We start from the raw sequence: 185,894 nt of genomic DNA, 5'->3' as shown, positions 1-185,894 counted from the left end.
CTGGTGGAATACATCCAGTACTACAACCAGGAGCGCATCAAATTGAAATTGAAGGGCCTGAGCCCGGTACAGTACCGGGAGCAGGCCCAACAGGCCCAATCGGCCGCCTGACCCCTGTCCAAGTCTCGGGGGTCACTTCAGGGATGGGTTTACGGCGTCTCCCGCAACCGGACCCACCCCGCCATCCCACGGATAGCCCGCTGTTGCTGTTGCTTCGGCTGTTGCTGTTGCTTCGGCTGTTGCTGTTGCTTCGGCTGTTGCCGTTGCCTCTGCGGGTGCAGGGCGCAGCCCTGCAGACAACACTCCTTCCCTGAGCATTCCACGTAGTGGTTTGAGCGCCGCGCACACGCCAGCCACGGCACGCTAGGCCAACGGAACCGCCCGTCATCCACCGAGACCCCTCATGACCCTGCGTCGCCTGCCACTGCACGCCACCCTGCTGCTGGCCCTGTCCTCGTTGCCACTGGCCGCCCTGGCCGAAGCCACCTCGCCCGCCCCCACCCTGCAGGTGCCCGGCGTCTACCACCAGCGCGTCGGTGCGCTGCAGGTCACCGCCCTGTTCGATGGCGTGGTCGCGCTGGGCCGGCAGGAAGTGGTGGACGTGCCGCCGACGCTGGTCAGCCGCCTGCTGGAAGGCCGCTACGTACCCGAAGACAAGAAAGGCCTGCAGACCGCGATCAACGCCTTCCTGGTGCGTCAGGGCAACCACCTGACTTTGGTCGACACCGGCACCGCGCAGTGCTTCGGCCCCGGCCTGGGCCAGGTGCTGGGCAATCTGCGCGCCTCCGGCGTGGATCCGGCCGAGGTGGATGAGGTGCTGCTGACCCACGCCCATCCGGACCACCTGTGCGGCGTACTCGACGCGCAGGGTACGCCGGCCTACCCCAATGCCACGGTGTGGCTGTCCAAGGCGGATGCCGATTACTGGCTCAACCCGGCCAGCGAGGCCACCGCGCCGAAGGGCGTGCGCTTCGCCTTCCCGCTGGCACGCAACGCGGTGGCGCCGTATCAGGCCAGCGGCCACCTGCGCACCTTCAGCCCCGGCGATGCCCTGCCCGGCGGCGCGGTGGCGATGGACACCCATGGCCACACCCCCGGCCATGTCTCCTACCGGTTCGACAGCCAGGGCCAGTCACTGCTGGTATGGGGCGATGTGCTGCACTTCCACGCGGTGCAGTTCGCGCATCCGGAAGCGGCATTTGAGGCCGATTCGGACCGCAAGGCGGCCACCGCCAGCCGTCGCAGTCTGCTGCAGCAGGCCACGGCCAATGGTTGGTGGGTGGCTGGTGCACATCTACCGTTCCCCGGCCTGGGCCATGTGCGCAGCGAAGGCCAGACCTACGCCTGGGTGCCGGCGGAGTATTCGCCGTTGAAATGACCCGTGTAGAGCCGAGCCCATGCTCGGCTACCGCGCTCAGCGTGCCGGGATTACACAGCCGAGCGTAGGCTCGGCTCTACAGGAAGGCAGGGGATGCCTTACTCCAGCCCCAGCCAGCCGCCGATCACGCCGCGGGCTTCGTCCACGCCGGTACGGTCTTCGCCGGAGAACACCTGCACGCTGACGCTGTCACCGTAAGCCGATTGCAGCTCCTTGCGCACCTTCTGCAGGGACTGCATCTGCTGGCTGCGGCTGAGCTTGTCGGCCTTGGTCAGCAACGCGTGCGCCGGCAGGCCACGCTGCACGGCATAGGACAGCATCTGCCGGTCGTAGTCCTTCAGGGGGTGGCGGATGTCCATCACCACCACCAGGCCCTTCAGGGCTTCGCGGGTGCGGAAATACCGGTCAATGAAGGCCTGCCAATGCGCCTGCAGGTCCAGCGGCACCTTGGCGTAGCCGTAACCGGGCAGGTCGACCAGATGCGCTTCCGGGGTGACCTGGAAGAACACCAGCTGCTGGGTGCGGCCGGGCGTCTTGGAGACGCGGGCCAGCGCGTTCTGGCGGGTCAGCGCGTTGAGCGCACTGGACTTGCCGGCGTTGGAGCGGCCGGCGAAGGCCACTTCGGCGCCTTCGTCAGGCGGCAGCTGCCGCACGTTGTGGGCCGAAAGGTGGTAACGGGCGCGTTCGATGAGCAATGACATGTGCCTAGGATCGCATGTTGCGGCGCCGCGCGCCCGTGCCGGCGGCCGCTGCGGCCATTTTGCTGCACTGCTGCGTTGACCGTGCGCGGAAACGGCGTTGATAATCCGGGCGATGCCGGCGGCCGCCGCCCGGCCCGGTCCATACGGAGCTTCAGCATGCGCCACGCTCGCGTTCTTGCCGTATCCGCCCTTGCCACTGCTGTAGTCGTTGCCGCTGCTGCGTTCGCGCAGACCACGTTGACCCCGCTGCCCGACAACGGGCCGATCAATACCGCCTCGCTGGAGGTGGATTTCAGCAAGACCCACTGGGGCGATGCCAAGGCCGGCCAGGCCAAGGCCTCGGCCTGCGCGGCCTGTCATGGCGTCGACGGCAATTCCACGGTGGAGATGTATCCGTCCATTGCCGGCCAGAGCGAACGCTACGTGGCCCAGCAGATGGCGCTGATCGCCAATGGCCAGCGCAGTTCCGGCGCAGCAGTGGCGATGGTGCCGTTCGTGCAGAACCTCACCCCGCAGGACATGCGTGATATCGGCGCCTACTTCGCCACGCAGAAAGCCAACGCCGGCATCGCCGATGACACGGCGGTCACCGAGGGCCCCTACAAGGGCATGAAGTTCTACGAGATCGGCCAGCAGCTGTACCGCGGCGGCGATGCCAAGCGCGGCCTGCCGGCCTGCATGGCCTGCCATGGCCCCAGCGGTGCCGGCAATCCCGGCCCGGCCTATCCGCATCTCGGTGGCCAGCACGCCAGCTATGTCGCGCGCCGCCTGCAGGAGTACCAGGCCGGCCAGACCAACGAGACCGACAAGGCACACTTCCAGATCATGGCCACGGTCGCGCAGAAGCTGAGCGAGCAGGAGGTGCAGGCGCTGTCGAGCTACCTGCAGGGCCTGCACAACAAGGCCGACGACGTGGCCGCTGCAGCCACGCCGACGCAACCGGCTGCCGCCCCCTGACCACCACTGGTCGGCCCGGGCCGCCACGTCGGCCCACGGCTGCGGTATGTTCCTTCACGCCGGCGGCTGCGCCGGCGTTGCTTTTTTCAACGGAGATGCGTGTCGATGAGGTTGATTTCCCGCCTGCTGTTGTCCGTGCTGGTACTGCTGCCGCTGGCAGCCTGCGCCGCCACCCCCGCCAATGCCCCGCTGGTCGAGGGCAAAGACTACGAGCGCATCGCGCAGCCGGGCCCGTTCCAGCCGTTGGCCGGCAAGATCGAGGTGGTCGAGGTCTTCGGCTACACCTGCCCGCATTGCGCCCACTTTGAACCGCAACTGGAAGCCTGGGCGGCCAAGCTGCCGGCCGACGTGCGCTTCACCCCGGTCCCGGCCGCCTTCGGTGGCGCCTGGGATGCATGGGCCCTGGCCTACTACGCCGCCGACGAAGTCGGCGTGGCCAAGCGCAGCCACGCGGCGGTCTTCAAGGCCCTGCACCAGGATGGCTCGCTGCCGATGCAGAACGTTTCGGCCGATGAGCTTGCCACCTTCTACAAGGCCTACGGGGTGACCCCGGACCGTTATCTGCAGGCCCTGCGCGGCGATGCCGTACAGAAGAAGGTCGATGCCGCCCGCGCGTTCGCCCAGCGCACCAGGATCCCGGGTACCCCGGCGCTGATCATCAATGGCCAGTATCTGGTGCGCGGCAACAGCTTCGACGACCAGCTGCGCATCGCCTCGGCCCTGATCGCCCAGGCCCGCGCCGCCCGCGGCCGCTGAACCAACACACACCATCGACACGGCGCTGTCGCCGCCGCATGTCATCATTTCCCCCTGGCTGGCGCCTGGCGCCGGCCCCCACCTTTCCAGATGCTGGAGACGTTTCCATGAAGATCCGTTACGCCCTCGCCCTCGCAGCGCTGCTGCCGATCCTGGCGGCCTGCAAGGCCGACGACGGCAGCACCAACACCACCGCGGCGCCGGCCGAACCGGCTGCAGCTCCGGCGGCCACCGAACCGGCCGCTCCGGCCGCGGGCCGCGAAGGCACCGCTCCGGCGGCCGCCGAAGGCGAAAAGGCCCCGGCCGAAGCCGCCCCCGCCGCGGCGCCGGCCCCGACCACCGCCGTGCTGACCGGCCCGGCCCCGGTGGAAGGCGCCGATTACCAGGTGATCCCGAACGGCCAGCCGTTCCAGCCGGCTGCCGGCAAGATCGAAGTGACCGAGATCTTCGGCTACGTCTGCCCGGCCTGCGCCGCATTCCAGCCGCTGGTCGGCCCGTGGAAGGCCGGCCTGCCCAGCGACGTGAACTTCGTCTACGTGCCGGCCATGTTCGGCGGCACCTGGGATGACTACGCCCGTGCCTTCTACGCCGCGCAGACCCTGGGCGTGCAGGAAAAGACCCACGAAGCGCTGTACGCCGCCATCCACTCGCAGAAGACCCTGAAGGGCGAGCGCGGCCGTGACTCGGTGGAAGACATCGCCAAGTTCTACGCCGCCTACGGCGTCGATCCGAAGCAGTTCGCCGCCACCATGGGCAGCTTCGCGGTGAATGCCAAGACCAACTCGGCCAAGCAGTTCGCCCAGCGCAGCCAGATCAGCGGCACCCCGTCGATCATCGTCAACGGCAAGTACCTGGTGAAGGGCAAGAGCTTCCCGGACATGCTGCGCATTGCCGACCACCTGATCGCCCGCGAACGCGGTGCGGCCCAGGCTCACTGATCCAAAGGACGTTGTTCCCGGCCGTGAATTCCCCCCGCACACGGACCCTGCGTTTGCTGACGGCCAACATCCAGGCCGGCTCAAGTACCCGCCGCTACAGCGACTATGTGACCCGCAGCTGGTCACATGCGCTGCCGGCGGGTCGCAAGCGCAGCAGCCTGGACGCGATCGCCACGCTGGCGCGCGACCATGACATCGTCGGCCTGCAGGAGGCCGACCCGGGCAGCCTGCGTTCGGGCTTCACCAACCAGACCCACTACCTGGCCCAACGCGCCGGCTTCAACTACTGGAGTCACCAGCCGAACCGGCGCATGGGCGGGGTCGCATCCAGCGCCAATGGCCTGCTGAGCAAGCTGGAACCGGTTGAAGTGCAGGATCACGCCCTGCCCGGCCGCATCGGCGGGCGCGGCGTGCTGCTGGCCAAGTTCGGCGACGGTACCGACGGCTTGGCGGTGGCGGTGGCGCATCTGTCATTGGGTGCGGGATCGCGGATGTCGCAGCTGGGCTTCATCGCCGAACTGCTGTCCGACCACCCCAACGCGGTGCTGATGGGCGACTTCAACTGCCTGGCAGAACGCCCGGAAATGCAGGTGCTGTACCAGAAGACCCGGCTGCAGCCGCCCGGCTGCATCGTGCCGACCTTCCCCAGCTGGCGCCCCGACCGCGCCATCGACCACATCCTGGTCAGCAGTGGCCTGCAGACTCGTACCGTGGAAGCCGTACCAGCCGCGTTCTCCGATCACCTCGCCCTGGCGATGCAGATCGACGTCCCGGCCGACGCCCTGCGCTGACTCGCCGTTACGGTAGGTGCGGACCGTTGGTCCGCACGCTCTGCGACGGGCGCCGCCCGGCGCCCCCTAAATCGGGGCATAAACGACTTAATCCCCTCCGTCCCCTTTTTTTCAGGCGGTGTCGGGTGCCTTCAACCGCCGCGCGGTCATCGTGCTGCCCACCGAGGCCAGCACCGTGCAACCGATCGCCAGCCACTGCAATCCATGCAGGTGCTCGTGCAGCAGCAGCATCGCCCACAGCGCGGCCACGGCCGGCTCCATGCTGATCAGGATGCCAAAGGTCTCCTTCGGCAGGCGCTTGAGCGCCATCATTTCCAGCGACATCGGGATCGCGCTGGACACCAGTGCCACCAGCAGGCCCGCCGCCAGGATCTTCGGGTCGAGCAGCGCGGCACCGGCATGCACCACGCCCACCGGTACCACCACCAGAGACGCCGCCAGCAGCCCCAGCGAGACCGAGTGCCCGGCATGCAGATGACCGGCACGCTTGCCGAACACGATGTACAGGCCCCAGCAGGCCGCAGCGCCCATCGCATACAGCACGCCAGCCGGATCCAGCGCCGGGCCACCGCCCAGCGGCAGCAGCAGCAACAAACCCACCACCGCGCAGCCCACCCAGACGAAGTCGATGGGGCGTCGTGATGACAGCATCGCCACCGTCAGCGGCCCGGTGAACTCGATGGCCACCGCGATGCCGAAGGGAATCGTGCGCAGCGCCATGTAGAACAGCAGGTTCATCAGGCCCAGGGTGAGCCCGTAGCGCAGGATGGTGATCGCATCCACGCGGCTGGTCTTCCAGCGCCATGGCCGCCAGAACATCAGCAGCAACAGTGCCGAGAAGCCCACACGCAGCGCGCTGGTGCCCTGGGCGCCGATCAGCGGGAACAGGTGTTTTGCGTAGGAGGTGCCGATGGCCAGCGAGGTGACCGAGCCGAGCACCGCCAGCGCCGGCAACATCGGCGCAAGTCGTGAGGTCTGCATGCGCAAAGTCTATTGCGCCAGCGCCGAGCACTTGGCTCAATTGACAGCCCGTTCGTGCAACTTCTGCTCGCCATGGCCACCGCCCCCGTGCTCGACAGCTTCGACCGCGCCATCCTCGACCTGCTGCAGCGGGACAACACCCTGCCGCAGCGCGAGATCGCCGAGACCGTGCACCTGTCCACCCCGGCCGTGCAACGCCGGATCAAACGCCTGCAGGACAGCGGTGTGATCTCGGCCAACGTGGCGGTAGTCGCCGCAGCCAAGGTCGGGCGACCGCTGACCATCATCGTCGAAGTGCGCGTGGTCAGCGAGCAGCGTGATCACGTGGCGCCGTTCAAGCGCCGCGTGCAGGACGACCCGGCGGTGCAGCAGTGCTACTCGATCACCGGCGACGGCGATTTCCTGCTGCTGGTGTCGGCCGCGTCGATGGAGGAGTACGAGGCGATCACCGAGCGGTTGTTCGGCGGCGATGACAACATCGAGCGCTTCCGCACCTCGGTAGCACTGGGAACGTTGAAGCGCAGTTTCAAAGTGCCGCTGGCCCCGGTTCTGTAGCGCTGAGCCATGCTCGACTGCGCTTTGACCGCAAAGTAACAGCCACCGAGCATGGCTCGGCGCTACAGTCGGAGACCATGAACACATCGCCCTCCCACGCCCACCGCCTGCGCCGCTGGTTGCTGCGCGGCCTGTGGCTGGCCATTGCCGTCGTTGCGATGATGGCGTTGTGGAACAGTCCCTGGGCCGCCGCACCGAAGATGCTGTGGACACTCGCGCGGATGCCGCCGGCCACGCAACTGCCGGTGCCAGTGGACGGCGTGCGGCCACGCCAGATCGCCAACACCTTCGGCGCACCACGTGGCCGTGACCGCTCCCACGCCGGCATCGACATCTTCGCCAAGCGCGGCACCGCGGTGCGCAGCGTCACTGCCGGCGTCATCGCGGACGTCAGCGAGCGCGGCCTCGGTGGCCGCCAGGTCTGGGTGATCGGGCCCGGGCGTGAACGTTACTACTACGCCCATCTGGACGACTGGGCCGAGGGCCTGGCGCGCGGCCAGGTGGTCCAGGCCGGCGACCTGCTCGGGCATGTAGGCGACAGCGGCAATGCCAAGGGCACGCCGCCCCACCTGCACTGGGGCATCTACGGCGCCGATGGCGCGCGCGATCCGCTGCCGCTGCTGCGCTGAACCCAATGCGCTGCGTCGCGGCCCGCGTGAGTGCCTACCTCGTTCATGATTTGTAAATAGGAATAGTTCGTATTACCATTTCTTGCGTTTCCGGTGGTGCCAGGACGGCCTGCCCGCCCGTTTCCCCCCGTAGCGCCTCGCCTTCTGGATGCCGGCCGAGCGCGCGTGCTCGTCCAGGACCCCCATGACCCGTTCCGCCTTCCGTATCCCGCAGCCGCAGCGGCTGTCCGTTGCCGTACTCGTTGCACTCTGCGCCCTGGCCCCGGCCCCGGCCGCCTTCGCCGACACCGCCGCCGACCCGACCACATTGGACAAGGTAGTGGTCAAGGGCGAACGCGCCGAAGGCTATTCGGTGCGCCGCACCTCGGCCGGTACCCGCTTCGACCTGGCACCGCGCGAGATCCCGCAGTCGCTCAGCATCATCAGCCACCAGCGCATCGAAGATCAGAACCTGGACGACATCATCGACGTGCTGGCCAACACCACCGGCGTGACCAGTACCCAGTCCGACAGCGAGCGCACCGAGTTCTACGCACGTGGGTTCTACATCGACGCCTACCAGTTCGATGGCCTGCCCACGCAGATGGTGCAGAACTGGAGCTACGGTGATTCCGGCCTGGACCTTGCGCTGTACGACCGCGTGGAAGTGGTGCGTGGCGCCACCGGCCTGCTCAGTGGTGCCGGCAATCCGTCCGCGTCGGTGAACCTGATCCGCAAGCATGCCGACAGTGCCGAGCTGGCCGGCAGCGTGTCGGTGAACGTCGGCAGCTGGGGCCGCACCCGCACCACCGTGGACGTAGGCAGCGCGCTCAACGCCAGTGGCACGGTGCGCGGCCGCGTAATCGGCAGCTACCTGGACACCGATGGCCAGATGGACCGCTACAACCAGCGCAAGACGCTGGGCTATGCCGTCATCGACGCCGACCTGACTCCGGACACCCAGTTGAGCGTGGGCTACGACTACCAGCAGAAGCGCGCCAACGGCGCGACCTGGGGCGGTTTCCCGATGCTGTACTCGGATGGCTCGCGCACCGGCTACGACGAATCGTTCAACGCCAGCCCGGACTGGACCTACTGGGACACCACCAGCAAGCGCGCCTTCGCCACCCTGCAGCACGCCTTCAGCAATGGCTGGAAGTTCAAGGTTGGCGCCACGCACGATGAGACCAAGGCCGACGACAAACTGTTCTACCCGGCCTACAACGACTGGACCACGGGCGAATCGAACTTCGACAGGACCACCGGCGCGGGCATCTCGCCATCCGCAGGCTTCTACAACACTGAGCGCAAGGTCACCGGCGTTGATGGCTACATTGACGGCCCGTTCCAGCTGTTCGGCCGCGAGCACCAGCTGATGGCCGGCCTCAGCTACAACAGGCGCGAGTACGCCAACTACGGCGACTACCAGGTCGGTGGCCCGGGCCAGACCTGGGATCCGTTCGCCAGCTATCTGAACTGGACGGGCAAGATCGGTGAGCCGAACTGGAACCCGCTGGCCCTGGCCAGCGAGGGCACCATCACGCAGAAGGCCGGTTACGCGGCCGCGCGCCTGTCGCTGGCCGATCCGCTGAAGCTGATCATTGGCGCACGCTACACTGACTGGAAGAGCGAGGGTGAAGGCGCCGACCGCGCGCACAAGGTGACCACGCCGTACGCTGGCCTGGTCTTCGACATCAACGGGACGTACTCGACCTACGCCAGCTACACCGAAATCTTCCAGCCGCAGACGCTGAAGGACCGCAACGGCAGCTACCTCGATCCGGTCGATGGCAAGAGCTACGAAGTGGGCGTCAAGGGGGCGTGGTTCGACAACCGCCTGAATGCCTCGCTGGCGGTGTTCCGCATCGAACAGGACAACGTCGGCCAGGCCACCGGTGAACCCGTGCAGGGCAGCCAGAACGAGTTCGCCTATCGCGCCGCACGCGGCACCGTCAGCCGCGGCTTCGAGTTCGAGGTGAACGGCGAACTCGCCCCGGGCTGGAATGCGACCTTCGGTGCGTCGCGCTACGTGGCCAAGGACATCAACGACGCCGACATCAACACCAACCTGCCGCAGACCGCACTGAAGCTGTTCACCAGCTACACCCCGCAGTCGCTGCAGGCACTGACCGTCGGTGGCGGTGCCAACTGGCAGAACCGCATCTACTACCCGGTGCCGGCCTACGGCCGCATCGAGCAGAGCGGCTACGCACTGGTCAGCGCCTTTGTGCGCTACCGCATCTCGTCGGAGTTCAGCGTGCAGGCCAACCTCAACAACCTGCTGGACAAGAAGTACCTGTCGCAGATCAACGGCTACGGTGCCTACGGCGATGGCCGCAACGGCTCGCTGACGTTCACCTGGGCGTTCTGATCAGACGCGGGGTACGACCGCGCCGCACCTGTAGAGCCGAGCCCATGCTCGGCTCAGAGAATCAGCCGAGCGCGGGCTCGGCGCTACATTCGCAAGGCAGCGCCGGAACTGACCGGCGCTGCCCCCCTCACATCAGAACCGCAGGTCCGCGCGCAGGTACCAGTAACGGCCACGCGGGATGTCGTAGGTCGAGGCGTCATACCCGTTCAACGAGCACGACAGGCAGATCGGCGGATCCTTGTCGAACACATTGTTCAGGCCCGCGGTCAGCTGCAGCCCCTTCATCCAGTCGATCTTGTAGCCCACCTGCATGTCGTGGAAGGTGGTGGCCGAGAGCGTGTTGGTGCCGTCGGCCTGGTTGCTGCACACCGGGAATGCCACGGCATCGCCGCAGTTCTCGGTCAGCTCGGAGATGTGCCGCACCGTCCAGTTCGCACTCCAGCGGTCCATTGTCCAGGCGATGCTGGCGTTGCTGGTCCACTCCGGAATGGAGCTGTCGGCCACTTCCACGCCCGGCTTCTGCGGCTGCTTCTGCCCGGCCGCGCCGGTGGCTTCGTAACGACCGACGAACGTGTTCTTCCAGGCCAGCTTGAACTGGCCGAAGGAGGTCTGCGGCAACGTCCAGAACAGGTCCACGTCCCAGCCGTCGGTCTTGATCGAGCCCAGATTGGTCAGGCGGTTGTTGAAGCTGCTGACCGCACCCGTGCTGGCGCGGGTGATGCCATCGCAGTACACCGGGTCGAGCGTGTCCACGCACAGGTCCAGCTGGGTCTGCGCGTTGATGGCCTGGATCGCACCATCGATGGCGTGGCGGTAGAAGGTCACCTCCACATCGAAGCGCTCCGACCACGACGCGTTGTTGCCGAACCACGGGCTCCACACGAAGCCAGTGCTGAAGCTGCGCGAACGCTCCGGTTCCAGATCACGATTGCCGCCGGTGGTCACCGAGATCTGCGAGTTGGCCTGCTGGAAGCCGGCCGGCACGCCCAGCGCAGCACAGTTGGCCGCGCTGCCACGCGGCGGCGTACCGCCCAGGCCCACAGAGCACGGATCGAACAGCTGCAGGTCGGCACGCGCGGCCGAGCCGTACAGCTCACCGATCGATGGTGCACGGAAGCCTTCGGCATAGGTCGTGCGCAGCACGAAGTCATCGGTCACCTGCCAGCGCAGGCCGTACTTGGGCGTGAATTCACCACCGAAGGTGGAGTAGTCCGAATAACGGCCGGCCAGGCTCAGGTCCAGCTTCTTGCCGAACGAGGAATCGGCGAAGATCGGCACGCTCAACTCCAGGTAAGCCTCGTTGACATCGTAGGAACCGGAGGTCGGCTGCGACGGCACGCCGTTGTAGTGACCAATCACCGTCAGCGGATCGGGCTGGTAGGAGCCCTTGTACTTGCGGTACTCGAAACCGGTGGCGAAGGACACCGGACCTGCCGGCAGCGAGAACAGCTCGCTGGACAGGTTGGCGGTGAACAGGCTCAGCTCGTTCTGGCTGCGGTCGCGCACCACCGGCTGGATCCACTTCAGCATGTCCGGGGTGATCGAACCGACGCCACCAAAGATGTTCAGCGGCACGCAGCCCGGCGTGGCCGCGCACACCGCCGGATCGCCCAGCGCCATGTTCACCTTGTAGATGTCATAGCTGCCGTAGTTGGTCTGTTCGGCCTTGTTCTTGCTGTACATGCCGTTGACGTCCCAGTACCAGCTGCGGTCGGCGGCATGGAAGTCACCGACCAGGCCGGCGGCGAAATACGTGGTGTCCACTTCCTGCTTGAACACGCGCGCGCCGCCTTCCACCGGGCGGCGGCCGATCAGGCTCAGGTTGTCACCCGAGACCAGGTCGAAGCCGAACGGGTTGTACGGATTGAGCGCGGACACGGTGATGTTGTCGGCCAGCGGATTGCCGGTGGCGCCATCTGGGCCGAAGAACAGCGGCTCCGGGCCGGCCTGGTTGGTCGACTCACGACGGTTGCCCAGTGCCTTGACATACCACTGCACGTTGTCGGTGATGTCGAAGCGGAACTGGCCGAACAGGCCTTTGCGCTCCGACGGTGTCAGCACCATGTTGTATTCGGCGAAGTTGAAGCGGTCGGCGGTAGCGAAGCAGTGGTAGTCATCCGTGCGGCTGCAGCCGGCACTGCCGTCGTAGCGCGGGTTGCTCACGCCGGTATTGGGCACGATGTTCTGCACCGCGCCGGTGTTCGGGTCGGTGAACATGAAACGACCCTGCGGAATGCCACCGCTGCCGAACGCCAGCCCGGTGCCGGGAATCGGGAAGCGCGACTGCTCGCGGTCCTTGGCAAACACCGGATCCTGCTTGGTCCAGCTGGCACCCAGGAACAGGCTGAAGCGGTCGCCGCTCTTGCCCCAGGCCAGGTCCACGCCCTTCTGCGTGCCATCGCCCTTGCTGTACTCGCCATAGTTCAGGGTCACCTGGCCGCCATCGAAGTCACGGCGGGTGATGATGTTGACCACGCCGGCAATGGCGTCGGAACCGTACAGCGACGACGCGCCATCTTCCAGCACTTCGATGCGCTCGACGATGGCCAGCGGAATGGTATTGAGATCGGTGGCCGAGCCGACGCCGGATGCGGATGACTCATTGACCCAGCGGATGCCATCGACCAGCACCAGCACGCGCTTGGCGCCCAGGTGGCGCAGGTCGACCTGCGCCGAACCGGCACCTACACCACTGCCATCGGGCGGGAAGCCGAAGTTGCCGGACGAGTTGAACTTGGCGTTGAGCGCCGAACCGGAACCGGTGAGCTGCTGCAGCACTTCGCCGATCGAGGTCAGGCCGGTGCGTTCGATATCGCCGCGCGTCAGCGTCTGGATCGGCACCTGGCCCTCCACCTCAGCGCGCTTGATGCGGGTACCGGTGACTTCCACCGCATCCAGGTTGGTGGTGGATTGTGCAGCGGCACCCAGCGGTGCCAGGGCCATCACGCACAGCGCGACGGCAACCGCCAACGGGCGGTGGTGCAGGTGATTCATTCGCTCTCTCTCCAAAGGAATGTCGGGACATGGACTGCCGCGCTCCCCCCTGCATGGCGGCAGCGTCTCCTTTGTAAACAAGTGGTAAAAGGCCCGGCGTGACGGTCGACACTCTTTCACGTGGAATTGACGCAATTACAGGCGCTTTGCGTCAAATAGCTGCAGTTATGACCTTGCGATGGTGTTCACGGCACGCGGCCTTGATGCCGGCCGCGACATCGCGCGCCGGGAGTTGCCGCATTTATCGAACAGGTCTTTGCCGAACCGTTTCAGAAGTAGTCTGAAATTGCTTGATTCAGAAGGCCCCGCTGATCCGTCCGGTGCAGACTCGAACCTCCAGCCAATCGCAGGAGGATCGATCATGAAACCAGCAAGTGGCGCGCCGGGCATTACGATGGTGATGACGCTGCTTCTTTTCCTGGCAGGCGAATCGAGAGCGGGCGGCGTAATCGAGTGCAACGACTGCCCCTCTCCCAGCAATGCGGCCTTGGCCTCGGGAGAGGGACTGACGGTTGTGGTGGATTTCGAGAGAGCCGAGTTGACTGCTTTCGACGTTGAACATGACCCTGAGAGCGGAAAGTGGCGAGCAAATCCGACCCCGGTTCCAGCGCAGATTGAAATGGCTTTTCTGCGGATCCTGGATGCGACGCTGTCAGCGGGGCAAGCGCCGCTCATGCAGCAATCCCCGCATGAGCGGCAGTGAGACAACGCTCTATCGCACGAAGGCAATCCGCTCCATACCGGTCGCCTCGGCCGCGGCCAGAATCCTCGCCATGCCTTCGTACTCGGCCGCCGGATCGGTGGCGATGCGCAGCTCCGGCAGGTTGCCGGCATGTTCGCCCACCTGTGCCTGCAGGCGCGCCTGAAGCTCGCTGATCGTCATGGGCTGGCCATTCCAGCTGAGCTGGTTGGCAGCATCCAGGCGCAGCTCGATCGGCGGCGGCGGTTCGGGGCGATCGATCGTGCGATCGGTGGCCTGTGGTAACTGCACGGCAATCGGCCGGGCCACGATTGGCGCGGTCACGATGAAGATAATCAACAGCACCAGCATCACATCCACCAGTGGCGTGACATTGATGTCCGCCAGCGGACCGCTTCTTCCTGCGCTACTGAACGCCATGTGCCGCTCCCTGCAGCCGGGCCGTTCGCCCAAGGCCGACCTTACGACGCCTCCCGTCCCCTGCGGCAGTGGCCTGCGCGGGGTCATTCAGCTGTCGTTGCCGACGCTCGGCGTGCACGCAATGCGAAACTGAATTCAGCCATCGCCCGCTATGCTGGTCGCCATGACCCGACGCACTTCAACTGCCCTGTCCCTGCTGCCCTTGGCCACCACGCTGCTGATCGGCTGCGCCAACGCCCAGTCCCTCGACGCCCAGAACGCGCAGCTGAAGGCCGCGATCGCAGCCGCCGAACGCGGCCAGTTCGATCCCGGCCAGGCCGCTGCACTCAGCCGCCATCCGGCTTACGGATGGCTGGAGTACGCCAACCTGCGCCGTAACATCGACACCGTCGATACCGCGCAGGCACAGGCCTTCCTCAAGCGCTATGACGGCCAGGCCGTGGCCAACACGTTCCGCAGCGTGTGGCTGCCCTCGGTCGCACGCCGCCAGGACTGGCCCACCCTGCTCGCCAACTGGGTGCCCACCGACAACGCCGGCCTGCGCTGTGCGCAACTGACCGCTCGTCAGGTGACGGGCAAGGTCGATCCGCAGTGGATCAGCGAGGCGCAGGACCTGTGGCGCAAGAACGGCAAGTCGCTGCCGGACGGCTGTGATGCCGTTTTCGCCGTGCTGCAGGCGCAAGGTGGCCTGAGCGACGCCCTGCGCTGGGAACGGATCGATGCCGCCGCCGACGCGCAGCAGCCCGCCGTGATGCGCAGCGCTGCGCGTGGCCTGCCTGCCACCGACCTGGCGCTGGCGAACAATTACGCTGCCTTTGTCGACAAGCCCAATGCCAGCGCGTTGAACTGGCCGCGCAACGAACGCAGCCGGCGCATCGCCACCGATGGCCTGGCCAAGCTGGCCAAGGCCGACCCGGCCGCCACCGAACAGCAGCTGCCGCAGTACGCCCAGGCGCTGGGCCTGAGTGCCGCGCAGCAGGGCCAGGTGCTATACCAGATCGCACTGTGGACGGTGGCGTCCTACCTGCCCGATTCGGCGCGCCGCCTCAACGCGGTGCCGGAATCGGCGTATGACGAACGCCTCCACGAATGGCGCGTGCGCGAAGCGATGTCGCGCGGCGACTGGCCGGCGGCGCTGACCGCCATCCGCAAGATGGGCAGCAAGCAGCGCAGCGACCCGCGCTGGCGCTACTTCGAAGGCCGGATGCTGGAGAAGACCGGCCAGGCCCAGCAGGCGCAGCCGCTGTTCCGCGAAGCCGCACGCGCACCGACCTTCCACGGTTTCCTGGCCGCCGACAAGCTGCAGCAGGGCTACACGCTGTGCCCGTGGAAGCCGAATGACAGCGCGCAGGCACAGGCAGCGGTCGCGCGCGACCCGGCCATCCAGCGCGCGATGGCGCTGTACCAGATCGACCGCGCCAGCTGGGCCGTGGCCGAATGGAACAGCGCGCTGTCGCGCTTCGATGACACCCAGCGCCGCCTGGCGGTACGTGTCGCGCAGGACAACGGCTGGTTCGACCGCGCCGTGTTCGCGCTCGGCAAGCAGCCGCAGGAACAGCGCCTGTACGACCTGCGTTTCCCGCTGCACCACGACGCCACCATCCGCCGCGAGTCGGCACGCAATGCCATCGACCCGGCCTGGGTGGCTGCGGAGATCCGAGCCGAAAGCACCTTCACTCCGCGTGCGCGCTCGCCTGCCAACGCCATGGGCCTGATGCAGGTGCTGCCGGCCACCGGTGCCAGCGTGGCCAAGTCCATCGGCCTGACCGGCTACGGCGGCGCCGACAGCCTGTACGACCCGGACACCAACATCGCGATCGGCGCCGCCTACCTGCGCCAGCTGATGAACAAGTACGACGGCCTGCCGTACGTGACCATCGCCGCCTACAACGCGGGGCCGACGCCGACAGCACGCTGGCAGAGCCAACGCCCGGGCTTCGATCCGGATCTGTGGATCGAGACCATCAGCTACAAGGAAACCCGCGAGTACGTCGCCCGCGTGCTGGCCTTCAGCGTGATCTACGACTGGCGCCTCAATGGTGATGCGCTGCCGCTGAGCGACCGCCTGATGGGCCGCCTGGTCGACAAGCGCAAGCGCTTCAGCTGCGCGGCCGACGCCGAGCAGGGCGGCGATTGATCACCCGCCTTCTGTAGAGCCGAGCCCACGCTCGGCTGCTGTTCTGTCCGGTAGCGCTACCGCCTGAGCAGCCGAGCATGGGCTCGGCTCTACAAGTCGGGCATGCGATGATCCCGACCATGAAGATCTATCTTGTCGGCGGCGCCGTGCGCGACCGCCTGCTGCAGCGCCCTGCCGGCGACCATGACTGGGTGGTGGTCGGTGCCACGCCCGCGCAGATGGAAGCACAGGGCTACACCGCCGTCGGCCGTGATTTCCCGGTGTTCCTGCATCCGAAGACCGGTGAGGAATACGCGCTGGCGCGCACCGAGCGCAAATCCGGCCGCGGCTATCGCGGCTTCGTGGTCGATGCCGATCCGGCGGTGACGCTGGAAGAGGACCTGCAGCGCCGCGACTTCACCATCAATGCGATTGCCTGCGACGAAGACACCGGCACGCTGGTCGATCCCTATGGCGGTGTCCGTGACCTGGAACAGCGCGTGCTGCGCCATGTCGGGCCGGCCTTCGTTGAGGATCCGCTGCGCGTGCTGCGCGCGGCGCGCTTCATGGCCCGTTTTGCACCACTGGGCTTCAGCGTCGCCGAAGAGACCATGGCACTGATGCGCGAGGTCGCCGCCAGCGGTGAACTGGACGCGCTGGTGCCGGAACGCGTCTGGCAGGAACTGCGCAAGGCGCTGGTCAGTGAACGGCCCTCCGCCTTCCTGCGCACGCTGCACGATGCGCAGGCACTGGGCCCAATCCTGCCCGAACTGGAAGCACTGTACGGCGTACCGCAGCGTGCCGAATTCCACCCGGAAGTCGACACCGGCATCCACCAGGAAATGGTCAGCGACATGGCCGCGAAGCTCGCCCCCGGCGATGACCTGGTCGGCTTCGCTGCCCTCACCCACGATCTCGGCAAGGGCCTGACCCCGCCGGAGGAATGGCCGCGCCACATCATGCACGAGCAGCGCGGCATCAAGCCGTTGAAGGCATTGTGCGCGCGGTTGAAGATTCCCACCGAGCACCAGCAGCTGGCCGAAGCGGTGTGCCGCGAGCACTTGAACGTGCACCGCATCGACGAACTGCGCGATGCCACCGTGCTGGAACTACTGGGCCGCTGTGATGCGTTGCGTCGGCCGGAGCGCGTGGCCCGCATCGCACTGTGCTGCGAGGCCGACAAGCGCGGGCGGCTCGGCTTCGAGGACGCCGACTACCCGCAGGGCGAAACGCTCAAGCGCCTGCACCAGGCGGCGCTGTCAGTGCAGGCGCGGGATCTGGATACCACGCATCTGAAGGGCCCGGCCATCGGCGAAGCGCTGGCCAAGGCGCGGGTGAAAGCCATCGCCGCCGCCCGCTGATCCGCAACCGCCGTGGCGGCCGCGCACCGACTCCCATGGGTAGTGCCGGCCGCTGGCCGGCAACCCTATATCGCTGGCTTCAATGCGCCATCCCGCGGGTGATCGCCGCCGCCCGCTGCTTCAGCTGGGCCACGGCATCGGGAATCATCTCCATGCCCACGTCCAGGCCGGGGTTCAGCACCAGGCCGACGCCGTCGCCGATACCGGCCAGCAGCGCGTGCACCGCGATCGGCATGGCATGCGCGAACTGCGGCAGCTGCTCATGCCACAGGCCAGCGCGCTCGGGCGCGGTGAACACCGCGAACATCGGCTCGCCGCTCTCGCTGGTCAGCACCAGCGGCGAGATGCTCTCGTCCCAGGCGCCATCTTCGCCGATGGCCTTGTCCAGCAGCACGAACGCCGTCGAGGTCAGCAGGCCGTCGAGGAACTGCGCTGCGGTCAGCGTGCCGTCCTGGGCCTGCAGCAGGCGCACCTCGAGATCGTTGAGGGGTTCGAACGGGGTGTCGTGGTCCATGGTCGGTTTCCGGTACGTGATTGCAGGGCAGACTTTAACAGGCCCGCTCCTCAACCGAGGAATCCATGCCGCCACATCCACCCGGCCATCGCCAGACCGGCCACCACCACCAGCATCAGCGGCAGGCCAAGCCGGTGCCGCCACGGGATCGGCACCCCACCCAGCTGCTGGTCCATGGTCTCGGTATCCAGCACCCAGCCGTGCTCGCAACGGGTGCAGGCCAGCTCGTAGCGGCGCTGGTAGGTGAAGCCAAACAACAGGTCGATGCGCGCCATTTTGTAGCGCAGCTGCGGGGCGAATTCGGTTTCCGTCTGGCAGCGCAGGCAGTGGTGGGCCTCGGTGGGGCCGACGATCAGCACCCGTTCCTGTTGGCCGATCAGGATCATGACCGGGTGCCCTGGCAGGCGGGCTGGGCCAGCAGCCAGGCTTGGGCGGCGGCCACGGTGGCGGCGTCACCCTCGACGCGCTGGTCGGGCTCGATCTTCAAGCCGTCGCCACGATCATTGCGGTCCCGCATCACGCTGGTGGTCAGCAGCAGGCGGCTGCCATCGGCAAGCGTGTGCACGACATTGCCAGTGGAGACACCCGCAGTGGGCTGACCGAAACTCCGCGTCTGCGGACGACCACGCCACGCCAGCGCCGAGGCCTCGCCCGAACTGCCGGTGCGCGGTCCGAACAGCACTGCCACCGGCGCGCCGGGCTGCCGCAGCACATACCCGGACTGGCCGAAGTCCAGCACCGACTTGCCTGCACGCTGCACGGCGGTCGCGGTCAACGTCCAGCGCTCCGGCCCCTGTGCGGTTTCGAACGACCCCACATCTTCGTTGTTCACTACCGAGGTGCGCAGCAGCGGTGCCATGCCCAGCAGCATCGGCCACATGTTGCCACCGCTGTTGTCACGCAGGTCGACGATCCAGCCACAGCGCGCGCCGTCGTCCTTGCTGCGGATGACCTGCTGCCACCGCGCAGCACGCTCGATGTCCTGGCGGAACTTTTCCTGCGGCGTCGCGCCCGGCGTGGAGGCGTAGCCCTCGATGACCACCCAGCCGATGCGCATATCCACCGCATCGGCCGCCTTGGCCCGGTCCACGGCGGCGGCGCCGGCCTGCTGCGCCCGCGCAAGGAATTCGCTCTGGCGCTGGGTCGTCGTCCATACGCCGTGATTGCCCGTGCTGACCGCAATGGCTTCGCGCAGCAACGCCAGCCGCTTCACGGGGTCGCCCTGCACCGATTGCAGTCGTGTGCGGGTTCCAGGCCAGTCCACCCGGTCGCGATATAGCGCCTGCCGTTCAAGCAGGTTGAGGATCTCGGCCTCCGCCTCCGGTGAGGGCACTTCGATTGCCTTGGGCGTATCGGCCATGGCGTTGGCAGCCACCAGCGCGATCACCAGCGCACCAATGCGACGCACTCCCTTGCGAACCTGCATGTGACGTTTCCTTGTCGTTGAGGCAGGCGCACAGCATAGCCCGCAGGTGATGGCTTTCGCCATGCGCGAACTGTCGTATCTGGCCCCGCCGCGGGTTGCAGCAAGACAGCGTGCACGCGATCAGTAAATTGCAACTTTGCCCATGTCATTGCCATGTAGAACGCGAGAAGGTTGCCTCCGTCGGCGCCTCCTGCGCTGGCCGGGATTGGCGTCCTGAATCAAACATCAAAGAGAACGGGTTGCCGTCGTTGCGGCAATCACGACAATGCACCGGCTCGCCTATGGCGGGCGGTGCGTGGGGATCCTCGTGATCCGTCGGCTTTTTTTCTCTTTGATTTTGACCGGCACGCCAACCCGCACCGCCCGCCACCTTGCATGCCGCAGGTGGCCTTGCTCCGTGAGGTTGCCGCCATGAACAAACCCTTCCCCACCTATCCACGCCTGCAGGCACTGCTCGGCGCCGCGTTGCCCGGCCTGCAGCTCTCCAATGCCGTAGCCGAGGCATTGGAAGATGCGCTCACCGGAGCCAACGAACAGGCGCCGCCGTCCGCATTCTTCGCGCGGTTGCGCGGCATCACGCACAGCCACGCTGCCGATGGTCAGGCGTGGCGCGAGCGGCAACTCAGCGAGGCGCGCGGTCGGGAACTGGCCGAGGCGACGCGCTGTCTTGCCGCATTGTCCGCCTGCGGCGGTGTGTTGCTGGCCGCACAATCGGCGCGCGAGATGGAGGACGCGGCGGCACAGTGTCCGCCGCAGGTGGAGGAAGGCCTGCTGCATGCGGTGGTGGTGTTGGCCGATCATGCCGGGGCGCTGGTGGAACCGGATGCGTGCGCACCGCTGCTATAGAGCTGCGCCTATGCCCGGCTGCGCAGAGGTCATGGCGTGGGTGGGATTCGTGCCGACCAAGGTCGGCACCTACCCAAGGTTGCGGTTGTCACCAGTCCGCGCGCAGGCCGATGTTGCCTTCGATGATGCGGCGCTTCTCGTTGCGGTCACCGCCCAGCTCGCGCGTGTAGTCGGCCACCGCGTACGCGCTGATGGTGCGGTTGAAGCGCCCTACCACGCCGACACCGGCTTCGAGCGCGCGTGAGCGCTGCGAATTGATGATCGTGTCGTCGTCGAAGCGGATGCGGTCCTCGCCGGAGCGGCCATGCCGGTAATTCAGCTTGAAATACGGCTGCCAGCCGTTGTCGGCCAATTGATAATCGCCGGCCAGACGCAGGCCGATGCGGCCGGTCCAGGCGTTGTCGTTGTCGAAACGCACGCTCGACACCTCATCGCGGCGGTCGTCCAGCGACGTGCGTTGCCAGATCACCTGTAGCTGCGGTTCCAGCCACCATGCGGACTGCCCAAACCGCAGCAGCGGCTTGCCGGCCTCCACAGACACGCTGGTGCCATCACCGCTCAAGCCGAAGCCAAGCCCGCGCGAGGAACGCACGCGGCCGTCGTAACGGCTCTGCATCGCCACGGCGTCGATGTAGCCGCCGCTGCTGTCGGTGAACGTCCAGTACAGGCCCACGTGCTTGTCGTCCAGGCGGTTCTGGCCCACCTGCACGTTCTCCCAGCCCAATGCCAGGCCGGTGGTCTTGCCCTGCGCGCGGGTGCGGCCGACGAACACGCCGATCTGGTTGCGATGGTTGTCGGAGGCAGCGGCCCACACGTCGAGACCAGCCTGCAGGCCCATCACATCGCCATCGAAGCCGGGCTGCGCATCGCCCTTCCAGTGGATCTCGCTGCTCTGCCCCACCAAGCGGCCCCAGGCGGTGCGGAATGCGCCCTGGTTGTACAGCAGGCGCTGCTCGCCCTGCCGCTCGTGGAAGGTGCCGAGGCTGGCCAGCGAGGTCTCGCGCAGGAGCGGCGGCACCACGGCATAGGTGGCAGTCTCCACGCGGTACAGCGGCACCACCGCGCCCTCGGCGGGGCGTGCACCCGGCGTCGGCGGGGCACCGGTTCCGGGCAGCGCACCGCCGGCCACTGGCACGTCCGGCACGGCTGGATCGCTGGGTGGCGCCACCGGCGCGGGTTCCGGTGGCGGTGGTGGCGGCGCGGTCTCGCCCGCGGTCAGGTCCGGATCGGTGGCGCCTTCGGGCGGCGGCGGCGGTGCCGGGATGATCGGCGGCGGTGGGGCCACTGGAGGCGTCAGCGGTGGCGGTGTCGCGCTGCCGCCACCGTTGGGTGCTGGCGTCGGCCCGGTCACCAGCGTCGAACGCAGGTACCAGTTCTCGGCGGTACCGGCACTGACACCGCCCTTGAACAGGAAGTACTCGTAGGCACCGGCCGCAACCGGTGCGAACAGCGAGAACGCGCCCGGCGCGGTGCGGCCACCATTCAAGGCCTGCACCACCAGGATGCCATCGGCCAGCGTGGCGGCGCCGCTACCGCCGGCATTGAGCACGCCGATGCCGGTGGTCCCGGTGGCAGTACCGCCGTCGATCACCAGACGGTCGCTGGTGGACTTGTCCGCGCCCAGCACGGTACGCAGGTAAAGGCCACCGCCATCGCCTCGATAATTGCCACGCACGGTGAACACGTCGCCCGCGCCGGTACCGGTCAGGTCGATGCGCCCGGCGTTGACCATCTCCACCAGTGCGCCACTGTTGAACGGACGGATGGCATGGCCGCCACTGCCCGCATACACGGTACTGGTGTCATCCACGGTGAGCGTGCCGGTGCCGGTTGCGCTGTCGCCCAGCACCAGGTCGCCATCGAAGCTCAGCTCGGTGCTGTTGGTCAGGCTGATCGTCTCCCAGTTCTGGAAGCGGCCCACGCCCGTGGTCTTGACGTTGCTCAGGTTGAGCTGGTCGATGCCACTGCCGCCGTCGAACAGCGGCACCGCACCTAGGTTGCCTTGGTTGAGGTTGCTGAGGTTGGCCACGTCGTTGTCCGGGCCCATGTCGATCGCGCCGTAGACGATGCCGCCGCCATTCCAGTTGAAGGTGTCATCGCCGGTACTGAGCAGTACCTGCCCGCGCACGGTGCCGTCGGTGATGGTCACGCTGTCGTTGCCGCCGCTGACGCTTATGTTGCCGCCGATGTAGGCGGTACCCGAGATGATGATGGTATCGGTGTCGAAACCGGTCACCACATTGCCATCCACGGTGCCGCCGGACTGGTCCCACAGGTTCTTGTCCAGCTTCATGTTGACGCGGCCGATGCGGCCACCGGTCATCCAGGCCTGGTCGCCATCCTCGAACGCGCCGATGATGCGGCCACCGCTCATGCGGAAGGTATCGATGTTGTCGCCCTGCTGCAGCGCGCCGACCGTGCCGCCACTCATGACGAAATCATCGCGGCCACTGCCTTGCGCTACCAGGCCGGTGACGGTGCCGCCGGTGACGGTCATCTGGTCATCGCCGTTGCCCTGGTCGACGCTGTCGATGGTGCCATTGCCCAGCAGCAGCACATCGTTGCCATCCCCTTGCAGGACGCCGCCGCTGATGCTGCCGGCCTGCATGTCCAGGCGGTCGTTGCCTGAATCGAACTGTACGCCGGTGCGCCCGCTGATCGTTCCGCGGTTGACCAGCACGCTGTCGCCCGCACCGACGAACTGCAGGGCGGTGTTGTTGCCGCTGCTGATGCTGCCCGCATTTTCGACACGGCTGCCGCCACCGAGCTGGACCGCCACACCGCCCACCGAACTGATCGTGCCCAGGTTGGACAACAGATGCCCACCAGCACCAACAAGCGAAATCGCGCTGCTGCCACCGCTCTGCTGCAGTTGTGCCGTGTTGGCGATATTGATGGTGATGCCGGCCGCGCCATTGGCCGTGATGGGAACAGTCTGCGGGTTCGGCGCATTGGCATCGCAGGTGACCGTCTGGCCGGCGACGGGGGCGGCGCTGTCACAGCCGGCCCAGGCGACGCTGGCACTCAGCAGCATGACGGACGGGACAGCCAGGGCCTGCAGCACGGAAACGGTGAGGCGGCGCGGACGGAAAGCGCGCGGAACGGCACGGGACATACAGCACTCCTGGACAAGGGATCAGGAACTGCGGATATGCGGTACTGCGCAGGCAGTCTGCCGTGTGGTGAACGGTTTCGATAGGTGAAATTGCGTGGCGGCCATCACAGTTCAGTTGCGAACTTGATCGGCCATCACCCCACCTCCACGTGGCTGAAATTATTCATCTTTGCAGCGGTCACAGGCCGCGCGGAGAGCATCCACGCATGGCGTGGATGAGGTGCCATCAGATCTTCAGATAGATCTTCCGCCGGTCCAGCCACCATGCCACGCCCCACCACAGCGCGACAAACACCAGCGCCTGCAGCATGGACGCCAGCTCCAGCGCCTGCGGCATTGCGGTGGCCAGTCGCTGCCAGACCCACCCCCAAACCCCGGTAGCCATCAGCACCACCGACATCACCGATGCGCCCAGATACGCCGTGATCGCATTGACGCCGAAGCGCCGGCCCAGCGCCGGCCAGCCCTTCTGGTCGATCAACAGGTGGCCCAGCCACAGCCACAGCGCCGCCTGGCCACCGGTCCACAGCACGTAGCTGGGCGTCCACAACTGCTTGTTCAACGGCAGCACCACCGCCAGCAGCAGGCCCAACACCGCAGTCGCCACACCCAGCCCGGCCAGCGCCGCGGCACGTCCGCTGCGCAGCAGGCCTCCGGCCAACAGCCCGAGCACGGTACTGGCCAGCGCGCCCAGCGTGCTCAGCAATCCTTCCGGGTCATGGCCCTGCCCGGCATCGGCGTGCCATTGATAGATCCACGGCGCGAACAACGCGGTATCCAGGCGGCTGGCCGGGTTGGTCCATGGCGCCAGGTCACCGATGCCCAGCAGCAACACGGTGTACCCCACCAGCAGCGCGATCAGAGCGCCCACCTGCACGCGCGGCCGCGCGTAGACCGCCAGCACGCCCACCAACGCCGCACACACCGCGATGCGTTGCAGCACGCCCCAGATGCGGAAGTGATGGGTATCCAACGCCCACCAGATCAGCAGGTGCAGCAGCGCACCGGCCAGCAGGATGCGCAGCGCGCGCTCCAGCACGCCGCGCGCCAGTGCAGGTCGCGCCGACACGTCCAGCGCGCGCGGCGCTACGCTGAACGCCATCGACACGCCCACCAGGAACAGGAAGAACGGGAACACCAGATCGGTGGGCGTGCAGCCATGCCATTCCGAATGGCGCAGCGGTGCGAACACCGCACTCCAGTCGCCCGGGTTGTTGACCAGCAGCATCGCCGCCACGGTGATGCCACGCAGGGCGTCGATCGAGCCCAGTCGGCGTGGCGGCGTCGGGTTCATCAGGCGGCCTCGTACTGTCCGGCAATCCAGGTGCCACGCACCTGCAGGGCATCATCCAGCAGCACCAGGTCGGCCTGGTAGCCCTCGGCGATGTGCCCCAGGCGGTCGTCGACGTTGAGGAACTGCGCCGGGTAAGTCGAGGCCATGCGTGCGGCTTCGGCCAGCGGCTGGCCGAGCAGCTGCACGGTGTTGCGCACGGCGGTGGCCATGTCCAGCGCCGAGCCGGCCAGCGAACCGGCGGCATTGCGCACCACGCCGTCGATGGCGGTGATGGTTTCGCCGTAGAGCACGTAGCTGGGATCATCGGCACCGACCGGCGGCATCGCATCGGTCACCAGCAGCAGGCGGCCGCGCGGCTTGGCCGCAAGCGCCACGCGCAGGCTGGCCGGATGCACATGCACGCCATCGACAATGATGCCGATCCAGCTGTCGCGGTCTTCCAGCGCAGCGCCCACCGCACCGGGCTCACGGCCCTGCAGCGGCGACATCGCGTTGTACAGATGGGTGAAGCCACGCACCCCAGCATCCAGTCCGGCACGAATCTCTTCGTACGTGCCAGCAGTGTGGCCAGCAGCAACGATCACGCCACGTTCGACCAGCGCACGGATGGTCTCCAGCGGCACGCGTTCCGGCGCCAGTGTCAGCAGGGTCACGCCGTTGTCCAGCGAGGCGGCCAGCGCGATCTCTTCTTCGTCCGGCACGCGGAACTTGCTGGCATCGTGGGTGCCCTTGCGCGCCGGCGCGATGTACGGGCCTTCCAGGTGGATGCCGATCACGCCGGGCACGCCCTGAGCGATTGCTTCGCGCATCGCAGCGATTGCTTCGCGCATCACGTCCACATCGTCGCTGATCAGCGTCGGCAGCATCGCGGTGGTGCCGAAGCGCCGGTGCGCACGCGCGATGGTGCGCAGCGAGGCGACATCGGGCGTGTTGTTGAACAGCGCGCCGCCGCCGCCATTGACCTGCACATCGATGAAGCCGGGCAGCAGCCAGCCGCCGTCCAGATCGATCTGCTCGGCCGCCTGGCCCAGCTGCGGTGCAGCGTCAGGCAGCAGCGCGCTGATGCGACCGTCCTCGATCACCACCGCCAGATCGTCGCGGAACTCCTCGCCAGCCAGGATGCGGGCGTTGCGCAGGACCGTGGCCATCACACCGTCTCCGTAACCTTGTTCAGATGCGGCGGCAGATCCGGGTTGAAACCACGGCGCAGCGCCAGCGCGTTGATCGCGCGATAGAAGCTCTGCACGGTCAACAACGGTGCGCACAACGGATGCGGCGCTGCAGCCACCGGCAGGTTGCCGCCGGCCCCGGCCAGCCACACCTGCGCGCCCCGGGCAGAAAATTCCTCGACCACCGCGCGGGTGCCGGCGCCGGTTTCATCGGGCTGCGCGAAGGCCAGCACCGGGAATCCACGGTCAACCAGCGCCATCGGGCCGTGCTTGACCTCGGCCGAGCTGTAGGCTTCGGCGTGCAGGCTGCAGGTTTCCTTGAACTTCAGCGCCGCTTCCTGGGCCGCCCCCAAGCCCAGGCCACGGCCGAGCACGAACAGGTTGGTGGCCTCGACCAGGCCTTCGGTCACCGCGCTCCAGTCGCACTGCCACGCCTCGCGCAGCGCGTCGGGCAGCAGGTCCAGCGCCGCACGCAGGCTGCTGTCCTGCTTCCAGTACGCGGCCAGCTGCAGCAGCGCGGCCAGCGACGCCAGGTAGCTCTTGGTCGCCGCCACGCTCTTTTCGGCACCCGCGTGCAGCGGAATGACCGTGTCGGCCAGCTGCGCCAGCGGTGAATCCTCGACGTTGACCAGCGCGATCACGCGCGCACCGGCCGCCTTGGCGGCCTCGGCGTTGCGCAGCAGGTCCGGGCTCTTGCCCGACTGCGAGATGACGATGAACAGTGCGCCGCGCAGCTGCAATGGTGCGGCGTAGACCGACCCCACCGATGGCGAGGCCGACGCGACCACCAGGCCCAGCTGGGTTTCCAGCAGATACTTGCCATAGGTGGCGGCATGGTCGGAGCTGCCGCGTGCACAGGTGACCACGAACGGCGGCGGTGCAGCACGCAGGCTGGCGGCCAGGGTTTCGATGATGGCGTGGTTGCGCGAGAACTGGCGCGCAACCACGTCGGCCGCTTCAGCGGCCTCGGCGAACATCAGGGTGGACGTGGGGTCTGACAGCGACATGGCAGGCTCAGGCAGGATCGGAAGGAAGGGGGCGTGCGCCGGCGGGGCGCATCGGCGCGGTCGAACCACGCACCACCAGCTGCGGCACGAAGCCCTGGTTGTGCAGCGGCGCCGGCGCGTCGTCGTAGGCATCGCTGCGCAGCTGCGCGATCAGCAGGCGCGCGGCGTGGCGGGCGATGTCTTCGGTGGCCTGCTTGGCGGTGGTCAGCGGCGGCCACGACTGGCGCGAGAACGGGCTGTCCTCGAAACCGGCAATGGACAGGTCGTAGGGCACGTTCATGCCGGCCGACTTTGCGGCTGCCAGTACACCGGCGGCGATTTCATCGTTGGAACCGAAGATGGCGGTAGGTGGCTCGCGCAGCGCCAGCAGGCGGCGCGCACCGCGGAAACCGTCATCGAAGGTGTAATCGCCCTGCACCACCAGGTGCTTGTCCACGGTCATGCCGTAGTCCTTCAGCGCGGCTTCGTAACCGGCGTAGCGCTCGCCCGAAGACCGGTGCGAGCTGCCGCCCCAGAGGAAGCCGATGCGCTGGTGGCCCAGCTGGATCAGGTGCTCGGTGATCTCGTAGGCGGCCTCGCGGTCGTCCACGAACACACAGGCGCCATCGGCCGGGTCTTCGGTGGCGGCGATGATGCGCACCAGCTTGATGCCGCGCGCGGTCAGCGCCTGGATCAGGTCGCGGCGCTCGGACATCGGTGCGGTCAGCACCAGCCCGGCCAGGCGCGAACGCTGCACCCAGTCGGCCAGCTCGTCGGCCAGCAGCGGCGAACTGGAATCGCAGGGGTGGATCTGCAGACCGAAACCGGTCTCGCGGCAGGCGGCCAGCACGCCGTTCTGCACGCCGATGATGTGGTACGGGTTCGGGTTGTCGTAGACCAGCCCGATCACGAAGGTAGTGCCGCTGCGCAGGTTGCGCGCGGACGGATCGGGCTCGTAATCGAGTTCAGCAATGGCACGCAGCACCCGCGCACGGGTGGCCTGCATCACCGAGGGCTCGTTGTTGATCACCCGCGAGACCGTCTTCAGCGAGACCTTGGCCTTCTCCGCAACGTCCTTGATGGTCGCTCTGCGCATGGGTTTTCCCTGGGGTTGGCTGCCGTCCATCATCGCCGATCAGGCCTTGTCCTGCGGCAGGCCGGCGCGATGGCCGATCACCGAATAGAACAGGATGTACAGGTAGCACGGCACCATCAGCAGCACGAACACCAGCTGGAAGTCGATGTGCTGCTTGAGCACGGCGAACAGCTGCGGAATGATCGCGCCGCCGGCAATACCCATCACCAGCAGGGCCGAGCCGGTCTCGGTGAAGCGACCCAGGCCGCGGATCGCCAGCGGGAAGATCGCCGGCCACATCATGGCGTTGGCGAAGCCCAGCAGGGCCACGAAGGCCACCGACACGTAGCCGTGGGTGGCCCAGGCGCCGAGGCAGAACACCACGCCCAGCACCGCCGAAATGGTCAGGTAGCGCGACTGCGAGACCACCTTGGGGATCACCAGCAGGCCGACCACGTAGCCGATGAGCATCGCGCCGAGGGTGAGCGAGGTGAACATCTTGGTCTGGTCCAGCGGCAGGTCGAAACCATGACCGTAGGTACCGATCGCATCACCGGCCATCACTTCCACGCCGACGTAGACGAACAGGCAGAGCACGCCCAGCCACAGGTGCGGGAACTGGAAGATGCTGCTGCGCTCGGCTGCGCCGGCGGCCGTCGGGGTGGCGTTGGCCTCGGAGGACTTGATCTCCGGCAGCGGCGAGAACAATACGGCGACGGCCAGCAGCACCAGCAGGCCCGCCATGGCCAGGTACGGCGCATGGATCTTGGCGGCGAACTCATTGAGCAGGGCCACTTTGGTGACCGCGTCGGCCGCCTGTACCTGCTTGTCCAGGTCACCGATGCCATGCAGTACCAGGGTGCCGATCAGCACCGGCGCCAGCATGCCGGCGATCTTGTTGCAGATGCCCATCAGCGCGATGCGACGCGCTGCGGTCTCGATCGGGCCGAGGATGGAGATGTAGGGATTGATCGCGGTCTGCAGCAGGGCCAGGCCGCTGCCGATCACGAACAACCCGCCCAGCGCGCCCGGGTACCAGCGCTGGGTGGCGAATTCACCGAAAAGCGCGGCACCACCGGCCATCACCAGCAGGCTCAGACTCAGGCCCTTCTTCATGCCGGTGCGGCGCAGGATCCAGGACGCCGGCAGGGCCAGGAAGAAATAGGACAGGTAGAACACCATCAGCACCAGGAAGGCACCGACCTCGCTGAGTTCGAAGGCCAACTTGACGAAGGTGATCAGCGGGCCGTTGAGCCAGGTGAAGAAGCCGATCAGGAAGAACAACACGCCAACGATGGCGATGGAGGTGGCCACGTTCGGGCGCGCGCTTGCAGCGGGGACGGCGGACATCAGGAGGGCTCCTGCGGCGACGGCCGCAGAACGCGGCGTCGGAGAGTGGCTGGGAACAACGTTGTCACATTCTTTCGATGGACAGCCGCGGTTTGTCAACTTCCACGCGCAGCCCTGTGAACCTCGTGCTGCACTGCGCAAGTCCACCGCGGTACGCCCCGCTGAATGCGCGGCAGTCCTAGAGCCACGTGCGGCAATGGTTCCCACGTGAAACCCGCACTCACACCATGTAAACGTTTACTACACGCCGCGTTCGTTGCAACGCAGCAACGAAAGTGTCACGAACTCGTTGACATCGTTGTCAGCGCGGTTACAGACTCCGCCACAATCGCCGCCCCGGTTCCGGGCCGGCCCCACCTGACAGCAGGAGCCCGCGTGACCGCCAGCCACCCCGCCCCGGCCCATGTCCTGTCCCGCGTTGCGCCCTCGTTCCTGGCCGCCGACGTCGGTGGCACCCATGTGCGCGTGGCCCGGGTCCAGGCCAGCGGCGATGCCGCCCACCCGGTGCAGGTGCTGGAGTACCGCAAGTACCGCAACGCCGACCATGCCGGTCTCAGCGCGATCCTGTCCGACTTCCTGGGCGAAGGCCCGCGGCCCACGCACTGCGTGGTCGCCAGCGCCGGCTACGCCCGCGAGGACGGCACCGTGATCACCGCCAACCTGCCGTGGCCGCTGTCGGCGCGCCAGGTGGAAGCCGACGTCGGCCTGCAGCGGGTCTACATCGTCAACGACTTCGAAGCAGTGGCCTACGCGGCCGCGCAGGTGGACGCCAGTGGCGTGCTGCACCTGTGCGGGCCGGAAAGCGCCGCACGCGGTCCGACCCTGGTGGTCGGTCCCGGTACCGGTCTGGGCGCCGCGCTGTGGATCCCCACCGCGCACGGCCCGGTGGTTCTGCCCACCGAGGCCGGCCAGCCGACCCTGGCGGCCAGCACCGAACTGGAAATGGCCATCGTCCGCCACATGCAGCGCGACCGCGCGCACGTGTCGATCGAGCATGCGATCTCCGGCCCCGGCCTGATGAACCTGTACCGTGCGGTGTGTGCACTGCAGGGGCAGGCACCGACCCTGGCAAGCCCCGACGCAGTCACCGCCGCCGCCATGGCCGATACCGATGCGCATGCGCGCCAGGCGCTGGACGTGTTCTGTGGCCTGCTCGGCAGCACCATCGGCGACATGGCGCTGTTCTACGGCGCCCACGGTGGCGTCTACCTGGCCGGCGGCATCCTGCCGCAGATCCGCGAATACCTGCACGCCAGCACCTTCGTCGAACGCTACCTGCAGAAGGGGCCGATGGGCGAAGCGCTGGCACGCATCCCGGTGAAGGTCGTCGAACACGGCCAGCTGGGCGTGGTCGGCGCTGCCAGCTGGTACCTGCAGCAATCGGCCGCCTGACACCGCAACTGGCTTCAACGCAATCGCAGCACGCAGTACGTGGCACGCCAACGCACGGGACTTCGCCGCCGCCCCGCGCATGTCATCGCAACCGTAACCGAACACCGCCGCCGGCACCCAATCGAGTGATGAGGAGAGACATCATGAACACCCGCAAGACCCTGCTTTCGGCCGCCATCGTCAGCTGCATCGCCTTCAGTGCGCACGCGCAGCAGGCGGCCCCGACCGCCACCGATCTGGACACCGTGACCGTTACCGGCATCCGTGGCTCGATGGAAAAGTCGCTGGACACCAAGCGCGAAGCCAATGCGCGCGTGGAAGTGGTCACCGCCGAAGACGTGGGCAAGCTGCCCGCGCACAATGTTGCCGATACCCTGCAGCGCCTGCCGGGCGTAAACATCAGCTCGTCCAGCGCCGACGAAGGTGGCTTCGATGAAGCCGACCGTGTCAGCCTGCGCGGCACCAGCCCGAGCCTGACCCAGACCCTGATCAACGGCCACAGCGTCGGCTCGGCCGACTGGTTCGTGCTCAGCCAAGGTAGCAATGTCGGCCGCAGCGTCAGCTACACCCTGCTGCCGTCGGAACTGGTGCGCTCGGTGGAGGTGAACAAGTCCTCGCAGGCCAAGCTGCAGGACGGCGGCACCACCGGCACCGTCAACATCCTCACCCGCAAGCCGCTGGAATTTTCCAAGCAGATCACCGCTGAAGCCTCGATCGGCGCGGTGCGCTCGGACCAGGCCAAGTCGACCGACCCGCAGCTGTCGGGCCTGTTCAACTACAAGAACGACGACGGCACCTTCGGCGTGATGGTGCAGGGGTTCAGCCAGAAGCGTGAACTGCGTCGTGAAGCGCAGGAAATCCCGTCGGGCTTCTTCAAGATCGACCCGAACGGCACCGTAGCCAAGTCCAACCCGGACCTGGCCGGTGTCTATGCGCCCGCCCTGCTCGGCTCGACCCTGTTCGAGCAGACCCGCGAGCGCAAGGGTGGCCTGATCTCACTGCAGTTCAAGCCGGCCGACAATCTGACGCTGGGCCTGGAAGGCTTCAGTTCCAAGATGGAAGCCAACAACTACAACCGCAACTTCATGTTGTGGGGTAGCAAGATCATGGGCGACGACAAGGACGACGCCGGCGTGATCACCCGCCCGGGCCAGGCCCCGCTGCCAGGCTATGTGGTCAAGGATGGCGTGCTGACCAACGCCAACTTCGCAGGCGTCGCCGGTACGCCGTACGCGGTGTACGACATGATCTACCGCGAGGCCACCGCCAAGAGCAACTACATCACCCTCGATGCCGACTGGCAGATCAACGACAGCCTCAACGCCAAGTTCCAGGCCGGCAGCACCAAGGGCACCGGCACCACGCCGCGCCAGTTCATCGCGGAAGTGACCGTGGCTGACGGCGGCGGCGCCAACTGGACCACCCACGGCAACGGTTCGCCGGTGGACTGGAACGTCGGCGGTGACATCAGCCCGAACGGCGTGACCAGCTTCGGCACCTGGGGCAACCAGGAAGTCACTGCCGAAGACAAGGAAAAGTGGTTCACGGCGGACTTCAATCAGTACTTCAACGATGGCGGCGTGCTGAACTCGCTCGACTTCGGCGTGCGCTATGCCGACCACAAGCGCGAGGCGCTGTCGCCGGAAGGGGCAACGCCGGGCGCGATCTGGGACGCACTGAAGGGCGCCCCCACCGGCAGCTTCCCGGGTGGCTTCGCCGGCGGCATCGGCGGCAATTTCCCGCGCAACATCTGGTACTACACCCCCGGTGCGCTGAAGGACGCAGTGCTCAACAACTCCACCTGGCTGGCCGGCAATGACGGCCCGACCGGTCGCCACAACTATGGCGCCGAGTGGAAGGTGGCCGAAAAGAACTTCGCCGGCTATGTCCAGGCCAACTTCAGCGGCGACCGTTGGAGCGGCAACGTCGGCCTGCGCTACGTCAACATCAAGCAGGACATCGACACCTACCAGGCGGTCAGCGATATCGCCAACGCCGACGTCAGCAGCCTGTTCGGCAAATGGAAGGCGCTGTCGTTCGAAAACAAGCACGACCGCATCCTGCCCAGCGCGAACCTGAAGTTCGATCTGGCCGATGACCTGGTGTTCCGCTTCGCCGCGTCGCAGACCCAGACCCTGCCGGACTTCTCGGCACTGGGCGCATCGTCCTGGGGTTCGGACCTGACCAAGGTCGGCGGTGGCGGCAACCCGAAGCTGAAGCCGGTGCTGTCGACCAACTTCGACGCCAACCTGGAGTGGTACTTCATGCCGCGCGGCCTGGTGTCGCTGGGCGCGTACTCGATGAACCTGAAGGACTACGTGGCCTTCGGCACCCAGACCCAGATGCTGTACAGCGAGCTGAGCAACCAGCTGGAGGCCTACCAGGTCGCCGTGCCGGTCAACGCCGACGGCAAGGTCTACGGCATGGAGTTCGCCTACGAACAGCCGCTGGGTGAGAACTTCGGCCTGAACGCCAACTACACCTACGCCGACGGCAGCACCTCCCACACCTGGGAAGACGGCAGCAACAACCTGCTGGGTACCTCGAAGAACACCTACAACGTGGGTGCCTACTTCGAGAATGATACCTTCGGTGCGCGCGTCAGCTACACCTACCGGTCCTCGTTCCTGATCGGTCTGAAGGGCGCGAGCCCGTACTACCAGGATGATTTCGGCACACTGTCGCTGTCGCTCAGCTACAAGGCGACCGACTGGATGAGCGTGAGCTTCGATGCGCTGAACCTCAACAACCCGACCCTGAAGTACTACCAGAGCGCCTCGATCCCGAGCGCGTTCTATGAGAACGGTCGCCAGTACTACCTCAACTTCCGCTTCAAGTACTGATCCAGCGGCGGCAACATCGCCGAGTCGTGCACGCACGCCGGGCCTGGTCATTCCGGGCCCGGCGTTTTTCATGTATAGCGTTCATCGCACCGTTCCAAGGAGTCGTTCCGATGGTCAAGCCTTCCCGCGCCCGGATGCGCAGCGCGCTGCTGGGCAGCCTGATTGCCCTGCTGCCGGCACTGCCGGCGCTGGCCGCCGATCCCACGCCGGCCACCGAAGCACCCGGCCCGCAGCTGCGCACCGGCAGCCTGATGCTGATTCCCGCGCCAGCCACCGTGCAGCGCGGCCAGGGCAGCGGCATCACCGTACGCGCCGATACCGCGCTGCACGCCGAAGGCGAAGCCGCGCAGCGCGTCGCCACCCAGTTCACCGACCTGCTGGCGCGCAGTGGCGGTCCGCGCCTTACGCCGGCCAAGGGCAAGACGGCAGCCGCCCCGGGCGGCATCCGCTTCCAGATCGTGCCCACCTTCCGTGACAGCGGCGAGAGCTACACGCTGGAAAGCACCGCGCAGGGCGTGGTGATCCAGGCCGGCAACGAAACCGGCCTGTTCTACGGCGCAACCACGCTTGCCCAGCTGGCCACGGGCGGAAGCAACGGCGTGCTGCCCGCGGTACAGATCCAGGACGCGCCGCGCTTCAGCTGGCGCGGTTTCATGCTCGACTCGGCACGGCATTTCCAGAGCCTGGACGAGATCAAGCGCGTGCTCGATGCGATGGCCGCGCACAAGCTCAATACCTTCCACTGGCACCTGACCGATGACCAGGGCTGGCGCATGGAGATCAAGCGCTACCCGAAGCTGACCGAGGTGGGAAGCTGCCGCCTGCCGGCGGGTGATGGCGGCGTCGATCCGGCCAATGGCCAGGAGCATCCGTACTGCGGCTTCTACACGCAGGAGCAGATCCGCGAAGTGATCGCCTATGCCGCCAAGCTGCATATCCAGGTGATTCCGGAAATCGACGTGCCCGGCCATGCCACCGCCGCGATTGCCGCGTACCCGGAACTGGGTTCGATCGACACCCCGCTGAAGCCGATCAGTGAATGGGGCGTGTTCCCGAACCTGTTCAACGTGGAAGACAGCACCGTCACCTTCCTCGAGAACGTGCTGGAAGAAGTGATCGAACTGTTCCCTGCGAAGTACGTGCACGTGGGCGGCGACGAGGCAGTCAAGGACCAGTGGGAAGCCTCGAAGCAGGTGCAGCAGCGCATGCGTGCACTGGGCATCAAGGATGAAATGGCCATGCAGAGCCACATCATCAAGCGCCTGGAGACCTTCCTGGAGAAGCACGACCGGCGCCTGATCGGGTGGGACGAAATCCTCGAAGGCGGCCTGCCACCGCAGGCCACGGTGATGTCGTGGCAGGGCACCGAAGGTGGCCTGGCCGCGGCCAGTGCTGGCCATGACGTGGTCATGTCGCCGGTGGGCTACCTCTATCTGGATTACCTGCAGACGGCCTCGCCGAACGAACCGCCGGGCCGCCCGGCCCAGGTCAACCTCGGCAAGCTGTACAACTACGAGCCGGTGCCGGCCGAGCTGGCGGCCGACAAGCGCCAGCACATTCTCGGTCTGCAGGCCAACATGTTCACCGAGCACACGCGCACCTACGCACGCCTGCAGCACAACCTGTTCCCGCGCCTGGCGGCAGTGGCCGAGACCGGCTGGAGCACGCCGGAACATCGCGACTTCCGCGATTTCCTCGCGCGCCTGCCCGCGCAGCTGCAGCGCTACCGCGCCTGGGGCCTGGCCTACGCGCAGACCCCGTTCGAAGTGGGCGTGGACTACACCAACAACCGCGCCGCCAACACGGTGACCGTGTCGCTGGCCAATCCGCTGGGCTATGAAGTGCGCTACAGCACCGATGGCCAGCCGGTGACGGCGCAGTCGCCGCTGTACCAGCAGCCGCTGACCGCGCAGCTGCCCGCTACCGTGCAGGCCGCCGCGTTCTACCAGGGCCAGATGCTGGCGGCGAAGCCGACGGTCGCGGCGTTCAGCGCACAATCGCTGCTCAGCCGCCGCAGCGATGAGCTGCTCAGCTGCGTGGGCAAGAAGGGGCTGGTGCTGCGCCTGGAGGACGATGGCCCGCGCGAAGGAAATCGCGCGGTGTTCAACGTGGATATCTTCCAGCCCTGCTGGCGCTGGCCGCAGGCGCAGCTGGACGGCGTCGGCAGCGTGGAAGTCCGTGCCGGGCGCATCCCCTACTACTTCCAGCTGGCCCACGACGAGCCGAAGCGTCGCTTCGAAAAAGCGAGGCGCGCGCATGGCGAGATGCAGGTGCGTCGCGGAGATTGCAGCGGCAAGGTGCTGGCCGAAGTACCGCTGCCGGCCACGCCCGATGCCGATGGCTTCGTGACGCTGCGTGCGGCGCTGCCGAAGGGGACGCAGGGCACCGGTGACCTGTGCATCAACTTCACCGGCGACACGCGCCCGGCGATGTGGGTGCTGGATGAGGTCACGCTCAGGTAGGTGCCAACCTTGGTTGGCGCTTTGCGGCCGGATCCACGCATCGCGTGGATCTACTGATTCCATCCACGCATGGCGTGGATCTACTGTAGAGCCGAGCCCATGCTCGGCTGCTTTTCAACCGGAAAGCCGAGCATGGGCTCGGCTCTACAGGAACCTCACCCTCGCCAGCGCAGCAGCAGGTCGCGCAGCGGGGTCAGGGCCGTGACCATGCCGACCAGCACGCCCACCGTGTTGGCGATGGCGTCCATCGGGTCGGCCATGCGGTTGCTGGTCAGTGCGCCCTGCGCGAACTCGATGCCGATGCCCATCAACACCAGGGCCACGCCCACCCACAGCAGCGGCCTGCCGCGGCGGAACAGCTGCACAGCGCTGCCGGCCAGGATGAAGTAGGCGACGAAGTGCTCGCCCTTGTCGCTGTTTTCCGGCAACGGAATCGGCGGTGGCGGGATCAGGCAGACCACAATCACCAGCAGCACGGCCAAACCCCACAGCACGGCCCACAACCGCGGCCGCCGCAGCGGCTTGATCACCGGCAACACCTCGCTCACAGGCGCCAGCTCAGGTCACCCAGTTCGAAGGCCGGTTCGAAATCGACGCCACGCTGCAGGCCGATGGCCTGGAAGCGCTCGCCCATCTCGGTCGGCAGGGTCAGCTTCTTCACCTGGTCGCGCAACTGGATGCGGCCGACCTCGTCGGTGCGTTCCTCGGCCAGCAGCAGCACCTGGTCCAGGCCGTTGCCGAGCAGGAAGCTGGCCTGGCTGCAGTAGCCCGCCAGCTCGAAACCGCCGTGCATTCCGGCCTCGGCTATCGCGGTGAAATCCACCGACGCGGTGATGTCCTGCAGGCCCGGCCAGCGGTGCACGTCGTTGTGCACGTGGTGGCGGTAGAACGCACGCACGGTGCCCTCGTCGCGGTCGTGCTGGTAGAACTCGCTGCGACTGTAGCCGTAGTCGACGAACAGCATCGCACCACGCTGCATGCCACCAGCCACCGCCTGCAGCCAGTACGGCAGCTGCGGCAACACTTCGGAACGGTAGCCCTCGGCGAAAGGCTTTTCCAGGTAGCGCTCGATATGGCGCACCGCACCGTTGAGCAGGATATCGGCCGGCTGCGCACCACGGATGAAGTTGCCTTCGGCATCCAGCTCGACGGTTTCCTCATAGACCTCGCCATCGCGGATCAGGAAGCGCGGGGTCGGCAGCGCGTCGATCACCTCGTTGGCGAACACCACGCCTTCCCAGTCCTCTTCGAACGGGCGGTCGACCCAGTCCACGCGCGCGGCCAGCTCGGCCGGCAGGTTCTGCTGCAGACGCTGCTGCTGGCGCTCGCGCAGATCGGCACTGGGTTCGAGGATGGCGTAGCGCGACGGCAGCGCATCCAGCTCGGCCAGGCGCAGCAGCACGGCCTCGGCGAAGGCGCCGGTGCCGCCGCCCAGCTCCAGCATCCGCGCCTGCGCGCCGAGCTGGGCGAACACCGGTGCCAGCGCATTGGCCACGCTGCCGGCAAACAGGCTGCCGAGCTCGGGCGCGGTGGTGAAGTCACCGCTGCCACCGAACTTGCTGGCGCCGGCGCTGTAATAGCCCCAGCCCGGGGTGTACAGGCACAGCTCCATGAAGCGCGAGAAGGGCATGGCCCCGCCCTGCGCGAGGATTTCAGCACGCAGGGCGGCCGCCAGCTGGTCGCTGTGGGCCAGGGCATCGGCTTCGGGCAGGGGGAAGGTGGGCTGCATGGCGTGTTCGAATGCGGTGACAATGTGCACAGGATAGCTGAGCCTTGGAGGACCCTCGATGAGCGATACCCACCCCGTGGTCCTGATCACCGGCAGCGCGCGCCGGATCGGCGCGGCCATCGCCCGCCAGTTCCACGCCTGTGGCTGGTCGGTGGTACTGCATGCCAACACCTCCAGCGCCGAACTGCAGCAGGCCGCGTTCGATTTCGACAATGTGCGGCCGGGCAGCGTGCTGGCCCTGCAGGCCGACCTGCGTGACGCCGACGCCCTGCCCGACCTGGTGGAACAGGCCGTCACCCACTTCGGCCGCCTGGACGCGCTGGTCAACAACGCCTCCAACTTCTTCCCCACCCCGCTCGGCCAGGTCACCGCCGAGGCGATGGACGCACTGTATGCAGTCAATGCACGTGCGCCGCTGCTGCTGTCACAAGCGGCGGCGCCCTACCTGCGCCGCCAGCAGGGCTGCATCGTCAACCTGACCGACCTGCACGGCACCGATCCGATGCGCGACCACATCGCCTACACCATGGCCAAGGCCGCGCTGGAGATGGCCACCCGCGCACTGGCACTGGAGCTGGCGCCGAAAGTGCGGGTCAACGCGGTGGCGCCGGGTGCGATCCTCTGGCCGGAACAGGGCAAGGACGATTTCGCCCGCGAGGCGCTGCTGGCGCGCACGCCGCTGGCGCGGATCGGCACGGTCGAGGAGATCGCCGAAGCGGTCTACTGGCTGGTGGCCGAAGCCAGCTTCGTCACCGGCCACACCCTGCGCGTGGATGGTGGGCGCACCGTCAGCTGAAATCTTGCCGGCCAGCGGCCGGCACCACCGGTAGCGCCGGGCCATGCCCGGCGAGCGCAGCGGCAACAACAACCCATCATTCCAGGTCCACCACCTCGAACGCCTCGCCAAACTGCGCGTGCGCCCGCCACAGCGTGGCCAGGTCCTGCCCGCTGACCGGGTCGATGAAGCCCGGCGCGATGTCCGCCAGCGGCTTCAGCACGAAGGCATGCTTCAGTTCCGGGCGCGGAATGCGCAGGTGGCCGGGGCCTTCCACCACCAGGTCGCCGTAGAACACCACGTCGATGTCCAGGGTCCGGTCGGAGAAGCGCGGCCCGCTGCGATCGCGGCCGTGCGCGTCTTCCAGCGCATGCAGCCAGTCGTCCAGTTCCTGCAGCGGCAGATCGGTCTCGATCGCCACCGCATTGTTGAGGAAGGCCGGGCCATCGAAGCCGACCGCGGCAGTACGGTAGGCCGGCGAGACCTGCAGCGCGCCGAAGCGCTCGCGCAGGGCCGTCACCGCGGCGTGGAGGTAGCGGCGGGGCTGGACGTTGCTGCCCAGGCTCAGGAGCACGGTGGTCATGCGGTTAAGGTGGCAGCGATGGGGGCGTGGACATGCCGTCGTCACGGCGGCCTGCCTACAATCCGGGACGCACATGATAGGGCACCGACATGACCTATTGCGTTGGAATCGAGGTGGACGAGGGCCTGGTCTTCGCTGCCGACACCCGGACCAATGCCTCGCTGGACGATGTGCGCGTGCATCGCAAGCTGCACGTGTTCGAATATCCCGGCCAGGCAGCCTACGTGCTGATGGCGGCTGGCAACCTGGCCACCACCCAGCTGCTGGTGTCGCGCCTGGGCCGCGACGCCGCAGAGCGGCGCGTGCCCAACCTGCGCGACATGACTCACCTGTTCGAAGCCGCCGCGTATGTGGGTCAGCTGCTGGTGGACAGCCAGGTGCACAGCAGCCATAGCGAACATGGCCATGACGGGGTCAATACCCAGGCCACGCTGATCTTCGGTGGCCAGATCGCCGGCGAGCGCCCCGGGCTGTACATGATCTACCCGCTCGGCAACGCCATTGCCGCCTCGCCGGAGACGCCCTACCTGCAGATCGGTGAATCCAAGTACGGCAAGCCGATCCTGGATCGCATCCTCAGCCCGACCACGCGGCTGGAGGACGCCGCGCGCACGGCCATCGTCTCGCTGGACTCCACCATCCGGTCCAACCTGTCGGTGGGCCTGCCGATCGACCTGGCGCTGCTGCGCGACGGTGAACTGCGTATCGGCCGGCAACTGCGGCTGGGCGCGGATTCAGCGCTGTATGCCGATATCCACCAGAACTGGTCACGGCGCCTGGAACAGGCGGTGGACGCCCTGCCGCGGTTCCCCTGGGAAACCGACGAACGGTAGTGCCGACCGCTGGCCGGCGACCGCGTTGATACCAGCACACAGGGATGCCGGCCGGCGCTACCGGGGCATCAGCCCAGCGCTTCTGCCACGGCGCGGAAGACCTGCTGCATCTGCAGCGGCTTGTGCAGTACATGCACCTCCACTCCGGCCGGGAAGGCGTCGGCCGAGACCGGCACCGCAGGGTCTTCCAGCACCAGCGCCGGGCCGCGGTAACCGAGCGCAGCCATCTCGCCCAGCAGCTGGCTGGCCGGCAGCAGCTTGGAGCCGGCATCGGCAATCACCAGCGCCGGCATTGCCTCCTGCTGCATCCAGCGCAGCGCCGCCGGGCCATCGGAGGCCAACTGCAGCTGGTAGCCCTGGCTGGACAGCGCGTTGCCGAGCAGCGACAGGCGCGTGGCTTCCCCATCGACCACCAGGATCGACTGGCCGCTGCCCAAGGCCACCAGCTGTTCGATCGGCTCGCTGCCGTCGATGATCTCGTGCATCGGCAGGCGCAGTTCGAAGCAGGTGCCCTGTCCCGGCTGGCTGCTGACATGGATGCTGCCACCAGCGCCCTCAACAATGCGCTTGCAGGAGATCAGGCCCAGGCCAGTGCCATTCGCCTTGGTGGTGAAGAATGGATTGAACAGGTGCGACAGCGTGTCCGCATCCATGCCAATGCCTTCATCGGCAACGCAGATACGCATCCAGTCCACGCCATCGCGCTGGCCGGCATGGCTGGCGGTCAGGCTCAGTCGGCCGCCGTTGGGCATCGCCTGGATCGCATTGAGTGCCAGGTTCAGCATGACCTGCTGCAGTTCGGTGTAGTTGGCATCCACTACCAGGCCTTCGTCCTGCACCTGCAGTTCCAGGCGCACGGCATCGGGCACGTTGCTGCGCAACAGCAGGGCCACCGCATCGAACAGGCCCTTGATCTCGATACGCTCGCTCGGCTTGCGCGAACCGCGCACGAACGACAGCATCGATTCGGCCATCTCGTGGCCGCGGCGGCCACACTCGGCGATGACGTCGGCCAGGTGGTGCAACTGCGGATCGTCGGTACGCGCCTTCAACAGGTCCGGCATGATCAGCAGCGGCTGCAGGATGTTGCGCAGGTCATGACTGAGGCCGGCGGCGAGCAGCGACAGGCTTTCCAGGCGCTGCGCGCGCATCAGTTCGGTCTCCACCCGTGCGCGCTCTACGGCGCTGCGGGCATCGCGGATCGCACGCGCCACCGCCGACGGCAGGCGCGCCGGCTGGTGCTTGATGATGTAATCGTTGGCGCCTTTCTGCAGCGCCGCCACCGCGTTCTCCTCACCCATGGTGCCGGAGACGAAGATGAAAGGGACTTCCGGCGCCGTCTCGCGCACGATGCGCAGCGCATCATCACCGGAAAACCCCGGCATGCTCAGGTCGGACAGCACGATGTCCGGCTGGAACGCGGCCAGTGCCTGGCGCAGCTCCGCCTCGCTCTCGACGCGCTCGAAACGAGCGTCCAGGCCCGCATCGAGCATCTGTTCGGACATCAGCTCGGCATCTTCCGGTGAGTCCTCCACCAGCAGGATGCGCAGCGCCCCCAGGGCAGGACCGGTCAGGGGCATGGGCTCACTCGAGTTCCGGTGCCTGGTTGATCAACGCCCAGAACTTGCCCAGGGTCTGCACCGCACCGAAGAACTGGTCCACGTCCACCGGCTTGACCACGTAGGCATTGACCCCCATGTCCCAGCTGCGGGCCAAATCACTTTCCTCGCGCGAGGACGACAGGATCACCACCGGCAGGCGCTTGAGTTCTTCGTGCTCGCGGATCTGCCGCAGCACTTCCAGGCCGTCCATGCGCGGCATCTTGATGTCCAGCAGCAGCACCGCCGGCAGGCCTTCCTCGCGGTTGGCGAAGGCGCCGCGGCGCAGCAGGTAGTCCATCACTTCCACGCCATCCTCGACGTGCACGATGGGATTGGCCAGACGCGCCTCTTCCAGGGCGTCGATCGCCATTTCGGCATCGGCCGGGCTGTCTTCGGCGAGAAGAATGGTGCGCAGAGTCGTCATGCAGAGGGACCTTGTTTGTCCGCGTCGGTCGCGGGGGGCAGGTAGAAGTGGAAGGTGGCGCCGACGTCCGGTTCGGCCTCGGCCCAGATACGGCCGCCATGGCGGGTGAGCACGCGACGGACGCTGGCTAGGCCGATACCGGTTCCGGGGTAGTCGCTGGCCTTGTGCAGGCGCTGGAACACACCGAACAGCTTTCCGGCATAGGCCATGTCAAAGCCTGCACCATTGTCGCTGACCGTGAACTGATGGCCGCCGTCGGGCTGGGGCTGGTAATCCACGCGGATCTTCGCCGGTTCGCGGTTGCCCGAGTACTTCACCGCGTTGCCAAGCAGGTTCAGCCAGACCTGGCGGATCATGTTCTCGTCACCCACCACGATCGGCAGCGGCGCGATATTCCACTCCACCTGGTGCACGTGGCCGCTGGCCTCAGCCTCGGCCTGCAGATTGGAATCGAGCATGGCGCGGGTATCGGCCACCAGCGACTGCATGTCCACCGCCTGGTGCCGCATTGCCGCACGGCCCAGCCGCGAATAGACCAGCAGGTCGTCGATCAGCGCAGCCATGCGCCGCGCCGAACTGGAGATCACTTCCAGGTAATGGCGGCTCTTGTCATCGGCCGCATCGCCGAGATGGCGCGACAGCTTGTCGGAGAATCCAGCCACGTGGCGCAGCGGCGCCCGCAGATCGTGCGAGACCGAGTAACTGAAGGCTTCCAGTTCCCTGTTGACCTCGGACACCTGTGCAACCTTGCCTTCCAGCTGGCGGTTCAGTTCCTCCACACGCAGCTGCACCGCACGCTGCACGGTGACGTCGCTGACCGTGAGCAACACCACTTCGTCATCGGTGTCCGGCAGCGGCATGCGCCGCGCGTTGAGCAGCATGTAGCGCACCAAGCCATCGGCGGTGCGCTGTTCATGCTCGAAGTCCCAGAGTTCCCGGCCGCGCAGCAGCACATCGGACAGTCGCTGGCGCATCACCGGGTCTTGCCACGCACCGTTGCCGACGTTATCCAGCACCAGGCCCTCGGCGCGCTCATCCTGCAGACCATACAGCTCGGCGAAAGCAGGATTGTGCAGTTGCACGCGCAGATCGCGGTCGAGCAGCACGATCGGCTCGCGCACCGTCTGCAGCACCGACGCTGCACGCGCGGCCGAACGCAATGACTGCCGCTCGGCGTGCAGGCGGCGGCCGATCTGCCGCTGCAGCAGCCACAGCACCAGGCCGAGCAACGCCAGCTGGACCACCAGCGAACTCCACGACACCAACTCGGTCTGCTTGCGCTGGCGGGCGGCCTGCTCGGCGCGCTGTGCCAGCAGCTTCTGCTCGCTGGCCTGCAGTTCCTCCACCAGCCCGCGGATCGGATAACGCGTGCTCAGGTCCTGCACCAGCTCGCGCTGGTCACTGTTGGGCTCTGACTTTGCCAGTTCGCGGGCAAGCGCCATGCGCCCTTCCAGCATCGACTCGATGCGGCCGATGCGGATCAGCTGCTCAGGATTGTCGCGGGTCATCCGGCCCAGTTCAGCCAGGCGACCGGGAAGTTCATTGGCTTTGGCCATGCGCTCGCGCAGGCCAGGCGCGTCCACGCCCTTGGACAGGGTCAGCGCGGCCGATTCGACATCGCGTACATCGGCCTGCAGCTGCTGCAAGGCCACGCCGACAGCCTGGGTATGATTGACCCAGGCCATCGCATCTTCGCTGTCCTGCTGCAGGTGGCGCAGTGTCAACCACGGCACCACGATGATCGCTGCGGCGGCCAGCGCCAAGGCGGGCATCCGCCAGCGGTCCCAGATGTCATCACTGAAAACCAGCGCCATAGTTCCTCATCAACACGGCCACAAAGCATGGGCCGTACCCGGCCCCAGTGCGGCGGAACCGGCAATATAGCGCAGGCGGGTCAAAACTCTGGAGTTTCCAGCGCCGCTGGCTGAACGGCTGGTACTTGGGCGCTGTACGGCCGAGCCCACGGTCGGCTGGAACCCAACGGCAGCCGAGCACGGCTCGGCGTCACGCGGGAGTGGGCGCCCCATACCGGGGCGCCCACTCCGCCAGGTCAGCGCTTGGCAGCAGTGCTGACCTTCAGTGCAGCGGCATCGACGCGGGTCACGCCCTTGATGCCCTTGGCAGTGGCAACCGCCTTGTCCTTCTCGGCCTGGGAGGCCACCGCGCCGCTCAGGCTGACAACGCCGTTCACGGTTTCCACCTTGATCTCCGTGCCCGGAACGTTGCTGCTGGCCAGCAGGTCGGCCTTCACCTTGGTGGTGATCCAGGTATCGGTCACAGGCTCATTGGAGTCATGGCGATCAGCATGCGTGGCCGGATGGCTGCTGGTCGGCGGGCTCTTGGCAGCGGGATCCTTGGCAAATGCAGCCGAGGAGGACAGCGCCAGGCCCAGCGTCAAGGCAGAAGCAATCAGTGTGCGGGAGGTATTGCTCATCGTGTCGTACTCCTTCGGGATGTGCTGCCAGTCTGGACAAGCCGCCGTAGAGCAGGCGTGGCGCTGCGGTCATGCCGCCGTGAATCGGACTGTTTCCTGGGGCAACGGTTCAGTTTGGCCTGCCACCACCCGTCGTATACCCTGCCCTTCCCACAGCCGGAGCTCTGCCATGCGCCCCGACCTGCAACTGGCCCTGATCGGCTACGGCCTCGCCGGCCGCGTCTTCCATGCGCCGCTGATCCAGCACACACCCGGGTTGGCGCTGCACAGCATCGTCAGTTCGCAGCGCGACACATTGCTGCGTGCGTTCAGCGACGTGCACGTGCGTGCGATGCCGCAGGACGTGTTCGACGATCCGGCCGTGGACGCGGTGGTGATTGCCACACCGAACGCGCAGCACGGGCCGCTTGCAATCGCGGCGCTGGCCGCGGGCAAGCACGTGCTGGTCGACAAGCCGTTTGCGCTGGATGTCGCTGAAGCCGAAGCGGTACTGGCTGCGGCACGCAGCGCCGGCCGCATCGCCACCGTGTTCCAGAACCGGCGCTTCGATGCGGATTTCCTCACCCTGCAGGCGCTGCTGGCCGAAGGCGCACTGGGCGACGTGGCCGAGTGCCATGCGCATTTCGACCGTTACCGGCCGCAGGTGCGCGATCGCTGGCGCGAGCAGGACGGGCCCGGTAGTGGCCTGTGGTACGACCTGGGTCCGCATCTGCTGGACCAGATGCTGGTGCTGTTCGGCTGGCCCGAGGCGATCGATGCGGATCTTGCCGTGCTGCGCCAAGGCGGCAGCGGCATCGATTACTTCCACGCCGTGCTGCACTACCCGCGGCATCGCGCGATCCTCCATTCCGGTTCATTGGTCGCGGCACAGACCCCGCACTTCAGCGTGCATGGCAGCAAGGCAAGCTGGATCAAGCACGGCCTGGACGTGCAGGAGGCGCAGCTGCGCCGCGGTGTGGCACCCGGTGCGCCAGGCTGGGGTATCGATCCGCGGCATGGTGAGCTGGTGCGCTGCGATGCCGAAGACAACGTGCAGCGCACGACGGTGGACAACCTGCCTGGCGACTACCGGCGGCTGTATGCGCAGTTCGCCGCGGCGATGCACGGCGACGGAGAAGCCACGGTCAGCCCGGTGCAGGCATTGCAGTTGATGCGGCTGCTGCAGGCCGGCATGGACAGTGCGCGCGAAGGGCGGCGAATCGCGTTGGGGTGATCGGCAGGGCTGCGCCCTGCACCCGCAGAAGCGGTAGTGCCGGCCGCTGGCCGGCAACCTCAACAGCAAAAGCCGGCTATACGTGGGATGGCGGGGTGGGTCGGGTTGCGGGGGACGCCGTAAATCCGTCCCTGGAGGCTTGGCCGCGGCATCCATGCCGCAGACACCCCCGCAACCGCCCCCACCTGGCCTTCGGCACTTTCCCGCGATCTGCCAGTAGATCCACGCCATGCGTGGATGACGTGCAAACAATCGGAAAATGCTTTTGCAGAGTCGAGCCATGCTCGACTGCCCCTGGCGCCATGGGGGTCAGCGCCCTTTCCTGCGGAAAGGGGTCCGACCCCGATTGCTTACGACTTCTTGATGGCGTGCCCACCGAACTCGTTGCGCATCGCCGACAGCAGGCGGTCGGTGAACGAGTTGGATTCGCGCGAACGCAGGCGTTCCAGCAGCGACAAGGTGATCACCGGGGCCGGCACGTCCAGCGCGATGGCTTCGGCGACGGTCCAGCGGCCTTCACCGGAATCCTCCACATACGGCGCGATGCCATCCAGCGACGGATTGCGCTTGAGTGCTTCGGTACTCAGGTCCAGCAGCCACGAACGCACCACGCTGCCGTGCCGCCAGACTTCGGCCACCTGGGCAAGGTCCAGCTCCATCTCCTGCTTGCGCTCCATCAGCGCGAAGCCTTCGGCGTAAGCCTGCATCATTCCGTACTCGATACCGTTGTGCACCATCTTGGTGAAGTGGCCAGCGCCGGATGGGCCGACACGCGCCCAGCCGCGGTCCTCGGCCGGTGCCAGCGTACGCAGCAGCGGCGCGATCTGCTCCACCACCGGCGCTTCGCCACCGACCATCAGGCTGTAGCCTTCCTGCAGGCCCCACACGCCTCCGCTGGTGCCGCAGTCGACGTAGCCCAGGCCGTCCTCGGCCAGCGCCTTGGCGCGGCGGATCGAGTCCTGGTAGTTGGAGTTGCCGCCGTCGATGACGATGTCACCCTCGGCCAGGTGCGGGGTCAGCTGGCCCAGCGTCTGGTCGACGGTTTCGCCGGCCGGTACCATCAGCCACACCACGCGCGGCACCGGCAGCGCGGCCACCGCGGCGGCCAGCGAATCAACCACCTCCAGGCCGGCCTCGGCGGCGCGCTGGCGGGCGCCTTCGCCCGGGTCGTAGCCGACCACGCGGTGGCCGCCGCGATGCAGGCGCTGGGCCATGTTGGCGCCCATGCGGCCGAGGCCGATCATTGCAATATCCATTGTTTCACCTTCAGTTGGGGTCTAGGGTCAGGCTGCCTGGCCTGCCGGTAGCCGCGCAGTGGCGCAGCTGCGCCTCGCGCCAACGCCGGTAGAGCGTGGTATGCAGATTGTGCACCGCCAGGTCGATCGAAAAGGGGGTTCGCGGGTTGCGGTCGAGCAGGCGGGCGATGTGGTAGCCGATGGGACGTATACCGCGCGGATGCACATAGATCACGAACTGCTGGTAGAACGGATCGTCCAGCAGGCGGTCCATGCGTGCCAGCGTGGCGTGGTAGCGCGGCGCAAGCGCCGCGCGCACCTCAGGGTCGCGCTCGAACAGCAGGCGTTCGAAGTAGCGCTGGCCGGTGCGCGGGATGTCCTGCGCGAGTTTCCATAGTTCGACGTTGCGCTGGTCGTACCAGGCCAGGCCGCCATGCGTGGCCAGCGCCCGCGCAGCGTCCTCGCCCACGTCGACCACCACGAAGTTCTCGGCCTGGTTGCTCAGGTCGTCCAGCGTGGCCTTGTCGTATGCATGCTCGATGAAACCAGGCACACCGACGAACGCCTGGCGCCCCATCGCCGAGGTACGCACTGCCTTGCCATCGGCGAAGAAATCGCCGGCATGCGCGCCAAGCAGGATGCTGTCGGTCCCATGCAGGGCGAGAAAGGTGCCGATCGACAGCTCATCCGCAGAGAACTCGGTATCGAAGGCAGCATCGCCATACAGCTCGCGCTGGGTGGCCAGCTGCGCGACCTGGCGGCCGACACCGCATTCGGCACGCACGGCACCGTTGTAGAACGCCTGCAGCGCCTTGCTGTTGCCCGCGCTGGGAACGAAACCGCGGCCAAGACTGTGCGTACGCTGCCAGCCTTGAGCGCGCGGGCCCTGCAGGCCGAAACCGATCCAGCCCATCTGCAGGCCGAAGAAGCGGAAGCGGGTGTTGGCCTGCAAGGCCGAGGCGGCGCGTTGCGTGGCCGCCCCCAGCTGGAACGCATAGGCGCAGATCGTGGCCGGATCGTCCAGCAACTGCTGCAGCAGCGCTTGGCGTGCAGCAGCGGACATGTGCGCCGGCCAGCGCACGTGCAGATCGCCTGCTGCCTGCGCCTCGGCCAGCGACGCACGGGTGCACACCGCGCCACCATGCACCTGCGGCTCCTTCAGCGCGGCCTCGTCGAAGCGCCAGCCCAGCCGCAGCAGCAGCCCCTGGGCGCAGTCGCCGGCTGTGGCCGCCACGCCCATCACAGGCGCGAGCAACAGGGCCGCGCCCATCAGCCAGCCGTACACGTTCACCCTTGGTCCGTGCGGACCGGCGCGGGCTCAGGAACTGCTGCGGGTGGTGGCGGCGGTGGCGTGCCCGCAGCCTGTGGCAGGTACTGCTGCAGGCGCTGGAAGAAACGGCGATAGAAATCGGCGTCGGTAACCGTGCTGCTCGCCACTTTCACCAGCGAATCGTCATTGCTGCCGAACGGCAGTGATACCGAGCCCAGTGCACCGACGCCGACACTGGCGGACGTCGGGCTCTTCTTCAACGCATAACGGTCCTGCACGGCGCTTACGAACACCAACGCCTGATCGCCCCGGGGCGCACAGGAGATGCGCAGCACCAGCTGCTCATGGTCGTCTTCGCGCGGCTGGAAGTTCTTGTTGCCTTCCACCTGTGCGTCATCGGCACGGGCGATGGCGTACCCCTGGCTGAGCAGGGTGCGCCGCGCCGCTTCACAGGCATCGCCGGGGCGGCCATCGACGGTACGCGAGAACGTGTCGCCGGAATCGAAGGATTCGCGCAGCAGCGTGCTGTCTGCGGCACGGCCACCACAGGCCGACAGGATCAGGGCGCTGCCAAGCGCCACAACAGCACTGGAAACGAGGGAGGACCGCATGGGTGCTCCTGCGAGGACGGTACCGGCAAGGGTAGCCCCCCAGCTGTGTGCGGCAGGTCGAAAGCACCCGCGTCAGGCGGCCCCGTTTGCAGCCGGTTCATGCACGAAAAAAGCAGAAGGCCGGCAATGCCGGCCCTCGGGTATCACATACCGTGTCCGGCTCAGTCCGCCCAGCGACCGGCGCCGGTCGACTGCGGCAGCACCTGTGCCGACAGCGGGCGGTCGTTGGCCAGCAGGTTCACCGCATCGGCCAGGATGGACGCCGACTCGCGCAGCAGCGGGTCCGGGCGCTTCTCGGCCGCCTTCTCGCGCGCGGCGTCCTTGACGATGTCGCGCTCGTTGCCCGTCAGGCCGTCATCGCTGCTGTCATCGGCCAGCGGGTCCAGCGCCAGGCCCAGCTCCTTGCGCTGCAGCTGGCGTTCCTTGCGCTGGGCATCCTGGCGCTCACGCTCGGCGCGGCGCGTGGCCTCGTTGAGCGAGATGTACTTCTTGGCCGCCTCGGTGCGGAACTGTTCCACGTCCTCGTTCCACCACTGGAACTCCTTGTCGGTGGCGATGCGTGCGTCGTGGCGGGTTTCCAGCTTCGGCAGCAGCGGCGCGAAGTTGCCGTATTGGGTGTGCGGCACGGCGGCGATGCGGGTCCACGGCAGGGCGTTGTCGTAGGTGCTCTCGCCGAACTCGGTGGCGTCGACACTGGCCGGGAAGGCCAGGTCGGGCACCACGCCCTTGTGCTGGGTGCTGCTGCCGCTGATGCGGAAGAACTGGGCGATGGTCAGCTTGACCTGGCCAAAGCGCTGGGTCTCGCCGCTCGGCCAACGGTCGAGGTCGACGATGTTCTGAACGGTGCCCTTGCCGAAGCTGGTTTCACCGATCACCAGGCCACGACCGTAGTCCTGGATGGCACCAGCAAAAATTTCCGAGGCCGAGGCCGAACCGCGGTTGATCAGCACCGCCAGCGGGCCATCCCACGCCACGCCCTGGTTGCGGTCGCTGTTGACGGTGACGCGGCCACCAGACTCGCGCACCTGCACCACCGGGCCCTGCTCGATGAACAGGCCGGTCAGTTCGATGGCTTCATCCAGCGAACCGCCGCCGTTGTTGCGCAGGTCCAGCACCACGCCGTCCAGCTTGTCGTTCTTGAAGCCGGCCAGCAGCTTGGCCACGTCGCGGGTGGCCGAGGCGTAGTCGGCCGCATTGCGGCGACGGCCTTCGAAGTCCTGGTAGAAGGTCGGCAGCTTGATCACGCCGATCCTGCGTGCCGGCTCGCCATTGGCGGCCGGGATGGTCATGGTCTCTCCCTTCGCGGCCTGTTCGGCCAGGCGCACCTTCTGGCGGGTCAGCACCAGGGTGTGGTGCTTGCCGTCGGCACCCTCGGCGGCCGGAATGAATTCCAGCTTCACCTGGGTATCCTTGGCACCGCGGATCTTGGCCACGACGTCGTCGATGCGCCAGCCGATCACGTCCTCGACCAGGCCGGACTTGCCCTGGCCGACGCCGACGATGCGGTCACCCGGCTTCAGCGTGCCATCCACTGCAGCCGGGCCACCGGCGATGATCTCGCGGATCACCACCATGTCGTCCTGCCGCTGCAGCTGCGCACCGATGCCTTCCAGCGAAAGCGACATCGCCTGGTTGAAGTTCTCGGCGGTGCGCGGGGTGAAGTAGTCGGTGTGCGGATCGACAGCGCTGGTGTAGGCGTTCATGAAGAACTGGAAGACATCCTCGCCCTTCAGCTCGTTGACCGACTTTTCAAGCGTGGCATAGCGCTTGTCCAGCGTCTTGCGGATGTCATCGGGCTTCTTGCCGGCCAGCTTAAGGCGCAGCCAGTCATTCTTCACCGACTTGCGCCACAGCTCATCCAGCTCGGCGCTGCTGGCGGCCCACGGCACCTTCTTGCGGTCGTACTCGAAGCGCTCGTCGGTGGTGAAGTCCGGTTCCTGCTTGAGCAGCTTGCGCGCGTAGGCCACGCGCTCGCCGACGCGCTGCTTGTAGACCGCAAACACCTGGAATGCCGGCTCCAGCTCGCCGCCGCGAATGGCGGAGGAAATGTTGGCTTCGAACGGCGCAAAGCGCGCCACGTCGGCCTGGGTGAAGTACTGCTTGCCGCCGTCAAGCGTCTCCAGGTAGCGCTTGAACACGTCCTTGGACGTGGCCTCGTCCAGCGCGCGCGGGCGGTAGGCATAACGGCTGTCGGACAGCAGGCCGTACACCAGCTTGGAGGTGGTCACCTGATCGGCGGTTACCGCAGCGGGCAATGCCGGCGAGTCGGCCTTGGCCGCCAGCGCCAGCGGCGCCACCAGCGCCAGGGCCATCAGGAATGCGGGGGCTTTGAATTTCATTGACGTGCTCGAAGGCGCCTTGCCAAGGGGGAGACTGCGGGGTGTTAAGACACCACGACAGTGCCGAAAGTTGCCGGGTTTGTCACCCGGCCGCGCTCGGTGGAAAACCAGCCTAGCCGGGCCGGTGTAGCAAATTGTGAATGCATGTAGAGCCGAGCCCATGCTCGGCTGGCCGGCAGCAAGCAGCCGAGCATGGGCTCGGCTCCACGGCAGGCAGAGGTGTGCGGACCAAGGGTCCGCACCCACAGGAGAAGTAGCTCCCACCCACCGGCAGGGTGTCAGGAAATGCCGGCGCCCTTGGCCTGGACGTCGGCGTGGTACGACGAGCGCACCATCGGGCCGGAGGCCACGTGGCTGAATCCCAGCTCGTAGCCGTAGTCCTCCAGCGCCTTGTAGTCCTCGGGAGTCCAGTACTTCAGTACCGGGTGGTGATGCGCGGTCGGCTGCAGGTACTGGCCGATGGTGATCATGTCCACATCGTGCGCGCGCAGGTCGCGCATGGTGGCCTTGATCTGTTCGAAGTCTTCGCCCAGACCCAGCATGATGCCGCTCTTGGTCGGCACGCCCGGGTGCTGCGCCTTGAAGTTCTTCAGCAGGTTCAGCGACCACTGGTAGTCCGCACCCGGGCGCACATTGCGGTACAGGTCCGGTACGGTTTCGATGTTGTGGTTGAACACATCCGGCGGGTTCTGCGCCAGGATCTCCAGCGCGCGCTCCATGCGGCCCTTGCCACGGAAGTCCGGCGTCAGCACTTCGATGCGGGTACCCGGCGACTTTTCGCGGATGGCGGTGATGCAGTCGACGAAGTGCTGGGCACCGCCGTCACGCAGGTCATCGCGGTCGACGCTGGTCACCACCACGTACTTCAGGCCCATGTCGGCCACGGTCTGGCCGAGGCTGGCCGGTTCGTTGGCATCCGGCGGCTTCGGGCGGCCATGGGCCACGTCGCAGAACGAGCAGCGGCGGGTGCAGACCTCGCCGAGGATCATGAAGGTGGCGGTGCCATGGCCGAAGCATTCGTGGATGTTCGGGCAGCTGGCTTCCTCGCATACGGTCACCAGGCGGTTTTCGCGCAGCTTGGCCTTCAGGTTCTGCACGGCATTTCCCGAGGGAATGCGCACGCGGATCCATGACGGCTTGCGCAGCACCGGCGCGTCGGCGAACTGCACCGGCGAGCGGTTGATCTTGTCACCGCCCAGCTGCTTGACCCCGGCCTGCAACGGCGCGGCGGATGGGGAGTCGCCCTGCACGATCTGCAGGGGAATGGAACGGGCGGTGGTTTCAGTCATGGCAGTTCCGGGAGCGGTCAGGCGGCCGCAGAAAGATCGGGCAGTTCGTGCGTGGGCTGGAGCAGCAGGCCGAACTGGCGGGCCAGGTGCTCCAGCAGTACCGGCTTGACGGCCTCCATGCCGGAGGGCCCGCCCAAGTCTACTACCGAGGTCACCTGCAACCCCTGATAGCCACAGGGATTGATGCGGTGGAAGGGTTCCAGGTCCATGGCCACGTTGAAGGCCAGCCCATGGAAGGTGCAGCCGCGCCGCACACGGATGCCGAGCGCAGCGATCTTGGCACCACCGACGTAGACGCCCGGGGCGCCCTCGCGGCGTTCGGCACCGATGTTCCACTCGGCCAGCGTATCGATGAGGGCCTGCTCGATGCGGCACACGTAGTCGCGGACCCCGATCCCCAGCCGCGGCAGGCGCAGCAGCGGATAGACCACGATCTGGCCGGGACCGTGGTAGGTCACCTGGCCACCTCGGTCCACGTGCAGCACCGGGATCTCACCCGGTGCCAGCACGTGCTCGTCCTTGCCGGCCTGGCCCAGGGTGAACACCGGGTCGTGCTCGACCACCCACAGCTCGTCGGCATCGTTGTCGCTGCGCTGGTCGGTGAAGCGCTGCATGGCGCGCCATACCGGCTCGTAGGCCTGGCGGCCGAGGTCACGGACCACCGCCGGACGCGGCGCGCGGTGTTCCGGGGCGGCTTCGGCCGGGCAGCTGTCGGCTACAGCGTCCACTTCACTTCCGGGTGGTCGCGCAGCGCCTGGTGCGCCAGGTCGTACTGCTCGCGGCTTTCGGCCTTGAACACGATGCGGACGGACACGTACTTGCCGTTGGAGGAGTGCTTCCAGCTGATGCGTTCGTTGACCACATCGATGCCGGCAGCCAGCAGCAGGCGGGGGAGCTCATGTTCCAGGCCGCGGTTGGCCGGGCCCATGGCGCTGAGCTCGAACTGGCCGGGGAACTGGAAGCCGTGGTCGGGGTTGTCGGACTTGATTTCCATGGAGCCATTATCGGGCCGCAGGGCAACAAACCCAAGAGTATTCATCAACGCCAAACGGCGCACTGGTGAGTCGCTGCGTTGCAGCTGAACAGACGTTCAGCATTGGTCATTGCCCCGAAGCCCGCTACAGGAGGGTTCAGGATTGTCCTCACGAGACAATGTCGTTTTCGGAACAGACAAGTGATTCGAACGCGCTCGTTCCGTCACGTCCCCGCGAGTACCGTGTCGCGGCATACAACGACAGACAGAACAAAGCCCTCCCAATGAGTCCCCCTTCCCACCGCCGCCTTGCGGCCCTCGGCCTGTACGGCCTGCTGGCTGCTGCCCTCCCGCTTGCCGCCCAGGCGGCCGAACAATGTGGCCCGGACGCGATGCGCGACCATCCGCCGCAGGTCAATTTCCGCGTCGACAACGACCTGTTCGGCGGCCGCCACCAGGATCAGGGCTATACCAACGGTGCGCTGTTGACCCTGGTCTCCCCCAATCTGGTCGATTACACCGACGACCCCTGCCTGCCGCGCATGGCGCGCTGGGTGAACCGGTACCTGGAAGGGCTGCATCCGGGCAGGTTCGAACAGCAGAACATGATCTTCAGCATCGGCCAGGGGATTTTCACCCCAACCGATTTCAGCCGCAGGGACCTGATCGAGGACGACCGCCCTTACGCCGGCGTGCTGATCGCAAACTTCGGTTTCAATGCGCGCAGCGGCGACCGCCTGCAGACCACCCAGCTGACACTGGGCGTGGTCGGCCCGTGGGCGCAGGGCAAGCAGGTGCAGAATGCCGTGCATGAAGTGTTGGGCGACGAGAAATTCAAGGGTTGGGACAACCAGCTGCACAACGAACCACTGTTCATGCTGACCCATGAGCGCATGCGCCGCTGGCCGGGCGATGCCAGCGTCAATGCCGACGGTTGGGGTTGGGACGCGATCAGCCACTACGGCGGGTCGATCGGCAACCTGGAAACCAAGGCCAATTTGGGCGGTGAAGTGCGCTTCGGCTGGAAGCTGCCGGATGACTTCGGCAGCACGCCGTTGCGCCCGGCAGGTGAGAACACGGCGCCGACCCGCGGCGGCCGCCCAAGCGGGTGGTCCTGGCACCTGTTCGCGACCTCCGACGCTGCCTGGGTGATCCGCGACATCACGCTGGATGGCAACACCTTCCGCAACAGCCACAGCGTGGACAAGCGCCATGTGGTGGCCTACGGCGGGTACGGCGTGGCGGTGATGTACGGCCGCTGGAAGTTCGCTGCCGCGCGCTACCACAGCACGCGCGAATTCAACGGCCAGCGCCAATCGCCGGTGTTCGGCAGCTTCACCATCAGCCGCTCGCTGTAGGCGAGGGGCTGAGGGTGAAGCGGGTAGGTGCCGACCGTTGGTCGGCACACCGGTTACTGCATCGCTCGCTGCAAGTGAGGCGCTGCCGGTAGTGCCGGCCGCTGGCCGGCTCTCGCATTTCCGGATGGATTCATGGGGAGCCGGCCAGCGGCCGGCACTCCCCCTATCCGCATCCGACATCCCGAAACGAAAAGGCCGGCATACGCCGGCCTTTTCATTCACCACGCCGGGGCGTGGATCATTCCGATTCCCACCACATCCAGAAGCTGTCCCACAGGCGCTTGAAGAAGCCGGCCTGTTCGACGGCAGCCACAGCGACCAGCGGCGCTTCGGCGACGACCTTGCCGTCCAGCGTGACCTTCACGGTGCCGATCTGCTGACCGGCAGTGAACGGTGCCTCCAGGGTCTTGGGCACGTCGATGCTCGGCTTCAGGTCGTTGTAGCGGCCGCGCGGCACGCTGACCAGCATCGGCTGCGCCACGCCCAGCTGCACCTTGTCGGCGGTGCCCTTCCAGACCTTGTGCTCGGCCACGGGCTTGCCCGGCTCGTACAGGCGGTGGGTCTCGAAGAAGCGGAAACCCCAGTTCAGCAGGGCCAGGCTGTCATCAGCGCGCTGCTTTTCCGACGCACCACCCAATACCACGGCGATCAGGCGCTGGTCGCCGCGCTGCGCCGAACTCATCAGGCAGTAACCGGCTTCGGAGGTGTGGCCGGTCTTGATGCCGTCGACGCTGCCATCTCGCCACAGCAGCAGGTTGCGGTTCGGCTGCTTGATGTTGCCGACCTGGAATTCCTTGATCTTGTTGTACGCGTAGGTTTCCGGGTAATCACGCACCATCGCGCGGCCCAGCAGTGCCAGGTCATAGGCGGTGCTGTGGTGGCCTTCGGCGGTCAGGCCGTGGGCGTTGACGAAGTGCGAGTTCTTCATGCCGATCTTGGCGGCGTAGCTGTTCATCAGCGACGCGAAGGCTTCTTCGCTGCCGGCCACATGCTCGGCCAGGGCGATCGCGGCGTCATTGCCGGACTGGATCGCCATGCCCTTTTCCATGTCTTCCAGGCGTGCGGTCTGGTTGACCGGGAAGCCGCTGTAGCTGCCATCGGTGCCGGCGCCGCCTTCGCGCCAGGCGCGCTCGCTCATCATCACCTGGTCATCCGCACGGACCTTGCCGTTCTTGACCTCGGCGGCAACCACGTAGGACGTCATCACCTTGGTGATGCTGGCCGGGGCCAGCTGCTCGTGGATGTTTTCGCCAGCCAGCACCTGGCCGGTGGCGTAGTCCATCAGCACCCAGGCCTTGGATACGCTCGGCACCGGCGCCGGGGGGGTGGCAACGGTGGCCGGGGCGGCGGCGGCAGGCGCAGGCGTGGCCGGGGTCGGCAGCGGCGTCTGGGCGGAAGCCAGGCCCACCACCAGGGTGGCGGCCAGGGCGGTGGCGGCGGAACGGAAATTCATTGGACAGCAGGCTCCAGGGGACGGCCAGGAATGGAGGGTGGAACGAAGCGGCCATTGTAAGGCCGGGCGAGCCTGGGCCGGCAGCACCAGCCCAGGCGGGTCAATCCTTGACGATCTGCGGCGAACCCAGGCCCAGACCGGCGATGCGGCCGACAAGTTCCGCGGCACTGGCATGGTCGCTGGCGGGAACGCGCAGCCGGAACAGGGTGCGGCCACCGGCGGCGATGTCGCTGATGGTCGCGCCGACAATGCCGGCCGCGTTGAGCTGGCCCATCGCGCGGTTGGCATTGTCGCGGCTGGAGAAGCTGGCGACCTGCACCATCACCGCGCCGACCACCTGCTGCGACAGGCTGGGGGCTGCTGCGGTGGCGGGCACCGTACGCACTGCGGCCGGCGCGACCGTGCGCGGCGCGGCGCTGGCGACTGCAACCGGCGCCATTGTGGGGCTGCGCACCGGCGGTGCGCTCGGCGGCAGGCTGCTGACCGCCACGTCCGGCACCGCGCTGGCCACGCCCTGTGTGGTGGCCGGCTGGCCACGCGCAGGCGTGGCGTCGGCCGGAAGGCGCTTGACCAGGCGATCGATGTCGCTGTCGGCGGTGGCACGCGCAGCCGTTACCGGGCGCGTACTGGCCGCCGCGACAGCCGTTTCGGCGGCACGGCGCTCGCGGCGCGACGGCTTCTGCGCCAGCAGGTTGCCCTCGCCCGGCTGCAACGCGCGCACCTCCACATTGCCGGTACCGCGCTGGGTGATGCCCAGCCGCACTGCGGCGGCATAACTGAGGTCGACCACACGGCCATCATGGAACGGGCCACGGTCGTTGACGCGCACGATCACCGACTCGCCGTTGTCCAGATTGGTCACACGGGCGAAGCTGGGCAGCGGCAGCGTCTTGTGCGCGGCGGTGAACTGGTACATGTCGTAGACCTCGCGGTTGGAGGTCAGGCGGCCGTGGAACTTGGCGCCGTAGTACGACGCGGTACCGCGCTCGACATAATTGCGGGTGTCGTCGAGCACCTTGTACGACTTGCCCAGCACCACGTACGGCGACTTGTTGCCGATGGCCGAACGCTCTTCGGCGGTCACTTCCGGCTCGGGAATGCAGGCGACGTTGGGAATGTAGTCCGGGGTGCTGTCGCGCACGCCTGGCTTGTACAGCCCCCCGGCGGTGTAGTTGCCGCGCGTGTTCGGGTCTTCCTTGGCCGCGGCATAGGGCGAGCCTTCCGGGCAATGCGCCGGGCGCGAGCCCCGACCCTGCACCACCGTGCCGCTGGGCTTGCCACCGTGGCCGGCCGTGGCCGGCTTCTTCGGCGCACTGCTGCAGGCAGCCAGCGCGAGGACGATCAAGCTCGGGACCAGCCATCTGATGTTCATGCCGGGGGCAGCTCCTGTCCGGCGATGGCCTGCGACAACTGGAACACGGCCATCGCGTACATCTTCGAGAGGTTGTAGCGGGTGATCGCGTAGTAGTTCTGGAAGCCCAGCCAGTACTGCTTGCCGGTGCTGCCCTCAAGCGTGATCGGCGTTGCGGTGGCGCCCGGCTGCACCGCAGCGCTGGGCTGGTAGCCGCGCTGGGCCAGGTCGGCCAGCGACCAGGTCGGCATCCATTCGGTCGGGTTGAACTCCTCGCGACCCGGCGCCAGCGTGGCCGGTACGGCCACCTGGCCACCACGGACCCAGCCGCCCTTCTTCACGAAATAATTGGCGATGGACGAGAACACATCGTCGTAGCTGGTGAACAGGTCGCGACGGCCATCGCCATTACCGTCCACGGCGTAATCGAGATAGCTGGACGGCATGAACTGGCCCATGCCCATCGCACCGGCATAGCTGCCCTTGAGCGTGGTGATGTCCAGCTTTTCCTCACGGCCCAGCTCGAACAGCTTGGCCAGCTCATCGCGGAAGAACAGCTCGCGGCGCACTTCGCGCTCCAGCTTGGCCGGGTCGCCACTGCGCGGGTAGTAGAACGCCAGCGTGTACAGCGCATCGAGCACGCGATGATTGCCCGCATTCTTTCCGTAGCTGGTTTCCACGCCGATGATCGCCACGATCACCTCGGCCGGCACGCCGGTGCGCTGCTGCACGCGATCCAGTTCGGCACGATGCTGGGCCAGGAACGCGCGGCCGCCATCGATGCGTGCCTTGCTGATGAACATCGGCCGGTACTCGTTCCACGGTTTGACCCGTTCGGCCGGACGCGACATGGCGGCGATGATCGGCTGGCGCACCTGCGCCTGGTCGAGCACGCTGCTGATCTGCTCCGGCCTCAGGCCATAGCGCTTGGCGGTATCGGCAATGAAGCGGGCCCGTGCAACCTCGAACGGCACCGGGGTGAGATCGACCGGCGGTGCGGTGGCGGCAGCGGCTTCAGGCGCGGCCTCGGCCGGACCATGGGCCTTGGCGGACGGCTGGCGCGGCGTGCTGCTGGCCTGCGGCGAAGACGGTGGGGACTTCGGCTGGGTCGCGCAGGCGACCAGGCCGAGGGTGAGCATGCAGGCCAGAGTGCGTCGAATCATCGTCGCAGGTTAGCAGGTCATGGATGAATTAAAACCCCTAACACCATGAATCACAACGATTTGCCCCCGTTCAGCGGGAAATGTGAAGACGTCGTGATCGGGCTTCCCCATTCAGATAGAGGTGGCCGGTTGCGTCCCCATCCCCGCAGACGCAACCGGCGACCGGATCCGGTCGGTACCTGCGCGGCTGCCGCTCCCCAGTGACAGTTCCCCGCGCTCCCTGTACCCGTTGGATCAGTACTGCTCCCGCCCGACGCCCCCTCGCGCTGCATCGATTGACGGCGCGCCGTGCCGAACGGGCCGCCATTGTGCAGGCCGATTACGACAAGTCCATTGATCAAGATCAACGCGGCGTAAAAGTGTGAACCAGCTAACGTTTTTTGCGGACTTTGGTCAGCGGGTGTGCTGTCGTGCAGCGTTGTGAGAACGCTTCCATAACTGGCGTTGCGCAGAGTCAGGAAGTTTCCAGCCATCGGCGCAGCCCCTCGTGGGTGGTGTCTGGGTGGTCGCGGAAAGGAGAAGCCGCGGGTGGGCCGGTCGGGTTGGGTACGCGGGGGACGCCGTGAATCCGTCCCTGGAGGCTTGGCAGCCGCATCCATGCGGCTGACACCCCCGCGTACCCAACCCGACCGGCCTCTGACAGATTTCGGAGGTCTGCCACCCACGGAGAAGAAAAAGAAGATCAAAAGATCGCGACGCTGCGCTTGCTCGTGACCCGAGCATGGATCGGCTCTACACAAGGCAATGAAGCGACCCGCCAGGCCGCCTTTGCTTTTGATCTTCTTTTTCTTCTCCGGGGGAGACGCGCACGGAACCTGTCCGTGGCCGGGTAGATGGGCTGCGCAGGGGCGTGAGCCGCATGGATGCGGCGACCGAGCTTACATGGATGTACTTGCAGCGTCCCCTGCGCGGCCCATCTACCCGGCCCCACCCATGAACTGCTTTGCGCGGTCATCCACGAGGGGCTGCGCCGTTGGCTGGAAACCCTATCCCCCGTGCACGGGTCGGTGCCCGCGCACCGCCATCACCAGCCCGATACCCGCCAGCAGCGACACCGCCGAGGTACCGCCATAACTGATCAACGGCATCGGAATGCCCACCACCGGCAGCAGGCCGGAAATCATCCCGCCGTTCACCAGTACGTACACGAAGAACGCCAAGCCCAGGCTGCCGGCCAGCAACCTTGCGTGCGTGTCGCGGGCGTGCACCGCGATCCACAGGCAGCGGCCGACCACGAACAGGTACAGCGCAAACACGGTGGCCACGCCGATCCAGCCGAACTCTTCGGCCAGCACCGAGAACGCGAAGTCCGTGGTGTACTCAGGCAGGAAGTCCAGCGTGGCCTGGGTGCCCTGCCCCCAGCCGCGCCCGTCCCAGCCACCGGAGCCGATCGCGATGCGTGACTGCAGGATGTTCCAACCGGTGCCGAGCGGGTCTGCCGCCGGATCGAGGAAGGTCAGCACGCGATCCTTCTGGTACTGACGCAACAGACCGAACCATGCCAGGGGTGCGGCCACCGCAAGCCCTGTTGCCCCGGTCGCCACCCATCCCCAGTGCAGGCCCGCCAGCAACAAGGCGAACACGCCGCTGGCGGTGACCAGCGTTGCGGTACCGAGGTTGGGCTGCATCAGGATCAGTACTGCAGGCATGCCGATCAGCACCGCAGCCGTCAGTACCGTGCGTGGCGACGGCGGCAGCGGTTGGCGATGCAGGTACCAGGCCATCATCAGCGGCAGGCTGAGCTTGAGCAGTTCGGACGGTTGCAGGTAGAACACGCCGAGGTTGAGCCAGCGCTGCCCGTATTTGCCGGTGCCGACCACGTAGACCGCCATCAGCGGCAGCATCGACAACGCATACAACGCTGGTGTCCACGCCCGCAGGCGCAGCAGCGAAACACGCGACAGCAGCCACATCGCCACCAGGCCACCGGCAAAGCGCGCCGCCTGCCCGGCCACGGGGCCGGACACGCTGTGCAGCACCGCCAGGCCGACGCCCATCAGGATCAACAACGCAACCAGCAACGGCAGATCGATCGTGCGCACCGCCTCACGGCAGCCGCCAAGCAGTCGTTTCCATTCCACACGGCCACGGTAGCAATGCGTGCTTGCGTGAAGCTGTCAGCGCGGTGCCGCATTTGTAGAGTCGAGCCATGCCCGACTGCCTTTCATACAGCAGAAGCAGCCGAGCATGGCTCGGCTCTACAAGAATCAGGAGCAGGAAGCGCGGCGACTAGCCGTAGCCGCCGTGCACCGGGTTGTGGCTGCGCACCGCCATCACCAGGCCGAAGCCGGCCAGCAGTGACACCGCCGAGGTACCGCCGTAACTGATCAGCGGCATCGGCACGCCCACCACCGGCAGCAGGCCGGAAATCATCCCGCCGTTGACCAGTACGTAGACGAAGAACGCCAGTCCGGTGGCCCCGGCAAGCAGGCGCGAATAGGAATCGCGCGATTGGCTGGCAATCCACAGGCAACGCCCGATCACCAGCAGGTACAGCGCCAGCACGGTGGCCACGCCGATCCAGCCGAATTCCTCGCTCAGCACCGAGAACGCGAAGTCGGTGGTCTGCTCGGGAATGAAGTTCAGGTGCGACTGCGAGCCCTCGCCCCAGCCCTTGCCATCGAAGCCCCCGGAACCGATCGCGATCTTCGACTGGATGATGTTCCAGCCGGCGCCAAGCGCGTCCATTTCCGGGTCCAGGAACATCATGATGCGGTCCTTCTGGTACGGCCGCAGCAGCCAGAACCAGGCCACCGGCGCGACCGCGGCCACGCCGCCTACGCCCAGCCCAACCCACCACCACGGCAGGCCTGCCAGCAGCAGCACGAACACGCCACTGGCGGCGATCAGCACACCGGTGCCGAAGTCCGGCTGCAGCATCACCAGGCCGGTCGGTACGCCGATGATGACCAAGGCCACGAGCACGGTATTGAAGCGCGGTGGCAGCGGCATCCTGTGCAGGTACCAGGCCACCATCATCGGCAGGCTCACCTTCAGCAGCTCGGCCGGCTGCAGGTAGAAGAACTTCAGGTCCAGCCACTGCCGGCCATACTTGCCGGTGCCGAGCACGAACACCGCCAGCAACGGAATCATCGAGATCGCATAGATCATCGGCGTGGCCGAGCGGATGCGCAGGATAGGCACGCGCGAGATGCCCCACAGCGCCGCCATGCCCACCGCGAAGCGCGCGCCCTGGGCCATCACCAGGCTGTCGCCTCCGGCACTCTTCAGGGTCGCCAGGCCGATCACCATCAGCGCGCCGAGGGCCAGGCACAGCACCCAGTCCAGCGTACTGAAGAAGCGGCGCAGCATGTCGCCGGCCCAACGCAGGAACACTCTCATCGTGCGGGCTCCGCAGGGGTCGGCCGTGGCGTGGCCGGCAACGCGGCGGCCTGCGCATCCGGCTGCGGCGCGGGTGCAGGCGCCGGTGCAGGCACGCCGATCAGCACCGGATGTTCTCCCACCTGCGCAGCGGCAAGATCGCCGGCCTGGCGCGCGCTCGCGTCTTCGTTGTCGAACGCGGTGGCGCCGATGGCAGTGGTGCCGCGCTCGCTGTCCAGCGGCTGCATGCCTTCGGGCATCTTGCCCAGCAGGTAGGCATCGAACACCTTGCGGGCGATCGGCGCCGCGGCTGAACCACCGTAGCCACCGCCTTCCACCGCCACCGCAATCGCGATCACCGGGTTTTCGACCGGCGCGAAGCCAACGAACAGCGCGCGGTGGCGCAGGTGCATCGGCAGGCTCTTCGGGTTCACTGCAGCAGTGCCCTTGCGGCTGATGACCTGTGCGGTACCGGTCTTGCCGGCCATCACGTACGGCGCACCCACCGCCACGCGCCAGCCGCTGCCGCCGGGCCGCATGGTCGCCATCATGCCCTCGCGCACGGCCTGCACGTTGTTGGGGTTGGGGCTGATCGGCTTGCTTTCGCCGGCCGGCATTGCCGTCCAGTCGCTGTCGAATCCTTCGCGCTGCTGGATCACCAGGTGCGGGGTGCGCAGCTGGCCGTCGGCCAGCGCGCTGACGCCGCGCGCCAGCTGCAGCGGGGTGACCTTCCAGTCGCCCTGGCCGATGCTGATGTTGACCGTGTCGCCCGGGAACCAGGCTTCCTTGCGGGTCTTCCGCTTGTAGGCCGGCGACGGCAGGATGCCGCCGATTTCGCCGGTGAGGTCGATGCCGGTCGGCTGGCCGAAGCCGTAGTACTCCATGTAATGGTCGAAGCGCTCGATGCCCAGGTCCAGCGCCAGCTTGTAGTAATAGGTATTGACCGATTCGGCGATCGACTTGCGCAGGTCGGTCCAGCCGTGGCCGCCGCGATGCGCATCACCCCAGCCACGTGAAGTGCCGGGCAGGTAGAACATGCCGGTGGACAGCACCTTGTCTTCCGGGCGGCGCACGCCCGAATCCAGGCCGGCCAGGCCGATCAGGGGTTTCAGCGTGGAACCGGGGGCGACGCCACCGAGCACCAGGCGGTTGAACTGCGGCCGCGACGGGTTTTCGTTCAATGCCTTGAAGTCGGCATGGGAAATGCCGTTGACGAACAGGTTGGGGTCGTAGGACGGCAGGCTGACCATCGCCAGCACTTCGCCGGTACGCGGGTCCATCGCCACCGCCGAGCCTTCCTGGTCGCCGAAGGCAGCCACCATCGCGCGCTGCAGGTCGGCGTCGATCGACAGCCGCAGGTCCGCACCGGACTGCGCGGCCACCCGGCCGATGGTGCGGATCGCGCGGCCCTGCACGTTGGTCTCGACCTGTTCATAGCCGACCCGGCCACGCAGCTGCTGCTCGTAATAGCGCTCCAGGCCGGATTTGCCGATGTGGGTCAGCGCGGCATTACCTTCGCCGAGGATTTCCAGATCCTTGTCATCGACGCGACCGACGTAGCCGATGATGTGCGCGAACAGATCGCCATACGGGTAGCGCCGGGTCAGGTAGGGTTCCAGCTCGACCCCCGGGAAACGCCAGCGGTCGACGGCAAAGCGCGCCATCTCCTCGTCGCTCATGCGCAGCTTCAGCGTGACCGGCAGGAACTTGCGGCGCGCCTTGCGCGACTTGTTGAACGCTTCAAGCTCTTCCGGGCTGATGCTGATGATCTTCGCCAGCCCTTCCAGGGTGGCGTCCATGTCCTTGACCTTGTCCGGGGTCACGTCCAGGCGGAACGCCGGCACGTTCTCGGCCAGCAGGCGGCCATTGCGGTCGTAGATCATGCCGCGCCCGGGCACCACCGGCCGCGGCTTGATGCGGTTGGCTTCCGAGCGCGTGGCATAGACGTCGTGGTCCAGCACCTGCAGCTTGAAGTACCAGCCGCCCAGCCCCAGCAGGCAGACCAGCACGCCCAGGAAACCGAGCGCCGCGCGACGGCGGAACTGCTCGGCTTCGGCGTGTGGATTCTTGACCTGGCGGCGCGGAATCATGGCTCAGCGCCCGCGCTTGCCGAAGCGCACCGCGTCCAGCAGCACGAACACCAGCGGCCACAGGCCCATGCCCAGCAGCGGGGCCCACCAGTACGACCACGGCAGGGTCGGTTCGCCCACCAGGATGTGCACCAGTGCGCTGACGATGCGGTCGTTGAACAGCAGGCCGCCGATGGCCAGCATCTGCTGCGACATCGGGAAGAAGCGGATGCGCGCGCGGAAGCGCTGCAGGATGAAAGCCAGCATCACCAGCCGAAGTGCCTGTTCGCCGAGGACACCGCCGTACAGCAGGTCGGCGATGACGCCGCTGGCGAAGGCGATGCCCAGGCCGACGCGCTCGGGCGCTTCGATGACCCAGTACGCCAGCACCAGCGCCAGCCAGTACGGGCGCAGCGGCTGCAGCAGCGCCGGCAACGGCAGCAGGCCCAGCAGCAGCGCCACCACCAGGCTGGCCGGCAGCACCCATGGGTTGTCGCGCAGGCGGCTCATCGCTGCGCCTCCGGCGTGGTCGGGTGCCGGCCAGCGGCCGGCACTACCGGAGCAGCAGGATCAGGGGAGGATGCGGGGGCAACAGACCTCGTTTGCGACGAGGGCTGTTGCCGGCCAGCGGCCGGCACTACCGGGGCGCTGACCGGAGCTGGCGTCGATGCCGCTGGCGCGGTTCCCACGGGCACGGTGGCGCCGGTGGCCGGGCCACCCGGGGCGGTTTCTTCCAGCTGCAGGCGCAGCTCCGGCGGAATGCGGATCGCCGCGCCCGGGCGCAGCAGCAGCACGTCGCGGCCGCGGTCGAGCTGCGCCGCCGGCTTCAGTTCGCCGACCAGGAAGGCATGGGTGTCGTCCGGTCGCAGTGCGGTGATGGTGCCGACCGGGAAGCCCGCCGGGAAGCGGCCACCGAGGCCGGAGGTGACGATCTCATCGCCCACTTCCACCCCGGCGCTGAGCGGAATATCGCGCAGTTCCAGCGTGTCGCCGCGGCCATAGACGATCAGGCGAACGCCGTTGCGGGCCACGGTGACCGGCACGGCATGGTCAGGGTCGGTCAGCAGCAGCACGGTAGAGGTGCCGCCGGTGACGCTGATCACCTGGCCCATCAGGCCGCCGGCGTCGATCACCGCCTGGCCGACATGCACGCCCTCGCGGCTGCCGGCATCGAGTACCAGGCGCTGTTTGACCGGGTCCAGGTCGATGTCCAGGATCGGCGCCAGCTGCACGTCCAGGCCACTGCGCTCGGCCACGTTCAGCAGTTCGCGCAGCTGGGCATTGTCCAGTGCGGCGGTCTGCAGGCGGGTCAGGCGCGCGTTGGCCAGCAGCAGCTGGTTGCGCAGTTCGCGGTTCTCGGCGACCAGCTGGCTGTGGCTGGCGGCAGAATCCTTGACCTGGTTGCCGAGCTTGCCGGGCAGGCCGGCCAGTGCCCAGACCGGCTGCACCAGGCTGTTGGCCTGCTCGCGCAGGCGCGCCAGCCAGCCGGCCTGGTCATCGAGCACGATCAGCGTGATGGCCAACGCGAGATAGGCCAGCAACCGCAGGGGGCTGGCGGCATCACCGGATCGGGAGGCGACGGGAGGACCGGCGTAGGGCGGCACGGCAACGATTCAACTGGCAGAAGGCGGAAGGGAAACACGCGGGCGCCCCGCCGGTGCCGGCCCGCCATCACGGCGGGCCGCACCCCGGAAGGGCGCGGCGGGCAGGAACGGCCGGGACGGCTTATTCCGGCGCAAAGAACTCGTTGCCGTGCATGTCCACCAGCTCCAGCGCACGACCGCCGCCGCGGGCCACGCAGGTCAGCGGATCGTCGGCCACCTGCACGTGCAGGCCGGTTTCCTCGGAGATCAGGCGGTCCAGGTCGCGCAGCAGGGCGCCGCCACCGGTCAGCACGATGCCGCGCTCGGCGACGTCGGCGCACAGTTCCGGCGGGGTCTGCTCCAGCGCCAGCTTCACCGCGCTGACGATGCCCGACAGCGGTTCGTGCAGGGCCTCGAGCACCTCGTTGGAGCTGATCTTGATCATCTTCGGCACGCCCTCGGCGAGGTTGCGGCCGGAGATTTCCATCTCGATCACTTCCGCCTGCGGGTAGGCGCAGCCCAGCTCGACCTTGATGCGCTCGGCGGTGGCTTCACCGATCAGCATGCCGTGGTTGCGGCGCACGTAGTTGGTGATGGACTCGTCGAAGCGGTCGCCGCCGATGCGGACCGAGGCCGAATAGACGATGCCGTTGAGCGAGATCACCGCCACTTCGGTGGTGCCGCCGCCGATGTCGATGACCATCGAGCCACGGGCTTCGGTGACCGGCATGCCGGCGCCGATCGCGGCGGCCATCGGCTCTTCGATCAGGAACACGTCACGGGCACCGGCTTCCTCGGCCGATTCCTTGATCGCGCGGCGCTCGACCTGGGTCGAACCGGCCGGCACGCAGACCAGCACGCGCGGGCTCGGGCGCAGCACGCGCGACTTGTGCACCTTCTTGATGAAGTGCTTGAGCATCGCCTCGGTGTAGGTGAAGTCGGCGATGACGCCGTCCTTCATCGGGCGGATGGTGGTGATGTGGCCCGGGGTACGGCCCAGCATCTGCTTGGCTTCGGCGCCTACGGCTGCCACCGAGCGGGTGCCACCGATGGCACGGTCCTGGCGCACGGCCACGACCGATGGCTCGTTCAGTACGATCCCCTGCCCGCGCACGTAGATGAGGGTGTTGGCCGTGCCCAGGTCGATGGACAGGTCGTTGGAGAACATGCCACGGAGTTTCTTGAACATCTGAGGAAGGAGTCCTGAGGGGTGTCGTGCCCGCCGCGGGATGGCGAAAAAATGGGCAGAAATCGAGGCCGACAAGCCTAGCAACCCGCCTGCCGCCGAGCAAGGAAAAAACTAGCTGAACCCGCGTCTTCACAGGCTTTCGGCCTGATCAGGCCTCACCCGGTTCTGGCCCTGAGCGGCACCAGCGGGTAACCTTTGCGCCGTCGGGCGCCCAAGGGCGCCGTTTGCTTGCCCGCTGAACCGGGCCGGCCCACCCCAAAATTCACCGCATAGGCTTACATCGATGTCCGCTCTGATCTGTGGTTCTCTTGCCTTCGACACCATCATGGTGTTCCCGGACCAGTTCAAGAATCACATCCTGCCGGACAAGGTGCACATCCTGAACGTGTCGTTCCTGGTCCCACGCATGCGCCGCGAGTTCGGCGGCTGCGCCGGCAACATCGCCTACAACCTGCACCTGCTGGGTGGCCAGCCGATCCCGATGGGCACGGTGGGATCGGACTTCGGCCCGTACCGCGAGTACTTCGAAGGCCTGGGCATCGACCTGTCGCGCGTGCGCGTGATCGATGAGCTGTTCACCCCGCAGGCGTTCATCACCACCGATCACGACAACAACCAGATCACCGCCTTCCACCCGGGCGCGATGATGCGTTCCTACGAGAACCACGTGCGTGGCGTGCCGGGCGTGACCCTGGGCCTGGTCGGCCCGGACGGCCGCGAAGGCATGATCCAGAACGCGCAGGAATTCCACGAGGACGGCATCCCGTTCATCTTCGACCCGGGCCAGGCCATGCCGCTGTTCAACGGCCCGGAGCTGCGCGCGTTCATCGATCAGGCCGACTACGTGGTGGTCAACGACTACGAGTCGAACCTGCTGCAGGAGCGCACCGGCTGGGACGAAAAGGAGATCGTCAGCCGGGTCAAGGCCTACATCACCACCCGTGGCCCGAAGGGTGCGGTCATCCACACCCCGGAAAAGAGCTACGACATCCCGCCGGCGCACGAGCGCCGCGTGGTCGACCCGACCGGCTGTGGCGACGCCTTCCGCGCCGGCCTGATCTACGGCATCCAGAAGGGCTACGACTGGCTGACCATCGGCCGCATGGGCAACCTGATGGGCGCGCTGAAGGTCGAACACCCGGGCACGCAGAACCAGCGCTTCACTTTCGATGAGTTCAACGAGCAGTTCAAGCAGCAATTTGGCTACGCGCTTAGCGCGTAACCAAATTGCTCGCGCATTCCACCTTATCCCCGCGCCTTCGGCGCGCCCCCTTGAACAACAAGGGGGCTTTCCACCCGATGCGCTGCTGGGAATGCTGTTGGTAGGTGTCGACCTTGGTCGACACACTGTTTGATTCCTGTAGAGCCGAGCCATGCTCGGCTTGCGCGCGCCAGCGCGATCTGACCGGAGAGCAGCCGAGCGTGGGCTCGGCTCTACATCATCAGGCGCTCTGCCAGGCAGCCAACAAGGCGCGGCAATCGGCGAAATGCCAGTCGGCACGGCCAGGCCACGGATTTTCCGGCAGATTGACCAGCACGGTGTGCGTGCCTGCGGCACGGCCGCACTCCAGGTCGTAGGCGTGGTCACCGACCATCACTGCCTCCGCAGCCCCGATCCCCCAACGCCGCAGATGCTGCTGCAGGCCATCCGGTGAGGGTTTGGGCACCGCTTCATCGCGGCCGATGATGTCGGCATCGTCGAACAACGCCCCGACCCCGATCGCGTCCAAGGTCAGCTTCGCCAGCGCATGATCATTGCGGGTCAGGATGCCGAGCCGGCAGCCTGCCGCCGACAACGCGCGCAGCAGCTTCAGCGCACCCGGTGCCGGCAGTGCGTCCTCGGCCAGCGCGCGCTCATGATCCAGCAGCCACGCGCGCTTGGCCTGCGCCGGTGCGTCCGGCAAGGCCGCAATATGGTCAAGGATGTCTTCCTCGGCCGCGATCTCCAGCGCGCGGCGGATCGCGGCGAAATCATGCACGGCCACGGTCAGCGTGCCATCCATGTCGAACACCCAGTGCCGGATCGCGGACAACGCGTGCACGGCGCTGCCCGCCGAAACGATCACTGCCACCACTGCGGCATGCGGCTGGCGTCGACGCCACCGGTTTCGAACACAGCGGTGCGGGTGCCACCGGCCTTGACCGGGAACTCGATGCTGATCGATTTGCCCTTGCGCGCCAGCTTCCACAGCGCCTTCTGATCGGTGATGAACAGGGCGATGGCTTCATCGGTCTTCGGGCGCCACGCGGCCATCGACACCGGCTTGCCGTCGTCCACGGTCACTTTCACCGTGCACTGCGGGCAACGGAAATCGCCGGCCTGCAGCACCAGATACGCATGCCGCTTCCACTCCGGATGATCGCGGAACACCAGCTGCACCGGCTTGGCGCCGCTGCCATCCACGTCCACCCGTTCCTTGCTGTAGATCTGCGCCGAAACCTGGTTGCCCTTGTTGCCCACCGGGATCTGGTTGTACTGCCACAGTGCCTGCATGCGGCGCAGGTCGCGCGCGGCATCGCCCTTGGCCTTGACCTCGTCGAAGCCTGCGGCGATGCGCTCGGCGGCCGCGGTGTCCTTGTACTGGTCCAGCAGCGAGGCACCATGCAGGCGCGCGCGCTCCCAGTCCTGCGCGGCCACGGCCATGTCGTACTGCTTGGCCACGTCTTCGGCCTTGGCCTCCTTCTGCGCCTGCACGGCGGCTGCGGCGGCTTCCTTCGCCTTGCGTTCTTCCTCGGGGTTGCTGCAGGCGGCCAGCGCCAGCGTGCAGGCGGTGAGCAGGATCAGTCGTTTCATGGCGGAGGTCCTTTGCGAGTGCATCCCGATTCTATCGGCAGCGAAAAGCGGATACACCAACGGCGGGTTTCCCCGCCGTTGGTGGTGAAGCAGTGACCGGTTGCCGGCCAGCGGCCGGCACTACCGCTTACTTGGCTTCAGCCTTGGCCAGCATGTCCTGGACCGAGGCGGTGGTGATCGGGTGGTAGCCCGGCTTGGCCTTTTCGAAGGCCTGCTTGGCCAGCTCCAGCCCCTTCGGGGTCTTCACCAGTTCGGCGTAGATCGGCAGGATCAGCTTGCGACGGCCGACGCGCTCGATGAATGCCGCCGCGCCTTCATTGGCCTGCTCGTAGCCGCTGCGGATCGCCAGCGGGTACCAGCGCATGGCGATTTCGCCATTGGGGGTGCCGGTGAAGTGGAAGGCCTTGTCCAGCGTGGCCAGCTTGTCCAGCGGCTGGGTCGCGCCCAGGCCGTCGATGAAGCGCACCCATTCCTGGGTGCTCCAGTCGGCGATGACCTGGCTGCTGGGCACGGTGCCGGCGCTGGCAAAGGCGATGCGTGCGGTATCGACGCTGCTGAAGTTGCGCGACTGCGCCTTGGCCGCAAACGCCGGGATACCCGGCTCGTCCAGCCATGCCTTCAGTTCGGCCTCGGTCACTGCCGACGGATTCTTCGGCAGCAGGTTCTTCTTCATGTAGTCGACGAACTGGTCGGTGTTCGCGCTCTGGAAAGCATGGTCATCGAACCAGCCGCGCAGGAACGGATCGAAGGTCTCGCGGCCGAAGCGCTGCTCCAGGAACTCCAGGAACCATGCACCCTTGACGTAGGCGACCTGGCTGAGCGCTTCGTCGGGGTCGCGCTCGTTCAGCGGTGGCAGCGCCAGCGCCTGGTCGGCCGGGCTCATGTCCTTCACTTCGGCCAGCAGGTCGGTCTGGTCGATCTGCTTCTCCATCTCGGCCATCTCCTTGCCGTACAGGGCTTCGGTGATGCGGCCCTGGACGTAGGTAGTGAAGCCTTCATTGAGCCAGATGTCCTTCCAGCTGGCGTTGGTCACCAGGTTGCCCGACCAGCTGTGCGCCAGTTCATGGGCGACCAGCGAGACCAGCGACTTGTCGCCGACGATCACGGTCGGGGTGGCGAAGGTCAGGCGCGGGTTCTCCATGCCGCCGAACGGGAACGACGGCGGCAGCACCAGCATGTCGTAGCGGCCCCAGCGGTATTCGCCGTACAGCTTCTCGGCGGCACCGATCATCTTCTCGGTGTCCTCGAATTCCTTGGCGGCCTTGTTGACCATGGTCGGCTCGGCCCAGACGCCGGAGCGGCCGGAGATCGGCTCGAACACCAGGTCGCCGGCCGCGATGGCCAGCAGGTAGGACGGAATCGGCTGCGGCATCTTGAAGGTGTAGTCACCGTCACGCGCGGCCTTCGGATCGTTGTCGGCGCTCATCAGCACCATCACGTCCGGGCGCGAGACCACGTGCGCGCTGTAGGTGAAACGCACGCTCGGGGTGTCCTGCAGCGGCACCCACGAACGGGCGTGGATGGCCTGCGACTGGCTGAACATGAAGGGCAGCTTCTTGCCCTCGGTCATCGACGGCGCCAGCCACTGCAGGCCCGAGGCGGTCGGTGCGGTGTGGTAGGTCACTTCCACCTTGGCCGGCTGCTCCGCAGCCTCAATGGTCAGCTTGCTGCCGAACACCTTGTCGGCCGGGGCCAGTTCGAACTTCAGCGGGCTGCGCGCGCCGTCGGCGGCAACGGCCTCGACCTTGGACACGGTCAGCTCGCGGGTGTCGAGCACCAGCTGCCTGGCGTCCTTCTGTTTCCATTCCAGGGTGTAGGTGGCGGTACCGCCGATCTGCTTCTGGTCGAAGTCCAGCTTCAGATCCAGCGCGATGTCCTTGATGACGACCTTGTCCGGCTCGGCGTACGAGCTTTCGTCGTGGCTGCGGTTCTCGGCGTTCACGGGGGCGGCAGGGGCCTTTGCGGCAGTCGGGGCGGCGGCGGGCGCGGCCGCCTCCTGGGAGCAGCCGGCGGCCAGGGCCACGGCCAGCGGAAGGAGCATCAGCGGATTACGCATGAATCGGGACCGTTACGGGGATCAAACCCCAATGGTAACTCCCTCCGGCCGCGCAGGCGTTGCGCGGTGCGGGGTAATGGCGGCCCACAGCACCGGTAGTGCCGGCCGCTGGCCGGCATCCGCACGGACGATGACCGGGCACGGGGATGCCGGCCAGCGGCCGGCACTACCCGGACACCGGGCTTACAGCTTGTAGCCGGAGTGGATCGAGACGATGCCGCCGGTCAGGTTCTTGTAGTGGCAGCGCTCGAAGCCGGCCTGCGCCATCATCGCCTTCAGTTCGTCCTGCGGCGGGTGCTTGCGGATGCTCTCGGCCAGGTACTGGTAGCTGTCCGAATCGTTGGCGAACAGCTTGCCCAGCTTCGGCAGGATCTTGAACGAGTGGAAGTCGTAGATCGGCTTGAACCAGTCCGCGGTGACTTCGGAGAACTCCAGCACGCGGGCCTGGCCGCCCACTTTCAGCACGCGGTACATCTCGCGCAGGCCAGCGTCCTTGTCGGTCACGTTGCGCAGGCCGAAGGCGATGGTGACCAGGTCGAAGCTGTTGTCCGGGAACGGCAGGGCCTCGGCGTTGCACTGCACGTAGTCCAGGCCCAGCACCAGGCCGCGGTTGGTCAGGCGGTCACGGCCGACCGACAGCATGCCGGCGTTGATGTCGCCCAGCACCACCGAGCCCTCGGCGCCGACGCGCTCCTTCAGCAGGGCGGCGATGTCGCCGGTGCCGCCCGCCAGATCGAGCACGCGGTCGCCCGGCTTCACCTGCGCGGTGGCCACGTAGTAGCGCTTCCACGCCCGGTGCACGCCCAGGCTCATCAGGTCGTTCATCAGGTCGTAGTTGCGCGCGACCGAGGTGAACACCTGGCCGACCAGCTTCTGCTTGTCCTTGGCGGCGACGTCGCGGAACCCGAAATGGGTGGTACCGGCTTTGTAGGGGGATTCGCTCATGGCCCCGATTATCGCACCGCCGGGGGCCAGCGGCACCCCCTGCCCGTATCATGGCGGGCCACGACTTACCGGAGCCCCGCATGATCACCACGCCCGACTACCAGGCCCTGCTGCAGACCGCCATCGCCGAAGCCCGCCAAGGCCTGGCCGAGGGCGGCGTGCCGATCGGCGCGGCCCTGTACCACAACGACGGCCGCCTGCTTGGCTGCGGCCACAACCGCCGCGTGCAGGAAGGCGACCCGTCGGTGCACGGCGAGACCGATGCGTTCCGCAAGGCCGGCCGCCAGCGCCGTTACCAGGACACGATCATGGTCACCACCCTGGCACCGTGCTGGTACTGCTCTGGCCTGGTGCGCCAGTTCAACATCGGCACCGTGGTGGTGGGCGAATCGCGCACCTTCCAGGGCGGCATCGACTGGTTGCGGGAAAACGGCGTCAACGTGATCGACCTCGACAACCAGGAATGCGTCGACCTGCTCGGCGATTTCATCAGCCGCCATCCGGACATCTGGAACGAAGACATCGGTGAATGAGCCACACACCGTCATCCGTTGAACCCGTTTAATGAACGCTTCAGTGCCGCCACCTCTTAGTACGGACAGCGTTTGCGGCCATTGCCGTGACCGCGCGCACAGTCAGCTGGACTGCGTGCACACACTGCGGTAACACCCCACCCGGCTGACACGCCTAGGGTGGGGTTACCGGGGCTCGTTTCCCCGGCGGAGCCAGCCATGTGCGCGCACGCCGTACGACCTACGCCCGACCCGATCCTCGAATCCATCCGCGAACGCCTGCAGCAGCACTTCGCGCTGCACCGGCGCAGTGCGTCGTTCTGGAGTGCCTACCAGGGCCTGCAGCTGGAACTGGTGCGCGGCCAGCCACGCGATCACGAGCGACTGTGCAACGCGATGGCCACCATGGCCGAGCAGATGGGGGCGGTCGAGCACGCGCAACTGATCAGCAATCGCCACACCGGCTCCACATCCCGCTGACGCGGCATGCACCGGCAGATACGCCACACTCCGATGAACCCCCACTCCCTTTCCACTCAACCGAACTGGATTGTCATGCACGCTGAAGTCCCCACCATTCCTCCGGTCATCAACGTAGACGCCGAGCTTGACCACTGGCGCCGCCAGCATGCCGAGGGCGCACTGCCGCACAACTCGTTCGGCTCCTACGTGCCGTGGATCAAGTTCGCCTGTGATTCGCTGATCACCCAGCCGCGCGCCAGCGAGGCCGAACGTGACGAAATGTTCCAGACCCAGTACGCCCTGCAGATCATGCCGCGGCTGAGCGAAGCACAGGCCCGCGAGTTCGTCGACCTCTGCTGGCAGCACGTCTATCAGAGCAGCCCGGTGCGCAGCCTGCAGGCGCCACGACTGCAACGCATGCGCGCCTGACGGCCGCTGCACGGCGCCTCCACGCGCCACTGCCGATCATCCTCGTCACCTGGGTGGGACGACGACGATGAAAGCACGAAACCTGTTCAATACGATCGCCAAGAAGGCCGCGGCCGCCACGGGCTCGCCGTGGACCTTCCTGGCTGCAGTGGCGATCGTGGTGATCTGGGGCATCAGTGGCCCGGTGTTCGGCTTCAACGACACCTGGCAGCTGGTGATCAACACCGGCACCACCATCATCACCTTCCTGATGGTGTTCCTGATCCAGCACACGCAGAACGCGGACACCGCCGCGATGCAGATCAAGCTGGACGAGCTGATCCGGGCAACCGCCGAGGCCAACAACGAGCTGCTCGATCTGGAAGAACTGGACGAGGCACGCCTGGAAGAGATCCGCGCCGAGTACGAGCAGATGGCGCGCGAAGCCGGCGATGCGCTCGCGCGGGTGCGCGCCTGCCATGCAGCGCGGCGCGACGATGAAGCGATCTGACGGTAGCGCCGGGCCATGCCCGGCGAGCGCGATACCCGGAAGAATCCCACACGGGCCATCGCCCTCGGCTGATAACGGCGGACATCCCATCAGTGCAGACTGGCGCCATGTCCAGCCGTCACCTGGAACGCGGCCGCCACTCCCGTATCCGGGGCTACTACGTCCTCACCACGGTCGTACGCCACCGCCGTCCGGTCTTTGAAGATCCACGTTGTGCAACGTGTCTTGTGGATGCATTGAGGTATGTTGAACGCATGGGCCTCAGTCGGTCCTTTGCTTGGGTCGTCATGCCTGACCATCTGCACTGGCTGATGCAGCTGCGCGACGGATCACTGGCGCGCATGATGGGAACGGTGAAATCCCGCAGCAGCTGGTTGCTGGGGCAGCAGTTCGGCATACAGACGCCTTTGTGGCAGCCGAGCTGTTTCGATCACGCGGTACGCAGCGAGGAAGCCTTGAGGCGCCATGCGTTGTACATCCCGGGCAACCCCATCCGAGCAGGGTTGACCCTGCATCTCGATGAATATCCGTTTGCATGGTGCCGTTGGCCCATGCGGTAGCGCCTGGCCATGCCCGGCGAGCACGAAGTGCGGTCCGCCCAGACGTCAGGCATGCAGGAACGAAAAGCCGCCGGGCGTGGCCCGGCGCTACCGGTATCGAATTGCTGCTCAGCTGCGCTCGTGCCAGCCACCGCCCAGCACCTTGTACAGCGTGATGCGGTTGGCCTGCTGCGCCAGCCGCGCCTGCAGCTGGGTCTGTTGTGCGTTGTAGGCGGTACGTCGCGCATCCAGCAGGGTCACGAAGCTGTCCAGGCCCGCGTCGTAGCGCGCCTGCGACAGGCGGTTGGCCTGTTCGGCCGCTTCCACCAGGCGCTGCTGTGAACTCACCTGCTCGTCCAGGCTGACATTCAACGCCAGCGCATCGGCGGTTTCGCGGAAGCCCACCTGGATCGACTTCTCGTACTGCGCCAGAGCGATATCACGATCGGCGTTGGCGATGGCCAGGTTGGCGCGCAGCTTGCCGCCCTGGAAGATCGGCAGCGTGATCTTCGGCAGGAAGCTCCACACGCGCGTACCGCTGTCGAACAGGTTGGACAGTTCGCTCGAACCACTGCCGATGCTGCCGGTCAGCGAGATGCTGGGGAAGAACGCCGCGCGTGCCGCACCGATATTGGCGTTGGCCGCCAGCAGCTGGTGCTCGGCGGCCATGATGTCCGGGCGCTGCAGCAGCACGTCGCTGGGCAGGCCGGCCGGCGGCGGTGCCAGTGCCAGCAGCTGCGGTTCGATGCCGTCCGGCAGCAGTGCCGGATCGAGCTGGCCACCGGCCAGCAGCGCCAGCGCGTTGCGGTCCTGGGCCAGCTGGCCACGCAGGCGCGCAGCATCGGTGCGCGCGGTCTCGACCAGCGTGCGGGTCTGGGTCAGTTCCAGTGCCGAACTGCCGCCACGCTCGTGGCGGGCCTCGGCCAGGCGCAACGAATCTTCGTAGGTCTTCAGCGTGGCCTCGGCGATCTTCAGGCGCTGCGCGTCGGCACCATACGTCAGCCACGCAGTTGCGGTCTCGGCAACCAGGCTCAGCTGCGCGTTGCGGCGGTTGGCGGCCACCGCGAAGTACTGTTGCAGTGCCGCTTCACTGAGGTTGCGCACGCGGCCGAACAGGTCCAGCTCGAACTCGGCCACGCCGACACCGGCGGTGAACTGCTCGCTGACACCGGCATCGGTGCCCTGGCGCTGCATCTGGCCGGTAACGGCCACGCCGGGCACGCGATCAGCGCGCTGCACACGGTACTGGCCGCGCGCGCGTTCAACGTTGAGCACGGCCACGCGCAGGTCGCGATTGTTCTGCAGCGACTGCTCGATCACCTGCTGCAGGCGCGCATCGGTGAAGAAGTCGCGCCAGCCGACGGCGGCGGCATCGGCCACCTCGCCCTGCGCGGCCTCGGCCGGCCACTGCGCCGGGATCGCCGGGGCGACAGCGGTGTTCTTCGGCACCAGGGTGGAGCAACCTGCCAGCGCGAGCGCGGCGGCAATGGAAAGAAACAGGGATGCACTTTTCATGGGAATGACTTCCATCGGTACTGCCGGATGGCAGGAGGTAGTGCCGGCCGCTGGCCGGCAACCTCGTTGGATTCACATCAAGCGATCAGCAGATGCCGGCCAGCGGCCGGCACTACCGTTACAGGTCACATCGTGGATTTGCGCTTGAACACGCGCTGCACCACCACGAAGAACAGCGGCACGAAGAACACGCCGAGCACGGTGCCGACGATCATGCCGCCGAGCACGCCGGTGCCGATCGCCTGCTTGGCGCCGGAACCGGCGCCGGTGGAGATCGCCAGCGGTACCACGCCCATGCCGAAGGCGAGCGAGGTCATCACGATCGGGCGCAGGCGGTCGCGCACGGCGTGCATGATCGACTCGATCAGGCTGGCGCCCTTTTCCAGGTTTTCCTTGGCGAACTCGACGATCAGGATCGCGTTCTTGCTGGTCAGGCCTACCGTGGTCAGCATCGCCACCTGGAAATAGATGTCGCGTTCCAGGCCCTTGAAGGTGTTGGCCAGCACGGCGCCGAGGATACCCAGCGGGGCCGCCAGCAGCACCGCGGTCGGCACGCTCCAGCTTTCATACATCGCGGCCAGGCACAGGAACACGATCATCAGCGACAGCGTGTACAGCAACGGCGTCTGCGAGCCGGCCTGGCGTTCCTGGTAGGACATCGCCGTCCACTCGATGCCGAAGCCCGCGGGCAGCTGCTTGGCCAGCTGCTCGATCTCGGCCATGGCATCGCCGGAGGCGACACCCGGGGCCGGTTCGCCCTGGATCTCCATCGCCGACACGCCGTTGTAGCGCTCCAGGCGCGGCGAACCGTAATCCCAGTGCTTGGTGGCGAATGCACTGAACGGCACCATCTCGCCCTTGTCGTTCTTCACGGACCAGAGGTCGAAGTCCTCCGGGACCATGCGGAACGGCTGGTCGGCCTGCACGAACACGCGCTTGACGCGGCCACGATCGACGAAGTCATCGATGTACGAGCTGCCCCACGCAGCGGCCAGCGTGCCGTTGATCTGGTCGATCGACAGCCCCAGCGAGGTCGCCTTGGCCGCGTCGATGTCGATGCGGAACTGCGGCGTGTCCTCTTGGCCGTTCGGGCGCACGTTGGCCAGCTTCTTGCTGGCGGCGGCCAGGCCGAGCAGCTGGTTGCGTGCGGCGACCAGTGCCTCGTGGCCCTGGCCGCTGTTGTCCTTCAGGAAGAAGGTATAGCCCGAGGCAGTACCCAGTTCCGGAATGGCCGGCGGCGGGAAGGCAAAGATGAAGGCATCCTTGATCTGGCCCAGGGCAGCCATCGCACGACCGGTGATCGGCATCACGCCATTGTCGGCGTCACGCTCGCTCCAGTCCTTCAGCTTGACGAACGCCATGCCGGCGTTCTGGCCCATGCCGGCGAAGCTGAAGCCCTGCACGGAGAACACCGAATCCACCGCATCCTTCTCGTTCTGCAGGAAGTGGTTCTCCAATGCCGCGATCGATTCCAGCGTGCGCTCCTGGGTGGCGCCGACCGGGGCCTGCACCAGCGCCATCAGCACGCCCTGGTCTTCGTTGGGCAGGAACGAGCTGGGCAGGCGCACGAACAGCACGCCCATCAGCACGAACAGCGCCGCCACGATGCCCATGAAGCGCCACGGACGATGGATGATCCCGCGCACACCACGCTGGTAACTTTCGCTGGTGCGGTCGAAGCCACGATTGAAACCGTTGAAGAAGCGACCGGCCAGGCCGCGGTGGGCAACATGATGCTCGCCCTTCTTCAGCGGCTTGAGCATGGTCGCGCACAGCGCCGGGGTCAGCACGATCGCCACCAGCACCGACAACGCCATTGCAGAGACAATCGTGGCCGAGAACTGCCGGTAGATCACGCCGGTGGATCCGCTCATGAAGGCCATCGGCACGAACACCGCCGACAGCACCAGGCCGATACCCACCAGCGCACCGGTGATCTGGCCCATCGACTTGCGGGTCGCTTCAAGCGGCGACAGTCCTTCCTCGGACATGATGCGCTCGACGTTCTCCACCACCACGATGGCATCGTCCACCAGCAGACCGATCGCCAGCACCATCGCGAACATGGTCAGCATGTTCACCGAGAAGCCCAGCATCGCCAGCACGCCGAAGGTGCCCAGCAGCACCACCGGCACGGCGATGGTCGGGATCAGGGTGGCGCGGAAGTTCTGCAGGAACAGGTACATCACCACGAACACCAGCACGATCGCTTCGAGCAGGGTCTGCACCACGCCCTTGATCGACACGCGCACGAACGGGGTGGTGTCGTACGGGATCTCGGCCTTCAGCCCTGCCGGGAAGAAGCTCTTCATGTCTTCCAGCGCAGCGTCCACGCCGGCCGCAGTATCCAGCGCGTTGGCGCCGGTGGCCAGGGTGACCGCCAGGCCGCTGGCCGGCTGGCCGTTGTAGCGGGTGACGAAGTCGTAGGACTCAGCCCCCAGTTCGACGCGGGCGACATCACCCAGGCGCAGCTCGGCACCGTCCTGCGCGCCGCGCACGATGATGTTGCGGAACTGTTCCGGGGTCTGCAGGCGCGACTGCGCGTTGATGGTGGCGTTGAGCTGCTGGCCCTTCACCGACGGCGCACCGCCGAGCTGGCCGATCGCCACCTGGGCATTCTGTGCCTTGATCGCCGCAGTCACTTCCGCGACGGACAGGCCATAGGTATGCAGCTTGTTCGGGTCCAGCCAGATGCGCATGGCGTACTTGCCACCGAATACCTGGATGTTGCCCACGCCTGGCACGCGGCTCAGGCGATCGACGACATTGGAACCGACGTAGTCGGCGATGTCGTTGGCGTCCATGCTGCCGTTCTCGGACACGAACGCGATGACGTTCAGGAAGCCCGAGCTGGACTTGGCCACGTTGATGCCCTGCCGCTGCACTTCCTGCGGCAGCAGCGGCATGGCCAGCTGCAGCTTGTTCTGCACCTGCACCTGGGCGATGTCCGGGTTGGTGCCGCTCTCGAAGGTCAGGGTGATGGTGGCCTGGCCGTTGGACGAGCTGTTGGAGGAGAAGTAGATCAGGCCATCAAGGCCCTTCATGTTCTGCTCGATGATCTGCGTCACCGAGTCCTCGACCACCTTGGCCGATGCACCCGGGTAGGTGGCGCTGATTTCCACCGCCGGCGGTGCGACGTTGGGGTACATCGAGACCGGCAGCTTGAACAGGGCCAGGCCGCCGGCGAGCATGATGATGATGGCGATCACCCACGCAAAGATGGGTCGATCGATGAAAAAGCGTGCCATGGAGTTCTCCGCTTACTTCGCGTCACCGGCCGGGGCGGCAGGCTGGGCGGCTGCCGCCGGCTTGGCCGGAGCAGCGCCCTTCTCGGTGGCCTTGACCGGCATGCCGGGGCCGATCTTCTGCAGGCCTTCGACGATGACCTTGTCACCGGCCTTCAGGCCGTCCTCGACCAGCCACTTGTCGCCGACCGTGCGGCTGACCTTGACCGGGCGCACTTCGACCTTGTTGTCCTTGCCGACCACCATCGCGGTGGTGTCGCCCTTCGGATCGCGCGCGATGCCCTGCATCGGCACCAGCACCGCATCGCTGCGCACGCCGCCGCCGATCACCGCACGCACGTACATGCCCGGCATCAGCAGGCCGTCCGGGTTGTCCACCTTCACGCGCAAGCCGAAGCTGCCGGTGGTCGGATCGACGCTGACTTCGGAGAACTCCAGCGTGCCCTTGTGCTCGAAGGTGCTGCCGTCTTCCATCAGGATGCTGACCGGCAGGGTCTGGTTGTCCTGCAGGCGGCCGGCAGCCAGTTCGCGGCGCAGCTGCAGCAGTTCGGCGGAGGACTGGGTCAGGTCGACATAGATCGGATCCAGCTGCTGCACGGTCGCCAGTGCATTGGCCTGGCCGGCGCTGACCAGCGCACCCTGGGTAACGCTGGACTTGCCGATGCGGCCGCTGATCGGCGCGGTGATGCGGGCGTAGCCCAGAGTGACGTTCGCCGCATCCAGCGATGCCTTCGCGGCACCGACATCCGCCTCGGCCTGCTTCTGCGCGGCGACGGCGTTTTCCAGGTCCTGCTGGCTGACCGCGTCGACCTTGGCCAGCTCGGTGATGCGCTTGGCGCTCAGGCGCGCGGCGTTGGCCGTGGCTTCGGCGCGGGCCAGCTGGGCGCGGGCGCTGTTGGCCTGGGCGCGGTAGCTGGCGTCCTCGATCTGGTACAGCGGCTCGCCGGCCTTGACCATGCCGCCTTCGGTGAACAGGCGCTTGGCAACGATGCCGTTGACCTGCGGGCGCACTTCGGCGACCAGGAAGGCGTTGGTACGGCCCGGCAGTTCGCGGGTCAGGCCCACAGTTTCGGACTTCAGCGTGACCACGGTGACGTCACCCGGGCCCTGCTCGGGGGCCTGGGGTTGGCCGCCGCAGGCAGCCACGGCTGCGGCGATGGCCAGCGACAGTGCAAAGGGTCGGATTCGGCTCAGCAACATGACGGAAAGGCTCTTAGGGGAAGGAATCTCAGATCGCGCTGATACAGGCCGAAAGCGCCAGCAGGCAACGCGCACCAGCGGGGAGTGGGAGCCGGACCGGCCTGCCACGCACACGACGGGAATGATGGGAGCGAAATATACATACATGCTTGTTTGTTTGTAAACCGGTACAATTCAGCCACGTTTCACCCGCACTCGTACCTACCCATGGCCCGCAAGACCAAAGAGGACACCCAGGCAACCCGGGAAGGCATCCTTGACGCCGCCGAAGCCTGCTTCCATGAACACGGCGTGGCCCGTACCACGCTGGAGATGATCGGCGCCCGCGCCGGCTATACCCGTGGCGCGGTGTACTGGCACTTCAAGAACAAGAGCGAGGTGCTGGCCGCGATCGTCGAGCGGGTGCACCTGCCCTTCATGCAGGAACTGGAGCGCACCTCCACCGACCAGCGCGACACGCCGGTGCACGACCTGCGCGCGGTGATGATCCACTCGTTCATCGAGCTGTCCGAGGACGAACGCCTGCGCAAGACCATGGAGATCATGCTGCGCAGCGATGCGTCGGCCGACACCAGGGTCCTGACCGAAATGCAGCAGGCCGGCTTCCGCGATGCGCTGGACCGGATGGAGCGCGCCCTGCGCCGCGCCAAGGACCTGGGCCAGCTGCGCGAGGGCGCCGACCCGAAGATCGCCGCACGCATGCTGCACGCCACCGTGCTGGGCGTGCTGCACGGCGCGATGGTCGAACCGGAACTGATGGACCTCAAGCGCGATGGCATGCTCGCGCTGGACATGACCCTGGCCGCCTACGTGAAGGATGGTGTGTTCGTTCCCGGCACCGTCCCCGAGCCGCTGCCCGAGGCGTGAACGAGGCTGCTCCCATCACTGCGGCACCCCCTGCAAGGGCAGATCGATGATCCTGGACAACGTGGTGTGGGGCTTCATCGGGTGTGGCAGCGTCACCGAGAAGAAGAGCGGGCCGGCCCTGGCCAACACGCCGGGCTCACGGGTAGTGGCGGTCATGCGCCGCAATGCCGCATTGGCCGAAGACTATGCACGCCGCCACGCGATTCCGCGCTGGTACGCGGACGCCGATGCACTCATCGCCGATCCGGAGGTGAACGCGGTCTACGTTGCAACACCGCCCTCCACGCACATGCACTACGCATTGCAGGCGATTGCTGCAGGCAAGCCGGTCTACATCGAAAAGCCGATGGCCATGAACCACGACGAGTGCCAGCGCATCATCGCGGCCAGCGCCCGCAGCGGCGTGCCCGTGTTCGTGGCCTACTACCGCCGTGCCCTGCCCCGCTTCGCACAGGTGAAGCAGTTGCTGGACAGCGGCGCGATCGGTACGCCGCGCAGCGTGCGCGCCACCCTGCATCGGCCACATTCGGCGGCTGCCGCATCGCCGGACTTCTGGCGAACCAATCCCGCCATCGCCGGCGGCGGGCTGTTCGTCGACCTGGGCTCACACACGCTGGACCTGCTCGACCATCTGCTGGGGCCCCTGAGCGACGTGCGCGGCCTGGCCAGTTCGTTGACCGGCGCCTACGCCGCCGAAGACAGCGTCTCGATGTGCTTCCGCAGCGGGGTGGGGGCGCACGGCATCGCGCAATGGAGCTTCTGCGCGTTCCGCCGACAGGACGAGGTCGAGATCACCGGCGACCTGGGGCAGCTGCGCTTTGCCACCTTCGAGGACGTTCCGGTGGTGCTGGAGACCGAAGCGGGCGTGCAGGCATTCGATATCCCGAACCCGCCATCGGTCCAGCAGCCGTTGATCGCCTCCGTCGTGGACGAACTGCGCGGCCACGGGCACTCGCCCTCGAACGGCATCAGCGCCGCCCGCACCAGTGCAGTGATCGACCAGGTACTGCAGGCCTACCGCGCCCGGCAATCGCGCTGAGCGCCAACGCAAAAGGCCGCCCTGCGGCGGCCTTTTCTGTTGCAGCGGATGGAGTCAGGGCCCTCGCCACGGCGAAGGATCCGACCTCGATGCGCATTACAGGATGTAGCGGCTCAGGTCCGGGTCCTGCACCAGCTCACCCAGGTGTGCATCGACGTAGGCGCTGTCGATGGCCAGGGTTTCGCCATCGCGGTCCGGTGCCTCGTAGCTGAGCGAATCCAGCAGGCGCTCCAGCACCGTATGCAGGCGGCGCGCGCCGATGTTTTCCTGGCGCTCGTTCACCTGGAACGCGATCTCGGCCAGGCGCTCGATGGCATCGGCAGTGAAACTGACCTTGACGCCTTCGGTGGCCAGCAGTGCTTCGTACTGCTTGGTCAGCGCGGCCTTCGGTTCGGTCAGGATGCGCACGAAGTCGCCCTTGCTCAACGCGCCCAGCTCAACGCGGATCGGGAAACGGCCCTGCAGCTCCGGAATCAGGTCGCTGGGCTTGGCCAGGTGGAACGCGCCCGACGCGATGAACAGGATGTGGTCGGTCTTGATCGTGCCGTACTTGGTGGACACGTTGGAGCCTTCCACCAGCGGCAGCAGGTCGCGCTGCACGCCTTCGCGGGAGACATCGCCACCGCCCACGTTGTCGCCGCGCTTGGCAACCTTGTCGATCTCGTCGATGAAGACGATGCCGTGCTGCTCGCAGGCCTCGATTGCCGCAGTGCGGATATCGTCCTCGTTGACCAGCTTGCCGGCCTCTTCCTCGATCAGCAGCGGACGCGCGGCCTTGATGGTCAGCGTGCGCTTGTGCGCCTTCGCGCCGCCACCGAGGTTGGCGAACATCGACTTCAGCTGCTGGCCCATTTCCTCCATGCCCGGCGGGGTCATGATGTCCATGCTGACATTGGCCGCCAGGTCGAGCTCGATCTCACGCTCGTCCAGCTCACCGTTGCGCAGCATCTTGCGGAACTTGATGCGGGTCTCGTTGTCCTGCGCCGACGGTTCGTTGCGGGCGACTTCAGGATCGAAACCGATGCCGCCGCTACGACGCGGCAGCAGCGCATCGAGGATGCGGTCTTCGGCGCGTTCTTCGGCCTGGGTACGCACGCGCACCTTGGCCTGTTCGCGATAGAGCTTGACCGCGGTGTCGGCCAGGTCGCGGATGATCTGCTCGACGTCCTTGCCGACGTAGCCCACTTCGGTGAAGCGCGTGGCTTCGACCTTCACGAACGGCGCGTTGGCCAACGTAGCCAGGCGGCGCGCGATCTCGGTCTTGCCGACGCCGGTCGGGCCGATCATCAGGATGTTCTTGGGCATCACTTCATTGCGAAGCTCCGGCGCCAGCTGCATGCGGCGCCAGCGGTTGCGCAGGGCGATGGCCACGGCACGCTTGGCGTCGTGCTGGCCCACGATATGCCGGTCCAGTTCCTGCACGATCTCGCGCGGGGTCATGGTGGCGGAGGATACTTCGATCTTCGGCATGGTTGTGCTCACGGATTCAGATGCATGTAGAGCCGAGCCATGCTCGGCTGACGGGCAGCCCTGCCGAGCATGGCTCGGCACTACAGAAGAGCGGTCACAGCTCCTCGACCACTACGTTGCGGTTGGTGTAGATGCAGATGTCGCCGGCGATGCCGATCGCTTCACTGGCAATCGTGCGCGCATCCAGTTCGGTATGTGCCATCAGCGCGCGCGCGGCCGACAGTGCATACGAGCCACCGGAGCCGATGGCGATGATGCCGTCCTCCGGTTCGATCACATCGCCGGTGCCGCTGATGATCAGCGAGGTTTCCTTGTCAGCCACGGCCAACAGGGCTTCAAGCTTTCCGAGGCGGCGCTCGGTGCGCCAATCCTTGGCCAGCTCGACCGCAGCGCGCTGCAGCTGGCCGTGCTTTTCCAGCTTGGCCTCGAACAGCTCGAACAGGGTGAAGGCATCGGCGGCGGCACCGGCGAAACCGGCCAGCACCTGGCCGTCGCGGCCAAGGCGGCGCACCTTGCGCGCGTTGCCCTTCATCACGGTGTGGCCCAGCGTGACCTGGCCGTCGCCGGCAATGGCCACGTGCTCGCCGCGACGGACGCAGACGATGGTGGTGGCGTGGAAAACGTTGGGGTTCTGACTGGGGTCCATGATGCCTCCGGGGTGACAGAACCAGAGGTGGGGACTGCGCTGCGCCCTTCAAGCCACCCGCGACCGGCCACCGCAGGGGCAACGTTCAGCTTTCTCCGCTGCCCTCGCTGCTGCGTCGGCGCTTCGCGCGCGGATGCGCGGCGTCGTAGACCTTGGCCAGGTGCTGGAAATCGAGGTGGGTATAGATCTGCGTGGTGGCGATGTCGGCATGGCCCAGCAGCTCCTGCACACCGCGCAGGTCGCCGGACGATTCGAGAATATGGCTGGCGAAACTGTGCCGCAGCATGTGCGGATGCACATGCTTGAACAGGCCCTGGCGCTGCGCCAGCTGGCGGATGCGGATCTGCACCGCGCGCTGGCTGATCGGCCCGTTGCGGCCAGGAAACACCGGCGAGGCCGGGCCGCCACCACTTTCGGCACGCCACGCCTGCAGCGCTTCGCGTGCGGGCCTGCCGAACGGCACCCGGCGCTGGCGGTTGCCCTTGCCCAGCACGTTGACCAGGCCGCTGGCGAAATCCAGGTCGCGCCAGGTCAGTGCGCAGACTTCGCTCAGGCGCAGGCCCGAGGAGTAGAACAGCTCCAGCAGCGCGCGATCACGTCGGCCGAGTTCACCTTCCGGTTCAAGCTCGACCAGCTGTACGGCTTCGTCGGCATCGAGCACCTGCGGCAACCGGCGCGGTGCGCGCGGGGCCTTCAACGTCCCTGCCGGGCTGGCCTCGATGCGTCCGTGCTTGAGCAGCCAGGCGTAGAAGCTGCGGCAGGCCGACAGGCGGCGCTGCAGGCTCTTGGCCGACAGCCCGCGCCGATGCTCATCGGCCACGAACTGGCGCAACGCATCGGCATCGAGTGCCTTCACGGCTACGCCACGCGGCTCGGCCCAGGCCGACAGCGCGTCCAGGTCGCGGCGGTAGGCGTCGAGTGTGTGCGCCGACATCCGCCGCTCCACCTGCAGATGCTGCAGGAACGCCTGTACCGCGCTCATCGCCGTCGTGCCCTGCTCAGCTCGGGAAGCGCTTCAGGCCAGTGGCCAGGGCGTCGCCCATCATGCGCAGGAACAACGTGCCCATGCCCGGGTAGAAACGGTTCGGATCATGGCTGCCGACCGCGATCAGGCCAACCCCCGGCAGCGGCAGCAGCGCGGTGGTCTGCACCTCCTCGCTGCGCGCGCCGTACAGCACGGCGTTCTTCTCCGGCTGCAGGCGGCCGCAGATCGGCTCGCCGTCCTTCAGGCAGTCGCGGAACGGGCCCAGTTGCGGATCATCGGCGGCGATCACCTGCAGCCAGTCGGCCTGTTCCAGCCCGGCCACCGGCGCATGCACCACCAGCCGCACCAGGTCGCCGGCGAAGTCTTCCTGCAACGAAGCGGCCATCGCACGCAGAGTGTCGGCCGCATTGTCCTGCTTCATCAGTGCCAGGGTCAGCTGATGCGTGCGCACCGCCAGCCGCTCGTTGACCTGGGCGGTCGCGCCCAGGTCGGCCAACCGTCGCGCCAGCTCGCGGTTCTTCTCGCGCAGCACTTCCAGCTGGTAGCTGGCCAGCGATGCGGTCGGGCCGTCATCGCGCGGCACCACCAGGGTCAGGGCCAGGTCCGGGAACTGCTTGAGGAAGCCGGGATGACGCCGCAACCAGGCAGCGACTTCGTGGGCCCCGAGCTTGTCGACGGTTTCGCTCATGCCATCCACTCCCCTTCGAAGACGAATGCGGTCGGGCCGGCCATCACCACAGGCTGGCCATCCCCCGGCCACTGGATGCGCAGGTCACCACCGGGCAGGCTGATGCGGGCATCGCGCTGCAGGCGGCCGCGCTGCATCAGGGTCACCGCAGCGGCGCAGGCGCCACTGCCACAGGCCAGGGTTTCGCCGACGCCGCGCTCGAACACGCGCAGGCGGGCGTGCGCCGGGCCCATCACCTGGGCGAAGCCCACGTTCACCGAGCGCGGGAACGAAGCATGCTGCTGCAGCAGCGCACCGACGCGCTCGACCGGCGCAGCATCGATCAGGCCGACTTCGATCACCGCATGCGGGTTGCCCATCGACACTGCGGCGAAGCGCACGCTTTCGCCCTGCAGCGGCAGCAGGTATTCCTCGCGCGGATGGGCGAAGCCCATCAGCGGCACGTTGGCCGGCTCGAAGGCAGGCACGCCCATGGTTACGGCGAACTGTCCGTCACCGAGCACCTTCACTTCATGGCTGGCCAGCGGGCTGTCGATGACGAACGCATCGCCCTGCGCACTCCCTTGGCGCACCAGCCAGGCCGCGATGCAGCGTGCGCCATTGCCGCACTGCTCGGAATTGGAACCGTCGGCATTCCAGATGCGGTACGAGGCCGCCGAGCCTTCCGCACGCGGCGCTTCGATGGTCAGGATCTGGTCGCAGCCGACGCCGGTGTGGCGGTCGGCAAGGCGCGCGGCCAGTTCGGGCGTAGGCGGCGCGGTGCCGTCACGCAGGTCGATCACTACAAAATCATTGCCCGCGCCGTGCATCTTGCTGAAGCGCAGCGCCGTGGAACTGGCCTTACTCATCCCCGCTGCCCGCCTTCTTCGCTGGCGCGGGTGCCGGCTGAGTGGTCGTTGCAGCCGGATCGACGGTCGTGGCGGGGGCAACGGCGCCCTGGGCCTCCGCCGGGGTCGCCTCGGTGGCGGGCTCGGCAGCGGGTTCGACGGTTTCTTCCACCGGCACCGGCTTCTGCGGCAGTACCAGCGGGCCCTTGTTGCCGCAGGCGGCGAGGAGCAGCAGCGAGGCCGCTGCCAGCGGAATCAGGATGGCGTTTCGATGGGGGATCTTCATGCCCCGAGTATAGCCATTGGCGGCTGAGCGGTTGGTGCAGGGCGGCACGCCACGCATCCGCCGGGCATGGCCCGGCGCTACCGTAACCGGGCGCCGCAGGTAGCGCCGGGCCATGCCCGGCGGGCAATCATTGCTTTGGCGGCAGCGGCCGCGTCCACAGCCAGATCGCCACCACGGTCATGCTGCCGATCGAGAACCACTTCACCCAGGCAATCGGTACGCACCACAGCATGATGGCGGCGCATACCGCCATGGTGATCGTGGCCATCCACTTGCCGTAGCGGCTGACCGCCCCGTGTGCCTGCCAGTTGGCGATGGCCGGGCCGAAGCGTGGATGCTGCAGCAGCCAGTTGTGCAGGCGCTCGGAGCCACGCGAGGCGGCCCAGGCCGAAATCAGGATGAATACGGTGGTCGGCAGGCCCGGCACGAAGATGCCGACGATGCCGGTGCCGAGGCTGACATACGCCAGCAGCCACCACGCCCAGCGGAAACGCACCACGCGCGGAGGCGTGGCGGCATCGCGAGGGGCGGAAGGATCTGGCGCGCTCATGGCCGCAAGGATACCGGTTCAGGGTGCCAGGCAGCGCCCGGCACCCTGTCGCGATCACGGCTGGGCGATGCCCAGCTGCTGCAGCACGAACGCGTACGACTCGGACAGCTCGCGGTAGCGCTGGAAGCGCCCCGACTTGCCGCCGTGGCCGGCTTCCATGTTGGTGCGGAACAGGATCGGGTAGTGGCCGGTGTTGTCGTCACGCAGCTTGGCCACCCACTTGGCCGGCTCCCAGTACTGCACCTGCGAATCCCACAGGCCGGTACCCACGAACAGCGCCGGGTACGCCTGCCGCTTCACGTTGTCGTAGGGCGAGTAGGACAGCATGTAGTCGTAATACTGTTTCTGTTCCGGGTTGCCCCACTCGTCGTACTCATTGGTGGTCAGCGGAATGGTCGGGTCGAGCATGGTGGTGACCACGTCGACGAACGGGACCTGCGCCACCATCACCCGGTAATCCTGCGGGGCCTGGTTGGCCACCGCGCCCATCAGCAGGCCGCCGGCGCTGCCACCGGACGCGGCCACGCGATCCTTCGCCGCCCAGCCCTGTGCGACCAGGCCACGGGTGACGTCGATGAAGTCGTTGAAGGTGTTCTGCTTGTGCAGCAGCTTGCCGTTCTCGTACCAGTCGCGGCCCATTTCCTGGCCGCCGCGGATGTGGGCGATGGCATACACCACGCCGCGGTCGAGCAGGCTCACCGCGGTCTGGTTGAAGTACGGATCCATCGACATGCCATAGCTGCCATAGGCGTACTGGAACAGCGCGCCCTTGCCGTCCTTCTGGTAGCCCTTGCGGTAGACCAGCGACACCGGCACCTTCACGCCATCACGTGCGGTGATCCAGACGCGGTCGGTTTCGTACTTCGACGCGTCATAGCCGATCACCGGCTGCACCTTCAGCTGGCGGCGTTCGCCGGTGGCGGTGTTCAGCTCGAACACGGTGGTCGGGGTGGTCATCGAGGTGTATACGTAGCGCAGCCAGGGCGTATCGGCCTCGGTGTTGTCGCCCAGGCCCATCGAGTACGCTGGCTCATCAGCCTTCACGTAGTCGCTGCGGCCATCCTTGAACAGCAGGCGGATGCGTTCCAGGCCCTCGGAGCGTTCGGCGATGGCGGTGTAGCCATCGAACAGTTCGAAGCCTTCGATGAACACCGCATCGTCGTGCGCGATCCAGTCCTTCCACTGCGCACGCGAAGTGGCATCGGTCGGCGCAGTGACCAGCTTGAAGTTCTTCGCGCCGTCGTTGGTGCGGATCACCCAGCGGCCGTCGTAGTGGTCGGCATCGTACTCGACGTCACGCTGGCGAGGGGCCAGCACGGTGAACGTGGTCGGGTCGCCGGCCGGTGCGTAGCGCTCTTCCGAGGACACGGTGCTGTGCACGCCGATGGTGATGAAGCGATCATCGCGGGTGCGGCCGATGCCCATGTAGAAGCTGTCGTCCTTCTCTTCGTAGACGACGGTGTCGGCGCTGGCTGGAGTGCCCAGCACGTGCTTCTTCACGCGCACGGTCAGCAGCGTTTCCGGATCGTTCTCGACATACAGCACGGTGCGGTTGTCGTCGGCCCAGACCAGGTCGCCGGAACTGCCGGTGATCACATCGGGCAGCACCTTGCCGGTGGCCAGATCCTTGAAGCGGATCGTGTACTGGCGGCGGCCCACCTCATCCTCGGCCCAGGCCAGCAGCTGGTTGTCCTGGCTCACTTCCATCGAGCCGACGCTGAAATAGCCCTTGCCGGCGGCCATGGCGTTGACGTCCAGCAGGATCTCCTCGGCGGCCTCCATGCTGCCCTTGCGGCGCGCGTGGATCGGATAGTCCTGGCCGGTCTCGAAGCGGCTGTAGTACCAATAGCCGCGCTCACGCGCCGGCACGCTGGAATCGTCCTGCTTGATGCGGCCGACGATCTCCTTGTACAGGGTGTCTTCGAGCGGCTTGAGCGGCGCCAGCACCTGGTCCGCGTAGGCATTCTCGGCCTGCAGGTAGGCCAGCATGTCCTTGTTCTCGCGCTTGTCGTCGCGCAGCCAGTAATAGTCATCGTTGCGGGTCGCGCCGAACGGCGCCTTGACCACATGCGGATGCTTGGCGGCATCCGGCGGAACAGGCGGAGTGGCGGCGGTGGCAGTAGTGGTCATCAGGCTGGCGAGCAACAGGCAGAGAGTGGATTTCATGTAGTGGGGTTCCTTGAACTGCAATGCAATGGCGTCCTTGTGCCCGAGTCTGGGTTGCAGGAGGGCTGCGGGCAACCCTGCGGATCGTCATGGGGAGTGCCGGCCGCTGGCCAGCAACCTCACGAACCCGGAGACGGTCGGAATGCCGGCCGGCGGCCGGCACTACCAGAACGCATGACCCAGACGCGCGGCGTACCATGGGCACATGAGCACCCTGCCCCACACGCCGGGCTACAGCCGGCGCAGCCATGAAATCGCTCCATTCCACGTGATGTCCCTGCTGGCCCGCGCACAGGCGCTGGAGCAGGCCGGCCACGATGTGATCCACCTGGAAATCGGCGAACCGGACTTCACCACCGCCGAACCTGTCGTGCGCGCCGGCCAGGCCGCATTGGCCGCCGGTCATACCCGCTACACCGCCGCACGTGGCCTGCCGGCTCTGCGTGAGGCCATCAGCGGCTTCTATCGCAGCCATTACGGGCTGGATATCGACCCTGAACGCATCCTGGTCACACCGGGTGGGTCCGGTGCGCTGCTGCTGGCCAGCAGCCTGCTGGTCGATCCCGGCCGCCACTGGCTGCTGGCGGACCCCGGCTATCCGTGCAACCGCCACTTCCTGCGCCTGGTGGAAGGCGGTGCGCAACTGGTACCGGTCGGGCCGGAGACCGCCTACCAGCTGACCCCGTCACTGGTGGAACAGCACTGGGATGCCGACAGCGTCGGCGCGCTGGTCGCCTCACCGGCCAACCCGACCGGCACCGTGCTTTCCGCCGACGATCTGGCCGCACTGTCGCAGGCCCTGCACGCGCGGGGCGGCCACCTGGTGGTGGACGAGATCTACCACGGCCTCACCTATGGCCTGGATGCGCCCAGCGTGCTGCAGGTGGATGACAGCGCGTTCGTGCTGAACAGCTTCTCCAAGTATTTCGGCATGACCGGCTGGCGGCTGGGCTGGCTGGTGGCACCGCCGGCCGCGGTACCGGACCTGGAGAAGCTGGCGCAGAACCTGTACATCAGCGCCTCGAGCATCGCCCAGCATGCCGCCCTCGCCTGTTTCAGCGAGGAATCGATGGCGATCTTCGAACAGCGCCGCGACGCGTTCCGCCAGCGTCGCGACTTCCTGCTGCCCGCACTGCGTGAGCTGGGCTTCCGTATCGAGGTCGAGCCGCAGGGCGCGTTCTACCTGTACGCAGACGTCAGCGCGTTCACCGACGATGCGCAGGCGTTCTGCACCCACTTCCTGGAAACCGAGCATGTGGCATTCACGCCCGGGCTGGATTTCGGCTTCCATCGTGCCAACCAGCACGTGCGCCTGGCCTATACCCAGGAAGTGCCGCGATTGCAGGAGGCGGTGGAGCGGATCGCGCGTGGGTTGAAGAGCTGGGGCACCTGATCGCCCTGCGCGAACAGCATCCACGCATGACGTGGATCTACTGGCTCCACGCCACGTGGATACGCGGACCCAACGAAAAACGCCGCCCGAAGGCGGCGTTTTTCATTCCGTCACTTACCGCCGAGGCGTTCCCACAGGAAGCTGTAGGCCAGCGCCGACATGTGTGCGGCCTGCGCGTTGTTGGCGGCGCCGCCGTGGCCACCTTCGATGTTCTCGTAGTAGGTCACGTCCTTGCCGGCGTCGATCATCTTCGCCGCCATCTTGCGGGCATGGCCCGGATGCACGCGGTCATCGCGGGTGGACGTGGTGAACAGCACCGGCGGGTACTTCTTCTTCGCATCGAACAGGTGGTACGGCGAGAAGGTCTTGATGAACTCCCAGTCGCTGGTATCCGGGTTGCCGTACTCGGCCATCCACGATGCGCCTGCCAGCAGGTGGTTGTAGCGCTTCATGTCCAGCAGCGGCACCTGCACCACCACCGCACCGAACAGCTCCGGGTACTGGGTCAGCATGTTGCCGGTCAGCAGGCCACCATTGCTGCCGCCCTGCACGCCCAGGTGCCTGGCGCTGGTGATCTTGCGCTTGACCAGATCGCGCGCCACCGCGGCCATGTCTTCATAGGCCTTGTGGCGGTTCTGCTTCAGTGCCGCCTGGTGCCAGCGCGGCCCATACTCGCCACCGCCACGGATGTTGGCGACCACGTACACGCCGCCCTTTTCCAGCCAGGCGCGGCCCATGCCACCGGAATAGCTCGGGGTCAGCGAGATCTCGAAGCCACCGTAGCCGTACAGCAGGGTCGGATTGGAACCGTCCAGTTTCATCGCCCGATCGTGCACAACGAAGTACGGCACGCGGGTGCCATCCTTGCTGGTGGCGAAGTGCTGCTCGATCACCTTGCCCTTGGCATCGAAGAAGGCCGGCATGGTCTTCAGCGTTTCCGGGGCCTGGCCGATCTCGGCCAGCGCCAGCGTGGTCGGGGTCAGATAGTCGGTGGCCGTCAGCCACACCGCGTCGCTGTCATTGCTGTCGACCGCAGCCACCCCCAGCGTGCCGAAAGCCGGTGCACCAACGAAGCGGCTGGTCTGCCAGCCATTGGCGCCCGGCGTCAGCACCGACAGGCGGTTCTTGACGTCGTCCAGCACGTTCAGCACCAGATGGTTCCTGGTCCAGGTGGCGCTGGCCAGCGAGGTGGTCGCGGTCGGGGTGAACAGCACGTCGAACTCGCGCTTGCCGGCCAGGAAGTCATCCAGCTTGGTGGCCAGCAACGAACCGGGCGCATAGGTCTTGCCCCCGACAGTCCACGGATCACGCAGCTCCAGGGTCAGCCATTGCTTGTGCAGGCCCTTCTCGGCCGAATTCGGCGCGTCGATCTTGGTCAGCGTGCCATCGTCACCGCGCAGATAGATCTCGTTGTTGTAGAAGGCGAGCGTGCGGCTGACCAGGTTGCGTTCGAAGCCCGGAGTGTCATCGTGCGTCGCCGCGATGTACATGTCTTCCGGCTTGCCTTCGTAAACCGTCGTGGCCGAGGCCATCGGAGTGCCACGCTTCCACAGCTTGGCCACGCGCGGGTAGCCGGAGGTGGTCATCGAGCCGGCACCGAAGTCGGTGTAGACGAACACGGTATCGCGGTCGATCCAGTTGAGGCCGCCCTTCGACTCCGGACGGAAGAAGCCATCCTTGATCCAGGTCTTGTTGGCCAGGTCGAATTCGCGGGTGACGTCGGCATCGGCGCCGCCGCGCGACAACGCGATCAGGCAACGGCTGTAGTCCGGGCGCAGGCAATCGGCGCCGTGCCAGACCCAGTTCTCACCCTCGGCCTTGTTCAGTGCATCCAGGTCGAGCACGGTTTCCCACTGCGGCGAGGCCTTGCGGTATTCGGCCAGGGTGGTGCGTCGCCACAGGCCACGCTCGTGCTGCTGGTCCTTCCAGAAGTTGTAGTAGTAGTCGCCGATCTTCTGCACGGCGGGAATCTTGGCATCGGAGTCGAGCACCTCGCGGATGCTGGCTTCCATCTGCTTGAATGCCGGGGTCTGCGCAAGGCGCGCCTCGGACTTGGCGTTCTGTTCCTTGACCCAGGCCAGCGGCTTGTCGCCGGTTACGTCTTCGAGCCAGGCGTAACGGTCGGTGTCTTCAGCGGCCACGGCGGTCCCCACCGAGGCAGCGGTCATCATGCCAGCCAACAGGCAGGCGGAAGCGAATCGTGACATTGCAGCTCCAGGCAGTCATAAGCCCTGGAACGCTAGCATGGATCACCGCTGTCGCCCCCGTGTCGAAGGTCAGGCCGCGGCGGTGGCGCCCCGACGGCGGCGGGCCGCACCGCCACCGCGTCGGTCCGCCTGTCCACCGGTGTGACGCGCCCGCCGCAGCCACGACAGGCGAGGCAACGGGAAGCGCAGCAGCGCCCACCAGGCCACCAGCGGCATGCCCACCAGCCACATCGGCAACCAGCCCAGCCATGCGCTGCTACCACGCGCGGCCGGCCAGACCAGGACCAGTGCCACACCGGCCAGGGCCAACTGCCGCACGCTGCGCAGCAGGCGCGGGTCGGCACGTTCAAGGCTGACGCGTTCAGCTGCAGGGCGACGGACGGAACGTGCGTTCATGGGGCTTCTCCGGTAGACAGTGCAACACAGCTTGGTCAATGCCCTTCTCAAAGGCTGCGACACCATTGACGGATCGCGCACGCTCAGTCGACCATGCTCACGCAAAGCCCTCCTGAGCCCGCTCCCGCATGACTTCGATCCGCCCGCTCTGCGCCATGCTCTTGGCCCTGTCCCTGGCGGGCCCCGCCGTGGCCGCCAGCGAGCCGCCATCGCCCCGTGCCAGCGCCCCACGCGTCGCCGACCCGGATGCGCCGATCGACCTGAAGCGCTTCATGGGTACCTGGTACGTGATTGGCCGCGTGCCGAACTTCGTCGAGCGCGGCCATGTGGCCAGCGTCAACGAGTACGAACTGCGCGACGCGCACAAGGTCGGCATCACCTACCGCTATCGTGATGGCTTCGGCGAACCCCTGCAGGAGATCCGCGCACGCGCCAGTGTCGATCCGGACAGCGGCAATCACGGCTGGCGCACCTGGTTCTATCGCGTGGTGCCTACCCATTCACGGGTGCTGGAAGTAGCACCGGATTATTCCTGGGCACTGATCGGCTACCCGGGCCGCGAGATGGCCTGGATCTTCTCGCGCACACCGGACATGGACAAGGGCCTCTACAAGGAACTGGCCGAGCGCCTGCGTGACGAATACGGGGTGAACACCGACAAGCTCAAGCGTGTGCCACAGCGCCCGGAGCAGGTCGGCAAGCTGGGTTACGAAGTACCCAACGTGCGTTGAGAGAGCGCCGGGCGCAGATGTAGTGCCGGCCGCTGGCCGGCAGCTCCGGCACACCTGGAGCAGCGCATCGTTGCCGGCCAGCGGCCGGCACTATCTGAGGCGGGCTACTTGCGGGTGTAGTGCGCGACCAGGCGGTCGCCGAGCATCTGCAGCAGCTGCACCAGGATCAGCAGCACCACCACGGTAACCAGGGCCACGTCGGTGCGGTTGCGCTGGTAGCCTTCGCGCAGCGCCAGGTCGCCCAGGCCGCCGGAACCGATCGCGCCGCCCATGGCAGTGAAGCCAACCAGAGCAACGGTAGTGACCGTGGCGGCGGCAATCAGGCCCGGCCGCGCCTCGGGAAGCAGCACCCGGGTGACCAGTTGCCAGGTGGTGGCACCCATCGACTGCGCGGCCTCGACCACGCCGCGGTCCACTTCGCGCAGCGCGGTTTCCACCAGGCGCGCGTAGAACGGCGCCGCACCGATGACCAGCGCCGGCAACGTGCCGAGCACGCCGATCGACTGGCCCATCAACCACAGCGACACCGGGATCAACACCACCATCAGGATGATGAAGGGTACCGAACGCAGCAGGTTCACCACGATCGCCAGCGCGCCATAGGCCAGTGGCCGGCGTTTCATCTGCGGCGCGCCGAACACGTACAGCAGCACGCCCATCGGCAGGCCGATGGCCAGGGTAAGCGGCAGCGAGCCGGCCATCATCAGCAGCGTCTCGAGGGTGGCCTTGCCGATATCCACCCACTTGTCCGCATCCAGGTGGCGGAAGAAGCCGCCGGCAGTAGCGATGATCATCGACGCAGTTCCTCAACGTGCACGCCGGCGGCCACGAACGCGGCCTGCGCGGCGGACTGGTCACCGCCCACCAGGGCGACGACCAGCTGGCCATACGGGGTGTCCTTGATCCGGTCGATACGGCCGGACAGGATGTTGTAGTCGACCCCGGTCTGCCGCGCGACGCTGCCGAGCAGGGGTTCGTAGGTGTCGCCACCGAGGAACGTCAGCCGCACGATGCGGCCACCGACGGCATCGAAATCGCGATGCAGCGCACCTTCGTCCATGTGCTCCGATTCGCTGACGAAACGGCGCGTGGTCGGATGCTGTGGATGCAGGAATACCCGGGTGACCGGCCCGGTCTCGACCATCTGGCCGGCGTCGAGCACGGCGACGCGGTCGCAGACGCGGCGGATCACGTCCATCTCGTGGGTGATCAGCACGATGGTCAGGCCCAGCTCGCGATTGATCTTCGACAGCAGCGACAGCACCGATGCCGTGGTCTGCGGATCGAGCGCACTGGTGGCCTCGTCGCACAACAGGATCTGCGGACGCGTTGCAAGTGCGCGGGCAATGCCGACGCGCTGCTTCTGGCCACCGGACAGCTGCGCCGGATACTTCTGCGCATGCGCTTCCAGGCCAACGGTCTGCAGCAGCTCGACCACGCGTGCGTCGATCTCCGCCTTCGGCGTGCCGGCCAGCTCCAGCGGGAAGGCGACGTTGCCGGCCACCGTGCGCGACGACAGCAGGTTGAAGTGCTGGAAGATCATGCCGATGCGCCGGCGCAGCGCGCGCAGGCCGTCCGCGTCCAGTGCGGTGACATCCTCGCCACCGATCAGCAGACGCCCACCACTGGGTTCTTCCAAGCGGTTGATCATGCGGATCAGCGTCGACTTGCCGGCGCCGGAATGGCCGATGATGCCGAATACCTCACCGGCCTCGATGGTCAGGTCCAGCGGCTGCAGCGCGCTCACTGCGCGGCCGGCAACGGCATAGGATTTGTGCAGGCGCTGGAACTCGATCACGGGCGTGGCTCACCGGCTGGGTGACGGAAGGGGGCGTGCAGCCTACCAGCGCAGGCGGTCGCGCGCCCGCGCCATGGGCCAGAATGTTATTCCTTTTGGTTCTAAGCCGCTGCCCGCGGTAGCGCCGGCCGCTGGCCGGCACCTGCAGCGGTCCCTCCGGCGCGAGGGGTTGCCGGCCGCCGGCCGGCCCTACCCCGGCTCAGGGGTGGTCCAACGGCTTCGGCGGCTCCTGCCGGTTCACCCGCTCGCGATGCAGCAGGTACAGGCCGGACGCAACGATGATCGCCGCCCCCACCCAGGTATAGCCATCGGGCAGCTGGCCCCAGAACGCCAGGTCCCAGCCGATCACCCAGACCAGCCCGCTGTACTCCAGCGGCGCGATCATCGAGGCCTCGCCCAGCTGGAAGGCCCTGGTCAGGGCGATCTGGCCCAGCGCTCCGGCCAGGCCCATGCCGCCGATCAGCGGCGCATGTGCCAGTTGCAGTGGCACCCAGCCGGGAAGGGCCAGCAGGCCGGCACCGATGGCCATGATCACCAGGAACCAGACCACCATCGACTGCGAGGTATCGGTGCGGGTCAGCAGGCTGACCGTGATCGCGGCTACGGCATAGGCGGTGGCCGCGGCCAGCACCATCAGCCCAGGCACCGAAATGAAGCCGTCCACGCCCGGCCGCAGCACGACCAGCACGCCGACCAGGCCGATGCCGATGGCCACCCAGCGCCGCGGCCCGACCCGTTCGCCCAGCAGCGGCACCGACAGCGCAGCGATCAGCAGCGGGGCAACGAAATAGATGGTGTAGGCAGTGGACAGCGGCAGGTCGCGCAGGGCGAACACGAAGCAGCCGATCATCGCCATGCCCAGCGCACCACGCAGCAGGTGCAGCCCCCAGCGGCGCGGCACCAGTGAACGCGGCCCGGCGCTGGCCAGCACCCAGACCAGCACGAACGGCAACGAGGCCGCGCCGCGCAGGAAGGTCACTTCCAGGGTGGGATAGCTGGCCGACAACTGCTTCATGCCGGCGTCCATCAGCGAGAAGCAGGCGACCGCAGCGACCATCCAGGCCACTGCGCGCGAGGGAGAGCGTTGCACGTTCATGGCCCATTATCGCCCGGTCGTCGCTTTCTGTAGAGCCGAGCCCACGCTCGGCTGCTCTTCACAAAGCAGCCGAGCGTGGGCTCGGCGCTATAAAGGGCGGGCATAGGGCCCTCGCGATAGAATGGCTGCCACTGAATCCTGCGGAGCATCGCCATGCCTTCCTTCGACGTCGTGTCCGAAGTCGACACCCACGAACTGACCAACGCCATCGACCAGGCCAACCGCGAACTGGCCACCCGCTTCGATTTCAAGGGCGTGGATGCCAAGTTCGAGCGCGATGGCGATGTGATCAACCAGTTCGCGCCGACCGAGTTCCAGCTCAAGCAGATGAACGACATCCTGCGTGCACGCCTGGCCGCGCGCGGCATCGATGTGCTCAGCCTCGAATTCGGCGACATCGAGACCAACCTGGCCCAGGCCCGGCAGAAGATCACCGTCAAGCAGGGCATCGAGCAGAAGGTCGCCAAGAAGATCGCCGCTGCGCTGAAGGAGGCCAAGCTGAAGGTCGAAAGCCAGATCAACGGCGACAAGCTGCGCGTGCAGGGCAAGAAGCGCGATGACCTGCAGGACGCCATCTCCGTGCTCAAGGCCGGCAAGTTCGAGCTGCCGCTGCAGTTCAACAATTTCCGCGATTGATCTGCCCGCCGGGCCATGCCCGGCGGACTGCAACGTCAACCGCGCAGCAGCTTGTACAGCGTGGTGCGCGAGATGCCCAGCTGGCGAGCGGCCAGGCTCAGATTGCCGTCCGCCGCCTGCGCCGCACGGCGCGCCGCTTCACGCTGCTGATCACGCAGCAGCGGTGCATTCATCGTCGCCGCTGGAGGGCTTTGCGCGCTGCGGCCAGCGACCTTGCGCGGCGCCTGCAGGTGCTGCAGGTAAACCGCACTGCCCTCGCCTACCCGCACCCGATGCGGCGCCCCGGGTTGCAGCAGGCGCCGCCGCTGCGCGGCACTGGCGCCGGCAAACACGCTTTCCAGGTTCAACAACGGCAATGGTCCCCGACGCGGCAGGCCCAGCAGGCGCCGCGCAACACGGTTGGCCGCGCGCAGCTGGCCATCCTCCTGCACCGCCAGCAGCCCCTGCAATGGCGACGCCAGCCAGCGCGGATCATGCTGCAGCGCCAGCAGGTGCACGTCGGCAAGCGCGTGGAACAACCGGTTCTCGCTGGCCAGCGCGGCCTGCCGGAAGTAGCCCTGCAGCAACGAGGGATCGCGCTCACCCAGGCCGGTGATATCGATCACCCCGCATACCTGCCCATCGAGATCGTGCAGTGGCTCGCTGAGGCAGAACACCGGGGCGAACCGCTGCAGGTAGTGTTCATTGCCCCGTACCAGCGCAGGCAGGTCGTCGGCCAGGCTGACTGCCGGTGCCGTGGTGCCGATCTCGCCCTCGCCCAGCCTCCGCCCGACCTGGATCGGGCGCAGCAGCGGTGCATCTTCCAGGCCATGGGCCTGCTGCGCGATCACCATGCCCTCACGGTTGGCACAGAACATCGTCCAGCCACGCCCGCCAAAGGCGGCCCACAGCTGTTCCAGCTCCGGCCGCACGCAGCGCGCGAGCCGACGGTCGCCGGGATCGGAAAGATGCCGGCCATCACCCAGCAGCGGTCGATAGTCCGGCTCCTGCCCGGGCAGCAGGCCGGCCGCGCGCGAACGCAGCCATGACTGCTGCAGCGGCAGCGGCAACACGCCCAATGAGCGCGCATCGCCCTCGGCGAAAGCGGCACGTGCCGCCATCAGTTGTTGCTGCCCGACTGTCGTGGCCATCATGGACGCAGCGTACACCCGCCAGCGGCAACGCCACGTTACGTTCCGACAACGAAATGTTTCCGCCAGCGGTTCAAACACGGGGTCAGAGCCGTCTCCCTTTGGAAAACGGATCCGACCCCGTGCCGACCAACGGTCGGCATCCACCAACAGCAGCGGGAAATTGTCGCAGGCGGGGTGGGTCCGGTTGCGGGGGCGTGAGCGCCATGGATGGCGCGACCGAGCTTACATGGACGTACTTGCAGCGGCCCCCGCAACCGGACCCACTCCGCCAACCTCAAGAATCCAGCTTCTGCTGTTGCTCTGGCGTTTGTCATTGCTTCGGCGGGTGCAGGGCGCAGCCCTGCAACCCCACCCTCTGCTCAGGCCGCGATGCGCAGGATCGGCTTGAGCGTGATTCCCTTCGTACTGTCCTCCGCCGCCTGGTTGATCTGTTCCAGCGGGTAGAACTTCACCAGCTTGTCGAACGGGAAGCGGCCCTGCAGGAACAGCGTGACCAGCTGCGGAATGAACACCTGCGGCACGCTGTCGCCTTCCACGATGCCGCGGATGCTGCGACCACCGAGCAGCAGGTTGTTCACATCGAAACTGGCGGTGGTGCCCAGCTTCGGTGCGCCGACCACGCCCATCATGCCCAAGCCGCCCAGCGCCTCGATACCCGCCGACAGCACCTCGGGGCGACCGGTCGATTCCAGCGCGAAGTCCGCACCACCGCCGGTGATCGCGCGTACGGCCTCGATCACGTCGGTCTCGCGGCTGTTCACCACGTGGGTGGCGCCCAGTTCCAGCGCGAGCTCCAGCCGCGAGGGCACTACGTCGATGGCGATGATGGTGGTGGCACCGGCCACCTTCGCCGCCATCACCGCACTCAGGCCCACCGCGCCGGCACCGTAGCTGGCGAAACTGCTGCCCGAGCGCACCTGCAGCGAATTGAGCACCGCACCGGCACCGGTCTGGATGCCGCAGCCCAGCGGGCCCAGCAGTTCCAGCGGCGCATCGTCGGGTACCTTGATCGCGTTGATCTCGCGCGCGATGGCGAAGGTGGCAAACGAAGACTGCGCGAAGAAATGGTCGTGCAGCGGCTGACCCTGCGCATCGGTGATCGCGGTATGGCCGTGGCCATCGTCGCCACCAAAGTTCAGCGCAAAGAAGTCCTTGCAGTAGGCACCGTGGCCGCCCCGGCAGGGATTGCAGTGACCGCAGGCGCCATAGGTCAGCACCACATGGTCGCCCACCTTGAGGTCGCGCACGTTCGGGCCCACCGCCTCAACGATGCCAGCCCCCTCATGGCCGAGCACTGCCGGCAGCGGCACCGGGTAGTACTGGTCGCGCACGATCAGGTCGGTGTGGCACAGGCCCGTCGCCACTACCTTCACCAATACCTCGTCGTCCTGCGGGCCACGCAGCCGGGCCTGCTCGATGACGAAGGGCTGTTCTTTGCCGCGGACCACGACGGCGGTAATCTCGTGGGTTGTGGTCTTGTCGTTCATCGTGATGGCTCCTTCGATCAGATCGGGTAAGCGGGCGCTTCGCCCTTGACGGTCAACCACTGCCACTGGGTGAACTCTTCCCCGTTGGCGGGGCCACCGATGCTGGTGCCGTTGCCGGACGCACCGACGCCGCCGAAGGGATTGATCACCTCGTCATTCACAGTCTGGTCGTTGATGTGCAGCAGGCCGGTGCGCAGGCGCTCGCCGATCTTCAGCGCGCGGCCGACGTTGCTGGACACGATCGCCATCGACAGCCCGTACTCGCTGTGGTTGGCCAGGCGCACGGCATCGTCGTCATCGTCGAACGGCACGACCACCGCCACTGGCGCGAAGATCTCTTCGTTGAAGGCTGGATTGTCGGCAGAGACGTTGCCAAGCACGGTCGGCGCGAAGAACAGATCGCGGTGCGTACCGCCTGCCTCCAGCGAAGCACCGGCCTGCAGCGCCTGCTCGACCACGCGCGCGGCGTGGTCACGCTGGCCGGCATTGATCAGCGGGCCGATGGCCACCTCTTCGCGTGCCGGATCCCCCACCTTCAGCGAATTGGCCTTGGCCACCAGCTTCTGCAGGAATGCGTCATGGATCTTCCGCTGCACCAGCACGCGGCCGGTCGCCATGCAGATCTGGCCCTGGTGCAGGTAGACGCCCCACGCGGTGTTGGCCACCGCCAGGTCGAGGTCGGCATCGTCGAGAATGATCAGCGAGTTCTTGCCGCCCAGCTCCAGCGAGACCTTCTTCAGGTGCTTGCCCGCCGCTTCGCCGACCTTGCGTCCAGCGGCGGTTGAACCGGTGAACTGGATCATCGCCACGTGCGGATCGCTGGTCAGCGCTGCACCGGCCGCGCCATCGCCGGGCAGCATGTGCAGCACGCCGGCCGGCAGACCGGCCTGTTCGAACAGGCGTGCGATCACCGCGCCGCCGCACACCGCCGTGCGCGGGTCCGGCTTGAGCACCACTGCATTGCCCAGCGCGATGGCCGGCGCCACCGCGCGCATGGCCAGGTACAGCGGGAAGTTGAAGGGCGAGATGACGCCGACCACGCCCAGCGGCCGGCGTCGCGCCAGGTTCAGCCAACCCGGCTCGGAGGGCAGGATCTCGCCGGTGCTGCGCGACGGTAGCGCCGCAGCTTCGTGCAGCGCCTTGATCGTCACCTTCGCTTCGAAGCCGGCCTTGAGCCGTGTCGAGCCGCTTTCGCGCACCAGCCACTCCACCAGGGTGTCGATGTGTTGCTCGGCCAGGCGTGCCGCGTTGCGCAGCACCTCCGCGCGCTGCTCGTAAGGCGCTGACGCCCACGCCTGTTGCGCCTGTGCAGCGGCCGCCGCCGAACGCGCTACCTGCGCCGGGTCGGCCAGGCCGATTTCGCCGAGGGTGTTGCCGGTGGCCGGCTCGATCACCGGCTGCCGTTGCTCGGCCGCCTGCCAATGACCATCGAAGAAGGCGCCGGCCCAAAGGGCATCCGGCAGCCACGGGGAAGATGCAGTCATGGGTGTCCTCCTGTGTCGTGCGTCCATTCCACGCCCGCCGTCCGCGACAGGCAATCGGCCATCCAGCGGTCGCCCGCAAGGGCTTGAATCGGCGGGAATTTCCAGCATGGCGACTGTCCAGTTCCTGCACAGTGAACAGCGCGGCAGCGGCACACTGCCTACAATGTCCGCCCCGCCAGCCGACGTGCCCGCCATGACCGACACCCACCTGCCCACCGATGACCCGATCGCCGCCACCCGCCTGTGGCTGGAGCGCATCGTCGTCGGCCTGAACCTGTGCCCGTTCGCCAAGGCGGTGTATGTGAAGGACCAGGTTCGCATCGTGCTCAGCGATGCGACCACGACGGAAGCCCTGGTTGAGCAGCTGGCCGAGGAACTGGTCCTGCTGCGCGATACGCCGGCCGAGCAGATCGATACCACGCTGATCGTGCATCCGCAGGTGCTGACCGATTTCCTCGACTACAACGACTTCCTCGACAACGCCGATGCGGCGATCGAGGCACTGGACCTGCAGGGCATCCTACAGGTGGCCAGCTTCCATCCGGACTACCAGTTCGAAGGCGTGGCGCCGGGCGATGCCAGCAACTACACCAACCGTGCGCCATTCCCCACCCTGCACCTGCTGCGCGAAGACAGCGTGGCGCGCGCGGTGGACGCGTTCCCTGATCCGGACGTGATCGTCGAGCGCAACATCCAGACCTTGGACCGTATCGGCGTGGACGGCTGGCATCGCCGCCTGCGTGGCGAAGACCTGTCGTGAGCACGGTGCCGCCGATCGCCGCTTGGCCGGCCGCGCCACTGTCGGGCAAGGTGGTGCTGGTCACCGGCGGCGCCAACGGCATCGGCCGTGGCATCGCCCAGTGCGTGCTCGGTGCAGGTGGCCGCGTGTTGATCGGCGACCTGGACGTGGAAGCCGGCCAGGCCTGCCTGCGCGAGTGGCAACGCGGTGAGGACGCCGCATTCCAGCACCTGGACATTACCGACGAAGCCAGTGTGCGCGACTTCATTGCCACGGCCCTGCAGCGTTTTGGTCGCATCGACGGGCTGGTCAACAACGCGGGCATCGCCGGTGCGCACGGCTCGCGGCTGCAGGACATGGACTGGGATGAATGGCAGCGCCGCCTGTCGTCGCTGCACGGCGCTTTCCTGTGCAGCAAGCACGCGTTGCCGGCGCTGACAGCCAGCGCCGCCGGCGCCATCATCAACATCGCCTCGACCCGCGCCTGGCAATCCGAAGCGCACAGCGAGGCCTATGCGGCGGCCAAGGGTGGCCTGGTGGCCTTCACCCATGCGCTGGCGATCAGCGCCGGACCGGCGGTGCGGGTGAACAGCATCAGCCCGGGCTGGATCGGCACCAGCGAGTAGCAGGCACCCTCACGGCGACACGCGCCGGAGTACTCGGCCATCGACCACGCACAGCATCCGGTCGGCCGGGTCGGCCACCCCGAGGACATCGGCGCGCTCGCGGTATACCTGCTGTCGTCGCTGTCCGGCTTCAGCACCGGCCAGGATTTCATCGTCGACGGCGGCATGACCCGGAAGATGATCTACGCCGAATGACCCACCACCGGTAGTGCCGGCCGTTGGCCGGCGTTCCGGTAGATCCACGCCATGCGTGGAGGGCGGTGAAGTGCCAACCAAGGTTGGCACCTACCCGACGCCTTACGCCATGCCCGAGTGACGCAGCAGCGCGTCGATCTGCGGTGCACGGCCGCGGAAAGCCCTGAAGTTCTCCGCCGCCGGGCGGCTGCCACCGCGCGACAGGATCTCATCACGGAAGCGTGCACCGGTTTCCGCGAGCGCATGCGGCGCTTCCTCGAACGCGGCGTAGGCATCGGCGCTCAGCACCTCGGCCCACTTGTAGCTGTAGTAGCCGGCCGCATAGCCCCCCGCGAAGATGTGGCTGAACTGGTGCGGGAAGCGGTTCCAGGCCGGCGGGTGGTTCACCGCCACTTCCGCGCGCACGCGGTCGAGCAGCGCCAGCACGCTGTCCTGCGCTGGCTCGAACTGGCTGTGCAGCAGCATGTCGAACAGGCCGAACTCCAGCTGGCGGACGGTGGCCATGCCGCTATGGAAGTTGCGTGCAGCCAGCATGCGCTCGTACAGCGCGCGTGGCAGCGGCTCGCCACTGTCCACATGCGCGGTCATCGCCTGAAGGTGCTCCCATTCCCAGCAGAAGTTCTCCATGAACTGGCTGGGCAGCTCGACCGCGTCCCACTCCACGCCGTTGATGCCGGCCACGCCCAGTTCGCCGATGCGGGTCAGCAGCTGGTGCAGTCCGTGGCCCATCTCATGGAACAGCGTGGTCACTTCGTTGTGGCTGAAGGTGGCCGGCTTGCCGTTGGCACCCCGGCCGAAGTTGCACACCAGGTAGACCAGCGGCGTCTGCACGCTGCCGTCGGCGCGCACGCGACGGTTGCGGCAATCATCCATCCACGCCCCGCCGCGCTTGCCCTCGCGTGCGTACAGGTCCAGGTAGAACTGGCCGACCAGCGCGCCCTGCGCATCGACCAGGCGGAAGAAGCGCACGTCTTCGTGCCAGACCGGCGCGCTGTCCTCCTGCACATGCACGCCATACAGCTGCTCGATCACCGAGAACAGGCCGCCCAGCACCTTCGGCTCGGTGAAATACTGCTTCACCTCCTGCTCGGAATAGCTGTAACGCGCCTGCTTCAGGCGGTCGGCGGCGAACGCCAGGTCCCAGGCCTGCAGGGCATCGATGCCCAGCTGCTCGCGTGCGAACTGCTCCAGCTCGGCGCGGTCCCTGGCGGCGAACGGCTTGGCGCGCGAGGCCAGGTCACGCAGGAAACCGAGCACTTCGGCCGGGTCCTGCGCCATCTTGGTCGCCACCGAGTAATGGCCGTACGAATCGAAGCCGAGCAACGCAGCCAGTTCGGCGCGCAGGGCCAGGATGCGGTCGATGTTGCCGCTGTTGTCCAGTGCGTCATCGCCGAATTCGGACGCACGCTGGGCGCTGGCGCGGTACAGGATCTCGCGCAGGTCGCGGTCCTCGCCCCAGGTCTGCACTGGCAGGTAGCACGGCATCTGCAGGGTCAGTTTCCAGCCGGCCTTGCCGTCCTTCCGTGCTGCGGCATGCGCGGTGGCCTTCACGTCTTCCGGCAGGCCCTTCAGCCGCGCTTCGTCTTCGATGATCAGCGACCAGGCATCGGTAGCGTCGAGCACGTTCTGCGAGAACTTCGCCGACAGCGCCGACAGTTCTTCCTTGATCGCAGCAAAACGCTGCTGGGCCTCGGGCGCCAGCTCGGCGCCGCCCAGGCGGAAGTCGCGCAGGGTGTTGTCCAGCACCTTGCGCTGGGCTTCATCGAAATGCGCCGCCTCCGGGCTGGCGGCCAGCGCCTGGTACTGCCGATACAGCGCCAGGTTCTGCCCCAGCGCACTGGCGAAGCGGGTCACCCGCGGCAGGTTGCTGTTGTAGGCCTCGCGCAGTTCCGGGGTGTTGACCACGCCCTGCAGGTGGCCGACCAGGCCCCAGGCGCGCCACAGTCGCTCGGTCGCGTCGTCCAACGGGGTGACGAAGGTCTCCCAACGCACCGGCTGCACCTGCTCGGCCGCGCTGACGGCGGCTTCGGCCTCGGCCAGCAGCACATCCAGCGCCGGCGCGACGTGCTCGGGGCGGATCGCCTCGAAGCGCGGCAGGCCGGAAAAATCGAGCAGGGGGTTGGCAACGGTCACGGCAGATCTCCAGGATACGGGCCCGGCACCCGGGCAGCCCTCCAGATATGGCGCTGCCGGGCGCGGCTGACAAGGGGGCACGGCATTCACATCGGCCTTACGCGCGCCCCCCGAGCTCTGGATGCGGGGGAGTCCGCAGCGGCACGTACCGAACGAGGCCCCACATGGAAGGTCTGGCTGCAGTTGCATCCGCCTCACCGGCGCGGTCGCTGGCACTGTCTGCCAGCGCGGCCGAACTGGCCTGGATCGCCGCGCTGTGCGATGCCGGCGACGACGCCCCGCGCCACCTGCAGCAGTTGCAGGCGGTGCTGCAGCAGGGCGGCACGTTCAATGAAAGCCAGGAGTGGTACCCGTTCGAAGTGATCGAGCGCGGCGCCAGCCAGCTGCAGCTGGGCCATGAGCGCGAGTTCGTGATCTGCGTGCTGCTGTGGTTGCAGGCATTGGCCCAGGGCCGCGCCAGCATCCTGGATCCCACCCTGCACCTGGATGACCGCGCGATGGACATCGAGGCCTTGCCCGATGCACTGCGCGACGCGGTGCTCGACGCCTTCACCGCAGCGGGTTACTGAGACACCGTCGCGGACGCCGACATGGCCCGGCGACAACGTCGGCCGTCCTACAACGCTTCCAGGCTGCACCACGGCAATTCGGGCAGTCCCTGCCCGGCCACCGCAGCGGCCAGCTGTGCGTCGGCGCCGTCGACATCAATGCCCTGGCGCGCGTACCACGCCGGATCGTAGTAGCTCTGCGCATAACGCTCGCCGCTGTCGCACAGGATGCTGACGATGCTGCCCTGGTGGCCCGCCTCGCGCATCCACTGTGCCGCCTGCAGCACGCCGATGAAGTTGGTGCCGGTGGAGCCACCGACGCGTCGGCCGAGCTGGCGGCTGACATGGCGCATCGCAGCCAGGCTCAGCGCGTCGGGTACCTTGACCATCGCATCGACGCTGGTCGGGATGAAGCTCGGCTCCACCCTTGGCCGGCCGATGCCTTCCACGCGCGAACCACCACTGCAGGTCAGGTCGCGCCAGTCCTGTTCACCGGCCACGGCGGCCCGGTAGCCGTCGAAGAACACCGACACTTCCGGGTCCGCGCACAGGATGCGGGTGTCGTGGCGGCGGTAGCTGACATAGCGGCCCAGGGTGGCGGCGGTGCCGCCGGTGCCGGGGCTGCACACGATCCATTCCGGAACCGGGCTGGGCTCTTCGGCCATCTGCTTGAAGATGGACTCGGCGATGTTGTTGTTGGCACGCCAGTCGGTCGCGCGCTCAGCGTAGGTGAACTGGTCCATGAAGTGGCCACCGGTTTCACGGGCCAGCTTTTCCGAATCACAGTTGAGGTCGCAGGCGCGTTCGACCAGGTGGCAGCGGCCGCCTTGGAACTCGATCGCGGCGATCTTTTCAGGCGAGGTGGTGGCCGGGATCACCGCAATGAACGGCAGGCCGAGCAGGCGCGCGAAATAGGCTTCGGACACCGCCGTCGAGCCGCTGGACGCTTCGATCACCGGTCGCCCTTCGCGCAGCCAGCCATTGGCCAGCGCATACAGGAACAGCGAGCGCGCCAGCCGGTGCTTGAGGCTGCCGGTGGGATGGCTCGACTCATCCTTCAGGTACACATCGATGCCCTCGAACCCGGGCAGCGCCAGCGGGATCAGGTGGGTATCGGCGGAGCGGTTGAAATCGGCTTCAATCTTGCGGATGGCGGCGGCCACCCATTCACGCTGCGACATGGCGGGCAATCGTTGTCAGGACGGAACGGTGCGATCCGGCCATTGTACGTCGCGGTACCGTCAGGTGCTGGCCGGTAGAATGCCCCCATCCGGCCGGCAACGGCCCTGTCTGAAGGACCTCCCCCCATGACCATTCCCGCCCTGCGCGATGTCCCCGGCGTCGCCGCCCAGGCCCCGGCCGAAACCACCGGCTTCGTGTTCAACCACACCATGCTGCGTGTGAAGGACATCACCGCCTCGCTGGACTTCTACACCCGCGTGCTCGGCTACCAGCTGATCGACAAGCGCGACTTCCCGGAGGCCCAGTTCAGCCTGTACTTCCTGGCCTACCTCCCGGCCGGCGTGGTGGTACCGGAAGACGACAGCCAGCGCCGCGTGTGGATGGCCGGCCTGCCGGGCGTGCTGGAACTGACCCACAACCACGGCACCGAAACCCAGGACGGCGCGGTCTACCACGACGGCAACAGCGACCCGCGCGGCTTCGGCCACATCTGCGTGTCGGTGCCGGACATCGAGGCGGCCTGCCAGCGCTTCGAGGACCTCGGGGTAACCTTCCAGAAGCGGCTGACCGACGGTCGCATGAAGAACCTGGCCTTCATCAAGGACCCGGACGGCTACTGGGTCGAGATCATCGCCAACGTCTGACCCGGAAAGGGGCACAATTCCGGTAGCGCCGGGCCATGCCCGGCGGCCTTGAGCAGGCCGCGCTGCGCGCTCGCCGGGCACGGCCCGGCGCTACCGACTCCGTCCCCTTTTTGAAGAGGTTCGTATGGAAACGATGGAACTGCACCGTGGCCGCCTGATCGACCACATCCAGCTGGTGGTGCGCGACCTGGCCGCCAGCCGCCGCTTCTACCAGGCAGTGTTCGATACGATCGGCATCCCACTCGGCGGCGAAGGGCCGGACTTCTTCTGGGCCGACGAGCTGTTCATTTCCAGCGCCAGCAGCCGTGCCGCCGCCGGCCAGCTGACCGGCCGCCATCATCTAGCCTTCCAGGCCCGCGACAGCGCCACGGTCGATGCCTTCCACACCGCTGCCATCGCCGCCGGTGGCACAGACAACGGCGCACCGGGCGAGCGCCCCTACCACCCGGGCTACTACGGCGCCTTCGTGCTCGACCCCGATGGCAACAACATCGAAGTGGTCTACCACGGCCCGGCGAACTACAGTGCCGACTCGGTGAAGGTGACGTTCTGACTTCACCGACGCCGTGAACGAAGAAGCCGGGCAATGCCCGGCTTCTCTGTTTCCAGCGCTGCAGCCCTCAGTGGGCGGCCATGTAGATGTCCTGCAGCACGGCCTTTTCCAGTTCCAGCTCGCCCAGCAGGTTCTTCACGATATCGCCCAGGCTGAGGATGCCGACCAGCTGGTTGCCGTCGGTCACCATCAGGTGACGGCGACGCGAGTACGTCATCAGCGACATGGCCTGCTTCAGCGTGGCGTCCGGCGCAATGCCCTCCAGGCCCGTGGACGGCAGGCTGGAAATCACCCGGCGGCCGGCCTGCGGGCCATCGTCGGCCAGGGTGCGCACGATGTCCTTCTCGGAGATGATGCCGACCGGGGCATCGTCCTTCATCACCACCAGCGCAGCGATCCTGTTCGCGCTCATCTTGTGGGCGGCGGCACCGATGGTGTCTTCGGCATCGATGGTGATGACAGCTTCTTTTTTGGATTGCAGGAGTTCGCGGACGTTCATTCTTGTTTCCTGGTGCAGGTCACTGAAGTCAAAAAAGTGTGCTCTTCCGATACGCCCCCTCCCCGGGAACAGACCTTTCAGCGCACGTCTGGCGCACCCGTCTGCCGCATGGGAGGCATCGGCAGACGACGTGCTGCAACGCGAACGAGGTGGGGGTTCAACCGCTCAACCCGGACCTCGGTCAAATCGATTCTACGACTGCGACCATCGGTCACTACCGGCATCGATAGGACAGTTCGTCGTGGGAACCAGCTGACGATCCAGAGAATGGCACCGCGGCTGAAACCGCCGCTGAATACAAGCGCAGTTGCGCATTAAAGATTGATTGCCCGCTGCCGACAGCGGACAGAACACCCGGCGGCAATCCCACTTCGCACTGTCCGGCCAAACGAAAGGGCCCACGCGGGGCCCCTTCGCTTGCAGCATCCAACCGGAGCGATGGGTATTACTCCACCGTCACGCTCTTGGCCAGGTTGCGCGGCTTGTCCACGTCGGTGCCGCGTGCCAGCGCAGTGTGGTAGGCCAGCAGCTGCACCGGGATGGTGTGCACGATCGGGCTGAGCACGCCGGCGTGGCGCGGGGTGCGAATCACGTGCACGCCTTCGGACGCGTTGAAGTTGCTGTCCTGGTCGGCGAACACGAACAGCTCGCCGCCACGCGCGCGCACTTCCTGCATGTTCGACTTCACCTTTTCCAGCAGGCTGTCGTTGGGGGCGATCACCACCACCGGCATATCCTCGTCCACCAGCGCCAGCGGACCATGCTTCAGCTCACCTGCCGGGTAGGCCTCGGCGTGGATGTAGGAAATCTCCTTGAGCTTGAGCGCGCCCTCCAGCGCGATCGGGTAATGCAGGCCACGGCCCAGGAACAGCGCATTGGACTTGCGCGCAAAGCGTTCGGCCCACGCCGCGATCTGCGGTTCCAGGTTCAGCGCGTGCTGCACGCTGCCCGGCAGGAAGCGCAGCTGCTCCAGGTAATCCGCTTCCTGCGCCGCGTCGATGCGGCCATGCAGCTTGCCCAGCACCACGGTCAACTGGAACAGCGCGGCCAGCTGGGTGGTGAAGGCCTTGGTCGAAGCCACGCCGATCTCGGCGCCGGCACGGGTGTAGCAGACCAGCTCGCTGGCGCGCGGAATCGCGCTTTCCGGCACGTTGCAGATCGACAGCGTGTGCTTGTGGCCAAGCGCCTTGGCGTACTTCAGTGCCTCCATCGTATCCAGCGTTTCGCCGGACTGGGAAATGGTCACGACCAGATGCTTCGGGTTCGCATAAGCGGCGCGGTAGCGGTACTCGCTGGCGATCTCCACGCTGCACGGCAGGCCGGCGATGGCCTCGATCCAGTAGCGCGCGGTCAGGCCTGCGTAGTAGCTGGTGCCGCAGGCAATGATCTGCACGCCCTCGATGCCCGACAACACCGCCTCGGCGTTCTTGCCGAACAGCTCGGCCGGGAAGCCACCGGCGTCGATCGCCGCTTCGATGGTGTCGCCCAGCGCACGCGGCTGTTCGTGGATTTCCTTCTGCATGAAATGGCGGTACGGACCCAGCTCCAGCGAGGCCAGCGACACATCGGACAGATGCACGTCGCGCTCGACCGGCTGGTCATGCTCGTCGAAGATGCGCACGCCATCGCGACGGATCTCGGCGGTGTCGCCCTCTTCCAGGAAGATCACCTTGCGGGTGGCCGAGATCACCGCCGAGACGTCGGAGGCGACGAAATTCTCGCCCTCGCCCAGGCCGATCAGCAGCGGGCAGCCCATGCGCGCGCAGACGAAGCGCTCCGGCTCGGCGCGGCTGACCACGGCCAGCGCATAGGCACCGGTCAGCTCTTTCACCGTGTGCTGCAGCGCCACCAGCAGGTCATCGCCGTCCTTCAGGTGGTGGTGGATGAGGTGGGCGATGACTTCGGTATCGGTCTGCGACTCGAAGGTGTAGCCCAGCGCACGCAGCTTCTCGCGCTGCTCCTCATGGTTCTCGATGATGCCGTTGTGCACCAGCGCCACGCCATGGCTGATATGCGGATGCGCGTTGGCTTCGGTGACACCACCGTGGGTGGCCCAGCGGGTGTGGCCGATGCCCAGCACCGCATTGAAGCCCTCTGCCTCGGCCGCGGTGGCCATTTCCGACACACGACCGGTACGACGCACGCGGCGTACATCGCGGCGCTCACCCTGGTCGACTACCGCAATACCCGAGGAATCGTAACCACGGTATTCAAGACGCTTCAGCCCCTCGATCAGTACCGGCACCACGTCGCGATCAGCGATCGCACCCACGATTCCACACATGTCACGCGTTTCCTTGAAGACGATCGGCGCATTCTAGCCCGCGCGTCCGGCGTCGCCCTCCTGTCCGCTTAATGAAAGTGTCCGGAAAGGTGTCCGCGGACACCCGGACACTTCGCCTCCTCATCCAACCTGTTGAACCAAAAGGAAATAAAGTTGGCACGCAACCTGCTTGGTACTGGTTACCACCGTCAGGCACGCATCCGATGATCCGCGACACCTCCGCACAGGACCAGATCGTTTCCACCGCCCCGGCCGGCACCTCCCGCGCGGCCTGGCACCGCTATCGCTGGCCGGCGCTGGGTGCCATCGCGCTGCTGGCCGGCATCGGCTGGGCGGTACATGCCTGGTCCAATGCCAGCCGCTCCTTCGACAGCAGCCGCGTGCGCATCGCCGAAGTGAAGCGCGGCGACCTGGTGCGCGACATCGCCGCCGACGGCCGCGTGATCGCCGCCAACAGCCCGATCCTGTATGCCATCTCGGCCGGTACCGTGGACCTGAAGGTGGTCGCCGGTGACGTGGTCAAGAAGGGCCAGGAGCTGGCGATCATCGACAGCCCGGAACTGCGCAGCAAGCTGGCCCAGGAACAGGCAACGCTGGCCGGGCTGGAAGCCGAGGCCAGCCGCGCCGCGCTGGACGCGACCCTGGCCCGCGCCAAGTCCCGCAAGGAAACCGACCAGGCCACCATCGAGCGTCAGGCCGCCGACCGTGACCTGCAGCGCTACCAGCGCGGCTACGACGGCGGCGCGGTACCGCAGATCGACCTGGCCAAGGCCAAGGATTCGCTGAAGAAAGCCGACATCGCCCTGGCCAACGCCACCACCGATGCGCGCCTGCAGAGCCAGGGCGCCGACCTGGATGCCCGCAACAAGCGCCTGCTGGCCGACCGCCAGAAAGCGGTGGTGGCCGAAGTGCAACGCCAGGTCGATGCGCTGACGCTGCGCGCGCCCTTCGATGGCCAGGTTGGCCAGGTGCAGGCCGTGCAGTCCACCAACCTGGCCGCCAACGCGCCGGTGCTGGGCGTAGTCGACCTGTCCAAGTTCGAGGTCGAGATCAAGGTGCCGGAGAGCTTCGCCCGCGACCTGGCGATCGGCATGCCGGCCCAGCTGACCGGTGGCAACGGCCAGCCGTTCCCGGGCGAGATCAGCGCAGTATCGCCGGAAGTGGTCAACGGCGAGGTCAACGCCCGCGTGCGCTTTGCCAGCGCGCAGCCCGAAGGCCTGCGCCAGAGCCAGCGGATGTCGGTGCGCGTGCTGCTCGATACCCGCAAGGACGTGCTGAAGGTCGAGCGCGGCCCGTTCGTCGAACAGGGCAACGGCATGGCCTACGTGATGGATGGCCGCACCGCCGTGCGCCGTCCGGTGGAACTGGGCGTCAGCAGCCTGGGCGAAGTGGAAATCAAGTCCGGTGTGCAGCCAGGCGACCGCATCGTGGTCTCCGGCAGCGACCTGTTCAAGGACGCCGAACGCGTCTCCGTCAACTGACACCTGATACCTGAATCCTGGAGAGAGGACACCCCATGTACATGCTCGAAATGCGTTCGGTCGCCAAGGTCTTCCGTACCGAACAGGTGGAGACCCACGCTCTGCGCTCGCTGGAACTGCAGGTCAAGGAAGGCGAGTTCGTCGCCGTCACCGGCCCGTCCGGTTCCGGCAAGACCACGTTCCTCAACATCGCCGGCCTGCTGGAAACCTTCACCAGCGGTACCTACCTGCTGGACGGGCAGGATGTGAGCACGCTGGGCGACGACGCACGCAGCCGCCTGCGCAACCAGAAGATCGGCTTCATCTTCCAGGGCTTCAACCTGATTCCCGATCTGAATCTGTTCGACAACGTCGACGTACCGTTGCGCTATCGGAAGATGAGCGCCAACGAGCGCCGCGAGCGCATCGAGAAGGCGCTGACCCAGGTCGGCCTGGGTTCGCGCATGAAGCACTACCCGAATGAGCTGTCCGGCGGCCAGCAGCAGCGCGCGGCCATCGCACGCGCCCTGGCCGGCAGCCCTCGCCTGCTGCTGGCCGACGAACCGACCGGCAACCTGGATACGCAGATGGCGCGCGGCGTGATGGAACTGCTGGAGGAGATCAATGCCGCCGGCACCACCATCGTGATGGTCACCCATGATCCGGAACTGGCCGCGCGTGCGCAGCGCAACGTGCACATCGTCGATGGCCAGGTCACCGACCTGGTGCGCGAACCGGTGCTGGCCACCCCGCCGCGCCACATCGTCGCCGTCAACGAGTGAGGGGCCGGCCATGTTCGCCTACTACGCCCGACTGGCGGTGCGCAGCTTCCGCCGCAACAAGGTCCTGACCGCGCTGATGGTGGTGGCCATCGCCCTCGGCATCGGTGCCTCGATGACCACCCTGACCGTGTTCCATGTGCTGTCCGGTGACCCGATTCCCGGCAAGAGCGACCGGCTGTTCTACGTGCAGCTCGATGCCGCGACCGGCGCCTATGTCGCCGGGGAGGAACCGGAAACCCAGCTGACCCGCTTCGACGGTGAAGCGCTGCTGCGCGAGGCCAAGGGCGAGCGCCAGGCGCTGATGAGCGGCGGCGGCGGCACCATCGAACCGGACAACAGCACCCTCAAGCCCTTCAGCATCGACACTCGCTGGACCTCGGCCGATTTCTTCCCGATGTTCGAGGTGCCGATGCAGTACGGCCGCCCCTGGACGCGCGAGGACGATGAAGGCCGCGCACGCGTGGTGGTCATTTCCAAGGCGCTCAACGACAAGCTGTACCAGGGCGCCAACAGCGTGGGCCGCGACCTGCGCATGGAAGGCCAGAGTTACCGCATCGTCGGCGTGATGAAGGAATGGAGCCCGGAGCCGCACTTCTACGACCTGACCACCGGCAGCTACGGCAAGAACGAAGACCTGCTGCTGCCGATCTCCACCTCGTTCGACCTGAAGCTGGGCAGCAACGGCAACATGAACTGCTTCGGCGAGAATCCCGATGGCAACAGCTACTCGCTCAACGCGCCCTGCGCGTGGCTGCAGTACTGGGTGGAGATGGACCCGGCCAAGGCCACCGACTACCGCCGCTACCTGGAGAACTATTCGAGCCAGCAGCGCCAGGCCGGCCGCTTCAAGCACCCGCCGAACGTGCGCCTGCGCACCGTGATGGAATGGCTGGACTTCAACGGCGCGGTGCCCAGCGACGTGCGCCTGCAGCTGTGGCTGGCACTGGGTTTCCTGGGTGTCTGCCTGGTCAACACGGTGGGCCTGCTGCTGGCCAAGTTCCTGCGCCGCAGTGGAGAGATCGGCGTGCGCCGCGCACTCGGTGCCAGCCGTGGCCAGATCTTCCTGCAGTGCCTGGTGGAAGCCGGCGCGGTCGGCGTGGTCGGGGGCGTGCTGGGCATCGGCCTGGCCCTGCTCGGCCTGTTCGCGGTGCGCCAGCAACCGGTGGAGTACGCAAAGCTGGCCCACCTGGACGGCAACATGCTGCTGCTCGCGCTGGGCCTGACCCTGTTCGCCAGCCTTGCCGCCGGTTTCCTGCCTGCCTGGCGCGCCATGCAGGTCACTCCGGCCATCCAGCTCAAGTCGCAGTAAGCAACCGAACGAGGACTCCCATGGACATCCGCCCCATCCTCAGCACGCTGCGCCGGCACAAGACTGCCGCTGCCCTGATCGTGCTGGAAGTCGCACTGACCTGCGCCATCGTCTGCAACGCGCTGTTCCTGGTCAGCCAGCGCGTGGAGAAAATCAGCATGCCCAGCGGCATCGCCGAGAACGAACTGGTGATGCTCCGCGTCAGCGGCATCGGCAAGCAGACCGATGCCATGGCCCGCACCCGTGAGGACCTGGCGTCATTGCGTGCGCTTCCCGGCGTCAGCAACGTCACCATCATCAACCAGGTGCCTTTCCGCAACGGCTCGTCCAGCAGCAGCATCTCGCGGGAGATCGACCAGGAACGGCCGACCACCAACGCTTCGATGTACACCCTGTCCGAGAACGGGCTGGCGACGATGGGCATCAACCTGATCGCCGGCCGCGATTTCCTGCCCGGCGAGTACCAGAACTTCGAAGACGCCAGCAAGGGGGGCGCCAAGGAAAACGCCATCCCGGTCATCCTCACCCAGGCCACCGCCGCCAAGATGGAACCCAACGGCAGCGCGCTGGGCAAGACCTACTACATGGGCAAGCAGCCGCTGCACGTGGTCGGCATCGTCGACACGCTCAGCACGCCCAACGGCTGGAATGACAACTGGACCAACTCGATGCTGCTGCCCATGCGGCGCACCTTCGACGAGGGTGGCACCTATGTGCTGCGCACTTCGCCGGAACGCCGCCAGGAGGTGCTTGATGCGGGGGCTGCTGTACTGGAGCGCAACGACCCCAACCGGCTGATGCGCGACAAGCTGACCTATGAAGACCAGCGCAAGGACTTCTTCAAGAACGACCGCGCGATGGTTGGCCTGCTGATCACCGTCAGCGTCTCGCTGCTGGTGGTCACCGCACTGGGCATCATCGGCCTGGCCAGCTTCTGGGTGCAGCAGCGCAGCAAGCAGATCGGCATTCGCCGCGCACTCGGTGCCACCCGCGGGCAGATCCTGCGCTACTTCCAGACCGAGAACTTCCTGCTGGCCTCGCTGGGCATCGTGCTGGGCATGCTGGCGGCCTACGCGATCAATCTGGCACTGATGAACCTGTACGAGCTGCCACGCATGCCCCTGTACTACCTGCCGCTGGGCGCGCTGCTGCTGTGGGTGCTGGGCCAGGTCGCGGTGTTCGGGCCGGCCCGGCGCGCGGCAGCGGTCCCGCCCGCAGTTGCCACGCGGGGCGCGTGAGATGCGTGCCTGCCGGATGCTGTTGATGGCACTGCTGCCACTGCCGGCGCTGGCCGGCGGTGGCAGCTCGCAGACGCTGGAATGGCGCCAGGATGATGCCCGCCTGGCGCTGCGCTCGACCGAGGGCCAGGTACGGGTGGAAGCCGCGCGTCCGGAAGCCCGCTTCGGCGTGCGCAGCGGCGACCGCATCCTGCGCCTGGACGATACGGCTGTGCGGCGCATCGAGCATCTTGCCGATGCGCTGCGGCATTCCAGTGCCCCGGCTGCGTACCTGTTGCTGCGCCGCGACAAACGCGAGCTCACCGTCCCGGTGGACGCCACCTCGTGGCGGCTGGCGCTGGTCGCTCCGCCACCGCCGCCACCGCCGCCACCCGCGCGGCGCTGAAACCAGCCCGCCCTCGTCGCCGCGGCTTTGGCTATGCTTGATGGGTGGCGCCGGGCTCTCCCGGCGTATGGATACGAACACGGCTCCATCGGCGCCGCCCATCCCTTTCTGCAGAACTGCTTGATGCCTTCGATCCTGATCATCGACGACAACGCCAGCGTGGGCACCGCGCTGGACGTGCTGTTCTCCCTGCATGACATCGACACCCTGCAGGCGCAGAGCCCGGCCGAAGGGCTGGCCCTGCTCGAGTCGCAGCCGGTTGATCTGGTGATCCAGGACATGAATTTCAGCGAGGACACCACCTCCGGCGAGGAGGGCGAAGCGCTGTTCGCACAGATCCGCGCGCGCCACCCGGACCTGCCGGTGATCCTGCTCACCGCCTGGACCCACCTGAGCAGCGCGGTGGACCTGGTCAAGGCCGGTGCCGCCGACTACCTGGCCAAGCCCTGGGACGACCGCAAGCTGCTGACCACGGTCAACAACCTGCTCGAGCTGTCCGAGGCACGCCGCGAGCTGGACCGGCGGCGCGCGCGTGAGCTGCGGCAGCGCAACGCGCTGGAAGAGAAGTACAAGCTCTGTGGCGCGGTCTTTGCAGATCCGGCCAGCGAGCGCGTCATCGCGCTCGCCTGCCAGGTCGCGCGCTCCGAACTGCCGGTGCTGATCACCGGTCCCAACGGCGCTGGCAAGGAGAAGATCGCGCAGATCATCCAGGCCAACTCGCTGGTGGCCAAGGGCCCGTTCATCACGGTCAACTGCGGCGCATTGCCGTCGGAACTGATCGAAGCCGAACTGTTCGGTGCCGAGGCCGGTGCGTACACCGGCGCCAACAAGGCACGCGAAGGCAAGTTCGAGGCCGCCGATGGTGGCACCCTGTTCCTGGATGAGATCGGCAACCTGTCGCTGGGCGGGCAGATGAAGCTGCTGCGTGTGCTGGAAACCGGCCGCTTCGAGCGTCTTGGCTCCAATCGCGAGCGCCAGGTCAAAGTCCGCGTGGTCAGTGCGACCAATGCCGACCTGCCGGCGATGATCCGCGACGGCACCTTCCGCGAAGACCTGTACTACCGCCTCAATACGGTGGAACTGGTACTGCCACCATTGGCCGAACGCCCGGGCGACATCGTGCCGCTGGCCGAGCGCTTCCTGACCGCCGGCAAGCCGCTGTCCAGCGCCGCCACCGCGGCCCTGCAACGGCATCCCTGGCCCGGCAACGTGCGCGAACTGCGCAACGTGATCCAGCGCGCCGAGCTGCTGGCGACCGGCAACCGCATCGAAGTGGCCGACCTGAACCTGCCGCGTGCCGCACCTGCTTCGCGACCGGCGCCCAGTGCCGGCAATGATCCTGACCGTGCGCGCATCGAGGATGTGCTGGCGCGCAACCACGGCGTCATCGCCCAGGCCGCCGCCGAACTCGGCCTGAGCCGCCAGGCGCTGTACCGGCGTATGGACCGGCACGGCATCCCACGCGAATGAAGCGGCGTTCGTTCACCTTCCGTCTGTTCCTGCGCCTGCTGCCGGTGCTGGCGCTGGCCGCCGCGTTGCCGTGGCTGCTGGCGTACTGGATGGACCATGGCTGGGTTGTGACCACCGTGTCGGCACTGATCCTGCTGTCGCTGATGTGGTGGACGCTGCGCCGTGCCACCGCCCCCGTGCGGTCACTGATGCGGGCCCTTGCGGGCACCACCAGCAGCTATCGCGACGGCGAATACAACTTCGGCGTGCACTGGCCCGGCAATGACGAGCTCGGCGACCTGGTGCAGGCACACCGCGAACTGGGTGATGTACTGCGTGCACAGCGGCAGGGCCTGGTGCAACGCGAGCTGCTGCTGGACACAATGGTGCAGAACACGCCGGTGGCGATGCTGCTGATCGCCTCCGGCGGCGATGGCATCGCCCGCGTGGTGTTCTCCAACTTGGCCGCGCGCAAGTTGCTGCATGGCGGCTGGAAGCTGGAAGGACAGCGCCTGGAGGACGTGCTGGAACAGGTGCCGGTGGAACTGCGCGATGCCATCGCCCGTGGCGGCGACAGCCTGTTCGCGGTGCACGCGGAAGGCGAAGACAGCGACGAGGATGACGAACAGGTCTATCACCTCTCACGTCGTTCTTTCCACCTCAATGGCCGTCCGCACGACCTGTTGCTGGTACGCCTGCTCACCGCCGAGCTGCGCCGCCAGGAAGTGCAGACGTGGAAGAAGGTGATCCGGGTGATCAGCCATGAGCTGAACAACTCGCTGGCACCGATCGCTTCGCTGGCACACTCCGGCGGCGTGCTGGTGCAGCGCGAGCGCTTCGATCGGCTGCCGGAGATCTTCACCACCATCGAAGACCGGGCGCGCCATCTGGAAGGTTTCATTCGCGGCTATGCGCGTTTTGCCAAGCTGCCGCAGCCGCAGTTGCAGACCGTGCACTGGGGCCCCTTCCTGTCCAGCCTGCGCCAGCAGATTCCGTTCACCATGGAGCGCGAGCCGGACGAGGAACTGAGTAGCCGCATCGACATCGCGCAGTTCGGGCAGGCGTTGTTGAACCTGTTGAAGAACGCGCATGAGGCCGGCGCCGAAGCCGATCCGCCCAATGATGACGTGCAGGTGCAGCTGACGCGGTTGCCGCAATGGCTGCGCCTGGATGTGCTGGACCGTGGCAAGGGCATGAACGAGCAGGTGCTGCAGAACGCGCTGATGCCGTTCTATTCCACCAAGCGCAACGGCACCGGGCTGGGGCTGGCGTTGACCCGCGAGATCGTGGAGGCGCACGGCGGGCGTGTGTCACTGCAGAATCGTGGCGATGGCGGGTTGTGCGTCTCGATCCTGCTGCCGGTGGGGTGAGTTGCCGACTTGGCTCGGTCTGCCAGTGGATCCACGCCATGCGTGGATGTGCCGACCAGGGTCGGCACCTACCAGACCCGCCGCATCGCCACCCGCAGGTGCATCGGAAACCCGAGCGCAGCCTCTTCCGCCATCACCGACTGCAGCCCGGCATCCCACTCCGCCTCCGGCACTTCAACGAATCCTTCGCTGGCATAGAAAGGCGCATTCCACGGTACGTCGATCAACGTTGTCAGCACCGCTGACGCGTAGCCGTCGGCCCTGGCCTGTGCCAACGCATGGCGCAACAACGCGCGGCCATGGCCTTGCCGCCCGTGTGCAGGATCCACATCCATCTGCAGCACATGGAACTCGCCTGCCAATTCTCCCGCCAGCACGTAGCCGGCAATGCCGCCGCCGGCCGCATCCACCACCCACAACTGCCCGCGCTCAAGGCCGTACTGCAGTGTCGCCAGGTCCAGGCCGTGGCCGGTGAACACCCGATAGGCTTCGTGGTCCCTGAGCAGTTCGCCAGCGCGCTGTTCAATGCCCGGCAGCAGGCCGAGCTCGTCGGCGTGCGGAATGCGTGCCTCAGGCCTTCTTGAGCGGGCGCTTCCAGCCATCGATGGTTTCCTGCCGTGCACGTGCCAGTGTCAACTTGCCATCAGGCGCGTTGCGGGTAATGACCGAGCCGGCGGCGATGGTCGCGCCTTCGCCGATCAGTACCGGCGCGACCAGCGAACTGTTGGAGCCGATGAAGGCGTTGTCGCCGATGGTGGTGGTCGACTTGTTCACGCCATCGTAGTTGCAGGTGATGGTGCCGGCACCGATGTTCACCCTGCTGCCGATCACCGCGTCGCCCAGATAGGTGAGGTGGTTGGCCTTGCTGCCCACACCGAGGGTGACCTTCTTGGTCTCGACGAAGTTGCCGACGTGCACGCCATCGGCCAGCACGGTGCCCGGGCGCAGCCGTGCGAACGGGCCAATCTGCGCAGCGCCTTCGGTGACCACTCCGTCCAGATCACAGTGCGCACGCACTTCGGTGCCTGGCCCCAGGTTGACGTCCTTCAGCCTGTTGAACGGGCCTACGGTGACGCCGTCACCGAGCACGATGTTGCCTTCAAGGACAACGTCGACATCGATCAGCACATCGCTGCCCACGGTGACGGTGCCACGGATATCCAGGCGTGCCGGGTCGCGCACGCGCGCGCCCTGTGCGCACAGTGCACGCACCGCACGGCGCTGCCAGGCGCGCTCCAGCTGCGACAGCTGCCAGGGATCATTTGCCCCCTCGGCCTCCTGCGCATCGGCGACCAGCGCCATCTCGGCCGGGGTGTACTCGTTCGCGGCGAACGCGAACACGTCAGTGAGGTAATACTCGCCCTGGGCGTTGCTGTTGGACAGCTGCGACAGCCAGCGGCGCAGCGCGGTCGACTCGGCGGCGATGATGCCGGTATTGATCGTGCGCACGCGCAGCTGGTCGTCAGTGGCGTCCTTCTGCTCGACGATGGAGCCGACCTTGCCCTCCGCATCGCGCAGCACGCGGCCGTAACCGGTCGGGTCATCGAGCTCGGCCACCAGCACCGCCAGGCGCCCCGGCTCCGACAGCAGGTGGCGCAGGGTCTGCGCACGGATCAGCGGCACATCGCCGTACAGCACCAGCACCTGCGCCGCATCGGGCACCTGCGGCATCGCCTGCGCCACGGCGTGGCCGGTGCCGAGCTGCTGCGCCTGTTCGGCCCACTGCAGGTCGGGCTGGTCGGCGAAATACTGCCGCACCGCCTCGCCACCATGGCCATGGACCACGTGGATCGCCGTAGGCTGCAACTCGCGGGCCACATCGATCACATGCGCCAGCATCGGCTGGCCGGCGATCGGCTGCAGCACTTTCGGCAGCACCGACTTCATGCGCTTGCCCGCGCCAGCGGCGAGGATGATGACGTGCAGGGGTTGGGTCATGGAAAAGGCGGTCCGTGGTTCGTTGCAGATGATTCTAGAGCGTGGGCCGTTAACATGGGCATCCCGCCTCCTTCACCACGCTGATGGGCCTCGTCCGCCAGGGAAGCACCTATCTCGTCATCGGGCTCGTGCAGCTGCTGGTCGATTGGCTGGTGTTCGTGGCCGCCAGTGCGCTGGGCATGCCGGTCGCGCCGGCCAATATCACCGGTCGCTTGGCCGGCATGCTGCTGGGCTTCTGGCTCAACGGCCGCTACACCTTTGCCGAGGCCGGCACCCGCAAGCTGGGATGGAAGCGCTTTGCACGCTTCTTCGGGCTGTGGCTGCTGCTGACCGCAGCGAGCACGCTGCTGGTCAGCCTGGTCGACCAGGCGCTGGGCCTGCAGTACACGTGGCTGGCCAAGCCGCTGGTGGAAGGCGGGCTGGCCTGCGTCTCGTTCCTGTTGATGCGCTACGTGGTGTATCGCTGAGACAGGGCGGGATCCGGGACGCCGGATCGGGATCGGGATCGGGATCGGGATCGGGATCGGCATCGGCATCGGTAGAGTCGACTGTCAGTCGACTGCTCTTCCATCAGGCCGCGAAAATCCCGCGCTGCGCGCGGTAGTCGACTAACAGTCGACTCTACCCCGTCGACTCTACCCGGTCGGCGCTGCCCCGCCAGCACAAACAAAAACGCCGGCACAGGGCCGGCGTTCTCGTGGGTGCAGCGCGAACCTCAGTGCTTGAGATTCTTGCGCAGGCGTTCCAGTGCCTGCAGCTGGACGACGGCCTCGGCCAGCTTCTGCTGGGCTTCAGCCACTTCCATCGCTTCGCCGCGGTTGGCCAGGATGCGTTCGGCTTCTTCCTTGGCCTTGCGGACCGAGGCTTCGTCGATGTCCTGCGCGCGGATCGCGGTGTCGGCCAGCACGGTCACCACCTGCGGTTGCACTTCCAGGATGCCGCCGGAAATGGCGAAATCCAGCTGCTCGCCATTCGGCGTGGTCACCACCACCTTGCCCGGCTTCAGGCGGGTGATCAGCGGCGCGTGCTTGGGCGCGATGCCCAGTTCGCCCAGCTCACCGGTGGCCACGACCAGGGTCGCTTCGCCACGGAAGATTTCCTGCTCGGCGCTGACGATGTCGCAACGGATCGTGCTCATGCAAATCTCTTCGCTGTTCGCGGCGGCGCAATGCCACCGTGGGGGTCCACCGGCGCGGGCGGTTGCCCGGCGCCGGCGTCAGGTCGGGCAGGATCGCTCCCGCCCGTCCCGGATCAGGCCTTCTCGGCCATCTTCTTGGCCTTCTCGACCGCTTCTTCGATGCCGCCGACCATGTAGAACGCCTGCTCCGGCAGGTGGTCGTACTCGCCATCGACGATGGCCTTGAAGCCACGGATGGTGTCCTTCAGCGGCACGTACTTGCCCGGCGAACCGGTGAACACTTCGGCCACGTGGAACGGCTGGCTGAAGAAGCGCTCGATCTTACGGGCGCGCGACACGGCCTGCTTGTCCTCTTCGGACAGTTCGTCCATGCCCAGGATCGCGATGATGTCCTTCAGTTCCTTGTACTTCTGCAGGGTCTGCTGGACGCGCTGGGCGGTGTCGTAGTGCTCGTGGCCGATGACCAGCGGGTCCATCTGGCGGCTGGTGGAGTCCAGCGGATCGACGGCCGGGTAGATACCCAGCGAGGCGATCGAACGCGACAGGGTGACGGTCGAGTCCAGGTGGGCGAAGGTGGTCGCCGGCGACGGGTCGGTCAGGTCGTCCGCGGGAACGTAGACGGCCTGGATCGAGGTGATCGAGCCGTTCTTGGTCGAGGTGATGCGCTCCTGCAGGACGCCCATTTCCTCGGCCAGGGTCGGCTGGTAACCCACCGCGGACGGCATACGGCCCAGCAGTGCCGACACTTCGGTACCGGCCAGGGTGTAGCGGTAGATGTTGTCGACGAACAGCAGGACGTCCTTGCCCTTGCCGTTTTCGTCCTTCTCGTCGCGGAAGTACTCGGCCATGGTCAGGCCGGTCAGCGCGACGCGCAGGCGGTTGCCCGGCGGCTCGTTCATCTGGCCGTACACCATCGCCACCTTGTCCAGGACGTTGGAGTCCTTCATTTCGTGGTAGAAGTCGTTGCCCTCACGGGTACGCTCACCCACGCCGGCGAACACGGACAGGCCGCTGTGCGCCTTGGCGATGTTGTTGATCAGCTCCATCATGTTGACGGTCTTGCCGACGCCGGCGCCGCCGAACAGGCCGACCTTGCCGCCCTTGGCGAACGGGCACATCAGGTCGATGACCTTGATGCCGGTTTCCAGCAGCTCGGTGGCCGGGGACTGGTCTTCATACGACGGCGCAGCGCGGTGGATTTCCCAGTTGTCGCTGGCAGCGACCGGGCCGGCTTCGTCGATCGGACGGCCCAGCACGTCCATGATGCGGCCCAGGGTGCCGGCGCCGACCGGCACCGAGATGCCACGGCCGGTGTTGACGGCAACCAGGTTGCGCTTCAGGCCGTCGGTGGAACCGAGGGCGATGGTACGCACCACGCCGTCACCCAGCTGCTGCTGGACTTCGAGGGTGATCTCGGTGTTTTCCACCTTCAGTGCGTCGTACACCTTCGGCACCGATTCACGCGGGAATTCGACGTCGACGACCGCGCCGATGATCTGAACGATCTTGCCCTGACTCATTGCTGCATCCTCTAATGTGTGCTTTGAACGAACGCGGTCAGACTGCTGCCGCGCCGCCGACGATTTCGGAGATTTCCTGGGTGATCGCTGCCTGGCGCGCCTTGTTGTAGACGAGCTGCAGGGTGCCGATCAGCTTGTTGGCGTTGTCGCTCGCCGCCTTCATCGCAACCATGCGTGCGGCATGCTCGGAGGCGACGTTTTCCAGCAGTGCCTGGTACACCAGCGACTCGATGTAACGCGTCATCACGTGCTCCAGCACGGTCGCGGCATCGGGTTCGTACAGGTAATCCCAGTCGTGGTGAGCGACCTGCTTCTCAGCCGGCGGCAGCGGCAGCAGCTGATCGAAGCTGGCCTTCTGCACCATGGTGTTCACGAAGCGGTTGTACACCAGGTACACGCGGTCGATCTTGCCTTCGGTGAAGGCGTCGAGCATGACCTTGATCACACCGATCAGCGATTCCAGCTTCGGCACGTCGCCGATGTGGGTCACGCTGCCGACCATGTTGACCTTCACGCGGCGGAAGAAGGTCGAAGCCTTCTGGCCGATGGTCACCAGGTCCACTTCGGCACCCTTGTCCTGCCATGCCTTGGCTTCGCCCAGCATCTTGCGGAACAGGTTGTTGTTCAGGCCGCCGGCCAGGCCGCGATCGGAGGAGATCACGATGAAACCGACCCGCTTGACCTGCTCGCGCTCGACCAGGAACGGATGCTGGTAGTCGGTGCTGGCCTGGGCCAGATGACCGATCACCTGCTTCATCGCCTGCGCGTACGGACGCGAGGTCTTCATCCGATCCTGCGCCTTGCGGATCTTGGAGGCCGAGACCATTTCCAGGGCGCGCGTCACCTTGCGGGTGTTCTGCACGCTCTTGATCTTGGTTTTGATTTCGCGTCCGCTTGCCATCTCTTGTTTCCCGTGGCGCGGGGCTGATGCCCCGCGTTGTTCAACCGTTTGTCATCTGGTCCAGCGGAGCCGGAGGCTCCGCTCTACAGGACCGCGATTACCAGCTGCCGGTGGTCTTGAACTCGGCGATGCCCTTCTTGAAGGCACCTTCGATGTCGTTGTCCCAACCGCCGGTGGCGTTGACCTTGCTGATCAGCTCGCCCTGGGTGTTGGCGAAGTGGGCGTGCAGGCCTTCTTCGAACGCCAGCAGCTTGTTGACCGGCACGTCGTCCAGGTAACCCTCGTTGACGGCGTAGATCGACAGCGCCTGGTTGGCGATCGACATGGGCGCGTACTGCTTCTGCTTCATCAGCTCGGTGACGCGCTGGCCACGCTCCAGCTGCTTGCGGGTCGCTTCGTCCAGGTCCGAGGCGAACTGCGCGAACGCAGCCAGCTCACGGTACTGGGCCAGCGAGATACGGATACCGCCCGACAGCTTCTTGATGATCTTGGTCTGGGCCGAGCCACCGACGCGCGACACCGAGATACCGGCGTTCACGGCCGGGCGGATGCCGGCGTTGAACAGGTCGGTTTCCAGGAAGATCTGGCCGTCGGTGATCGAGATCACGTTGGTCGGAACGAACGCGGACACGTCGCCGGCCTGGGTTTCGATGATCGGCAGCGCGGTCAGCGAACCGGTCTTGCCGGTGACCTTGCCTTCGGTGAACCTCTCGACGTACTCCTCGGACACGCGGGCAGCGCGCTCGAGCAGACGGGAGTGCAGGTAGAACACGTCACCCGGGTAGGCTTCACGGCCCGGCGGACGCTTCAGCAGCAGCGAGATCTGGCGGTAGGCGACGGCCTGCTTGGACAGATCGTCGTACACGATCAGCGCGTCTTCACCGCGGTCCATGAAGTACTCACCCATGGTGCAGCCCGAGTAGGCGCTGATGTACTGCATGGCAGCCGATTCGGAAGCGGTCGCGGCCACCACGATGGTGTGGGCCAGCGCGCCGTTCTCTTCCAGCTTGCGCACGATGTTGGCGATGGTCGACGCCTTCTGGCCGATCGCAACGTACACGCACTTGATGCCGGTGCCCTTCTGGTTGATCACCGCATCGATCGCCATGGCGGTCTTGCCGGTCTGGCGGTCACCGATGATCAGCTCGCGCTGGCCACGGCCGATCGGGATCATCGAGTCGACCGACTTGTAACCGGTCTGCACCGGCTGGTCGACCGACTTGCGCCAGATCACGCCCGGAGCAACGCGCTCCACCGGAGCGGTCAGGTCGGTGCCCAGCGGGCCCTTGCCGTCGATCGGCTCGCCCAGCGCGTTCACGACGCGGCCCAGCAGTTCCGGACCGACCGGCACTTCCAGGATGCGACCGGTGGTCTTGGCGACGTCGCCTTCGCGCAGGTGCTCGTAGTCACCCAGGACCACGGCGCCGACCGAGTCGCGCTCCAGGTTCAGGGCCAGTGCGAAGGTGTTGTTCGGCAGTTCGATCATTTCGCCCTGCATCACGTCGGCCAGACCGAAGATGCGCACGATGCCGTCGGACACGCTGGTCACGGTGCCTTCGTTGCGCGATTCCGCGGCCAGCTTGACCTTCTCGATGCGGTTCTTGATCAGTTCGCTGATTTCGGAGGGGTTGAGCGTGGTTGCCATCGTCAAGTCCTAGTGCCGGCAGCGGGGCCGGACGTTAAATGAATTCAGTTAGCGAGCGCGGTCTGCAGACGGGCCAGCTTGCCCTTCAGCGAACCATCGATGACCACGTCGCCGGCGTCGATCACGGCGCCGCCGATCAGCGAGGCATCGACCGCGGTGGTCACGTCGACCTCGCGGTTGAAGCGCTTGCGCAGCGCGACCTTGATCGCATCCAGCTCAGCGGCCGACAGTTCGGCGGCCGAGGTGACGGTGGCCTTGACCACGTGCTCGGCTTCGGCGCGCAGGGCGTCGAACATGCCGGCGATTTCCGGCAGCAGCGGCAGACGGTGCGACTCGGCCAGGACGGCCAGGAAGCGCGAGTAGGTCTCGCCGTGCGACACCGGCGCCAGCAGGGCGACGGCGTCGTCACGACCCAGCTCCGGGTTGGCGAGCAGGGCCGCCACGCGCGGGTCGGCGGCGACGTGGGCGGAGAACGCCAGGGCGTCCGACCACGGCGCGAACGCGCCTTCGTCGCGCGCGGTCGCGAACGCGGCGCGGGCGTACGGGCGGGCAAGCGTGAGGGCCTGGCTCATCCTTAGATCTCCGAGGCCAGCTCGTCGAGCAGCGCCTTGTGGGCGTTGGCATCGATTTCGCGCTTGAGCAGCTTTTCGGCACCGGTCACGGCCAGCGCGGACACCTGCTTGCGCAGATCTTCACGGGCACGGTTGGCGGCGGCGTCGATTTCAGCCTGGGCCAGTTCCTTCTGACGGGTGGCTTCGGTGATCGCTTCGTTACGGGCAGCATCAACGATCTGGTTGGCACGCGCGTGGGCCTGATCGATGATCTCGTTGGCCTTGGTGCGGGCTTCCTTCAGCGCTTCGTTGACCTTCTCCTGCGCCTGGGCCAGATCTTTCTGGCTGCGGTCGGCAGCAGCGAGGCCCTCAGCAATCTTCTGCTGGCGCTCCTCGATCGCGTTCATCAGCGGCGGCCAGATCTTGGTCGCGATGATCCAGATCAGACCAGCGAAGGCCAGCGCCTGCGCAAGAAGGGTGAAATTGATATTCATGGTTAGCTCGATCGCTGGTTTCGGGGTGGACGCGCCGCCGTAGCGGCACATCCGGCCTTCATCCGAAACCGGGTGCATCAGCACCCGGTCGTCTCAAACCGCTGTATCAGCCGGCCAGAGCCTTGGTGACGGCGCCAGCGAAGGCAGCCGACAGCGGGTTGGCGAAGGCCAGCAGCAGGCCAACGGCGACCGAGATGATGAACGCGGCGTCGATCAGGCCGGCGGTGATGAACATGCGGACCTGCAGGACCGGGATCAGTTCCGGCTGGCGGGCGGCCGACTCCAGGAACTTACCAGCCATGATGGCCAGACCCAGACCGGCGCCCAGCGCGGCCAGGCCGATCATGATGCCGACGGCAAGGGCGGTGGAGCTCTGAATCTGCGCGAAGTTGGTCAGGACGGCGAAGTACATGGTTATCTCCAGGAACTTAAGTTGCTAAGGGTGATGAAACGGATGAAGGTTGAAACGCGTTGAAGCTTGAAACTCAGTGAGCGTCTTCCGACAGGCTCAGGTACACGATCGACAGCATCATGAAGATGAAGGCCTGCAGCGGGATCACCAGCAGGTGGAACAGCATCCAGCCGAGGCCGAACACACCACCGGCAATGGCACCGAAGAAACCGGCACCACCCAGCACCCAGATCAGCAGGAACACGATTTCGCCGCCGAACATGTTGCCGAACAGTCGCATCGCCAGCGAGATCGGCTTGCTCAGCCACTCGACGATGTTGAGGATCAGGTTGAACGGCATCATCCACTTGCCGAACGGCGCCGTCAGGAATTCCTTGATGAAGCCGCCCAGGCCCTTGGACTTGAGCGCGAAGAACAGCATCAGGAAGAACACGCTGATGGCCATGCCCAGGGTGGCGTTGACGTCAGCGGTCGGGACCGGCTTCCAGTAGTGCACGCCCGCCCATTCCAGCGGCTTGGCGATGAAATCGGCCGGGATCATCTTCAGCAGATTCATCAGCAGAATCCAGAAGAAGATCGTGATGGCGATCGGCGTGACCAGCTTGCTCTTGCCGTGGTAGGTGTCCTTGGCCTGGCGGTCGACGAACTCCAGGCAGATCTCGACGAAGGCCTGCCACTTGCCCGGCACGCCGGCGGTGGCCTTGCGGGTCCCCAGCCAGAACGCGACCACGATCACCAGGCCCATCAGGACGGCGGTGAGGAAGGTATCGACGTGGATATGCCAGAACATACCCTCACCCTTGCCGACCGGCGCGGTCAGGTTGTGCAGGTGATGCTGGATGTAGCTGGTAGGGGTTAGAGCCTCGCCCGCCATGTGTCCGGAACCTTCAGTTAATTGAATTCTGTCAACGCCTGGCCATGGCCAGGACCTGGAACATCAAGCCGACGGCGATACCGGCCAACAGCGCCAACGCAGGCAGCTTGAAGACCAGGAACCCCACCAGCAGGACGCCGAAAACCACGACCCACTTGGCCACGATCGCAATGATCAGGCGAGCCATCGCCGATCCTGCGGCCACCGCACCTCCGCCCAGCGCCATCCGTGCTGCAACCCAGCCACCGGCCGAAATGGCCACACCAGACGCCAGCGCGCCGAGGGCATATTTCGGACCCACCAGCAGGAAGGCCAGGGCCAGGACAGCGACCGCGGCCAGCGGGTAGACCGCGGCGCGCAGCATCAGTCGCCGACCCGCGTCAACGGAGTTCAGCACAGGACGTCCCGCGTGGTTGCATGTGGAGGGTTGAGGCGGCTACAGCAGGGGGGGCCTCATCGAGCCGCCAAATTATAGCAATGGGACAATTTGCGAGACAACCGCTGCCTGTTCATCCCGGGAAGGCGCAAGTTGCGGTAACGGTTACATTTTTGCGTACCACCGGGGGGACAATGACGTCCGCACGATGTTGCACCGCAGTATTAAACTTTGGTCGCAGTCGACGGAACTTTCACCGGATGCGCCGGTCCGATTACTCGACCTGCCTGCAGCATCCTCGTCGGCTCCACCCCGCAGGTCCCACGATGGCCCCGAAGCCCGGCTCCGGGGCCATCTTTTTGCATCGTCGCGACAGCGCTGAACCGTGCACACGCCGTGGACCATACGTTCACGGATGGTGGACGGGCCTGTCCCGCACAGTGGTCTTCATTCTGATGAACCACTGCAAGGACTCTTCGATGCGCCCCGTACCCACCCTGCTCGCCCTTTCCCTGCTCGCTGCCGGCGCCTCGTTCGCCAATGCCGCCCACGCCGCCGAAGGCGACGACCGTTTTGCCCTGCGCCTGGGTGCGATGAATATCGACTCGGACAACACGCTCCGCGGCAACACCAACGTGGCCGGCCAGGACATCGGTTTCTCCGAGGACTTCAAGCTGGGTGGCAAGGAGTGGGAGCCGCGCATTGACGGCATGTTCCGCATCAGCAACCGCCAGCGCCTGCTGTTCAACTACTTCAAGTACGACAAGGACCGCCGCGAGACCCTCGGCCAGGACATCTCCTTCGGTGACGTCAGCGTGCCGTCCGGCAGCTTCGTCAAGGGCGAGCTGAAGTACCAGGTGGCCAGCCTGGTCTACGACTACTCGGTGGTGGACACCGACACCTTCGACCTCGGCCTGCAGCTGGGTGCCGAGTACGCCAAGGTCAGCACCAAGGCCTACGCCGATCTGGGCACTGTCTATGAAGGCCAGTTCCTCAACGAGAAGACCGACGGCGTGGCGCCGGTGGTCGGTGCACGCTTGAGCTTCACCCCGTCCGAGAAGTGGATGATCACCCTGCAGGGCCAGTACCTCAACACGCGCTGGGGCAGCTTCGATGACTACAAGGGCGACCTGAGCCGCGCCAACGCCATCGTCGACTACCGCTTCACCAGGAACTTCGGCGTGTTCGCCGGCTACGACTGGTTCAAGCTTGATGCGGACAAGAAGGGCAGCGATGGCACCATCGGCCTGAAGCAGGAATTCAAGGGCCCGGTGGCCGGTATCAGCTTCGTGTTCTGACACCCGCCCCTTCCACGGCACTCTCTCTCCTGGCGCGGCCTCCGGAACATCGGGGCCGCGCTTTTTTGTTTTCTACGGGACCCTGCCTAGCGCTGCGCGTCCTGCACCAGCCAGCTGACCGTCTCCAGGAAAAGGTCGAAGCTGAGGATGCCCACGCCCATGGTGGAGAACACCGTGCTGCCCGTGGCGTCGTTCAGCGTGACGTTCTGCGTCCACGTACCAACATCAACGTCGCGCAGGGTGGAGGTCGGCACGGTGCGGCCTTCCACCTGCAGGCAATCCCGGCTGAGCGTGATGGGACGCGTGGATACCTCGAGGAACCGACCCGAGACCCGCTTCTTCCACACTTCGCCCGTGGGGACATAGTTGAAGGTGACGGTTTCACCGGCTTGCAGGGCCGCGATCATCACCGGCAGTCGCTCCCGTACGTGCAGTTCGCGTACGAGCTGCTGGAATTCGTAGAACCGCTTGAGGCTGTCGTTGGACCAGCGGAAGGGATCGGTACTGTCACGCCGGTAGGCCAGATTGCTCATCAACCCGGTAAGGACGGTCTGCCCCGAGCTGAAGAGGTACACATCCTCCATCTCGGCAAACGCCACATAGCTGCGCTGCGACCCGATCACCTGGACAAGACCGCGCTCATATACTTCATGACGTGCTGCGCGCAGCCGCCTCTGCCAGGGCACCACCGCGAAGAAGCCACAGCCGATCGCCACGAGCAGTGCAACGGCCCAGAGAATGGCCGACTGCCCATCAGCAGACGCCTTGCTCCTGACGGAGAACAGGAAGGCCGCCAGCAGCAGCGTGGCAACGCCGGACGCCATCAGGAAATAGATGAATACCTGGCTGTACCGATAGATCTTGATCAGCGTGCCGGTCGGCGGAGAAGCAGGGTGTTCCATTGCGGCAATGGCTCCAGGGAAAGGATGGCGATCGGAGCAGGATAGCCACAGCGCCGCGCATCCACTGGCACCACCCGGCGCCACCGGGGCCATGAACGCGCCGAACAAGAATGAGGCCCAGCGCGTCGGATGATGTCGACAGCGCGCGCAATGCGACATCACGTGCCGCTTATGCCAAGCCCCGTCCCGGCGCGCCGCGATATGAATGGACGCCCAGCGCGAACCCCGCCGCCCGAACCGCACCGCGCCAACGCACACGTGCCCATCTCGGAGAGGCCTGATGCGACACTGCTCCGCAAGCGGGCCGCTGGCAAGCAGCAGACCCACAAAAAAACCCGGCTTTCGCCGGGTTTTTCGACTCCATCGCGCGGGCGCCTTACTTCTTCTTCGGCATGTACAGATCGGTGATCGTGCCGTCGTAGATTTCCGAGGCCATCGCCACCGACTCGCTAAGCGTCGGGTGCGCGTGGATGGTGTGGCCGATATCTTCGGCTTCCGCACCCATCTCGATGGCCAGGCCGATCTCGGCCAGCAGGTCACCGGCATGCACGCCAACGATCGCACCACCGATGATGCGGTGGGTCTCTTCGTCGAAGATCAGCTTGGTGAAGCCCTCGGTACGGCCGATGCCGATCGCGCGGCCACTGGCAGCCCACGGGAACTTGGCCACGCCGACCTTCAGGCCCTTGGCCTTGGCTTCGGTCTCGGTCACGCCGACCCAGGCGATTTCCGGGTTGGTGTAGGCCACCGACGGAATCACACGGGCCACCCACTCCTTCTTGTGGCCGGCAGCCACTTCGGCGGCCAGCTTGCCTTCGTGCGTGGCCTTGTGGGCCAGCATCGGGTTGCCGACGATGTCGCCGATGGCAAAGATGTGCGGCACGTTGGTGCGCATCTGGCGATCCACCGGGATGAAGCCACGCTCGGTGACCTGCACGCCGGCCTTCTCGGCATCGATCTTCTTGCCGTTCGGCGAACGCCCGACGGCCACCAGCACGCGGTCGAAGGTGCCCTGCGCCAGCGCAGGCGCCTGGCCTTCCTCGGCAGCTTCAAAGGTCACGGTGATGCCCTTGGCATCGGCGGTGACGCCCGAGGCCTTGGTCTTCAGGTGGACTTCGATGCCCTGCTTCTTCAGGCGATCGGCCAGCGGCTTGACCAGGTCCTTGTCGGCGCCCGGCATCAGCTGGTCCATGAACTCGACCACAGTGACCTTGCTGCCCAGCGCGCTGTACACGGTGGCCATTTCCAGGCCGATGATGCCGCCGCCGACGACCAGCAGCGAGCCCGGCACTTCGGCCAGCTCCAGCGCATCGGTGGAGTCCATCACGCGCGCGTCGTCCCACGGGAAGTTCGGCAGCTTCACCGCCTGCGAACCGGCAGCGATGATGCACTTCTGGAAGCGCAGCAGCTGGGTGCCGCCGTCAGCGGCGGTGATCTCCATCTCGTTGGCCGAGATGAACCTGCCGACGCCCTGCACGTTGCGGACCTTGCGCTGCTTGGCCATGCCGGCCAGGCCCTTGGTCAGCTGGTTGACGACCTTTTCCTTGTACTGGCGCAGCTTGTCCAGGGTGATGGTCGGCTTGCCGAACTCGACGCCGAAATCACCGGCATGGGCCACTTCGTCGATTACCGCAGCAGCGTGCAGCAGCGCCTTGGACGGAATGCAACCGACGTTGAGGCAGACGCCGCCGAGGCTGGCGTAGCGCTCGACCAGCACCGTATCCAGGCCGACGTCGGCGGCGCGGAAGGCGGCGGTGTAGCCGCCCGGGCCGGAGCCCAGCACGACCATTTCGCATTCGATGTCGGCCGGCTTGCCGCTGGACAGCGCCGGCTTCGGCGCAGCCGGTTCAGCCGGGGCGCGGTGCGATGGGGTCACCGGCGGCTTGCTGGCCGGAGCGGCCGCAGCCGGAGTCGGCGCAGCGGCCTTGGCCGGGGCTTCGGCGGCGCCTTCAGCGTCCAGCACCACGACCACGGCGCCTTCGGACAGGGTGTCGCCCAGCTTGACCTTGATTTCCTTGACCACGCCGGCAGCCGAGGACGGCACTTCCAGGGTGGCCTTGTCCGATTCCAGGGTCACCAGACCCTGATCCTTCTTCACCGTGTCGCCGACGGCGACCAACACTTCGATCACCGGCACATCGCTGTAATCGCCGATGTCGGGAACCTTGACTTCAATCGTGGCCATGGTGGGTTTTCCTCGTGCCCGACCGGCATGGCCGGTGGGCTGTCACTGCATCTGTTCACGCGGCCGCGCCAGGGGCTGCGGCCGCACGGTGGGGGCGAAGCGGTGCTTTACAGCAGCACGCGGCGCATGTCGGCCAGTACCTGGGACAGGTACGTGGTGAAGCGCGCGGCCAGGGCGCCGTCGATGACGCGGTGGTCGTAGCTCAGCGACAGCGGCAGCATCAGCTTCGGTGCGAATTCCTTGCCGTTCCAGACCGGCTGGATGGACGACTTGGAGACACCGAGGATGGCCACTTCCGGTGCATTGACGATCGGGGTGAACGCGGTGCCACCGATGCCGCCCAGCGAGCTGATCGAGAAGCAGCCGCCGCTCATGTCGGCCGGGCCGAGCTTGCCGTCGCGCGCCTTCTTGGCCAGTTCGCCGGTTTCCTGCGCGATCTGCACCACGCCCTTCTTGTCCACGTCGCGGATCACCGGCACGACCAGGCCGTTCGGCGTGTCGGCGGCGAAGCCGATGTGGAAGTACTTCTTCAGGGTCAGGTTTTCGCCGCTGGCATCGAGCGAGGCGTTGAATTCCGGGAACTTCTTCAGCGCCGCGGCGCTGGCCTTGATCAGGAAAGCAAGCATGGTCAGCTTGATGCCGGCCTTCTCGTTCTCCTTGTTCAGCGCCACGCGCAGCGCTTCCAGGTCGGTGATGTCGGCCTGGTCGAACTGGGTGACGTGCGGGATCATCGCCCAGTTGCGGGCCAGGTTCGCGCCGGAGATCTTCTTGATGCGCGACAGCGGCTGGACTTCGGTCTCGCCGAACTTGCTGAAGTCGACCTTCGGCCACGGCAGCAGGTTCAGGCCACCACCGGCAGCGACGGCAGCACCGCCGGCAGCCGGCACGCCACCGCTGAGCGCGGCCTTGACGAACTTCTGCACGTCAGCCTTGGTGATGCGGCCGCCCTTCTCGGTGCCGTTGATCTGCAGCAGGTCCACGCCCAGTTCGCGGGCGAACACACGCACCGCCGGGGTGGCATACGGCACCTTGGCCGGCAGCACGCGATCAGCGTTGAACTGCACCGGCGGGCTGGACGGGGTACCGGCCGAGGCGATCTCGCGGGCAGCCAGCTTGTCCGGCTGCGCCGGCACGGCGACCGGCTCGACCTTGGTGGCTGTCTCAGCGGCTGCAGGCGCGGCGGCAGCGGCGGCCTTGGTCGGTGCCGGCGCGGCAGCGCCCTCGGCCTCGATGATCGCAACCACATCGCCCTGCGACAGGTTGTCGCCGACCTTGACCTTGATCTCCTTGACCACACCGGCCACCGAGGACGGCACTTCCATGGTGGCCTTGTCGCTTTCCAGCGTGACCAGGCCCTGGTCCTTCTTGACCGTGTCGCCAACGGCGACCAGGACTTCGATGACCGGAATGCCGGCGTAGTCGCCGATGTCCGGCACCAGCGCTTCAACGGCACCACCGCTGGCAGCCGGGGCAGCTGCGGCCGGGGCCGGCGCGCTCTGGGTAGCGGCAGCCGGGGCAGCGGCCTTGGCCGGCGCCGGCGCGGCAGCCGCCGGCTTGGCGGCTTCCGCTTCGCCTTCAGCCACTTCGATCAGGGCCACGACCTTGCCTTCGGACAGGCTGTCGCCCACCTTGACCTTCAGCTCCTTGACCACGCCAGCCACCGAGGACGGCACTTCCATGGTCGCCTTGTCGCTTTCCAGCGTCACCAGCCCCTGGTCCTTCTTGACCGTGTCGCCGACGGCGACAAGCACCTCGATTACCGGGATATCGCTGTAGTCACCGATATCGGGGACAAGTGCTTCCTTGATTTCGGCCATGGGGATAACTCCGGCAATCTGGTGTAGGGAAACGTCTATTGTGCGGCCAGCGGGGTCCAGCGCCAACCGTTACAGGTGTTTTCAGTACGCACGCAGCCGGGACACGCTGTTGCCCATGGGTTGCGCCTGCCACCAGTCGGTAGCGTATTGTCCCTACGATGTCCGCTTCATGTCGCCAGTGCGTCTGCCACCGGCTGCCAGGCCTGGCGCAGGCGCGGCAGCGACCAGGCCGCATTGGCCGGGCTGGTCGACGGCAGTACCACCCGTTTCGGCGGGGCCTCCAACCGTGGCAGCACCCAACGCTGGAATGCCTGCGCTGACGCGGCGCCATTGCAGCCGACCAGCTTCAGCTCGGGCAACGCGGCGATCAGTTCCGGCAGTGCATTGGCCACTTCCGTGCCACGCACGATGTCCGCATCCAGACTGCCCCGGCGCTCACAGCGGCCGATCACATCCCACAGGCCGATGCCTGCGGCGTTCAACGCCTGCAGCCGCGCTGCATAGGGCAGATCCGCACTGAAGCCACAGATATCGGCCATCAACGGCCAGAAACGGTTGCGCGGATGCGCGTAGTAGCGCTGCTCCTGCAGCGACGCCACGCCTGGCATCGAGCCCAGCAGCAGCACGCGGCACTGCACGTTCACCTGCGCTTGCAGGCCAATGCACAACGTTGCTTCGCTCACATCTTCTCCAACTGCATGAATGTCAGCGAGGGCCGAAAACCCCATGAATACAGGCATTCCGCACCCGTCGCTGAACAAGGAGAACTATTTTTTAACGTGCGTCGGATTCGATTCATGTTGGGGCGACTACGGTGTGCTCGCCCCGCAACCGGGGGCCCAAAACAAGAAACATTAGGAGATACCCCCATGCGCTCCATCCGTATCCTGAGTCTCGCCCTGCTGACCTCCGCCGCCTTTGCACCGGCCGCTTTCGCCCAGGACAGCAGCAGCACCGACACTGCCTCGGGCAAGCATTTTGCCGTGGTTGGCGGCATCTCGCTGCTGGAACCGAAGAACGACCCGATCACCGGCGTGAAGAAGACCGATGGCGGCCCGGCGCCGACCGTCAGCTTCAGCTACTACATCAACGATAACTGGGCCGTTGAACTGTGGGGCGCTGCCGACAAGTTCGAAAACAAGTTCAAGGGCCCGAACAACGCCCGCCTGGGCTCGGTCGAGCAGCAGCCGGTCGCGCTGAGCGGCCAGTACCACTTCGGCCAGGCTGACAACGTGTTCCGCCCGTTCGTGGGCGTGGGCTACTACCAGTCGAGCTTCAGCAACGAGAAGCTGGGCAACGGCGCTGACACCGACATCCGCTTCAAGGATGCCAAGGGCGTGATCGGTACCGTCGGCGTGGACATGAACATCAACTCCACCTGGTTCGCCCGTGCCGACGCCCGCTACATGCGCGCCCGCCCGGACGTGAAGGTTGGCGGCGAAAAGATCGGCGAAGCCAAGATGGATCCGTGGACCGTCGGCTTCGGCATCGGCGCCCGCTTCTGATCCAGGCTGCACCTGCTTCACTGATGTAACGCGACGGGCCCTTCGGGGCCCGTCGTCGTTTCCGTCACCCGCGTTCCACCTGTAGAGCCGAGCCCATGCTCGGCTGCTTTTATGTAGAGTCGAGCCCATGCTCGACTGCCTTTTTGTAGAGTCGAGCCCATGCTCGACTGCCTTTTTGTAGAGTCGAGCCCATGCTCGACTGCCTTTTTGTAGAGTCGAGCCCATGCTCGACTGCCTTTTTGTAGAGTCGAGCCCATGCTCGACTATCGGGAAAGCAGCCGAGCATGGGCTCGGCTCTAGACAAACAGGGTGCGAAGGCGCGATGGAGGAAGTCGACCTGCTGGTGATCGGTGGCGGCATCAACGGCGCCGGCATCGCCCGTGATGCCAGCGGACGCGGACTGCGCGTCCTGCTGTGCGAACAGCATGACCTGGCCGCGCATACCTCCAGTGCCAGCAGCAAACTGGTCCACGGCGGCCTTCGCTACCTCGAACAGGGCGAATTCGGCCTGGTGCGCAAAGCGCTGGGTGAGCGTGAGACGGTACGCCGGCAAGCCCCTCACCTGGTCCATCCTCTGCGTTTCGTCCTGCCCTGGGAACCGCACCTGCGCCCGCGCTGGATGCTGCGCGCGGGACTGTGGCTGTACGACCATCTGGGCCGGCGCAGCCCTGCGTTTCCCGCATCGCACGCACTGGACCTGCAACGCGATCCGCTGGGTCGCTGGCTCTCCCCCTCGCTGCGCATCGGCTTCAGCTACGCCGATGCGCAGGTCGATGACGCGCGGCTGGTGCTGCTCAACGCCCTGGATGCCGCGCAGCGCGGCGCACAGGTGCGGGTCCGCAGCCGCTGCATCGACCTGCGCCCCGTTCACGGCCGATGGCAGGCCGTTCTGGAATCCGCCGATGGCCAGCCGCACCCGGTGACTGCGCGCGCCGTTGCCAATGCGGCTGGTCCGTGGGCCGGCGGCCTGCTGGAACAGATGCAGGGGCGCGGCGATGGCCCCGCGCTGCGCCTGGTGCAGGGCAGCCACATCGTGCTGCGCCGCCCCTGGCCCAGCGACAGCGCCTGCCTGCTGCAGCAGCCCGATGGGCGCGTGGTGTTCCTTCTGCCCTTCGCCCACGACCACCTGCTGGTCGGCACCACCGACACCGACTATCGCGGTGACCCGGCGCGCTGCAGCGTGCTCCCTGCGGAGGTGACGTACCTGTGTGATGCGGCCAATCGCTACCTGCGTGATCCCATCGCAGCGGAGGAGGTGGCCTGGCGGTTCGCTGGCGTACGCCCGTTGCTGGCCGATCCCGATCCGCGTGCGGCACGACTCAGCCGTGATTACCGCCTGCAGTTGCAGTCCCACCCGGCACCGGCGCTGCACGTGCTGGGAGGCAAGCTCACCACCTACCGGGTGCTGGCCGAGGAAGCGCTGGAGCTGCTGCGGCCGGCGCTGCCGCAGATGGGCCCGGCGTGGACGGCAGGCGGAGACCCGCTGCCTGGCAGCGACTGGGGCGACGCCACGCAGGCGTGCTCGCGCCTGCAGTTGCTGGCACCGTGGTTGCCCGAGGAAATGGCACGCCGCTGGGCCGACGCCTACGGCAGCCGCAGCGCGGAGCTGCTGCATGGCCTGCAGGGTGTGAACGATCTTGGCGAAGACTTTGGCGGCGGCCTGCACGCGCGGGAAGTCGCTTTCCTGCGTGAGCACGAATGGGCCTCGAATGCCGAGGACGTGCTGTGGCGGCGGAGCAAGCTGGGGTTGCGGCTGGACGCGGCGCAGGTGGCACGGCTGCAGGCGTGGATGGAGCAAGCCAGCGTGTAGAGCCGGGCCATGCTCGGTTGCATCCGCACAACGCAGCCGAGCATGGCCCGGCTCTGCAGGAAGCTGAGGTACCTTACCCCGACCGCTCTACCGGAGACGCTGCATGACGCCCCGCTACGTGCTGGCCATCGATCAGGGCACCACCAGTTCGCGCGCGATCCTGTTCGACCGTGCCGGCGACATCGTCGGCAGTGCACAGCGCGAATTCGCACAGATCTTCCCCCAGCCCGGCTGGGTCGAGCATGACCCGCGCGAGATCCTTACCAGCGTCTACGCCACGCTGACCGAACTGCTCAGCCGCGAACAGATCGATCCGCGCCATATCGCTGCGCTGGGCATCACCAACCAGCGCGAAACCACCGTGGTCTGGGACCGCGCCAACGGCCAGCCCATCCATAACGCGATCGTCTGGCAATCGCGGCAGAGCCACGCCATCTGCGAGCGGCTGAAGTCCGACGGGCATGAAGCGCTGGTCCGCGAGCGGACCGGCCTGCTGATCGACGCCTATTTCTCCGCGACCAAGGTGCGCTGGATCCTCGACCACGTGGAAGGTGCGCAGCAGCGCGCCGAGCGTGGCGAGCTCCTGTTCGGCACCATCGACAGCTGGCTGGTGTGGAACCTCAGTGGTGGCCAGGCGCACGTGACCGATTACAGCAATGCCGCGCGCACCCTGCTGTTCAACATCCACACGCTGGACTGGGATGAAGACCTGCTGGCGCTGCTGGACATCCCGCGCGCGATGCTGCCGCAGGTGCGCGACTCCAGTGCGGTGTACGCACACACCCGGCCGCAGTTCTTCTTCGACCACCCGATCCCGATCGCCGGCATCGCCGGTGACCAGCAGGCGGCGCTGTTCGGCCAGGCCTGCTTCCAGCCGGGCATGGTCAAGAACACTTACGGCACCGGCTGCTTCATGCTGATGCACACCGGCACGCAGGCGGTACGCTCGCGCAACGGCCTGCTGACCACCATCGCCTGGGGCCTGGACGGGCGCGTGGAGTATGCGCTGGAGGGGTCGATCTTCATCGCCGGCTCGGTGGTGCAGTGGCTGCGCGACGGACTGCGCATGATCGAACGCGCCAGCGACAGCCAGGCGCTGGCCGCACAGGTACCCGACAGTGGCGGCGCCTACCTGGTGCCGGCGTTTGTCGGCCTCGGCGCGCCCTATTGGCGCAGCGATGTGCGCGGCGCGATGTTCGGCCTGACCCGCGGTACCCGCAAGGCGCATTTCGTGCGCGCCGCGCTGGAAGCGATGGCCTACCAGACCCGCGACGTGCTCGATGCAATGCAATCCGATGCCGGTATCGCGCTGACCGAACTGCGCGCCGATGGCGGTGCGATCGGCAACGACTTCCTGGCCAGCTTCCAGGCAGACATCCTCGGTGTGCCGCTGCTGCGGCCGCGGTTGACCGAAACCACCGCGCTCGGTGCGGCCTATCTGGCCGGCCTGGCCGTCGGGTTCTGGTCCAGCCGCGAACAGATCACCGCGCAATGGGGCCTGGACCGGCGCTTCGAGCCACAGATGGAGGTGTCCCGGCGCGAGAAGCTGTATGCAGGATGGCAGCAGGCGGTTGCCGCCACCCTCGCCTTCCACGTCGATTGAGGGTAGTGCCGGCCGCTGGCCGGCAACCCCATGATCTTCGCAATGCCCGGTGATTGCCGGCCAGCGGCCGGCACTACCACACGGTCAGTACACGGTCAGAACGCCGGCAGCACCGCGCCCTTGTACTTGGTCTCGATGAAGGCCTTCACCTGCGGACTGGTCAGGGCCTTGGCCAGTTTCTGCACACGGGCGTCGTCCTTGTTGTCCGGGCGCGCGACCAGGAAGTTCACGTAAGGCGAATCCTTGCTCTCGATCGCCAGAGCGTCCTTGGTCGGGTTGAGGCCGGCGTCCAGCGCGTAGTTGGTGTTGATCAGTGCCAGGTCCACCTGGCCCAGCACGCGCGGCAGCATCGCCGAGTCGAGTTCGCGGAACTTCAGGTTCTTCGGGTTGGCGGTGATGTCACGCAGGGTCGACAGCGCGTTGGCCGGATCCTTCAGCTCGATCACGCCGGCCTTGTGCAGCAGGATCAGCGCACGGCTGTTGTTGCTCGGGTCGTTCGGGATCACCACGTCGGCACCGTCGCGCAGCTCGGCCAGCGACTTGACCTTGCGCGAATAGGCACCGAACGGCTCGATGTGCACGCCGATCACCTTCACCAGATCGGTCTTGCGATCGCGGTTGTAGGCATCCAGGTACGGCTCGGTCTGGAAGTAGTTGGCGTCCACCTGCTTCTGCACCAGCTGGTCGTTGGGCTGCACGTAGTCGTTGAACACGCGCACGTCCAGGTCCACGCCTTCCTGCTTGAGGATCGGCTTGACCACTTCAAGGATCTCGGCATGCGGCACGGCCGTGGCGGCCACCACCAGCTTCTGCGAGGGCTCGCCGGACGTGCCGCAGGCGGTCAGGGCCAGCGCAGCGGCGAGCAGGGGCAGCAACAGGATCTTCTTCATGGGCGGAAGGGTTCTCGGGGGGAGTGTCAGGATTTTTCGTAGTTGCTCAGGGCCAGCTCGAGCAGCGCCTTGGCCTGCTCGCGCAGCATCACCGGCTCGATGATCTCGGCATCCGAACCATAGTGCAGCACGTCCATCAGCAGCTCGCGCGAGACGCTGTACGGCACCTTCAGTTCGTAGCGGCCATCGGCCAGGAAGCGGCCCTGCTGCTTGGAATGCCAGTGCTCGTCGGCCACCCAGCGCGCGGCCTTGGCGCTGAACAGGATGGTCGCCCAGCCCTTCGGCGCACCAGAAAAAATGCCATAGCTGGCGCCGAGCTGCTCGTCCAGCTCGCTGTCGGCGACATCGCGGGCGGTGCTGTCGATCACCCGTGCCTTGTGGATGCGGTCCACGGCGAAACTGCGCAGCGCCTCGCGGTCATGGTCCCAGGCATCCAGGTACCAGTTGTCGCGATAGTGGGTCAGGCGCTGCGGCGAGACGGTACGCTTGGTCGGCTCGTCGGTGGAACGGGCGCGGTACTCGAATGCCAGCTGGCGACGCTCCAGCACGGCCGAGGCAACGCTGCGGAAGCTGCCTTCGTCAAACTTGCGGCCACGGTGCGGAATCACCCGCACGCGGTCCACCGGCCAGCTGGACACGCCCGCCTGGGCCGCCAGCAGGCTCTCGATGCGCTGCTGCAGCGGCGCCAGCACCGAAGACAGCACGCCACCGCCGGTGCGCGCCAGCAGGTGTTGCGAAGCCAGCAGGGCATGCAGCTCCTCCGAGCTGAGCCATAGGCCAGGCAGTTCGAAGCGGTCGCTCTCGTCGGCCTGGTAACGGAAGCCTGCTTCGCCGTCGCCCTCGATCGGTGCCATCAGCGCATCGCGCAGGAAGGCCAGGTCGCGGTAGACGGTGGCACGGGAACAACCGAGCTTGTCCTGCAGGGTCGCCACCGTCACCGGATAGCGCGCGGACTTGAGCAGACGATGCAGGGCGGTGATGCGTTCGTATCGGTCCATGCCCCCGATTATGTCCGAGTCGCGGGTCTTGTGTGGGACGTTTGGGCTATCGTGGTCGCCCCCACCCCATGGAATGCCCGATGCGCCGGTTGCCTGCCCTGTCCCTGCTGGCCTGCCTGCTGCTGGCTGCCTGCGATCGCGCACCGGCGCCGGCCAGTACCGAAGCCCCCGTGCCCGCGGCCGATCCGGCCCAGGTCGTACTGGGCGCCAGCCAACGCTTTGCGGCCCTGCGCAGCTTCCACGCCGAACTGGAGGTGCTGGGCGCGCCGCAGCGGGTACGCAGCGCCATGGACTTCGTCGCCCCCGACCGCTTCCGGGTGGAGACGCCGGCCGGTCCGCAGACCATCATCGGCGACACCCTGTTCCTGCAGGCCGACGGTGCGATCCGCCAGGTGCCGGCCCCGCCCGGCCTGCTCGAGCAGTGGCGCAACCCGCTGCCGGCCGACGCCCTGCCCGCCGACCTGCAGGCCGAGGACCTCGGCAGCCAGGCGCTGGACGGGGTCGAGACCCGTCACTACCGGCTGCGCGGCAGCCAGCCCGGTGAACGCCTGGAGTACTGGGTGGATGCCCAGGGCCTGCCACGCCAGATCGTGCGCAGCGGCAGCAGCAATGGCCGCAGTTTCCAGTTGCGGCTGCGCTATTCGCGCTTCAACGACCCGGCGTTGCGCGTCGATCTGCCCTGAATGGGCGGTCGCGGCAACGTCTGCTGAAGCGGGCGTTTGGATCGATTCGGACCGCCATCACGCTTCCAGTATCATCACCGGCTGTCAACCGCTTCGGAGTAGTCCCGATGTTCCTGCGCGTGTCCCTGCTGATCCCCCTGCTGCTGTGCGCGCCGCTCGCGTACGCACAGGATGCCTCCGAACTGGCGGCGATGTCCTCGCCGTGGAGCGGCAGTGGCGGCGAGCTCGGCTTCGCTTCGGCACGCGGCAACAGCAGCACCGAGAGCTTCAACGGCCGCCTGCGCCTTCGCTACACCGACGGCGACTGGGTTCACAGCATGGACCTGGCCGGCCTGCGCTCCAGCTCCAAGGTGACCGAGACCCGCGATGACGGCACCACTACCCGCCGCAACAACACCACGGCCAATCGCTACACCGGCAGTGCCGGCAGCGCGCTGCAGCTGGGCGAGCACCGCCAGCTGACGGCCACGGTGCGTACCGAGCGCGACGACTTCGCCACCTACGACCGCCAGAGCTCGTTCGGCCTGGGTTACGGCACCCGCCTGTGGAACACCGAGCGCTTCTCGTTCGACGCGCAGATCGGTCCCGGTGTGCGCCGCACCCACAGCACCGAGGACGACCGCACCCGCACCGGCATGATCGGCCGCGGCCTGTTCGACATGAAGTACTCGCTGACCGACAACACCGACCTGGTCAACACGCTGCTGGTCGAATCCGGTTCGTACAACACCTTCGGCCAGAACGACTTCGGCGTGTCGGTGAGCATGAACGAGCACTTGGCGCTGAAGGCCGGCTGGCAGGCGCGTTACAACAGCGACGTCGCTGTCGACAAGCGCAAGACCGATACGCTGACCACGATGAACGTGGTCTACAAGTTCAAATAAGCAGAACGGGCGCCGAGGGCGCCCGTTTCGTTTTTGTAGAGTCGAGCCATGCTCGACTTGAGCGCGAAGCCCGGGATTTTCCCGGCGAAGAGCAGCCGAGCATGGCTCGGCTCTACAGACATCGGGGCTCAGGCGTTCAGCAGTTCGCCGGCGCCATCGTCCAGCAGCATGTTCGCCACGCGCTGGCCCAGCGCTTCCGGGGCATTGGCCGGGCCCACCGCCTCGGCACGCACCGCACGGCCATCGCTGGCGCTGCCAACCAGCCCCTGCAGGTGCAGGTCGTCGCCCTGCCACTGCGCGATGGCCGCCACCGGCACATGGCAGCTGCCATGCAGCGCACGGTTCATTGCCCGCTCGGCTTCCACGCAGGCACGGGTAGCCGCGTCATCAAGCTGGCCGAACAGCGCCCTCAGGTGCGCATTGCCGCCATCGCACTCCACCGCCACCGCGCCCTGCGCCGGGGCCGGCAACCACTGCGGCGGTTGCAGGCGCGCGACGATGCGCTCACCCAGGCCCAGGCGCTCCAGGCCGGCCACGGCCAGCACGATGGCGTCGTAGCCGCCGTTGTCGAGCTTGGCCAGGCGGGTGTTGACGTTACCGCGCAGGTCGAGCAGCTCCAGGTCCGGGCGCAGCGCGCGCAGCTGGGCCTGGCGGCGCAGCGACGAGGTACCGACCCGCGCGCCGATCGGCAGCGCGTCCAGCGAGGCGTACAGGTTGGAGACGAAGCCATCGGCCGGATCGTGTCGGGGCAGGATTGCCGGCAGCGCGAACGGCTCGTCCAGTTCCATCGGCACGTCCTTCAAAGAATGCACGGCGCAGTCGGCCTCACCGCGCAGCATGGCCAGCTCCAGTTCCTTCAGGAACAGGCCCTTGCCACCGATCGCGGCCAGCGAGCGGTCGAGCACCTCGTCACCGCGGGTGCTCATCGGCACCAGTTCCACATGCAGGCCGGGATGGGCCTGGCGCAGGCGGTCAGCGACGTGTTCGCTCTGCCAGAGGGCGAGCGGGCTCTTGCGGGTGGCGATGCGAACGGTTTCCATCCGGTCATTATCGCGCCTCCGGCGCGGATACGGCCAACGGCGGAGCCCCTCGTGGCTGGCGGAGGGGTCGTGAAAGCAACAGCCGCGCTTGGCCGGGCGGGGTGGGGTCGCGGGGGACGCCGTGAATCCGTCCGCGTGGAGGCTTGGCCGCGGCATCCATGCCGCGGACACCCCCGCGACCCCACCCCGCCCGGCCTCTGACAGCTTCCGTGCGCGTCAGCCACGGAAGATCAAAAGAAAAAAGCAGAAGCAAAAGCAACAGCCGACGGCTTCCGGGGTCAGATCCCTTTTCCGCAGGAAAAGGGATCTGACCTCTCTTTCCCCACCCGATAACAACAATGCCTTTGCCGTCCGACGCGGGAAAAACGAGAGGGTTGGGCCGGGGTGGGGTGGCGGGACCGTTGGCGCCATGGGCGCGAGGCATGCCTCGGGCGGGTTGGGCAGGACGCCCAACCCCGGTCTTGCCGTGTGCGCAGGACAGCGCACACGAGCAAGGCGCCATCGAGCTTACAGGGATGTACTTGCAGCGTGTCCCGCCACCCCACCTCGGCCCGACCCAGTACGTAGCACCAACGAGCCGACCAACCCGCCGTTGCTGTTGCTGTTGCTGTTGCTGTTGATTTCACAGCAGTCGCGGCCGCAGGCCGCGCGGAAACCTCACAGATGCCGCAGTTCCTGCTTCAGCGTCGCCACGCAGCGGCGGCTGACTTCCAGCGGTTGCTTGCCATGGCGCAGCATCGCCTGCACCTGGCCGCCCGTGCCACGACGCAGCTCCACCAGCTCATGGCGTGCCACCAGGCAGTTGCGATGGATGCGGATGAAGCGGCTGGCGAACTCCTCTTCCAGCGACTTCAGTGACTCTTCGATCAAGTCTTCTCCACGTGCGTGGTGCACCACCACGTACTTCTCTTCGGCCTGCAGGTAGTGGATGTCGTCCAGCGGAATCAGCCGCAGGCTGCCGCGCAGGCGTGCGCACAGCATGCTCCGTGCCTGTTGCCCACGATGGTCCTGCGGCTGGCCATCACGGCCGGCCAGGAACGTGCGTGCGCGTGCAATCGCCGCCGCCAGGCGTTCGGCGCGCACTGGTTTCATCAGATAGTCGATCGCCGCAGCCTCGAACGCCGACAGCGCATGCGCATCGTAGGCGGTGCAGAACACCACCGCCGGCCGGGGTTCGAAGCTGGCCAGATGACGGGCCGCTTCCAGGCCATCCAGCCCGGGCATGGCGATATCCAGCAGGACCAGGTCCGGCTGCAGCTCCGCGCACGCGTGCAGGGCCTGCTCGCCGTTACCGGCCTCGGCCACCACGACCACGCCGTCCTGCGCGGACAACAGGCTGCGCAGGCGCTCGCGCGCCAGCGGTTCGTCATCGGCGATGACTACCCTCACGATCGCTCCCTCACTGGATCGGCACTGTCACCTGGCAGGCATAGTAGCCCTCGCTCCAGCCAGCCGTCATCCGCGCGGCGCTGCCGAAACGCCAGGCCAGCCGATGGCCGATGCTGTGCTGGGCATGGCCGGCACCGCGCGCCAGGGCCAGTCCGGGCGCCTGCGGGTCGGGCGCCGGGTTGCGCACGCGGATCTGCAGCTCGTTGCCCTCGCGCACCAGCTGCAGCTCGATGGTGCCGCCCTCGGGCAGCCGCGAGATGCCATGCAGCACGGCGTTCTCCACCAGCGGCTGCAGTACCAGGCGAGGCAGGGGAAGATTCCAGGGCAGCGGCTCATCGCGCTGCCAGCGCACCTGCAGACGCTCGCCCAGGCGCAGTGATTCAATCGACAGGTAGCGCTCGGCCAGCTCGCATTCGTCACGCAGGGTGGAATCGCCCTCGCCCGCCCCCAGCGCCGCACGGAACAGATCGGACAGGTCCAGCACCGCACGCTCGGCCACCGCCGGATCGCGATGCAGCAGGCTGGCGATCAGGTTCATGCTGTTGAACAGGAAATGGGGGCGGATCCGCGCCTGCAGCGCATCGGCCTGTGCGCGTGCGTTGGCCTGCACCTGCGCGGCCCAGCGGTCACTCACGTAGAAATAGCGCAGGGCCAGCGCGGTGATCAGCGCGGTGGTGGCCGCGCTGCCCAGCGTGAAGCGCCAGAAGCTGATGCCGCGGGCGAAGTTGTCGCCCAGCACCGCGTACAGCGCATGCACGATGCCGGCGCAGATCACCGCGATCAGTGTCGCCAGTGCGATGGCCGCCACAGCCCCCAGCACCTGCGGCAGCCTCGACAGCGCCTGCCGCAGCAGGCACAGGCTGGCGGTCACCGCCAGCGCAAGCCACAACGCGAAGCCGCTGGCCGACAGCAGTTCGCCGAAGGTCCAGTGACGGCTACCGTCGGGCGCCAGCGCCAGTACCACCACCACCAGCTCGGCCAGGCCGAGCATCGCCGCCAGCCGCGGCAGGCGGCACAGTTCCGGCATCCACGGCGGGGCGCTGGCCGGTGACATGGCTCAGGCAGTGCCCAGGCGTTCCTGCAACCAGTCACCCAGCGCCTGGATTTCTTCGGCGCAGACCTGGTGGGCCATCGGATAGCTGTGCCACTCCACCTCCAGGCCCATCGCCTGCAGGGCCTGCGCGCTGTGTACGGCCACCGCCTGCGGAATCACCGGGTCGCTGCTGCCATGGGCCATGAACACCGGCACCTGCACCGCACCGTCAGCGCGCTTGGCGCTCTCGGCCTCGGGCAGGTAGGTGGACAGTGCAATCAGGCCGGCCAGTGGCGCCGTGCGTGACAGTGCGGCGGTCAGGATGATCGCGCCACCCTGCGAGAAACCGGCCAGGAAGATCTTCTCCGGAGCGATGCCGCGCTCGATCTCACGCGCGATCAGCGCATCCAGCTGCAGTACCGAGTCCTGCACGCCGGCCATGTCGGCGCGCGAGCGGAAATCCATGCCGACGATGTCGTACCAGCCGCGCATCGGCACGCCGTTGTTGATCGTGATCGGCCGCACCGGCGCATGCGGGAACACGAAGCGCAGCGCTGGCCAGTGCGGACGCACCAGCTCCGGCACGATCGGCGCGAAGTCGTGACCGTCGGCGCCAAGGCCGTGCAGCCAGATCACCGACCACTGCGGCGAGGCGCCGGTTTCCTGTTCCACCGTTTGCAGCATGATGTGGCTCCTTCAAGTTCGAGCCGCATTATGCCGCTGCCGCAGGGCGATCAGTACAGCGGCGGTTGTTCGGCCGCTTCCCGGCGCAGCTGTGCAGCGCGTACCAGCACCGGCGGCGGGATGTTCTCTTCGGGGATATCGAGCAGGCCAAGCCGATGCAGGAAGGTACCCGGCCCGCGCGATGACGTCAGCGCCACCACCGGGACCGCCAGCACCATGCCGATCACCACCGGCGCCATCCACGCGGCCAGCGACGGCGATACGGCCCAGGCCAGCACGCCCATGAAGGCACCGAATACGCCGAGGCCGCCATAGCCGCGGATCAGCGCCAGCCACGAGATACCACCGTCGTCACGCTGCTGCGCGTCCCAGCCGGAATCGCGCCCGGACAGCACTTCGGCGACGCCGCGCGACTGCACGTACATCACCACCGGCGCCATCAGCGCGGCCAGTACGGTTTCCACCAGCATCGAAACGAACGCGCGGATCGCGCCACCACAGCCACGACGGTCGACCGGCTCCAGAAGCATTGCCAGGTACCCCAGCACCTTGGGCAGCAGCAGCACGGCCATGGTGGCAGCGAACAGGCGAACCACCTGTTCTTCGTCCTGTGCGCGCCAGTAAACGCTGGGCGACAGGTGCAGCAGGGCGTTGAAATCAATGCCTTCCTGGAACAATGGAATGGCGATGCCGATCAGCATCAGCATCGCCCACATCGGCGCGGTGAAGTAATGGCCGATACCGATCAGCATGTGCGTGCGGCTGATCCAGTGCAGGCCACGGCTGCCGACCACCTTGCCGTGTTGCAGGTTGCCCTGGCACCAGCGGCGGTCGCGCACCAGCAGGTCAGTCAGTGTCGGAGGGCCTTCCTCGTAGCTGCCACCCAGGTAGGGCACCATGTGCGCGGCCCAGCCACCACGCCGCATCAGCGCCGCTTCGACGAAGTCATGGCTGAGCACATGGCCGCCGAACGGCTTGCGTCCTGGTAGCGCTGGCAGGCCGGCGTGGTCTGCGAAGGCGCGGGTGCGGATGATGGCATTGTGGCCCCAATAGTTGCTCTCGGCGCCATGCCACCAGGCCACGCCACGCGCAATCACCGGCCCGTACACGCGGCCACCGAACTGCTGCATGCGCGCGAACAGGGTACGGCCACCGATCACCGACGGCAGGGTCTGGATCAGGCCGACGTCGGCGTTGTGTTCCATGCCGGCCACCAGGCGCACGATGCTGTCGCCGGTCATCAGGCTGTCGGCGTCCAGGATCAGCATCTGCGGGTAGGCGCCGCCGAAGCGGCGCACCCAGTCGGCGATGTTGCCGGCCTTGCGCCCGCTGTTGTCGCCACGGCGGCGGTAGAACAGCCGCACCCGGCCATCAGGTACACGCTCGCGCAGTTCGGCAAACACCTGTTCCTCGGCACCGGCGATGTCCTCGCGGCGGGTGTCGCTGAGCACGAAGAAGTCGAAGCGGTCGAGCTGGCCGGTGGCCGCCACCGACTCGTAGATCGCCTGCAGGCCCGCCAGCAGGCGGCGCGGGTCTTCGTTGTAGGTTGGCATCAGCAGCGCGGTGCGGCTGTGTACCGTAGGCAGCGGCTTGTCCGGATCGATGCCCAGCCGGTAACCCCGGTCGAACACCGCCGTCAGGAAGCCGGCCACGGCACTGGCGAACGACAGCGCAATCCAGGCGAACAGGCCGACGAACAGCACCAGCAGGCAGGCTTCAAGCACGCTGATGCCGTTGGCCGACAGCACCCGCCACATCATCCGGGTAGCGATGGCGGTCATCGCCAGCGTGCCGCCGAAGATGTAGAACCGGCGCAGGCCGATCAGCCGCGGCGAGGTGCGGTGGCGTCGAACCTTCAGATGGCCCTCGCGCAGGGTCTGCTCGGGCATCTGCAACGGCGATTCCACCGGCAGCAGCGCCCAGCCGGCATCAAGCCGGGGCGTATCCGCTTCCGCATGGATGGTCTGCACCCCCATTGCCGCCTACTCCGCGCGGTCGGCACGGCCGGCCATCCCGGCCGGGCTGCATGCACCAAGGTTCCCGGCGCGCTTTCCCGGCGCCCGCACTTGTCCTGGCTGCGTCGGCCTCACGCCGCGCAGTCGCTGTCTGTCACTACCGGAACCCACACGATCTCCAACAGGGCGGAATCGAAAATGCGGCCCAGTCTAGGGCGCCGGATGTAAGCCGGGTGCGAAGGCCTAAGCCGGGATTTATCCCCATTCAGCAAACAGCAGGCGAGTCTGGCAGCCAGGTATCGGATGTCACCTCGTCGCCTCCTGTGCTGGATCGTAACAAATGCGAACGGTTATCATTTCATGAACCAGGCAGGTTGCCGTCGTCCGCACGGTCAAAACCCACCCAGCTGCGCCGGTTCCAGCCCCGGCGCCGTACGACCCATGGAAGGGAGCTGCCCGCTGTCTGCGTGCGCCTGCTGCCTCCATCGGGTCTCCCTCCTCCGATGGAAGCCATCATGCCCCTGTCCCGTTCCCGTCCCGCGCGCCCGCCGCGCACCCGCTTGGCCAGCGCCCTGGCCGCCGCCTGCCTGCTTGGCCTGCCCGGCATGGCTGCCGCAGAGGCCAGCGCCGATGCCTCCACCACGAATCTGGATACCGTGGTGGTTACCGCCTCGGGCAACCAGCAATGGATCAAGGATGCCCCGGCCAGCATCAGCGTAATCAGCCGCGAGGACATCGAACGTCAGCCGGTGCACGACCTGGCCACCCTGCTCAGCCGTGTGCCGGGCGTGACCGGTGGCCTCAGCGCGGTCGGCGAGCAGTCCAAGATCAAGCTGCGCGGCATGCCGTCGAACTACACGCTGGTGCTGGTGGACGGCAAGCGCATGGGCAGCTCGGCGTCGACCAACTACCGCCCCGACCTCGGCCGTCAGGATCTGAACTGGATCTCGCCGGAGCAGATCGAACGCATCGAAGTGGTGCGCGGGCCGATGTCGTCGCTGTATGGCTCCGATGCCATGGGCGGGGTGATCAACATCATCACCAAGCGCATCGGTGATGACTGGAGCGGCAGCGCCACCCACAGCTACACCCGCCCCGCTGACGGCAAGCGCGGCGATACCCAGCAGATCGGCGCAACGTTCTCCGGCCCGCTCGGCGAGCGCTTTGGCCTGCGCATCGGCGCCAACAGCATGCGCCGCGATTCGGACCGCTCCAACGGCGGTGTCTACGGCAATGCCTATGCGGGCGAGAAGGACCGCAATGTCGACGCGCTGCTGCAGTGGAACCTGAGCGACGCACAGGCGCTGTCGCTGGAAGCCGGCCATGGCGTGCAGCAGGCCTTCATCGATGCGTCGCTGGAAAAGCAGGATGAAAGCGCGTGGGGTGCCAGTGAGCTCAAACGCAGCTCGCTGGCGCTCAACCACGATGGCAAGTGGAGCTTCGGCAATTCGAAGATCAGTGCGTACTGGACCGAGTACAGGAACAACATCGGTGCTACCGGCCGTTCCGAAGCAACAGATACGATCATCGAGGGCAACCTGACCACGCCGTTCACCCTCGGCGTTGAACACCAGTTTGCCGTGGGCGGCCAGTGGAAGCGCCAGGAACTGACCAACACCGATACCATCGGCCGCGCGCCGATCGACTATGCCGGCAATGCCGTCAGCGGTTCCGATCTGGAAGTGGATACCTGGGCCCTGTTCGTAGAAGACGGACTGAAGCTGCACCGCACCCTGGCACTGACCCTGGGCGCGCGCCTGGACCACCATGAGAAGTTCGGTGGCCACGTCAGCCCGCGCGCCTACCTGGTCTGGCATCCGGCCGAGCAATGGACCATCCGCGGTGGCGTTTCCAAGGGCTTCCGCGCGCCCAGCCTGACCGAGAACTCGCCCAGCGCCGCCACCCAGTCCGGGGGCCGTGGCTGCACCTCGCTGATCCCGCTGGGCTATACCCGTGGCGGCTGCTACATGGCCGGAAACCCGGACCTGGACCCGGAAACCAGCACCAACCGCGAGATCGGCATCAGCTTTGGCAACGACCTGGTCGATGCCGGCCTGACCTACTTCCACACCGACTTCAGGAACAAGATCGAGTACGCACCGCTGGGCAGGTTCAACGGCATCTGGTGGACACGGATGAGCAACGTGCAGCGCGCACGCACCAGCGGCATGGAAGGCAACCTCAATTTCCGCTTCGGCGAGCACTGGCGCTGGCGCACCTCGGCAACCTGGATGAAGGAAGCCAAGAACCTGACTACCGGCCGCAACCTGATCGATACGCCGGAATTCTCCGGCTATTCGTCGCTGGACTGGACGCCCAACACGGTGTTTTCCAGCAGCCTGTCGGCGCAGTACACCGGCAGGCAGACCGGCACGGCGACGACCTTCCTCAAGGCCTACACGCTGTATGACCTGACCGCAGCGCTTAACGTCAACGAGGTGCTGACCCTGCGCGGTGGCATCAGCAACCTGGCCGACAAGACGCTGTATGCCGAAGGCTCCACCGACTACTTCGTCGCTGGGCGCAGCTACTTCCTCAGCATGACCGCACGGTTCTGAGCCCCGCGCGCGCCGTGATCGCGCTGGCGTGATGCCAGCGCGATCAACGGTGGCGGATTACTCGCTTTCCAGCGCGGCCGGCGCCGCGTCCCGCGTGGCGGCCGTGCGCGCACGGTCCATCGCCACCGCCAGTTGCTGGCGCGCGAGCAGTTGTTGTGCCTGCACCACTTCAGGTGTCGGCAGGAGCACCGGCCCCGGTGCGTTTTCCGGTGTAGCAGCTGTGGTCATGCAACCTCCATGGACATCCCGCCGCCGCCGGGGTCAACCGCGGCGGCAGCGGAACTGCGCACCCTAACCCAAAAACAAGGCGGGCGGGTGACGGTGCGGCGCCGGGCCGCAGCCGTCGGAACAAGGCAGGCGTCACATTTTTGACGGCAGCGCTTGGATCCTGAATAGGACTTGTCCTATCATGAAAACGTTTTCTCACAGGGATGTTTCCCCAATGAATACCACTGACCTGTCCCAGTTCAGCCCGAAGTGGCAGTTCCGCTTCAACTTCTTCCGCCAGCACGGCGCCCCCAAGAACCCCGGCTTCAAGCAGGCCTGGAAGGCGCTGTCCTTTGGTGACCGCCTGAAGATCAACCTGAACTTCTTCGCGCTGTTCTTCGGCGCCATCTACCTGCTGATCCTTGGCATGTGGCGCAAGGCACTGGTGGTGATCGGCATCAACATCGTACTGGCCATCATCACCATGTTCCTTCCCGACGTTGTCGGGCGCATGCTGTTCATCGCCATGAACCTGCTGGTCGCCTCCAGCACCAACTACAGCTACTACCTAGAGAAGGTGGAAGGGCGCACCAGCTGGAACCCGTTTGAAGGCATGTTCTGAGCCATCAGACCTGCGCAGGGATGCGCGGCAAGGATGCAAGCGACGCCCGGCCTCCGCCGGGCGTCTTCGTTTTCTGGCTCAGGCCGCGCGGCGTGCCGTGGCCATCGGCCCGGCCTGCAGGCGGAAGCGCGACACCGCCACCGCCAGCTGCTCGGCCTGCTCCTCCATCGCGCGGGCTGCTGCACTGGCTTCCTCCACCAGTGCAGCATTCTGCTGGGTGGTTTCGTCCATCTGCACCACGGTCTGGTTGACCTGCTCGATGCCGGCCGACTGTTCGCGCGAGGCGGCCGAGATCTCGGCCATGATCTCATTCACGCGGCCGACCTGACCGACGATGTCCTGCATGGTGCGTCCGGCACCGTGCACCAGCTGCGCACCGGCTCCGACCTGTGCCACCGAAGCGTCGATCAGCTCCTTGATCTCCTTGGCGGCACCCGCTGAGCGCTGCGCCAGCGCACGGACTTCGCTGGCGACCACGGCGAAGCCACGGCCCTGCTCGCCGGCGCGCGCGGCTTCCACCGCCGCGTTCAATGCCAGGATGTTGGTCTGGAACGCAATGCCATCGATCACCGAGATGATCTCGGCGATGCGCTGCGACGAGGCTTCGATCTGCTGCATCGTCTGCACCACCTGGCTGACCACCTCGCCCCCTTCGCTGGCCACGCCCGCTGCGGAACCGGCCAGCATGTTGGCCTGCAGCGCGTGGTCGGCATTCTGGCGCACGGTGGAGGTCAGTTCCTCCATCGACGCGGCGGTTTCTTCCAGATTGGCGGCCTGCTGTTCGGTGCGGCGCGACAGGTCGCTGTTGCCGGCCGCGATCTCGCCAGCGGCCAGGCGGATGCTGGCCGCCGACTGCTGGATCTGTCCGACGATCTGAGTCAGCTGCTGCACGGTGCTGTTGGCATCGTCGCGCATCACCGCGAACACCCCGTGGAACTCACCCTGCATGCGCGCAGTGAGGTCGCCGGCGGCGATCGCGCGCAGCAGCGTAGACAGTGCAGCCAGGTTGTGGTCGCTGACCTGCATCATTGTGTTCAAGGTCTCCACCATGCGGCGGAAATCATGCTCGAAGCGCAGCGCATCACCGCGCACGGCGAAATCACCGGCAGCGGCGGCGGCGGCCAGCTGCTGGATCTGCTCGTTGATCGCAGCCAGGTTGCCCTTGGTGGTTGCCATCGCGGCGGTGAATGCCGCCTTCTCGCCCGGCAGCGCTTCCATGTCCACGCTGAGGTCGCCCACGGCGTAGCGCTGCATCACCTCGACCAGGCGCTGGGTGACCGCATTGCTGGAGGCCACCAGCTGGTTGCTGTCGGCCACCATGCGGCCGTACTCGCCCGGGAACGCCGCAGCATCCATGCGGTAGCTGAGTTCCCCGGCATCGTGGCGGCGCGCCATTTCGGCCTGCGCAGCCATCACTGACTGCAACTGCCCACGCATGCCCTGCATCGCGTCCAGCAGGCGCCCCACTTCGTCGTTGCTGCGCGCCGGCAGCGTGCTGTCCAGCTTGCCGGCCGCGACGTCACCGGCCACGCGCACGGCTTCAGCCAGCGGACGGATCGCCAGGCGGCGCAGCAGCACATACACGCCGGCGCTGAGGGTCAGCGCGGCGACCACGCCGACCAGCAGGGTCAGCCACAGCAGCTGGCGTGCCTCAGCCACGATCACCGCGTGCGGCATCACCACGCCCAGGGCAAAACGCTGCGGCGCATCGCCGACCCGCAGCGGTACATACACCCGCACATTGCCGGCCGCATCCGGAGTGAAGGCCTCGAACGGACGGTCGGCGGCAATGTCGGCCAGCATGCTGCGGGTCTGCGCGTCGCTGCGCGGCTTGCCGATCTCGGCGGCATTGGCCGAGGCCAGCACCACACCCTTCGGCGACAGCAGTTCGACACGACCGGCCCCCATCGGCTTCAGCGTGGCCAGGTGCTTCTGCAACGCCGCCAGCGAGAAGTCCACGGTGAACACGCCCAGGAATCTGCCGTTCTCGATGATCGGCGTGCTCAGGGTGCTCATGAGCACTTTCTGGCCGGCGATGTCATAGGCGTAGGGTTCGCTGACCTTGGGCAGCTTGTCGCGGCTGGGCCCCATGTACCAGTCGCCCGATCCGCTGGCGGTCTCGGTGTAATCGGTCATCACCGACTGCTGCGGCTTGCCGTCCTGCCAGGCCCAGTAGCTCATGTAACGGCCGGTGGCATCGTGTGCTTCGGTATTGACGAACTCCGCATCCTTGCCGTCGAAGGCATCGGCCTCCCACATGGTGCTCTTGCCGAGCCATTGCGGATGAGCACGCAGCTGTTCGCCGAGCACCGCCGCCAGGCTGGCGCGGTCGGGCACGTCGCCACGGGCACGCTGGGCCAGCACGCTTTCAACCATGGCATCGTTGCTGGCAAAGGCGGTGCCCAGGTCAGCCGCCACCTGGCGCGCCTCGGCGTTGGCCTCGCTGGTCATGGTCTGGCGCGAGGCGCTGATCAGACTGGCGCTGGCCTGCCGGTAGATCAGGAACGCGGTCAGGCCGAAGCACAGCAGCGCGATCACAGCGGTGCCCAGCATCAGCTTGTGGGCGATGCTGCCCGGGCGTTGGGCAGTGGCGGAGCGGGAAGAAGGCATGGGAGGGTCCGCAAGGCAATTCAGGACGACCGGCGTCACGAGGACACCGCGCAGGCGCGCGATCCGTCGCGCAGGCCACCGGCCGCCGGGCCGCGCCCGGTGCACGAGGCACACCGGGTTTAGCGGCCGGCCGCCATCGAGATTGAGGCCAGCGGCCTGCACATTCCTGAACCTGCTCAGGGTGGGCTCGGTGCCCCGCCCCCTGCGACCATCTCATTCGGCGACCCGATCCTTGATCCACTCCGCCCTTGGCAGCACCTCGATGCTGCCGGCGGCGTACTGCTGCAGCACGTCGTCCGGGCCGAAGCGCGGCTGCCAGCCCAGCACGCTGCGCAGGCGGGCACTGTCGTAGACGCGATCGATGCTCAACGGCAGCGGCCAGCCCCGTCGTTCGAACTCGGCCAGCAGCTGTGGCGCGCGGCGTGCCAGCACGCTGCGCGGGTGGGTGGCCAGCTCCAGGCAATCCTCACGCCGGAACGGCGTCGGAGCGCACGCGATGTAACGCGCGAAAGCGGCGCCTTCGTCCAGCAGCAGTGCAGCATGCGCGCTGGCTACATCACGTGCGTCGATACCGCGGTGCAGGCGGAACATCGCCATGCGCTCGGGCGGCTCGGGGAAGCAGCGGGCCATGCGCAGCACGCGCACGCTGAAGGCCGGCGCCGCAGCGGCTTCGGCCAGTGCTTCGGCCTGCAGCTTGGTGCGGTGGTAGATCGTGCGCGGCAACGGCTCGGTGTCTTCATCGATCCAACGGCAGCCACCGGCGACCACGGCGTGGCCATACAGCGCGGTTGTACTGGTCAGCACGAATCGCCGCGCCCCGGCTTCGCGTGCGGCCTGCAGCAGGTGCGCGGTCGCCTCCACGTTGATCTGGTGGAACACCCCGTCCGGCACCAGGCCGACGTGGGGTGCGTGCAGGGCGGCGGTATGGATCACCGCGTCAACGCCCTGCACCGCCCGTGCGACAGCCTGGTGATCGGTGACATCGGCAATGATGCGGGTGGTGGCGAATGGGCTGCGATCCAGCCCCACCACTTCGTGGGAGGCCGCCAATGCGCCGAAGATCGCGCGCCCGATCCGCCCGGAACTGCCGGTCAGCAGAATCTTCATTGAGTCCATTCACTCGAAGCGCCCGGGAACTACCGGGATGCTTCGATTCTAGGCACGCTGCATGTCGTCTGCGATAGGGCGCAATTGCAATTGTGCGTTCATTCCCGCGAGGCCGATCGGGCCAGCAGCTGCCGCGCGACGAACAGCGGATCGTCACCGCCTGCCGCGTCGGGCGTGACACCGGTGCGTTCCCAGTTGGTTCCGGTATGTAGATTGATCGGCTGCCGATCGGGAATGCTGATCTGATAGCCATCCGGCAGCAGCACAGGATCATCGACCATGTGTGCAGCGCCGCCGCTGCGCGTGCCGACAATGCGTGCACGGCCCAGCGCCTGCAGCGAGTAGGCGACGAACTCGGCAGCCGACGCGGTGCGGCGATCGATCAGCACGACCAGCGGCTTCAGGTAAGTGGGCAGGCTTGCCGGCGGCAGTGGTACCAGCGTGCGCCGCCCGCGCTGGTCCAACTGCTGCACCGCGTCGATCTTCGCGTCCAACAGCGTGCGCACCAGCAGGTCGGCACTGCCGTCATCCCCGCCGCCGTTCTGGCGCAGATCCAGCACCAGGCCATCGGTGTCGGCCAGCAGCTCGAGGGCGGCGGCGAGTTTCGGCCGGGCCAGATCCAGCGGATAGAATGTACTCAGCCGCAGGTAACCGATGTTGCCCTCCAGCACCCGTACCTCGCGCACGCCAGCGCCATTGCTGCGCGCATCCGCGCGCCATGCCATCAGCCAGTCGTCCTGGCCGGCCGTTGCGTCCACGCGCTCTACATGGAAGTGGCCATCGAACGTGTCCAGGTCCTGGTTCAGGCGTGCGCTGAAAGCCTTCGGATCCGAGCAGCTGTCCACATAGCGCTGCTGGGTGGACCAGCCGCGCACGGCTTCGGCAATGCGTGCGCCTTCGGCCGCATCCAGGTACTGCGCCTCTATCGCCGTGGCCGCTGCCTGCAGCACGGCGTCCTGCGCCGGGCAGGCGGCCGCCAGCAACGCGCCAAGCATCCACGAAACCGTCATGATCGCCTCCGTCGCCTTGATGATATATAAGTGCTTATATATCATTGTCACCATGGATCTCCAACGTGCAACTCTGGGAACGCTGCTGCGTGCCCTGCTCGACCAGCTCGACCCGGCGGTCGAGCAGGCGTACCGGGATCTGCAACTGGACTACCGGCCGCGCTACACCCCGGTGCTGCGCACGCTGATGGTGCAGGGCCCCTGCCGCATCAAGGATCTGGCACTGGCCTGCGGGCTCAGCCACTCCGCGCTCAGCCAGACGGTTTCAGCGATGGTGCGCGACGGCTGGCTGCACGCTGCGGTGGGCGAGGACAGCCGCGAACGCATCCTGCAGTTGAGCCCGCACGCCCTGCGGGCATTGCCGGCGCTGCAGGCGCAGTGGCAGGCTACGGCGCTAGCGGCCCGCAGTCTCGACGCCGATCTTGGACAGTCGTTGGAACAGGTGCTGCGTGAGGCATTGAAGGTGCTGGAGCAACGACCGTTCGCGCAACGCCTGCGCGACGCCCGCCTGCGCTGATGCAGTGCGCCGGCGACACCCCGCGTGTTCGCCGGTGGTGGTGGTCCTGGCATCCGCCTGAATGGCGGACTCATCAACCACGTGCGCATGCCGGGTGAAGACCACGGCGGGGATGGCGACCTCGGCTTAGCACGCACTGGCCAAGCATTGGCGCTGTCGCCGACCACGGCGCCGACCATGCAGAAGGATACTTCCCATGACTGAGCAGAATCACCGCTCCAACCGGGGCTTCGCCTCGATGGACCAGGCCAAGCAGCGCGCGATCGCTGCCAAAGGCGGACGTGCGGCGCATGCCTCCGGCAATGCGCATGAGTTCAGCCGCGATGAGGCACGTGCGGCAGGCCGCAAGGGCGGCGAGGCGATCAGCCGTGATCGGCGGCACATGGCCGCGATCGGGCGCGAGGGTGGGCACGCGCGCCACGCCAACGCGCGCCAGCAGCAGCAGCAGCAGCAGCAGCAGCAGCAGCAGATCGAGCATGGTGGAGAGGCTCCGCACCGCCAGCAGAAGTGATGATCACGCGGCCAGGCCGTTTCCCGTCGGCGGTGCCATCCTGCAGCCACAAGCTGGGCCAGGGTACCGGCCGATGCCATCGCCCAGCCGACGCCGACGGCCGTGCCACTGCGGTACCACGTAAGCATCCGCGGCGCGGCGTGCATCGCGCCCGGTTGCGCGATGAGCGCACGCGCGTGTCCTGCCAGCCCCTGTGATATCGATTGCCATGCAGGGTCGGCCTGTCACGGGGTAGCAGGCGGCGTTGGAACCGTCCTGCTCAGGTGTGCACGAGGATGTTCAACAGCCGCCCGAATGGATCGCGGACAAAGAAGCGGCGCACGCCCCAGGGTTCATCGACCGGCCCATACTCCAGCGCGATGCCGGCCTTACGCATGCGCTCCAGCACCTGCTGCAGGTCGTCCACCTCGATCGACAGGTCCGGCACCGCAGTGCCGGAACCGCCTTCACTGGCAAAGCTGACCTGCGCCAGCGCACTGCCCTGCCCGCCATGGGTGACGATCCAGCCATGGTCCATCACCACGGGCATGCCAAGCAGCTCGCCATAGAAGGCAGCGGCCCGTTCCGGCTCAGCCGTGGCGATGTTGGCGACGACGCGTTTGACGGCCATGGCATGCTTCCGTTGGACAGGGCCCATCCAGACTGCCCGACCTTCCACGGAAACAGAAGAGCCCCGTCAGTGACGGGGCTCCCACACGGCTCAATCGGCGCGACTCACACGCCCATGCACAGATCGACCACGCAGGTATTGTACGCCTGCTGGCATTCCCCAGCGTCGGCCCCACTGGCCAGGCACATCTGGTAGGCCCGCCAGCAGGGCGCGTCGCAAGGCTCGACAGGGCCCGCCACCGCCACCGAACCGGTACATGCCAGCGCGAACAGCGCCGCCACGATCACTTTCCTGACAGTACGCATCACCATCACTCCCTGATAAGCCTGGTGAGCCCAGGCCGGCTCACGGTAGCGGGGGAGCCGCGAGGCAACGTGAACACCGGCGTCACGCCACCTTAACGCGTTCATAAAAATTCCTTCACACTACTGGGGGTGATTGGCGCGCTGCGGGGTTAACGGCGTTGTTGTCCGTCAACCAAGGAATGTTGTCCGATGAATCACCCGCAGCACGGCTGTTCGTCCCACTCCCGCTTCCCGCTGCACAGCCGCCTGGCGTTGGCCGTGGCCAGTTCGCTGTTGCTGGCTGCAGCGCTTCCCGCCATGGCCAGCGAGTCACTCGACGCTTGGCAGCAGCAGCGCCAACTGCAGGCGGCATGGGCGCAGCCCACGTCGATGGCGAGCGCGTCGGCCGGCGCCAACGCAGCGGCCGCAACACCCACGGCAGCAGCCAGCAGCACGTCGCTCCTCGGTAACGCAGGTGATCCGGCCAGTTGGCACACGGAGGAATTCAACGCCGACTGGGGCCTGGCGGCGACCCACGCCGACGACGCCTATGCGCGTGGCCTGACGGGCACCGGCATCCGCCTTGGCGTGTTCGACAGTGGCACCGGCCTGGACCATCCGGAATTCGCTGGCAAGAACCATCGCAGCATCCACATCGCCGACGTGCTCGCCGATGGCACGCGCTGCACCAACACTGCACAGCTCACTGGCCCCGGCGCCTGCTTCTCAAGTGACGGCGACGACGTGCAGGTCAGCTACGTCGGGTTCAACGCAAACGTCCCGCAGAACATCCGCGATCTGATCCTGGCGGGGCCCTATGTACAGCCCGGTATCGGCTACGAAGTGCACGGCACCCATGTTGCCGGCACCATCGCTGCCAACCGTGATGGCAACGGCATGCATGGCGTGGCCTTCGGCGCCGATCTCAGTGTGGCCCGCCTGTTCTTCAACAGCGCCAGCGAATGGCAGCGTACGGCGACCGGGTATTCCGTAGTCTCGCTGGGCAGCGTCGGGCCGGATTCGTCCGCCGTGGTCGACATGTATGCGCAGATGAATGCCCAGGGCGTGCGCGCGGTAAACCACAGCTGGGGCCTGAGCAAGGAACCCGATGCGGTGCTGATGGACCGGATCTACAACGATCCCGATTATCGCGACTACCTTGCCACTTATGCAGACGGATCACGCGCCAGGGGAATGATCCAGGTCTGGGCGGCAGGCAATTCGCCGGCGCGCGGTGCTGCGGCTCCTGTATCGGCCAGCCCGATCGCCGGCATGTACGCCACCCTGCCGCGTGCCTTCGCCGACATCGAAAAATACTGGCTCAGCGTCGTCAACGTTGGACAGGATTTCACCCTCAGCCTGACCTCCAACAAGTGCGGGCTCAGCGCCAACTGGTGCCTGGCGGCCCCGGGTTCCAACATCAACTCCACGGTCTACGGCGATGACTCCGCCGTTGCGGCGTCGTTGGGCGTTGATGCCAACGGCAACCTGTCGCTCGACGTCACCCAGCGCGTGCCAACCTACAGCTACGGGCTGCTCAGCGGCACGTCGATGGCCGCACCGCACGTCACCGGTGCGCTGGGCCTGTTGTTCGAACGCTTCCCCTATCTGGACAGCGCGCAGGTCCGCGACGTGCTGCTGACCACCGCGCGTGATCTTGGCGCACCCGGCATCGACGAGATCTACGGCTGGGGACTGATGGACCTGCGCAAGGCCATCGAAGGCTACGGCTCGCTGCGCGTGGATACCAACGTGGTGATGAACCAGAAGGCCGGTGGCCTGAAGGTGTGGGAAGGCGACGCCTGGGATGACTGGACCAATGACATCGGCGGCCCCGGCAAGCTGAACAAGTCCGGCATCGGCTGGTTGCGCCTGACCGGTGACAACAGCTTCAACGGCGCGGTACTTCAGGACGGTACGCTGGAACTGAACGGCGCCAACGCGCTTACCGCGGCGGTCGAAGTGCAGGGCGGCCAGTTCCTGCTCAACGGCAGCCTGTTCTCCACCGCACTGACCACTACCGGTGGCGTGAGTACGGTCAGCGCCAGCGCCGTGCTGAAGGACAGCAACCTGAGCGTCAACGGCGGCGTGGTGTCCTTCAACGGCACGCAGACCGGCGGCACCACCACGGTCGGTGCCAACGGCCTGCTGAAGGGTGTCGGTACGCTCGGCACCACCCAAGTCGACGGCATCATCGCGCCCGGCAATTCAATCGGCACGCTGACCATCAACGGCAACTACGTGCAGGGCGCAACCGGCGTCTATGCCGCCGAACTTGCTCCAGGCGGGCGCAGTGACCAGTTGCACGTGACCGGCACCGCCACCCTGGGCGGTACCCTGCTCGCGCTGCCGGAGCCGGGCACCTACTACCTCGGCGAGCAGTTCAATTTCATCCGCGCCGACGGCGGTCTCAACGGGCAGTTCGCGAAGACCGACTTCAGCGCGTTCTCGCCGTTCCTGCAGTTCAGCCTGGCGTACGGTGCCAACGGAGCACGCATCGACGTGGCCCGTGGTGCATCGCTGGCCAGTGCGGCCACTACGCCCAACCAGCATGCGGTTGCGGCGGCGGCCGATGGCCTGGCGATCAACCAGGGCCTGCCCAAGCCGCTGACACAGCTGTTCCCGCAGCAGGTCGGTGCCGTACTCGATGGCCTCAGCGGCGAGCTGCACGCAGCCACCTCGCTGGCGCTGGTGGAAGGCAGCCGTCATGTCCGTGACGCTGCGTTGTCACGCCGTGCCGGCGCAACCGCACCGGGATCCGATACGGGTGACGCCACCGGTGCCTGGGTGCAGGCACTGGGCGGCAACAGCAGGCTGGATGGCAACAGCAACACCGCGCGCACCGATGCCAACAGCAATGGCCTGCTGGTGGGCATCGACCGCGAGTTCGATGGCTGGCAGGTCGGCGTGCTGGCCGGTACCGGCCGCACCGACGTGAAGCAGCTGGAGCGCCGTGCCAAGTCGAAGATCGACAACACGCACGTCGGCGCCTATGCCAGCCACGCCTGGGGCGGCTTCGGCCTGCGCGGTGGCGTGGCATGGAGCAAGCACAAGGTGAAGAGCACGCGCGATGTCGGCTTCGCCGGCTTCAGTGACAGCCTGAGCGCGCGCTACAACGCGCATGCGCGCCAAGCGTTCATCGAAGCGGGCTATCGCTTCGGCAACGCGGAAGGCGGGTTGGAGCCCTACCTGCAGGTGGGTCGCGTGGAAGTGGACCTCAAGCAGATCAACGAGCGCGGTGGCGCGGCGGCGCTGCACGGCAAGGTGGACGACACCGGCACCACCACCGCTACCGCAGGGCTGCGCTTCGACAAGGGCCTGAAGGCATCATTCCAGCAGGACAGCTGGCTGCATCTGCGCGGTGGTCTGGGCTATCGCCGCGCCTTCGGAGACCGCAGCCAGGTGGCCAACCTGGCCTTTGCCAACAGCAGCACGCCCTTTGCAGTCGAAGGCGCACCGATTGCCGAGAACGCTGTCGTGGCCGAGCTGGGCCTGTCGGCGTGGCTGACGCCGCGGCAGCAGCTGGAGCTGGGCTACAGCGGCCAGTTCGGCAGTGAAAGCCGCGACCATGGGGCCAGTGCTCGCTGGTCCATCCGCTTCTAAACACGTGTTCTCTTGACGGGTTGGGGCGGCCTTGCGGCCGCCCCTTTTTTGCCCACCCCCAGCGCTATGCGCGACGGCGCAGGGCGGCGGCACCTGCCAGGCTGGCAAGTGGCAGCAGCAACCCATAGGCCACCAGCGGCCACACGGTATCGCCGGGTAGCACAAGGATCACCAGCGTGCCGATGCCTGCCACGATAAGGCTCTGCACTGCGTAGTACAGGGCCACCGCCGCACCCGACGCATCGGCGAAATCACGCAGCGCACCGTTGGCAGCCACTGAAACCACCATCACCAGCCCCACCGCGATGCCCCACATGGGCAGCACCACGCCGATCAACGAGGGACGCCACGCGGCGGCCGACGCCATCAGCAGCGCCCCGGCCACCATCACCCACAGGCCGCGCAGGAAGGTACCGCGCACGTTCCAGCGCCCAATGCACGCGTTCGCCATCCGCGCCGTGACGATCATCACCAGTGCCACCGTCGCGAAGGCCAGGCTGAACGACAGCGGCGAGTACTGCATGCGCCCGACCAGCAACCGGGGCGCGACTGAGAAGAACACGAAGAATGTGCCCATGCCCGCGCTGAAGCCCAGCGTGTAGACCCAGAACGCGCCGCTGCCGAGGATGCGTCGTGCCGCCGGTCGCGCCCCGTCATGGCACTGCGGGCGGGTTTCGTGCCAATGCCGCACCGCGCGCAGGCCGGCGATCGTGCCCAGTACACCGAGCAGAACGAAGATCGCGCGCCAGCCGACGGCACCAGCCAGCAGTGCGCCCAGAACAGGCCCCAGCGCCGGCACGAAGGCCAGCATCGAAGCGAACAACCCATACAGCGAGGCGCCTTCGGGTGTATCGGCATAGATGTCACGGACCGTGGCGAAGGTCGCCACCAATGCCGCCGACGCTCCCACCGCCTGTACGGTTCGCCAGGCCAGAAAAGCGGCGCCGCTGCCGGACAAGGCCAGCGCAAACGACGACAGCGCGAACAGCAACGCCCCCAGCAACAGGACCGGGCGTCGCCCGATGCGGTCGGACAATGGGCCAAACAGCAACTGGCCCAGCCCGAGCGCCAGCAGGTAACTGCTCAACGTGAGCTGCACCAGCGTCGGGGATGTCTGCAGTGCCTGCGGCATCACCGGCACCACAGGAAGATAGATGTCCATGGCCAGCGAGGCCAGGAGGTCGAACGGCGCCATCAGCACAATGGCCGACGGCAACGGGTGGGCCCAACGCGGGGCCTTTCGATTGAACATGGGGAGTCTCCGCCCGGAGTGATCCGGCGGCGATCCATCCACTTCGCGTGCATCGCAGGGATGATCACCGCAACAACGTCTGCATCGTTGTTGCGGCTCAGCGAACTGTCTGCGGACCGTTCCCGTTGCTCATGGTGTTGATCGTTGGCGGTGCGGAACCGGTGCAAGTGTAGCAGCGACCGGTTCAGGGTGGCCGGGGCAGCGGTGCCGCCCCGGCCGCGGCGCCCCTGGGGAGTGGGCCGCCGCTGATCGTCAGGCCGCCTTCATCGCATGCTTGCGCGCGCGCATCACGTTGTGGCACTCCTGCACTTCGGGCAACAGCTGAGTGACTTCCTGGCGCACCGCCGGCGGCAGTTCATTGTCCTTCAGCACATCCTTGAACGCGCCCAGCAGGCGATCCTCGGACTCTTCCAGCTCGGCCACGTAGCCATAGTTGGTATCTCCGAACGCGGCGCGGACCTTGCCGTAGAACTGCTGCATCGAACCCACCACGGTGCCATGCTCGGCCGGCTTGCCGCCGCTGGCAGCCACCGAACCGCTCAGCGCCGCGACGATGCGGCCCTTGACGCCGGCGATACGGGTGAACAAGGCCGACAGCTCGGCATCCTTCACCTTGGTTGCGGCCTCTTCGTAAAACGACTTGCCGTCGCGGGCGATCTCGATCAGGTCGTTGAGGCGGTGTTCGATGGTGGACTGGGTGCTCATGGCCTTGCTCCTGTATCTTCGTTTCAGGGGGAGAAAAGCAGCCTCGACTGCGCTGCCTGCGGATCCACTGTGGACATGCTCGTGTGGTTCGCGGGTGAGCAGCGATTGATATGCACATCACTTCACCCAACCCGCACTGACTGCTTCACGCCACAGTGGCGCGTGGCTCACATCGAGCGGTGCTGGCCAGCCTCACCAGGGAACGAACAGGATGATCAGCACGATCACCACGACCGCGGCGAGCGCTCCCATCAGTACGTTTCTCTGGCGCCAACTGGGCTTCGGTTTTCCGGGGGTATTCATGCCTGCTACCTGTCTCTGCGGATGACCCCGGCAGACTGATGGATCGGCGGCGGTACGTGCGTGCAGGACGCGTGCAGGTGACGTGCAGGGCGCCGCCATCGATGTCGATTTCCGGGACGCCCGCTCGTCAGATCATCAAAGCCCTTCCCTCACCACGCGGACTGCTGCCATGACCGCCATCCTCACCGCCTTCGCCACCTCTCCCGACCGCGGCCAGGGCCTGGCCCGTGACATGCGCGTTCGCTGGGCGCTGGAAGAGCTGGACGTGCCCTATGACGTGCAGCTGCTCAGCTTTGCCGAGCTGAAGCAGCCCGCGCACCTGGCACGCAATCCGTTCGGGCAGATTCCCACCTGGCAGGAGGGCCACCAGGTCCTGTTTGAATCCGGCGCGATCGTCCTGCACCTGGCCGAACAACATTCCGGCCTGCTCCCGGTTGATCCGGATGCCCGCATGCGCGCGGTCATGTGGCTGTTTGCCGCACTGAACACGGTAGAGCCGCCGATTGTCGAGCGCTCCATGGCCTGGGTGCTGGAGCGCGAGCAGCCGTGGTACGCACAGCGGCTGCCGATGCTGGATGAGCGGGTTCGGGCGCGATTGGCGCAACTGTCAACATGGCTGGCCAACGCGCCGTGGCTGGACGGCGATTTCAGCGTGGGCGACCTGATGATGGTTTCGGTGCTGCTGCGCCTGAAGAGCAGCGGGCTGCTTGACGAGTATCCGCTGCTGGTGGCCTATGTGGCACGGGCAACGCAGCGTCCCGCCTATCAGCGCGCGTTTGCTGCGCAGCTGGCGGTATTCCAGAACGGGTAGTTCCGCGCCATGCGTGGAAATACTCAGCGCAAGCTGCGCCGGCAGGCGGCCTGCACCAGCATCAGCTGCGCCACCAGGATCAGCATCGCGCAGCCGGACAGCAGCCACGGATCGATGTACCACTGCGCGTTGAAACTGAAATCACCGGCGGAAATGCGCTTCCAGCCGTTGAAGTGCTGCATCGCTGCGACCACGAACGCGAAGCCACCGGCTGTGTACGACAACCAGGGCACGATGAGGCTCCCCGGGCGCGCGAACAGCGTGAGCAGGCCGAGCACGCCGATGACCGTGCGCTGCACGCGGCAGTACGGGCAGACATAGGCCATCCCGCTCCATTCCACCGCCCAGGCCAGCAGGCTGACCAGCACGGCCGCGCCTGCCGCGGCGTGCAGGACTTTCGGCGTGATCATCATGCCACTCTCGTGTGCCATCCCGTGCTCCTTGGTTGAAAGACCTAGGCAGGGTAGCAGTGCTGCAGCCTCATCCCTTCTTGATGACGGTCCGCTTGCCGATGGTGCTGGTCTTGCCAGCGGTCGGCCTGGCCAAGCCAGGAATCAGGAAATCGGTGACCTTGTGGCCCATCGACACCTTGGACGCCAACCAGCGCGGCATGCGCCCGCGACCGGTCCAGGTCAGGCGCTTGTATTCCGGGTCGCGATACTTGGGCGCGACTTTGCCGGATTTACGGCGGGCGGGTTTGCGGGCGGGCGCAGGTGTTTCCGAGGCTTGGCCGCCAAAGAGTTCTTCGATGGTGTATCCGGCTTCGGCGGCGGCGGCCTTCAGCATCCGGCGCACCGCACTGGCCGGACGGCGGCTGGAAATCAGCTGTTTCCGCCGTTCAGCGGCAACCACCAGGGCACCCAGCTCGCGAAGGCTGAGCGATTCAATATCGATCGTCATGCGGGAAAGGTCTACTGCAGCGCGGCAGCTGTCAAGGCGCCCTGCCCGGCGCGTAGACACGGGCTTCACCGCCGGTGGGCTCCGATCGCCTGCGTCGGCCATCTCCGAGGACCTCGACGTGAGCACTTCATCGCATTCGCTCGCCTACCTGCTTGCACGCATCCTGCTGATGGCCCTGTTCCTGGTCTCCGGGCTGGGCAAGCTCGGTGATCTCAGTGGTACCCAGGGCTACATGGAGGCAATGGGAGTTCCCGGCATCCTGCTCTGGCCGACCATCGCTTTCGAAATCGGCAGCGGCCTGTGCATCCTGCTCGGCTTCCAGACCCGGCTGGTGGCGGTCGTACTGGCAGGTTTCAGCCTGGTCACCGCTTTCATCTTCCACCACAACTTCGCCGATCAGACCCAGCAGATCATGTTCCTGAAGAACCTGGGCCTGGCCGGTGGCTTCCTGCTGCTGGCCTGCACCGGAGCCGGGCGCTACAGCATTGATGGGCGTGGGCGGCGCGGATAAGCAGGCTGCATGCCGCCATCACCCCTGGCCCACGGGCGGGACGCGCTGCAGACGCAGGTTTCGCCATGTCGGCTGGGAGCTGCGGAAATCCACCGCTTCGCCATCGCTGGTGAACAACAAGCCTGGCTCCACTTCGGTGACCAGGCGGATGCCATCGATGTACAGCCAGCCCTGTCGCTGCTCCAGCACAACGGACATCGACGGTTTTCCCCACTGGTCGATGCGATAGCGCCCCAGCCAGGGTTGCCAATGGGGCGCCTGCGGCCCCGTGGGCCCATCGATGGGATCGTTCTGGTCCAGGCCGTCCTCGCCGTTGCTGCATTCCAGGTGCGCCGGCAGCATGTCCGTCGCCGCATGGTAGCGGTACGTCGCAACTTCTCCATCGGTGTCCACGGTGAACAGTTGGTCGCCGTCGATGGCCGCAAAACGGCCGCCCACAGCTTGCGCCCCACGATGCAGTTGCAGTTCACCGCTTCCGGCAACCACGATCTTCGCCTTGCCGCTGCGCCCGATCCAGCTTCCCGCCATCCGCTGCACCTGGTCCTGGTTCAACCTGATCGGCGCCAGGGAAGACAGGGGCACACGCGGCTGACGAGGCCCGAAACGCGCCGACAACAGCTGATCGAGCAGACGCTCGCCAATGCCGTACCCCGCAGACGTCGCGCGATTGAACATCGCGGCAAATCCAGCGTTTGCCTGCCTGCAGTAGGTGAACACGCACCCGAACCCGAAGCCCCCGCCGCGGTGGTGCAGCAGCCTCACCGATGTACTGCCGTAGAGGCGTTCGCTGCGCATGACACCGAGCCCGTAGTCACCGCCCAGGCCGAAACCATGCATCTCGTCCCAAAGGTGAGGCTCGAGCAGTTGCTGCGCACCGGATCGACCGCCACCGAGCAGGAAGCCAAGATACTTCGCCATGTCGGCGGCACTGGTCCAGACGCCTCCCGACACCACCAGCGGCGTCACCGGCGGTACCTGCGCATGGCCTTCCTGGGTTCCCAGTGCCCGCCCCTTGCTTGCCAGGTAGATCGAGGCATCGGCCGTACTGTCGTGCATTCCCAGCGGCTCGAAGATCCGGCGCTGCAGCCAGGCCGGATAGCTGATGCCCGCAACCTGCTCAATGACATGACCGGCAAGGTCGAAGCCCAGGTTGGAGTAGCGATAGCGCGTACCCACTGGAAAGCGCAGCCATGTCTGCGAGATGCTGCGGACGTGCGCATCAAAGCCCGGCGACGCCGGTTCGTAGTTGTTGCCCAGTGGCGCCTCGTGCGTGAATCCCGCGCGATTGGCAAGCAGCAGGCGCAGGCTGATGCGCTCCTGTGGAGCATGCTCGAAGCGGCTGCGCACCGTGAACGACGGCAGATAGCGGGTAATGGGCACGTCCAGATCAAGGATGCCGTCCTGCACGGCCAACAGCACCGCCACCGCAGCGAAATTCTTCGAGGTGGACTGGATGCTGAACATCGTGCTGGCGTCTACGGCCGCGCTGCCCTGGCCTGATACGTGACCGAAGCCTTCAGTCCAGCGCACCTGCCCGCCTTCGACCAGGCAGACGGCAGCGGCACCGATGCCGCTGCCGTCCATGGCCGAGCGGACCACGCCGCGTTCCGCGTCGATCAGGCTCCCGGTGGTGACGGTTGGCTGCGCCACCGCAGCAACGCCGGTGGCCATGAGCGTGGCCGCCGGAACGGCAGCAGCGTTGGCCAGGAAGGCGCGACGACTGAGCGTACCAGGCATCAGATCACTCCACTTCGGGATGCCGCCATCTTCCCGCCAGCAGAAATGGCGGGGCATGTGTCATTCGGCACAGAGTGCGGTGATCGACACTGCTGCACCTTCGCCGGCTGCGCAGGCCTCAGCCCGGAGAGAGCGGCAAGCGGATTCCCTGCGCCGCAACAAAGGCGCGGCACTCGCTCCAATAGGCCTGTGGCGGTGCCCGGAGCTCTGGTCGTGACCAGTCGTCGGTGATGTGCAACGGGTCGCCCGGCACCGGGTCCGAAGCGCGTGACGGACCAGAACGTAAACAAGGACTGAATACGAACCAAGGCGGACCGGGGGAGGCTGCACCACTTTTCCGTTCTCTGCGGGCGATGCAGATGTGCACAAGACGATCGAGTCCATCTCTGGGGACTTGCATGCACTCCGTTTCAGTTGCGCGAGCAGCTCCAACGTCGTTGCGTCGCCTACCCGACCCAGTGTTAATCGCAAGGAAACTGCACCACCCTCATGGAATACAGAAGTTCATCGCAGAAATTCGCTGCAGCACTCGTCGTTGCCGTACTCGCCACGGGAGCGGTGGCGGCCCTTCTCCTCCTTCGCCCCACGCCACAGTCCTCGCAAACGGCACCGAACGTTGAACAGGCGGGCGGGCAGCGCAAGGATCCTTCTGCGCCGACACCCTCGGCTGCGTCACCCGCGTTACGGCCTGCCAACAGCACGAGCATGCTGTTTCCTGGTGTTCCGCAGAATCGCGATGGAATGGAACCCAAGGACGATGATCCATTTGATGGGCGTAGCCGCGAGGAGCAACGCTGGCTGGATGAACACGGCTATCCGAATACCGCGCAGTGGGCTTCCTATTCCAGCGCGCCCGATGCGTTGCTGGAACAAGCCGCCCACGGCGGCGACAAGCTTGCGCGCACCATGCTGGACTCGCGAAAGCTGCCCGATCGAACCGCCTTGGACCGGATGATGTCGTCCGCAGTGGACGGCAACTACTTTGCACTGCAACTGCTTGCGACTCATTTCGCATCCACCGGTCGAGCGGGAAACATCAACGCATACGCGGTTTCGCGCGTCCTGGAGATGCGCGCAGACCCTTCCGCCGCGCTTGGCAGGGAAATCATGTTCTCTGCACCGCTCACTATCGAAGAGCGGATGCAGGGGGAGGCCGAAGCGCTTCGTCTGAATGCCACATTCAACCAGCTCTACCAGGAACGAACCGGCGTCCCGTTCGTTCCCGATTACCGCCCGTTCCCCGTTGACAACTCGCAAGGATGGCAATGAAACCTGCAAGTAAATTCGTCCTGGCCACCGCTGCTTTCACCGTTGCCGGTGTTGCTCTGGCCTGCACCGTTCTTCCAATGCTCCCGTTCTCGATATCGGTCGACCTGAAGGATATCGCGGCGGCCAAGCAAGCCGGTGCCTCATCCGCAGATGCGCCCAACCGGGCATTCCTGAAGAAGCTGGATGAGACCGCTGAAAGGACGTTCGGTGCGGATGCATGGCGCAACACGTCCTTCGTCGGCAACGTCATGTACAAAACAAAAATCATGATGATGACCGGCTCAAGCATGATCACCGTCAGCAAGCCGTGCGGGAAGTCGGCAGAAGAGTCAGGCGGCACCGAGGACAGCTTCGCCTCGACACCCCCGTCTGGCGGTGGTGGTGGTGGCAGCACTGGCGGTGGTGGCGGGATCGGCGGCTGGTTCCCCGGTGGTGGCGGGTGCTTCGGCAACTGTCAGCCGCCCCCGCCCGGTCGCGTTGGTCCTATCGAGAATCTGCCACGATCCTGAGGGCACCACAATGAAAGGGCATCGCCGCAAGGTGCTGCCCTTGGCGCCCCTGACGCACCAGCCAGACGCCATCGGGGCGTCGTCACTGGACTTTGCTGGACGTTCAATTGGTGGGCCCACCAGGATTCGAACCTGGAACCAAGGGATTATGAGTCCCCTGCTCTAACCGTTGAGCTATAGGCCCTGTAAGGGTTTCAGGCGGTTTTGCGCGGTCGCCGTTGTAATTTCGGTGTAATCGCGTCGCCGGAAAGCTGTTTCTGTAGGGCCGCCATAGCGTCCTGCATCGAAGCCGCGTGAGTGTACCTTTCGGCCATAGCTCTTGTCTTCCAGCCACCCATAGCTTGGATGGTGGCCGCGTCGAGCCCAGCATGCGCAGCGTTGGTCGCGGCGGTGTGCCGCATCGTGTGCGGGGTCACATGCTTGGCGATGCCCGCGCGCTGCACGCACCGACCGAACACGGCGTTCATCTGATAGGCCCGGCCGCTGCCCGCGCGCTGCGATGGGAATAGGTAAGCCTCAGCCTCCATTCCTTTGATGACCTTGCCAAGGTACTGCGCCAGCACTTGCGGCATGGGCTGCTCGCGCCGGCCAGCCTTGTCCTTGCCGATCCACAGAATCCTGCGCTGCACGTCCACGTCGCCGGCCCGCAGGTTGAGCGCTGCGCTGTGCCGCAGGCCGGTGTAGAGCGTCACCATCACAAACCGATGCGCCAATGGCGACACGTCCTCCTGCGCGGCCAGCAGCAGCCGCTGCGACTCTTCCGGCGTCAGGTACACCAGCTTTCCCTGCGGCTCGCGCTGGCGGGCCAGCAGCGGCGCAGCGTTGAGGATCTTCCGACGCCGCATCGTGTTGAGCATGTGCAGCAGCGCAGAGCGCTCACGGTTGATCGTCCCCGGGCTGGCGCCCTCGCCCTTCCGGGTGGCCACGTAGGCGAGCCAGTCATCATCGGTCAGCCTGGCCACCGGCCGGCGCCCGAGGTGGGGCTTGATGTGATCGCGGAACCGCCGCTCCTTGGTGTCTATGTCCTTGCCGTCATGCCGGCGGAGATAGTCCAGGTAATCGTCAGCCGCCTGCGCGACCGTCTGCGAGGCGTTGCCCTTGCTCCCCTGCACTCCGTGGGACGCACTGCGCTTGGCGGCCTTGAGTGCGGCCACCACGTCCTCCGCCTGCGTGCGGGTGTACCCCTCCGACTCCAAGCCCACCACCTGGTGATGCCGACGCCTGGCCACCATGACGTTGACCGACCAGCGCCCGTCGCCGTTCGCGGTGCGGGTGTAGGTGATCCCGTGTTCGCTGATCGACTGGCCGGGCTTCAGCGCGCGCTGCGCCGACCTGGTGAGCTTGGTGAAGGCGCTCATCTATCCGGGAGGTGCTTTAGAACTTGTTCGGCAGTCAGCGACACCTTGCGAGCAAGGTCGTCAAGCAACGACTTTGCCTCGCTTTCCACGCGGGTGATTTGCTCTTTGACTGTTTGGGCATCCCAACCCAGGACCTCATGCTCCGCCTGCAAGTTGACGCGTTTGGCATCAGCCTCTGCCCCCTTGACCCCCTCCAGGCTGGCCAGCTCCGCCTGCAGGTAGCTCTGGACCGTCAGAGTAGCCGACAGCCGCTCATTGAGCTCATGCAGCTCCTGCATTCGACGATCAAGCAGAACGTATGTGAGAGGACCGGTGAACGATGCCTCCAGCCGCGCGGAAATCTCAGCGGCGAGCGACCGGCCAGCCTTCTCTGCGGCCTCTTCCAGCTTGGCCCTCACCTCCGGCAACAACCTGACGCTAAAGGTCTCCGCCTTCTCGGACGCCGCCTTGGGCGGCCGGCCTACGCGTTTTTTCGGAGCTGTTTCCATTGAGAGCGTTTCCAAGATAAGCGAACGCAATCTAACACAAAAAATCTCTTGTATTGCCGACCCGCTGGGTGTAGCGTTCGTTTTGCGAACACAAACGCACACCTAAACAATACGGAGAACACAATGCAAGAATCGACACTCCATGCCCATGCGGTTCCTGCGATCAGGCTCGATGTGGCGGCAGCTGCCCGAGTGCTGGGGATCAGCAAGAGCACGCTGGACAAGATGCGATGTGAGGGGCGCGGCCCCCGATACCTGCGGGTGGGCAAGCGCTGCTTTTACCGGCCTGCCGACCTGGACGCCTACCTGGAGGCCGCAGTTGTGGAGACGGCGGACAGCCGTGCGCTGCCCCGCTGAAAGAGAAACGGCCCACCCGGTTGCAGCCGGAGTGAGCCGTGAAAGCCATCGGACCCTTGCGAGGAACGACTTGACCATGAGCCACATCGTACACCAACCATCCCTGCCCGCAATCGGGCAAACCCCTGACGCGCATTCAGACTTTTCCGACACCGCGCGCTGGGCCACCGTCGCACTGACCGACAGCCAGAACGCCCCGCGCTACGTGCCGGGCGACGTGCTGGTGATCGACCTGGAGGTAACGGAATTCCGGGGCGATGCCCTGTATGCCGTGGAGATCGACGGCGAGGCACTGATCCGCTACGTGCAGGTGCGCCCTGCCGGCCTGTACGTCTACGCGCTGTCGGGAATCTACGAGGGGCACACGGTCCCGCGCGCTGCGCTGCGGGTCCTGGGCCTTGTCACCTACGCCAACACGCTGCGGAGGGTCGGATGAACGCCGTCATCATCCCCTTCCCTGCACACCGCATCGTGCGGACTCCGCCACTGTCCGCACTGTCTGAGGCTCGCCTACAGGCACTCGCCGAGCGCCTGGCAGCTGCCATCGATCGCGCCCCACCCCGCCGACAGGAGCGCGCGCCATGAGCCGCCGTCCTGCGGTTGAACCCATCGCATGCGACTGCTGCGGCAAGCCGCTGCTGCCGGTGTTCGGCACGTTCCATCGTGTGGAGCGGGAGTTCGGCTGGGCCTCCCTCCCCTACGTGCTGTGCGGTGACTGCGCCCTGCAGCACAGGGGCAACCCGTCTGAGGCCCGGGTGCGCGAATGGATCATGACGCGCGCGGCGCGCGCTGGGGCGGATTGGGGCCGCAGCGTCGGCCAGCTGCTGCAGAGCCCGGCCAAGGCATCCCATGGCTAGGCGCAAGAAGGAGAACCGCTGGGAGGATATCGACGGGGGAATGGCCTTCGTCATCCCCTACACACTGCTTCGGCATCCGAACTACACGCGGCTCAGTCCCTACGCCCACAAGCTGGTGCAGGACCTTGCACGTCAGTACACCGGCTTCAACAACGGATACCTGTGCGCATCCTGGGCACTGATGCAGGACGCGCATTGGAACTCCGAGAACACCGTCAGGAAAGCCGCGGCGGAGCTTGAGCACTATCGGATCATCGAGCGCACCAAGCAGGGGGGCCGGAACGCGGCCACGCTCTATGCATTCACCTGGCGCCGCATCGACTGGAAGAAGGACAGGCCGCTCGACGTGTCGGCCACCGCGAAGCCTTCCGATAGCTGGAAGCACGAGCGCCCGGACTACGTCCGCAGCACTGGCAAGCGCAAGGAACCGCGCGCTGCAAAAACGGAATTGGTACAGCGCCCCGTGCTGCAACGTGAAGGGGCTGAGGCGGCATGAAAAACGCAAACAGTACAGCGCCCCGTGCTGCACCCTACAGCGCCCCATGCTGTAGTCGCGGACCACGTACAGCGCCCCATGAGGTAGGAATCCATGACTACAGCGCCCCGTGCTGTAGTCATGCCCAGTTTGAGGCTGTTCGTACAGCGCCCCGTGCTGTCCTTATAAGTATTACCAGGCGGAGCCCGTTTTCTTTTGTTCGGCTCCACCGCTTTGGCGCTGTTGCTTCCGGCTCTTGCTGTACGTCTTTTCAGGGCCTCAGGCCCGAACGGCGCGAACTGCACGGGGCGCACCCCATGCGCCCGATGCACCCCATGCACCAGGTTCACCACCTGCCATACGGTGATCGACATGGACCGTAGGGGGAGGCGGAAAGTTGAAGCGTCTGCCAGCCCGATACGCGCGCCCCCTTTTCTTCGCGCTTCCGCAGAATTTGAATTTCGGTGCGAGGTCTGTGGCGGACCGCTCCGCGACCAGGTGACCGGCCGACCACGGCGCTACTGCACCGATGCGTGCAGACAGAAGGCACATCGAATTCGGCGCGCGCTGAAGCCCGCGTAACGAAACAGGCATTGCCAAGCAACAACAGCGATAAACTGAGCGCGTCCAAGACAGACTGCCCCACGGGCAAACCTGACACTGGGCCGACACTGCGGCAGAGGCAACGCCAAAGCGCGCTCTGAGACCACTTCACCATGGTCCGGGCGCGCTTGTGCGTTTCTGGACCCCACATAGGGACCACCCAATGCCTCACCACAACGATTTCCAGCAGATGCGCGACCGCCACGCCAACCGCAAAGCCGCATTCTCGGCACGCGCGGAGCTCGGCAAACTCGGCGTCACCATCGAAGAACCGACCACCGACAAGCCGCTGGACCAGTTGCCGCGCGCTGAAGCACTGGCCTATCGCAACAGCTTGCGCCGTGCGTCCAATGCGCTGACGACCCACGCCAGGGAGAAGGACGAAAACCTCACCGACGGCGTGATGGATGCGTTGGAGTACATCAACAACGCGATCAGCTTGATCAGCGCGGGCATGGATCATCAGGAACAGATGGACCTGACCACAGCCAACGCGCTGGGCACCATGAGCGAGGGCGAGCGCCTGCGCGACACCGAAGGCCGCCAGATCGGCACGCTGCTCACCGCATCGGACCTGCAGAACCAGGCAACCATCGCCCGGCGCCTGAATGCGATGCGCCCGGACGGCGGCGGCTTCAACAATGGCGATGACCAGGTGAGCCTGTCGGACTTCATCCGGGGCGTTGCCAACATGCGCACCAGCGACGGCGTGCGCGCTGCGCTCAGCGAGGGCACGAACACCGCAGGCGGCTACACCGTGCCGACCGTGCTGATGCCGGGCATCCTCAACGCCCTGGTGCCCGCCTCGTCCGTTCTCAGCGCAGGCGCCAACGTGGCCGTGCTGGATACCTCGGCCAGCTCCTTCAGCATCGCGGCAGTGGACACCATCCCCACCCCAGCCTGGCGCCAGGAACACGGCCAGGTGGCTGAGAGCGAGCCGGCGTTCCGCGCGGTCAAGGTCACCCCGCGCAGTCTGGCTTTCCGCTTCAAGATTTCCCGCGAGCTGCTGGCCGATTCGCTGGGCGGCCTGGACGCTGCACTGCGCACGGCCATTGCCCAAGCGTTCGCCAAGGAGATCGACCGCGCATCCCTGATGGGCAGCGGCACCGAGCCGGAGATTCGCGGCCTGCGCAACATCCCGGGTATCAACAAGCTGCCGATGGGCACCAACGGGGGGCCGATCACCGACTGGCGCCAGTTCATCCGCGCCCGTCGCCTCATCACCGAGGCCAACGCCCCGGTGCCGGACGTGGCGATCCTGTCGCCGCGCGAGGACGAAACCATGAGCCTGCTTGTGGACACCACCGGCCAGCCGCTGCGACGGCCGGAGGCCCTGAGCAACTGGAAGTTCCTCACCACCAGCCAGATCCCGACCAACGAAGAGGTGGGCACCGCGACCAACGCGGCCGCCATCTACGTGGGCGGCTTCCAGATGTTCACCATCTACATGCGCGAGTCCGTGTCGATCCAGCTGCTGAAGGAGCTGTATGCCGAGACTGGCGAGGTTGGTTTCATCTGCCACACCCGTCTGGACGTGGCATCGGCCTACCCCAAGGCGTTCACCGTCATCGAAGGCGTGACGGACACCGAGTAAAGGGCGGGGCCAGCCGGCGGTGCCCCTGACAACACCGGCAGCCTGGGCGGCACCAGCGCGATGCGCGTCCTCAGCGTCGTGACCAGGCAACGGGAGGGGGGAGGTCGAAACTTGGAAGGCCTCCCCCCTCGACACGCGCGCCCCCTTTTCTTCGCGCTTCCACAGAATTCAAATTTCAGGCCGGGATACCCATGAGCCTCTATACCCTCACCGTCGACCTGCTGATGAAGACGGGTTCGTTTGAAACGGGCATGACCAAGGCCGAGCGGCTGGCCAGCCAGAAAGCCACGCAGATCCACGCCTCCATGACTCGCGTCGCTACCGTGGCGGGCGCGGCGCTTGGCACCGCTGCCGCTGCTGCTGGCACGGCTGTGTTCACCTGGACCAAGCAGGTTGGGCAGTTGGCAGTGGAGTACGACCGGCTGGGCAAGCTCTCCGGCACCACGTCGCAGGAGTTCCAGCGCATGGCCGCAGGTGCCCGCACGGTAGGTATCAGCCAGGAGAAGCTGGCCGATATTTTCAAGGACGTGCAGGAGAAAATCGGCGACTACGCCCAAACGGGCGGCGGGGAGATGAAAGACTTCTTCGACAACATCGCCAAGGGCAGCGGCCTCACCGTCGAGAGCTTCCGCAAGCTGTCTGGCCCCGACGCCCTGGGCCTGTACTTCAAGAGCCTGGAGAAGGCGAACCTCTCACAGTCGGAGCTGACCAGCTACATGGAGGCCATCGCCAGTGATTCGGCGATGCTGATCCCGCTGCTGCGCAACAACAGCGCCGAGTTCAACCGCATGGGCAACGCGGCGGAGGCCGCAGGCAGCATCATCGACGTGCGGCTGACCCAGGCAATGCTGGGCATGCGTGATGTGACGAACCGGGCAGAGCTTTCTCTGCAAGGCATGAAGGTGCAGGTGGTGTCGGGCATCCTGCCTGCCCTGCAGGACTTCACCGACCAGCTCGACGCGGTGGCAGTCAACGGCAACTTCGCCAAGGAAGCGGCCGACGCTCTCTCCGGTGCCATCCGGGGCGTCACCGACGCGGTGCGGGACGGCGGCGCCGTCGTGGACTTCTTCGACCGTATCCGGGGCGGCCTGGTGGGCGTGGAGAAGCAAGGCCACGCAGCGTTCAAGCTGGCGACCGGTCAATACGCGTTCGGCGGTGGCGGCTGGGAGGGCTTCAAGAACGAGTACGCACAAGGCACTGCCTATGCCGACAACGGCTGGAAGGCGATGCAGCCCAAGACCGCCAAGCGGCCGAGCGTCACTGTGCTGGAGGGGTCGGAGCGCATGCCCGAATGGGCGTTGCTGCCGGCCACGCCGGATGCCTACGAGCCACGCAAGCCAAAGAGCAAGGGAAGCGTAGCGAAGACCGGGAACGCGGCGTACGACCGCCTGGCCGAGCAGCTGCGCCGCTACGCCGCCGAGGCAGACATGGCGGCCGCCACGATGGCCGGCCCGCTGGCCGAGGCCGAGCAGAAGCACAAGCAGCGCCTGGCCGAGCTGAACAAGGAACTGGCCGCTGGCAACATCACGCGCGCTGCCTTCAACACGCTGGAGAAGGAATCAGCGGCTCAACTTGCGGCGACCACCGCCGAGCTGGACAAGCGCAAGCGGGCGCCGCAGGCGCTGCTGGACACCATGAGCGGCGAACTGGACATGATGCGCCTCATCGGGCCAGCGCGGGAGCGCGCACGCCGTGAAATGCAGAACCAGCGGGACATGCAGGAGGCCATCAACGAGGCGAACGCGGCCGGCGCAGGCATCACCGCCGACCTCAGCGATTCGCTCATGGCGCAAGCGCGCGCTGCGGCTCAGGCCAGCATCGACGCGGACAAGTACGCCGCCAGCCTGCAGCAGTGGGCGGATGTGGGGACGTACCTGGTCAGCGACACCGCCGACGCTATGGCCAACTTCGTCGCGGGCGGCCTGCGCGATTGGTCCGGCATGTGGGACGACATGAAGGACATTGCCAGGCAGGGGTTGCGCGACATTGCACGCCAGCTGCTGGAGCAAAAGCTGGTGCTCCCGATTCAGACGCGCATCATGGACAGCATCAATGGACTCGGCAGCGGCAACGGGTTGAGCCTCAACAGCATCCTGGGGATCTTCGGCGGCAACGGTACTGCTGCAGGCGGCCAGAACGCCGCCAACATTGCGAGCCTGCTGTCGAAGGGCCAGAGCGCTATCGGGTTCACCCCTGGCGCCGCAGCCGCGGCGGGTGGCTTCGGCCCTAACACCCTAATGGGCTTCGGCAACAACGTGGCTGCACTGACGGGAGGCGGCTCGGCCGCTGCCGGTGGGGCCGGCGCTGCGGGAGCAGCTACGGGCGCGCTGGGAGCCGTCGCGGCCTTTGCACCCTATGCGGCTCTGATCGCGATGGGTATGCAGATGGCCGGCAGCGCCTACAAGGAAGGCTTCGGGCTGGAGAACCAGGACAAGTTCGATCTACTGAAACGCGGCCACTTTGCCTCCGGTGGCCTGCTGACGCCGGTCATGCTCGACAGCATGTCGCTGGACGTGATCGGGCGTGCGCTAGGCATGAACCGCAAGACGGCGGCGATCTTCTCGGGCAGCTCGCTGCTGGGCAAGGCGTTCGGGCGCAGTGCGCCCAAGATCACCGGTCAAGGCATCACGGGCGATTACGGCTTCGGTGGACTGGACGGCCAGAGCTACGCGGACGTGAAGCAAAAGGGCGGCTGGTTCCGCTCTGACAAGAAGTGGACCCAGTATGGCGCGCTGGATCCGGGCATCGATCGCACGTTCGACATGGCGGCTCGGCAGATCCGGGGCGCAACCACTGACCTAGCCAAGCAGCTGGGCGTGGACCTGAGCAAGCAGCTGGCCGGGGTCAAGGTAAGCCTGGGGAAACTGTCGTTGTCGGCGGATTCGGCCGAGGCCCAGCAGCAGCTGGAGGCGTATCTGGCCGGCATGCAGGATCGGCTCTACACGGAGGCCGTGCGGGCGGCGGGCTTCGGTGGGCAGTTGGATGGCTATTTCGACTCGGCAGACGTGTTCGCGGCGCTGGGAGCATCCATCGAGCTGGCGGTGGGCAATGCCGACGAGCTGGGCCGCGCCCTCAACGGCCTGGAGATCGACAAGGTGAACAAGGCCGTGGACTACTTCCAGGACCTGGCCGGCGTTGCCGGTACGGACCTGGCCACGCAGATCAACAAGGCGTCGGGCCTGCTGGGCAACTACTCCACCCTGATGGCCGACGTGTCGACGCAGCTGCTCACTGGCGACCTGACCGCCTACCAGCAGCAGGCACTGAGCATCGAGCGCACCTACCGCCAACAGGTGAAGTCGGCCAACGACTACGCCAAGGCGCTTGGCCTGTCAGGTGCGCGCGCTGAGGACCTGGCCAAGATCGAGGCACTGCGCGCCACCAACATGGGCAAGCTGCAAGCGCAGATCGACAAGGACAGGAAAGCCATTAGCTACGGGCTATCTGTCAGCGACCTGTCGCCTCTGGCCGATCAGGAGAAACTGCAGAAGACCATGCAGGAGCTGGAGCGGGCTGTGTCGGGTGGCGACAGCAGCGCGGCGCAGGCGGCCGCACAGGCGGCGCTGGGCTTCGGTCGGAACCTCTACGCCAGCGGCCAGGACTACAACAGCCTCTACGGGCAGGTGACGGGCCTGATCGACGGCATGAAGGTGGGCGACCTCGACAAGGGCGGCGTCGGCATGGGCGAGCTGGCCGACACCATCGAGGCGCTGCCGGACAACTTCGCGCGCGCTGTGTTCGACCTGGTGGTGGACAACAAGGCGCAGGCGGCGACAACGGCGGCGGTGCAGCAGAGCAATGCCCTGCTGGCTCAGGTGGTGGATCGGTTGGATCGGCTTGAGGCCGTTACGACGCAGGGCGTGCGCGCATCAAGCAGCAGCGCACTACGCAATTCGCTTAATAGATAGCCGCGCATCGTACGGCCGAAAACGCGAATAAACAAGGACTTGCGCGGTTATGTGACCACCATCATGATCTGCCCTCTCTTCAAGTGTGGGCAAAGAAATGACCGTATCCGTGATCGTGATCGAACCCATCAAAAATGACGAAAAACTGGCAGGCTTCGAGCAGGAGCTGGGCAAGGTTTCTCACTTCCACTGCTTCGCTGAAAATGTCTACTTCGCTAGCCATGACGGCAGCTCGCGCGACCTTTTTGATCACTTGCGCAGTGCAGTGCCCGAGGTGACGACTGAGCTCGTGGTCATCGAAGCGAAGGACGTGCAGGACAACAGTTGGCGGGTGAACGGGCGCACCTTTGATTGGCTCAATGAAGCACTCCCCGACCATCCAGTCCCAGCACCAGGATTTCAGAAAGAAGTGAAGTGGTAATTCTGGTGTAATCGTGTCGGAAAAACCGGCGTACTCGCGGCAACAAATGAGCAAAGCGAGGCGCCGGCAATCGGCAAAAACGCCTGTGTATTAAGTGCTTCAGCCATTCTGTGGGATAGCATGAAACGGGAGGGGAACGGATTATGAGTCCCCTGCTCTAACCGTTGAGCTATAGGCCCGGCGCAGCGCCACAGTGTAGTGGAGCCTGCGCTCAACCGGCTACCCGCCGGCGCCAAGACACACTGAAAAACCCTCAGCCATCGCTGCGCAACGCCGCGCGCCCAGGCTTGCGCAACAGCTGGCTCACCCAAACCGCGCGCCCATCTCCCGCACCCGCTCGGCGTTCGCCCCCGCCAATGACCGCATTGCTGGCGACTGGATCCGCCCGTCAACAGCCACGCACTGCCAGAATGCTTCAGCCACCGGTGCCGCCCAGCGCAGATGCTGCAGATCACCACTGCCCAGCGGTGCGACCGGCGACAGCGGCTCGTCCGCGCGCAACACGCCCAGCTTTGACGGCGCCAGCGACATCGGCAGCATGTCGTAGACCGGCGCCAACGGCAGCGGGCCGCGATCAACGAAGTGGAAGGCGATGTTGCCGTGGTGCATGTCGCTGTTGCCGATCAGCCGCCCGAACGCGTGGCGTCGGCCCATCGCCTGCACGGTGTCGGCCGTCAGCCAGCCTTGATCACGCAGTTCGGCGCCTGCAACCGGCCACGCTGGGGTGACCTCGCCGGTGAACGCAGACGATAGCGACAGCAGCGAGACCAGGCCTCGCCGCCCCAGCAGATCGGGCGTGCGGTCGAAGCGCTCGATTTCCAGGAAGGTGTGCGTGGGCGACTGCAGCAGTTCACTGGACGCCGCGGCTTGTCCGGACTGGCGCAGGGCCTCAAGCGCCAGATGTTCGCAGACCAGCAGATCGCTCCAGCGCTGGGCGGCGGCGCCTTCATCGGGCTGCGCGAACTTGACCAGCACCGAGCGGCGCCTGCCGTGGACCTCCACGGTGGCGGTGAACTTGGGTTGCTCGCCACCCGGCGAGAAGCCCACATCCTCTCCGTCCAGCGCAGCACGCGCACGCTCGCGATACTGTGCAAGACGATCGTCGGCCGCAACCCGATCGATCGGCGCCTGCAACGCATCCATCGCCGCCTCCACGGCGGCGATACCGAGCAGCAGATCGCCCGCTTCAGTCCCGCCAGCGGTTACCAGGGACATCAACACATCGTCCGGTTGCCAGCCCTTGAGGTCCTTCGGCAGGCCGAGCGCCTGCCCACGGCCATGGGCGAAGCTGCGACCAAGAAATCCCTGCGGTCGCAGGTCATCCAGGTACCACGGTAAGTCAGGAAAGAAGGCAGCAACGTCACCTTCGGGCGCGCGTCGCAGGTTCGGGCAGTCAGGCCCGGCGTCGACATGGAAGCCGCCTCCTACCAGCGCAATTACCCGCCCCAGCTCCTCCAGCGTCGCATCTTCGCGCAGCCGGTACAGCGGCCATTCGCTGCCTGCCCGGGTGGGCCGCCGCAGCGCATAGGCGGTTGCCCGCGTTCTGCCCATGCGCACCACCTGCGGGCCACTGGCGGCCACCAGCCGGCTGAGCGCCATCCGGTCCACCCCCAGACGCTCGGCCAGCGCCGCGGCTGGTAGCGGCTGGCCGGGGGCCAGCTGAGCGATCAGATCCAATACCTGTGGGCGTTGAGCGCGTGGCATGTGCATTACGTAATACGAAGCTTGTTACGTAATTAGCATCAAAAAAACGGGACTGCAAGCACGACCTTGCATCTATGAGCCTGAAAATAATGGACATATTCACGAAGCGCCAGCTTCGACGCGGATCTTTGTTACATTATTTGTTACGTAATTATATGGCTCTTCCGAGCACTGGCGGGGCGTTACAGGGATGTGGTGGCAAAGAAAAACCCCGCCGAAGCGGGGTTTCTCTCAACACATCAGCCATCGCCGGATATCAATCGATATCCAGGAAGCTGCGCAGCTGCTCCGAGCGGCTCGGGTGACGCAGCTTGCGCAGGGCCTTCGCTTCGATCTGGCGGATGCGCTCGCGGGTCACGTCGAACTGCTTGCCGACCTCTTCCAGCGTGTGGTCGGTGTTCATGTCGATGCCGAAGCGCATGCGCAGCACCTTGGCTTCCCTCGGGGTGAGGCCGGCCAGCACGTCGCGCACGGTTTCAGACAAGTTGATGTTGGTGGTGTTCTCGATCGGGGACTCCACGTTGGTGTCCTCGATGAAGTCGCCCAGATGGGAATCCTCGTCGTCACCGATCGGGGTTTCCATCGAGATCGGCTCCTTGGCGATCTTCATCACCTTGCGGATCTTGTCTTCCGGCATGTCCATTTCCTTGGCCAGCTCCTCCGGCGTGGCCTCGCGGCCATACTGCTGGAGCATCTGGCGGGAAATGCGGTTCAACTTGTTGATCGTCTCGATCATGTGCACCGGGATACGGATGGTGCGCGCCTGGTCGGCGATCGAGCGGGTGATCGCCTGGCGGATCCACCAGGTGGCGTAGGTCGAGAACTTGTAGCCGCGGCGGTATTCGAACTTGTCCACCGCCTTCATCAGGCCGATGTTGCCTTCCTGGATCAGGTCCAGGAACTGCAGGCCGCGGTTGGTGTACTTCTTGGCAATCGAGATCACCAGGCGCAGGTTGGCCTCGACCATTTCCTTCTTGGCCTTGCGCGCCTTGGCTTCACCGTAGGCCATGGCACGGCTGATTTCCTTCAGCTCTTCCAGGTCCAGCTGGGTCAGCTTCTCGATGTCGATCGTCGCCTGCTGTTCGGCAATGATCTGGTCCTTCACTTCGCGCAGGGCCGACGACCATTTCTGCTTGCGCTTCAGTGCGTCTTCCACCCATTCCAGGTTGGTCTGGTTGCCTTCCCAGGAACGGATGAAGTCCTTGCGCGGCATGCGCGCGGTGACGGTGGCCAGGTTCAGCACACGGCGCTCATGCGACTTGATGTCGGCCATGGTGTCGCGCAGCTGCTTGGTCAGCACGTCGGTCAGCGGCAGCGGCAGCTTCAGGGTGACGAACACCGCCGACATCTCTTCGCGCAGGCGCGGCAGGTTCTTCTTGTCGCCCTTGGTCGCGGCCTTCTTGAACGCATTGAAGGCATCGCTCAGCGCCTGCATGCGCGCGGCGACTTCCTCCGGGTCCGGACCGGTCGGTGCGGCTTCTTCCTCGCCACCCTCGACATCATCGTCCTCGTCCTCGTCACCTTCGGCGTCGGCATCGCTGCTGTCATCGGCAGCGACCGCCGGCGGCGCCGGCTCTTCGTCGACCAGATCATTGAACCCGACGA

Annotated in this window: 165 protein-coding genes, 1 tRNA gene and 1 pseudogene (1 of these 167 running past the window's edge); 66 read left to right on the top strand and 101 right to left on the bottom strand. The window is 66.5% G+C overall.

Annotated features, from left to right (window positions below):
• Together AC5P65_RS02905 and AC5P65_RS02900 are read left to right on the top strand one after the other, a co-directional pair.
• A partial coding sequence (locus AC5P65_RS02905) for an IS3 family transposase (protein WP_288042072.1) occupies positions 1 to 111 on the top strand: 111 nt, incomplete at its 5' end.
• 292 nt (positions 112 to 403) lie between these two features.
• Positions 404 to 1,378, top strand: a complete 975-nt coding sequence (locus tag AC5P65_RS02900; RefSeq protein ID WP_111098701.1) for an MBL fold metallo-hydrolase — start codon at positions 404 to 406, stop codon at positions 1,376 to 1,378.
• Positions 1,379 to 1,476: 98 nt separating this feature from the next.
• On the opposite strand, the gene yihA is transcribed toward AC5P65_RS02900, so the two are convergent.
• On the bottom strand, positions 1,477 to 2,079 hold the full coding sequence (gene yihA, locus AC5P65_RS02895; RefSeq protein WP_014038472.1) for a ribosome biogenesis GTP-binding protein YihA/YsxC: 603 nt from the start codon (positions 2,077 to 2,079) through the stop codon (positions 1,477 to 1,479).
• A 156-nt stretch (positions 2,080 to 2,235) separates the two neighbouring features.
• Here yihA and AC5P65_RS02890 point away from each other — a divergent pair, with 156 nt between their 5' ends.
• The 4 genes from AC5P65_RS02890 to AC5P65_RS02875 all read left to right on the top strand — a co-directional run bounded on the left by AC5P65_RS02890 (position 2,236) and on the right by AC5P65_RS02875 (position 5,521).
• The gene (locus tag AC5P65_RS02890; RefSeq protein ID WP_019660638.1) at positions 2,236 to 3,036 is read left to right on the top strand and encodes a c-type cytochrome; all 801 of its coding nucleotides are present in this window, start codon (positions 2,236 to 2,238) and stop codon (positions 3,034 to 3,036) included.
• 105 nt (positions 3,037 to 3,141) lie between these two features.
• Entirely contained in the window at positions 3,142 to 3,792 is a 651-nt protein-coding gene (locus AC5P65_RS02885; protein WP_019660639.1) for a thiol:disulfide interchange protein DsbA/DsbL, read from the top strand.
• A gap of 107 nt (positions 3,793 to 3,899) precedes the next feature.
• Entirely contained in the window at positions 3,900 to 4,730 is an 831-nt protein-coding gene (locus AC5P65_RS02880; RefSeq protein WP_111098700.1) for a thiol:disulfide interchange protein DsbA/DsbL, read from the top strand.
• Between the two features lie 53 nt (positions 4,731 to 4,783).
• On the top strand, positions 4,784 to 5,521 hold the full coding sequence (locus tag AC5P65_RS02875; RefSeq protein ID WP_021202520.1) for an endonuclease/exonuclease/phosphatase family protein: 738 nt from the start codon (positions 4,784 to 4,786) through the stop codon (positions 5,519 to 5,521).
• 111 nt (positions 5,522 to 5,632) lie between these two features.
• On the opposite strand, the gene AC5P65_RS02870 is transcribed toward AC5P65_RS02875, so the two are convergent.
• Positions 5,633 to 6,502, bottom strand: coding sequence for an EamA family transporter (locus AC5P65_RS02870; protein ID WP_111098699.1), 870 nt, complete (start codon positions 6,500 to 6,502; stop codon positions 5,633 to 5,635).
• A 72-nt stretch (positions 6,503 to 6,574) separates the two neighbouring features.
• On the opposite strand from AC5P65_RS02870, the gene AC5P65_RS02865 reads away from it, so the two are divergent.
• The 3 genes from AC5P65_RS02865 (at position 6,575) to fhuE (ending at position 10,036) form a co-directional block, all read left to right on the top strand.
• A complete protein-coding gene (locus AC5P65_RS02865) occupies positions 6,575 to 7,057 on the top strand; it encodes an Lrp/AsnC family transcriptional regulator (protein ID WP_021204649.1) in 483 nt (160 codons plus the stop codon).
• Between the two features lie 77 nt (positions 7,058 to 7,134).
• Complete coding sequence (locus tag AC5P65_RS02860; RefSeq protein ID WP_021204650.1) at positions 7,135 to 7,686, top strand: M23 family metallopeptidase; 552 nt, start codon at positions 7,135 to 7,137, stop codon at positions 7,684 to 7,686.
• Between the two features lie 184 nt (positions 7,687 to 7,870).
• On the top strand, positions 7,871 to 10,036 hold the full coding sequence (gene fhuE, locus AC5P65_RS02855) for a ferric-rhodotorulic acid/ferric-coprogen receptor FhuE (protein ID WP_111098698.1): 2,166 nt from the start codon (positions 7,871 to 7,873) through the stop codon (positions 10,034 to 10,036).
• 132 nt (positions 10,037 to 10,168) lie between these two features.
• Here the strand turns inward: fhuE and AC5P65_RS02850 are convergent, their stop codons facing one another.
• The gene (locus tag AC5P65_RS02850) at positions 10,169 to 12,979 is read right to left on the bottom strand and encodes a TonB-dependent receptor (protein WP_495215416.1); all 2,811 of its coding nucleotides are present in this window, start codon (positions 12,977 to 12,979) and stop codon (positions 10,169 to 10,171) included.
• Positions 12,980 to 13,208: 229 nt separating this feature from the next.
• Here AC5P65_RS02850 and AC5P65_RS02845 point away from each other — a divergent pair, with 229 nt between their 5' ends.
• Positions 13,209 to 13,733, top strand: coding sequence for a hypothetical protein (locus AC5P65_RS02845; protein WP_146256810.1), 525 nt, complete (start codon positions 13,209 to 13,211; stop codon positions 13,731 to 13,733).
• 9 nt (positions 13,734 to 13,742) lie between these two features.
• On the opposite strand, the gene AC5P65_RS02840 is transcribed toward AC5P65_RS02845, so the two are convergent.
• Positions 13,743 to 14,150, bottom strand: a complete 408-nt coding sequence (locus AC5P65_RS02840) for an ExbD/TolR family protein (protein WP_021204654.1) — start codon at positions 14,148 to 14,150, stop codon at positions 13,743 to 13,745.
• 151 nt (positions 14,151 to 14,301) lie between these two features.
• Here AC5P65_RS02840 and AC5P65_RS02835 point away from each other — a divergent pair, with 151 nt between their 5' ends.
• Both AC5P65_RS02835 and AC5P65_RS02830 read left to right on the top strand, forming a co-directional pair.
• On the top strand, positions 14,302 to 16,287 hold the full coding sequence (locus tag AC5P65_RS02835; protein WP_111098696.1) for a transglycosylase SLT domain-containing protein: 1,986 nt from the start codon (positions 14,302 to 14,304) through the stop codon (positions 16,285 to 16,287).
• A gap of 119 nt (positions 16,288 to 16,406) precedes the next feature.
• Positions 16,407 to 17,627, top strand: a complete 1,221-nt coding sequence (locus AC5P65_RS02830; protein ID WP_111098707.1) for a multifunctional CCA addition/repair protein — start codon at positions 16,407 to 16,409, stop codon at positions 17,625 to 17,627.
• Positions 17,628 to 17,706: 79 nt separating this feature from the next.
• Here AC5P65_RS02830 and AC5P65_RS02825 read toward each other — a convergent pair whose 3' ends face one another.
• Genes AC5P65_RS02825 through AC5P65_RS02815 form a run of 3 tightly spaced genes read right to left on the bottom strand, consistent with a single transcriptional unit; the run spans position 17,707 to position 19,567 of the window.
• Positions 17,707 to 18,141 (bottom strand): SseB family protein, encoded by a 435-nt coding sequence (locus tag AC5P65_RS02825; protein ID WP_005419309.1) that lies wholly within the window; start codon positions 18,139 to 18,141, stop codon positions 17,707 to 17,709.
• 50 nt (positions 18,142 to 18,191) lie between these two features.
• On the bottom strand, positions 18,192 to 18,527 hold the full coding sequence (locus tag AC5P65_RS02820; RefSeq protein WP_111098695.1) for a hypothetical protein: 336 nt from the start codon (positions 18,525 to 18,527) through the stop codon (positions 18,192 to 18,194).
• Positions 18,524 to 19,567: a S41 family peptidase gene (locus AC5P65_RS02815; protein ID WP_111098694.1), complete on the bottom strand. Its 1,044-nt coding sequence runs from the start codon at positions 19,565 to 19,567 to the stop codon at positions 18,524 to 18,526. Before AC5P65_RS02815 ends, AC5P65_RS02820 begins: the two co-directional genes overlap by 4 nt.
• Before the next feature lie 411 nt (positions 19,568 to 19,978).
• Between AC5P65_RS02815 and AC5P65_RS02810 the strand changes: the two genes are divergently transcribed.
• Entirely contained in the window at positions 19,979 to 20,413 is a 435-nt protein-coding gene (locus AC5P65_RS02810) for a hypothetical protein (RefSeq protein WP_111098706.1), read from the top strand.
• Between the two features lie 88 nt (positions 20,414 to 20,501).
• On the opposite strand, the gene AC5P65_RS02805 is transcribed toward AC5P65_RS02810, so the two are convergent.
• The 6 genes from AC5P65_RS02805 to AC5P65_RS02780 all read right to left on the bottom strand — a co-directional run bounded on the left by AC5P65_RS02805 (position 20,502) and on the right by AC5P65_RS02780 (position 29,402).
• Positions 20,502 to 23,528: an autotransporter family protein gene (locus AC5P65_RS02805; protein ID WP_495215412.1), complete on the bottom strand. Its 3,027-nt coding sequence runs from the start codon at positions 23,526 to 23,528 to the stop codon at positions 20,502 to 20,504.
• Positions 23,529 to 23,754: 226 nt separating this feature from the next.
• Complete coding sequence (locus tag AC5P65_RS02800) at positions 23,755 to 24,822, bottom strand: acyltransferase family protein (RefSeq protein ID WP_111098692.1); 1,068 nt, start codon at positions 24,820 to 24,822, stop codon at positions 23,755 to 23,757.
• Positions 24,822 to 25,970 carry an N-acetylglucosamine-6-phosphate deacetylase gene (gene nagA, locus AC5P65_RS02795; protein WP_049481520.1) on the bottom strand — a complete coding sequence of 383 codons (1,149 nt, stop codon included), beginning with the start codon at positions 25,968 to 25,970 and terminating at the stop codon, positions 24,822 to 24,824. The genes AC5P65_RS02800 and nagA overlap by 1 nt, the downstream gene beginning before the upstream one ends.
• A complete protein-coding gene (locus AC5P65_RS02790) occupies positions 25,970 to 26,998 on the bottom strand; it encodes an SIS domain-containing protein (RefSeq protein ID WP_021204669.1) in 1,029 nt (342 codons plus the stop codon). The genes nagA and AC5P65_RS02790 overlap by 1 nt, the downstream gene beginning before the upstream one ends.
• A 7-nt stretch (positions 26,999 to 27,005) precedes the next feature.
• On the bottom strand, positions 27,006 to 28,073 hold the full coding sequence (locus AC5P65_RS02785) for a LacI family DNA-binding transcriptional regulator (protein ID WP_005411045.1): 1,068 nt from the start codon (positions 28,071 to 28,073) through the stop codon (positions 27,006 to 27,008).
• A gap of 39 nt (positions 28,074 to 28,112) precedes the next feature.
• Entirely contained in the window at positions 28,113 to 29,402 is a 1,290-nt protein-coding gene (locus tag AC5P65_RS02780) for a sugar MFS transporter (RefSeq protein WP_021204670.1), read from the bottom strand.
• Positions 29,403 to 29,777: 375 nt separating this feature from the next.
• Here AC5P65_RS02780 and AC5P65_RS02775 point away from each other — a divergent pair, with 375 nt between their 5' ends.
• The 3 genes from AC5P65_RS02775 to AC5P65_RS02765 all read left to right on the top strand — a co-directional run bounded on the left by AC5P65_RS02775 (position 29,778) and on the right by AC5P65_RS02765 (position 36,099).
• Positions 29,778 to 30,794, top strand: coding sequence for a glucokinase family protein (locus AC5P65_RS02775; RefSeq protein ID WP_111098690.1), 1,017 nt, complete (start codon positions 29,778 to 29,780; stop codon positions 30,792 to 30,794).
• A 143-nt stretch (positions 30,795 to 30,937) separates the two neighbouring features.
• On the top strand, positions 30,938 to 33,637 hold the full coding sequence (locus AC5P65_RS02770) for a TonB-dependent receptor (RefSeq protein WP_021204672.1): 2,700 nt from the start codon (positions 30,938 to 30,940) through the stop codon (positions 33,635 to 33,637).
• A gap of 110 nt (positions 33,638 to 33,747) precedes the next feature.
• On the top strand, positions 33,748 to 36,099 hold the full coding sequence (locus AC5P65_RS02765) for a family 20 glycosylhydrolase (protein WP_111098689.1): 2,352 nt from the start codon (positions 33,748 to 33,750) through the stop codon (positions 36,097 to 36,099).
• 155 nt (positions 36,100 to 36,254) lie between these two features.
• Here the strand turns inward: AC5P65_RS02765 and AC5P65_RS02760 are convergent, their stop codons facing one another.
• Complete coding sequence (locus tag AC5P65_RS02760) at positions 36,255 to 36,647, bottom strand: VanZ family protein (protein ID WP_021204674.1); 393 nt, start codon at positions 36,645 to 36,647, stop codon at positions 36,255 to 36,257.
• Complete coding sequence (locus AC5P65_RS02755; protein ID WP_111098705.1) at positions 36,644 to 37,828, bottom strand: class I SAM-dependent methyltransferase; 1,185 nt, start codon at positions 37,826 to 37,828, stop codon at positions 36,644 to 36,646. Before AC5P65_RS02755 ends, AC5P65_RS02760 begins: the two co-directional genes overlap by 4 nt.
• 58 nt (positions 37,829 to 37,886) lie before the next feature.
• Here AC5P65_RS02755 and AC5P65_RS02750 point away from each other — a divergent pair, with 58 nt between their 5' ends.
• Positions 37,887 to 38,624 (top strand): pteridine reductase, encoded by a 738-nt coding sequence (locus AC5P65_RS02750; protein WP_019660663.1) that lies wholly within the window; start codon positions 37,887 to 37,889, stop codon positions 38,622 to 38,624.
• Positions 38,625 to 38,700: 76 nt separating this feature from the next.
• Here the strand turns inward: AC5P65_RS02750 and folK are convergent, their stop codons facing one another.
• A complete protein-coding gene (folK, locus tag AC5P65_RS02745; RefSeq protein ID WP_012481279.1) occupies positions 38,701 to 39,186 on the bottom strand; it encodes a 2-amino-4-hydroxy-6-hydroxymethyldihydropteridine diphosphokinase in 486 nt (161 codons plus the stop codon).
• 89 nt (positions 39,187 to 39,275) lie between these two features.
• Here folK and AC5P65_RS02740 point away from each other — a divergent pair, with 89 nt between their 5' ends.
• The gene (locus tag AC5P65_RS02740) at positions 39,276 to 40,019 is read left to right on the top strand and encodes a proteasome-type protease (RefSeq protein WP_019660665.1); all 744 of its coding nucleotides are present in this window, start codon (positions 39,276 to 39,278) and stop codon (positions 40,017 to 40,019) included.
• Between the two features lie 68 nt (positions 40,020 to 40,087).
• Here AC5P65_RS02740 and AC5P65_RS02735 read toward each other — a convergent pair whose 3' ends face one another.
• The 4 genes from AC5P65_RS02735 to AC5P65_RS02720 form a co-directional block, all read right to left on the bottom strand.
• Positions 40,088 to 41,599 (bottom strand): ATP-binding protein, encoded by a 1,512-nt coding sequence (locus tag AC5P65_RS02735; protein ID WP_111098688.1) that lies wholly within the window; start codon positions 41,597 to 41,599, stop codon positions 40,088 to 40,090.
• A gap of 4 nt (positions 41,600 to 41,603) precedes the next feature.
• Positions 41,604 to 42,044: a response regulator gene (locus AC5P65_RS02730; protein WP_005411057.1), complete on the bottom strand. Its 441-nt coding sequence runs from the start codon at positions 42,042 to 42,044 to the stop codon at positions 41,604 to 41,606.
• On the bottom strand, positions 42,041 to 43,858 hold the full coding sequence (locus AC5P65_RS02725) for a sensor histidine kinase (RefSeq protein WP_019660667.1): 1,818 nt from the start codon (positions 43,856 to 43,858) through the stop codon (positions 42,041 to 42,043). The genes AC5P65_RS02730 and AC5P65_RS02725 overlap by 4 nt, the downstream gene beginning before the upstream one ends.
• A gap of 236 nt (positions 43,859 to 44,094) precedes the next feature.
• Positions 44,095 to 44,478: a BON domain-containing protein gene (locus AC5P65_RS02720; RefSeq protein WP_019660668.1), complete on the bottom strand. Its 384-nt coding sequence runs from the start codon at positions 44,476 to 44,478 to the stop codon at positions 44,095 to 44,097.
• A 169-nt stretch (positions 44,479 to 44,647) separates the two neighbouring features.
• Between AC5P65_RS02720 and AC5P65_RS02715 the strand changes: the two genes are divergently transcribed.
• Positions 44,648 to 45,691, top strand: a complete 1,044-nt coding sequence (locus AC5P65_RS02715; protein WP_111098687.1) for an oxidoreductase — start codon at positions 44,648 to 44,650, stop codon at positions 45,689 to 45,691.
• Between the two features lie 350 nt (positions 45,692 to 46,041).
• Here AC5P65_RS02715 and gnd read toward each other — a convergent pair whose 3' ends face one another.
• The 7 genes from gnd to AC5P65_RS02680 all read right to left on the bottom strand — a co-directional run bounded on the left by gnd (position 46,042) and on the right by AC5P65_RS02680 (position 53,429).
• A complete protein-coding gene (gnd, locus tag AC5P65_RS02710; protein WP_111098686.1) occupies positions 46,042 to 46,947 on the bottom strand; it encodes a phosphogluconate dehydrogenase (NAD(+)-dependent, decarboxylating) in 906 nt (301 codons plus the stop codon).
• A 10-nt stretch (positions 46,948 to 46,957) separates the two neighbouring features.
• The gene (locus AC5P65_RS02705; RefSeq protein WP_188249753.1) at positions 46,958 to 48,196 is read right to left on the bottom strand and encodes a hypothetical protein; all 1,239 of its coding nucleotides are present in this window, start codon (positions 48,194 to 48,196) and stop codon (positions 46,958 to 46,960) included.
• Positions 48,197 to 48,213: 17 nt separating this feature from the next.
• Entirely contained in the window at positions 48,214 to 48,807 is a 594-nt protein-coding gene (locus AC5P65_RS02700) for a DUF2242 domain-containing protein (protein ID WP_019660672.1), read from the bottom strand.
• Between the two features lie 161 nt (positions 48,808 to 48,968).
• Positions 48,969 to 51,146: a carboxy terminal-processing peptidase gene (locus AC5P65_RS02695; protein WP_019660673.1), complete on the bottom strand. Its 2,178-nt coding sequence runs from the start codon at positions 51,144 to 51,146 to the stop codon at positions 48,969 to 48,971.
• Between the two features lie 278 nt (positions 51,147 to 51,424).
• Positions 51,425 to 52,435 (bottom strand): lipoyl synthase, encoded by a 1,011-nt coding sequence (gene lipA, locus AC5P65_RS02690; RefSeq protein WP_019660674.1) that lies wholly within the window; start codon positions 52,433 to 52,435, stop codon positions 51,425 to 51,427.
• Positions 52,436 to 52,452: 17 nt separating this feature from the next.
• A complete protein-coding gene (lipB, locus tag AC5P65_RS02685; protein ID WP_019660675.1) occupies positions 52,453 to 53,163 on the bottom strand; it encodes a lipoyl(octanoyl) transferase LipB in 711 nt (236 codons plus the stop codon).
• On the bottom strand, positions 53,151 to 53,429 hold the full coding sequence (locus AC5P65_RS02680; protein WP_005411067.1) for a YbeD family protein: 279 nt from the start codon (positions 53,427 to 53,429) through the stop codon (positions 53,151 to 53,153). The genes lipB and AC5P65_RS02680 overlap by 13 nt, the downstream gene beginning before the upstream one ends.
• A gap of 263 nt (positions 53,430 to 53,692) precedes the next feature.
• On the opposite strand from AC5P65_RS02680, the gene AC5P65_RS02675 reads away from it, so the two are divergent.
• Positions 53,693 to 54,766 carry a lipid A deacylase LpxR family protein gene (locus tag AC5P65_RS02675; protein ID WP_021203734.1) on the top strand — a complete coding sequence of 358 codons (1,074 nt, stop codon included), beginning with the start codon at positions 53,693 to 53,695 and terminating at the stop codon, positions 54,764 to 54,766.
• A 238-nt stretch (positions 54,767 to 55,004) separates the two neighbouring features.
• Here AC5P65_RS02675 and AC5P65_RS02670 read toward each other — a convergent pair whose 3' ends face one another.
• The 9 genes from AC5P65_RS02670 to AC5P65_RS02630 form a co-directional block, all read right to left on the bottom strand.
• A complete protein-coding gene (locus AC5P65_RS02670) occupies positions 55,005 to 56,219 on the bottom strand; it encodes a D-alanyl-D-alanine carboxypeptidase family protein (protein ID WP_021203735.1) in 1,215 nt (404 codons plus the stop codon).
• A gap of 100 nt (positions 56,220 to 56,319) precedes the next feature.
• The gene (locus tag AC5P65_RS02665; protein ID WP_019660679.1) at positions 56,320 to 57,591 is read right to left on the bottom strand and encodes a septal ring lytic transglycosylase RlpA family protein; all 1,272 of its coding nucleotides are present in this window, start codon (positions 57,589 to 57,591) and stop codon (positions 56,320 to 56,322) included.
• A complete protein-coding gene (gene mltB / locus AC5P65_RS02660) occupies positions 57,588 to 58,733 on the bottom strand; it encodes a lytic murein transglycosylase B (protein WP_021203736.1) in 1,146 nt (381 codons plus the stop codon). The genes AC5P65_RS02665 and mltB overlap by 4 nt, the downstream gene beginning before the upstream one ends.
• Positions 58,734 to 59,719: 986 nt before the next feature.
• A complete protein-coding gene (gene rodA, locus AC5P65_RS02655) occupies positions 59,720 to 60,814 on the bottom strand; it encodes a rod shape-determining protein RodA (RefSeq protein WP_031270823.1) in 1,095 nt (364 codons plus the stop codon).
• Positions 60,815 to 60,962: 148 nt separating this feature from the next.
• Entirely contained in the window at positions 60,963 to 62,075 is a 1,113-nt protein-coding gene (gene rodA / locus AC5P65_RS02650) for a rod shape-determining protein RodA (protein ID WP_019660682.1), read from the bottom strand.
• Positions 62,072 to 64,144 (bottom strand): penicillin-binding protein 2, encoded by a 2,073-nt coding sequence (gene mrdA / locus AC5P65_RS02645; RefSeq protein WP_021204560.1) that lies wholly within the window; start codon positions 64,142 to 64,144, stop codon positions 62,072 to 62,074. Before mrdA ends, rodA (AC5P65_RS02650) begins: the two co-directional genes overlap by 4 nt.
• 3 nt (positions 64,145 to 64,147) lie before the next feature.
• Complete coding sequence (gene mreD / locus AC5P65_RS02640; RefSeq protein ID WP_021204559.1) at positions 64,148 to 64,633, bottom strand: rod shape-determining protein MreD; 486 nt, start codon at positions 64,631 to 64,633, stop codon at positions 64,148 to 64,150.
• Positions 64,630 to 65,727: a rod shape-determining protein MreC gene (gene mreC / locus AC5P65_RS02635; protein ID WP_111098684.1), complete on the bottom strand. Its 1,098-nt coding sequence runs from the start codon at positions 65,725 to 65,727 to the stop codon at positions 64,630 to 64,632. Before mreC ends, mreD begins: the two co-directional genes overlap by 4 nt.
• Before the next feature lie 121 nt (positions 65,728 to 65,848).
• Positions 65,849 to 66,895 (bottom strand): rod shape-determining protein, encoded by a 1,047-nt coding sequence (locus AC5P65_RS02630; RefSeq protein WP_005419402.1) that lies wholly within the window; start codon positions 66,893 to 66,895, stop codon positions 65,849 to 65,851.
• A gap of 283 nt (positions 66,896 to 67,178) precedes the next feature.
• Between AC5P65_RS02630 and AC5P65_RS02625 the strand changes: the two genes are divergently transcribed.
• Positions 67,179 to 68,117 (top strand): carbohydrate kinase family protein, encoded by a 939-nt coding sequence (locus AC5P65_RS02625; protein WP_019660686.1) that lies wholly within the window; start codon positions 67,179 to 67,181, stop codon positions 68,115 to 68,117.
• Positions 68,118 to 68,337: 220 nt separating this feature from the next.
• On the opposite strand, the gene AC5P65_RS02620 is transcribed toward AC5P65_RS02625, so the two are convergent.
• The 4 genes from AC5P65_RS02620 to ubiE form a co-directional block, all read right to left on the bottom strand.
• Positions 68,338 to 68,958, bottom strand: a complete 621-nt coding sequence (locus AC5P65_RS02620; RefSeq protein WP_495215415.1) for an HAD family hydrolase — start codon at positions 68,956 to 68,958, stop codon at positions 68,338 to 68,340.
• Positions 68,958 to 69,689, bottom strand: coding sequence for a hypothetical protein (locus AC5P65_RS02615; protein WP_111098683.1), 732 nt, complete (start codon positions 69,687 to 69,689; stop codon positions 68,958 to 68,960). Before AC5P65_RS02615 ends, AC5P65_RS02620 begins: the two co-directional genes overlap by 1 nt.
• Before the next feature lie 127 nt (positions 69,690 to 69,816).
• Positions 69,817 to 71,745 (bottom strand): M1 family metallopeptidase, encoded by a 1,929-nt coding sequence (locus AC5P65_RS02610; RefSeq protein ID WP_111098682.1) that lies wholly within the window; start codon positions 71,743 to 71,745, stop codon positions 69,817 to 69,819.
• Between the two features lie 183 nt (positions 71,746 to 71,928).
• On the bottom strand, positions 71,929 to 72,690 hold the full coding sequence (gene ubiE, locus AC5P65_RS02605; RefSeq protein ID WP_019660690.1) for a bifunctional demethylmenaquinone methyltransferase/2-methoxy-6-polyprenyl-1,4-benzoquinol methylase UbiE: 762 nt from the start codon (positions 72,688 to 72,690) through the stop codon (positions 71,929 to 71,931).
• Between the two features lie 80 nt (positions 72,691 to 72,770).
• Here ubiE and AC5P65_RS02600 point away from each other — a divergent pair, with 80 nt between their 5' ends.
• The 5 genes from AC5P65_RS02600 (at position 72,771) to AC5P65_RS02580 (ending at position 75,143) form a co-directional block, all read left to right on the top strand.
• Positions 72,771 to 73,223 carry a nucleoside deaminase gene (locus AC5P65_RS02600; protein WP_005419409.1) on the top strand — a complete coding sequence of 151 codons (453 nt, stop codon included), beginning with the start codon at positions 72,771 to 72,773 and terminating at the stop codon, positions 73,221 to 73,223.
• A gap of 198 nt (positions 73,224 to 73,421) precedes the next feature.
• Positions 73,422 to 73,682 (top strand): hypothetical protein, encoded by a 261-nt coding sequence (locus tag AC5P65_RS02595; RefSeq protein ID WP_021203905.1) that lies wholly within the window; start codon positions 73,422 to 73,424, stop codon positions 73,680 to 73,682.
• Positions 73,683 to 73,757: 75 nt separating this feature from the next.
• On the top strand, positions 73,758 to 74,093 hold the full coding sequence (locus AC5P65_RS02590) for a hypothetical protein (RefSeq protein ID WP_021203904.1): 336 nt from the start codon (positions 73,758 to 73,760) through the stop codon (positions 74,091 to 74,093).
• A 67-nt stretch (positions 74,094 to 74,160) separates the two neighbouring features.
• Positions 74,161 to 74,583, top strand: a complete 423-nt coding sequence (locus tag AC5P65_RS02585) for a low affinity iron permease family protein (RefSeq protein ID WP_019660693.1) — start codon at positions 74,161 to 74,163, stop codon at positions 74,581 to 74,583.
• Between the two features lie 107 nt (positions 74,584 to 74,690).
• Positions 74,691 to 75,143, top strand: coding sequence for an REP-associated tyrosine transposase (locus AC5P65_RS02580; RefSeq protein ID WP_111098681.1), 453 nt, complete (start codon positions 74,691 to 74,693; stop codon positions 75,141 to 75,143).
• A gap of 108 nt (positions 75,144 to 75,251) precedes the next feature.
• Here the strand turns inward: AC5P65_RS02580 and smeF are convergent, their stop codons facing one another.
• The 3 genes from smeF to smeD form a co-directional block, all read right to left on the bottom strand.
• The gene (smeF, locus tag AC5P65_RS02575) at positions 75,252 to 76,652 is read right to left on the bottom strand and encodes a multidrug efflux RND transporter outer membrane subunit SmeF (protein ID WP_134729978.1); all 1,401 of its coding nucleotides are present in this window, start codon (positions 76,650 to 76,652) and stop codon (positions 75,252 to 75,254) included.
• Positions 76,653 to 76,762: 110 nt separating this feature from the next.
• Positions 76,763 to 79,885, bottom strand: coding sequence for a multidrug efflux RND transporter permease subunit SmeE (gene smeE / locus AC5P65_RS02570; RefSeq protein WP_111098679.1), 3,123 nt, complete (start codon positions 79,883 to 79,885; stop codon positions 76,763 to 76,765).
• Positions 79,886 to 79,897: 12 nt separating this feature from the next.
• Positions 79,898 to 81,082, bottom strand: coding sequence for a multidrug efflux RND transporter periplasmic adaptor subunit SmeD (smeD, locus tag AC5P65_RS02565; RefSeq protein ID WP_049404072.1), 1,185 nt, complete (start codon positions 81,080 to 81,082; stop codon positions 79,898 to 79,900).
• 207 nt (positions 81,083 to 81,289) lie between these two features.
• Between smeD and smeT the strand changes: the two genes are divergently transcribed.
• Positions 81,290 to 81,949: an efflux transporter SmeDEF transcriptional repressor SmeT gene (gene smeT / locus AC5P65_RS02560; protein WP_019660698.1), complete on the top strand. Its 660-nt coding sequence runs from the start codon at positions 81,290 to 81,292 to the stop codon at positions 81,947 to 81,949.
• A 46-nt stretch (positions 81,950 to 81,995) separates the two neighbouring features.
• Positions 81,996 to 82,988 (top strand): Gfo/Idh/MocA family protein, encoded by a 993-nt coding sequence (locus tag AC5P65_RS02555; RefSeq protein ID WP_111098678.1) that lies wholly within the window; start codon positions 81,996 to 81,998, stop codon positions 82,986 to 82,988.
• A gap of 96 nt (positions 82,989 to 83,084) precedes the next feature.
• On the opposite strand, the gene hslU is transcribed toward AC5P65_RS02555, so the two are convergent.
• From hslU to AC5P65_RS02515, 8 genes are all read right to left on the bottom strand, one after another.
• Positions 83,085 to 84,458, bottom strand: coding sequence for an ATP-dependent protease ATPase subunit HslU (hslU, locus tag AC5P65_RS02550; RefSeq protein ID WP_095378276.1), 1,374 nt, complete (start codon positions 84,456 to 84,458; stop codon positions 83,085 to 83,087).
• Between the two features lie 94 nt (positions 84,459 to 84,552).
• Positions 84,553 to 85,104: an ATP-dependent protease subunit HslV gene (gene hslV, locus AC5P65_RS02545; RefSeq protein WP_005411093.1), complete on the bottom strand. Its 552-nt coding sequence runs from the start codon at positions 85,102 to 85,104 to the stop codon at positions 84,553 to 84,555.
• 85 nt (positions 85,105 to 85,189) lie between these two features.
• Positions 85,190 to 86,086, bottom strand: a complete 897-nt coding sequence (gene xerC / locus AC5P65_RS02540; protein ID WP_111098676.1) for a tyrosine recombinase XerC — start codon at positions 86,084 to 86,086, stop codon at positions 85,190 to 85,192.
• 16 nt (positions 86,087 to 86,102) lie between these two features.
• Positions 86,103 to 86,777: a DUF484 family protein gene (locus tag AC5P65_RS02535; RefSeq protein WP_019660702.1), complete on the bottom strand. Its 675-nt coding sequence runs from the start codon at positions 86,775 to 86,777 to the stop codon at positions 86,103 to 86,105.
• The gene (gene dapF, locus AC5P65_RS02530) at positions 86,774 to 87,625 is read right to left on the bottom strand and encodes a diaminopimelate epimerase (protein ID WP_111098675.1); all 852 of its coding nucleotides are present in this window, start codon (positions 87,623 to 87,625) and stop codon (positions 86,774 to 86,776) included. The genes AC5P65_RS02535 and dapF overlap by 4 nt, the downstream gene beginning before the upstream one ends.
• Complete coding sequence (gene lptM / locus AC5P65_RS02525; protein WP_031270510.1) at positions 87,618 to 87,890, bottom strand: LPS translocon maturation chaperone LptM; 273 nt, start codon at positions 87,888 to 87,890, stop codon at positions 87,618 to 87,620. The genes dapF and lptM overlap by 8 nt, the downstream gene beginning before the upstream one ends.
• Before the next feature lie 127 nt (positions 87,891 to 88,017).
• Complete coding sequence (locus AC5P65_RS02520; RefSeq protein ID WP_021203896.1) at positions 88,018 to 88,440, bottom strand: YbaN family protein; 423 nt, start codon at positions 88,438 to 88,440, stop codon at positions 88,018 to 88,020.
• A gap of 54 nt (positions 88,441 to 88,494) precedes the next feature.
• On the bottom strand, positions 88,495 to 90,606 hold the full coding sequence (locus AC5P65_RS02515) for a S9 family peptidase (RefSeq protein WP_111098702.1): 2,112 nt from the start codon (positions 90,604 to 90,606) through the stop codon (positions 88,495 to 88,497).
• Positions 90,607 to 90,811: 205 nt separating this feature from the next.
• On the opposite strand from AC5P65_RS02515, the gene AC5P65_RS02510 reads away from it, so the two are divergent.
• Positions 90,812 to 91,999 (top strand): pyridoxal phosphate-dependent aminotransferase, encoded by a 1,188-nt coding sequence (locus AC5P65_RS02510; RefSeq protein ID WP_111098346.1) that lies wholly within the window; start codon positions 90,812 to 90,814, stop codon positions 91,997 to 91,999.
• A gap of 110 nt (positions 92,000 to 92,109) precedes the next feature.
• Here AC5P65_RS02510 and AC5P65_RS02505 read toward each other — a convergent pair whose 3' ends face one another.
• Positions 92,110 to 94,206: a prolyl oligopeptidase family serine peptidase gene (locus AC5P65_RS02505; protein WP_111098347.1), complete on the bottom strand. Its 2,097-nt coding sequence runs from the start codon at positions 94,204 to 94,206 to the stop codon at positions 92,110 to 92,112.
• A gap of 69 nt (positions 94,207 to 94,275) precedes the next feature.
• On the bottom strand, positions 94,276 to 94,602 hold the full coding sequence (locus AC5P65_RS02500) for a hypothetical protein (protein WP_021203893.1): 327 nt from the start codon (positions 94,600 to 94,602) through the stop codon (positions 94,276 to 94,278).
• Between the two features lie 128 nt (positions 94,603 to 94,730).
• Between AC5P65_RS02500 and AC5P65_RS02495 the strand changes: the two genes are divergently transcribed.
• Complete coding sequence (locus AC5P65_RS02495; protein ID WP_019660709.1) at positions 94,731 to 95,333, top strand: lipocalin family protein; 603 nt, start codon at positions 94,731 to 94,733, stop codon at positions 95,331 to 95,333.
• Positions 95,334 to 95,437: 104 nt separating this feature from the next.
• On the opposite strand, the gene AC5P65_RS02490 is transcribed toward AC5P65_RS02495, so the two are convergent.
• The 3 genes from AC5P65_RS02490 to AC5P65_RS02480 all read right to left on the bottom strand — a co-directional run bounded on the left by AC5P65_RS02490 (position 95,438) and on the right by AC5P65_RS02480 (position 98,227).
• Positions 95,438 to 96,127 carry a methionine ABC transporter permease gene (locus AC5P65_RS02490; RefSeq protein ID WP_021203892.1) on the bottom strand — a complete coding sequence of 230 codons (690 nt, stop codon included), beginning with the start codon at positions 96,125 to 96,127 and terminating at the stop codon, positions 95,438 to 95,440.
• Positions 96,124 to 97,131, bottom strand: a complete 1,008-nt coding sequence (locus AC5P65_RS02485) for a methionine ABC transporter ATP-binding protein (protein ID WP_021203891.1) — start codon at positions 97,129 to 97,131, stop codon at positions 96,124 to 96,126. The genes AC5P65_RS02490 and AC5P65_RS02485 overlap by 4 nt, the downstream gene beginning before the upstream one ends.
• A 199-nt stretch (positions 97,132 to 97,330) precedes the next feature.
• Entirely contained in the window at positions 97,331 to 98,227 is an 897-nt protein-coding gene (locus tag AC5P65_RS02480) for a DMT family transporter (RefSeq protein WP_019660712.1), read from the bottom strand.
• 153 nt (positions 98,228 to 98,380) lie between these two features.
• On the opposite strand from AC5P65_RS02480, the gene AC5P65_RS02475 reads away from it, so the two are divergent.
• The gene (locus AC5P65_RS02475; protein ID WP_019660713.1) at positions 98,381 to 98,863 is read left to right on the top strand and encodes a YajQ family cyclic di-GMP-binding protein; all 483 of its coding nucleotides are present in this window, start codon (positions 98,381 to 98,383) and stop codon (positions 98,861 to 98,863) included.
• A gap of 35 nt (positions 98,864 to 98,898) precedes the next feature.
• Here the strand turns inward: AC5P65_RS02475 and AC5P65_RS02470 are convergent, their stop codons facing one another.
• The 3 genes from AC5P65_RS02470 to AC5P65_RS02460 form a co-directional block, all read right to left on the bottom strand.
• The gene (locus AC5P65_RS02470) at positions 98,899 to 99,996 is read right to left on the bottom strand and encodes a helix-turn-helix domain-containing protein (RefSeq protein ID WP_031270503.1); all 1,098 of its coding nucleotides are present in this window, start codon (positions 99,994 to 99,996) and stop codon (positions 98,899 to 98,901) included.
• Between the two features lie 359 nt (positions 99,997 to 100,355).
• The gene (locus AC5P65_RS02465) at positions 100,356 to 101,483 is read right to left on the bottom strand and encodes an NAD(P)-dependent alcohol dehydrogenase (RefSeq protein WP_111098349.1); all 1,128 of its coding nucleotides are present in this window, start codon (positions 101,481 to 101,483) and stop codon (positions 100,356 to 100,358) included.
• Positions 101,484 to 101,500: 17 nt separating this feature from the next.
• Entirely contained in the window at positions 101,501 to 102,967 is a 1,467-nt protein-coding gene (locus tag AC5P65_RS02460; RefSeq protein ID WP_111098350.1) for a benzaldehyde dehydrogenase, read from the bottom strand.
• 193 nt (positions 102,968 to 103,160) lie between these two features.
• On the opposite strand from AC5P65_RS02460, the gene AC5P65_RS02455 reads away from it, so the two are divergent.
• Positions 103,161 to 103,727, top strand: coding sequence for a DUF1415 domain-containing protein (locus AC5P65_RS02455; protein WP_111098362.1), 567 nt, complete (start codon positions 103,161 to 103,163; stop codon positions 103,725 to 103,727).
• Positions 103,724 to 104,527 (top strand): annotated as a pseudogene (locus AC5P65_RS02450) (SDR family oxidoreductase). Before AC5P65_RS02455 ends, AC5P65_RS02450 begins: the two are co-directional and overlap by 4 nt.
• A gap of 102 nt (positions 104,528 to 104,629) precedes the next feature.
• Here AC5P65_RS02450 and AC5P65_RS02445 read toward each other — a convergent pair.
• A complete protein-coding gene (locus tag AC5P65_RS02445; RefSeq protein WP_111098351.1) occupies positions 104,630 to 106,660 on the bottom strand; it encodes a M3 family metallopeptidase in 2,031 nt (676 codons plus the stop codon).
• 164 nt (positions 106,661 to 106,824) lie between these two features.
• Between AC5P65_RS02445 and AC5P65_RS02440 the strand changes: the two genes are divergently transcribed.
• Positions 106,825 to 107,229, top strand: a complete 405-nt coding sequence (locus AC5P65_RS02440; protein WP_111098352.1) for a hypothetical protein — start codon at positions 106,825 to 106,827, stop codon at positions 107,227 to 107,229.
• 47 nt (positions 107,230 to 107,276) lie between these two features.
• On the opposite strand, the gene AC5P65_RS02435 is transcribed toward AC5P65_RS02440, so the two are convergent.
• Positions 107,277 to 108,389 (bottom strand): PLP-dependent cysteine synthase family protein, encoded by a 1,113-nt coding sequence (locus tag AC5P65_RS02435; RefSeq protein WP_019660717.1) that lies wholly within the window; start codon positions 108,387 to 108,389, stop codon positions 107,277 to 107,279.
• A gap of 126 nt (positions 108,390 to 108,515) precedes the next feature.
• On the opposite strand from AC5P65_RS02435, the gene gloA reads away from it, so the two are divergent.
• Both gloA and AC5P65_RS02425 read left to right on the top strand, forming a co-directional pair.
• Positions 108,516 to 109,034 (top strand): lactoylglutathione lyase, encoded by a 519-nt coding sequence (gloA, locus tag AC5P65_RS02430; RefSeq protein WP_111098353.1) that lies wholly within the window; start codon positions 108,516 to 108,518, stop codon positions 109,032 to 109,034.
• 124 nt (positions 109,035 to 109,158) lie between these two features.
• On the top strand, positions 109,159 to 109,587 hold the full coding sequence (locus AC5P65_RS02425) for a VOC family protein (protein ID WP_019660719.1): 429 nt from the start codon (positions 109,159 to 109,161) through the stop codon (positions 109,585 to 109,587).
• A gap of 67 nt (positions 109,588 to 109,654) precedes the next feature.
• Here AC5P65_RS02425 and AC5P65_RS02420 read toward each other — a convergent pair whose 3' ends face one another.
• Together AC5P65_RS02420 and glmS are read right to left on the bottom strand one after the other, a co-directional pair.
• Positions 109,655 to 110,086: a CBS domain-containing protein gene (locus AC5P65_RS02420; RefSeq protein WP_014648481.1), complete on the bottom strand. Its 432-nt coding sequence runs from the start codon at positions 110,084 to 110,086 to the stop codon at positions 109,655 to 109,657.
• A 445-nt stretch (positions 110,087 to 110,531) separates the two neighbouring features.
• Positions 110,532 to 112,370, bottom strand: a complete 1,839-nt coding sequence (glmS, locus tag AC5P65_RS02415) for a glutamine--fructose-6-phosphate transaminase (isomerizing) (protein ID WP_019660720.1) — start codon at positions 112,368 to 112,370, stop codon at positions 110,532 to 110,534.
• A 203-nt stretch (positions 112,371 to 112,573) separates the two neighbouring features.
• Here glmS and AC5P65_RS02410 point away from each other — a divergent pair, with 203 nt between their 5' ends.
• The 7 genes from AC5P65_RS02410 (at position 112,574) to AC5P65_RS02380 (ending at position 120,363) form a co-directional block, all read left to right on the top strand.
• The gene (locus AC5P65_RS02410) at positions 112,574 to 113,851 is read left to right on the top strand and encodes an efflux RND transporter periplasmic adaptor subunit (RefSeq protein WP_111098354.1); all 1,278 of its coding nucleotides are present in this window, start codon (positions 112,574 to 112,576) and stop codon (positions 113,849 to 113,851) included.
• A gap of 35 nt (positions 113,852 to 113,886) precedes the next feature.
• Positions 113,887 to 114,612, top strand: a complete 726-nt coding sequence (locus AC5P65_RS02405; protein ID WP_014648484.1) for an ABC transporter ATP-binding protein — start codon at positions 113,887 to 113,889, stop codon at positions 114,610 to 114,612.
• Between the two features lie 10 nt (positions 114,613 to 114,622).
• Complete coding sequence (locus tag AC5P65_RS02400) at positions 114,623 to 115,921, top strand: ABC transporter permease (RefSeq protein ID WP_019660722.1); 1,299 nt, start codon at positions 114,623 to 114,625, stop codon at positions 115,919 to 115,921.
• A 20-nt stretch (positions 115,922 to 115,941) separates the two neighbouring features.
• Positions 115,942 to 117,159 carry an ABC transporter permease gene (locus AC5P65_RS02395; protein ID WP_019660723.1) on the top strand — a complete coding sequence of 406 codons (1,218 nt, stop codon included), beginning with the start codon at positions 115,942 to 115,944 and terminating at the stop codon, positions 117,157 to 117,159.
• A 16-nt stretch (positions 117,160 to 117,175) separates the two neighbouring features.
• Positions 117,176 to 117,544, top strand: a complete 369-nt coding sequence (locus AC5P65_RS02390) for a PDZ domain-containing protein (protein ID WP_180832217.1) — start codon at positions 117,176 to 117,178, stop codon at positions 117,542 to 117,544.
• A 123-nt stretch (positions 117,545 to 117,667) separates the two neighbouring features.
• The gene (locus tag AC5P65_RS02385; RefSeq protein ID WP_111098356.1) at positions 117,668 to 119,014 is read left to right on the top strand and encodes a sigma-54-dependent transcriptional regulator; all 1,347 of its coding nucleotides are present in this window, start codon (positions 117,668 to 117,670) and stop codon (positions 119,012 to 119,014) included.
• Entirely contained in the window at positions 119,011 to 120,363 is a 1,353-nt protein-coding gene (locus tag AC5P65_RS02380; protein WP_111098357.1) for a sensor histidine kinase, read from the top strand. The genes AC5P65_RS02385 and AC5P65_RS02380 overlap by 4 nt, the downstream gene beginning before the upstream one ends.
• 68 nt (positions 120,364 to 120,431) lie before the next feature.
• Here the strand turns inward: AC5P65_RS02380 and AC5P65_RS02375 are convergent, their stop codons facing one another.
• The gene (locus tag AC5P65_RS02375; RefSeq protein WP_019660727.1) at positions 120,432 to 120,965 is read right to left on the bottom strand and encodes a GNAT family N-acetyltransferase; all 534 of its coding nucleotides are present in this window, start codon (positions 120,963 to 120,965) and stop codon (positions 120,432 to 120,434) included.
• Entirely contained in the window at positions 120,934 to 122,301 is a 1,368-nt protein-coding gene (gene glmU / locus AC5P65_RS02370; RefSeq protein WP_111098358.1) for a bifunctional UDP-N-acetylglucosamine diphosphorylase/glucosamine-1-phosphate N-acetyltransferase GlmU, read from the bottom strand. Before glmU ends, AC5P65_RS02375 begins: the two co-directional genes overlap by 32 nt.
• A gap of 83 nt (positions 122,302 to 122,384) precedes the next feature.
• On the opposite strand from glmU, the gene AC5P65_RS02365 reads away from it, so the two are divergent.
• Positions 122,385 to 122,768: a GtrA family protein gene (locus tag AC5P65_RS02365; protein WP_021203877.1), complete on the top strand. Its 384-nt coding sequence runs from the start codon at positions 122,385 to 122,387 to the stop codon at positions 122,766 to 122,768.
• 248 nt (positions 122,769 to 123,016) lie between these two features.
• On the opposite strand, the gene AC5P65_RS02360 is transcribed toward AC5P65_RS02365, so the two are convergent.
• The 9 genes from AC5P65_RS02360 to AC5P65_RS02320 all read right to left on the bottom strand — a co-directional run bounded on the left by AC5P65_RS02360 (position 123,017) and on the right by AC5P65_RS02320 (position 130,233).
• A complete protein-coding gene (locus AC5P65_RS02360) occupies positions 123,017 to 123,439 on the bottom strand; it encodes a F0F1 ATP synthase subunit epsilon (RefSeq protein WP_005419509.1) in 423 nt (140 codons plus the stop codon).
• Positions 123,440 to 123,552: 113 nt separating this feature from the next.
• Positions 123,553 to 124,959 carry a F0F1 ATP synthase subunit beta gene (gene atpD / locus AC5P65_RS02355; RefSeq protein WP_005419510.1) on the bottom strand — a complete coding sequence of 469 codons (1,407 nt, stop codon included), beginning with the start codon at positions 124,957 to 124,959 and terminating at the stop codon, positions 123,553 to 123,555.
• A gap of 37 nt (positions 124,960 to 124,996) precedes the next feature.
• A complete protein-coding gene (gene atpG, locus AC5P65_RS02350) occupies positions 124,997 to 125,860 on the bottom strand; it encodes a F0F1 ATP synthase subunit gamma (protein ID WP_005411129.1) in 864 nt (287 codons plus the stop codon).
• 97 nt (positions 125,861 to 125,957) lie between these two features.
• Entirely contained in the window at positions 125,958 to 127,505 is a 1,548-nt protein-coding gene (atpA, locus tag AC5P65_RS02345) for a F0F1 ATP synthase subunit alpha (RefSeq protein ID WP_111098359.1), read from the bottom strand.
• 44 nt (positions 127,506 to 127,549) lie between these two features.
• On the bottom strand, positions 127,550 to 128,077 hold the full coding sequence (locus AC5P65_RS02340; protein WP_019660730.1) for a F0F1 ATP synthase subunit delta: 528 nt from the start codon (positions 128,075 to 128,077) through the stop codon (positions 127,550 to 127,552).
• Between the two features lie 2 nt (positions 128,078 to 128,079).
• A complete protein-coding gene (locus tag AC5P65_RS02335; RefSeq protein WP_005419512.1) occupies positions 128,080 to 128,550 on the bottom strand; it encodes a F0F1 ATP synthase subunit B in 471 nt (156 codons plus the stop codon).
• A 106-nt stretch (positions 128,551 to 128,656) separates the two neighbouring features.
• Entirely contained in the window at positions 128,657 to 128,962 is a 306-nt protein-coding gene (atpE, locus tag AC5P65_RS02330) for a F0F1 ATP synthase subunit C (RefSeq protein WP_005411133.1), read from the bottom strand.
• Between the two features lie 73 nt (positions 128,963 to 129,035).
• A complete protein-coding gene (atpB, locus tag AC5P65_RS02325; RefSeq protein ID WP_005411134.1) occupies positions 129,036 to 129,836 on the bottom strand; it encodes a F0F1 ATP synthase subunit A in 801 nt (266 codons plus the stop codon).
• A 31-nt stretch (positions 129,837 to 129,867) separates the two neighbouring features.
• A complete protein-coding gene (locus AC5P65_RS02320) occupies positions 129,868 to 130,233 on the bottom strand; it encodes a hypothetical protein (protein ID WP_014648497.1) in 366 nt (121 codons plus the stop codon).
• Between the two features lie 458 nt (positions 130,234 to 130,691).
• Between AC5P65_RS02320 and AC5P65_RS02315 the strand changes: the two genes are divergently transcribed.
• A complete protein-coding gene (locus tag AC5P65_RS02315) occupies positions 130,692 to 131,510 on the top strand; it encodes a hypothetical protein (RefSeq protein WP_019660733.1) in 819 nt (272 codons plus the stop codon).
• Positions 131,511 to 131,596: 86 nt separating this feature from the next.
• On the opposite strand, the gene AC5P65_RS02310 is transcribed toward AC5P65_RS02315, so the two are convergent.
• From AC5P65_RS02310 to AC5P65_RS02295, 4 genes are all read right to left on the bottom strand, one after another.
• Positions 131,597 to 132,412 carry a DUF6585 family protein gene (locus AC5P65_RS02310; RefSeq protein WP_111098360.1) on the bottom strand — a complete coding sequence of 272 codons (816 nt, stop codon included), beginning with the start codon at positions 132,410 to 132,412 and terminating at the stop codon, positions 131,597 to 131,599.
• 376 nt (positions 132,413 to 132,788) lie between these two features.
• Positions 132,789 to 134,597 carry a dihydrolipoyl dehydrogenase gene (gene lpdA / locus AC5P65_RS02305; protein ID WP_111098361.1) on the bottom strand — a complete coding sequence of 603 codons (1,809 nt, stop codon included), beginning with the start codon at positions 134,595 to 134,597 and terminating at the stop codon, positions 132,789 to 132,791.
• Positions 134,598 to 134,704: 107 nt separating this feature from the next.
• Positions 134,705 to 136,414 carry a dihydrolipoyllysine-residue acetyltransferase gene (gene aceF / locus AC5P65_RS02300; protein ID WP_021203873.1) on the bottom strand — a complete coding sequence of 570 codons (1,710 nt, stop codon included), beginning with the start codon at positions 136,412 to 136,414 and terminating at the stop codon, positions 134,705 to 134,707.
• 167 nt (positions 136,415 to 136,581) lie between these two features.
• Positions 136,582 to 137,097: a DNA-deoxyinosine glycosylase gene (locus AC5P65_RS02295; protein ID WP_021203872.1), complete on the bottom strand. Its 516-nt coding sequence runs from the start codon at positions 137,095 to 137,097 to the stop codon at positions 136,582 to 136,584.
• A 186-nt stretch (positions 137,098 to 137,283) separates the two neighbouring features.
• On the opposite strand from AC5P65_RS02295, the gene AC5P65_RS02290 reads away from it, so the two are divergent.
• From AC5P65_RS02290 to glpK, 3 genes are all read left to right on the top strand, one after another.
• Entirely contained in the window at positions 137,284 to 137,919 is a 636-nt protein-coding gene (locus AC5P65_RS02290; protein ID WP_019660737.1) for an OmpW/AlkL family protein, read from the top strand.
• A gap of 322 nt (positions 137,920 to 138,241) precedes the next feature.
• Positions 138,242 to 139,729: a glycerol-3-phosphate dehydrogenase gene (gene glpD, locus AC5P65_RS02285; RefSeq protein ID WP_111099186.1), complete on the top strand. Its 1,488-nt coding sequence runs from the start codon at positions 138,242 to 138,244 to the stop codon at positions 139,727 to 139,729.
• Positions 139,730 to 139,832: 103 nt separating this feature from the next.
• Positions 139,833 to 141,332, top strand: coding sequence for a glycerol kinase GlpK (gene glpK / locus AC5P65_RS02280; protein ID WP_111099185.1), 1,500 nt, complete (start codon positions 139,833 to 139,835; stop codon positions 141,330 to 141,332).
• Positions 141,333 to 141,427: 95 nt separating this feature from the next.
• On the opposite strand, the gene AC5P65_RS02275 is transcribed toward glpK, so the two are convergent.
• Positions 141,428 to 142,222: a MetQ/NlpA family ABC transporter substrate-binding protein gene (locus AC5P65_RS02275; protein WP_111099184.1), complete on the bottom strand. Its 795-nt coding sequence runs from the start codon at positions 142,220 to 142,222 to the stop codon at positions 141,428 to 141,430.
• A gap of 26 nt (positions 142,223 to 142,248) precedes the next feature.
• On the bottom strand, positions 142,249 to 143,220 hold the full coding sequence (locus tag AC5P65_RS02270) for a helix-turn-helix transcriptional regulator (RefSeq protein ID WP_019660741.1): 972 nt from the start codon (positions 143,218 to 143,220) through the stop codon (positions 142,249 to 142,251).
• A gap of 80 nt (positions 143,221 to 143,300) precedes the next feature.
• Here AC5P65_RS02270 and AC5P65_RS02265 point away from each other — a divergent pair, with 80 nt between their 5' ends.
• Together AC5P65_RS02265 and AC5P65_RS02260 are read left to right on the top strand one after the other, a co-directional pair.
• Positions 143,301 to 143,903, top strand: coding sequence for a LolA-like protein (locus AC5P65_RS02265; protein WP_021203868.1), 603 nt, complete (start codon positions 143,301 to 143,303; stop codon positions 143,901 to 143,903).
• Between the two features lie 107 nt (positions 143,904 to 144,010).
• The gene (locus tag AC5P65_RS02260) at positions 144,011 to 144,787 is read left to right on the top strand and encodes a DUF481 domain-containing protein (protein WP_019660743.1); all 777 of its coding nucleotides are present in this window, start codon (positions 144,011 to 144,013) and stop codon (positions 144,785 to 144,787) included.
• Positions 144,788 to 144,915: 128 nt separating this feature from the next.
• Here AC5P65_RS02260 and hemC read toward each other — a convergent pair whose 3' ends face one another.
• The 5 genes from hemC to mdoH form a co-directional block, all read right to left on the bottom strand.
• Positions 144,916 to 145,827, bottom strand: coding sequence for a hydroxymethylbilane synthase (gene hemC, locus AC5P65_RS02255; protein ID WP_111099183.1), 912 nt, complete (start codon positions 145,825 to 145,827; stop codon positions 144,916 to 144,918).
• Positions 145,828 to 146,484: 657 nt separating this feature from the next.
• Complete coding sequence (locus AC5P65_RS02250; protein ID WP_019660745.1) at positions 146,485 to 147,216, bottom strand: LytR/AlgR family response regulator transcription factor; 732 nt, start codon at positions 147,214 to 147,216, stop codon at positions 146,485 to 146,487.
• Positions 147,217 to 147,226: 10 nt separating this feature from the next.
• Positions 147,227 to 148,270, bottom strand: a complete 1,044-nt coding sequence (locus AC5P65_RS02245; protein ID WP_019660746.1) for a sensor histidine kinase — start codon at positions 148,268 to 148,270, stop codon at positions 147,227 to 147,229.
• A 3-nt stretch (positions 148,271 to 148,273) separates the two neighbouring features.
• Positions 148,274 to 148,933, bottom strand: coding sequence for an alpha/beta hydrolase (locus AC5P65_RS02240; protein WP_111098708.1), 660 nt, complete (start codon positions 148,931 to 148,933; stop codon positions 148,274 to 148,276).
• 50 nt (positions 148,934 to 148,983) lie between these two features.
• The gene (gene mdoH / locus AC5P65_RS02235; protein ID WP_019660748.1) at positions 148,984 to 150,909 is read right to left on the bottom strand and encodes a glucans biosynthesis glucosyltransferase MdoH; all 1,926 of its coding nucleotides are present in this window, start codon (positions 150,907 to 150,909) and stop codon (positions 148,984 to 148,986) included.
• A 494-nt stretch (positions 150,910 to 151,403) separates the two neighbouring features.
• On the opposite strand from mdoH, the gene AC5P65_RS02230 reads away from it, so the two are divergent.
• Positions 151,404 to 153,446, top strand: a complete 2,043-nt coding sequence (locus AC5P65_RS02230; RefSeq protein WP_111101746.1) for a TonB-dependent receptor domain-containing protein — start codon at positions 151,404 to 151,406, stop codon at positions 153,444 to 153,446.
• Positions 153,447 to 153,503: 57 nt separating this feature from the next.
• Here the strand turns inward: AC5P65_RS02230 and AC5P65_RS02225 are convergent, their stop codons facing one another.
• On the bottom strand, positions 153,504 to 153,674 hold the full coding sequence (locus AC5P65_RS02225; protein ID WP_021204097.1) for a hypothetical protein: 171 nt from the start codon (positions 153,672 to 153,674) through the stop codon (positions 153,504 to 153,506).
• Between the two features lie 214 nt (positions 153,675 to 153,888).
• Between AC5P65_RS02225 and AC5P65_RS02220 the strand changes: the two genes are divergently transcribed.
• A complete protein-coding gene (locus tag AC5P65_RS02220) occupies positions 153,889 to 154,275 on the top strand; it encodes a DUF2628 domain-containing protein (RefSeq protein ID WP_019660750.1) in 387 nt (128 codons plus the stop codon).
• A gap of 78 nt (positions 154,276 to 154,353) precedes the next feature.
• On the opposite strand, the gene AC5P65_RS02215 is transcribed toward AC5P65_RS02220, so the two are convergent.
• The 3 genes from AC5P65_RS02215 to AC5P65_RS02205 form a co-directional block, all read right to left on the bottom strand.
• A complete protein-coding gene (locus AC5P65_RS02215) occupies positions 154,354 to 156,885 on the bottom strand; it encodes a methyl-accepting chemotaxis protein (RefSeq protein WP_111098710.1) in 2,532 nt (843 codons plus the stop codon).
• Between the two features lie 213 nt (positions 156,886 to 157,098).
• Positions 157,099 to 157,992 carry an NAD-dependent epimerase/dehydratase family protein gene (locus AC5P65_RS02210; RefSeq protein WP_019660752.1) on the bottom strand — a complete coding sequence of 298 codons (894 nt, stop codon included), beginning with the start codon at positions 157,990 to 157,992 and terminating at the stop codon, positions 157,099 to 157,101.
• A 98-nt stretch (positions 157,993 to 158,090) separates the two neighbouring features.
• Positions 158,091 to 159,002 carry a S41 family peptidase gene (locus tag AC5P65_RS02205; protein WP_111098711.1) on the bottom strand — a complete coding sequence of 304 codons (912 nt, stop codon included), beginning with the start codon at positions 159,000 to 159,002 and terminating at the stop codon, positions 158,091 to 158,093.
• A gap of 52 nt (positions 159,003 to 159,054) precedes the next feature.
• On the opposite strand from AC5P65_RS02205, the gene AC5P65_RS02200 reads away from it, so the two are divergent.
• Both AC5P65_RS02200 and AC5P65_RS02195 read left to right on the top strand, forming a co-directional pair.
• Complete coding sequence (locus AC5P65_RS02200) at positions 159,055 to 159,519, top strand: MarR family winged helix-turn-helix transcriptional regulator (RefSeq protein ID WP_111098712.1); 465 nt, start codon at positions 159,055 to 159,057, stop codon at positions 159,517 to 159,519.
• 196 nt (positions 159,520 to 159,715) lie between these two features.
• Positions 159,716 to 160,030: a KGG domain-containing protein gene (locus AC5P65_RS02195; RefSeq protein WP_495221588.1), complete on the top strand. Its 315-nt coding sequence runs from the start codon at positions 159,716 to 159,718 to the stop codon at positions 160,028 to 160,030.
• A 259-nt stretch (positions 160,031 to 160,289) separates the two neighbouring features.
• Here the strand turns inward: AC5P65_RS02195 and AC5P65_RS02190 are convergent, their stop codons facing one another.
• Positions 160,290 to 160,640 carry a VOC family protein gene (locus AC5P65_RS02190; protein WP_019660756.1) on the bottom strand — a complete coding sequence of 117 codons (351 nt, stop codon included), beginning with the start codon at positions 160,638 to 160,640 and terminating at the stop codon, positions 160,290 to 160,292.
• Between the two features lie 104 nt (positions 160,641 to 160,744).
• The gene (locus AC5P65_RS02185) at positions 160,745 to 160,945 is read right to left on the bottom strand and encodes a hypothetical protein (protein ID WP_031270690.1); all 201 of its coding nucleotides are present in this window, start codon (positions 160,943 to 160,945) and stop codon (positions 160,745 to 160,747) included.
• Positions 160,946 to 161,134: 189 nt separating this feature from the next.
• Between AC5P65_RS02185 and AC5P65_RS02180 the strand changes: the two genes are divergently transcribed.
• Positions 161,135 to 164,527: an autotransporter domain-containing protein gene (locus AC5P65_RS02180; RefSeq protein WP_111098715.1), complete on the top strand. Its 3,393-nt coding sequence runs from the start codon at positions 161,135 to 161,137 to the stop codon at positions 164,525 to 164,527.
• Between the two features lie 64 nt (positions 164,528 to 164,591).
• Here AC5P65_RS02180 and cml read toward each other — a convergent pair whose 3' ends face one another.
• Together cml and AC5P65_RS02170 are read right to left on the bottom strand one after the other, a co-directional pair.
• A complete protein-coding gene (gene cml / locus AC5P65_RS02175; RefSeq protein WP_111098716.1) occupies positions 164,592 to 165,779 on the bottom strand; it encodes a CmlA/FloR family chloramphenicol efflux MFS transporter in 1,188 nt (395 codons plus the stop codon).
• Between the two features lie 252 nt (positions 165,780 to 166,031).
• A complete protein-coding gene (locus tag AC5P65_RS02170; protein ID WP_005419568.1) occupies positions 166,032 to 166,484 on the bottom strand; it encodes a PA2169 family four-helix-bundle protein in 453 nt (150 codons plus the stop codon).
• 472 nt (positions 166,485 to 166,956) lie between these two features.
• On the opposite strand from AC5P65_RS02170, the gene AC5P65_RS02165 reads away from it, so the two are divergent.
• Positions 166,957 to 167,598, top strand: coding sequence for a glutathione S-transferase family protein (locus tag AC5P65_RS02165; RefSeq protein ID WP_058978725.1), 642 nt, complete (start codon positions 166,957 to 166,959; stop codon positions 167,596 to 167,598).
• Between the two features lie 23 nt (positions 167,599 to 167,621).
• On the opposite strand, the gene AC5P65_RS02160 is transcribed toward AC5P65_RS02165, so the two are convergent.
• Both AC5P65_RS02160 and AC5P65_RS02155 read right to left on the bottom strand, forming a co-directional pair.
• Positions 167,622 to 168,029 (bottom strand): hypothetical protein, encoded by a 408-nt coding sequence (locus tag AC5P65_RS02160; RefSeq protein WP_019660761.1) that lies wholly within the window; start codon positions 168,027 to 168,029, stop codon positions 167,622 to 167,624.
• 49 nt (positions 168,030 to 168,078) lie between these two features.
• Positions 168,079 to 168,498, bottom strand: coding sequence for an H-NS histone family protein (locus tag AC5P65_RS02155; protein ID WP_019660762.1), 420 nt, complete (start codon positions 168,496 to 168,498; stop codon positions 168,079 to 168,081).
• A gap of 118 nt (positions 168,499 to 168,616) precedes the next feature.
• On the opposite strand from AC5P65_RS02155, the gene AC5P65_RS02150 reads away from it, so the two are divergent.
• The gene (locus AC5P65_RS02150; protein ID WP_019660763.1) at positions 168,617 to 169,009 is read left to right on the top strand and encodes a DoxX family protein; all 393 of its coding nucleotides are present in this window, start codon (positions 168,617 to 168,619) and stop codon (positions 169,007 to 169,009) included.
• 18 nt (positions 169,010 to 169,027) lie between these two features.
• On the opposite strand, the gene AC5P65_RS02145 is transcribed toward AC5P65_RS02150, so the two are convergent.
• Positions 169,028 to 170,680, bottom strand: a complete 1,653-nt coding sequence (locus tag AC5P65_RS02145; RefSeq protein ID WP_495215408.1) for a serine hydrolase domain-containing protein — start codon at positions 170,678 to 170,680, stop codon at positions 169,028 to 169,030.
• Between the two features lie 807 nt (positions 170,681 to 171,487).
• Between AC5P65_RS02145 and AC5P65_RS02140 the strand changes: the two genes are divergently transcribed.
• Together AC5P65_RS02140 and AC5P65_RS02135 are read left to right on the top strand one after the other, a co-directional pair.
• Positions 171,488 to 172,015: a hypothetical protein gene (locus tag AC5P65_RS02140; RefSeq protein WP_019660765.1), complete on the top strand. Its 528-nt coding sequence runs from the start codon at positions 171,488 to 171,490 to the stop codon at positions 172,013 to 172,015.
• Entirely contained in the window at positions 172,012 to 172,524 is a 513-nt protein-coding gene (locus AC5P65_RS02135) for a hypothetical protein (protein ID WP_146256811.1), read from the top strand. Before AC5P65_RS02140 ends, AC5P65_RS02135 begins: the two co-directional genes overlap by 4 nt.
• Positions 172,525 to 172,632: 108 nt before the next feature.
• On the opposite strand, the gene AC5P65_RS02130 is transcribed toward AC5P65_RS02135, so the two are convergent.
• The 3 genes from AC5P65_RS02130 to AC5P65_RS02120 form a co-directional block, all read right to left on the bottom strand.
• Positions 172,633 to 172,708, bottom strand: a tRNA-Ile gene (locus tag AC5P65_RS02130).
• A 10-nt stretch (positions 172,709 to 172,718) separates the two neighbouring features.
• Entirely contained in the window at positions 172,719 to 173,882 is a 1,164-nt protein-coding gene (locus AC5P65_RS02125) for a tyrosine-type recombinase/integrase (RefSeq protein ID WP_495215407.1), read from the bottom strand.
• A complete protein-coding gene (locus tag AC5P65_RS02120; RefSeq protein ID WP_495215406.1) occupies positions 173,879 to 174,370 on the bottom strand; it encodes an Arc family DNA-binding protein in 492 nt (163 codons plus the stop codon). Before AC5P65_RS02120 ends, AC5P65_RS02125 begins: the two co-directional genes overlap by 4 nt.
• 123 nt (positions 174,371 to 174,493) lie before the next feature.
• On the opposite strand from AC5P65_RS02120, the gene AC5P65_RS02115 reads away from it, so the two are divergent.
• The 7 genes from AC5P65_RS02115 (at position 174,494) to AC5P65_RS02085 (ending at position 182,585) form a co-directional block, all read left to right on the top strand.
• Positions 174,494 to 174,727, top strand: coding sequence for a helix-turn-helix transcriptional regulator (locus tag AC5P65_RS02115; protein ID WP_495215405.1), 234 nt, complete (start codon positions 174,494 to 174,496; stop codon positions 174,725 to 174,727).
• A gap of 76 nt (positions 174,728 to 174,803) precedes the next feature.
• The gene (locus AC5P65_RS02110; protein WP_495215404.1) at positions 174,804 to 175,163 is read left to right on the top strand and encodes a S24 family peptidase; all 360 of its coding nucleotides are present in this window, start codon (positions 174,804 to 174,806) and stop codon (positions 175,161 to 175,163) included.
• Positions 175,164 to 175,308: 145 nt separating this feature from the next.
• Positions 175,309 to 175,584 carry a hypothetical protein gene (locus AC5P65_RS02105; RefSeq protein ID WP_495215403.1) on the top strand — a complete coding sequence of 92 codons (276 nt, stop codon included), beginning with the start codon at positions 175,309 to 175,311 and terminating at the stop codon, positions 175,582 to 175,584.
• The gene (locus tag AC5P65_RS02100; RefSeq protein WP_495215402.1) at positions 175,577 to 176,080 is read left to right on the top strand and encodes a hypothetical protein; all 504 of its coding nucleotides are present in this window, start codon (positions 175,577 to 175,579) and stop codon (positions 176,078 to 176,080) included. The genes AC5P65_RS02105 and AC5P65_RS02100 overlap by 8 nt, the downstream gene beginning before the upstream one ends.
• Positions 176,081 to 176,825: 745 nt before the next feature.
• Entirely contained in the window at positions 176,826 to 178,256 is a 1,431-nt protein-coding gene (locus AC5P65_RS02095) for a phage major capsid protein (protein ID WP_049417691.1), read from the top strand.
• Positions 178,257 to 178,447: 191 nt separating this feature from the next.
• On the top strand, positions 178,448 to 182,164 hold the full coding sequence (locus AC5P65_RS02090) for a phage tail protein (RefSeq protein WP_495215401.1): 3,717 nt from the start codon (positions 178,448 to 178,450) through the stop codon (positions 182,162 to 182,164).
• A 109-nt stretch (positions 182,165 to 182,273) separates the two neighbouring features.
• Positions 182,274 to 182,585, top strand: a complete 312-nt coding sequence (locus AC5P65_RS02085) for a hypothetical protein (protein WP_495215400.1) — start codon at positions 182,274 to 182,276, stop codon at positions 182,583 to 182,585.
• A gap of 303 nt (positions 182,586 to 182,888) precedes the next feature.
• On the opposite strand, the gene yjjJ is transcribed toward AC5P65_RS02085, so the two are convergent.
• Entirely contained in the window at positions 182,889 to 184,262 is a 1,374-nt protein-coding gene (yjjJ, locus tag AC5P65_RS02080; RefSeq protein ID WP_227853019.1) for a type II toxin-antitoxin system HipA family toxin YjjJ, read from the bottom strand.
• A gap of 283 nt (positions 184,263 to 184,545) precedes the next feature.
• Positions 184,546 to 185,894: the 3' portion of an RNA polymerase sigma factor RpoD gene (gene rpoD / locus AC5P65_RS02075; RefSeq protein ID WP_019660768.1), read on the bottom strand. It continues 505 nt past the right edge of the window; the window shows 1,349 of its 1,854 coding nt (coding positions 506–1,854); its start codon lies beyond the right edge, outside the window — the gene reads right to left on this strand; it ends in the stop codon at positions 184,546 to 184,548.

Source organism: Stenotrophomonas sp. YJH_SMC_48-3 (genome assembly GCF_059369375.1).
Note: the sequence above shows the minus strand (reverse complement) of the source record. Positions and strands in the feature narration are given on the sequence as shown.

What these genes read in the sequence shown, in the direction of transcription:
- AC5P65_RS02900 (WP_111098701.1), top strand. Translation starts at nt 404, where the DNA reads ATGACCCTGCGTCGCCTGCCACTGCACGCCACCCTGCTGCTGGCCCTG.
- yihA (WP_014038472.1), bottom strand. Translation starts at nt 2,079, where the DNA reads ATGTCATTGCTCATCGAACGCGCCCGTTACCACCTTTCGGCCCACAAC.
- AC5P65_RS02890 (WP_019660638.1), top strand. Translation starts at nt 2,236, where the DNA reads ATGCGCCACGCTCGCGTTCTTGCCGTATCCGCCCTTGCCACTGCTGTA.
- AC5P65_RS02885 (WP_019660639.1), top strand. Translation starts at nt 3,142, where the DNA reads ATGAGGTTGATTTCCCGCCTGCTGTTGTCCGTGCTGGTACTGCTGCCG.
- AC5P65_RS02880 (WP_111098700.1), top strand. Translation starts at nt 3,900, where the DNA reads ATGAAGATCCGTTACGCCCTCGCCCTCGCAGCGCTGCTGCCGATCCTG.
- AC5P65_RS02870 (WP_111098699.1), bottom strand. Translation starts at nt 6,502, where the DNA reads ATGCAGACCTCACGACTTGCGCCGATGTTGCCGGCGCTGGCGGTGCTC.
- AC5P65_RS02865 (WP_021204649.1), top strand. Translation starts at nt 6,575, where the DNA reads ATGGCCACCGCCCCCGTGCTCGACAGCTTCGACCGCGCCATCCTCGAC.
- AC5P65_RS02860 (WP_021204650.1), top strand. Translation starts at nt 7,135, where the DNA reads ATGAACACATCGCCCTCCCACGCCCACCGCCTGCGCCGCTGGTTGCTG.
- fhuE (WP_111098698.1), top strand. Translation starts at nt 7,871, where the DNA reads ATGACCCGTTCCGCCTTCCGTATCCCGCAGCCGCAGCGGCTGTCCGTT.
- AC5P65_RS02850 (WP_495215416.1), bottom strand. Translation starts at nt 12,979, where the DNA reads ATGGCCCTGGCACCGCTGGGTGCCGCTGCACAATCCACCACCAACCTG.
- AC5P65_RS02845 (WP_146256810.1), top strand. Translation starts at nt 13,209, where the DNA reads ATGGTGTTCACGGCACGCGGCCTTGATGCCGGCCGCGACATCGCGCGC.
- AC5P65_RS02840 (WP_021204654.1), bottom strand. Translation starts at nt 14,150, where the DNA reads ATGGCGTTCAGTAGCGCAGGAAGAAGCGGTCCGCTGGCGGACATCAAT.
- AC5P65_RS02835 (WP_111098696.1), top strand. Translation starts at nt 14,302, where the DNA reads ATGCTGGTCGCCATGACCCGACGCACTTCAACTGCCCTGTCCCTGCTG.
- AC5P65_RS02830 (WP_111098707.1), top strand. Translation starts at nt 16,407, where the DNA reads ATGAAGATCTATCTTGTCGGCGGCGCCGTGCGCGACCGCCTGCTGCAG.
- AC5P65_RS02825 (WP_005419309.1), bottom strand. Translation starts at nt 18,141, where the DNA reads ATGGACCACGACACCCCGTTCGAACCCCTCAACGATCTCGAGGTGCGC.
- AC5P65_RS02820 (WP_111098695.1), bottom strand. Translation starts at nt 18,527, where the DNA reads ATGATCCTGATCGGCCAACAGGAACGGGTGCTGATCGTCGGCCCCACC.
- AC5P65_RS02815 (WP_111098694.1), bottom strand. Translation starts at nt 19,567, where the DNA reads ATGCAGGTTCGCAAGGGAGTGCGTCGCATTGGTGCGCTGGTGATCGCG.
- AC5P65_RS02810 (WP_111098706.1), top strand. Translation starts at nt 19,979, where the DNA reads ATGAACAAACCCTTCCCCACCTATCCACGCCTGCAGGCACTGCTCGGC.
- AC5P65_RS02805 (WP_495215412.1), bottom strand. Translation starts at nt 23,528, where the DNA reads ATGTCCCGTGCCGTTCCGCGCGCTTTCCGTCCGCGCCGCCTCACCGTT.
- AC5P65_RS02800 (WP_111098692.1), bottom strand. Translation starts at nt 24,822, where the DNA reads ATGAACCCGACGCCGCCACGCCGACTGGGCTCGATCGACGCCCTGCGT.
- nagA (WP_049481520.1), bottom strand. Translation starts at nt 25,970, where the DNA reads ATGGCCACGGTCCTGCGCAACGCCCGCATCCTGGCTGGCGAGGAGTTC.
- AC5P65_RS02790 (WP_021204669.1), bottom strand. Translation starts at nt 26,998, where the DNA reads ATGTCGCTGTCAGACCCCACGTCCACCCTGATGTTCGCCGAGGCCGCT.
- AC5P65_RS02785 (WP_005411045.1), bottom strand. Translation starts at nt 28,073, where the DNA reads ATGCGCAGAGCGACCATCAAGGACGTTGCGGAGAAGGCCAAGGTCTCG.
- AC5P65_RS02780 (WP_021204670.1), bottom strand. Translation starts at nt 29,402, where the DNA reads ATGTCCGCCGTCCCCGCTGCAAGCGCGCGCCCGAACGTGGCCACCTCC.
- AC5P65_RS02770 (WP_021204672.1), top strand. Translation starts at nt 30,938, where the DNA reads ATGAACACCCGCAAGACCCTGCTTTCGGCCGCCATCGTCAGCTGCATC.
- AC5P65_RS02765 (WP_111098689.1), top strand. Translation starts at nt 33,748, where the DNA reads ATGGTCAAGCCTTCCCGCGCCCGGATGCGCAGCGCGCTGCTGGGCAGC.
- AC5P65_RS02755 (WP_111098705.1), bottom strand. Translation starts at nt 37,828, where the DNA reads ATGCAGCCCACCTTCCCCCTGCCCGAAGCCGATGCCCTGGCCCACAGC.
- AC5P65_RS02750 (WP_019660663.1), top strand. Translation starts at nt 37,887, where the DNA reads ATGAGCGATACCCACCCCGTGGTCCTGATCACCGGCAGCGCGCGCCGG.
- folK (WP_012481279.1), bottom strand. Translation starts at nt 39,186, where the DNA reads ATGACCACCGTGCTCCTGAGCCTGGGCAGCAACGTCCAGCCCCGCCGC.
- AC5P65_RS02740 (WP_019660665.1), top strand. Translation starts at nt 39,276, where the DNA reads ATGACCTATTGCGTTGGAATCGAGGTGGACGAGGGCCTGGTCTTCGCT.
- AC5P65_RS02735 (WP_111098688.1), bottom strand. Translation starts at nt 41,599, where the DNA reads ATGCCCCTGACCGGTCCTGCCCTGGGGGCGCTGCGCATCCTGCTGGTG.
- AC5P65_RS02730 (WP_005411057.1), bottom strand. Translation starts at nt 42,044, where the DNA reads ATGACGACTCTGCGCACCATTCTTCTCGCCGAAGACAGCCCGGCCGAT.
- AC5P65_RS02725 (WP_019660667.1), bottom strand. Translation starts at nt 43,858, where the DNA reads ATGGCGCTGGTTTTCAGTGATGACATCTGGGACCGCTGGCGGATGCCC.
- AC5P65_RS02720 (WP_019660668.1), bottom strand. Translation starts at nt 44,478, where the DNA reads ATGAGCAATACCTCCCGCACACTGATTGCTTCTGCCTTGACGCTGGGC.
- AC5P65_RS02715 (WP_111098687.1), top strand. Translation starts at nt 44,648, where the DNA reads ATGCGCCCCGACCTGCAACTGGCCCTGATCGGCTACGGCCTCGCCGGC.
- gnd (WP_111098686.1), bottom strand. Translation starts at nt 46,947, where the DNA reads ATGGATATTGCAATGATCGGCCTCGGCCGCATGGGCGCCAACATGGCC.
- AC5P65_RS02705 (WP_188249753.1), bottom strand. Translation starts at nt 48,196, where the DNA reads ATGGGCGCGGCCCTGTTGCTCGCGCCTGTGATGGGCGTGGCGGCCACA.
- AC5P65_RS02700 (WP_019660672.1), bottom strand. Translation starts at nt 48,807, where the DNA reads ATGCGGTCCTCCCTCGTTTCCAGTGCTGTTGTGGCGCTTGGCAGCGCC.
- AC5P65_RS02695 (WP_019660673.1), bottom strand. Translation starts at nt 51,146, where the DNA reads ATGAAATTCAAAGCCCCCGCATTCCTGATGGCCCTGGCGCTGGTGGCG.
- lipA (WP_019660674.1), bottom strand. Translation starts at nt 52,435, where the DNA reads ATGACTGAAACCACCGCCCGTTCCATTCCCCTGCAGATCGTGCAGGGC.
- AC5P65_RS02680 (WP_005411067.1), bottom strand. Translation starts at nt 53,429, where the DNA reads ATGGAAATCAAGTCCGACAACCCCGACCACGGCTTCCAGTTCCCCGGC.
- AC5P65_RS02675 (WP_021203734.1), top strand. Translation starts at nt 53,693, where the DNA reads ATGAGTCCCCCTTCCCACCGCCGCCTTGCGGCCCTCGGCCTGTACGGC.
- AC5P65_RS02670 (WP_021203735.1), bottom strand. Translation starts at nt 56,219, where the DNA reads ATGAATTTCCGTTCCGCCGCCACCGCCCTGGCCGCCACCCTGGTGGTG.
- AC5P65_RS02665 (WP_019660679.1), bottom strand. Translation starts at nt 57,591, where the DNA reads ATGAACATCAGATGGCTGGTCCCGAGCTTGATCGTCCTCGCGCTGGCT.
- mltB (WP_021203736.1), bottom strand. Translation starts at nt 58,733, where the DNA reads ATGATTCGACGCACTCTGGCCTGCATGCTCACCCTCGGCCTGGTCGCC.
- rodA (WP_019660682.1), bottom strand. Translation starts at nt 62,075, where the DNA reads ATGAGAGTGTTCCTGCGTTGGGCCGGCGACATGCTGCGCCGCTTCTTC.
- mrdA (WP_021204560.1), bottom strand. Translation starts at nt 64,144, where the DNA reads ATGATTCCGCGCCGCCAGGTCAAGAATCCACACGCCGAAGCCGAGCAG.
- mreD (WP_021204559.1), bottom strand. Translation starts at nt 64,633, where the DNA reads ATGAGCCGCCTGCGCGACAACCCATGGGTGCTGCCGGCCAGCCTGGTG.
- AC5P65_RS02630 (WP_005419402.1), bottom strand. Translation starts at nt 66,895, where the DNA reads ATGTTCAAGAAACTCCGTGGCATGTTCTCCAACGACCTGTCCATCGAC.
- AC5P65_RS02625 (WP_019660686.1), top strand. Translation starts at nt 67,179, where the DNA reads ATGTCCGCTCTGATCTGTGGTTCTCTTGCCTTCGACACCATCATGGTG.
- AC5P65_RS02615 (WP_111098683.1), bottom strand. Translation starts at nt 69,689, where the DNA reads ATGAAACGACTGATCCTGCTCACCGCCTGCACGCTGGCGCTGGCCGCC.
- AC5P65_RS02610 (WP_111098682.1), bottom strand. Translation starts at nt 71,745, where the DNA reads ATGCGTAATCCGCTGATGCTCCTTCCGCTGGCCGTGGCCCTGGCCGCC.
- ubiE (WP_019660690.1), bottom strand. Translation starts at nt 72,690, where the DNA reads ATGAGCGAATCCCCCTACAAAGCCGGTACCACCCATTTCGGGTTCCGC.
- AC5P65_RS02600 (WP_005419409.1), top strand. Translation starts at nt 72,771, where the DNA reads ATGATCACCACGCCCGACTACCAGGCCCTGCTGCAGACCGCCATCGCC.
- AC5P65_RS02595 (WP_021203905.1), top strand. Translation starts at nt 73,422, where the DNA reads ATGTGCGCGCACGCCGTACGACCTACGCCCGACCCGATCCTCGAATCC.
- AC5P65_RS02590 (WP_021203904.1), top strand. Translation starts at nt 73,758, where the DNA reads ATGCACGCTGAAGTCCCCACCATTCCTCCGGTCATCAACGTAGACGCC.
- AC5P65_RS02585 (WP_019660693.1), top strand. Translation starts at nt 74,161, where the DNA reads ATGAAAGCACGAAACCTGTTCAATACGATCGCCAAGAAGGCCGCGGCC.
- AC5P65_RS02580 (WP_111098681.1), top strand. Translation starts at nt 74,691, where the DNA reads ATGTCCAGCCGTCACCTGGAACGCGGCCGCCACTCCCGTATCCGGGGC.
- smeF (WP_134729978.1), bottom strand. Translation starts at nt 76,652, where the DNA reads ATGGAAGTCATTCCCATGAAAAGTGCATCCCTGTTTCTTTCCATTGCC.
- smeE (WP_111098679.1), bottom strand. Translation starts at nt 79,885, where the DNA reads ATGGCACGCTTTTTCATCGATCGACCCATCTTTGCGTGGGTGATCGCC.
- smeD (WP_049404072.1), bottom strand. Translation starts at nt 81,082, where the DNA reads ATGTTGCTGAGCCGAATCCGACCCTTTGCACTGTCGCTGGCCATCGCC.
- smeT (WP_019660698.1), top strand. Translation starts at nt 81,290, where the DNA reads ATGGCCCGCAAGACCAAAGAGGACACCCAGGCAACCCGGGAAGGCATC.
- AC5P65_RS02555 (WP_111098678.1), top strand. Translation starts at nt 81,996, where the DNA reads ATGATCCTGGACAACGTGGTGTGGGGCTTCATCGGGTGTGGCAGCGTC.
- hslU (WP_095378276.1), bottom strand. Translation starts at nt 84,458, where the DNA reads ATGCCGAAGATCGAAGTATCCTCCGCCACCATGACCCCGCGCGAGATC.
- hslV (WP_005411093.1), bottom strand. Translation starts at nt 85,104, where the DNA reads ATGGACCCCAGTCAGAACCCCAACGTTTTCCACGCCACCACCATCGTC.
- xerC (WP_111098676.1), bottom strand. Translation starts at nt 86,086, where the DNA reads ATGAGCGCGGTACAGGCGTTCCTGCAGCATCTGCAGGTGGAGCGGCGG.
- AC5P65_RS02535 (WP_019660702.1), bottom strand. Translation starts at nt 86,777, where the DNA reads ATGAGCGAAACCGTCGACAAGCTCGGGGCCCACGAAGTCGCTGCCTGG.
- dapF (WP_111098675.1), bottom strand. Translation starts at nt 87,625, where the DNA reads ATGAGTAAGGCCAGTTCCACGGCGCTGCGCTTCAGCAAGATGCACGGC.
- lptM (WP_031270510.1), bottom strand. Translation starts at nt 87,890, where the DNA reads ATGAAGATCCCCCATCGAAACGCCATCCTGATTCCGCTGGCAGCGGCC.
- AC5P65_RS02520 (WP_021203896.1), bottom strand. Translation starts at nt 88,440, where the DNA reads ATGAGCGCGCCAGATCCTTCCGCCCCTCGCGATGCCGCCACGCCTCCG.
- AC5P65_RS02515 (WP_111098702.1), bottom strand. Translation starts at nt 90,606, where the DNA reads ATGAAATCCACTCTCTGCCTGTTGCTCGCCAGCCTGATGACCACTACT.
- AC5P65_RS02510 (WP_111098346.1), top strand. Translation starts at nt 90,812, where the DNA reads ATGAGCACCCTGCCCCACACGCCGGGCTACAGCCGGCGCAGCCATGAA.
- AC5P65_RS02505 (WP_111098347.1), bottom strand. Translation starts at nt 94,206, where the DNA reads ATGTCACGATTCGCTTCCGCCTGCCTGTTGGCTGGCATGATGACCGCT.
- AC5P65_RS02500 (WP_021203893.1), bottom strand. Translation starts at nt 94,602, where the DNA reads ATGAACGCACGTTCCGTCCGTCGCCCTGCAGCTGAACGCGTCAGCCTT.
- AC5P65_RS02495 (WP_019660709.1), top strand. Translation starts at nt 94,731, where the DNA reads ATGACTTCGATCCGCCCGCTCTGCGCCATGCTCTTGGCCCTGTCCCTG.
- AC5P65_RS02490 (WP_021203892.1), bottom strand. Translation starts at nt 96,127, where the DNA reads ATGATCATCGCTACTGCCGGCGGCTTCTTCCGCCACCTGGATGCGGAC.
- AC5P65_RS02480 (WP_019660712.1), bottom strand. Translation starts at nt 98,227, where the DNA reads ATGAACGTGCAACGCTCTCCCTCGCGCGCAGTGGCCTGGATGGTCGCT.
- AC5P65_RS02475 (WP_019660713.1), top strand. Translation starts at nt 98,381, where the DNA reads ATGCCTTCCTTCGACGTCGTGTCCGAAGTCGACACCCACGAACTGACC.
- AC5P65_RS02470 (WP_031270503.1), bottom strand. Translation starts at nt 99,996, where the DNA reads ATGATGGCCACGACAGTCGGGCAGCAACAACTGATGGCGGCACGTGCC.
- AC5P65_RS02465 (WP_111098349.1), bottom strand. Translation starts at nt 101,483, where the DNA reads ATGAACGACAAGACCACAACCCACGAGATTACCGCCGTCGTGGTCCGC.
- AC5P65_RS02460 (WP_111098350.1), bottom strand. Translation starts at nt 102,967, where the DNA reads ATGACTGCATCTTCCCCGTGGCTGCCGGATGCCCTTTGGGCCGGCGCC.
- AC5P65_RS02455 (WP_111098362.1), top strand. Translation starts at nt 103,161, where the DNA reads ATGACCGACACCCACCTGCCCACCGATGACCCGATCGCCGCCACCCGC.
- AC5P65_RS02440 (WP_111098352.1), top strand. Translation starts at nt 106,825, where the DNA reads ATGGAAGGTCTGGCTGCAGTTGCATCCGCCTCACCGGCGCGGTCGCTG.
- AC5P65_RS02435 (WP_019660717.1), bottom strand. Translation starts at nt 108,389, where the DNA reads ATGTCGCAGCGTGAATGGGTGGCCGCCGCCATCCGCAAGATTGAAGCC.
- gloA (WP_111098353.1), top strand. Translation starts at nt 108,516, where the DNA reads ATGACCATTCCCGCCCTGCGCGATGTCCCCGGCGTCGCCGCCCAGGCC.
- AC5P65_RS02425 (WP_019660719.1), top strand. Translation starts at nt 109,159, where the DNA reads ATGGAAACGATGGAACTGCACCGTGGCCGCCTGATCGACCACATCCAG.
- AC5P65_RS02420 (WP_014648481.1), bottom strand. Translation starts at nt 110,086, where the DNA reads ATGAACGTCCGCGAACTCCTGCAATCCAAAAAAGAAGCTGTCATCACC.
- glmS (WP_019660720.1), bottom strand. Translation starts at nt 112,370, where the DNA reads ATGTGTGGAATCGTGGGTGCGATCGCTGATCGCGACGTGGTGCCGGTA.
- AC5P65_RS02410 (WP_111098354.1), top strand. Translation starts at nt 112,574, where the DNA reads ATGATCCGCGACACCTCCGCACAGGACCAGATCGTTTCCACCGCCCCG.
- AC5P65_RS02405 (WP_014648484.1), top strand. Translation starts at nt 113,887, where the DNA reads ATGTACATGCTCGAAATGCGTTCGGTCGCCAAGGTCTTCCGTACCGAA.
- AC5P65_RS02400 (WP_019660722.1), top strand. Translation starts at nt 114,623, where the DNA reads ATGTTCGCCTACTACGCCCGACTGGCGGTGCGCAGCTTCCGCCGCAAC.
- AC5P65_RS02395 (WP_019660723.1), top strand. Translation starts at nt 115,942, where the DNA reads ATGGACATCCGCCCCATCCTCAGCACGCTGCGCCGGCACAAGACTGCC.
- AC5P65_RS02390 (WP_180832217.1), top strand. Translation starts at nt 117,176, where the DNA reads ATGCTGTTGATGGCACTGCTGCCACTGCCGGCGCTGGCCGGCGGTGGC.
- AC5P65_RS02385 (WP_111098356.1), top strand. Translation starts at nt 117,668, where the DNA reads ATGCCTTCGATCCTGATCATCGACGACAACGCCAGCGTGGGCACCGCG.
- AC5P65_RS02380 (WP_111098357.1), top strand. Translation starts at nt 119,011, where the DNA reads ATGAAGCGGCGTTCGTTCACCTTCCGTCTGTTCCTGCGCCTGCTGCCG.
- AC5P65_RS02375 (WP_019660727.1), bottom strand. Translation starts at nt 120,965, where the DNA reads ATGGCTGGAAGCGCCCGCTCAAGAAGGCCTGAGGCACGCATTCCGCAC.
- glmU (WP_111098358.1), bottom strand. Translation starts at nt 122,301, where the DNA reads ATGACCCAACCCCTGCACGTCATCATCCTCGCCGCTGGCGCGGGCAAG.
- AC5P65_RS02365 (WP_021203877.1), top strand. Translation starts at nt 122,385, where the DNA reads ATGGGCCTCGTCCGCCAGGGAAGCACCTATCTCGTCATCGGGCTCGTG.
- AC5P65_RS02360 (WP_005419509.1), bottom strand. Translation starts at nt 123,439, where the DNA reads ATGAGCACGATCCGTTGCGACATCGTCAGCGCCGAGCAGGAAATCTTC.
- atpD (WP_005419510.1), bottom strand. Translation starts at nt 124,959, where the DNA reads ATGAGTCAGGGCAAGATCGTTCAGATCATCGGCGCGGTCGTCGACGTC.
- atpG (WP_005411129.1), bottom strand. Translation starts at nt 125,860, where the DNA reads ATGGCAAGCGGACGCGAAATCAAAACCAAGATCAAGAGCGTGCAGAAC.
- atpA (WP_111098359.1), bottom strand. Translation starts at nt 127,505, where the DNA reads ATGGCAACCACGCTCAACCCCTCCGAAATCAGCGAACTGATCAAGAAC.
- AC5P65_RS02340 (WP_019660730.1), bottom strand. Translation starts at nt 128,077, where the DNA reads ATGAGCCAGGCCCTCACGCTTGCCCGCCCGTACGCCCGCGCCGCGTTC.
- AC5P65_RS02335 (WP_005419512.1), bottom strand. Translation starts at nt 128,550, where the DNA reads ATGAATATCAATTTCACCCTTCTTGCGCAGGCGCTGGCCTTCGCTGGT.
- atpE (WP_005411133.1), bottom strand. Translation starts at nt 128,962, where the DNA reads ATGTACTTCGCCGTCCTGACCAACTTCGCGCAGATTCAGAGCTCCACC.
- atpB (WP_005411134.1), bottom strand. Translation starts at nt 129,836, where the DNA reads ATGGCGGGCGAGGCTCTAACCCCTACCAGCTACATCCAGCATCACCTG.
- AC5P65_RS02315 (WP_019660733.1), top strand. Translation starts at nt 130,692, where the DNA reads ATGCGCCCCGTACCCACCCTGCTCGCCCTTTCCCTGCTCGCTGCCGGC.
- AC5P65_RS02310 (WP_111098360.1), bottom strand. Translation starts at nt 132,412, where the DNA reads ATGGAACACCCTGCTTCTCCGCCGACCGGCACGCTGATCAAGATCTAT.
- lpdA (WP_111098361.1), bottom strand. Translation starts at nt 134,597, where the DNA reads ATGGCCACGATTGAAGTCAAGGTTCCCGACATCGGCGATTACAGCGAT.
- aceF (WP_021203873.1), bottom strand. Translation starts at nt 136,414, where the DNA reads ATGGCCGAAATCAAGGAAGCACTTGTCCCCGATATCGGTGACTACAGC.
- AC5P65_RS02290 (WP_019660737.1), top strand. Translation starts at nt 137,284, where the DNA reads ATGCGCTCCATCCGTATCCTGAGTCTCGCCCTGCTGACCTCCGCCGCC.
- glpD (WP_111099186.1), top strand. Translation starts at nt 138,242, where the DNA reads ATGGAGGAAGTCGACCTGCTGGTGATCGGTGGCGGCATCAACGGCGCC.
- glpK (WP_111099185.1), top strand. Translation starts at nt 139,833, where the DNA reads ATGACGCCCCGCTACGTGCTGGCCATCGATCAGGGCACCACCAGTTCG.
- AC5P65_RS02275 (WP_111099184.1), bottom strand. Translation starts at nt 142,222, where the DNA reads ATGAAGAAGATCCTGTTGCTGCCCCTGCTCGCCGCTGCGCTGGCCCTG.
- AC5P65_RS02270 (WP_019660741.1), bottom strand. Translation starts at nt 143,220, where the DNA reads ATGGACCGATACGAACGCATCACCGCCCTGCATCGTCTGCTCAAGTCC.
- AC5P65_RS02265 (WP_021203868.1), top strand. Translation starts at nt 143,301, where the DNA reads ATGCGCCGGTTGCCTGCCCTGTCCCTGCTGGCCTGCCTGCTGCTGGCT.
- AC5P65_RS02260 (WP_019660743.1), top strand. Translation starts at nt 144,011, where the DNA reads ATGTTCCTGCGCGTGTCCCTGCTGATCCCCCTGCTGCTGTGCGCGCCG.
- hemC (WP_111099183.1), bottom strand. Translation starts at nt 145,827, where the DNA reads ATGGAAACCGTTCGCATCGCCACCCGCAAGAGCCCGCTCGCCCTCTGG.
- AC5P65_RS02245 (WP_019660746.1), bottom strand. Translation starts at nt 148,270, where the DNA reads ATGTCACCGGCCAGCGCCCCGCCGTGGATGCCGGAACTGTGCCGCCTG.
- AC5P65_RS02240 (WP_111098708.1), bottom strand. Translation starts at nt 148,933, where the DNA reads ATGCTGCAAACGGTGGAACAGGAAACCGGCGCCTCGCCGCAGTGGTCG.
- mdoH (WP_019660748.1), bottom strand. Translation starts at nt 150,909, where the DNA reads ATGGGGGTGCAGACCATCCATGCGGAAGCGGATACGCCCCGGCTTGAT.
- AC5P65_RS02230 (WP_111101746.1), top strand. Translation starts at nt 151,404, where the DNA reads ATGCCCCTGTCCCGTTCCCGTCCCGCGCGCCCGCCGCGCACCCGCTTG.
- AC5P65_RS02225 (WP_021204097.1), bottom strand. Translation starts at nt 153,674, where the DNA reads ATGACCACAGCTGCTACACCGGAAAACGCACCGGGGCCGGTGCTCCTG.
- AC5P65_RS02220 (WP_019660750.1), top strand. Translation starts at nt 153,889, where the DNA reads ATGAATACCACTGACCTGTCCCAGTTCAGCCCGAAGTGGCAGTTCCGC.
- AC5P65_RS02215 (WP_111098710.1), bottom strand. Translation starts at nt 156,885, where the DNA reads ATGCCTTCTTCCCGCTCCGCCACTGCCCAACGCCCGGGCAGCATCGCC.
- AC5P65_RS02210 (WP_019660752.1), bottom strand. Translation starts at nt 157,992, where the DNA reads ATGAAGATTCTGCTGACCGGCAGTTCCGGGCGGATCGGGCGCGCGATC.
- AC5P65_RS02205 (WP_111098711.1), bottom strand. Translation starts at nt 159,002, where the DNA reads ATGACGGTTTCGTGGATGCTTGGCGCGTTGCTGGCGGCCGCCTGCCCG.
- AC5P65_RS02200 (WP_111098712.1), top strand. Translation starts at nt 159,055, where the DNA reads ATGGATCTCCAACGTGCAACTCTGGGAACGCTGCTGCGTGCCCTGCTC.
- AC5P65_RS02195 (WP_495221588.1), top strand. Translation starts at nt 159,716, where the DNA reads ATGACTGAGCAGAATCACCGCTCCAACCGGGGCTTCGCCTCGATGGAC.
- AC5P65_RS02190 (WP_019660756.1), bottom strand. Translation starts at nt 160,640, where the DNA reads ATGGCCGTCAAACGCGTCGTCGCCAACATCGCCACGGCTGAGCCGGAA.
- AC5P65_RS02185 (WP_031270690.1), bottom strand. Translation starts at nt 160,945, where the DNA reads ATGCGTACTGTCAGGAAAGTGATCGTGGCGGCGCTGTTCGCGCTGGCA.
- AC5P65_RS02180 (WP_111098715.1), top strand. Translation starts at nt 161,135, where the DNA reads ATGAATCACCCGCAGCACGGCTGTTCGTCCCACTCCCGCTTCCCGCTG.
- cml (WP_111098716.1), bottom strand. Translation starts at nt 165,779, where the DNA reads ATGTTCAATCGAAAGGCCCCGCGTTGGGCCCACCCGTTGCCGTCGGCC.
- AC5P65_RS02170 (WP_005419568.1), bottom strand. Translation starts at nt 166,484, where the DNA reads ATGAGCACCCAGTCCACCATCGAACACCGCCTCAACGACCTGATCGAG.
- AC5P65_RS02165 (WP_058978725.1), top strand. Translation starts at nt 166,957, where the DNA reads ATGACCGCCATCCTCACCGCCTTCGCCACCTCTCCCGACCGCGGCCAG.
- AC5P65_RS02160 (WP_019660761.1), bottom strand. Translation starts at nt 168,029, where the DNA reads ATGGCACACGAGAGTGGCATGATGATCACGCCGAAAGTCCTGCACGCC.
- AC5P65_RS02155 (WP_019660762.1), bottom strand. Translation starts at nt 168,498, where the DNA reads ATGACGATCGATATTGAATCGCTCAGCCTTCGCGAGCTGGGTGCCCTG.
- AC5P65_RS02145 (WP_495215408.1), bottom strand. Translation starts at nt 170,680, where the DNA reads ATGGCCACCGGCGTTGCTGCGGTGGCGCAGCCAACCGTCACCACCGGG.
- AC5P65_RS02140 (WP_019660765.1), top strand. Translation starts at nt 171,488, where the DNA reads ATGGAACCCAAGGACGATGATCCATTTGATGGGCGTAGCCGCGAGGAG.
- AC5P65_RS02135 (WP_146256811.1), top strand. Translation starts at nt 172,012, where the DNA reads ATGAAACCTGCAAGTAAATTCGTCCTGGCCACCGCTGCTTTCACCGTT.
- AC5P65_RS02125 (WP_495215407.1), bottom strand. Translation starts at nt 173,882, where the DNA reads ATGAGCGCCTTCACCAAGCTCACCAGGTCGGCGCAGCGCGCGCTGAAG.
- AC5P65_RS02120 (WP_495215406.1), bottom strand. Translation starts at nt 174,370, where the DNA reads ATGGAAACAGCTCCGAAAAAACGCGTAGGCCGGCCGCCCAAGGCGGCG.
- AC5P65_RS02115 (WP_495215405.1), top strand. Translation starts at nt 174,494, where the DNA reads ATGCAAGAATCGACACTCCATGCCCATGCGGTTCCTGCGATCAGGCTC.
- AC5P65_RS02110 (WP_495215404.1), top strand. Translation starts at nt 174,804, where the DNA reads ATGAGCCACATCGTACACCAACCATCCCTGCCCGCAATCGGGCAAACC.
- AC5P65_RS02105 (WP_495215403.1), top strand. Translation starts at nt 175,309, where the DNA reads ATGAGCCGCCGTCCTGCGGTTGAACCCATCGCATGCGACTGCTGCGGC.
- AC5P65_RS02100 (WP_495215402.1), top strand. Translation starts at nt 175,577, where the DNA reads ATGGCTAGGCGCAAGAAGGAGAACCGCTGGGAGGATATCGACGGGGGA.
- AC5P65_RS02095 (WP_049417691.1), top strand. Translation starts at nt 176,826, where the DNA reads ATGCCTCACCACAACGATTTCCAGCAGATGCGCGACCGCCACGCCAAC.
- AC5P65_RS02090 (WP_495215401.1), top strand. Translation starts at nt 178,448, where the DNA reads ATGAGCCTCTATACCCTCACCGTCGACCTGCTGATGAAGACGGGTTCG.